This is a genomic window from Roseateles sp. P4_D2 (genome assembly GCF_056401875.1).
On record NZ_JBFUIM010000004.1, the window covers coordinates 165,425 to 388,935 of the forward strand.

Here is a 223,511-nt window from a genome sequence, read left to right on the forward strand (position 1 = left end):
TTCTCCGCGCCGCGGCGGTTGGTCGCCTCACGCAGCATGTCGCCCTCGCGGCCGAGCGTGCCGGGGATGAAGCGGCCGAAGGTGACGAAGGTCTGGTCATGGCCCGACTTGCTGCCGCGCTCGAAGTTGCGTACCGAGTAGGCGTCGACGAGCTGGCTGTAGCGGGCGCTGTCGGCCGCGTAGTCCTTCATCAGGGGCCGCGCCGTGTCGCAGGGCGGGAAACTGATCTGGCCACTGGCCGGGTCCACGCATTTGCCGTCGGCGCTGGCCCAGCCAATGATGTTCTCGGCGTAGATGCTGCCGTCCAGGTGGTTGTGCAGGTCGCCGCCCTTGGGGAAGGTGGCCATGAATTGCCGCAGCAGCCAGGGGTTGCTGCGGGCTTGCTCAAGCGCGCGGGCTGCACCGGCCTCGTCGGCATGGGCCAGCGGGCACAGGGTCAGGGCGAGAAGCAGTGGGGCAAGACGGCGCATGGCGGCAACTCGGGCGGCAATCGTGACCGGGCGATCCTAGGGGTGATCGACCCAAGCGCCGCGATCTCGTAGATCCGGGCACGATGGCGTTGCTGTCGATAAGTCGGATGCGGTACAACGATGTGCTCTCGCCAAGCCCTGCGCCAAGCGTTCGCATGCAGCCAGGGATCGATGCCGCCAATCACAAGCGCGGCGCCCTCCAGCCCGACATGTATGGGCTCCTAGCCTTCGGTGAAATCTTCAAGCTGCCTAACGAGGCTGGGCAATAACCCGATTTCTGCGATGCCCGGAGCGGCTGATCACCGTGGATGCTGAGGAATTCTTCATCGTTTGATGCGTCGAGCCGCCGGCCCGATTGGATTGGACCTTGTGAATGCCCTGTGTGGCGCTTCTGGCGCCTTGCTCGCGTTGCGCACCTTTCCCATTCCTCATGATCGTTCGCCTCTGTTGGCGATTTTCTCAATGTTGTGCACCAGGCAGAACAGCCGCCACTGCGTGCCGACCTTGTCCTTGCCGCGCAGCGTGAAGCGGCTCAACCGCTTGTTGTGGCGCAGGTTGGCGAACACCGGCTCGACGGTGGCGATGCGCTGGCTGTATAGCCGGCGACCTCGGGGGCTGTCGATGGCCTGGCGCATGCGATGCAGCGGGTCTTGAGGATCGTCAGGCATTCGGGTGTGCAGCGCCACCGTTCTGCGCGCGGCGTCTGGCTTGCGGATGCATTGAGCGCGCTGCGCGCAGCTCATGCAATCGCTGGCGCTGGCCTTGAAGTCCTGCCGCAGGTACAGCCCCACCTTGTACAGCGCGCCACTGCTTCGCAACGTGCAGCCCGCCGGGCATGTGCAGGTGTTGTCGCCGTGGAAGACGAAGTCGCCTGTGCCGAAGAAGCCCTTGACCTTCGGATTGGGACTTTCGCCTCGCGCTCGCTTGTCAGCGAGCACTTCGCCCTTCGCCTTGTGCTTGGCCTGCTCTGCGAAGCGCTCGTCGCGCTGGCGCATCGCGTTGTCGGCCACGAGGGCCGGGATGGCGGCCTCGCACAAGGCCTGGACGTTGTCGTTGGAGTGGTAGCCAGCGTCTGCGGTGATCAAGGTGTCGGGCGCGCGCACCGCGGCCGTCGCTTCGATCATGGGCAGCAGCATGTGCTGTTCTGAGCCCGATCCCGTCACCTCGGCGGCCACGATGATCTGGTTCTCGCTGTCCACCGCCGCCTGCGCGGCGTAGCCCTGCATCACGCCCTTGCCGGTGGCCATCTTGGCGCTGTCGGGGGCGGTCACGTTGCTCTTGAGCTCCTGGCCCTTGTCGTTGCGCCGTGGCTCGTTGCGGGCCACGAAGTCGCGCGTCGCCTGGGCTTCACGGCGCAGTTCATCGATGCGAGCCTGGCGCTTGGCGTCAAGCGCTTGCACGCCTTCGCCGCCAGCGTCCTGCGCCTGATGGAGTTCCAGGATCTTGTCGGCCGCCTTGTCCAGCCTCAGCGCCCGATGCTTGAGCTCCTCATGCGTGCCGCTGCGCTCCTTGCTGGCATTGCTGGGCAGCTTGACCCCGTCGATGGCGAACATCTGCCGCCCGATCAAGCCCATGCGGTCGCAGGTGAGCAGCACCTGCGTGAACAGCGGCTGGATCTGCTCCTTCAACTCGCGCACGAACTTGGCGATGTGGGTGTAGCTGGGCTGGCTGTCGCCGCTGATGGCGATGAACTGCACATGGCGCAGGCAGGCATGCTCGATGCTGCGGCTGGAGACCAGGCCTCGGCTGTACGCCAGCAGCACGATCTTGAGCATCACGCGCGGGTCGTAGGCGCTGGCGCCGACTTCATCGTTGCTGAACTTGGCATCCAGCGCGCTCAGGTCCAACTCGTGATCGACCAGATGATCCAGCGCGAACTCGAAGGTGCCAGGTTGAATCTGCTCGGCCAGCACAACAGGCAGAAAGCGGGGACTGCGATCTACGAGCTTGTAGCGTGGCATTGGCTTCATCCGGCTGCAGCGTGATGACTGCGATCGTGCCGACACGCCTGCGTCGGTGACAGTCGGATTTACCGCATGTCGTTGGGTTATTGCACAGCGTCAACGTTGCCGTTCAGTGGCCTGGTTCCGAGCGTAGCGACGGTGACGAATCTGTTCCCGGTGTTCAGAAGATCTCGATCACCGTTGCAGCTGGGGCAAGGCCTTCGCTGACGGCGCGCAGCGTGGCGCGACCGGGGCTGCCGGTGGATTGCAGGATCACCTGTGCATGGCCGTTGAACACGCTGCGTTGCCACGGCCCGGTGGATGTGGTGGTGCGCAGCGTGACCCAGCGCCGGCCGCCCTGCGCGTCGTCGAAGAGCTTGCGCGTGCCACCGGCCGGCGTGGCGAAGACGAGGGTCAGCGTGTTGAGATCGCTCAACTGAGCAGGGTCGAGGTCGATCACGCCCATGCCGTCCTCGCGGCGCGGCGTCTGGGCCTTGCCGTTCAAATAGACCTGCTGGCCCGGCGCGATGTCGCCCACGAACAGCGCCGCGCGGCCAACCCCCGCAGCCGGCCGGGCAAAGCTGGCGTGCACGACGTTCCAGGCGCTGTCGGCCGGCTGCTTTTCGGGCGGCAGCCAGGCGAACGGGTCGCGCCCCTTCTCGGCGTCGGCACCGGCCAGCAATGCCGCCGCGTCATCCTGCCGCGCCACGCCCTGCAGGCGCCAGCGGTCGAGCGTCGCGTAGCGGTGGAACTCGGCCGGCTTGTCGGCCTCGTGCGAGCCCGGGTCGCCGTTGCCCATGCCGATCAGCCGCGCCGGGCCGGAGACCTCGAAGCTGATGCGCTGGCTGGCCGTGGGCACGACGCGGCCTTCGCGGTCGACCACGCTGACCCTGACCACCGCCACATCGTCGCCATCGGCGCGGATGCGCGCACGGTCCGCCGTCAGCCGCACGGCGCTGCCGTTGCCCGTGGTGGCCACGGTCTCGGTGACGACGAGCTTGCCGCCCTGGTAGCCGCGCGCCACCAGGCTGCCCGGCGCATAGGGCACGCTCCATTGCAGATGGGCGTAGCGCGCCAGCGACTTGCGGCCCAGTGAACTGCCGTTCAGCAGCAGCTCGACCTCATCGGTGTTGGCGTAGACGCGCACGTCGATGGGCTGGCCTTCACGGCCGGGCCAGTTCCAGTGCGGCAATACATGGACCATGGGCTCGGCAGTCCAGGCGGCCTTGAGGTACTGGCCGCTGTCCTTCAGCGCGCCGGTCGTGTCCATCATGCCGAACTGCGAGGAGACGGCGGGCCAGCCGTAGGGCGTGGTCTCGCCGCGGTAGTCAAAGCCGGTCCAGAAGAACACGCCGGCCAGGAAGGGGCGCTCGGCGTTGAAGCGCCAGGCCTCTTCGACGGTCGAGGTCGAGTCGCCGCCTGAGCGCTTGTCGTAGGCAGCGATCTGCACGCGGGCCGGGTCGTCGGCGTAGATGCCGCGCGTCGCGTAGGTCAGGCCTTCCTCGGTGACGACTGATGCGCGCTCGGGGAAGCGCTTGTGCATCGCATCGATGTTGTGCTGGCCCTTGTAGTTGAAGCCGATGACCTGCGAGCCGACCGATGTGCCCTCGGCCGCACCCGAGCTGGAGGCGGCCAGCGTCGCGGGCCGGGTCGGATCCAGGCGGCGCACGATGGCCTGCATCTGCTGCGCGAGGCGAGTGCCGATCTCGGAGTTCTCGATGGCCCATTCCTCGTTGCCCACCGACCACAGGATGACCGACGGGTGGTTGCGGTCGCGCCGCACCATGCGCTCCAGCTCGTCGCGGATCTGCGGCGCGGTGCCCATCATGCGGTGCTCGTCGATGACGAGGATGCCGAGGCGGTCGCAGGCGTCCAGCAGCTCGGGCGTGGCCGGATGGTGGGCCGAGCGGATGGCGTTCACGCCCATGCCCTTGAGCATCTTCAGCCGCGCCTCGTGCATGGCGTCGGGCAGGGCAATGCCGATGCCGGCRTGGTCCTGGTGGTTGTTGACGCCGTGCAGCTTGACGTGGCGGCCGTTGAGGAAGAAGCCCGCGTTGGCATCGAAGTGGATCGTGCGGATGCCGAAGGGCGTGTCGTAGCTGTCGACCACGCGGCCGCCGCTCTTCACATGGGTCGTCAGCGTGTAGCGCTGCGGCGTTTCCAGCGACCACAGCTGCGGCGCCGTCACGCGCAGCGTCGCGGCCACGTCGGTGCTGGTGTCCACGCCCACGCGCCTTGCCGGTACGCTGGCGCGTGCGACGACGCGCCCGGCGGGGTCGCGCAGCTCGTGCTCCAGGCTGAAGGAGGCGGGCGCCTTGCCGTCGTTACGCACCGTCGTGTCGACGGCCACGTCGGCGCGGCCGCCCGTGACCGTGGCGCGCACGGAGCTGCCCCAGTGGTCCACGCGCAGCGGCTCGGTCTGCGTCAGCCAGACATGGCGGTAGATGCCGGCGCCTTCGTACCACCAGCCTTCCTGTGTGGTGGCGTCCACGCGCACCGCGACGACGTTGCGCCCGCCAAAGTTCAGGTAGTCGGTGATGTCGACGTTGAAGCTTGAGTAGCCGCTGGCCTCGCGGCGCAGGTAGTGGCCGTTGACCCAGACCACGCTGTCACGGAAGACGCCGTCGAACTCCAGCGCGATGCGCTTGCCGCGTGCCGACTGGGGAAGAGCCAGCTCACGGCGGTACCAGCCGACGCTGTTCTCGGGGAAGCTCCGGCCGATGGCCTTGGAGCCATGCAGCGAACTGCCGCGCGCGTCGAAGGGCAGTTCCACCGCCCAATCGTGCGGCAAGTCCAGGCGGCGCCAACTGCGGTCGTCGAACTCGGCCCCCGCAGGGCCGTCGCCAAAGCCGGCCTTGGCGAAGAAGAAGGAGCCCGTGCCGTGGTTGAAGTCCTGCGCCGGGTCATGCGCATGGCCCAGCGCAAAACGCCAGCCGTCATCGATGCGGGTGCGCTGGCGCGCGCCATCAGCGGCAGTGGCGCTGCCGACGGCAAGGGCCAGTGCAAGGGCCCAGAAGACCCAGGAGAAGGGGCGAAGTGGTCTCATCTTGATGTTTGACGTTGGGGTCATGGTTTGCTCGGATTCGCTTCGGCTGCCTATCGCGGCCAATGCAGCAGGCCAGCGTTGCGGGCATAACCGACCACCTCGGTGACGCGTGCCATGAAGGTCGGGCTGATGTTGCCGTTGGCGTCGGCGTACTGGTTCCAGCTGGCGGGAATGCGCACGGTCTTGAGGCAGGCCGCATGAAGGTGCTCGGCCGGTTGTCTCCTCCGGACACGAGCGTTATTGAAGGATGTGGCTCAGTGCGTGGACCTACATCCCGACAACGACGACGGACTTGGGCGACAGTTCCAGCACCAGGCCTTGCCGGCCGGCATGGCGGAGAACGGCACCGGTGTGATGACCTGCGGCTGCTCTAAGGTGTTGTGCGCGTCCATGGCGACTGCGGTCAGCAACTGGCCCTTGGCTGCGGGTGTGAGGTGGGTCGTCACTCGGATCGCGGTGCCGTCACCAAAGGGCAAAACGCGCTCGGCCATGACGCTGTTGCCCTTCAGCGCGCGCGCGCCATCTTGACCTTGAGCATGATGGGCTCCGCCATCAGGTTCAGGCCGCTGTCGACCTGGTCGCCGTTCCAGACGCGCTCCATCTGCCAGCGGCCCTTGTCGTCAAAGCTGCCTTCCTCGACGCGCAGCATGAAGCCGCTTGCTTGCGGCCCGCCTTCCATGCGCACGCGGGTGCGCTGGCCAACGATGAGGAACTCGTCGTCGCCGATCTGCGCAATGGCCACGCCGCCGCCGGGCTGTTCGGTGCCGGCCGGCCGCTCGTCCTTGCTGTCCCATGCAAGGTCCCAGAACTGCCATTGGCGGTAGGTCAGCTTGGCGACCCAGCCGCCCGGCAGTTCCAGCGACTGGGGCTTGCGGTCGTCGCCCTCAGCGGCGCCGCGCGTGCGGCCCTCGAAGGCCCACTGCGCCCACTGGCGCTGAATCGGCCGGAAGGCGCCGAAGACGCGTGCGAAGGGCTCGACCATGGTCTTGTCGGCGCGCTTGGAGCCCAGCGGGAAGTTGGCGTAGTTGAAGTAGTCCAGGCCGAAGGGCGCCACACCCAGGGTGCCGCGGCCCAGGGCCGCGTAGATCCAGCGCGCATAGCCCTCGGCATTGCCGATCTCGGGAATCCACAGCGCGTTGTCCGGCCGCTGGTACAGGCGCATGTTGGCCTTGATCCCCTCGGAGTTGGGCGTATAGATGTCGGGCGCGACGATGTCGATGGCGGGCGCGGCGGCCTTGTAGATGTCGATGACGTCCCAGACCGGTCCACCGCTGGCGAAGTTGCCCTGCCATGGCTTGGGCGGCTGTTCCAGCGCCTCGCGCAGCGCGCCGTTGACGTACATCGGCAGGTCGTAGACGGCGCGGCCGGCCTTGGCGATCTCGCCGATGTAGCGGGCGATGGCCCAGGCGTGGAAGTACTCGTCGGCGTAGTCGCCATAGACCTCGCGCCAGTTGCCCGATGCGGCGGCCTTGGGCTTCTGACGCGCCACCACTTCGGCGGGCACCGGCTGCTCGAAGGCCGCCTGGGCGGCTGGCGCGAAGTCGCGCACGAGGCCGTAGGTGCCGGCCTCGTTCTCGACCTGAACCATCAGCACGGTGCGCTCGGTCGCGTCGATCTTCTTCAGGTGAGCCATGAGCGCCACGAAGGCGCGCTTGTCGGACTTGAGCGTCTCTTCACCGAAGGGGCTGAAGCAGAAGTTGGCCTTGCCGTCGCGGTCCAGCATGGAAGGGAAGCGCTTCCCATTGAGCTTGACCCAGTCGGGGGTGTACGAGCCGCCGGTGTTCTTCCAGGTCGCGAACCACAACAGTACGAGGCGCTTGTCCTGCTGCCGCGCTTCCTTGACCAGGACGTCGAGGAAGCTGAAGTCGAACTGGCCTTCCTGGGGCTCGACCTGCTGCCAGGCCACCGGCATCAGCACGGTGTTGGCATGCGCATCGTTGGCCGCGGCCCAGACCTTGCCCAGGGCTTTGGGGTAGTTGCTGGAGTTGTGCGCCTGGGCCCCGAGCATCAGGAAGGGTTTGCCGTCGACGAGCAGGGCATGGTGGCCGTCGCGCTGCACGAGGCGCGGGGCTTCAGCGGCGCTGACGGGCGTGGTCAGCACCGCGGCGAGCAGCGCCGCGATCAAGGTGGTCTTCTTCATGGGTGACGCTTTGCGCGGCCGGGCGCGCCTTACGGTTTCGCAGGGCCGGTCAGGCGCAGCATCAGCACGCTGTGTGGCGCCAGCCGCGCTTCCAGTTTGGCGCTGGTGTCGCCCGTCTTCTTGCTCCACAGGTCGGACCAGCGGTAGACGACCTGCTTGAAATCGACTGACCGCTTGCTCAGGTCATCGCCCAGGACCTGCTTCTTCCAGTCATGGTGAACGTCGGCAGGCTGGTTGGAGCGGTTCAGGAACATCAGTGCCCAGTCCCCGCCGTCGAGCGGCTTGGCATAGAACTCCAGTGGGCCGTCGACCAGAACGCGGAGCGCCTGCACACCCAGCTTGTCCTGGCTCACCGCGATCACGCCGGGGTTGGTCAGGATGCGGCGGGTCGACTCGGACATGGAACGCAGGTCGTTGCCCAGGATGAGGGGCGAGGCCAGCATGGCCCAGATCGACAGATGGGCGCGGTCTTCATCCTCGCTCATGCCATTGCCCACTTCGAGCATGTCCATGTCGTTCCAGTGGCCCGGCCCTGCGAAGTTGCGCAGGTTGGCGTCAGCGTGCTTGTCGAGGATGCGCAACACGCCCAGACCCGTCGAGAAACCGGGATTGAACTGGCAGTCGAAGCAGTTGTAGATGTCGGGCGTGGTGCGCCACAGATGGCCGACCTTGCCGGCCCACTCCCACGGCTTGCTCATGCCCCATTCGCAAATGCTGAACACCATCGGACGGCCCGTCTTGGCGATCGCGTCGCGCATCGTGGTGTAGGCCGGTTCGGCGCTCATGCCTGGGGTGTTGCACCAGTCGTACTTGACGTAGTCGATGCCCCAGCGCGCATAGACCAGCGCATCCTGATATTCGTGGCCGCGGCTGCCGGGACGGCCGCCGCAGGTGGCATCGCCGGCATCCGAGTAGATACCCAGCTTGAGTCCCTGGCCATGCACATAGTCCGCCAGCGCTTTCATGCCGGATGGGAAGCGCTTGGCGTCGGGCTGGATGTTGCCCTCGGCGTCGCGCTGGCCTTGCCAGCAATCGTCAATGTTCACGTACTGGTAGCCGGCGTCCTTCATGCCTGACTTGACCATGGCATCGGCGGTCTCGCGGATCAGGCGTTCGTCGATATCGCAGGCAAATTTGTTCCAGCTGTTCCAGCCCATGGGCGGGGTGAGGGCCAGGCCTTCAGCCTTTTGTGCCCAGCTATTGCCTGCCGCGCCAAGGAACAGGGTCAGCGCCGCGACGGCCATCATTGCCCAGCTGTGGAACAGCGTCTTGTGTGTTGTGTGCTTTGTTTTCATTTCCGGATCACTCTCAGTTCAATCAGTTGCAGGCAGCAATCGGCCGGCACGCTTTGGCCTCGCCACCACCGCCAGGCTCGGCTGGATGGTGGGCGACACGACAAGATAGGCCGCCACGCGCACCAGGTCCGGACCGTCCAACAGAACGCTTTTGGTCATACCGCGTAGATGGAAACGCACGCCTTCCGCCGTTCGGCGCCAAGCACAACCGTCGGACCACGCGTCCGCCGGCAGATTCCCGGCAGCGTCGAGCGCCGAAGGTTGCTGCCCTGTCGCGCGCGTCGGCGAGCGTGCCTACTAACGCGCAGGCCAGCACTCCTTCGGAGAAATTGTTGTGTTCGTCCCGGCCCAGGAACATACGGCTCTCGTTGCTTTTGCGGATTGACTAATCGGTTGACCAATTCTTAATTAACCGATTAATCAGCTGATCAAAAAAGGTGCGGCCACGCCGCACGCGCATCTTAAATTGGTCGACCAGTTAAGCTGACTAGGGGAAAACCTAGCCACCTCCGCACGTGTCAAGGGATGGTCAGCGGCTCGCTCCGCGGTCCTGGCAAGGTCCGCCTGTGGACGATCTCGACGGGCAGGACGATGTCGCGAGGGCCCTCGTAGGCCTCGCCACGGCGCTGCGCCTCGATCAGCTGCATCAGGGCCTCGACCGCACGACGACCTATCTCAAGCAGGGGCTGGCGCACGGTCGTCATGCCCAGTGCGCGGGCCATCAAGGTGTCATCGAAGCCTGCAATGGAGATGTCCCGAGGAACGCTCAAGCCGCAGCTCTGCAGCGCCTCGATGCAGCCGAAGGCGATGTCGTCGCTGCCACAACAGACGGCCTCGGGCAACGGCTGACCGCGGTGCCGTTGCAGCCATTCCCGCATGGCCTGCCTACCCCCTTCGGCGGTGAACCACGTGCGGATCAGATGGTCGGATGCAACTTCCACTGCGGCTTCGGCATGGGCGCGCAGGAAGCCATCGACACGGACGTCCGCGCCCTTGACGTTCAACGGACCACCCATGCAGAGGATCCGGCGATAGCCAAGCTCGAGCATGTGGCGTGCAATGGCATAGCCGCCTGCTTCATCGTCGGCCTCGACGTTCACCTGGGCCTGCAATAGCGGGCCAGCGTGGATCGTGACCATGGGCGTATGCGGTGGCAGCCAAGTCGTGCTGTCATCTTCCAGCTGACGCGCCAGCACGACGAGCCCGTCGACGCGTCCGTCGCACAACGCAGGGATGCGCTTGGGCGCTTCTTCCCAGCCGCCGAGCGGAAAGATGGATGTGCTCTGTTGGGCTTGCGTCGCGCCCCGCACGACGCCGTTGAAAATTTCCAGGAAATAGAGGTTGGGCTCCTCATTGGCAATGTTGGCGACGAAGCCGATGGCATTGGTGCGTTGAAACGTCAGCGCACGCGCGGTCGCGTTGGGCCGGTAGCTCAAGCGCGCCGCCGCCGCGAGGACCCGTTCACGCGTCTCGACCGACACGCGCGTCGAACCCTTCGCACCGCTGAGCGCGGAGGACGCCGCCGCACTAGAAACCCCCGCTTCTCGCGCGACGTCAGCAAGCGTGGGCAACTTGTGACGACGGCTCTTCGGCGGCTTGGACGGCGGGGGTATCGGAGCGGACACTTCCGGGGCTGGAGACGGGGCGAGGCACTCTAGCATCGCGTCTGGCTGGAGCCGCTGGAACTGCTCGAGTCCTTCAGTCGAATCAATGCTGCCAAGGCAGCTCTGTGCTTACCTTCGCCAGCTTGCGGCCGACCGTGGTCACTGTCGGACCTGACGTCTTCGTGGCTGATGGTCGTCAACGAAGGCCGTTAACCTATGTGGTCAGAGCCCCATCCTCGCCATTTGCAGGCTGACTTGCTGGTGAAGAGGCTTTCCGTGACATGGGACCGTCAGTTGCTGGCCGCTAGCCGCCCCGTCAAGCACTCGTCCTTCGCATCAGCCGGCCTCGACCCCCAAGAACTCCGCCAGCCGCGTCCGCTCCACCTCCAGCGCTGGTTTGAAGGCCGCGTCGCGGGGTGCGCGGCCGGCCACATAGCCGCAGTCCACTTTCAGTCGCCCGCCCTTCACGCTGGCATTGGCCCAGCCGACGACCTGGTCGCGCCACAGCAGCGGCAGTGCGTAGTGGCCGCGCACCCTCTTGGCCGCTGGCGTGTAGGCCTCGAAGCGGTAGGCCCAGCCCCACAGCAGCTCGAAACGGCGGCGGTCCCAGACGACAGGATCGAAGGGCGCGAGCAGTCGCACCTGCGAGGGGATGCGCCAGCCGCGTGTCGGGTCTTCATTCGCCGGCCAGTACCAATCCACGCCGTCGATGTGCGTGTGCGCCAGGCGTTCCTTCGCGCGGGTGATCGTCGCCGGCGCCAGCTCGCGCCACTGGTGGGCGCCGTGGAACAGCATGCGGATGAGCTGGGACAGGCTGCCGGCCGGCAGGGGGGCGTATTTCTGCACCAGCACATCGGCCAGCGCGTCCATGGCCGTCTGCGGGTCGGGGTGGGCTTCCCAGGTCGGACCGAGTCGGTAGACGCGCGTGCCGCTGTCGCGCCGCACGACGTCGAGATGGCCGCGGTAGTGCAGGCCGTCCAGCAGCTCGGTGGACAGCCGGCTGTTACCGCCAAACCAGTTCTTCACCTGTCCGTGGCCCAGCGCCGCGTCGACCTCGGCGGGATGGGCCTCGCCCAGGCGCTCGACCTCGGCCAGCACGGCGTTGGCGAGCTTCCAGTGCGGCTTGTCCCACACACGACGCGTCGTGCGCGGGTGCATCAGCGCGCGCAGCTCGGGCGTGACGAAGCCGTAGTTGATGAAGAAGTCTTCCTGCAGCGGCAGGCGCGGGTAGCGGCGCTCCAGGTCGCCGGCGCGGTAGTCCTTGACGCGGTGGCGCAGCGTCAGGTCCTGCGCCCTGGCGGGGGCGCGCAGCGGGTCGGCCTGCACAAAGCCGCCGAGCTTCTCGACGGCCTTGACCAGGGTGGTGGGCGTGAACAGGCTGCGCGCGACGGCAAGGCGGCGCAGGGTGCTGAGATCAAGGCTGGCGGGCATCGCTAGGCGGGGGGCTGCTTGCGGGCGAACATGTCGGCATCGGCATGCCGGAGCAGGCTCTCGGTGTCCTGGCCGTCGTCGGGGTAGAGGGCGATGCCGAAGCTTGCCGCCACCTGGAAGTCGGCCGGTGCCAGGCCCGCCAGGCTTTCCAGCGGCATGCGCATGCTGGCCTCGAGGTGGTCGCGCGCGGCTTCGGCGTCGGCGCGGTTCTCGACCGAGTCCAGCAGCATGACGAATTCGTCGCCGGCATAGCGGGACACGATGTCGCCGATGCGCACGCCGGCCCGCAGCCGCTGGCCGACCTCCTTCAGCACCGCGTCGCCCACGCCATGGCCAAAGCGCTTGTTGACGTCCTTGACGCGATCGAGGTCGACGAACATGACGGCGAAGGGCCAGCGGTCGCCGCGGCGGCGCTGCTGCAGGATGCGGTCCTCGATGCGGCGCAGGATGGCGCTGCGGTTGGACAGGCCCGTCAACTGGTCGGTCAGCAAGCGCCTTTGCATGTCGGCAAAGCTGCGCGCGAGCTCGCCGAGTTCGTCGGTGCGGTGCACCTCGGGCGGCTCGTCGAGCACGCCCTCGCCCACGCGCCGGGCGGCGTCGGCCAGCTCGCGCAGCTCACGGGTGACGATGCCCAGCACCGCCCAGCCCAGGCCCAGGGCGATGACGACGCCCAGGCCCGCGAGCATGCCGGCCTGCACGAAGTTGCGCTGCACACCAACCAGGAAGTCGGCGCGCGGCACGGCGACGATGATGAGCCAGTTCAAGCCCAGGGCCGGGTCGACGCGGGCATAGCCGAGCTGCACGACGCGGCCATCGGCATCGGCAAAGCTCGCCGTGCGCGGCGCGGTGCCCAGGGCCTCGGCGCCGGCCGCCGTGCGTTGGCGCACTGCCTCGAAGGCGGCAACAACGAGGGCGTCGGGGCTCTGCGCGGCGTTCAGCCTTTCGTGCTGGCCGACGGCCAGCGTCTTCATGTGTGCGCCGCGTGACACGCCGACGAGTTGCCCATCGCCTTCCACGACCATGGCGACGGCGTTCTCGCTCAATGACAGCCGCTGCAGCAGCGCATTGACCTGTTTGAGCGACAGGTCGGTGGCGGCCACGCCCTCAGGCTCGCCGACGTCGTTGCCGACGCGCTTGGTGCGCGTCGTGACCAGATCCAGGGTCTTGAAGTCGATGTAGACCGGCGTCCAGCTCAGCGGCGCCGGGTTGGCCAGTGCGGCCTGGTACCAGGGGCGCTCGCGCGGCTCGAACACCTTGTCCTCGGTGACCGGCGAGCGCATGTCGCCGGTGATACCGCTGAGGCGGTAGATGGTGCGCGGGCCGGTGCCCGCGGTGCGCACGCGCAGCTCGGCCTCCAGTTCGGAGAAGCGCCACAGGCCAAGGAAATGACCCTGGCGGTCGCCGTAGTAGATGTAATTGTTGGGATCCCGGTGCACCGAGGTCGCCAGCCAGAAGCGGTTGCGCAGCGCGTCCAGCTCGCGGGGCAGGTTCTCCGGCGCCGGCAGGCCGGTGGGGAAGGCCGCCTCCAGCACGGCATCGGCCCCGCCGACATGGCGCTCCAGCGACACGGAGATGCGGTTCACGGCCTCGACCAGGAGCTGGCCCGACAAGGTGTTCACCGTGTCGCGCCCGGCGCGCCAGGACAGCGTGCCCACCAGCAGCACCAGACCCAGCACCAAGACGACATAGGGCAGCGTCAGCAGGCTGCGCAGGCTCAGTCGGTCGGTCAGCGCCCTGATCGGCAAGGGAGGAACTCCAGGCAGGTTGAATGTGGCGGCGGCAGGTTAGCAGGGGTGGGCGCAGCGGCGTAGCCCCTCGGAGCCCCGTCATCGGGGCGTTTGGCGCGGCGCACTAGAATTCAAGGTTGCCCTGCGGTTTTTGCGGCCGCCCACCCAAGGAATTCAACGTGTTCATCTCCAACGCCTACGCCCAGGCCGCCCCGGCTGCCGCCAGTTCCGACAACGGCCTGCTCGGCATGCTGCCCCTGGTGCTGATGTTCGTCGTGCTCTATTTCGTCATGATCCGGCCGCAGATGAAGCGCCAGAAGGAGCACAAGGCCATGATCGAGGCAGTGCAAAAGGGCGACGAGGTTGTCACGGCCGGCGGCATCATCGGCAAGGTCGCCAAGCTGGGTGACAACTTCATCCACCTGGAAGTCGCCAACGGCGTCGAGCTGCAGATCCAGCGCAGCGCCGTCACCCAGGTTCTCCCTAAGGGCAGCTTGAAGTAATCGGCCCTGCGCCCATCTCCCGGGCCACGGCCGCCCGGGCGCTGCTGATTACGCCGTGCAGGCGCATACAAGGAAGTCCCCATGAACCGCTATCCGCTCTGGAAGTACGCGATCCTGCTCGTCGCGCTGCTGATCGGCACTCTGTACACCCTGCCCAATCTGTTCGGCGAAGCGCCGGCGGTGCAGGTGTCCAGTGCCAAGGTGACCGTCAAGGTCGACAACTCGATGACCACCCGCATCGAGGCCGCACTGCAGCAAGCCGGCATCAAGGCGGACTTCGTCCAGTTCGACGGCAACTCGGTCAAGGCGCGCTTTGGCGACACCGACACCCAGCTCAAGGCCAAGGACGTCATCAGCAAGGAGCTCAACCCCAATGCTGCCGAGCCGACCTACATCGTCGCGCTGAACCTGCTGTCGCGTTCGCCGCAATGGCTGGCCAGCCTGCATGCCAACCCGATGTACCTGGGCCTGGACCTGCGGGGCGGCGTGCACTTCCTGATGCAGGTCGACATGAAGGCGGCACTGACCAAGAAGGCCGAGTCGCTGACCGGCGATGCACGCAGCATGCTGCGTGACAAGAACATCCGCCACGCCGGCATCAGCCGCGACGGCAACACGGTGGTCATCGCCTTTCGCGACGCCGAACAGCGCGCCGCCGCCACCGAGTTGCTGCAGACGCAGCTGCCTGATGTCGTCTGGACGCCGCAGGGCGAAGGCAGCGAGCTGCAGCTGTCCGGCAGCCTGGCGCCCAAGGCCCAGGTCGCGGTGCAGGACGCCGCCATCAAGCAGAACATCACCACCCTGCACAACCGCGTCAACGAGCTCGGCGTGGCCGAGCCCGTCATCCAGCAGCAGGGCGCCGACCGCGTCGTCGTGCAGCTGCCCGGCGTGCAGGACACGGCCAAGGCCAAGGACATCATCGGCCGCACCGCCACGCTGGAGCTGCGCATGGTGGACGACGGCAGCGAGTCGCTGGAGGCGCTCAAGGGCAACGGTCCCGTGCCCTTCGGCACCGAGCGCTTCATCGACCGCGGCTTCGGCCCCATCATCGTCAAGCGCCAGGTGGTGCTGACCGGTGACGCCCTCGTCGATGCTCAGCCCGGCTTCGACGAGAACCACTCGCCGTCGGTCGACCTGACGCTGGACGCCAAGGGCGCCCGCATCATGAAGGACCTGTCGCGCGAGAACGTCGGCAAGCGCATGGCCATCATCCTGTTCGAGAAGGGCAAGGGCGAGGTCGTGACGGCGCCGGTCATCCGCAGCGAATTGAGCGGCGGGCGCATCAAGATCAGCGGCGCGATGACGACCCAGGAAGCCAGCGACACGGCCCTGCTGTTGCGCGCCGGGTCGCTGGCCGCGCCGATGGAGATCATCGAAGAGCGCACCATCGGCCCGAGCCTGGGCAAGGAGAACATCGAGAAGGGCATCGCCAGCGTCACCTGGGGCTTTGCCGCGGTGGCCGCCTTCATGTGCGTCTACTACCTGCTGTTCGGCGTGTTCTCGTCGCTGGCGCTGGGCTTCAACCTGCTGCTGCTGATCGCGGCGCTGTCGATGATGCAGGCCACGCTGAGCCTGCCGGGCATCGCCGCCATTGCGCTGGTGCTGGGCATGGCCATCGACTCCAACGTGCTGATCAACGAGCGCGTGCGCGAGGAACTGCGTGGCGGCGAATCGCCCCAGCAGGCCATCCGCCTGGGCTACGAACGCGCCTGGGCCACCATCCTGGACTCCAACGTGACGACGCTGATCGCTGGTGTCTCGCTGCTGGTGTTCGGCTCCGGCCCGATCAAGGGCTTTGCCGTCGTGCATTGCCTGGGCATCCTGACCTCGATGTTCTCGTCCGTCGTGTTCTCGCGCGGCCTCGTGAACCTCTGGTACGGCCGCCAGAAGAAGCTCAAGAGCGTGTCCATCGGGCAGATCTGGAGGCCCGACGCCGACAAGCCCGCCGCCGAGACGACCGACGTCGCCGCCAAGGCCTGAGAAAGCTAGAACATGGAACTCTTTCGCATCAAGCGCGACCTGCCGTTGATGAAGCATGCGTTGGTCTTCAACGCGATCTCCTTCATCACCTTCGCAGCCGCCGTGTTCTTCCTGGTCACGCGGGGCCTGCATTTCTCCATCGAGTTCACCGGCGGCACGGTCATCGAGGTGGCCTACCCGCAGGCGGCCGAGATCGAGAAGACTCGCCTGGTCGTCGAGAAGATGGGCTTCGGCGAAGTGCAGGTGCAGAACTTCGGCTCTTCGCGCGACGTGATGATCCGCCTGCCCGTGCGCGGCGATATCAAGCAGACCGAGCTGGTCGGCAAGGTCTTCACCGAGCTGTGCACGGCCGAGGCCGGCACGATCAGCGAGCATCAGGAAGTGACGCCCCAGGGCGAGCAGGTCAGCAAGCAGATCTGCAGACGAGCCGATGGCGCCGAGCCGATCAAGCTGTCGCGCTCCGAGGTCGTCGGCCCGGCCGTCGGGGCCGAGCTGGCCCAGGACGCCGCCAAGGCACTGGCCGCGACGGTCATCGGCATCATGATCTACCTGGCCATCCGCTTCGAATGGAAGTTCGCGGTCGCCGGCATCATCGCCAACCTGCACGATGTGGTCATCATCCTGGGCTTCTTCGCCTTCTTCCAGTGGGAGTTCTCGCTGGCGGTGCTGGCGGCCATCCTGGCGGTGCTGGGCTACTCGGTGAACGAATCTGTCGTCATCTTCGACCGGGTGCGCGAGGCCTTCCGCAGGTTCCGCAAGATGAACACCCACGAGGTCATCGACCACGCCATCACCTCGACAATGAGCCGCACCATCATCACCCACGGTTGCACGCAGCTGATGGTGGTGTCCATGCTGCTGTTCGGCGGGCCGACGCTGCATTACTTCGCCGTCGCGCTGACCATCGGCATCCTGTTTGGCATCTACTCCTCGGTGTTCGTGGCGGCGGCCATCGCCATGTGGCTGGGCGTCAAGCGGGAGGACCTGGTCAAGGCGGGCGTGAATCGTGACGACCCCAATGACCCGAACTCCGGGGCCGTCGTGTAGAGTGATCGCAACCCAACATTCCAGCCGCGCAGCCCTCACCAGTCCATGACCGCCGCTCGTAACCAGGCCCTGGCGACCCAGGCGCGGCGCGTCTATCTGGAAGCTCTGGTGCGCGGCATGACGCCCCTGGTCGCTGCGGTCGGCCAGGGCGCTGGCCAGCAACTGGCCCACGGCGTCCCCCACGCCATCATGATGGCCAGGCGCGACGCGGTGCAGGCCTGGCAGAAGCTGGGCCCCAACTGGCAGATGGCCGTCGTCGCGGCGCTGCGCCACGCGGCAGTGCACGGCGTCTCCGACAACGCCCGCGAGCACGACACGACCGTGCCGGCCCAGTCGGTGAAGATGAGCCTGGTCGACGACTCGACCATCGAGCGCGAGATCACCAGCTCCCGCCTGGCCCTGGTCATGATGGACCGGGCGACCTGGGAATTCACCGACCTGCGCACCCGCATGCAGGCCCTGGAGGCTCATGACGACCTGGAACCGCTGGACCTGCTGCGGGCCCATGTCGTGGCCCGCGTGGCGCTGGACGCCTGGACCCGCGTCGGCCTGGACGCGAACATCTGGCAGCTGCTGCACCATGAGCTTCACGAGGAATTCGCCCAGCTCATCAGCGAGGCCTACCACGAGACCAACCGCTGGCTGATCGCCCAGAAGGTGCTGCCCGAGGTCGATCTGCGGCCCTTCATCCGCCGCACGGCCCAGGCCGCTACGGCGGCGACGGCGACGGCCACTGGCGCGCCGGTACCGCCGCCACCGCCGGTGTCTCCCGGCCCGGGTCTCGCCCCCACGTCAGGCCCGGTGCCGATGGTCGCGGGTGGGGCATCGGCGCGCAGCAAGGCGAGCAGCCAGGCCGACGAAGTCATGGCCCAGCTGCAGCGTGTGCTGGCCCGCCATGTGCCGGGCTTTCCGGTCGTCAAAAGCCAGGTGCCGGCCCGCCCGGGTGGCGGCAAGCCGAGCCTGGCCGATGTGACACCCAGCCATGCCGGTGCCCTCGGTGGTGGCAGTTCATCGAGCGGCGATGCACCCGCCTCCGTGGCCAGGCCGTCGCTGGCCGATGCGCCGCCCGTCTCCGTTTCCGCCGCCTCGCCGCGGTTGATGGGTGCCATCAAGCATGCCCAGGAGTCCTTGCAGCGCCGCCCCGGCGCAGCTGGCGGTGTGGATACCGGTGGCAGCGCCAGCGCCCCGCGTGCGCTGGAGGAGATTGGCGCGCGCAACCAGGCCTTCAAGCAGGTCCTGAAGCAGGCCGCGAGCAACCCGGCCGAACGCGCGACCATCGAGATCGTCGCCATGATGTTCCAGAGCATCCTGACCGAGGAGCGCATCCCGGCCACGGTGCGGGTCTGGTTCGCGCGGCTGCAGATGCCGGTGCTGCGGGTGGCCGTCAGCGAACCCGACTTCTTTGCCGCCGCCGACCATCCGGCGCGTCGTCTCATTGACCGCATGGGCGCGTGCGTGATGGGTTTCAACACGGCCCAGGTCAGTGGCCCGGGTTCGGAGCGCGCCAGCAACGATGCGCTGGAGCGCGAGATCAAGCGCGTCGTGCAGGTCGTCGAGGCCTATCCGGACACCGGCCGGCGGGTCTTCGCCACCGTGCTGACCGAGTTCGAGAAGTTCCTCGACCACTATTTCGAGAACGAGAACCAGGCCTCCAAGCGCGGCGTGTCACTGGCCCAGCAGGTTGAGCAACGCGAAACCCTGGCCATCCAGTACACCATCGAGCTGCGCAAGATGCTGTCCGAGGTGCCGGTGCAGGACGGCGTGCGCGACTTCCTCTTCCACGTCTGGGCCGACGTGCTGGCCGTCACGGCGGTGCGCGCGGGCGCCCAGTCCGACGTGACCAAGTCCATGAAGCGGGCCGCCGCCGACCTGATCTGGAGCGCCAGCTCCAAGGCCTCGCGCGAGGAGCGTGCCGAGGTCATCCGCCGCCTGCCGCCCCTGCTCAAGACGCTGCGCGATGGCATGAGCCACGCCGGCCTGCCGACGGACAAGCAGGACGAGCATGTGCGCCAGCTCAACAACGCGCTGGCCGCCGCTTTCACGGCCAAGACGGCCGCCATCCCGCGCGAGCGCCTGGACGAGCTGATGGACCAGCTCGAGACACTGGAAGCCATGCTGCCCGAGGACATCGAAGGCGGCGACAGCCATGTCGATGAGATGCTGGTGCGCGACCTGTCCGGCCACGAATCCGAGGGCATGGAGGTCGTCGCCGAAGGCGGTTCGGCGCCGACGCCGGCCATGGTGGCCTGGGCGCGCGAGCTGCAGGTCGGCGGCTGGTTCATGCTCGACTACCGCGGCCGCAACGAGCAGGTGCAGCTGGCCTGGCGCGGCCTGCGCAAGCAACTGGCGCTGTTCGTCACGCCCAAGGGCCGCGGCGTGCTGTTCTCGCTGAACCGCATGGCCGCCTTCCTGCAGGCAGGCCTGCTGCTGCCTGCCCAGGACGAAGCGCTGACCGTGCAGGCCACGCGCAAGGCGCTGGCCAAGCTGGATGCCGATCCCGGGCAATTGCTCAAATGATTTGCGGGTCAGACCTGCGCGCGTAGCGCGCTGCTCTGACCCCAACTGATTCAGGAATTGAAAAAGGACGCCGCGGCGTCCTTTGTTCTTGGTGCATCAGCGGGTTCAGTGGATCAACCGATCCTCGGGGGCAACGAACAGCTCGTCCAGGATCAGTGCATCGGGCTCTTCGCCCAGGCTCCAGAACACCATCAGCACGATGATCTTCAGATCTTCCAGGTCCATCGGGTTACCGGAGATGGCCATGGCGCGGTCGATGACCATCTCGCGCATCGGGCCGGGCAGCACGCCGGCCGACTCGAGGAAGCTGACGAAGCTGATCGACTCCTCACCCAGGTGCTCCATCTCCGCGGGCGAATACACGCGCATCGCGTGTTCGCTCTGCTCGCCCTGGTAGGACTCCCCGGACGCGGCCAGACCGTCCAGCCAGGAGAGGGCCTCCTGGATTTCGTCGTTCTCGAAGCCCACCGCCGTCAGTTTTCGCGCGAGTTGCGCGTGATCGGGGCAGGCGTCCGGGCGCCAATAGGTCTCGTAGAGATAAACCAGGACATCGAACATCGTGAGGGGATGATAGCCCAGGGTCTGGCGCACTCCGGACGCGAATAACCCCTCGGATCAGGCTCTGATATCCGCGGTTAAGCTCGCTGTCTCTGCTGCCCAGCCTGCCCTCATCCCTGCCGTCGGCGCTGGAAGAGCTGGCCCGCCAGGCGGGCGATGTGGCCGTCGAGCTCCAACTCCAGCAGGGCGGCGCTGAGCTCGGCCGCCGGCCAGCCGCAGCGGGCCATCAGGGCATCCAGGCTGACCGGATCGAAGCCCATGGCGTCCAGCAGCGCCTGCTGCTCGTGAGGCGTCTCGGCAGGCTCGGGCGTCACGCACAGCTTGCCCAGCGGCGGCAGCTCCTCCAGCACGTCCTGGGCCGACTCGACCAGCTTGGCGCCCTGGCGGATCAGCGCATGGCAGCCGCGGGCCTGGGGTGAATGGATGGAGCCGGGGATGGCGAACACCTCGCGGCCGGCCTCGACGGCCTGCCGGGCCGTGATCAGCGAGCCCGACTGCACGGCGGCCTCGACGACCAGGCAGCCCTGGGCCAGGCCGGCAATGATGCGGTTGCGGCGCGGAAAGTTGCCCGGCAGCACCGGGGTGCCCAGTGAGTACTCGCTGACGATGAGGCCCCCGCCGGCCAGTAGCCGCGCCGCCAGCTTCTCGTTGCGGCGCGGGTAGACCTGGTCCAGCCCGGTGCCGACGACGGCGATGGTGGCGCCGTCGGCGTCCAGGGCGCCCTCATGCGCGGCGGCGTCCACGCCCAGGGCCAGGCCCGAGACGATGGTGTAGCCACCGCGTGCCAGCGCCCGGGCGAAGGCGCGCGCGTTGTCGCCCCCCTGGGCGGTCGGGTTGCGGCTGCCGACGATGGCGATGGACGGCGCGCCCAGCAGTTCGCGCCGGCCCTGCAGCCACAGCAGCAGCGGTGGGTCGGCCGTGGCCAGCAGGCGGGGTGGGTAGTCGGCATCGCCGAGAACGAGCAGGTCATGGCCGGGTTCGGCCAACCATGCCTGGGCCTTGTCGATCAATTCGTCGAGATGGTCAGGGGGCTTGTTGAAGCCCTCGCGCTGTTTGCCCGGCAGCGCCTGGTCCAGGGCGACGGCGGGGAGTTCGAAGACAGCCTGCGGGCTGCCGGCCATGGCCAGCAGCCGCCGCGCCGCTGCCGGGCCCACGCTCTCGGTGAGCCGCAGCCAGGCGACAAGCTCGATGGGTGTCAGCATCAGCGGTTCGAAGAACCGCCGGGCCGAGCGCTGGGCCGCTCCCGAGCCGGCCCGCCTTGGCGATGTGCTTGCCGGTCAATCCGGCAAGCATCGCCGTTCCCTCGGGGGCTGAGGCCGGACACATTGCGCCCAGTGGGCGCGATGTGCCTACCGAAGGGCTGCGGCACCCGCCGCAGCGCGGTCTGCAAGACCGACCAAGGTACTCCTTGGGCTAGGGGCTCCATTCTCTAAGGCTGGGTAAAGCGGTCGCCCGGTCGAACCGGCTCTTTCACCGAGATGATCAGCGCATAGGACACGCGCTCATAGACCTCGAAGACGAACAGGATGCCGTGGCGCTCGTCGGGCAGCTTGATGGCCTCGGCCCTCTCCTGGGTCTTGTCCATGACCCTGGCGCCGTCGCGCCACAGCGCGAACACATGGCCGCGCTCGATGCCATCACGCTTGCCGCGGTTGAGCGCGACGATCTGGTTCTGGCCTGCGTTGAGTGCCTCGCCGTAGATGGCCGCGATTTGACCCGCCATGGGCTGGCTGGGCGCGTGCGGCACATACAGCTCGAGATTGCGTGCCGGTGCCGGCGCCAGACGGTCGCCGATGCCGACCTCCTGCTTGATCTGCCGGACGGTCATCGTGGCCGGCACGATCTCGGCCTTGCCATCGGCGCCGGTGCGCTCCTCGCCCAGACGGGTCAGTTCAGCCGTGCCGACATACGGGGCCTCGTAGCCCAGGATCTCGTTGGTGGCTGGGTCGCGCAGCGGGCGGGCGTTGCGGAAGACGCGGAAGTCGGTGCCGCTGCCGAAATCGCCACGCGCATAGGCCAGTTCGCCCGGGCCGAGCAGCACATGCCCTTCCTGGGCGGCGACGATGCGCGGTGCCGTGGCCAGCGCATCGGTGTCGAAGACGACAGCGTCGGTCAGGAAGGGTTGGATCAGGTGCAGCGGGATGCTTGGGATGGGGCTGGAATCCAGCGCCGAAATGCGCATCTGCGGCCGCAGCTTGACCACGCCATTGCCGGCCGTATTGCCGCCGACGCCCTGTGCCAGTTGCAGCCGGGCCCGGCCATCGACCTTGACCAGCAGCAGCACCTGGCCCGGGTAGATCAGGTGGGGGTTGCGAATCTGGTCGCGGTTCATGCCCCAGAGCTCGGGCCAGCGCCAGGGGCTTTTCAGGAACAGCTTGGAGATGTCCCAAAGCGTGTCGCCTGGCTGCACCGTGTGGCTGTCCGGCGCATTGGGCGCCAGTTCGGCCAGGGGCACGCCCGCGGACGCGACCTGATCGGCGACGCGTCGCTGTTCGGCGGTGACGGGCAGCTTGCTGGTTTGCGCCCAGGCTGAGGTCGCCGTCGCGAGGGCGAGGCAGGTCGCAAGGACTGCGAAGTGGGCTGGGCGGGCAACGGGCATCTGGCGCGGTCTCCGAGGGGATTGCCGGATCGGCGAAAATCCAGGCGATTCTGCCCGCAATCACCGGGGGCAACCAACAACCGCTAGCGCTCGTTTGCGAGTGCTTACAAGGCGCCATGGCCCAACTGCACATCCTTCGCTACCCCGACCCGCGTCTGCACACCGTTGCCAAACCGGTGGCCGCCGTGGACGAGCGCATCCGCCAGCTCGTCGATGACATGCTGGAAACCATGTACGCCGCCGACGGTGTCGGCCTGGCCGCGACGCAAGTCGATGTGCATGAGCGTGTCATCGTCATCGACACGTCGCAGGATCGCGACACCCCGCGTGTGCTGATCAATCCCGAGCTGGTTCGTCTCAGCGAGCGCATGGTCGAGGGCGAGGAAGGTTGCCTGTCGGTGCCGCAGATCTACGACAAGGTGCCGCGCCATGCCGAGGTCACCGTGCGCGCCACCAATCGCGACGGCGAGGTCTACGAGTTCGAGGCCGATGGCCTGCTGGCCGTGTGCGTTCAGCACGAGATGGATCACCTGCTGGGCAAGGTCTTCGTCGAATACCTGAGCCCGCTCAAGCGCGACCGCATCAAGACCAAGATGGTCAAGAAGACGCGCGAGGAAGAGCTCGAGGCCAAAAAGCGCAACCAAAGGTTGTGATGCGCGTCGTCTTTGCTGGCACGCCAGAATTCGCTGCCGTTGCGCTGGACGCGTTGCTGGCTGCCGGTTTTGCCGTGCCGCTGGTGCTGACCCAGCCCGATCGCCCGGCCGGGCGGGGCATGAAGCTGCAGGCTTCGGCGGTCAAGCAACGCGCCGTTGCGGCCGGCATCCCGGTCGCCCAGCCGCAGGGCCTGAAACTGGACGGCAAATATGCCGCTGACGCGGCTGCGGCGCGCGAGGCGTTGCGGGCGGCAGATGCCGACGTGATGGTCGTCGCCGCCTATGGCCTCATCCTGCCGCAGTGGGTGTTGGACACCCCGCGCCGCGGCTGCCTGAACATCCACGCCTCGCTGTTGCCGCGCTGGCGCGGTGCCGCGCCCATCCACCGTGCCATCGAGGCTGGCGACGCCGAGACCGGCATCACCATCATGCAAATGGATGCGGGCCTGGATACCGGCGACATGCTGCTGATCGGCCGCGAGACCATCCGCGCCGACGACACGACCGCGGCCCTGCATGACCGGTTGGCCGAACTGGGCGGTCGCCTGATTGTCGAGGCTCTGCAGGCGCCCAGCCTGGCGCCGACGCCCCAGCCCGGCGAGGGCGTCACCTACGCGCACAAGATCGAGAAGGCCGAGAGCGCCATCGACTGGACGCTGCCCGCTGTCGTGATCGAGCGCCGGCTGCGCGCCTTCGATCCCTTCCCCGGCGGCCAGGCGACACTGGCCGGCGAGGCGCTCAAGGTTTGGCGGGCCGAGGTCGTTGAAGGCCGGGGTAAGCCGGGTGAAGTCATCGCCGCCGGGCCGGAGGTTGCTTGTGGTGAAGGCGCTTTGAAACTGACCGAACTGCAACGCGCCGGGGGCAAGCGCGGGCCGGCTTCGACCTTCCTCCAGGCCCGGCCGATTGCCGTCGGCGAACGCTTCGACGCTTGAAACCCCGGGTGCGTGGCACCATCTCCCACGTATTCCTGACTTCCGGGCCGGTGACATGTTCAATCTGCTGAAAACCGCTGTCCTGATGGCCGCCATCACGGCGCTGTTCATGGCCGTCGGGTCCTGGATCGGCGGCCAGGCCGGCATGCTGATCGCGTTGCTGGTGGCCGTTGGCATGAATTTTTTCGCCTACTGGTTTTCGGCCGACATGGTCCTGCGCATGTACAACGCCCGGCAGGTGGACGAGAGCACCGCGCCGCAGTTCTATCGGATGGTTCAGGAACTGGCGCAACGGGCCGGTCTGCCCATGCCCAAGGTCTATTTGATCGACGAGGAAGCACCGAACGCCTTCGCGACCGGCCGCAACCCGGAGCATGCCGCCGTCGCGGCAACGACGGGCATCCTGCGCGTGCTGTCCGAGCGCGAGTTGCGTGGTGTCATGGCCCATGAACTGGCCCATGTGGCGCACCGGGACATCCTCATCAGCACCGTCAGCGCGACGATGGCCGGTGCGATCTCGATGCTGGCCAACTTCGCCGGGCTGTTCGGCGGCCGCGACGAGAACGGCCGGCAGACCAATGTCATCGCCAGCATTGCGATCGCGTTGCTTGCACCGCTGGCCGCCACGGTGATCCAGATGGCCATCAGCCGCGCCCGCGAGTTCGAGGCCGACCGCGGCGGCGCCGAGCTCTCCGGCGACCCGGCCGCGCTGGCCTCGGCCCTGGACAAGATCCACCGCTACGCTCAGGGCATTCCGATGGCACCCGCCGAGGCTCACCCGGAGACGGCGCAGATGATGATCATGAACCCGCTGTCCGGTGGTGGCCTGCGAGGGCTGTTCTCCACCCACCCGTCGACCGAGGAACGCGTCACGCGCCTGCTCGCGATGGCCAGGCGCTGACTCGCCGTGACCTCAAGTTGCAGCCGCGCCGGCCGATAGCTGAGCCCATGAAGCGCCTTCTTCTTGCCCTGCCCCTGCTCGCAGCCCTGTCGGCCTGCGAGCAGCTTGGCATCGACGACCCCGCCAAAGTGGCCGCTGCCAAGGAAGCCGAGGGCAAGGCCATCGGCAGCGCCTGCCGGCATGCGATGCGTGCCATCGAGGACTGCTACGTCCTCAACCCCAAGGCCCAGAAGGCCGCCGTCTACACCGGCTGGCGCGAGATGGACGAGTACATGCGTGAGAACAAGCTCGAGGGCGTCGCGCCCGTCGTGCCGCGCCCGGGCTCGGTCAAGCCGTCGGCCGACGAGCCAGAGGCCAAGCCGGTCGAGAAAGCCGCTGAAAAGGCGTCTGAAAAGGGCGGCGACAAGGCCAAGGGCCACTGATCCGGCACCGCCAGACGCATTTCGCCCCTTCCATCCTGCGCACTGTCGCGTTGGTCAGGTCCGTCCCGGCGCCGCTTGGCACCATGGGAACCATCAAAACCCGATGGAGCCCGACATGAACACCTCCCGCCGTCTCTTTGCCCTCGGTCTCGTGGCCGCCGCCATGTTCAGCGGCTCCGCCCAGGCCTGGAGCTGGACCATCAACAGCGAGCGCGTCAACGGCAATGGCGACATCGCTACCGAGGCCCGCGACACGGGCGCCTTCGACGGTGTCGCGCTGACCGGCGGCTTCAACGTCGTCATTCGCCAGGGTTCGGGCAACAAGGTCGAGGTCAAGGCCGACCGCAACCTGCTGCCCCTGATCGAAACCCGCGTCGTCGACGGCAGCAAGGGCCGCACGCTGGAGATCTCGCCCAAAAAGGGCGTCAATGTGCACAGCTCGACCAACCCCAGCCTGACCATCGAGATGCCGGCCCTGCGCTCGATCGCTGTGGCCGGCTCCGGCACCGTCAAGGTCGAGGCCATGAAGACGGCCGGCGTCGACGCCTCCATCGCCGGCTCCGGCGACATCCGCTTCGCGGGCCTGGACGCCGAACGCCTGGGGATGAAGGTCAGCGGCAGTGGTGACATCGTCGCGGCCGGCCGCTGTGCCAGCGCCCAGGTGACCATCGCCGGCAGCGGCGACGTGAAGGCGGCCGACCTGGTGGCGGAAGACGTCAAGGTCAGCATCGCCGGTAGCGGCGACGCCCAGGTCAACGCGACCAAGCGCCTGAATGTCTCCATCGCTGGCAGCGGCGACGTGAAGTACGCGGGCTCGCCGGAGATTTCGTCCTCCGTCGCCGGCAGCGGCAAAGTCCGTCGCATCGGGCAGTGATTGAAGTGCCGCCGACAATGGCGGCATGAGTCTGACTTCCAGGTTGCGCGCGCTCGCGGCCGACCCCGATTTCCGCCACGGCGCGCGCGACATGGCCTCGCCCTCCCTGGGCCTGGCGGCCTGGGGCCTGGTGACCGGTGTGACCATGGTCAAGAGCGGGCTCAGCATCCCGCTCGCTATGGGCATGTCGCTGCTGGTGTTTGCCGGCAGCGCGCAGCTGACGGCCCTGCCGCTGATCGCCTCCGGCGCGCCGCTGTGGGTGCTGCTGGCCACGGCGTTCTGCGTCAACCTGCGCTTTGTCATCTTCAGCGCGCAATGGCGCAACTACTGGGGCCATCTGCCCAGGGCGCGCCGGCTGCTGAGCGGCTATGTCGCGGCCGACCTGAACTTCGTCTACTTCGTCAAGCGCTATCCGGACCCCGTGCCGGTGCCGGGCCAGCAACGCTATTTCTGGGGTGGCGTGGCCGTCAACTGGCCGACCTGGCAGGCCTGCTCCTTCGCCGGCATCCTGCTGGCCGACCGCATTCCGCCGCATTGGGGCATTGGCTTCGCCGGCGTGCTGGCGCTGCTGGGACTGTCCTATTCGCTGCTGACCGAGAAGGTGCTGTGGTGGGTGGCTGTGACGGCTGGCGCTGTGTCGATTGCCACCTATGCGTTGCCGCTCAAGCTCAACATCCTGTGCGCCATCTTTGCGGCGGGCGCCGTAGGCTGGTGGCTGGACGCGCGAAAGGCCAGGGCATGAGCGTGCGCCGAACGCCGGGCCGTCCCAAGTCGGCGCGCATCCCCTCGGGGGATCGGTCGGCGTACTCGACGACCGAGGGGCGGACATGAGCGATGCGATGACCTGGGTGGCGCTGTTCGGCCTGGCCGGCATTTCCGTCCTGACCCGCAGTTTCTTCATGATTGGCGAGAAGCCCCTGCCCATTCCGGACTGGCTGCGCGAACTGCTCAAGGTTGCACCGCTGGCGGCCCTGGTCGCGGTCGTCGCGCCCGAGATCTTCATGACGCAGGGCCAGCTCATCACGACCTGGCAGGATGCGCGCTGGCCCGCGGCGGTGGCCGCGACGGCCTACTACTTTTGGCGCAAGGGCATCCTGGGCACCATCCTCGTCGGCATGGCGGTCATGCTGCCTTTGAAGCTCGGCCTCGGCTGGTAACCGCGCCGGAACGGCGGGCAGCGAGAATCGCGGCAGTTTCGGTTTCTCATCAACTGCCCCGCCCACCATGAACGTCATCCGCTTCTCCGACCTGATCGCCGCCGGCAAGGTGGCCGGCCAGCGCGTCTTCATCCGCGCCGACCTCAACGTGCCGCAGGACGACACCGGCAAGATCACCGAGGACACCCGCATCCGCGCCTCGCTGCCGGCCATCAAGATGGCCCTGGACGCTGGCGCCGCCGTCATGGTCACATCCCACCTGGGCCGCCCGACCGAAGGCGAGTTCAAGCCTGAAGATTCGCTGGCGCCGGTGGCCGAGCGCATGGCCGAGCTGCTGGGCCGCCCGGTGCCGCTGCAGCGCGACTGGGTCGATGCCGTCTCCGTCGCGCCGGGCCAACTGGTGCTGCTGGAGAACTGCCGCGTCAACAAGGGCGAGAAGAAGTGCAGCGAGGAGCTGTCCAGGAAGCTGGCTGCCCTGTGCGACATCTTCGTGCACGACGCCTTCGGCACGGCCCACCGCGCCGAGGCCACCACCTACGGCATCGCCAAGTACGCCAAGATCGCTTGCGCCGGCCCGCTGCTGGCAGCCGAGATCGACGCCATCACCAAGGCGCTGGCCAACCCGCGCCGCCCGCTCGTCGCCATCGTTGCCGGCTCCAAGGTGTCGACCAAGCTGACCATCCTGCAAGCCCTCGCGAGCAAGGTCGACGGCCTCATCGTCGGCGGCGGCATCGCCAACACCTTCATGCTGGCCGCAGGCCTGAAGATCGGCAAGTCGCTGGCCGAGCCGGATCTGATCGATCAGGCCAAGTCCGTCATCGATGCGATGGCTGCGCGCGGCGCCGACGTGCCCATCCCCGAAGACGTCGTGACGGCCAAGACCTTCTCCGCTGGTGCCACGGCGGCGGTCAAGGCGGCCACCGACGTGGAGGACGACGACCTCATCCTCGACATCGGCCCCAAGACGGCCGCCAAGCTGGCCGAGAAGCTCAAGGCCGCCGGCACCATCGTCTGGAACGGCCCGGTCGGCGTGTTCGAGTTCCCGGCCTTCGCCCATGGCACGGAGGCCATCGCCCGCGCCATCGCCGAGAGCGTTGCCTTCAGCATTGCCGGTGGCGGCGACACGCTGGCTGCGATTGCCAAGTACGGCATCGAGAAGGACGTGGGCTACATCTCCACGGGCGGCGGTGCCTTCCTGGAGGTGCTGGAAGGCAAGACGCTGCCGGCCTTCAAGATCCTGGCCGAGCGCGCAGCGGGCTGATACAAGTCCGCCGCTGGGGGCGGTCATGATTTCACGTTCAGCGTCGGCCGCCCCCACCGCCCGGCGTTACCGGCCGACACAATTGCCGGATGGTTTTGCGCTGGCTCCTCGCCCTGCTCGTCGTCACGACGCTGCTCGGCCTTTATGCCAACGAGTATTGGATGACTCGCCACCTCGTGCTCGATGGGCGCGGCGCGGGTCAGCATCTGGAAATCGTCGACGACCGCAGCAGCGGCGGCAAGAGTGAAGCCAGGCTGGACGCGCCTGCCGGCGGCCCGGTGGGCATGCGCTGCGACATCCGCCCCGGCTACGAGTGGCCCTACTGCGAGCTGCAGTTCGAGATGAAGGACCGGCCGCTGGACCTGAGCAACTTCAGCCACATCCGCCTGTGGCTGAATGCCGAGGGCCCTTCGCTGGACCATCAGGCGCCCCAGCTGCGCGTCTTCCTGCGCAATGCCAACCCGGCCTATACCAAGCCGGGCGACGCCGAAAGCCTCAAGCCCCAGGAGGTCACCTTCGCGCCCGGTGCCCAGCCGCAGCCGGTGGAACTGCGGCTGTCGCAGTTCGCTGTCAGCTCCTGGTGGGCTCAGACCCATCAACTGCCCGTATCGCTGGTGGGGCCGGAGATGGACAGCATCCGCGTTATCAGCTTCAGCACCAGCGGCCAGGTGGCGCCGGGCAAGCACCTGATCCGCGTCGACCGCGCCGAGCTCGTCGGTGACTGGGTCGCTCCCGAGACCTTCCGCCTCGGCCTGGTTGGCCTGTGGATGTTCAGCCTGCTGGGCTATCTGGTCTGGGAAAGCTGGACGGTGCACGGGCGCCTGCGCTTGTCGATGAAACGCTCGCGAGCGCTCGAGAAGATGGCCTTGCGCGACCCGCTGACGCGTGTGGCCAACCGCGATGGCCTCAACCGTGCACTGGACCTGCTGCTGCAAGTGCAGGGCGACATGAGCTTCCCGCTGTCGGTCGTCTTCGTCGACGTCGACCATTTCAAGCGTGTCAACGACCAGCATGGCCACGAGGTCGGCGACCAGGTGCTGGTGCTGCTGGCCCGCACGCTGCGCGCCAACCTGCCGCGTGACGACCTGCTGGCGCGCTGGGGCGGCGAGGAGTTCGTCATCGTCATGCCGCAGACGCCGGCCGAGGAGGCCGTGGCCGTGGCCGAGCGGCTGCGCCAGGTGCTGGCGCGCGTTGAATGGTCGGCCGGGCTGAAGGTCACTGCGAGTTGGGGCGTGGCCCAGGCCGTGGCGGCGGCGGATGTCGAGGCTGCGTTGCGCGAGGCCGACCGGGCCATGTACCGCGCCAAGCATGAAGGCCGCGACCGGGTGATATCGGCTTCGGCATAGATCGCCAAAAAACCTGCATCGGCGGGGGCTGAAACGCGGCGTAACCTTGAGGGTTCCTCCCTGGAGAGTCACCCTCATGGAAAAGAACAACGCTCCCTTGTCGCCTGCCGAAGCTGCGCTGCGCGAAGCCGCTCTGGACTATCACCGCAGCCCGACGCGCGGCAAGATTTCGGTCACGCCGACCAAGGCGCTGTCCAACCAACGCGACCTGTCGCTGGCCTACTCCCCGGGCGTGGCCTATCCCTGCCTCGACATCGAACGCGACCCGTCGCTGGCGGCCGACTTCACGTCGCGCGGCAACCTGGTGGGCGTCATCACCAACGGCACCGCCGTGCTGGGCCTGGGCGACATCGGTCCGCTCGCCGCCAAGCCCGTCATGGAAGGCAAGGGCTGCCTGTTCAAGAAGTTCGCCGGCATCGATGTGTTCGACATCGAGCTCGCCGAGCGCGACCCGGACAAGCTGATCGACATCATCGCGGCCATGGAGCCGACCCTGGGCGGCATCAACCTTGAGGACATCAAGGCGCCCGAGTGCTTCTACATCGAGCGCGAGCTGTCCAAGCGCATGAACATCCCGGTCTTCCACGACGACCAGCACGGCACGGCCATCATCTCGTCGGCGGCGCTGCTCAACGGCCTGGAGCTGGTGGGCAAGGACATCGCCAGGGTCAAGGTGGCCGTGTCGGGCGCGGGGGCCGCCGCCATCGCCTGCCTGGACGTCATGGTGGGCCTGGGCGTGAAGCGCGACAACGTCTTCGTCTGCGACTCGCGCGGCGTCATCCAGTCCGAACGTGAAGACGCGAAGGCCGGCAAGCTGGACGAGTCCAAGCAGCGCTATTGCCAGATCACGGCGGCGCGCACACTGGCCGATGTGGTCGATGGCGCCGACGTCTTCCTCGGCTGCTCGGCCGCCGGGGTGCTGACGGCCGACATGGTCAAGACCATGGCCAGTCAGCCCATCATCCTGGCGCTGGCCAACCCCGAGCCCGAGATCCGCCCCGAGTTGGCCAAGGCCGTGCGGCCGGACTGCATCATGGCCACGGGCCGCAGCGACTACCCCAACCAGGTCAACAACGTCCTGTGCTTCCCCTACATCTTCCGCGGCGCGCTGGACTGCGGCGCGACCAAGATCACCGAAGGCATGAAGCTCGCCTGCGTGCGCGAGATCGCGGCGCTGGCCAAGGCCGAGACCAGCGATGAAGTGGCCGCGGCCTATGCCGGCCAGGAACTGGCTTTTGGCCCGGAATATCTGATCCCCAAGCCGTTTGACGCGCGGCTGATCCTGCGCATCGCGCCCGCGGTCGCTGCGGCTGCGGCGGCCGACGGCGTGGCCACGCGGCCGGTGGCAGACCTCGTCGCCTACCGCCAGTCGCTGGAGCGCTTTGTCTACCAGACCGGCATGTTCATGCGCCCCGTGTTCGCCACCGCGAAGGCCGAGTGCGCACGTGTCATCTACGCCGAGGGTGAGGACGAGCGCGTGCTGCGCGCGGTGCAGGTGGCGCTGGACGAGGGCCTGTGCAAGCCGACGCTGATCGGCCGACCGGCGGTGCTCAAGGCGCGCATCGAGCGCGCCGGCTTGCGGCTGAAGCTGGGTGAAGACGTTGCCGTCATCGACCCCGAGGACGACCCGCGCTTCCGGCAGTACTGGGAGGCCTACTACGCCCGCATGAAGCGCAACGGCTTCACGCCCGAGATGGCCAAGTCCGCCGTGCGGCGCTCCAACACAGCCATCGGTGCGCTGGCCATCGAGCTGGGCGACGCCGACGCGATGATCTGCGGCATGGTCGGCCGCTTCGACCGCCACCTGGAGCAGGTGCGCGACCTCGTCGGCCTTCGCGAAGGCGTGCGCCAGTTCGCCGCGATGAACGCGCTGATCCTGGAGCAGATGACGCTCTTCATCACCGATACCTTCGTCAACGACGACCCGAGCGCCGAGGAGCTGGCCGACATCGCCGCGATGGCTGCCGAGGAGGTGAGCCGCTTTGGCCTGCCGCCCAAGCTGGCTTTCGTCAGCCATTCGATGTTTGGCTCCAGCACGCGGCCGTCGGCCGTCAAGATGCGCCGCGCCCACGAGCTGTTCTCGGCCGCCCACCCTGAAGTCGAATGCGACGGTGAAATGCATGGCGACGCGGCCCTTTCCGAGAGCGTGCGCCAGGCCTTTCTGCCCGACAGCAAGCTCAAGGGCGCTGCCAACCTGCTGGTGCTGCCGACGCTGGATGCGGCCAACATCCTCTTCAACGTGCTGAAGATCAGCGCCAGTCACGGCGTCACGGTCGGCCCCATCCTGCTGGGCGCGGCAGCCCCCGTGCACATCCTGACGCCCTCCGCGACGGTGCGCCGCATCGTCAACATGACGGCTCTGGCGGTTGCGGACGTGCGGGAAGCCCGCGAGGCCCGTTCAGCGCAGGGCTGAACTGCGCCAGCGCCACACCGGCGAGGATGACGCCGGCGCCGAGCAGCTTGGGCGCGCTGAACTGCTCACCGCCCCACAGCCACGCGATGAGGCCGGCCACCAGCGGCATCAGGTAGATCAGCGGCGCGGTGCGGGCCACGCCGCGCTTCTCGTTGGCCCAGCCCCAGGCCAGCCAGCCCAGGAAGCCGCCGCCGATGACCTGCCAGGCCAGGCCCGGCCATACCCATGTGGGCTGCGTCGCCCAGTCCAAGGACACCAGTGCCGGCGAGCACCACAGCAGCATCGGCAGCGTGCAGACCAGGCTGCCATAACCCAGCACCGTCACACCGCCGTGGTGCTGGATCAAGGGCTTGCTCGCCACCGTGTAGTAGCTGAAGAGAGCGGCGGCGGCCAGCAGCGTCAGGTCGCCCAGGCCGGCCTGCCAGTCGGCGGCGAGCAGCTTGTCCGATGTGAAAACCAATGCGCCCGTGGCCGCCATCGCCACGCCCGCGACCTGGCCCGCGGAGAGTTTCTCCACGCCGGTTGCGCGCAGGATCAGCAGTGTGAACACCGGCCCGCAGGCCAGCAGCACGCTGGCGCTGAAGGCAGTGGAGCCCTGCATGCCGTAGGCCGACAGCAACAGGTGCAGGCCTTGGCCGATCAGCGTCAATCGCACCAGCGGCCAGACCTCACCACGATCCAGCCGGGGCCAGCGCAGGCCGAAACGCCAGCACAGCAGCGCGACGGCGCAGAAAGGCATCAGCAGATAGCGCAGCCCCAGGAAACCGGTCGGGCCGACCTGGTTGAACAAGGCCTTGGACAGCGGGAAATTGACCCCCCAGGTCAGCACGACGGCCATAGCGGCGATCAATGGAGCGAGCTGGCGGTCCTTCATCTCGGCTAGCATATTCCCATATGAGAGAAGAATTCTCTGAATTGAACGAAGAGGGGCAGTTCGAGCGTCAACTGGCCGAGCGGCTGGCTGCGCTGCGCACGGCCGCCGGCTGGTCGCTGGATGAGCTGGCTTTGAAAAGCGGCGTCAGCCGCGCGACGCTGAGCCGGCTGGAGCGCGCCGAGACCAGCCCGACGGCGACGCTGCTGTCGCGCCTGGCCCGCGCTTACGGCTTGCCGCTGAGCCGCCTGCTTGCCGAAGCCGAGGCCTTGCCCGTGCGCCTGCTGCGCGCCGCCGACCAGCCACGCTGGCACGACGTGCAGAGCGGCTTCGAGCGCTTGATGCGCTGTCCGCCCCTGGCCGGCTTCGCGACCGAGGTCATCGAGGGCCGTCTCGCGCCCGGCGCCGAGCTGGCCTACGACGAGCCCACCGTCGCGCGCCTGGAACACCACCTGTGCCTGCTGGAAGGCCGGCTGCGGCTGACTCTGCAGGGGCAGGTCTTCGAGCTGGGCGCTGGCGACTCGATCAGCTTTCGCTGCCTTGGGCGCAGCGTTTTCACCAACCCCGGGGCCGAATCAGCGCGCTATCTGCTCGCGATGACGGTGCCTTCCCTGTAACTGGTATCCAACCACCATGAGTTCCGAACTGCCCGCCCGCCTTGCGCCGCTGGACCCCGGTCACCCCGATGCGCGGCGTCTGATCGCGCTGTCCGAGGCCTATATGGGCGCGCTCTATCCCAGCGAGAGCAACCACTTCGAGCCCGCCGATGGCCTGCGCCCACCGCAGGGCAGCTTCTACGGGCTGTGGCGTGGCGAGCAGCTCGTTGGCTGCGGCGGCGTCAAGCACTTCGACGCAGACGGCTATGGAGAAATCAAGCGTCTTTTCGTGCTGGATAGCGAGCGCGGCCGTGGCATCGCCCGGCAGCTGATGGCGCAGTTAGAGGCCGAGCTGACCGAACGCGGCCTGCGGATCGCGCGGCTGGAGACCGGTATCCACCAGCCCGAGGCCCTGGCGTTGTACCGGCGTCTGGGCTACTCGGAGCGCGGGCCCTTCGGCGGCTACACGCCTGATCCATTGAGCACCTTCTTCGAGAAGGTGTTGGGTTGAAACACGACGAAACTCGCGCGAGGCTTGGCGGACCATAATTCCGCGCCTTCCAAGAATCGAGACAGCCATGACCCGCGCCACCAAGATCGTCGCCACCCTCGGCCCTGCTTCCAACACGCCGGAGATCCTGGAGAAGATGATCCGCGCCGGCGTCGACGTCGTGCGGCTGAACTTCTCCCACGGCAAGGCGCAGGACCACATCGACCGCGCGACCATGGTCCGGGAAGCCGCGCAACGTGTCGGCAAGTCGGTGGCCATCATGGCCGACCTGCAGGGCCCCAAGATCCGCGTCGGCAAGTTCGAGGGCGGCAAGATCGAGCTGATCCCCGGCGCGCCCTTCATCCTGGACGCCGACCGCACCGAGCTGGGCAACCAGGACATCGCCAGCCTCGACTACAAGGAACTGCCGCGTGACGTGAAGCCCGGCGACACGTTGCTGCTCAACGACGGCCTGCTGGTGCTGACCGTCGAGTCCGTGCGCGGCGCGCAGGTCCACACCATCGTCAAGCTCGGCGGCGAGCTGTCCAACAACAAGGGCATCAACAAGCAGGGCGGCGGTCTGACGGCGCCGGCACTGACAGCCAAGGACATGGACGACATCAAGACCGCGATGTCCTTCCAGTGCGAATACCTGGCCGTCAGCTTCCCCAAGAACGCCACCGACATGGAAATGGCGCGCCAGCTCGCCAACGTGGCCGGCGAGGCTTATCGCCACAAGCCGGCCATGATCGCCAAGATCGAGCGCTACGAGGCCATCCCCCACCTCGAGGCCATCCTGAAGGCCAGCGACGGCATCATGGTGGCGCGTGGTGACCTGGCCGTGGAAGTGGGCAACGCAGCCGTGCCGGCGCTGCAAAAGCGCATGATCAAGATGGCCCGCGAGCTGGACAAGGTGTCCATCACGGCCACGCAGATGATGGAGTCCATGATCGTCAACCCGGTACCCACGCGTGCCGAGGTCAGCGACGTGGCCAACGCCGTGCTGGACGGCACCGATGCCGTCATGCTGTCCGCCGAGACGGCTGCCGGCAAATACCCCATCGAGACCGTCGAGCAGATGGCCAACATCGCGCTGGAAGCCGAGCGTGCCGAGTTTGTCAGTCTCGACACCGACTTCGCTGGCCGCCAGTTCGGCCGCATCGACCAGTCCATCGCCATGGGCGCGCTGTTCACCGCCTACCACCTGGGCTGCAAGGCCATCCTGGCCCTGACCGAATCCGGCTCGACGGCACTGTGGATGAGCCGCCACCGCATTCAGGTGCCCATCTTCGGCCTGACGACCCAACCGGTCAGCCAGCGCAAGATGGCGCTCTACCGCAATGTGCTGCCGCTGTTGATGCCCAAGTTCGAGGACCGCGACGTGGCCCTGGCCGCCGCGGAAAAGATCCTCGTCGAGCGCGGTGTGCTGATGCCCGGCGACACCTATGCCATCACCTGCGGGGAGCCGATGGGCTACCCGGGTGGCACCAATATGCTGAAGGTGTGTCGAGTCGGCTGATCGGCCTAGTGGCTGTGGCCGACGTGGCTCTTGGCCGGTAGCTCGGCCCCGGGCTCTGCCAGGCCTTCAAGGATGGCGCAGGCCGGCTCGTTGCCCTGGCAGCGGGCGCGCAACGCGCGCAATTCCTTCTCCAGTTCCTGCAGCGCCGTGATGCGCGCGCTGACGTGGTCGATGTGCGCGTCCAGCAGCGCATGCACACCTGCTCCGTTGGCGCCACCGTGCCCGTCGCCCTGCAGCGCCAGCAGCGCCCGCACCTCAGCCAGGTTCATGTCCAGCGAGCGGCAGCGGCGGATGAAGTGCAGGCGCTCGACATCAGGCGGGCCATAGACGCGGTATCCAGCATCCGTGCGCGGTGGCGGCGCCAGCAGGCCCTCGCGCTCATAGTGGCGGATGGTGTCGACCTTTGTTCCGGTCAGGCGGCTGAGTTCTCCGATACGCATGTGACGATTCTCGGCTTGACTCTGGTGTGGCTCCAGGGTTTGCAATAGCGGCAGTTTTCAGCCAAGGTCTTCTCCACCATGAGCCACGCCTGCCACCACCATCACGATGAACCCAGCCCCGGCAATTCGCCGGCCTACCGCCGCGTGCTGTGGGCGGCACTGCTGATCAATGCGGCCATGGCCGTCGTCGAGATCACGACCGGCTGGCGCGCCGGGTCGCTGTCGCTGTGGGCCGATGCGCTGGATTTCATCGGCGACGCAGCCAACTATGGCGCGTCGCTGGCCGTGCTGTCGGCCGGGCTGCTGTGGCGGGCGCGGCTGGCCTGGGTCAAGGGTTGGGCGATGGCGGTGTTCGGCGTTGGTGTGCTGGCCCGCGCGGCCTGGGCCGCCTGGGCGGGCGAGCCACCGCAGGCCGCGACCATGGGTATCGTCGGCACGCTGGCCCTGCTGGCCAATGTGGGTGTGGCCGTGATGCTCTATGCCTGGCGCGAAGGCGACGCCAACATGCGCGCGGTCTGGCTGTGCAGTCGCAACGACGCGCTGGGCAATGTGGCCGTCGTGGCCGCTGCCGGTGGCGTGGCGCTGACCGGCCAGGCCTGGCCCGACTTGCTGGTGGCCGTCATCATGGCCGGCCTCGCCTTGCATTCGTCGCGCGTGGTGCTGCGCCACGCGCGTGAAGAACTCAGACCAGCGCCAGTGCCAGTGCGGTAAGCGCCATCACGCCGGTGGCAGCCCAGCCCATGCGGCGCAGCCTAGGGCCGATGACATGCTCGCCCATGACGGATTCGCGCGTGGCCAGCACCATCATCGCGGCCATGATGGGCACAGCGCTGATGCCATTGAACACCGCCGACCAGAACAGCGCCTTGACCGGGTCCAGCGGCGCGAAGCACAGGGCCACGCCGCCCAGGGTCGCGACGGCGATGACGCTGTAGAAGCCGCGTCCCTCGCCGCGTTCGAGCTTGAGGCTCAGGCTGTCGCGCCAGCCGGCCACCTCGGCCACCGCGTAGGCCGCCGAGCCAGCCAGCACCGGCACGGCCAGCATGCCCGTGCCGATGATGCCCAGGCTGAACAGCAGCGCCGCATGCTCGCCCGCGATCGGCCGCAGCGCCTCGATGGCCTGGGCCGAAGTCTGGATGTCGTGCACGCCGGCGGCATGCAGCGTCACGGCCGTGGACAGCATGATGCAAAAGGCGATGAGGTTGGAAAAACCCATGCCGACATGCGTGTCCAGCTTGATGCGGCGCAGATGGCGCTTCACGTCGGCTGGCTTGCAGGGGCGGCCTGCGCAGTCCTCGACCTCCTGGCCCGCCTGCCAGAAAAACAGATAGGGGCTGATCGTCGTGCCGAACAGCGCCACCAGCATCAGCACCGTGTCACGGTTCCATTTCAGCTCCGGCCGTATCGTGTGCAGCAACACCTCGCCCCAGTCCAGGCCCAGCACGATGACGACGCCGACATAGGCCAGCAGTGCCAGCGTCAGCCACTTCAGCCAGCGCACATAGCTCTGGTAGGCGAGGAAGACCTGCATCAGCACGCTCACCACGCCGAAGGCGATCGCGTAGATCAGCGCCGGGCCGCCCACCAGCATGTGCAGCGCGCTGGACATGGCGGCGATGTCGGCGGCGATGTTCAGCGTGTTGGCTGCCAGCAGCAGGCCTACCAGCGCCAGCAGCACAGGGCGCGGGAACGTGCGCTTCATGTTGGCCGCCAGGCCGCGGCCGGATACATAGCCGATGCGGGCGCTGACGATCTGGATCGCGGCCATCAGCGGCAGGGTGAAGACGACGCTCCACAACATGCCGTAGCCGAACTGCGCGCCGGCCTGGGAGTAGGTGGCAATGCCGCTCGGGTCGTCGTCCGCCGCGCCGGTGATCAGCCCAGGGCCGAGCTCATGGAAAGGCCGACGAAGACGGGCAAGGAGAGTCATGGCGCGGCTAGCCTAGCCGCGAGGATGGGGGCAGCCTGTCGGCAAGTTCCTCGGGCGGCTGTCGGATTTGGCGAAGCGGCAGACGCCGTGTCTCACCGATGGCCAGCGTGAAGAAGGCCTGCTCAGCCAGCCCAAGCGCCGCGCGCTGCCGTTCGAGCTGGCGGGGCGGCTCGTCCAGCGCCTCGTCGGTCAGCTCGAAGGTGCCCCAGTGCACGCCCAGCGAGCGCTTGGCGCCGAGGTCGGCGTGGATCTTCAGCGCTTCCTCGACATTGACATGCTGGCTCTGCATGAACCAGCGCGGCTCGTAGGCGCCGATGGGGATCAGCGCGATGTCGAAGCTGCCGCCTTGATGAGGCTGCTGGCGCTCGGCGAAGCGCTCGCGGATGTCGGCGAAGTCGCGTGAATAGCCGGTGTCGCCGGCGAAGAAGAGCTGGCAGTCCGGTGCGAACACGGCGAAGCCGCCCCACAGCGTCTTCATGCGATCGTTCAGGCCACGCGCCGACCAGTGCTGGGCCGGGACGAGCACGATGTCCACGCCGGCGAGGCGCTCGGCCTGCCACCAGTCCAGTTCCACGACGTGCTCGATGCCGCGTGCCTGGAACCAGGCCCTGAGGCCCAGTGGCACGACGAAGAGCGGGCTGCCGCCGGGCTGGCGCGCGAGGCTGCGTACCGAAGCCAGGTCGAGGTGGTCATAGTGGTTGTGCGAGACGAGCACGGCGTCGACGTGGGGCAACTCGGCCAGCGCCACGCCTGGCGGCTGCTCGCGCTTCGGCCCGGCAAAGGGCAGCGGCGAGGCGCGCCCGGAGAAGATCGGGTCGGTCAGCAGGTTCAGGCCGCCGAGCTGGGTCAGCACGGTGGCGTGGCCGATCCAGGTCACCGCCGGCTGCTGCGCAGCGCCGTGGTTGGCGCGGATGAAGCCGAGATCGGCCGGCTGCGTCGGGATGGGCTCAGCCGGGCGCGGCGGCAGGCCGCGACGGGAGGCGTTCCAGCGCCAGCGGATCACGTCCGCCAGCGACTTGGGCTCGAAGTCGCCGTGGTTGTTCTGGAAGCCGCCGTTGCGGTGGTGTGGGGGCAGGCTCATGCAGAAGCGCCAGGCCAGGCCCGGTTTCCTTGACCCCTTTGTGAGTCGGGCTGGGCGAATGCCGGTCCTGGCAGCTTCATTTCGTGATGATGTCGCGGTGGAAATGGGCCATGCGGGCCAGCAACTGGTTCTGCACGCCGAAGGGCACGTTGGCCCTGTCCATGGCGCGCTGCAGATGCTCGACCAGGGTGTTGAAGTCGCCTTTGCCAATGCCCAGATGGGCGTGCGCGTCCTTCATGCCCACGCCGTCGTAGACGCAGGGGCCGCCGGCAACGACGCAGAAGTAGTCTGCCAGCACGCGCTTGAGGTGCTTCATGTTGATGCCGTCGAAGAAGCGCGCGATGCGCGCGTCCTGCAGCAGGGTGTCGTAGAAATCGTTGGTGAAGCGCTGGATGGCTTCCTGGCCGCCGAGCTGCTGGTAGAGCAGGTCATCGTGGGGAATCGGGGCCACGCCGGGGCGGACCGTGCTGGCCTGCGTCTGGGCATGGGCCAACGGCACCGCCAGGGCCCAGGCCAGGGTGAGGGCGGCGAACGACAGGCGGGACTTCATCGGGGGTGTGGCAGGTGACCGGCGAGTCTAGCGATGCGACCCTGGGCGTGGCGTGCCGGGTCGGCAGGTTTTCGTGCGCCGGTCACGGTCCGCTGGCCGGCTGGCCACCCTGCGCTCGCCCTGGATTGGCGGGCACGGCATGATGCAGTCCCATGGTCGGGACGCGGCGATATTGGGTGCGAAGGGGAGTGGGCGGCATGGCCGCGCTGCTGCTGAGCCCGCTTGCCGGTGCCGAACCTGCCCGGCCGCTGGTGATGTTGGTGGAGACCAGCGCGCTGATGCCGCATGCCCGCATCGAGGGCGACCGCGTCATCGAAGGCCTGAACCTGGACATCGGCCAGGCCCTGGCGCGGCGCCTGGGCCGCGATCTGGTGGCCCGCCCGACGCCGCGCAAGCGCCTGGCCGAAGCCCTGCAACGCGGCGAGGGCGACTTGTTGTGCGATTACCAGAGCGACTGGCTGCCCGGCGCCTTCGCGTGGAGCCGGCCCTTCCTGCCCGACCAGGCCCTGCTCATCAGTGCCGCCTCGGTGCCGGCGCCGGCCTCGTTGACAGCGTTGACAGGGCAGCCCATCGGCACGGTGCGCGGCTATGTCTATCCGGAGATGGCCGACGCACTGCGATCAGGCTTCCTGCGCGACGACGCACCCGATGCGGTGGCCAATCTGCAGAAACTCGAACTCGGCCGCATCCGCCATGCGCTGACCGGCCGGCGCGTGCTGGAGTACCAGCAGCGTATCGGCCACTTCAAGCTGCCCCTGCATCCGCCGCTGGTCGTGTCGGAAGTGCTGGCCCAGTGCGCGTTGTCGCCGAGCAGCCCGGTGGGCCTGGCGGCGTTGAACACCGCCATCCAGGGCCTGGTCAGCGAAGGCGAACTGAATCGCCTGCTGGCCAGGTACCGCTGAGCCTCAGCCGGCGGCAATGCGCTGGGCCAGATGGGCCAGCGCCTCTTCCACCTGATCCACCAGCACCAGGCAGAGGTCGCCCGGCTGCAGGCGTTCCAGTGCACGGTCGATGGCCGTGAACTCACCGACGATCTCCTCGACATGCCGGGTGCGCGACGCGCCTTCCAGCCCGGCACGCAGCAGGGCCACGACCTCGCCGGCCGCGCGGCCGCGCTGGCAGGCGTCTTCGTAGAGGATGACCTCGTCGAAGGCGCCGCCGAGGATCTCGGTCTGCACGCGGATGTCCTCGTCGCGGCGGTCACCAGCGCCGCTGATGACGACGCTGCGGGTCTTGGCCGGCAATGCCGCGACGGCACCGACCAGGGCCTTCATCGCGTCGCCGTTGTGGCCGTAGTCGGCGATGACGGTGGCGCCGCGGTAGTCCATGACGTTGAAGCGGCCCGGCGCGTTGTCGGCGTCATTGGCGAAGCTGGCCACGCCGCGGCGGATGGTGTCCCAGTCCAGGCCCACGGCCCAGGCCGCGGCCACCGAAGCCATCGCGTTCTCGACCTGGAAGCCGATGAGGCCGCCACGCGTGATGGGGATGTCGCGCAGCGGGATGCTCTCGCGCCAGACGCCCTGGGCCGCAATGAGCTGGTCGCCGTCCACATAGACGCAGCGCTTGCCCTGGGCGCGGTGGGTTGCCATCAGCGGGTGGTGGCGGTCGGCGGCGAAATAGATGACCTGGCCGGGGCAGACCGAGCTCATGCTGGCCGTCAGCGGGTCGGTGGCGTTCAGCACCGCGTAGCCGTTGGGCGCGACGTTCTGCACGATGACGCGCTTGACCAGCACCAGGTCTTCCGCCGTGTGCAGGAAGTTCATGCCGAGGTGGTCGCCCGCGCCGACGTTGGTGACCACGGCGACCTGGCAGCGGTCGAAGCCCAGGCCTTCACGCAGGATGCCGCCGCGGGCGGTCTCCAGCACGGCGGCCTCCACGTCCGGGTGCATCAGCACATTGCGGGCGCTTTTGGGGCCGGAGCAGTCGCCGCTGTCGATCTGGCGGCCATCGACATACACGCCGTCGGTGTTGGTCATGCCGACCTTGAGGCCGCAGCTGGCAAACAAGTGCGCGATCAGCCGCGTGACGGTGGTCTTGCCATTCGTGCCGGTGACGGCGACGACGGGGATGCGCCCGTCCTCGGCCATGCCGCCCGATTTGTTGCCGGTGCCGAACAGATGGCCGACGATGCCCTCGCCGACATTGCGGCCCTTGCCATAGCTGGGGCTCAGGTGCATGCGCAGGCCCGGTGCCGCGTTGACCTCGACGATGCCGCCGTTGATCTCTTCGAGCGGCCGCAGCACGCTCTCGGCGACGACGTCGACGCCGCAGACGTGCAGGCCGACGACCTGGGCCGCGGCAATAGCGCGTGCAGCCACCTCCGGGTGGACGTCGTCCGTCACGTCCGTGGCGGTGCCGCCGGTGGACAGGTTGGCGTTGTTGCGCAGGATGACGCGCTGACCCTTGTCGGGCACCGACTCCGGCGCCAGGCCCTGCTGGGTCAGGCGCGCGACGGCGATGTCGTCGAAGCGGATCTTGGTCAGCGACGTCGCGTGGCCGTCACCGCGGCGCGGGTCGGAATTGACCTTGTCGACCAACTGCTTGACCGTGTGCACGCCGTCGCCGATGACGTGCGGCGGATCGCGTCGCGCCGCGGCGATCAGCTTGTCGCCGATGACGAGCAGCCGGTAGTCGGAGCCAGGCAGGAACTTCTCGACCATGACGGGGCCGATCTCGTCGGCCGCCTTGTAGGCAGCCTCAAGCCCCAGGCGTGTCGTCACGTTGACGGTCACGCCCTTGCCCTGGTTGCCGTCCTGCGGCTTGACGACGACGGGCAGGCCGATCTCCTGGGCCACGGCCCAGGCATCGTCCACCGAGTCGACCGGCCGGCCGATGGGCACCGGCACGCCGGCGGCCTGCAGCAACCGCTTGCACAGGTCCTTGTCCTGGGCGATGGACTCGCTGACCGCGCTGGTGGCGTCGACCTCGGCGGCCCAGATGCGGCGCTGCTTGGCGCCCCAGCCGAACTGCACCAGGCTGCCTTGCGTGAGGCGGCGGTAGGGAATGCCGCGCGCCAGGGCCGCATTGACGATGGAGCCGGTGGAGGGGCCGAGGCGGATGTCCTCGTCGAGCTCGCGCAACCGGGCCAGCGTCGCGTCGGCATCGAACTCGCCACCGTTCAGCGCAGCGAGCACGAGCTTGAGCGCCTGCTCGAAGGCCAGCCGGCCGACGTCTTCCTCGCTGTACTCGATGACGATCTGGTAGGTGCCGGCCTCGGGCGTGACATGGGTCTGGCTGAAAGTCACCGGGCAGCCGGCCTGGGCCTGCAGGGCCAGCGTGGCCTGCTCGAGCACCTGGGCCAGCGAGGCGTCTCTGCGCAGCTCGCCGACTGAGGGAAAGAGCTGGCGCAACCGCGGCTCGAAGCCGGGCAGGCGCTCGAGCGAGCGCTCGGACTCGTTGCAATGCACGACGGCTTCGATGGCCGTGTGGCGGCTCCACATGTTCGGGCCGCGCAGCGCGCGGGTGCGGGAAACGTCCATGAGTCGTGTTCTTTTCAGGCGAGGTGCAGGTTGGGCACGAAGGTGTCGAGCCCGGCGGCGATCAGCTCGGGCGAGATGCCCAGGGCCCAGGCGGCGGCGACGGCGGCAAGTAGCGTCGAGGCATCGATGGCCTGGTCGCCAAAGCGGCGCAGCAGGGCCTCGATGTTGGCGCCCGGCGTCTCGGCCGGGCCATGGGCCAGTACGGCGGCGCCGCCGCGCAGGAAGACGGCGCGTCCACCGCGGTCGCGGTGGTGCTGCAGGGCCTCGAGGCTGCCGTCCTCCGCGTAGAAGACGACCTCGCCGTCGCTCAGCTCGGCCATGTCCACCAGGCGCGGGTGGGCGGCATTGAGCACGCTGGCGCCGTCGCTGAGCACGACGTCGATCTGGGTGCGCAGCACCTTGTAGAGCTGGTCGATGTCCTGCACGTCGAACTCCGCCAGCGCGGCGATGCCGTCCAGATCGGTGACGACGCCGACGGCGGCGCGGTCATAGGCCAGGCCATCGCGCAGGATGGAGGCAGCATCGTTCTCGATGACGACGGCGTTGACGCCGCGGTTCATCAGGAGGCGGTGAGCGGCGTCCCAGCGGGCGCTGTCGCGCTTCTCGACGCGGCGCGTGCCCAGGAAGAGGCCGTCACGGCAGGCCAGGCCGACATGGCGGCCGTTCAGGTGCAGCAGCCAGGCGACCAGGCGCGTGATCTGGCGCCCGCCGCGCGAGCCAGCCACGCCGACGATGGGGATGCGGCCGGTCTCGTCCTCGGCGAAGAGGTGGTCGATGATGGCCTGGCCGACGGGCTGCGGCGCGCCTCCGGCGGGCTTGAGGTGCATCAGCAGACCCGGGCCGGCGTTCACTTCGACGATGGCGCCGCCGGTCTCGGACAGCGGCTTGGAGATGTCCTCGGTGACGAGGTCGACGCCGGCGATGTCCAGGCCCACGGTGCGGGCGGCGAGCGACACGGCATGCGCCACCTCGGGGTGGACCTCGGGCGTGCAGTCGATGGACACGTTGCCATTGCGCTGGATCAGCACGGCCTTGCCGGCCGCGGGCACGGCCTCGGGCGACATGCCCTGGCGTTGCAGGTCCAGCAGCAGGGCGGTGTCTTCGTGCACGCGGATGCGGTTGAGCGGGAAGTCCTCGCTCAGGCCGCGGCGCGGATCGGTGTTGATCTGGCTTTCGACCAGTTGCTCCACGGTCTGGCGGCCGTCGCCGTGCACCCAGGCGGCTTCGCCGCGCGCGGCCGCCACCACCTGGCCGCCCACGACGAGCACGCGGTGCTCATTGCCGGGGATGTAGCGCTCCACGAGCACCGAGGAGCCGTGGCGGGCCGCCAGCGCGAAGGCGGCCTCGCAGTCGGCCTCGGTCGCGATGTCCAGGGAGACGCCGCGGCCATGGTTGCCGTCGCTGGGCTTGACGACAACGGGCAGGCCGGTGTCCTGTGCCACCGTCCAGGCCTCGGCGGCGGTCTTGACCTCCTGGCCTTCCGGCACGGGCACGCCCACGGCCTTCAGCAGCGTCTTGGTCAGGTCCTTGTCGCTGGCGATGCCTTCGGCAATGGCGCTGGTCATGTCGGTCTCGGCCGTCCAGATGCGGCGCTGGCGCGCGCCGTGGCCGAGCTGCACCAGGTTGCCGTCGTTCAGGCGGATGTGGGGGATGCGGCGGTCCGTGGCCGCGGCGACGATGGCCGCCGTGGAGGGGCCCAGGTAGCAGTCGTCCAGCTTGTCGCGCACGCGGGCCACCGCGGCGGGCGCGTCGAAGGGCTGGTCGTTGATGACGGCCATGATCAAGGCATGACCCTCGGCCAGGGCCGCGCGGGCGACCTGCTCGTCACGCGCCCGGAACACCATGCGGTAGACGCCGCGCTGGCTGGTGGAGCGGGTCTGGCCGAAGCCGGTCGGCATGCCGGCCAGGTTGAGCAGCTCGATGACGATGTGCTCCAGCACATGGCCGCACCAGGTGCCTTCGGTCAGCCGTTCCAGGAAACCGCCGCGCTCACCGACGCCGCAGTGGTGCTCGACGAGGTTGGGCAGGGCGGCCGTCAACCGCTCGTTGAAGCCCGGCAACACATGGCTGGGGTGGTCTTCCAGCTCGCCGAGGTCCAGCCAGACCTCCAGCACCGGCCGGTAGGTCCACATATTGGGCCCGCGCAGGTAATTGATGCGCAGCAGGCGGATGTCGTTCTTCTGGCTCATGGAGCGTATCGAGTAAGGGGTTGTGCGCGGTGCAATCGCGTGGAATTGTGCGCTGAACTCATGGCGGAGAATCGCCGCAGCCCGTAAGAGCCAACAACAACATGCAAGACCTTCCTCCCGCTGCAGTGCTTCATCCCCAAACAGCCGTCCTTCAGGGGCGGCTCATGGCTGGCGAGAACGTGGTGGCCCTGCTGGAGGTTGACCTGGATGCCCAGGGCCACTTCGCGCAAGGGCTGATCGCGCTGACGAATTCACGCCTGCTGGCCCTCGATCCCACCAGCGCCAGCTGGGTCGAACACACGCTGGTGCCGGGCTTGAGCCTCAAGCTCAGTGACCATGGCGGCCTGGCCTTCATGGAGCTGTTTGACGCCGACCGGCGCCTGGCGCGCTGGCGCTTCACGCTGGCCTGCAATCCGGCGGCGGTGCGCTTTGCCGACGCCTTCGGCCGCGAGGTGCAGCGCCTTTCGGGCCATGTCGTGCTCGAAGAGGCCGATGACGGCGAGGACTCGACCTTCGATTTCGGCGAGGCCAGCAAACCGCCGAGCACCTGGGTGCTGCTGCGGCTGTGGCGCTTTGCGCGGCCCTACCGGGGCCAGCTCTTGCTGGGCTTCTCGCTCATGCTCGGCTCGATTGGCGCAACCCTGGTGGCGCCTTACCTGAGCATGCCGCTGATGGACAGGGTGCTGATCCCGTTCCAGAACGGCCAGTCGATCGACACCAGGCTGGTCGGGTCGCTGCTGGGCGGCCTGCTGGGTGCGGCGTTGTTCTCGTGGTTGCTGGGCTGGGCCAAGACCTATCTGCTGGCGCTGGTGTCCGAGCGCATTGCCGCCGATCTGCGCACGGCGACCTTCGACCATCTGCTCGGCCTGTCGCTCGAGTACTTCGGCAACAAGCGCACCGGCGACCTGATGGCGCGCATCGGCTCCGAGACCGACCGTATCAGCGTGTTCCTGAGCCTGCACGCGCTGGACTTCATCACCGATGTGCTGATGCTGCTGATGATCTCGGCGATCCTGTTCAACATCCACCCGGGCCTGGCGCTGGCCACCCTGGTGCCCTTGCCCTTCATCGCCTGGATGATTCATCTGGTGCGAGACCGGCTGCGCACCGGCTTCGAGAAGATCGACCGCGTCTGGGGCGAGGTCACCAACATCCTGGCCGACACCATCCCGGGCATCCGCGTCGTCAAGGCCTTTGCCCAGGAGAGGCGCGAGGCGCAACGCTTTCGGGAGGCCAACGCCAAGAACCTGGTCGTGAACGACCGCCTCAACAAGACCTGGAGCCTGTTCGGCCCCACGGTCTCGCTGCTGACCGAGATGGGCCTGCTCGTCGTCTGGGGTGTCGGCATCTGGCTGATCTCGCACCAGAGCATCACGGTCGGCACGCTGACAGCCTTCCTGGCCTACATCGGCCGCTTCTATGGCCGGCTGGATTCGATGAGCCGCATCGTCTCGGTCACGCAGAAGGCCGCGGCGGGCTCCAAGCGCATCTTCGACATCCTGGACCACGTCTCCAACGTGCCCGACCCGGTCAACCCCCAGCCCTTCGAGAACGTGACCGGCGCGATTTCGATGCAGGGCCTGGACTTCCGCTACGGTTCGCGCTCGGTCATCCGCAACCTGAACCTCGACATCCGCCCCGGCGAGATGGTCGGCCTCGTGGGCCACAGCGGCTCGGGCAAGAGCACGCTCGTCAACCTGATCTGCCGCTTCTATGACGTGACCGAGGGCGCCATCAAGGTCGATGGCGTGGACCTGCGGCGCATCAGGGTGACCGACTACCGCCGCCACATCGGCCTCGTGCTGCAGGAGCCCTTCCTGTTCTTCGGCACCATCGCCGAGAACATCGCCTACGGCAAGCCGGAGGCCACGCGCGACGAGATCGTCGCAGCCGCGCGCGCCGCGCATGCTCACGAGTTCATCCTGCGGTTGCCGCATGGCTATGACAGCCTCGTCGGCGAGCGCGGCCAGGGCCTGTCAGGCGGCGAGCGCCAGCGCATCTCCATCGCCCGGGCGCTGCTGATCGATCCGGCCATCCTCATCCTCGACGAAGCGACCTCAGCCGTGGACACCGAGACCGAGAAGGAGATCCAGCGCGCGCTGGACAACCTCGTCAAGGGCCGCACCACCATCGCCATCGCCCACCGTCTGTCCACGCTGCGCAAGGCCGACCGCCTCGTTGTCATGGACCGCGGCGAGATCGTCGAGCTGGGCCCGCACGACGAACTGATCGCCCGCCAGGGCCACTATTGGCGCCTCTGGGAAGCTCAGGTCCGCCGCGTGGACCAGGAAGACCTGGAGGAACATGCCGTGACCCCCAACCCCAGCGCCCACACCACCGATGCTTGATACCGCCCTGCACGACCGTGACCGCGAGCTGGATGCCGCCAGCGCGGAACACGGCTTCGACCCCGCCGTTCCCCTGCAGATTGGCGGGCGCTACAGCCCGCTGGTGCGTGACGGCCGAACCCTCTACCTGAGTGGCCAGATCCCGCGCATCGGTGACCATGTTGCCGTGGCCGGCGTCGTCGGCGCTGAGGTCAGCCTGGAGCGCGCCAAGCGTGCCGCGGCCATCTGCGTGCTGCGAGCGCTGACCTTGCTGCGCCAGGAGCTCGGCAGCCTGGATCGGCTGCAGGCCGTGGTCAGGATGACCGTCTTCGTGCATTGCGACGCCGGCTTCACCCAGCACAGCGAAGTGGCCGACGGTGCCTCCGACCTGGTCTGGCGCGTGCTGGGCACGGCTGGTGCCCACACGCGCACCTCGGTCGGCGTGCTGCAGCTGCCCAAGAACGCGGCGGTCGAACTCGACCTGATCGCGACCTCCGCGGAGTCCTGAATGTCCACACTGCCCTTCCGCGACCTGCATCTGGACGCCCTTGGCCGGTTGCTGCTGACCGATCTGAACGGCGACAGCCATGTCGGTGTCACGCCGGTACGTGCCCACCCGATCTCGGCACCGGACGAGGGCCTGTCCCTGGTCGGCTCGCACGGCCATGAACTGGCCTGGGTGGAGCGCCTGTCGGCCCTGCCCGAGGGGCCGCGCCGGTTGCTAGAGGCCGAACTGGCCGCCCGCGAATTCCATCCGACGCTCAAGCGCCTGATTTCGGTCAACACCTTTGCCACGCCCAGCACCTGGCGCATCGAGACCGACCGCGGCGAGGTCGACTTCGTGCTCAAGAGCGAGGAAGACATCCGCCGCCTGGAAGAGGGCCGCCTGCTGATCACGTCCACCCATGGCGTGCAGTTGCAGGTGCCGGATCGCTGGGCGCTGGACAAGCATTCCAAGCGGCTGCTGGAACGCTTCCTCTGAGACAAGAAAAAGCCGCCTGCAAGAGGCGGCTCGGCGCGAGGGTGAGGGTGCTCAGCTGGGCTCGCTCATCTGCGACTGCAGATAGTTCTGTTCACCGACGGTGGTGACCAGCTCCAGCTGGGTTTCGAGGTGGTCGATGTGTTCCTCGGTGTCGTCGAGGATTTGCACGAAGATCTCGCGGGACACGTAGTCGCGCACCTGCTCGCAGTAGGCGACGGCTTCCTTCAGGTGGACGTGCGAGGCCTTTTCGATGATCAGGTCGCAGCTCATGGTCTCGACGGCGTTCTCGCCGATGTAGAGCTTGCCGAGGTCCTGCAGGTTGGGCAGGCCGTCCAGCGTCAGCACGCGCTCGATGAGCTTGTCGGCGTGCTTCATCTCCTCGATGGACTCCTCGTACTCGTGCTTGGCCATCTTCAGCAGGCCCCAATTCTTCAGCATGCGGGCGTGCAGGAAGTACTGGTTGATGGCCGTCAGCTCCAGCTTCAGCTGGGCGTTGAGGTGGGCGATGACTTGGGGGTCGCCTTTCATGGGGAGCTCCGGATCGTGAAATTAAGCCGCAGTATCCCCAGTGAAAGCCCCACGGCAAAACCGCTCTTTCTGCAAATGAGACCGATTCGCATTAGACTTCGCACCCATGATTGTTTGTGTCTGCCACCGAGTCTCTGATCGCGACATCGCGATTGCCGCCTCCAGCGGCTGCCCGGATTTCGAGGCCCTGCAGGATGACCTGCGCGTGGCCACGGCCTGCGGCGCCTGCCGGGACTGCGCCTGTGCGGTTTTCGAGGAAAGTCGTGTCGAAGGCGCCGCTCCGCGGGGACGCGGCATGGTGGTCGTCCCGATCCGACTGGCGGCATGAACTAGAATGCTCCCCGGCGCCGACATCCGGCGCCTTTTTGTTGGTCTGATTTCCTGAACGTCGTTGTGAATTCCGCAGCCGATCTGGGGCGGGCCACGCAGCACGACAACAGTAAGGAAATTCCATGAGCACCCTCCAAACCGGCACTGTCAAATGGTTTGACGACGGCAAGGGCTTCGGCTTCATCACGCCGGCCGACGGCAGCAAGGACCTGTTCGCCCACCACAGCGAAATCAAGAACAACGGCGGCTTCCGCACGTTGGCTGAAGGCGCCCAGGTCGAATTCGAAGTGAAGCAGGGCCCCAAGGGCCTGCAAGCAGCAAACATCCGTTCGCTGTAATCCCTCACGGCTTTGGCCGTTGAGTCAAGCCCGCGCCCTGCGCGGGCTTTGTGCTTTCTGGGTCCGCCGTCGACAATCCACCTCTTATGTCTGCCTTGCCCGTCACTGCCCCGAAGGCCCTGACCGCTTACCGCCCGTTCTGGGCCAAGCGTTTCGGCCCCGCACCCTTCCTGCCCATGAGCCGGGCGGAGATGGAGCAGCTCGGCTGGGATTCCTGCGACATCATCATCGTCACCGGCGACGCCTACGTCGACCACGCCAGCTTCGGCATGGCCGTCATCGGCCGCACGCTAGAGGCGCAGGGCTTTCGCGTCGGCATCATTGCCCAGCCGGACTGGAACAGCGCCGACGCCTTCAAGGCCCTGGGCAAACCCAATCTGTTCTTCGGCGTCGCGGCCGGCAACATGGATTCGATGATCAACCGCTACACGGCTGATCGAAAAATCCGCAGCGACGACGCCTACACGCCCGGTGGCGAGGGCGGCAAGCGCCCCGATCGCGCGACCCTGGTCTACACCCAACGCTGCCAGGAAGCCTTCAAGGACGTGCCCATCGTCATCGGTGGCATCGAGGCCTCGCTGCGTCGCATCGCCCACTATGACTACTGGCAGGACAAGGTCCGCCGCTCCGTCCTCGTGGACAGCAAGGCCGACCTGCTGGTCTACGGCAACGCCGAACGCGCCATCATCGAGATCGCCCACCGCCTGGCGCGCCGCGAGCCCATCGAGAGCCTGACCGATGTGCGCGGCACCGCCTTCATGCGCCGCGATGACGACCCGACGGCCGAAGGCTGGTTCGAGCTCGACTCGACCGAGGTGGACCGTCCCGGCCGCATTGACGAGCTGATCAGCCCCTACCAGATCGTCGAAGAGAACAAGGCCTGCGCGTCCAACGACGCGCCCGATGGGGCGAAGCCCATCACCATCCACAAGACCGGCCGCATCACCATGCCGCCGCGCGACCACACGGTGGTCCGCCTGCCGGCCTACGAGAAGGTCAAGAGCGACCCGGTGCTCTACGCTCACGCCAACCGCGTGCTGCACCTGGAAACCAACCCCGGCAACGCTCGCGCCCTGGTGCAGCGCCATGGCGAGCGCGACCTGTGGATCAACCCGCCGCCCATCCCGCTGACGACGCCGGAGATGGACCACGTCTTCGACCTGCCTTACGCGCGCAGCCCGCACCCGAGTTATGCGGACGAGAAGGGCGGCCACGACGGCGCGACCAAGATCCCGGCCTGGGAAATGATCCGCTTCAGCGTGAACATCATGCGCGGCTGCTTCGGCGGCTGCACCTTCTGCTCCATCACCGAGCACGAGGGCCGCATCATCCAGAGCCGCTCGGAAGACTCCGTGATCCGCGAGATCGAGGAGATGCGCGACAAGGTCAAGGGCTTCACCGGCATCGTGTCGGACCTGGGCGGCCCGACGGCCAACATGTACCGCATCGGCTGCAAGAGCCCCGAGATCGAGGCCGCCTGCCGCAAGCCCAGCTGCGTCTACCCGGGCATCTGCCCGAACCTGAACACCAGCCACGACCCGCTGATCAAGATGTACCGCCGCGCGCGTGCGCTGCCGGGCGTCAAGAAGATCCTGATCGGCTCGGGCCTGCGCTACGACCTGGCCGTGCAGTCGCCCGAGTACGTGAAGGAGCTCGTCACGCATCACGTCGGCGGGTATCTCAAGATCGCGCCCGAGCACACCGAGAACGGGCCGCTGTCCAAGATGATGAAGCCGGGCATCGGCAGCTACGACCGTTTCAAGCAGATGTTCGAAGCGGCGAGTGCCGCAGCCGGCAAGAAGCAGTACCTGATCCCTTACTTCATCGCCGCCCACCCCGGTACCAGTGACGAGGACATGATGAACCTCGCCGTCTGGCTGAAGAAGAACGGCTTTCGCGCCGACCAGGTGCAGACCTTCTATCCCAGCCCGATGGCCACGGCCACGGCCATGTACCACTCGGGCAAGAACCCGCTCAAGGGCATCAGCCGTGACGAGACGCGCGGCGAGAGCGTGGACATCGTGCGCGGCGAGCGCCGCCGCCGCCTGCACAAGGCCTTCCTGCGCTATCACGACGCCAACAACTGGCCGCTGCTGCGCGAGGCGCTCAAGGCCATGGGCCGGGCCGACCTGATCGGCAACGGCAAGCACCACCTGATCCCGACCTATCAGCCCATCACCGACGGCAGCTACGAAAGCGCGCGGCGCAAGAACTCGACCGGCGTCACACCGGCGGCCAAACCAGCAAGTGCGGCGCCGATGAAGCCGGCCACCCCGCGCAAGGGCCAGCTCTTGACCCAGCACACTGGCCTGCCGCCGCGCGTGACCGGCGCAAGTCGTAACAGCGCGCCGCGTCCGGGCAAACCCGCAAAACGTTGAGGCGATTCGCAGGACTTTTGCCCCTGCTTTTCGTGACTACAAGGCCGAGGATGCCGTACGCTTGCGGCTACTTGACGAGTAGGAGCCGCGGCCGCGCCGTGATGCCCCAGCCCCGGAGCCCTCGCCCCCATGCAAGAAACGCCCGCCGTTGACGACGACCTGCTCGAGCTGCTCGACGACCCCGAGCACGCTGAAGGCGAGCATCGCCCGCAAGACCGGCCCTGGCGCATCCTCATCGTTGACGACGACGGTGACGTCCACAAGGCCACCGAACTGGCCATGCAGGGCCTGACCGTCGAAGGCCAGCCCCTCGTCTTCCTGCACGCCTCTTCCGCCGCCCAGGCCCGCCAGTTGCTGGCCAGCGAGGACGACCTCGCCGTCGTGCTGCTCGACGTCGTCATGGAGAGCGAAGACGCCGGGCTGCAACTGGTGCGCCATATCCGCGATGAGCTGTGTCTGAACGCCCTGCGCATCGTGCTGCGCACCGGCCAGCCCGGCTATGCGCCCGAAATCGAGACGGTGCAGGCCTATGACATCAACGACTACAAGACCAAGTCGGAGCTGACCCGCACGCGGCTGTACACGGTGCTGACGGCCGCGGTGCGCTCCTACCGCCAGATCTGCGCGCTGGAAGCCAACCGCCGCGGCCTGGAGATGATCGTCGAGAGCAGCACGTCCCTCTCGCGCATGCGGGGCCTCTCGCGCTTTGCCGAAGGCGTCGTCACCCAGCTCTGCGCGCTGCTCGGTATCCTGCCCGAGGGCTTGGTCTGTGCTCAGGTCAGCGGCGAAACCGGCGACGAAGTCCGCATCGTCGCGGCCGCCGGCCAGTACAGCGGCCTCATCGACCGGCCGCTGGCCCAGGTCAAGATCGCTACCGTGCGGGACCGCCTGGAGCGCTGCCTGCAGCAGGAACGCAACCTCTACGACGACGGCACGGTCCTCTATTTCGGCATGGGCAAGGGCCGTGCGATGGCGGCGCTCGTGGATGTCGGCCGCGAGCTCGACGAGCTCGACCAGCAGCTGCTGCGCGCCTTCTGCTCCAACATCTCGGTCGGTTTCGAGAACGTGGTGCTGTACAGCCAGCTGCTGGACCAGGCCTACAACGACCCGCTGCTGCGCCTGCCCAACCGCAACCGTTTCGTCGAGCTGCTCGACAAGAACCTGAAGGATCCGTCCGGCGTCACGCTCGCGCTGATCGACATCGACGATTTCTCCGACATCAACGATGCCTTCGGCCACCACTTCGGCGACCAGGTGCTGCAGGCCGTCGTGCACCGCATGAGCGAGACGCTGGGCCTGAACACTGCGATGGCCCGCGTTGGCGCCGACACCTTTGGCGTGCTGGGCGAGCATGCCAAGGTCTGCCCCGAGACCGTGAACAGCGTCTTCGCCGACCCCTTCATCGTTGCCGGCGAGCGCCTGCAGCTGTCCGCCACCACGGGCCTCGTGCGCCTGGGTGAATCCAAGGCCGTCGGCTCCGAACTGCTGCTCGATGCCCAGATCGCGCTCAAGCGCGCCAAGCAGCAGCAGCGCGGCTCATCTCAGTACTTCTCTGCCGCCATGGGCAGCGACGCGCGCGAGCGCTTCAAGCTGCTCAAGGGCCTGCGGACCGGCTTCGAGGAAAGCCAGCTCTTCGTCGTCTACCAGCCCCAGGTCGAGCTGAGCAGCAGCCGCATCGTCGGTGCCGAGGCCCTGCTGCGCTGGAAGACGCTGGATGGTCGTTTCATCCCGCCCGACCAGTTCATTCCGCTGGCCGAGCAGAGCGGCCTCATCATTCCCATCGGCGAGTTCGTCATGCGCACCTCCTGCGCCCAGCTGAAGAAGATGCAGGCCCTGGGCCATGCCGACTTCCGCATGGCCGTCAACGTGTCCATGGCGCAGTTCCGCCACCCCGGCTTCATCGACATGCTGGGCCGCGCGCTGCAGGACTGCGGCGTCGCCGGCCAGAACATCGAGCTCGAAATCACCGAGTCCATGGCCATGGAAGACGCCGACCTCGTGCTGCGTGTGCTGGCCGACATCAAGCAGCTCGGCTTCAGCGTCGCCATCGACGACTTCGGCACCGGCTTCTCATCTTTAAGCCAGCTGCGCCAGCTGCAGGTCGACCGCCTCAAGATCGACCGCGCCTTTGTGCAGGAGGCGCAGGCCTCGTCCGCCGGCTCGACGATCGCCCAGATGGTCATCAACCTCGGCCGCGGCCTGGGCCTGACCGTCATCGCCGAAGGCATCGAGACCGAGGAGCAGCGCCAGTACCTGATCGGCCTGGGCTGCCATGAGGGTCAAGGCTGGCTGTTCGCCCGGCCCATGCCCGCGGACCAACTTGAAGTTTGGATGAACCGCTGAGACCCCTAAACTCCGCGCCGTCGATTGACGACAGCCAGGAGCGTTCATGAGTCTCGCCAAGATCCTCGTCGCCCAGGGCGGCGGTCCCACCGCCGTCATCAACCAGAGCCTCGTCGGTGTCGTGCTCGAAGCGCGGCGTCAGGCCGGTGTGGGCAAGGTTTACGGCGCCCGCCATGGCGTGCGGGGCATCGTCAACGAGGACTTCGTCGACCTGACCCAGGAGACCAGCCACAACCTCGAGCTGGTGGCCAACACGCCGGCCTCGGCGCTGGGCTCCACGCGCGACAAGCCCGATGCCGCCTATTGCCGCGAGATCTTCACGGTGCTGCAGGCGCACGGCATCACGCATTTCTTCTACATCGGCGGCAACGACTCGTCGGACACCGTGCGCATCGTCTCGGAGGAGGCGCAGGCGGCCGGCTACCCACTGCGCTGCATCCACATCCCCAAGACCATCGACAACGACCTGGTGGGCAACGACCACACGCCGGGCTATGCGTCCGCCGCGCGCTTCGTCGCCCAGGCCTTTGCCGGCGCCAACCTCGACAACGCGGCCCTGCCGGGCGTCTACGTCGGCGTCGTCATGGGCCGTCACGCCGGCTTCCTGACGGCGGCCGCGGCCCTGGGCAAGAAGTTCGAGGACGACGGCCCCCACCTCATCTACCTGCCCGAGCGCCACTTCGACAACGAGCAGTTCCTGCGCGACGTGAAGGCCACCTACGAGCGCTTCGGCCGCTGCGTCATCGCCGTCAGCGAGGGCATCCACGACGCCAGCGGCACGCCGATGCTGTCCAAGCTGGCCGGTGACCTGGAGCGCGACGCCCACGGCAATGTGCAGCTCAGCGGCACCGGCGCGCTGGCCGACCTGCTCTGCGAGGAGATCAAGACCAAGCTCGGCATCAAGCGCGTGCGCGGCGACACCTTCGGCTATCTGCAGCGCAGCTTCCTGGGCTGCGTGTCCGACGTGGACCAACGCGAGGCCCGCGAGGTCGGCGAGAAGGCCGTGCAGTACGCCTTCCACGGCGACCGCGACGGTTCGGTCGCCATCAAGCGCGTCGGCTACTACGCGGTGGACTACGAACTGTTGCCCCTCACCGCCGTCGCCGGCAAGACGCGCACGATGGAAGACGAGTTCATCAGCGCAAGTGGCACCGACGTGACCGATGCCTTCCGCCTCTACCTGCGCCCGCTGCTGGGCTCTGGCATGCCGGACGCGTTCAGGCTGAGGCCGAACCCGGTGGAGAAGGTGCTGCGGCGCGAGCCGTGAGACCGATCTCCCCGCGGCTGCTGCTGGCGATCGCGGTGGCGATGGCCGGGCCGGCGGCCGCCGCGGAGGTCACGCTGCGCTTTTTGAGCCAGGACTTTCCGCCCTACGTCGAGCGAGAGGGGCAGCAGGCCCGTGGCCCGTTCGTTCGGCTGGTGATGGAGGGTTGTGCGCGCCTGGGCTGGAAATGCTCGGTCGAAGTCCTGCCTTGGCGTCGCGCCCAGGCCGCTGTCGAGCGCGGCGAGGCCGAGGGCATCTTCCCCCTGCTGGACACCCCGCAGCGCCGCCAGATCTACCACCTGAGCCAGCCCGTCGTGGGGGTCCAGATGGTCTTCTTCACACGCGTCGAGCAGGACTTCTTCTACCGTGATCCGGCCAGCCTGGGCACCCAGAGGATCATCGGTGTGTTCGGGCCGTCCGGGACGGCGACCGTGCTCCAGGACATCGTCGCCGCCAACCCCAACACCATGGTCGTCGAGCCCGACAACACGACGGTGCTGCGCAAGCTGCTGGCCGGTCGTTACGGCGAAGACGGCGTCGCCCTGATCAACCGCGACGTGGCCTGGCATCTGGCAGACCGCTCGCACCTGACGGGGCTGCGGGAGGCGGGCGTCGCCCATACGGACACCTATCGCATCGGCCTCGTGCGCAAGCGGGTCAGCGCCGCGCAGGCAAATGCCTTCATGGACATGCTGGCCGAGATGTGTACTTCGCCAGCGGCGGCCCTGCTGCTCGCGCCCGAACTGGTGCCGAGTGCGGCCTGCGGCGCCGTGCCGGCCAAAGCGGCGCGCTGAATGCCCTCACGGCTTGGGCTTGATCAGCTTCGGATGCCACTCGTTCACGGCCAGCAGCGCTGCCGAGCCGAAGTGCTTGTGCAGCTCGGCCACCATCTCGCCGCTGGCGATGACGGGGTCGGTCTCCACGGCCTTGCGGGCGACGTCCATGTCCGACGTCGCGAAGATGAAGAGGCCGCGCCAGCCGTCTACGCCGTCGAAGGGGCCTGCGTAGACGAGCAGGCCTTCCTTGGCCAGGCGGGTCATGTTGGCAAAGTGGCCCTTGAACATCTCGTCGCGCGCCGGGCCGGCGGGCATGGGCTTGGGGCCGGTCTTCAGCAGCACGAAGGTGTACGAACGCAGGCCCTGGTCGTTGGCACCCCAGGCCTGGGCCTTGGCGGCGTCGTAGATGGGCGCCTCCTGGGCCTGGACGGGCAGGGCGCAGAGCAGGGTGAGAGCGCAGGCGGCAAGCAGTTCAAACAGTTTCATGGTGGTGGTGGCGCGTCAGTCGGGGTGCGAGGATTGAACCGCACCCCAGCTTCAGCAAGACCGCGATGAAAACCCTTGGTTTCGCCAAACCCACCCCACCCGGCTGGCCGCGCCTGTCGTCGGCCCTGTACTGCGAGAACGCCCGCGAAGCCGTCGCCTGGTATTGCCAAGCCTTCGGTTTCGAGGTCGAGATCGTCGTCGACGCGCCGGACGGCAGCGTCATGCACAGCGAGATCCGCTATGGCGAAGCCATCGTCATGGTGGCCGAGGGCAGCGCCGAGCGCGAGGCGCGCTTTGGCGTGGCGGGGCGCTCCCCCAAGGCCGTCGACGGCGTCAACACGCAGACGCTGTTCCTCTATGTCGACGACGTCGATGCACATTGCGCCCAGGCCCGCGCGGCCGGCGCCAACGTGACCTACGAGCTGACCGACAACGACTACGGTGCGGAGTACTGGACCGACCGCAGCTATGGCTGCCTCGACCCGGACGGCCATCTGTGGTGGTTCAGCCAGCGGCTGCGCAACCCGCCTGTCTGACCCCCTGCCGAAAGACACTTGCTGCCTTCATGGCGGTCTTCTACATTTGTAGTACGACAACTGTAGAAGATCGTGATGGATGAGGACACCGGCAGTGGGGACGTGTCGCTGAGCGAGCTGCAGCTCAGCCTGATGCGCGTGCTTTGGGCGCGTGGCGAGGCCAGTACGGCCGATGTGGCGGAAGCGCTGCGCGGCGAGCGTGATCTCGCGCACACGACGGTGGCGACGCTGCTGACGCGCCTTGAAAAGCGCGGCCTGCTCAGCAGCCGCCGCGAAGGCCGTGCGCTGCTCTATCAGCCCCTCGTGACGCAGGCCGACGTGCAGCGCTCCATGGTGGGCAGCCTGGTCGACAGCCTGTTCGCCGGCTGCGCCAGCGCCCTCGTCAGCCACCTGCTGGACGCCCGCGGCGTCGATGCCGGCGAACTGGCCGAGCTGCAGGCGCTGCTGAAACAACGCAAGGGAGAGACGCGATGACCGATGTGCTGCTGACCTGGCTGTGCAGCTACCTGCTGCACAGCAGCCTGTTGATCGGCGCGCTGTGGGCGGCCGAGCGCGCCGGCGTGCTGGCCCGCCTGGCCCTGTCGACGCAGGAGACGCTGTGGCGCCTGGCCTTGCTGGGCGGCCTCGTCAGCGCCAGCCTGCCGCTGCTGCCCACGTTGCCTCAGACCGCGCCGGCCGATGTCGTGCGGCCCGCCGTCGTCGTGCAGGAGGCCGCGCCGGTGCCCGCCGATGTTCGGCTCATCGTCGTCGAGGCGCCCGCCGCCGCGCGGCCCAGCGCTCAGCTCGGCGCCTTGCCCATCACGACGCCGCTGGCGCCGCAGGCCCATGACGTCGCCATCGGCTTCATGGCGCTGTGGCTGGCGGGTGCCGTGTTGATGCTGCTGGGCCTGGCCCTGCAGTGGGCCTGGCTGCGCCGCACCGTGCGCTGCCTGCCCGAGTTGGCTGACGCGCGTTGGCGAACCCTGGCCGTGCGCCTCGCTGCCGACATGCGCCTGCCCCTGCCCTCATTGCGCCATGCACGCGCCAACTGGGCCAGCCCGCTGCTGGCGCCGGGCCGGGTGCTCTGCCTGCCGGCCTGGTGCCTGGACCTGCCGGACGACGAAGCTCGTGCCGTGCTCGGCCATGAACTGGCTCATCTGCGCCGCCGCGACCCCGCCTGGCGCCTGCTTGCCGCCGTCATGAAGACCCTGCTGTGGCCGCAGGTGCTGAACCGCGTCGCGCTGCAGCGCCTGGACCTGCTGGCCGAGCTGGCCTGCGATGCTGCGGCCGCTGCACCGACCGGCCAGCGCCTGGCCCTGGCGCAAAGCCTGCTGCGCTGCGCTGAGGCACTGAAGGCCCAGGGAGGCGGCCACGGCCCCGCCCTGGCCTGCGGTGCCGCCAGCGCGGGCTCGCCCTTGTTCGCCCGTGTGCGCCGCCTGCTCAAGGCCGAGGTCGAGGGTGAGGACGCTCCGCGCGAGCGCCGCGGCCTGCGCCTGGGACTGGTGGGCGCCATGGTGATCGCCCTGGTCGCGCTGCCGGCGGTCGTCGTCAGCCACACCGATGGACGCAGTCTTCTGGATCGCTTCGACCTTGGTGGCCTGAGCGACGGCATGTCCTTCTCGGTGCGCGGCACGCGCATCTACAGCCGCTATCCCGGCGGCAGCTTCTCCGTGACGCTGGACGGCAAGGCGGTGTTCAACGACGCCGAGGATGAAGTGCAGACGCTGACGGGCACCCTGACCGTGAAGGAGCGCGAGGGCGGGCTGACGCGCGAGATGGTGCTGAAGTCCATGGGCGAGGGTCGCATCGAGCGTGAGTACCGGGTCGGCAACGAGAGCCTGCCTTTGGATCAGGCCGGTCGCCAGTGGTGGGCCAAGGCCGTGCAGCGCATGGCCGAGGACCTGACCGACCCGCAGGTGCGTGCCCGCAAGCTGTTCGCCAAGGGCGGTGTCGATGCGGTGCTTACCGACATCGAGCGTGCCCGGGAGGACTTCCAGCGCCGCCGCCGCATCGAGGCCGCGCTGCAACTCGACGCGCCGCTGCCCGCGGTGGCGTTGGACCGCCTGATCACCGCCTCCACGACCCTGCAAGGTGCCTTCGAGCGTCGCGAGGCCTTGAGCGCCATTGCCCGCCAGCCGCTGAACGAACCCCAGCAGCTGGCCTGGCTGGCCGCCGTGGCCGGCATCGACAGCGACTTCGAGCGCCGTGAGGCCCTGGGGGCGCTGGCGCCCAAGCTGCTCGACAGCCCTGCCGTGCTCGCGGCCTGGACCGAGGCGCTGGGCCGTATCGGCGGCGACTTCGAGCTGCGCACGGCCATCGACAACCAGGTGTCGGCGACGCCCCAACCCGCCGTGCTCGCGGCCGCCGTGCAGGCGGCGGCGCGCATCCAGAGTGATTTCGAGAAGCGCGAGGCCCTCGGCGCCGTCGCGCAACGCATGCAGGGCGACGAGGCCGAGCTGGTCGACGCCTATGCCCGTGCAGCCGGCGGCATCTCGGGCGGCTTCGAACGGCGCGAGGCCTTGAACCGCCTGCTGGACCGGCCCAAGCTGGCGGCCGCAGGCCTGGAGCGCGTGCTGGCCAGCGCCGAGAGCATGGAAGGCGGCTTCGAGCGCCTGCAGGTGTTGCTGCGCGTGGCCGAGAAGCTGGGCCAGGCCAAGCCGGTCGATGCCGGTCTCGTTGAGCGCGTGCGCCGCGCCGGGCGCGGCCTGGGTGACCACGAGCGCGGTCAGATCGAGAACGCGCTGGACCGGCTGGGCTGACGCCGCAAGGCGCGGCGGGCTTAACTCGCTCGTTTCGCGAGCACGGCGCGCGCCACGCGCGACACCGGCGGGCGGCCCAGCACGTTGGAGATGTAGGCGCCGGCGTCCACGAGCTTGTCGAGGTCGATGCCGGTTTCAATGCCGAGACCATTGAGCAGGAACACCACGTCCTCGGTGGCGACATTGCCGGTCGCGCCCTTGGCATAGGGGCAGCCGCCCAGGCCGGCCACGCTGGCGTGGAAGCTGTGGAGCCCCAGTTCCATGCTCGCGTAGACATTGCTCAGCGCCTGGCCATAGGTGTCGTGGAAGTGCCCCGACACTTCGGCGAGCGGGAAGTGCTTCAGCGCCCGCTCCATGGCCGCCTGCACCTTGCGCGGCGTGCCGACGCCGATGGTGTCGGCGATGTCGATCGCGTCCACGCCCAGCTCGCGCAGCGGCTTCACGACGCGCTCGACCTGGTCGGCGGTGATTTCACCTTCGTAAGGGCAGCCGAGCGAGCAGGACAGCGCGGCGCGCACCTTGATGCCGGCGGCGTGTGCGCCTGCTATGACCGGCGCAAAGCGCTCCAGGCTTTCGGCGATGGAGCAGTTGATGTTCTTCTGCGTGAAGGCTTCGCTCGCGGCCGTGAAAACGAGGATCTCGTCGGGCCTGGATGCCAGCGCCGGCTCCAGCCCCTTCAGGTTGGGCACGAGCACCGAGTAGCGCACCCCGGTGCGGCGCTCGATGGCCGCCATCACGGCGGCGTTGTCGCCCATCTGCGGCACCCACTTCGGGCTGACGAAGCTGGTGACCTCGATCTCCTTCAAACCGGCGTCCTGCAGCATCGCGACGAGCCGCGCCTTGTGCTCGGTCGAGACGTTTTCCTTCTCGTTCTGCAGCCCATCGCGCGGGCCGACGTCGAGGATCTTGACTTGCGAGGGCAGGGCCATGCTCAGACCTCCAGCTTGAGGAGTTCCGCGCCGTCGCCCACCTGGTCGCCCACGGCGAACAGCAGCTCCGCCACTCTGCCATCGCGCGGCGACGAGATGGTGTGCTCCATCTTCATCGCCTCCATGACAGCCAGCGGCTGGCCCTTGGTGACGGTGTCGCCGGCTTGGGCGAGGAAGGCGATCAGCTTGCCGGGCATGGGCGCCGTGAGGCGGCCGCCTTCGCTGGGCGAGTCCCCCGCGTGGGCGATGAGGTCGACCTCGGTCAGCACGGCGGAACCGTTCGCGGCGAAGACGGCGACGCGTTCGCCCTGGGCATAGGTCTTCACGCGGAGGCGATCGGCGCCGAGGAAGAGTTCATGTGTCTCGGTGTCGGCGGACTGAACCGCGAACTCGATGGCTTCGCTCTCGACCGTCAGCGTCATGCCGCCGCGGTGGTGGCGGGACAGCAGAACCTCGTGATGCACGCCGCCGGCCTCCAGATCGAAGCGCCGCGTCGCTGAGCCGAAGAGACGCCAGCCATCGCGGGCGCTCCACGGGTCGTTGCTTTGCCGCGTGCCCTCGACAGCCAGCGTGTGCGCGATGACCGCAGCCGCGCTGACTCGCAGTGGCAGGCCGGGCTGGTCGAACAGCACCGCCTTCTCACGCTCGATGAGGCCGGTGTCGAGATCGGCGCCCGCGAACGAGGCCGTGGCCGCGCAGCGGCGCAGGAAGGCGACGTTGGTCTGCAGGCCGACGATGTGGGTATCGCGCAGGGCCAGGTCCAGCCGCGCCAGCGCCTGCGCGCGGTCCTCGCCCCAGACGATGAGCTTGGCGATCATCGAGTCGTAGAAGGGGCTGATCGCATCACCTTCGCGCACGCCGGCGTCGATGCGCACGTTGCCTCGCTGGAAAGCCACATGCTCGGGCCAGCGCGCAACGTCCAGCCTGCCCGTGGCGGGCAGGAAACCGGCGTCCGGGTTCTCGGCACAGATGCGCGCCTCGATGGCGTGGCCATGCATGCGCAGTTCCGATTGCTTGAGCGGCAGCGGCTCGCCCGAAGCCACGCGCAGTTGCCACTCCACCAGGTCCTGGCCCGTGATCGCTTCCGTCACCGGGTGCTCGACCTGCAGCCGCGTGTTCATTTCCATGAAATAGAAGCGGCCGTCCTGCTCGGCGATGAACTCCACCGTGCCGGCGCCGACATAGCCCACCGCCTTGGCGGCGGCCACGGCGGCCTCACCCATCTGCGCGCGGCGCTCCTGCGTCATGCCAGGGGCGGGCGCTTCCTCCAGCACCTTCTGATGGCGGCGCTGCACGGAGCAGTCGCGCTCGAACAGGTAGACGCAGTCGCCGTGCGAGTCGCCAAAGACCTGGATCTCGATGTGGCGGGGCTTCTGCACATAGCGCTCGATCAGCACCGCGTCGTCGCCAAAGCTGTTGATGGCCTCGCGCTTGCACGAGGCCAGCGCCGCGTCGAACTCGTCGGCGTTGTAGACCGCGCGCATGCCCTTGCCGCCGCCGCCGGCGCTGGCCTTGATGAGCACCGGGTAACCGATGCGGCTGGCTTCGCGCTTGAGCAGCACGGGGTCCTGGTCGGCGCCGTGGTAGCCCGGCACCAGCGGCACGTTGGCCGCTTCCATCAAGCGCTTGGACTCGGCCTTCAGGCCCATCGCGAGGATGGCGCTGGGCGGCGGGCCGATGAAGACGAGGCCCGCATCGGCGCAGGCCTGGGCAAAGGCTTCGTTCTCGGACAGGAAGCCGTAGCCTGGATGGACGGCCTGCGCGCCCGTGGCCTGGGCGGCCTCCAGGATTCGCTGCCACTGCAGATAGGAGTCGCGCGGTGCGGAGCCGCCGATGTGGATGGCTTCGTCGCAGGCCTGCACGTGCCGTGCGTCGCGGTCAGCGTCTGAGTAGACGGCCACGGTTTGAATGCCGAGGCGCTTGGCCGTGGCCGCAACTCGACAGGCGATTTCACCCCGGTTGGCGATGAGGATCTTCTTAAACATGGCGCGCTCCCGAGGTGAACTCGCCTGCCTGTCCGGCTACGCCGACCAGCACGCAACTTGTCGCTGGCGCGACCGCGCCTTCGGCGCGAGCACCCCGGTTGGCGATCAGGATTTTCTTGAACATCTCTTCTTGTCTCCGGTCTCGTGAACCTTCTACACGGTTGTTCAGGCGGGGCCAGGATCACTGGCGCTGAGGCAAGGTAAACAGGCGAGGGCGGTCAGCCCGGCTTGTTACCTTCCTGCAGCCGCTTGCGGCGGGCCTCGTAATCGTCATAGGCCGGTGCGTTGCGCTTCTCGCAGGCGCGACGGTCTTGCGCGTTGCCATTGCCGGCGCACTGGGTCTGCGCGATGTCCTGCACCTGGTCGTAGACAAAGGCGCAGCCGGACAGCGCGAGGACGGCAATCAGCAGGAGGGCTTGCTTCATGTCAGTGCGTGCAGACCTGTACCTTGGCCGCGGCGTCCGACGGCGTCAGCTCGGCTTCCGTCGAACAGCGCATTCCCAGCCGCTCCAGCAACGCACGATCCTTCTCGGCCTGCGGGTTGCTCGTCGTCAGCAGCTTGTCGCCGTAGAACATCGAGTTGGCACCGGCGAGGAAGCACAGCGCCTGCATGGTCTCCGGCATGTCTTCGCGGCCAGCCGACAGGCGCACCATGGCGCGCGGCATGGTGATGCGGGCGACGGCAATCGTGCGGATGAACTCCAGCGGGTCCAGCGGCGCGGTGCCGGCCAGCGGCGTGCCTTCGACCTGCACGAGGTTGTTGATGGGCACGCTCTCGGGATAGGGGTCGAGGTTGGCGAGCTGGGCGATGAGGCCGGCGCGCTGGCGGCGCGTCTCGCCCATGCCGACGATGCCGCCGCTGCAGACCTTGAGCCCCTGCTGGCGCACGCGCTCGAGCGTGTCCAGGCGGTCCTGGTAGGTGCGCGTCGTGATGATCTGGCCGTAGAACTCGGGCGCGGTGTCGAGGTTGTGGTTGTAGTAGTCCAGGCCGGCAGTTTTCAGCTGCTCGGCCTGGCCGTCTTCCAGCATGCCGGCGGTCAGGCAGGTCTCCAGGCCCAGGGCCTTGACCTCGGCAATCATCTCGCCGATGGCGTCCAGGTGGCGTGGCTTGGGGCTGCGCCAGGCGGCGCCCATGCAGAAGCGCGTCGCGCCGTTCTGCTTGGCCGCGCGGGCGGCTTCCATGACCTCTTCCAGCGGGATCAGCTTCTCGGCCTTCAGGCCGGTGTCGAAGTGGGCCGACTGCGGGCAGTAGGCGCAGTCCTCCTCGCAGCCACCGGTCTTGATGGACAGCAGCGTGGACAGCTGCACCGCGTTGGCGTCGAAGTGCTCGCGGTGGACTTGCTGGGCGCGGAACAGCAGGTCGTTGAAGGGCAGCTCGAACAGCGCCGCGATCTCGCTCACGGTCCAGGGCTTGGCCTGGCGGCGGTCGGCGTCGGAGGTGGGGGTGAGGGTCTGGATCTGGTTCATGCTGGGAGGTGTTCGAGCAGAGGTTCGAGCGACAGATGGCGTGCCATCGTGGCGTGGTCGGCGTGGGCCAGGCGCGGCACATGGCCGAGGCAGGGGGCGGCAAGGCCGCGCTGCAGAGCTTGCAGATTGTCGGTGACGTGAGGCTGACGCTCATCCACCGTGTTGGCCACCCAGGCGGCCAGCGTCAGGCCGCGTGCGCGCACCGCCTCGGCTGTCAGCAGCGCGTGGTTGATGCAGCCCAGGCGCAGGCCGACGACGAGGATGACCGGCAGGCCCAGGTCAGTGGCCAGGTCGGCCGTGTCCCACTCGTCGTTGAGCGGCACGCGAAAACCGCCCACGCCTTCGACGAGGGCGACGTCTGCGCGGAAGGCGACCGTGCGCAGCGCGTGCAGCACGGGTTCGCGGGCGATGGCCTCGTTCTCGATGCGGGCGGCGATATGGGGTGCGCAGGCGGTGCGCAGCTGCAGCGCGCCGACTTCGGCCGATGTGAGGTCCAGGTTGCCGGCGGCGCGCAGGCGCTCGACGTCGTCGTTGAGCCAGTGGCCGCCGATGAAGTCCTGCCCGGCCGAGATGGGCTTGAGCGCGGCGACGCGCCGGCCGGTCTGCGCGAAGGCGTGGGCCAGGCCGGCCGTGACGGCGGTCTTGCCGATCTCGGTGTCGGTGCCGGTGATGAAGAAACCTCTTCTCAAGGCGGTCATGCGGCCTGCTCCTGAGCCGCCGCGGCGCGCTGCAGCGCAGTCAGCAGCGCGTCCACGTCGGCAGCGGTGTGCGTGCCGCACAGCGTGATGCGCAGCCGCGCCGTGCCCGCGGCGACGGTGGGCGGGCGGATGCCGGGCACACGCAGGCCGGCGCTCTCCAGTGCGGCGGCCAGGGCCATGACCTCGGCATTGCCGCCGACGATCAGCGGCTGGATGGGCGTGGCCGAGTCGGTCAGCGACCAACCCAGGCGCGGGTGGTGGTCGATCAGCGCCAGCAGGCCGTCGCGCAGCTGGGCTTGCAGCGCGACGAGGTTGGCACGGCGGGCGGCACCGAGCGGCCCTTCAATCAACTCGAAGCTGGTCAGCAGCGCATGTTCTACGGCCGGCGGGGAGGCGGTCGAGAAGATGAAGTTGCGCGCGGCCTGCAGCAGGTAGTCGACGATGGTGGCGTGGGCCGCGACGAAGGCGCCGGCGAGGCCGGCGGCCTTGCCCAGTGTGCCGACGAGGATCAGGCGTTCGCTGTGCAACCCGAAGTGCTCCAGCGAGCCGCGGCCCTTTTCGCCCAGCACGCCAAAGCCGTGGGCATCGTCGACGATGAGCCAGGCGTCGAACTCGTTGGCGAGGGCCAGCAGCGCCGGCAGCGGCGCGAGGTCGCCGTCCATGCTGAACACGGCGTCGGTGACGATGAGCTTGACCTTGGCGGTGCTGGCCGCCAGCAGCGCGCGCAGGCCGGCCACGTCGGCGTGGCCATAGCGCGTGACCTGGGCCTTGGCCAGGCGCGCGGCGTCGATCAGCGAGGCGTGATTCAGCTGCTCCGAGAAGATCTCGGTGTGCTCGTCGCCCAGGGCTGTCACAACGGCCAGGTTGGCCATATAGCCCGTGCAGAAGCCGATGGCTCGCGCCAGCGGGATGTGCGGTGCATACCAGCGTGCCAGCGTGTCGGTCACGGCCTCGTGCGCGGCGCTGTGGCCGCTGACCAGCGGCGAGGCGCCCGAGCCACCGCCCCACAGGCGAGCGCCTTCGGCAATCGCCTCGGCAATCGCGCCTTCAGCGGCCAGGCCCAGGTAGTCGTTGGAGCAGAACATCAGCAGCTCGCGGCCGTTGATGGTCTGGCGGGGCGCGGTGCCGTTGTCGGCGCGGCGCAGCGTGCGGGTCAGGCTCTGCGCGGCAATCGCGTGGAGCTTGGCCTGGAGGTGATCAAGCAAGGACATCGTTCAAGGTCGCCGTCACGGCCTGGGCCAAAAAGGCCGCGGTCGCGTCGTCGATCAGGTAGGGGGGCATCAGGTAGACGGTGTTGCCGATCGGGCGGATCAGCAGTTCGTGCTCGCGCGCCTTCAGGTGGAAGGCTTCCGCGAAGCGTGGTGGCGCTTGCGGCACATCGAAGGCCAGGATCATGCCGCGTTGGCGCAAATGGGTCACGCGCGGGGCCAGTGGCGCGAAAGCGCGGGTCAGCCGTTCGGCCTGGGCGCGGTTGTCGTCGAGCTGGCCGGCGTCGAAGCGGTCCAGCACCGCATTGGCCGCCGCGCAGGCCAACGGGTTGCCGGTGTAGGAATGCGAATGCAGGAAGCCGCGCGTGACGTCCTCGCTCCAGAACGCGGCGAACACGTCGTCGGTGGTCAGCACCAGCGACAGCGGCAGCGTGCCGCCCGTGATGCCTTTGCTGAGCAGGATGAAATCCGGCCAATCCGCGCCCGTCTGCTCCCACGCGAAGAAGGTGCCGGTGCGGCCGCAGCCGACGGCGATCTCGTCGGCGATCAGGTGGACGCCGAACTCGTGCGTCAGCTCGCGCAGGCCCTTCAGATAGGCCGGCGCGTACATGACCATGCCCGCCGCCCCCTGGATCAGCGGCTCGACGATGACGGCAGCGATCTGGTCATGGCGCTCGGCCAGCAACGCGCGCATGGCTTCCAAAGCCTCGGCCTCGTTGCCTAGGCGCCCATCCGGCGACGCGATGATGTGGGCGCGCATCAGCAGCGGGTCGTAGGCGTCGCGGAAGACCTGCACGTCGGTCACGCTGAGCGCGCCCAGCGTCTCGCCGTGATAGCTGTTCTTCAGGCAGACAAACTCGCGCTTCTCGGGCCGGCCGCGGTTCTTGAATGAGTGGAAGCTCTGCTTCAGCGCGATCTCGACGGCGCTGGCGCCATCGCTGCCGAAGAAAGCATGGCCCAGCGCGCCACCGGTGCGCGCCGACAGCCGCTCGGCCAGCCGCACCGCGGGCTCGTGGGTGCAGCCGGCCAGCATCACATGGGGCAGCGTGTCGAGCTGGGCCTTGATGGCGTCGTGAAGCGGCTTGTCGCTATGGCCGAACAGGTTGACCCACCAGGACGAGTTGGCGTCGAAATAGCGCCGGCCGTCGGTGTCGAACAGCCAGGGGCCATCGCCGCGGGCGATGGGCAGCGGCGGCACGTCGGCCAGGCGCGCCATCTGCGTGCAGGGGTGCCAGACGGCGGCGCGGCTGCGGGCGGCGAGATCGAAGGGAGAGGTCATGCGGGAGAGGGGCGGCGCACGCGCTTGAGCAGCGCGCGCAGGAACTTGAAGCACAGCCAGATCAGCGCGCCCATGACGGCAAGGGCCAGGACGAGCAGCGGGAAGAAGATGAAAGGGTGCGCCCAGGCCAGCCACAGCATGGTCGGCACGGCCACATCGCCCATCAGCGACAAGCCGATGTTGGAGAACGGCTCGGGCGACGTGTTGGCGGCCGCGCGCGTGCTGGCTTTGGCCGTGTGCGCCACAGCCGCGAGGCCACCGCCGAACAGCGCTGCAACGACAGCCCAGGCCTGGCCATGGTCGCCCGCCCAGCCACTGACGAGTCCGGCCACGAGCGCCGCGCCGGCGGGGATGCGGATCAGCGTGTGCAGCGCGTCCCAGGCGCTGTCGACGAGGGGGATTTTGTCGGCCAGGAACTCGACGAATGCCAGCGCCGCGGCGCAGCTCATCACCAGTGGCGACGCCAGCACCTGCAGCCCGGGTGGCAGCGCGATCCAGCCCCAGTGCCCGGCAATGCCGACGAGCAGCACCGTCAGGTAAAGGCGCAGGCCGCTGGCCCAGCCGAGGGCGGCGGCGAGGGCGAGCAGGTGGAGGGCGTCGAGCTGGGGCATGCGGGTCAGGGCAGGCGCGGCCGAAAGCCCGACACTGTCGCGTTGAACAAGGCAGCGGCTCCATGGCCGGGCTGGCAGACCATGGAGAAGTTCAGCACCTTGCGGGAGGTCACGTAGCCCAGGTAGAGGTGCACGTGTTCGCTCTCCGCCTCCGCGGCGAAAGACAACTCCAGGCCAACGCCGCCCGAGTGTGGCTTGATGGCCCGATGCAGCACCTGGACTGGCCCGGCGCTGGCCTTCTGGATGGCCTCGAGGCGGCTGGCAACCACGGTCTCCGCCAGGCCCTGGGCCTTGTCGTCCGGGATCTCATAGAAATCAGCGGAGATGATGATGGCGGCGCCATCCTCGTCCGAGAAGAAGTTCAGCGTGTCGTCGTCCTGCACCGGCAACTGGCGCCAGCGGGCCGCCAGTTCCAGCAGGAACTCCGAATAGGCGTACTCATGCCGTGCCTCGGGCGCGGCCGGAACCGGCGCCGCAGACGGCGTCAGAGAGAAGGAGTACTTGAGGATGGCCATGGGCTCAGGCGCCCAACCAGGACGGCTTGGTCTTGGTCAGGAAGCTCTGCACGCCCTCGCGGCCCTCGGCGCTGGCGCGGATGTCGGCGATGCGGCGCGCCGTGTTTTCGCGCAGCTCGGGCGTGATCTCGCGGCTGGCCACGTCTTTGACGAGCTGCTTGCAGGCGCGCGCGGCGGCGGGGCCGTTGGCGGTGACGGCGGCGACGAGTTCATCGATCTTCGTGTCCAGCGCATCAGCGGCGACAACCTCGTGCACGAGGCCCAGACGCCTCGCTTCGTCAGCGGCAAAGCGCTCCGCCGTCACGAAATAGCGCCGTGAGGCCTGCTCGCCCAGGGCCTTGACGACATAGGGGCCGATGGTGGCCGGCAGCAGGCCCAGCTTGGCCTCGCTGAGGCAGAAGCCCGCTGTGTCCACCGCGACGACGATGTCGGCACAGGCCACCAGCCCCACGCCGCCCGCATAGACGTCGCCCTGCACGCGAGCGATCACCGGCACCGGGCAGCTGTAGATCGCCCACAGCATGTCGGCCAGCTTGGTGGCGTCGGCGTGGTTCTCGTCCCACGAGTAGCTCGCCATGGCTTTCATCCAGTTCAGGTCGGCGCCGGCGCAGAAAGCCTTGCCCTCGGCGGCGAGGACGATGGCGCGCAGGTCGGTGTGGTCACCCAGCTCGGCGAAGGCAGCGGTCAGCTCGCCGATCAGCACCTCATTGAAGGCGTTGCGCACCTCGGGGCGGTTCAGCGTGACGCGGGCGACATGGCCCTCGATCGTGACGGTCAGGCAGGTGTTCATGGCAATGTGCTTACGTGCGGGATTGTCCGGCCGGCCTCGCCAAGCGGCTTGCACATCAACACGGATCCATACGTCTTGCCCTGCCACTGCACGCCGCCGACGGTGGCATAGCCGCGGCGCTCGTAGCGGCGGCGTAGCGCGACGGCGGGCTCGGCGGTGTCCAGCGCGAGCCGGGCGAAACCTTGTTCGCAGGCCCAGGCCTCGGCGGCATCCATCAATCGCTCGGCGATGCCTTGGCCACGGCAGTCCGGGTGGACGGCCAGCTGGGACAGGATGGCCGTGCCAGCCGTCGTGTACAGCGGCGGCGGTGGGTCGGCGATGTAGGCCTCGCCGGCAGGCTTGGGGCCGCGCACGGCGACCGTGCCGACGAAGCGGCCGTCCCGTTCGGCGACGAAGCCCTGGGCGCCGGCCAGGCGTTCACGCGTCACGTCGACGCTCTGGTCAACGGCGGTGAAGTTCCAGCCTTGGGCCGCGAGGCTGGCGTAGGACAGGTGCAGCAGCGTGGTGAGCGTTTGCATGCAGTCATTGCTGCTCAGCGGGCGGATGGTGACCATCTCGTCATCCCTTCAGCATTCGGGCTGGGTTGGGCTTGCCGCAGGCGCGGCTGAGCCGGGCCGGATCGAGCTGACGTGCGGCTTCATCGCGCGACAGCTCGTAGCGAGGCAGCAGCCGTTCAGTGGCGGGCCAGGGCGGCTGCGATGCGGCGGCCGCGCGGCAGAAGTTGTGTGCCACCTGGGCCGCGTTGGCATGTCGGCGTGCGTTGTCGGGGTGGGTGGGCCCGCCATGCGACTTCATGCCGGGAATGCGTTGACTGGCCGTGCGCCAGAGTGCCGCGCCGCGATGCACGTCGTACCCCGCCAAGCCGGCAAAGACCAGGCCGAGCGTGTCGGCGTCCAGCTCCTGGGCGCGCAGGTCTTGAGGAGTGTCTGCGTGGGGCTCGATACCAAACTGTTCACTGAGCGACAGCATCATCGCGTGCCCCTCGTCTGGGGCTTTGGCGATCTGCCGGCGCATCCTGAAGATGCCGTGACCCAACACCACGTGCGCCAGCTCATGGCCCATCGCTGCGGCGAGTTCGTCCTCAGACAGCACGGCCAGCAACTCATCGGAGATGCGGGTCATGTCGAACACCGCGAACGCGTTGCCTGCGCCGATCGGCCCCACGCTCTCGAAGGACACGGTGCAGCGGCGCTGGCCCTGCGCGTCGATTTCAGCCAGACGGCCGCACCACGGCGACGCGGCATGGCGCAGCGCGGCGTCCACGCGCCGCAGGTCTTCCTGCGTGGCGGCGTTGGCAGCAACGGTAAGGCTGACCAGCAGCGAGGTCAGCGTGGAGCGCAGGCGTGGGGGCATCACATCCGAAACACGCCGAACTTCGTCTCAGGGATGGGCGCATTCAGCGCCGCCGACAGCCCCAGCGCCAGCACGCGGCGCGTGTCGGCGGGGTCGATGACGCCGTCGTCCCACAGCCGCGCCGACGCGTAGTAGGGATGGCCCTGGTCCTCGTACTGCTGGCGTAGCGGTGCCTTGAAGGCTTCCTCTTCGTCGGCGCTCCAGGTGCCGCCCTTGGCTTCGATGGCGTCGCGGCGGATCGTCGACAGCACGCTGGCCGCCTGCTCGCCGCCCATCACCGAGATGCGCGCGTTCGGCCACATCCACAGGAAGCGCGGCGAGTAGGCGCGGCCACACATGCCGTAGTTGCCGGCGCCAAAGCTGCCACCGATGATGACGGTGAACTTGGGCACCTGGGCGCAGGCCACGGCCGTCACCATCTTGGCGCCGGCGCGGGCGATGCCGTCGTTCTCGTACTTGCGGCCGACCATGAAGCCGGTGATGTTCTGCAAGAAGATCAGCGGGATCTTGCGCTGGCAGCACAGCTCGATGAAGTGAGCGCCCTTGTTGGCGCTCTCGGCGAACAGGATGCCGTTGTTGGCGACGATGCCCACCGGCATGCCCTCGATGTGGGCGAAGCCGCAGACGAGCGTCGCGCCGTAGCGGGCCTTGAACTCATCGAACTCCGAGCCGTCGACGATGCGGGCAATGATCTCGCGGATGTCGAAGGGCTTGCGCGTGTCGGTGGGAATCACGCCGTGCAGCTCGGCGGGGTCGTGCGCCGGCGCCTTCGGTTCCTGCATCGCCAGTGGGCTCGCCTTGGTCCAATTCAATCTTGCGACGGACTGGCGGGCGATGGCCAGCGCATGCGTGTCGTTGTTGGCCAGGTGGTCGGCCACGCCCGAAAGGCGCGTGTGCACGTCGCCACCGCCCAGGTCCTCGGCCGTGACCACCTCGCCGGTGGCCGCCTTCACGAGCGGCGGGCCGCCCAGGAAGATGGTGCCCTGGTTCTTGACGATGATGGTCTCGTCGCTCATCGCCGGCACGTAGGCGCCGCCCGCCGTGCAGGACCCCATGACGACGGCGATCTGCGGAATGCCTTCGGCGGACAGATTGGCCTGGTTGAAGAAGATCCGGCCGAAATGGTCGCGATCGGGGAAGACCTCGTCCTGGTTCGGCAGGTTGGCGCCGCCGCTGTCCACGAGGTAGATGCAGGGCAGGCGGTTCTGCTGGGCGATCTCCTGCGCGCGCAGATGCTTCTTGACGGTGATGGGGTAGTAGGTGCCGCCCTTCACGGTTGCGTCATTGCAGACGACAACGCATTCCACGCCCGACACGCGGCCGATGCCAGCCACCACGCCGCCGCCGGGCGCCGCGTTGTCATACAGGTTCAGGCCCGCCAGCGGCGCCAGTTCCAGGAAGGGCGTGCCCGGGTCGAGCAGCATCTCGACGCGGTCGCGCGGCAGCAGCTTGCCGCGGGCCGTGTGCTTGGCGCGCGCGGCGTCGCCGCCGCCCTGGGCGATCTTGGCGAGCTTGGCGTTCAGGTCGTCAATGAGGCCGCGCATCGCGTCCGCATTGGCCTTGAAGTCGGCCGAGCGGGGGTTGAGCTGGGTATTGAGGACCGGCATGGTGTCTCCGCGAAGCCCATGCTCGAGTCAATGACTAAGCAGGGCTCAACTTATTGATTGACGGCCTCGTGAGCCGCGTGAGGGGCGCCAGAATAATCCAGGGTGAACACGGATGCAATGCCGACTTGAGTGTTACTCAATAATTGCGCAGAATGCGACCTCGATGACCACCGTCACCGTCACGCCCCAGCGCAGATCCCCCGCAGGCCCCAAGGCCGAGCAGCGCGTGCGCGACATCCTGCGCGTGGGCCGCGAGGTGTTCGCCGAGCGCGGCTACGAGCGTGCGACGACGACCGAGATCGCCCAGCGCCTGGCCATCTCGGAGGCCACCGTCTTCACCTATTTCCGCGGCAAGCGCGAGCTCTGCATGCGCGTCATCCAGGACTGGTACGACGAGATCATCGCCGCCATCGAGGCTGGCCTGCCGCGCCAGGCTTCGGTGCGCGAGCAGCTGGAGTTCGTCGTGCTGACGCATCTGCGCCTGTTCCTGATCCAGGGCACGGGGCTGTGCGCGCTGGTGCTGTCGGAAGGCAGAACCAAGGGCCAGGACCTCGGCGAAGGCTTCGTCGAGCTGCAGCGGCGCTACACCGCGCCGCTGATGGAGCTGCTGGCGCGCGGCCAGGAGGCCGGCGAGGTGCGGCGCGACATCCCGCTGCGCCTGCTGCGCTCGCTGGTGTTCGGGCCGATGGAGCACATGTTGTGGGAGGTGGTCATCACCGGCCGCCAGATCGACGTGGAGGCGAGCGCCCGCGATCTCGTTGCACTGCTGTGGCCGGCGCTGCAGGCACCCGACCAGGAGCTGCAGCGGCTGCGCCGGCTGCGTGGCCAGCTTCAAGAGGCGCTGGCCGGGGCCTAACGGGTCCAGGATTGCACGAGCACCGTCTCGCAGACCTTGAACAGCAGCCAGGCCGCCATTGCTGCGAGGGTGTTGACGAGCAGCTCCAGCAGCTGGCGCAGGCCGCCGTCCTGCAGCCCTTGCCAGCCGTAGTCCGACAGCAGGGCCGCGTTGGCACTCACCAGCCGCACGAGATCCAGCGTCAGCAGCCCGAAAGCGACGAAGCTCAACACCATGACGCCGAAGCAGGCGATGCGATGGCGGCGCAGCCAGCCGATGAAGCCCGAAATCGTGAGCATTGCGCACACTCCTCCTGTGTTCGGCATTCTCAGGCATGGGCCTGTTAACGCTATGGCAATGGGCCGCGCGGGCCCGCCGCAAGGGGCCAATCTAGACGCGGCGCGCCGCCCGCACGCGTGTGCGGGCCAGGGCTGCAACAACGAGTGGCCCCTTGCGGCGGGCCTGCCCGAAGGGTTGTGGCCAGAAAGGCCGCATGCTGTGTTGCAGATCCTCGCTGGGTAGGAACCCAGCTTGCGGTCTGCTGTCGTGCCTGCGGCCTTTCTGGCCACAACGCGACCCGTTGCCATAGCGTTAACAGGCCCTAGGATCCAAGCTCCTGCGAGGGAAGGGAGGCGCCGATGAGTGCAATGAGAATCTGGCTCGCCATGGGCCTGTTGCTGCTGGCCTGCGCCGAGGCGCCTGCGCAGACGGTGGCGGCCGATGCCGACTGGCGTTACCGCATCCAGCCGGGTGACACGCTGATCACTCTGACCGATGCCTGGCTGGCGTCGCCCAGGACCTGGCGCGATCTGCAGAAGCTCAACCGCGTGCCCGATCCGCTGCGGCTGATGCCCGGTTCGACCCTGCGCATGCCGGTGGCCTGGCTGAAGCGCGAGGCCAGCGTCGCCGAGGCCGTGTTCGCGCGCGGCCAGGTCACGCGCCAGCGTGGTGCGGCGAGCGAAGCCCTCACCGCCGGCACGACGCTGCAAGGCGGGGACCGCATCAAGACCGGCGCTCAGTCCAGCGCCAGCCTGCGTTTCGCCGATGGCTCGCGGCTGCTGATCCCGCCCGACAGCGACATCACGCTGGACCAACTGCTGGTGCTGGGCCGCGGCGCCATCCCCGCGGTGCGCATCGGCGTGCAGCAGGGCGGTGCGGACAGCCGCGTGACGCCCAACGCACAGCGCGTGCCGCTGTACGAAGTGCGCACGCCGCATGTGAACCTGGGCGTGCGCGGCACCGAGTTCCGCGTGCAGACGGCGGGTTCGCAGAGCCGCATGCAGGTGCTGTCCGGCGCCGTGCATGCCGGTGGCCTGGGCCCCGACGTGGCGAGCGGCCAGGGCCTGCTCGCCGAGGGAGCAGCGCGCAGCGTCGCGCCGCTGCTGCCGGCGGCCGATCTGAGTGGCCTGGTGCCCGTGATGGAGCGGCTGCCGCTGCACCTGGCCTGGGTGGGCGGTCCGGCCGGCGCTGCCACCTGGCGGGTGCAGCTGTACGTTGGCGGTGACTTCGACCGCCTGCTGCTGGATGACGTCGTGGGCGAGCCGGCCGTCACCTGGCCGGAGGCGCGCGAGCTGGCCGACGGCGACTACACGCTGCGCGTGCGCGCCATTGACGCGCGCGGCCAGGAGGGCGCCGCTGCCGATGCAAGCATCCGCCTGCTGGCCCGGCCCGAGCCGCCCTTCATCCAGGCGCCTGCGCCCGGTGCCGTCAGCTACGCCGGTGGCACGGCCTTCGCCTGGACGCGCAACACGGTGGCGCCAAATGTGCGCCTGCAGATCGCGCGGGATGCCGGCTTCAAGGACCTGGTCCTGCAACCCTCACCCATTGACGGCGCGAACTACGACGCCCGACTGCCTGACGGCCTCTATCACTGGCGCATCGCCTCCGTCGAAGCGGGCGGCCGTGCCGGGCCATTCGGCGACCCGCAAACCTTCGAGATCAGGCCGCCGCCGCCCGCGCCACCGCCGGCCGAGCCGGAGGTCAGCGGCGACCAGTTGAAGCTGCGCTGGCGGGCCGACCCGGATGTCGCGCGCTACGAACTGGAATGGTCCAAGACCGAGACCTTTGACGGCGCGGACGTGCAGCGCTTTGCAACGGACAAGCCCGAACTCGCGATCCCGAAGCCATCGCCGGGCAAGTACTTCTTGCGCGCCAAGGCCTTCAACGCCGCCGGCGCGGCAAGCCCCTGGGGCCAGACGCAGATGATCGAGCAGCCTTATCCGCGCTGGCTGTGGCTGCTGCCCTTGCTGCTGATCCCCGTGCTTTGAAACGCTGGCCCTGGCTCGCCCTGCCCGGAGCACTGCTGCTCTGGGCGCTGCTGAGCCTGACCGGCGCGCAGCCGCGTATCGACCGCGCCATCGGCGACCTGTTGCTGCGTGCCGCCGCGCCCGCGGCACCGCCACCCACCAGCGTCATCGTCGACATCGACGACGCCTCGCTGCTTGTGCTGCGCCAGCCCCTGGGCGAGTGGCCCTACTCGCGCGAGGTCTATGCGCTGATGCTGGACTACCTCGGCCAGGCCGGTGCCCGCCTCGTCGTCGTCGACATCGTCTTCGCCGGCCCGCGCGAAGGCGATACACGGCTGGCGCAGACCTTGGCCGCCGGCCCGCCGACGGTGCTCGCGGCTGCCGGCCTGGCGACGCGCCAGCGCGCCGGCGTCGAACTCGCGCCAGCCAGTGCGGCCGAGCAGCGCGCGCTGACCCGCCTGGGCGCGGCCCATGCGCCAGGCCTGGACTGGGATGCGCTGACGGCGCCGGCCGATGCACTGCTGGACGCGCTCGCCGAGCCCGCCAGCCTGGGAGTCATTTCGGTGGCCCTGGACGACGACGGGCTGCTGCGCCGCCTGCCGTTGTTGCATCGCGTGCAGGGGCGCAGCCTGCCCAGCCTGGCCTTCGCTGCGCGGCTGCGCGCCGACGGTGCGCTTGGCTGGCGGCGCGAGGGCGACGAGCTTGTCGCGGGCGCGCGCCGCTGGCCTGTGGACGAGGCCGGCCAGCTGCGCCTGCGCCTGCCGTTGGGCGGCGGCGAGCCACCACGCGTGTCCTGGCAGCGCCTGATGCGCGCGGCCCTGGGCGAGAGCGAGGACGCCGAGCTGGCCCGGTTGCTCGCCGGCCGCAGCGTCTTCGTCGGCAGCAGTGCCTTCTTTGCCGACGAGGTCATGACGCCCCAGGGCCGGTTGTCGGGGACGGCGCTGAACGCTGCCGTCTTCGAAGCCCTGGGCGCCGAGCCGCTGGCGCTGCTGCGCGAGCGCGGTGCGGGCGTGTGGGCTGTGGATGCACTGTTGTTCGCCCTGGGTGCGTTGCCCCTGCTGTTGCGTCGCCAGGCGCTGGCGGCAGGCATCGCGATGGCGGCGCTGCTGTTCGCGTCATGGAGTGCCGCGTGGGCCGGTACGCTGCCGACGCTCGCGCCCGGCTTCTACCTGCTCGCGCTGGCCCTGCTGCTGACAGCCGTCGAGCACGAGCGCCATGCCCGTGAGCGGGAGCGCGAGCTGACCCGCGAGCGCGAGTTGGCCGATGCGCGCAGCCGCGCCAAGACCGAGCTGCTGGCCCAGGTCAGCCACGAGATGCGCACGCCGATGAACGCCGTGCTGGGCTTCTCCGACATCCTCGCGCGCTCGCCGCTCAAGCCGGATCAGGCCCATTACGTCGAGGTGCTGGGCCATGCCGGTCGCCAGGTGTTCGCCCTCATCAACGACCTGCTCGACAACGCCCGCATCGAGAGCGGCCGGCTGGAGTTGGCCTCGCATCCCTTCAATCTGATCGACCTCGTCGAGTTGCAATTGGAGCTGCTGCGCGAGCGCGCCCAGAGCCAGGGCCTGTGGCTGCGCGTGTTCGCGCGCACCGAAGCGGCGGGCTGGGTGCTGGGCGACCAGCAGCGCGTGGCGCAGATCGTCACCAACCTGGCTGGCAACGCCATCAAATTCACCAAGACGGGCGGCGTGACGGTCGAGCTGTCGCGCAGCACCCAGGGCCAGGTGCTGATCAGCGTGCAGGACACCGGCATCGGCATTGCACCCGACGGGTTGGAGCGCATCTTCCAACCCTTCGCCCAGGCGGATGCGAGCATCGCGCAGGAATTTGGCGGCACCGGCCTGGGCCTGGCCATCACGCGCAGGCTGGCGCGGCTGATGGGCGGCGATGTCAGCGTGCACAGCCGTGTAGGCGAGGGCAGCTGCTTCGAGGTGCGGCTGGATCTGCCCGACTCGCAACCGCCGCATGCCGACCCGGCAGAGACGCGCGCTGAACGCATGGCGCCGAGCCGTCCGCTGGAGCTGCTGCTGGCCGAGGACAACGACGTCAACGTGCTCGTCATCGAGGGCATGCTGCAGCCCCTGGGCCACCGCATCAAGCGGGCACGCGATGGCGAGCAGGCCCTGGCCGCACTGCGTGAGGGCACGGGCGAGGGTGACTTCGACCTCGTGCTGATGGACATGCTGATGCCCGGGCTGGACGGGCTGTCGGCCACTCGGCAATGGCGGGCCATCGAAGCTGCCGAGGGCAGGCAGCGCACGCCCATCGTCGCGCTGACGGCGAACGCGTTCGACACCGATGTGCAGCAGTCCCTGGCGGCTGGCTGCGACGCCCATCTGACCAAGCCCCTCAGCCTGGCGGCGCTGCTGCGGGCGCTGGCCAAGTACGCGCGAGTCTGAGCCTTGCGGCGCCGGCCGCGGACGTGAAGGAAGTCAGGCCCTAATTCGCAGTGCTGTGAATGCGCCACAGCCTGACTTCCCGCAGGGGAGGAGCCATGAACTGCGGCTCAACACTTCTTTGCATGAGGGCAACAAGCCGCGCCGCGGCGGGGGTCGGGGGCGACCCTTCACAAGGCCCCAACTGACAGGAGTGAGCTTCCATGCAACACCGCCACACCCGACTGGCGCTGGCCTTGCTGGCCGCCGGTATCGCCGGCTCGGCCGCTGCGCAGAACGCACCGGCCCAACAGCAGCAGCTCGAGCGCATCACCATCACCGGCTCGTCGATCAAGCGGGTTGAATCCGAGACGGCCCTGCCGGTGTCGGTGATGACGCGCGACCAGATCGAGAAGACCGGCGCCACCAACGTCGAGGACATCCTGCGCCGCATCGGTGCCAACACCGCCGTGCAGTCGGACACCACGCAGGGCGCCGGCTATTCCCAGAGTTTCGCCAACCTGCGCGGCCTGGGCCCCAACTCGACGCTGGTGCTGCTGAATGGCCGGCGCCTGGCCAACTTCGCCTTCGGCTCCATCGGCGGCAATTCGTCAGTGGACCTGAACAGCATCCCTTTCGCGGCTATCGACCGCATTGAGGTGCTGCGTGACGGCGCCTCGGCCGTGTATGGCACCGACGCCGTCGGCGGCGTCATCAACTTCATCACCCGCAAGGACTACGACAAGGGCGCCGTCACGCTGAAGTACGGCGCACCCGAGAAGAGCATCGGCGGCAAGGAGACGAGCGCCTCCATCGCCTTCGGCATGGGCGGCCTCAAGACCGATGGCTACAACCTGCTCGTGACCGGCAACGTCAAGAAGCAGACCAAGGTCAGCTCCCTCGACCAGAAGTGGTATCTGCGCGGCATCGACGAGATCCCCGGCTCTGATCCCCCCACCTCGGGCCGCTCCTTCCCAGGTCGCCTCGTCGACTTCAACATCACGCCGGGCGCCTATGCCAACGCGGGTACCAACTTCAGCCCCTGCGACCCCAACTTCAACACCATCCAGACGCTGACCGCGACGACCCCCAACGGCACGCCGATCAAGCGCTGCCGCTTCATCTACCCGGCCATGCAGGAGAACCTGCCCGACTCCAAGAAGGCCGATGCCTTCGGTCGGTTGACGCTGGACACGGGCGGTGATTCGCAGGTCTTCTTCGAGGCCAGCTACGCACGCAACGACTCCATCGGCCGCACGGCCGCCGTGCCCATTGACTCGACGGCGGGTCATGTGAAGGCCGACGGCACCTACCCGTCCTTCGCCTTCCCCATCTCGAGCAAATACTTCCCGGCGGCACTGCTGACCAGCCTGGGCTACACGCCGGCGCAGTTCGACACGCTGGGTGGCGGTTTCACCGAGATCGCGATGCGTTCCGTGCCGGTCGGCCCGCGCACCAACAACGTGTTGAACGAGCAGACCCGCTTCGTGGCCGGTGCCACCGGCATCTTCCAGGGCTGGGACTACGACGCCGGCCTGACGATGTCGCAGGCCAAGGGCTCGCTGGACTACTACAACTACCTGCACGAAGGCCGCTTCATCACCGAACTGGCCACCGGGGTCATCAACCCCTTCGGCCCGCAGGATGAAGCTGGACTGGCCGCGCTGAACCGCGCGCGCATGGAAGGCCCGATGCGCCGTTCCAAGAGCACGACCTATGCCTTCGACGCCAAGGCCAGCACCGAACTGATGGCCATGAGCGGCGGCCCGATGATGCTGGCCGTCGGCACCGATCTGCGCAAGGAAAAGGCCGACGACCATGCCGTGAATGCCGACTATGAGCTGGGCCTGCACATCGGCGGCGAAGGCACGGTGCCCAAGACCGTGGCCTCGCGCACCATCTATGCCGTGTTCAGTGAGCTGTCCATGCCCTTCGCCAAGGGCTGGGAGGCCACGGTCAAGGCGCGCTACGACAAATACAGCGACTTCGGCGGCACGTTCAACCCGGGCGTGACGCTGCGCTTCCAGCCCAGCCGCGAAGTGCTGCTGCGCGCCAGTGCCGGCACGGGCTTCCGCGCCCCGACGCTGTGGGACGTGAACAGCCCGACGGCCTTCACCAACACCGCCAACTCCCTGGTCGACCCGAACTGCCCGCCCGGCCAGGCCGGCGACCCGCGCTGCGAAACGCAGTTCAACGTGCGCCTGTCCAGTGACCCCTCGCTCAAGCCCGAGAAGTCGCGCCAATATTCCTTTGGCGCGGTGTTCGAGCCGATGCGCGACCTGTCCATCGCGCTGGACTACTGGCATATCCAGAAGAAGGACCAGATCGGCACCATCGGCGGCGACGCCATCATGTCCGACCCGATCCTTTACCAGCGCTACAACACCCGCATCCACCGCCTGCAGCCCAGCGGCTTCATCAGCTACATCGAGACCCCGGTCGAGAACCTCGGCGATCTGAAGACCAACGGCATCGACCTCGACGTGAAGGCGGGCTGGAGCTTGGGTTCCATGGGTCGCCTGAGCGCCAGCTACGCCGGCAGCTTCATCAACCAATGGAAGCAGCAGAACGGCAAGGGCACGCCTTATGTGTCCTATGAGGGCACGGCCGGCGACGGCGCCGGCGTGCAGCCGGTGCCCAAGTGGCAGCACACCCTGGGCCTGGACTGGAACATGGGCAACTGGAACCTGACGCTGGAGAACATCTTCGTCAAGGGCTGGACGGAATCGGCCGGCCTGGTGGAGGCCAACGTCGGCCCGCTCGTCGAGCACAAGGTCAAGGACAGCAGCCGCTGGAACCTGGGCCTAGGCTGGAAGCCCATGCCCACGCTGGCCCTGCGTGTCGGCGCCCGCAACCTGCTGGACCAGGACCCGCCGTTCACCGCCGTGTCCAGCTATGGCTCGCACGTGACCGGCTATGCGGGTTCCTTCGTCGACCCGCGTGGCCGCTTCTGGTACGCCACGGCGAGCTACCAGTTCAAGTAGGCGGCGCCGGAGTGGCTACGTCTTGGGGGCTCTTCGGAGCCCTTTTTGTTTGGCAATGCCCGAGTGATGTACGGGGACACCGCAAGTGGCTAGAGTCGCCCGCGTCCCACCCCCCTGAGGAATCCCATGATCAACATGACCGTCAACGGTCGCGCCGTCTCGCTGGACGCCGAGCCCGATATGCCCCTGCTGTGGGCCGTGCGGGAGGAATTGCAGCTGACCGGCACGAAATTCGGCTGCGGGGCGGCCCAGTGCGGCGCCTGCACCATGCACGTGGCCGGGGCGCCGGTGCGGTCCTGCCTGACGCCCATCTCCTCGGTGCAAGGCCCGGTGACCACCATCGAGGGCATCGCCACCGACAAGGTCGGCCAGGCCGTGCAGGCCGCCTGGGTCGAGCATGACGTGGCCCAGTGCGGCTACTGTCAGAGCGGCCAGGTCATGAGCGCGGTGGCGCTGCTCAAGGGCAACAAGAAGCCCAGCGACGCGCAGATCGACGAGGCCATGGCCGGCAATCTCTGCCGCTGTGGCACCTACACCCGCATTCGCGCGGCCATCCACACGGCTGCGGCCAAGCTCGCCTGAGGAGGCCGACATGCTGAATCCCCGTCGTATCGACCAGGCACTGACCGCGGGCTCCCTTGGAGTTTCCCGCCGCAGCTTCGTCACCACCACCGTCGGCGGCGCCGTCGGCCTGGCGCTGTTGCCTGGCATGGCGAGCGCCCAGGCGCCCAAGCCCGGGTCCAAGCCGACTGAACAACCGTTGGCCTTCGTCACCATCGCCAAGGACGGCACGACCACCATCCTGTGCAACCGCATGGACATGGGCCAGGGCGTCGAGACCGGCCTGGCCATGATCTGCGCCGAGGAGCTGGAAGCCGACTGGAGCAAGGTCCGCACCGGCTTTGGTGACCAGAAGGCCGCCTATGTGGACCCGCTGTTCGGCATCCACCTGACCGGCGGCTCCAACTCGGTCAAGAACAGCTACCAGCAGTACCGCGAACTGGGTGCGCGCACCAAGGCCATGCTGGTGGCCGCCGCGGCCGAGAGCTGGGGGGTGCCGGCCGCATCGTTAAAAGCCGAGAACGGCGTCATTTCGGGTGGTGGCAAGAGCGCCGGCTATGGCGAGTTCTTCGACGCCGCCATGAAGGGCACGGTGCCCGAAGCCGTCACGTTGAAGGATCCCAAGAGCTTCAGGCTGATCGGCAAGCCCACCGGCCTGGTCGTCAGCCAAGCCAAGAGCACCGGCGCTCAGGCCTACGGCATGGACGTGCAGCTGCCGGGCATGGCGGTGGCCGTCATCCAGCGCCCGCCGGTCTTCAACGGCAAGGTCGCCAAGCTCGATTCGACCGAGGCGCTCAAGGTCAAGGGCGTCAAGGCCGTGCTGCCGGTGGCGCTGGACCGTGGCGGCCAGGGTGTGGCCGTGGTGGCCAGCGGCTACTGGGCGGCCAAGAAGGGCCGTGATGCGCTCAAGGTCGATTGGGACCTGGGTGGCGTGGCCAAGCCCGACACCGCGGCGCTGACCAAGCAGTACCTGGCCCTGGCCAAGACGCCCGGCACGCCGGCGCCCAAGCCGGAGTTCCAGGCCGATGCCAGCGCCTGGGCGAAGGCGCCCAGGAAGATCACGGCGGACTTCGTCTTCCCCTACCTGAACCACGCCCAGATGGAGCCGCTGGCCTGCACGGTGGACCTGAAGGCCGACCGCTGCGACTTCTATTACGCGGCCCAGATGCCCGGCATCGATGCGATGAACCTGGCCAAGACGGTGGGGCTCAAGCCGGAGCAGGTGCAGGTCAATGTGCAGATGGCGGGCGGCGGCTTCGGCCGGCGCGCCACGCCCGCCACCGAATGGCCGCGCGAGGCGGCAGCCGTGGCGGTGGCCCTGGCCCAGGCCGGCAAACCCATGCCGGTCAAGGTGATCTGGAGTCGCGAGGATGACGTCAAGGCCGGCTACTACCGGCCCATGACGGTGCACCGCGCCGAGATCGGCTTCGATGCCGCGGGCAAGATCTCCGGCTGGCAGCACCGCATCGTCAGCCAGAGCATCCTGAAGGGCTCGCCGCTGGAAGGCTTTGGCTACCAGAAGGGCGTGGACGGCACGACGACCGAGGGCATGCGCGAGCCCTACGAGTTCCCGATGAACCTCAGCGTCCATCACCCCGACGTCAATGTGCCGGTGCTGTGGTGGCGCTCGGTGGGCTCCACCCACACGGCCTACGTGATGGAGACCCTGGTCGACGAGATTGCCTTCGCTACCAAGCAGGACCCGGTCGCCTACCGGCTCAAGCTGATGGAGGGCAATGCCAAGGCCGACCGCCATCGCGCCGCCCTGCAGGCGGCCGTCGACAAGAGCGGCTATGGCAAGCGCAAGCTCAAACCCGGCCAGGCCTGGGGCGTGGCGGTGCACGAGAGTTTCGAGTCGGTGGTCGCCTATGTCGTCGTTGCCAGCATGAAGGGCAAGGGCAAGGATCGCCAGCCGGTGCTGCAGGAAGTCCACGCTGGTGTGCACTGCAACCTGTGCGTCAACCCCAAGGCGGTCGAGACCCAGGTTCAGGGCGCGGCCATCATGGCGCTGGCCACGACCATGCCGACCCACCGTGTGACCTTCAAGGACGGCGTCGTCGAGCAGAACAACTTCTATGACATGGCCATGCCGCGCATGCCCGACGCGCCCAAGGTCATGACGGTCAGCATCGTGCCCAGCAACGACCCACCCAAGGGCATGGGCGAGCCGGGGCTGCCGCCGCTGGCACCGGCGCTCGCCAACGCGGTGGCGCGGCTGACTGGCAAGCGTCAGCGGGAACTGCCGTTCAGCTTCGCTTGAGTCAGGTGCTGGCCGGCGCCGGCGGGTAGCCGGCCTCGGTCAGCACGGCCACCAGTGTCTCGCGGGGCAGGTCGCTGTCGACGTCGGCGGTCTTGGCGTTGCGATCAATCTCGACGCGCGCCTGGGCGTCGGCCGCCTTCAGCGCTTCGGTGATGGCGGCGACGCAATGGCCGCAGCTCATGTCGGGCAGGATGAAGCTGTGCATCGCTGGCATCATGCCCGCATCCACCTTTGCGGTATCGCCATGCACATCATTGCCCTCAGCGGCGCGCTGCGCCGCGCGTCCTACAACACCGCCTTGCTGCGCGCTGCCATCGCGATGGCGCCCGAGGGCGTCACGATCGAGCTGCGCACCCTGCACGGCATTCCGCTGTATGACGGCGACGTCGAGGCCCAGGGCATTCCCGAGGCCGTGACGAAGCTGCGCGAGGAGATCCGTGCCGCGGATGCGCTGTTGATCAGCACGCCCGAGTACAACCACTCCATCCCCGGTGTGCTGAAGAACGGGTTGGACTGGCTGTCGCGACCCAGCGGCGAAGGCGCCAAGCTGTTTGGCGGCAGGCCCACGGCCGTGATCGGCGCGTCGCCGGGCGGCTTCGGCACCGTGCGCTCCCAGGGCGCGCTGTTGCCGGTGCTGCATGCTTTCGGCTGCGACCACTGGATGGCCGGCGAGCTGCTGGTCTCCAAGGCCGGCTCGGTCTTCGACGCCGACGGCCGTCTCGTTGATGACAGGGTGCGGGGGCAGTTGCAGACCTTTGTCCACGGCTTTGTCGACTTCGTGCGCAAGAGAACGTCATGAGCGTCCACGTCGAGCGCCTCGCCAGCCACATCGGCGACGTGGGCGGCATTCCCATTCAGCGCGCCCTGCCCAACAAGGCGCGGCGCATCATCGGCGCCTGGTGCTTCGCCGACCATGCCGGCCCGGCCACCTTGCCGCCCGAGCGGCGCATGAATGTCGGCCCGCATCCGCACACGGGGCTGTCGACCTTCAGCTGGATGATCGAAGGCGAGATCCTGCACCGTGACAGCCTGGGCTCCGAGCAGGTGCTGCGCCCCGGCCAGGTCAATCTGATGACGGCCGGCCACGGCATCTCGCACAGCGAGGAGTCGCTGTCCGACCGCATTCACCTGGCCCAGCTGTGGATCGCGCTGCCCGATGCCGAGCGCGAACGCGCGCCCAGCTTCCAGCATTTCGCCGAACTGCCGCGGCTCAGCCAGGGTGGCTTCGAGGCGACGCTGCTGGTCGGTGAGTTCGGCGGCCAGCGTTCACCGGTGCCCAGCTTCACGCCGCTACTGGGCGTGGATCTCGTCGCCGACGGCCCGGCCGATGCGGTACTGGCCCTGCAGCCCGGGTTCGAGCATGGGCTGATGCTGCTGGAGGGCGAGGTCGAGGCCGCGCCGGCCGGCCATGACGCGGTCGAGACGATCACACCGGGCACGCTGCTTTATCTCGGCACCGGTTGTGAGTCGATCGAACTGCGCTGCGCGGCCGCGTCGCGCCTGCTGCTGCTGGGCGGCGAGCCCTGGGCCGAGCCGCCGCTGCTGTGGTGGAACTTTGTCGGCCGCGAGCCGGCGGAGATGCAGGACTGGGCCATGGACTGGGCGCGCGAGGATGGCGGGCGTTTCGGCGTCGTCGAGGGCTATGCCGGCCCGCGCATCCCGGTGCCACCGGTGCCGGCGCTCAGAAAGCCCTGAGAGGCACCGCGTCTACAAGCCCGCGGGATCGCAGTCCGTGGAGACATCGGCGCGCCCCGCGGCGCAACCATAGACGCCGTTGACTAAGTGGCACTCCCGGTGCGAGGGGGTCGGCTTGCTCGCCTCGCCATCGGGCGTGTGGCGGCCGATCTGCTCGGTGAGGCGCAGGTCCTGCCAGCCCTGGGTCTGGCGCGGCACCAGGCTCAGCGTGGTTTGGGCCTCATCCCAGGCATCCTGGCCGATGACGCCGCTGCCTGCGTCCTGCCAGCCCATGGCCTGGCAGAACACGGGGCGCAGGCGCAGGCCTTCCGGCACGTAGAGGCGCAGCGGGCTGCCGGTGCGACTGTTGGCCGAGCGGTTGTACTGGTCGCTGCTGAAGCGCAGGCCCAGCGCACGAACCCCCGGCCTGAGCAGATAGGGAGCGAGGTCCAGGCTCAGGCTGGAGGGGCCGATGAAGGTGGTGGCGTCTTCCTGCACCGAAACGCGATGGCTGCTCAGGGCCTTGCCACGGGCCGGGTCGACCAGGGCGATGACGACCTGCCATTCGCGGTCGAGGTCGCCACTGCGCGGCTTCTCGAAAGCCATTACCGCCGCGGTGATGCGCCCAGGGGCGGCCGGCCAGGGGCGGCATTCGCTGGCCGCCACGTCGCCCGGAATCTTGGCCTTGCGGTCCACAGCTCGCAGCGCGGCCTCGACGGCGTCAGTGCAGGCCTCGCCCGGCCGCGCCTGGGCGAGGCCGGTGAGGGACACCAGCAGGAGCAGGGCGGCCAGCCTCATCCCGCCCGGGCGCTCTTCACCAGCGCCTCGATCCGCGGCGTCGCGTTCACCGCTACCAGCTCGATCTGCGGGTTGGCCTTGGCGAACACGCGGAACAACTCGTCCGTGAAGCCGTGGCCGACGTCGGCCACGCCGTCGAAGTCGATCTCGGCGCGCTTGAAGGCCGACAGCCGGGAGCCGACGCGGCGGGCCTGGGCGCGGGAGTCCAGGGCCTGGCCTTCGCTGGTCAGCAGGCGCAGCTGCACGCGGGTCTGGTCGAACTCGATGCCGTCGCCTGCCAGGCTCCAGGTTTCCATGACTCCGTCAAGCGTGCGCGTCGTGTTCAGCGCGATGGCCATGTAGATGGAGCTGCCCTGGCGCGGCAGGGCGCGGCCCTTCTTCCAGCCGGCGCTCTCCCAGGCTCGGCGCTGGTAGGCGGTGTTGTTGGCGTGGATGTCGAACACATCGGCCAGCTGCGAGCTGAAGAACAGGCCGCGGCCGGTGTGGGCATCGGGGGCGCTGGTCAGGCGCCCCTTGCTGAGCTCGAGCATCGCGTGCTGGGGGTCCTCGAGCTGGAAGGCGCTGCAGATCTTGTCGAACACGCCGATGCCGTCGTCGCTGACGAGAAGCTGCACATGGGTGGGCGTCTGGCGCAGCGACACGGTGACGCTGCTGCCGCCGGAGTGGTCGGCCGCGTTGTTCACGAGCTCGGTGAAGCCATGCTGCACCATGCGTTCCACATGCTTGGGCAAGGCGAAATGGGGTGCGAAGTCGCGCTGCCAGGGCAGGTCTTCCTGCAGGCCGTAAAGGGTGTAACTGCGCGCCACCTGGCGCAGGCTGCCGGGCGAGAACACCGGTCGGCGGCCGGTGCCGGAGCGGGTCAGCCAGCCGGCGTCCACCAGGCGCTTCAGTGCCGACAGCACGGCGCGGTGGCTGGCCCCGGTGCGCTCCTCGATGTGGGTGGCCAGATCGTGGGAATGCTCGCTGGCAGCGGCGGTGATCCAGTTGGTCAGGTGGTCGAACACCAGTCTTGTCATGGCCGAGCATTGTGATGACTACTCTCATCCGTGGGGGTGGGGCATGCCCGGGACTCCATAGAATCCCCAACCAGTTACGAAGCGGTTACGGCCTAGGGTGCGTACCGCAGTCGGCCCAGATTTCTCAACTCCACCGGGGACAACCCATGCCTCTCGTTTCCATGCGCCAGTTGCTGGACCACGCCGCCGAAAACGGCTACGGCATTCCAGCCTTCAACGTCAACAACCTGGAGCAGGTGCAGGCCATCATGGCTGCGGCCGACGAGGTCGGCGCACCGGTCATCCTGCAGGCCAGTGCAGGCGCCCGCAAATACGCCGGCGAGCCCTTCATCAAGCACCTGATCCAGGCCGCCTGCGAGGCCTACCCGCACATTCCCCTGGTCATGCACCAGGACCACGGTACCAGCCCCAAGATCTGCGCCGGTGCCATCGACCTGGGTTTCGGCTCCGTGATGATGGACGGCTCGCTGATGGAAGACGGCAAGACGCCGGCCTCCTTCGAATACAACATGGAAGTGACCCGCAAGGTCGTCGAGATGGCGCACCAGGTCGGCGTCACCGTCGAGGGCGAGCTGGGCTGCCTGGGCAACCTCGAAACCGGTGATGCCGGCGAGGAAGACGGCATCGGCGCCGAGGGCAAGCTGGACCACAGCCAGATGCTGACGGACCCCGAGGAGGCGGCCACCTTCGTCAAGGGCACCCAGCTGGACGCGCTGGCGATCGCCATCGGCACCAGCCATGGCGCCTACAAATTCAGCCGCAAGCCCACGGGCGACATCCTGGCCATCGGCCGCGTGAAGGAAATCCATGCACGCATCCCCAATACCCACCTCGTCATGCACGGTTCGTCCAGCGTGCCGCAGGAGCTGCTGGCCATCATCAACCAGTACGGCGGCAAGATGAAGGAGACCTTCGGCGTGCCGGTCGAGGAGATCCAGGAGGCCATCAAGCATGGCGTGCGCAAGATCAACATCGACACCGACATCCGCCTGGCGATGACGGGCGCGGTGCGCAAGTTCCTGGCCGAGAACCCCGACAAGTTCGACGCCCGCGAATGGCTCAAGCCCGCCCGCGAAGCCGCCAAGGTCATCGCCAAGGAGCGCTATATGCAATTCGGCTGCGAAGGCCAGGCCGGCAAGATCAAGGGCCGCACGCTGGTCGACATCGCTGGCGCCTATGCGCGCGGTGAGCTGGCACAGAAGGTCCAATAAGGGTTCAGTGACGCGTCACTGCTTCACCTACGGCTCACTGATGTGGGCCGACATCATGGCCCGCGTCTGCGGGCGTGAATTCGCCAGCGAGCCGGCCTCGCTGGCGGGTCATGCGCGCCACCCGGTGCGCGGCCAGGATTATCCCGGCCTGCAGGCCGCGCCCGGCGGCCTGGTGCCGGGGCGGCTGTATCGCGACGTCGACGCTGACGCCTGGGAGCGGCTGGATGCCTTCGAGGGCGTCGAGTACGAGCGCGCCGATGTCGTCGTGGCGCTGGCCGACGGCAACGCGCTACTGGCCCAGGTCTACCGCTTCCGCCCCGAGTTCGCCGACCGGCTGCTCCCTGGGGACTGGGACGCCGACGCTTTCGCCCAGGAGGGCCGGGAGCGCTTCATCGCCCGCTATGTGGGCTTCGAGCTGATCACGCCACGCTGAAGCCCCGGGAATAAGACACGTTTTCGCCTGATGCCCCCCTGTTCGCGGGGTCACAATGCATCGGCATAACCCCTTGGTCATTGGGGTCGGGAGCTGGGATGGACGAGCTGACCGGAATCGTCGCGCGAGCGGGTTTCCTGCCCCACGGCTATTGCTTCCAGTGGTCGCCCGGCCTGCTCTGGACCATGGTCGGCGCCGATCTTTCCATCGCGCTGGCCTACTTCTCCATCCCGCTGGCCATCGCCAGCTATGCCCGCCAACGCCCCCAGGTCAACCTTGGCAGCATCGCGACGCTGTTCGCCATCTTCATCTTCGCCTGCGGCGTGACCCATGTGCTGGACGTCTGGACGATCTGGCGCCCCGACTACGGACTGCAGACCGCTGGCAAGGTCTTCACCGCTTGCGCGTCCGTGCTGACGGCGGCCGTGGCCTGGCGCCTGATGCCCACGCTGCTGGGCCTGCCGTCACTGGACGAGATGCGCACGGCCAACGAGGCGCTTCGCAGTGAGATGGACCGCCGCCACAGCGCCGAGGACCATCAGCTGGAAGCCGAGCAGAGCCTGGCCGCCACGCTGTCGGCCATCGACGCCGGCTTCATCACGACCGACGGCGACGGCCGGGTCACGCGCATCAATGCCGTGGCCGAGCGCATCACCGGCTGGCCGGCGCGCGAGGCCCTGGGCCTGCCGGTCTGGGAAGTCTTCCAGCGCGAGGGCACGCCGGCCGACCTGAAGGCGCGCAACCCCATCGACGTCGTGCGCGAGCGCAACCGCGAAGGCGCTTTCCAGCGCCAGGCCGTCTGCGTCGCACGAGACGGCAGCCAGCGGCCCGTTGAGGTTCACGCCGACCTGACCCACCACGCCGACGGCCGCGTGCGTGGCGTCGCCATCGTCTTCCGCGACGTGGGCCGCCTGACCGAGGCGGAGGCCGAGGTGCGCCGCCTGGCGGCCGTCGTCGAGTCCTCGGCCGACGCCATCATCGTCAAGACGCCGGATGGTCGCATCACCAACTGGAATGCAGGCGCCGAGAAGATGTTCGGCTACACGGCCGCGGAGGTCGTCGGGCAGCCGGTGCAGATGCTGATCCCGCCCGAACGTGAAGCCGAGGAGACGCGCATCCTCGCCAGTCTGGCCCAGGGCCAGCATGTGCCGCCGTTCCGCACCGTTCACATTGCCAGGGACGGCCGGCGAGTCGAGATCTCCGCCCAGGTCTCGCCGCTGCGCGATGCGGCCGGCCGCATCATCGGCGGCATCAAATCCGCCCGCGACCTGACCCACCAGCGCCAGATCGAGACCGCGCTGCGCCAGAGCGAGGCGCGGCTGCGCTTCGCCCTCGAGTCCGCGGCCATCGGCGACTGGGAGCTGGAGCTGGACAGCGGCCTGATCCACCGTTCGCGCCGCTACGACCAATGTTTCGGCCGACCCGACTCTGAAGGCCCGTGGGACCGCGAGCGCATGCTTGCTGCCGTCCATCCCGACGACCGGGCCATGGTGGAGGCCGGCCTGGCGGCGCTGCCCGAAGGCCACCGGCCCTGGCATGCCGAGTTCCGCGTCGTCTGGCCCGATGACAGCGTGCACTGGCTGCGCCTGGACGCCCGGGTCACCCACGACGACGCCGGTTCGCCACGGCTGGTCGGCATCGTGGCCGACGTGACCGCCATGCGCACCGCCGAGCAGGCCCGCCAGCAGTCCATCTGGCTGGCGGCCGAGAACCGCCGCGTGCAGGAAAGCAGCCGGCTCAAGAGCCTCTTCCTCGCCAATATGTCGCATGAACTGCGCACGCCGCTGAATGCCGTCATCGGCTTCGCCGACCTGCTGACCATGAGCGCCCATCCGCCGCATCTGCTGGATGGGCCGCGCCAGCGCGAGTGGCTGCAGCACATTGCCAGCAGCGGCCGGCATCTGCTGGCCATGATCAACGACGTGCTCGACCTGTCCAAGATCGAGGCCGGCAAGATGGACTTCCATCCCGAGCCGGTCGAACTGCCGGCCCTGGTCGACGACGTGATGGCCACCGTCGCGGTGCTCGCCGAGCAGCGCGGCCTGAGCCTCAAGTCCTCCATCGAACCGGGGCTGCGAGACCTGGTGCTGGACCCCGCTCGGCTCAAGCAGGTGTTGCTCAACTATCTGTCCAACGCCATCAAGTTCACGCTCGCCGGCGGCCACGTCGAGCTGCGCGTGGTGGGCGAGGGCCCGCGGCTGTGGCGGTTGGAGGTCGACGACAGCGGCATCGGTATTCCGGCCGACCGCCTCGGCCATCTGTTTGTCGAATTCCAGCAGCTCGACGACGGCCTGACCAAGCGCCACCAGGGCACGGGACTGGGGCTGGCGCTGACGCGCCGGCTGGTGGAAGCCCAGGGCGGCCGTGTCGGCGTCTACAGCGAGCCCGGGCGCGGCAGCCGCTTCTACGCCGTGCTGCCGCGCCAGCCGCTGGATGCCGGCGAGCCGGTCGGGCGGCCGGCCCACCAGCAGCTCATCGCCCTGCGCGACCATCCGCTGCGCGACGGCCTGGCCCGTGATCTGTCGCGGGCCGGCGTGAGCGCCGACACCGCGTCCACAGCCGGCGAGGTGCTGCGCCTGACCCGCGCGCGCCGTTACACCGAACTGGCCATCGACCTCGGCCTGCCTGATGCGCCCGGCCTGTCATTGCTGGCGGCGCTGCGCAGCGGCGGGCCGTCCATGCACGCGGCCGTCAAGGCGCTGGCGCTGACGCCCCCGACGGGGGCGGGCGTGGCTTTCACGGTATCCGACGTGCTGGCCAAACCGCTGCGCCGCCCGGCCCTGGCGCGTGCCCTCGTGCCGCTGCGCGACCGGTTGGGTCCGGGCCGGCCGGTGCTGGTGGTCGACGACGAGGCGGTGTCGCGCGAGCTGATGTGTGCGGCATTGCAGGCCACGGGCGTCGAGGCCGTGGCCGTCGGCAGCGGCGCCGAGGCGCTGCAGCGCCTGCCCGCCCTGCAGCCCGGGGCCATCGTGCTCGACCTGATGATGCCCGGCATCGACGGATTCCAGGTGCTGCATGAACTTCGCGGGGACCCGCGCTGGGCCGAGCTGCCCGTCATCGTCTGGACGGCGCTGACCCTCAGTGGGCAGGACATCGAAAGCCTGGCGCGCTCGGCCGCGGCCATCGCCAGCGCTGGCGAGGCCGAAGCCCTGGCCGAGGTGCGCGATGCGCTGCTGCGCGCCGCCCGCCAGGACCGGCGTGGCCGACTCACGAAAGGTTGACATGGCTGGCGAACGCATCCTGATCGTCGACGACAACGAGCTCAACATCGATCTCGCACAGTACGTGCTGGAGGCCGACGGCTTCATCGTCGACCGCGCTCTGCACGTCGACGAGGCCTGGGCGCGGCTGCGCGCCTACCGGCCCGCCCTGGCCCTGGTTGACATCCAGTTGCCGGGCACCGACGGCCTGAGCCTGGTGCGCGCCATCAAGGCTACGCCCGACCTCGCCGATCTGCCCGTCATTGCCTTCACCGCCTTTGCCATGCCGGGCGACGAGGTGCGCTTTCGCGCAGCCGGCTGCGACGGCTATCTGACCAAACCGATCGACGTGCACAGCTTTGCAGCTGCAGTACGAAGCCATCTGGCCGGAGGCGGCACCTAAAATCGCCGCCATGCCCCAAGCCCTCTACGAATCCAGCCTGACCTCCCTGCCGCTGCTTGGCCGCGGCAAGGTGCGCGAGAACTACGCCGTCGGCGACGACCGCATCCTGATGGTCGCCAGCGACCGCCTGTCGGCCTTCGACGTCATCATGGGCGAGCCGATTCCGGGCAAAGGGGCGCTCTTGACCCGCATGGCGCTGTTCTGGTTCGACAAGCTGCAGGGCATCGTTCCCAACCATCTGACCGGCCAAGACCCGCTGTCCGTGGTGTCGGCCGAGGAGCGCGAGCAGCTCAAGGACCGCACCATGCTGGTCAAGCGGCTCAAGCCCCTGCCCATCGAAGCCGTCGTGCGCGGCTACCTGGCCGGCAGCGGCTGGGCCGAGTACCAGGCCAGCGGCAGCGTCTGCGGCGTCAAGCTGCCGGCGGGCCTGCGCAATGCCGACAAGCTGCCCGCCCCCATCTTCACGCCGGCCACCAAGGCCGAGATGGGCGATCACGACGAGAACATCTCGTTCGAGCAGGCGGCTGAAATCATCGGCGCCGACCTCGCCGCCCGCGTGCGCGACATCTCCATCCAGCTCTACCAGCGCGCCGCCGATTTCGCGCTGACCAAGGGCATCATCATTGCCGACACCAAGTTCGAGTTCGGCCTGGATGCCGAGGGCACGCTGACGCTGATGGACGAGGTGCTGACGCCCGACTCCTCACGCTACTGGCCGGTCGAGAGCTATGCGCCGGGCAGTAACCCGCCCAGCTACGACAAGCAGTTCGTGCGCGATTGGCTGGAGGCCGTGCGCATCGACGGCCAGCCCTGGGGCAAGAAGGCTCCCGCGCCGGCCCTGCCGGCCGAGGTGATCGCCAAGACGGTGCAGAAGTACGAAGAAGCGCTGCAGCGGCTGACGGCATGAGCGCCGCGCCGGGCCGTCCCAAGCAAGCTCGCTCCCGCGTGGCGGGAGTGAGCCCGGACATGGGATGCCCAGTGGGCATCGCATGCCTGGCGAACGCCTGGCCGCGCTGCCGGACAGGCAAGGCTGCAGGCCGAAGGGTGCACCAATGAGCGTAGCCGGGCCGGTCAAGCTTCGCAGCCGGCTGGCACAGCGGCTTGACGGCGAGATTGCCGCCGTCGCCTCCATGCCGGCGCGTGCCGCCGTGCTGCAGGTCCAGCGTGCCATCCTATGGCTGCGCCATGGCCGCGAGGTCGAGGCCCGCGAGGAGCTGAACCGCCTGCAGGCGCGCGCCCTGGTGCATCCGCGCATCGAGTTGGCCGCCTGGCTGCATCTGGCCGAAGGGCTGACGGCTTATTTCAGCGCCTTCGGCGGTGGCGCCCGTGAACGCGTGCGGCGCGCCCACGTCATGGCCAAGGCGGCCAACCTGGCGGCGCTGCAGACCCTGTGCGACGCCTGGCTGGCGCAAATGGCCTTTGTCGACCGCGATATCGACCGTCTCGTCGCCCATGCCGCCGCAGTCCTTGCCGCCCCGGCGGACAACGCCGCAGGGGCTGCGAATGCGGCGTCGAACGCCGCCGCGTGTCGCGTCGCCTCGGCGCTGGGCATGGCCTGGGACCTCGCGATGGGGGCTCGGGACGAAGCCGCCGCGTCGTCCTGGTATGCCTGGGGCCGCCGCGCCGCCAGCGCCGACGGTGACGACGCCGGCCTGGCTGCCTTGCTCTACAACCAGATGCAGATGCGCGCCCTGCGCATCCGCCACGCTGCCCTGGCCGGCGAGCCTGGCGAGGCGCCGGCCGTGCTGCTGGGGGTGGACTCCATCGGCCATTTCGACGATGCCGTGGGCGGTTCGGCCCGCGCCAACCTGACCCCGCTGCTGCGCGCCCAACTGCTGACCGTGCAGGGTGACTACGCCACTGCCGCTGCCTTGCTGGAGGCCAACCTGCCCGAGGCGGTGGCGGCTGGCCTGGCCCGTACCGGCGGCAGCCTGCTGGCCGACCTGGCCTGGTGCTGGGCCAACAACGGCGAGGTCCAACGCGCCAGGGCCCTGGCCGATCAAGCTGCCGTCGAGGTGCTGGCCGAGGATGCGGCCCATTGCGACCTCGACGAATGCGCGGCCCTGCACGCCCGCCTGGCCCAGGTCTACGCCCGCTTGCATGAGGATGGGCTGGCAGCCCGCCACGGCGACGCCGCCCAGGCCGCCTGGGGCCAGGACGCCGCCCAGCGCCGCCTCTGGGCCGAGCGCTTGAGTAGCGCCGGGCTGGGCACTCCGCCACGCTGACCGGCTTTTTCCGGAGAGTCGGCACGGCCTGGCTGCGTTACCCTCGCCGGCCTATGAGCAACGCACGGCCGCCCGAAGGGGCTCATTCCCGCTCGGCGGGACAGCGCGCAGCGCGAAGGGTGCATCAGTGACCGCCGACGCCCGCGACGACGAAGCCATCAATGCCTTGCCCGCCGGCACCCGGTTCGGCGAGCTGGAGATCATTGGCACCCTGGGTGTGGGCGGCTTCGGCATCGTCTACCTCGCACGCGACCACTCGCTCGAGCGCGAGATCGCGATCAAGGAGTACATGCCCAGCCAGTTCGCACTGCGCGACGGGCAGTCCCAGGTGTCGGTGCGTTCGGTCTCCATGAAGGAGACCTTCGAGCTCGGTCGACGCAGCTTCGTCAACGAGGCCAAGCTGCTGGCGCGCTTCGACCACCCCTCCCTGCTCAAGGTCTACCGTTTCTGGGAGGCCAACGGCACCGCCTACATGGCCATGCCGCGCCTGGTCGGCCAGAACCTTCGCGAGGCGCGCAAGGCCCGACCGACGCCGCCACCCGAGGCCTGGGTCAAGCGCATCTTCGACGCCGTGCTGGGTGGGCTGGAAACCCTGCACGCCCAGAACGTCTGGCACCGTGACGTCGCGCCCGACAACATCTTCCTGCCCTCCGACGGCAGCCCGCCCATTCTGCTGGATTTCGGCGCCGCCCGCCAGGCGATCAGCGACCGCACGCAGGTCTTCACCGCCATCCTCAAGCCCAGCTTCGCGCCCATCGAGCAGTACGCCGAGGCGACGACACTGCGTCAGGGGGCCTGGACCGACTTCTATGCACTGGCCGCTGCCATGCATGAGCTGCTGACCGGCCGGCCACCGCCGCCGGCGACGGCCCGCGCGATGGGCGACGAACTCCTGCCGCTGGAGGTGCCCGGCTATTCACCGGCCTTCCTCGCCGGCATGGACTGGGCGCTGCGTGTCGCCCCCCATCAGCGCCCCCAGACGGTCGCCGCCTGGCGCGAGGTGCTGGACGGCCGTTCGGCCGTGCCGCGTCCCCAGCTCGCTCAGCCCCGGGTGCCGGCTGCACCGCCACCGCCGGCACCCTCGGAGCCGCTGGATCTCGAATTCGCCGACACGGTGCAAGGCCCGCCGCTGGACGAGGACGACGGGCAGACCGTTGTCGTGCCGCTGCGCAAGTCCGCGCCGCCGCCTCCTCCTCCGTCCCCACCCGCGCCGCCGCCGCGTGCCGCGAAACCATCGCAGCAGGCTGCAGCTGTGCGGCCGCCCTCCTGGCAGATGCCAGCCATGATCGGTGGCGGCGTGGGCGCCTTGCTGCTGCTTGGCCTTTTTGTCATGCAGTTGCGCGGCAACCAGGCCAAGCCCGAGGTGACACTGGCCGAACCCGCCGCATCCGTGGCTGCACCGGCTCCGGCGCCCGTGCAACAGGCCCAACCCGAACCCCAGGCCCCAGTGGCCAGCGCGCCAGCTTCACAGCCTGCACCCGCGCCCACACTCACGCCGGTGCCCGTGCCCGTCAAGCCTGCGCCCGCGTCGGCTGCGACCGGCGTGAACACCCGCCCGGTGGCACTGCCCGGCTCGGCGCCCTCGCGTCGCGACACGGCGCCCAAGCCCATCGTGACCGAGAAGGCCGGCGACTTCCGCCCGGTGCCGCGCAGCCCCGTCTTCGCGGCGCCCGAGCCGGCGGCCTCCAGCCCGGCCGCTCCGTCGAGCAAGGCGGCCCCGGCATCGGCGGCCCCCGCGCCGTCCACCGAGCCGCGCACCGCCAACGAGGCCTGCGGCGGCCGGGTGCTGTTCGCGCGCGCCTGGTGCATCGACCGGCAGTGCGAAAAGCCGATCTATCACAACGATCCGGAATGCGTGAGGCTGCGCGACATCCGCAGCAATCGCGGCAACAGCGGCGTGCCCTGAGGCATGCCGGGCTGCCCGGCCGTCAGGCGGGCTTGATCAGAACAACGCCATCGACAACTTGCGCCGATAGCTGTCGATCAGCGGGTCGCTGGGCACGACGGCGGCCTTGCCGGACAGTTCCAGCGTGCCACTTTTGGCCTCGGCGGCGTGCTTGGGAGCCGGCTTGGTCAGCAGCTCGAGGATGGCCACGTAGGTTTTGCGCGCGGCCTCGCCGTTCCAGGCCTTGTCGCGCATGATGATTTCCAGCAGCTCGTCCATGGCCTCGGTGAAGCGCTGGTTGGCCAGGTGCAACTGGGCCAGCGTGAAGCGGGCGTCGAAATCGCGCTTGTTGGCGGCGATTGATCCCTGCAGCGCCGCCGGGTCGGCGCCCGTGGCGGCTTCGAAGGCGCTGAGCCAGGTGGCCAGTGCGGCCAGGCGCGGCGAGGGCACCAGGGTGTCGGCGGCCTTGGCCGCCACCGGCGCGAAGGCAGCGCGCGCGTCGTTGAGCAGGCCGAGTTCCAGCAGCGCCTTCACGTAATCGAAGCGGGCAGCGTCATTGGCCGGGTCGGTCTGCACGGCATGGGCCAGCTTGGTCAGCGCGGCCTCCAGGTCGCCGTCGGCCATCAGGTCCTGGGCATCGGCCAGGTCGGCCTCGGCTTCGAGTTCCTCGCCGGCCGGCACGTGCTTGTCCAGGAACTCGCGGATCTGCGCCTCGGGCAGGGCGCCGACAAAGCCGTCCACCGGCTGGCCGCCAGAGAACATCACGCAGAAGGGGATGGAGCGCACGCCGAACATCTGGCTGAGCTGGGTGGCGATCTCGGGCACCTCGTCGCTGTTCAGCTTGGCCAGCGTGAAACGGCCAGCGTAGGCGGTTTCCAGCTTCTCCAGGACGGGACCCAGGGTCTTGCAGGGGCCGCACCAGGGCGCCCAGATGTCCAGCAGCACGGGCTGGTTCTGGGACGCGACGATGAGTTCGGCTTCGAAGTTCTGGAGGTTGATGTCGATCATGGCTGAGGGTAGGAAGTCTGTTGGCGCCACGGGGGGCGGTGCGAGAGGGTCTGCGCGGGCGCAGGGCTAGGCGTCGCGCCGAAGCTCGGGCTGGTTTGCCCGTGCAAGGCGCGCAACAACGCCATGCGCCCGCGCAGGCCCTCTCCCGAAGAGGTTGGCACTCAAAAACCCGCGCGCAGCGTTGCGAAGCCTCGCTGGGGATGACCCCAGCTTCGTTTCGCGCCTTGCTCGCGGGCTTTTGAGTGGCAACGCATCCGCCCCCCGTGGCGCCAACAGACTTCGGGACGCGCCACCTACAATTCAAGGCTTTTCTGAGCCTTCCGGAGCGCGACCTTGTCCACCCCAGCCCCCCAGAACCCGGATGCCGTCATCGGCATCGTCATGGGCTCCAGCAGCGACTGGGAGACGATGAAGCAAGCGGCCGAGATTCTGACCGAGTTCGGTGTCGGCTTCGAGGCGAGGGTCGTGTCGGCCCATCGCATGCCCGACGAGATGTTTGCCTATGCCGAAGCGGCGGCAGGCCGCGGGCTCAAGGCGATCATCGCCGGTGCTGGCGGTGCGGCCCATCTGCCGGGCATGCTGGCCGCCAAGACGACGGTGCCGGTGCTGGGCGTGCCTGTCGCCAGCCGGCACCTGCAGGGCGTTGACTCCCTGCATTCCATCGTGCAGATGCCCAAGGGCATCCCGGTTGCGACCTTTGCCATCGGCAATGCCGGCGCGGCCAATGCGGCGCTGTTTGCGGTGGCGATGCTGGCGACGCGTGATGCGGCCCTGCTGGACAAGCTGAATGACTTCCGCACGAAACAGACCGAAATCGCCCGCGCGATGAGCGAGGAACTGCGTTGACAGCCCTTCTCCCTGGTGCGGCGACGCTTGGCGAGTCGCGGCAAGCGACGCTGGGCGTCTTGGGCGGCGGCCAGCTCGGTCGCATGTTCGTGCATGCCGCCCAGGCCCTGGGCTACCGTTGCATCGTGCTCGACCCTGATGCCGTCAGCCCGGCGGGCGCCGTGGCCGAGAAGCACATCAAGGCCGACTACCTGGATTCCTTCGGCCTGGCCCAGCTGGCGCGCGACTGCGACGCGATCACGACCGAGTTCGAGAACGTGCCGGCCCTTGCGCTGGAGACGCTCGCCGGCATGCGTGTCGTGGCGCCCGCCGCGGCGTCGGTCGCCGTCTGCCAGGACCGCGCCATCGAGAAGGCGCATTTCGAAGCGGCCGGCGTGCCCTGCGCGCCGCATGCCGTCATCACCAATGAGATCGAACTCGCGGCCGTCGACCCGGCCCTGCTGCCAGGCATCCTGAAGACCAGCCGCATGGGCTATGACGGCAAGGGCCAGGTTCGCGTGGCCACCACCGCCGAGCTGGCCCAGGCCTGGGAAGGGCTCAAGCGCGTCCCTTGCGTGCTTGAGCAGTTGCTGCCGTTGAAGGCCGAGCTGAGCGTGCTGGTGGCGCGCGGCGCGGACGGGCAGATCGTCAACTTCCCGGTGCAGCAGAACCTGCACCGCGGCGGCATTCTGGCCGTCACCGAGGTGCCGGCGCCGGATGTGCCGGTCGAGGTGGACAGGCTGGCCATCGTCGCCGCGCGCCAAGTCGCCGAGGCGCTGAACTACGTCGGCGTGCTGTGCATCGAGTTCTTCTGGTTGCAGGACGGCCGCCTGGTCGTCAATGAGATGGCGCCGCGGCCGCACAACTCCGGCCACTGGACGATGAACGGCGCCGATGTGTCGCAGTTCGAGCTGCAGGTGAGGGCGCTGGCCGGCCTGCCATTGCCGGCGCCGCGCCAGCATTCGGCCAGCGTCATGCTGAACCTGCTCGGCGACCTCTGGTTCAACGACGACGGCGGCCCCACGCCCCCGGCCTGGGACCGCGTGCTGGCCCTGCCGGGCACGCATTTGCACCTCTACGGCAAGGCCGACGCCCGCCATGGCCGCAAGATGGGCCATCTGAACATCACGGCCGACACGCCTGCGGCGGCTCATGCGGTCGCCGTGGAGGCTGCCGCCATCCTGGGCCTGCCCACCGACTTCTGATGTTGCTTCTGCCCGGCAACGATCCCGAAGCCGTCCAGGCCGCCGCGCGCCGCCTGGCCGACGGCGAATTGCTCGGCCTGCCGACCGAGACCGTCTATGGCCTGGCCGCGCGCGCCGACCAGGACGAGGCCGTTGCCAGGATCTTTGCCGCCAAGGGCCGGCCCAGCGACCACCCGCTGATCGTCCATGTGCTGGACGCCGCCGGCGCCGAACCCTTTGCCGACCATCTGCCCGTCGCCGCACGCCGGCTGATGGATGCCTTCTGGCCCGGCCCGCTGACCGTCATCGTGCCGCGCAAGGCCGGCATGGCCGAGGCTGCGGCTGGCGGGCATGCCACCGTGGCGCTGCGCTCGCCAGCCCACCCGGTCGCCCGCGCCGTGCTGGCCGCCGCGCGCGCGCTGGGCGTCGAGGGCTTGGCCGCGCCGAGTGCCAACCGGTTTGGTCGCGTCAGCCCGACGCTGGCTCGCCATGTCGTCGAGGAATTCGGCCCCGAGCTGATGGTGCTGGACGGCGGTGCCTGCGAGGTGGGCATCGAGTCCAGCATCGTCGACTGCAGCCGCGAGCATCCGGCCCTGCTGCGTCCGGGGCTGATCAGCCGTGGCCGCATCGAGGCCGCCCTGGGCCAGCCGCTCGTGGAGCCGGATGCCACGGCGCCCAAGGCCTCGGGCACCTTGGCTGCGCACTACGCGCCGAGCGCCCGCGTGCGCCTGCTGGATGCCCAGGCGCTGGCTTTACGTTTGGCCACAACGGCCGCCAGCGGGGGCTTGGAGGGGGTGGCGGTATATTCACGCGCCCAGCTGCCGGCTTGGCGCTGGCAGGCCATGCCGGCCGACCCGGCGGCAGCGGCCCACGAATTGTTCGCGGTGCTGCGCCTTCTGGACGCGGCCGGCGCGCGCGAAATCTGGGTCGAGGCACCGCCCCACGACCCTGCCTGGGATGGCGTGCGCGACCGGCTCAGCCGGGCCGCGGCCGCCTTTTCCGATTGAGTTCTTGTTCCTGAGTTGATCGTCATGCAACGTGTTGTCTCCCAGAAATTGAAGCGCGGCCTGGCTTTGGCCATGGTGGCAGCGGCCGCGCTGATCGCCGGCTGCGGCGGTGGCAGCTCCCAGCAGATCGACCCGTTTGCGCCGACCCGCGTCATCGCCTTCGGCGACGAGATGGGCACCATTCTGCAAAGCGGCAAGAAGTACACGATCAACGGCCTGAATCCCGACACCAAGCAGGTGGACTGCAAGCTCAGCCCGGTCTGGAGCCAGATCCTGGCCGGCGGCTTTGGCTTCGTCTACCCGCAGTGCAACACCGACTTCGTCGCGCTGCCCCAGGGCATCATGTACGCGGCACTGGGCGACAAGGTTGCCGATGTGCGCGACAAGATCGACCTGCATCTGTCCAACGACCGCTTCGGCCCCAAGGACATCGTGTCCATCATGGTCGGCGTCAACGACATCCTCGAGCTGTATCGCCAGTTCCCGGCCCAGAGCCGTGACTCGTTGATCAACGAGGCCAAGGCGCGCGGCAAGCTGCTGGCCGACCAGGTCAACCGCATCGCCAATGCCAACGGCCGTGTGCTGGTGGCCACCATCTTCGACGTCGGCCTGACGCCCTACGGTCAAAAGGAAAGACAGCAGCAGACCGACATCGACCGCGCCATCTTCCTGAACGACCTGAGCTCGGCCTTCAATACGACCATGCGTCTGAACCTGCTCAACGACGGCCGCCTGGTCGGCCTCGTGCTCGTTGACGAGACGATCCAGCAGATCGCGCGCTTCCCGGCCGCCTTCGGCTACGCCGATGTGACGAATGCCGCCTGCCGCACCGAGGTCGCGCCTCAGGACTGCACGACGGACACGCTGGTGACCGACGCCAACCCCACGCAATGGCTGTGGGCCGGCGACACCCTGCTCGGCCCGAGCGCGCAGCAGCGCATCGGCACTTTGGCGCTCACGCGCGCCAAGAACAACCCGTTCTAGCCCACCCCCGAGGCGCTCACTGCCAAGGCCAGCGGCCTTGTCCTTCGGCAGGCACAAACAGTCCTCAGGACTGTTTGTGTCCGGCCTCAGTGCCTCCCCCTCAAGGGCAGCAGGCACTGGGAATGCTCAGGCGGTATTGGTGCGCAGTTCGCGGCGCAGGATCTTGCCGACGTTGCTCTTGGGCAGTTCGTCGCGAAACTCGATGAACCGGGGCCGCTTGTAGGCCGTCATCTGTGCCGTGCAGTAGCTGGCCAGGTCTTCCTCGGCCAGGGCCGGGTCGCTCTTGACGACGAAGAGCTTGACCGCCTCGCCCGACTTGGCGTCCGGCACGCCCACCGCGGCGCATTCCAGCACGCCCGGGTGCATGTTGACGACCTGCTCGATCTCGGTCGGGTACACATTGAAGCCGCTGACCAGGATCATGTCCTTCTTGCGGTCGACGATGCGCACATAGCCGCGCTCGTCCATGATGCCGATGTCGCCGGTCTTGAAGTAGCCGTCAGCGCACATGACATTGGCGGTCTCGTCCGGGCGCTTCCAGTAGCCGGCCATGACCTGGGGACCGCGGATGCAGATCTCGCCGCGCTCGCCGATGGCGACATCGTGGCCGTCGTCGTCGCGGATGGCGATCTCGGTGGACGAGATCGGCAGGCCGATGCTGCCGTTGAAGGCGCGCTGGTCCAGCGGATTGATGGTCGCCGCCGGCGAGGTCTCGGACAAGCCATAGCCTTCGACCACCGGGCAGCCGGTGACCTTGAGCCATTTCTCGGCCGTGGCCTGCTGCACGGCCATGCCGCCGCCGTTGGAGATGACGAGCTCGGAGAAGTCCAGCCGCGAGAAGCCCGGCTCGGCAGCCAGCGCGTTGAACAGCGTGTTGACGGCCGGGAAGATGTGGATCTTGTGTCCCCGCAGCGTCTCGATGAAGCCGGGGATGTCGCGCGGGTTGGGCACCAGGATGTTGAGGTGGCCCATGCGCGCACCGAGCATGAAGCAGGCCGTCAGCGCGAAGATGTGATAAAGCGGCAGCGCACAGACGTTGGTGAACTGCATGTTCTGGTCGGGCAGCCGGGCCAGCATGGGCTGGAACCAGGCCTCGACCTGCAGGATGTTGGCGACGATGTTGCGGTGCAGCAGCGTGGCGCCCTTGGACACGCCGGTCGTGCCGCCGGTGTATTGCAGGAAGGCAACGTCGTCGGGCCCGAGCTCGGGCTTCTTCAGGTGCAGGCGCTCGCCATGGGCCAGCGCCTCGTTGAAGCGCACGACGGTGCGGCCGTCGCCGGCTGGCAGGCGGAACTCCGGCACCATCTTCTTCAGGTGGCGCACGGCAAAGTTGATCAGCGGGCCCTTCCACCAGTTCAGCAGGTCACCCATGGAGGCGAGCACGACATGCTTCACATCGGTCGCGTCGATGACCTCGGACAGCGTGTGCGCGAAGTTCTCCAGCACGACGATGGCGCGCGCGCCCGAGTCCTTGAGCTGATGCTCCAGCTCGCGCGGCGTGTACAGCGGGTTCACGTTCACGACGACGAAGCCCGCGCGCAGGATGGCCGCGATGGCCACGCCGTACTGCAGCAGGTTGGGCATCATGATGGCGACGCGGTCGCCCTGCTTGAGCCCCTGGGCCTGCAGCCAGGCGCCGAGCTGCATGGAGAGCTGGTCGATCTCCGAGAAGCGCATCCGCTGGCCCAGGCAGATGGCGGCATCGCGCGAGGCGTGCTTGCGGAAGGCCTCGTTGAGCAGGTCGACCAGCGAGCCGTAGACGCGGGTGTCGATCTGCGCCGGCACGCCTGCTGGGTAGCTGGCCAGCCAGGGCTTGGCGCGGGATGTCACTTCGGTGACTTCGGCAAGGACGGCGGTCATCGAGAGCCTTCTGACGTGCTTGGCGTGAAGCCTTCGATGTTGGGACGCCGTGTTACATCAAGCTAGGGGAGTTGCCCTAACGCGGATGCATCACCGCGAAACAATGCACGTGCGAGTGTGTCCTCACGGTGTCGCACAGTGGACAGGAACTCGCCCGCGCCCCGCATCGCGCGGAAGGTGTCAAAGCCGCTTTCGAGAAAGTTCTGCAGCGCGCCCAGGCCCGCCATCTGCGCGGGGCCGCGCATCAGCCGCAGCGTCTGGCGCAGCAGCGGCTTGCGGGTCAGCTTGTCCAGCGACTCGCCCACCGCCATCGTCAGCTCGATCTGTCGCTGCCTCGACGCGGGCTCGCTGCAGGCGCGCCAGGCAATGGCGTATTCGTCGGGCTTGATATCGGCTGACAGCAGGTGCTCGGCCATGCGCGTATCCAGGCGTTCGGACAGGGCGTGCAGCTGCGCGAGCTTGGCGACCGTGTCGACGACCTCGGCGGGAAAGAGGCGGGTCAGCGTCGGGATGACGCGGGCGAACTGCGCATCACGCTGGCGGTAATCGTCGGGACCGTAAAGCTCGTGCAGGAAGAAGCGCGTGGCCGCCTCATAGCGTGGGTTGGCGAGCAGATCGGCATAGGTGGCCGCAAAGCGGCGCTGCTGGAAGGTCTTCACGCTCTGGACGCGGGCCTCGAGCTCGGGGTCGGCAGCACGGCGGGCGCGTTCTGCGTCGACGGCGCGCAGTTCATTCAGCAGGGATTCGGCACTCAGTTCATCCATGGGTCGGCGGAATTCTGCCTTCCTACACTCGGGCGATGAACGGACGACTGCAAAGGATCTGGGTGTTGCTGCGGCTGGCCCTGGCGCTGGCCGTGGGCTGGCGCTTCGGCTGGGGCTGGGGGCTGCTGACGCTGGGCCTGCATGCGCTCATTCTGGCGGGGGGCTTCCTGCAATTGCGCTGGGTGAACCGGCCCGCACCGGCCTGGGGGCAACTGCTTCGCGCCTGGGCCCGGGAGGTCGTCGCCAGCGAGTTGGCCTTCTCATGGCGCCAGCCCTGGCGCGAATGGGCCGAAGCGGATCATCTGCCGGCGGGCGCCGGGCAGGGCGTGTTGCTGGTACACGGTTTTTCCTGCAATCGTGGCCGCTGGAATGGCTGGATGGAGCGCCTGCGCGAGCAAGGTGTCGCTTTCGTCGCGCCTTCGCTGGAGCCGGCTTTCGGCAGCATCGATGTCTATGCGGAGGAGATCGAAGCCGGCGTGCAGAAGCTCAAGGCGCACACGGGGCGCATGCCCATCCTCTGCGCGCACAGCATGGGCGGCCTGGCGCTGCGGGCTTGGTGGCGCCGCTTCGGCGCGGGGCATGAGGCGCCGCATGTCATCACGCTGGGTTCACCCCACCAGGGCACGCGCATGGCGGCGCTTGGTCTGGGCGTCAACACGCAGCAGATGCGCCTGGGCAATGCCTGGCTGGCGGCGCTGCCGGGTCTGCCTGACGTTGACTGCTTCTGGACGCCCTGTGACCAGATCGTCAATCCGGCGGAGCGGGCGATCCTGGCCGGCGCGCGGGCGCACCGGCTCGATGGTGTCGGCCACATGGGCCTCGTCCATTCGGAGGAGGCCTGGCAGTGTCTTCAGACGGCCTTGGCGGGCTCGTCCTTCAGCACACCGCGGCGGATCTGATCCAGTTCGATGCTCTCGAACAAGGCCTTGAAGTTGCCTTCGCCGAAACCCTCGTTGCCCTTGCGCTGGATCAGCTCGAAGAAGATCGGACCGATGACTTCCTTGGTGAAGATCTGCAGCAGCAGTTCGTTGTCCACGCCCAGGTGGGTGGCGCCGTCGATGAGGATGCGCAGGCGGCGCAGTTCGTCCACGTTCTCGCCGTGGCCCGGCAGGCGCTTGTCGATGAGGTCGAAATAGGTCTCGATGGTGTCCTGGAACTGCACGCCGGTGCTCTTCATGCCCTCGACCGTGCCGTAGATGTCGGTCGTGCCCAGCGCCACGTGCTGGATGCCCTCGCCGTGGTACAGGTCCAGGTACTCGGCGATCTGGCTCTTGTCGTCCGAGCTTTCATTGATCGGGATGCGGATCTTGCCGCAGGGGCTGGTCATGGCCTTGCTCTTCAGGCCGGTCAGCTTGCCCTCGATGTCGAAGTAGCGCACCTCGCGGAAGTTGAAGAAGCGCTCGTAGAACTCCGACCATTCCTTCATGCGGCCGCGGAAGACGTTGTGCGTCAGGTGGTCGATCTCGGTCAGGCCGTGGCCCACCGGGTTGGGGTCGACCGGCTGGCCCTGCGCGTCCAGCAGCGGCACGAAGTCCACGTCATAGATCGATATATTGCCGATGGCACCGGCGCCCGCGCCGCCCTTGCCTTGCCAGCGGTCGACGAAATAGATCAGCGAGTCGCCGATGCCCTTGATGGCCGGGATGTTCAGCTCCATCGGGCCGGCCTTGTTGTCGAAGCCCCAGGCGCCCAGCTCCAGCGCGCGTTTGTAGGCATGGCCGGCGTCCTGCACGCGAAAGGCGATGGCGCAGATGGACGGGCCGTGCAGGCGCGCGAAGCGCTGCGCGAAGGAATCGCTCTCGGCGTTGATGATGAAGTTGACGCCACCCTGGCGGTACAGCGTCACGCTTTTGTGGCGGTGCTTGGCGACGGCCTTGAAACCCATGGTCTCGAACAGCTTGCCCAGGCCCGCCGGATCGGGCGCGGCGAACTCGATGAACTCGAAACCATCGGTGCCCATCGGGTTGTCCCAGGGGGTGAACTTGGCCATGAAAGTCTCCAGCGGCGTGATGCTTGAAAACGAAAATTCTGCGGCGCGGTTCGCGCAGGTTTCATGCATTCTTCGGCGCGGACTCGGCCATCGGCGCAGGAAACCTGCAAAATCACGGCCATGGAAGCCGCCATCGAGCTCGACGCCATTGACCGCCGCATTCTGCGCGCGCTGCAGCAGGATGGCCGCCTCACCTATGACACGCTGGCCGGCGAGGCTGGGCTGTCGTCTTCCGCCGTGCTGCGCCGCGTGCGTCGCCTGGAGGAGGCCGGTGTGATCGCCGGCTATGTCGCGCTGGTGGCGCCGGCGCGCATCGGCCTGGGCCTGACGGCCTATATCAATGTCAGGCTGGAGAAGCAGACCGACAACCCGCTGCGCAATCCGCGCGACCTCTTCCGCGCTGCCGTGCAGACCTGGCCCGAGGTGGTCGAGTGCGCGGCGCTGACGGGCGAGATGGACTATCTGCTGCGCGTGCTGGTGCAGGACATGCAGCACTACGCCCGCTTCATCAGCGACACGCTGCTGATGCACCCCAGCGTGCAGGACTGCAAGACCAGCTTCGTGCTGGAACGGCTGAAGAACACGACCGCTGTACCGGTTTGAACCTGTGCGCCGGCCGGTGGCATTCACCGGCCATGACCACGGTCGACCGGTACCGTTCCCGCCCTGGCGCGTCGCTGCCCGACGTCGGCCTGGTGCTGGGCTGGCTGCCCCGGCTGCACCGCTATGCGCGGTCGCTGCGGCGCAACCGCGAGGACGCTGATGATCTCGTGCAGGACACGCTGGAGCGCGCCTGGTCGCGCGCCGGGCTCTGGCAGGGCGTGGGCGACATGCGCGGCTGGCTGTTCAGCATCATGCACAACCTGCACGTCGACGCTTTGCGCCGTGGCCGGCTGGATGTGGTGGACCTCGACAGGCAGGTGCTGGACATCCCCGTCGCTGCTGCGCAGTCCGAACGCCTGGCTCTGCGCGACCTGCACAAGGCCCTGGCGACCTTGCCGGTGGAGCAGCGCGAGGTGCTGCTGCTGCTGGCCGTCAACGGCATGGCCTATGCCGAGATCGCCGCGGCCCTCGGCATTCCCGTTGGCACCGTGATGTCGCGGCTGTCGCGCGGTCGCACGAGGCTGCGCGGCCTGATGGCCGGGAATGTGCGGCGGCCGAACTTTCAGGGGAGAAGGGAATAGCCCGGCGTTGGCGTCAGTCGAATTCGTGAAGCAGCTTGAGGGCGTGCGCTTCGCTGAGGTTGAGCAGTTCGGCGATGTCGTGCAGATCGTCCGGCACGCCCGCGTCATCCCAGCCCCGCGCCGTGTGCCGCGCCAGCCGCACAGCCAGGTGCACGCAGCGCACCTGCGGGTTGCGGCCGTCTTTCTCGCTGGTGATGCGCGCGAGCAAGTCCGGCAGATGCCAGCGTCGCATCAGGGCCTGCTCCAGTTCGGCCAGTTCAATGCCCAGCACCTGGCGCTGGGCAGCCGTGCTGCGCAGATGCCGGTCGGCGTCCTGCAAGGCGGCGATCTTCAGCGCCAGCACGGGCGCATGTACCCACAGCAGCATCTCGGCGAAGTCGTGCAGCAAGGCGGCGCTGTGGATGATGGCGGCATCGGGGTCGGCCCGATGGGCCGCAAAGCCCAGCGCGAAGCGCGAGGCACGTTCGGCGCGCTGCATGACACGTGACAGCCCGAGCAGGGCCTCGTCGTTGTCAGCCAGCACCAGTTCGAGCGTCGGCTGCGGACCGAAGTCGCGGAAAAAGGGGGTGATGCCCATCAGCACGATGGCAGCGGTCACTGTTTCGGCGTCGGCCCTGAGCCCGGAAGTGCTGCCGCGCCGCCGCTCACTGGCATGGGCCAGCACCTTCAGCGTCATCAGCGGGTCGGTGGCGATCATTTCTCCCAGGCCGTGGGCGTCGACGTCGTCCTCGGTCGCGCGCATGTGCTCAAGCGACTCGGCCGTCTCGGCCAGCACGGGGATCTCGGCCCGCGCAAAGGCGTCCACCCAGGCCTCCAGGCTGTGGAGTGGCGCGGTCAGGCAGAGGCGGTCGGACATGGGGCCGATGCTAGGCCTGGGCGGGGCCGCCTGCTCGTCGGAGGCGGCCCCGTTTTGCCAACCATTTCAGCTTTGACGGCACCCCTATCTCGGGGCGAGCGCCGGGCCGCTCCCAAGCCGGCCCGGCTGGCGATGTGCTTGCCGGTCAATACGGCAAGCATCGCCGTCCCCTCGGGGGACCGTTCGCACTTGCCGGCGTTCAGCCGGAGCAAGAGCAAACGAGGGGCGACTTTCCTACAGCCTGCGCACGCCTTCCAGCCGGGCGGTCAGCTGGCCATCGACGTAGAGCGCGCCTTCAGGCGCGCCGGCTTCGGCGTAGAACTCCAGATGGTTGCGGGCACGGCGCCGGCGGTAGGCCGGCGAGAACACCAACCGGATGGCACGGGCCGCGCGCTTGACGCGGGTCCAGCGGCGGGCCCAGGCGGCGTGGGTTTCGGCGGCATCGGGGCCGCTCAACTCGATCAATCTCATGAGGGTCTCCTTGGCGCCGGGCCGGCCCTCATGACATGGATCGGTCATGGCTGAGGGGCAGGCGGCGCGCTGTGGTCAGGGGCTGTCGTCGGGGAAGCGGTCGCGCAGCAGGCGTCGCAATTCGAGGCGGGCTTGCTGGCGCTGGGCATGGGCGTCGTGCGCGCTTCGGTGGGCGCCGGCCTGGCGTTGCATGGCCGGTACCACCAGCGGATTGCGCGGTTTGAGCGCTTTGATCTGCAGGGGACGCGGGGAGGTGAATTGGGGCATGGCGTGCTCCGGTTGGGGCCGCACGTGGGCGGCGGGCAATGCGGCGGCTCGGCCCGGGGTGGCGCCTGCGTTTGCATGGATGAATTGGGGCCCGGGGCTTGCGCTCGAGGCAAGCGGGCCGGGCGGTCAGAGGGCTTGGGTGTGCGACCTCGCTGTGACGGGAGAACTGCAACACGCCACAACTTGCGCAAATGATAAACAAACGTTGCTCTTGCGCAAGCGGTTTTTATCCAACACCCCTAACGTGAGTAGTACCGGCCGTCCAGTGATGGATGCGCGGAAGGATCAGCGCTTCTTGGCCTTCAGCGGCGCGACGCGCGCCTGCAGCTTGCGCCACTCGTCGAGCTCGGCCTGCGGACTGGGCGCGGCCGCCTTCACCGGCACGGGTGCCGGTGTGGTCGAGGGCGTCAGCACCTCGCCGAGCAGATCCAGCAGCCGCGTGCGGGCGCGCTGCGGGTGGCGGCGGTAGTAGGTCAGCACCAGGCCGATGATGAAGCGCTCGTCGTCATCTCGGGGCATGCTGGGCGAGTCGCTTGCCGCAGGCGCTGCTGCAGCGGGCATGGCCGGTGCCTCGGCAGTGGCCATTGCACCGTGCTCGATGTCCATCCAACCCGGCGCCTTGTGACAGAGCTGCTCGAACTGCCGCGCCAGGCGCTCGCCGATCTGGCGCGAGCGGCCCTTGATCTGGCTCCAGTAGCTGGGCTGGATCTGCAGCCTCTCGGCGAAACGCCTTTCCAGGCCACGCAGGGTGGCGGCATCGGCATTCTTGACGGTGGCGCTGACGAACTCTTCGAACAGCCGCATCGCGTTGTCCAATCGGATCTGCGCGACGTCGCGGGGGGCGCTGGGCATGGGCCGCAATGATAAATGGATCTTCACCTTCACTTCTGCGCGATCCCGGGTCGTAGGACGGCTCCGACCCGGCTGAGCCGGCAACTCCTACTGAATGCCCGCCAGGCTGCACCCATATTGAGGTTTTAGGCCGTCAAAGGAGATTGGCATGCATACCGCAGACAGCACCCTCATCGCGCTGGAGAAGAAGTTCTGGCAGTCGATGGTGGACGAAGACACCGACACCGCAGTGGCGCTGCTGGACGAGCCGGCGCTGATGGTGAGTTCACACGGCGCCATGCAGTTCGATCGCAAGCAGTACAAGCACATGGCGGAAGAAGGCCCGATGGTCATCAGATCGTTCGAGTTCAGCGACATGCAGGTCATGCACCCGAACGACGACACCGCCGTGCTGACCTATCGAGTCAAGCAGGCCATCGCGCCTCGCGGCAAGTCGGAGGAGAAGGAGCAGGAGATGGCCGACTCGTCCGTCTGGCTACGCAAGGACGGCGAATGGCTGTGCGTCATGCACACGGAGACCGAGGTGGACGCCAAGGCCAAACCGGCCAGGAAGACCACCGCCAAGGCCAAGCACTGAAGCTCAGTCCCCTTCGTCGTGCGCCTTGTAAGCGCCGACGAGGGCGGCCTGCGTGTTCGGCGGCACCGGCTCGTAGTGCGACAGCAGCAGCGTGTAGCGCCCTTCGCCCGCGGTGATCGCGTTCAGCCGCGTCTGGTAGCTGGCCAGTTCGGCCAGTGGTGCCAGGCCCTGCACGATGAGGCTGCCCGGCACGGCGGAGCGGGTGCCGTTGACCTGGCCGCGGCGTGAGGCGAGGTCGCCAGTGATGTCGCCGATGCCGTGCTCGGGCGCCGTGATCTCGACCTGCACGATGGGTTCCAGGATCAGCGGCCGGGCCTCGCGCACGGCCTCGATCAGCGCGCGGCGGCCGGCGGTGACGAAAGCGATCTCCTTGCTGTCCACGGAATGGTGCTTGCCGTCATAGACGACCACGCGCAGGTCCACCAGCGGATAGCCGGCAATGACGCCGCTGGCCAACGCCGAGCGCACGCCTTTTTCGACGGCCGGCATGAACTGGCCCGGAATGGTGCCACCCTTCACCGCGTCGACGAACTCGAAGCCGGCGCCGCGCTCCAGCGGCTCGACGCGCAGATAGACCTCGCCGAACTGGCCCGCGCCGCCGCTCTGCTTCTTGTGGCGGTAGTGGCCTTCGGCCGGCGCCGAGATCGTCTCGCGGTAGGCGATGCGCGGCGGCTCGGTGAGGACTTCGCTCTTGTAGAGCTCGCGCAGTCGCTCCAGCAGAAGGCGCAGATGCAGTTCACCCAGGCCGTAGACCAGCGTCTGGTGCGTTTCACCGGCCTGTTCGATGCGCAGGCAGGGGTCTTCCTCCACCAGCCGGGCCAGCACCTCCCAGAGCTTCTGCTCATCGCCGCGGCGCGCGGGGCTGATGGCCAGGCCGTGCACCGGGGTGGGGAAGTCCAGCGGCTTCAGGTAGATGTGCTCGTCCTCTTGCGCGTCATGCAGCACGGCGTCAAAGGCGAGGTCTTCCACCTTGGCAATGGCGCAGAGGTCACCCGGCAAAGCCTCGTCAATGTCGACATGCTTGGCGCCCTGCAACATGAAGAGGTGTGCGACGCGGATGGGCTTGCGCGCATGGCCGACGAAGAGCAGGCCGCCCTTGGCGACGCGGCCCTGATGCACGCGCATGACGCCCATCTTGCCGAGGTAGGGGTCGGCGACGATCTTGAAGATATGGGCCAGCACATGGCCGGCTGGGTCGGGCCGGGCGGGGTAGGGCGTGGGCTCCGTGCCCTTGCCTTCCAGAAAAGGGGGCGGGTTGCCCTCGGCCGGGTTCGGCATCAAGGCTTCGATCGCCGACAGCAGTTCGCCAATGCCGGCGCCGGTCTTGGCTGAGCAGAAGCAGACCGGGATCAGATGCCCTTCGCGCAACGCCTGCTCCAGCGGCGCATGCAGCTCGCGCGGGTCGACGTCGCCGTCGGTCAGGTAGCGGTCCACGAATGCCGCATCGACCTCGACGACCTGCTCGACCAGGGCCCGGTGCGCTTCGGCCACGGACGAAAAATCGGCGTCCCCGGACGCCGCGAAGAAACAGTCGGCGACGCGCTTGGCGCCGCTGGCCGGCAAGTTCAGTGGCAGGCACTCCTTGCCAAACACCTCGCGGATCTGGGCGAGCAGCCCGGGCAGGTCGGTGTCGGGACAGTCGATCTTGTTGACGACGATGAGGCGTGTCAGCCCGCGCTCGGCGGCGGCGGCCAGCAAGCGCTGGGCCATCAGCTCGATGCCGTTCTGGGCGTTGATGACGACGATGGCGGTGTCCGCCGCCTCCAGCGCCGGCAGGGCCTGGCCGACGAAATCCGGTGCACCGGGCGTGTCGATGGCGTGCACGCGGATGCCGCCATGGGTGAAGTGGGCGAGGCTGGATTGCAGCGAATGGCCCAGGCGCCGCTCCAACGGGTCATGGTCGCTCACCGTGCTGCCGCGCTCGATGCTGCCGGCCTGCGGGATGGCGCCGGCATGGGCCAGCAATGCGTCCAGCAACAGCGTCTTGCCGGCCGCCGCCGGCCCCACCAGCGCGACCGTTCGGATGGTGCTCACTCGCGAATCCAGGCTCGTCTCGCTCATCGGAATCTCCTCAGTGGCGTTGGCAGAGTAGAAGAACGCGGCCAACCCGGCAAGGGCAGAATCGTTTGCATGCAAGCCCGATTGACCGCCCTCATACTCTTCCCCCTGCTCGCCGCCACGGCCCAGGCCCAGTCTGCGCCGGCCGACGAGCTGAAGGCCATGCTGGCCGAAGTCAGCCCGGCCCGCATCGAGTCGCGTATCCGCCGGCTGGTGGCCTTTGGCACGCGCCATACGCTGTCCGACATCGCCTCCGACACCCGCGGCATCGGTGCCGCGCGCCGCTGGATCACGGCGGAGCTGTCCAACTGCTCCAGGCTCGCCGGCGGGCGGCTGCAGGTGGAGGAGCAGAGCTTCATCGAGCCGGCCGGCAACCGCGTGCCGCAGGCGACCGAGCTGGTGAATGTCGTCGCCACGCTGCCGGGCCGCGGTGCGTCGAAGAGCCGCGTCCTCGTCGTCAGCGGCCACTACGACTCGCGCAACAGCGACGTCATGGATTCCCTGGGCGAGGCGCCCGGCGCCAACGACGACGCCTCCGGCACGGCTGCGGTCATGGAGCTCGCCTGCGTGATGGCTGGGCGCCAGTTCGACGCGACCCTCGTCTTCATGGCAGTGCCGGGTGAGGAGCAGGGGCTGCTGGGCGCCGCGCAATGGGCACGCGAGGCACGTGCTGCGGGCACCAATGTCGAGGCCATGATCACCAACGACATCGTCGGCAGCTCGCGCGGCGACGCGGGCCAGGCCGACCCCAAACGCCTGCGCCTGTTTGCCGACGGCCTCGACCCGCTGGTGCGCCTGCTGACCGCCGCCAACGCCAACCGCCCTGCCAGCGACGCCGACGTCAGGTCCGTCGCTGCCATGCAGGCCGAGCTGCTGCCGTTGCTGCAGGCCGGTGGCAACGAGGACCTGCCGACCCACCAGCTCGGCCGCCACCTCAAGGCCGCCGCCGAGGCTGCCATGCCTGGTTTCAGCGTGCAGCTCATCCAACGCCGCGACCGCTATCTGCGTGGCGGCGACCACATCCCCTTCCTGGAGCGTGGCTATGCGGCGGTGCGCTTCTCCGAACCCTTTGAGAACTTCGCCCACCAGCACCAGAACCCCAGGACCGAAAACGGTGTCGTGTTCGGTGACCTGCCCGAGTTCGTTGACTTCGCCTACGTGGCCGATGTGGCGCGCGCCAACCTCGCCGGCCTGGCCACGCTGGCCTGGGCGCCGGCGCCGCCCAAGGGCGTGAAGCTGGATGCGCGCGAGCTGACCAACGACTCGACGCTGGAGTGGCAGGCCAGCGACGACCCCGAGGTGGCCGGCTACCGCGTCGTCTGGCGCGACACCGACTCGGCCGCCTGGCAGCAGTTCAAGGACGTGGGCCGGGCCACGCGCTCGACGCTGCCGGTGTCCAAGGACAACGTCGTCTTCGGCGTGCAGTCAGTCTCGAAGAAAGGTTATGCCAGCCTGGCGAGCTACCCGCTGCCGCGGCGCTGAAGAACGCTGACGCCCGGTCGCCAAAGGCAACCCTTGCTTACTGCGGCGGGCGTGGCGATGGACGAATATTCAGCCGCCACCACCGCGAGGGCTGATGCATTGAGCATGACCGCCTTGCCCGTGTCGCCCCTGGCCGTCCACTGTCGAGCCGCGGCGATGAGGCGGTGATGGCTCGGGCGCGACAGCCGGTCCACCGGCTGCCGCGCCCGTTCTTTTAGGGCCTGTTAACACTACGGCAATGGGTCGCGAAGGCCCGCCGCCAGGGCCAATCAAGGCGCGGCACGCCGCCCGCACTCATGTGCGGGCCAGTGGCGCAACGCCGAGTGGCCCCTGGCGGCGGGCCTTCCCTTCGGGTTGTGGCCAGAAATGCCGCGCGCGGCGTTGCAAATGCTCGCCGGGTGTCCAACCCGACTCCGCTTTGCGCCTTGCTCGCGCCCTTTCTGGCCACAACGCGACCCGTTGCCGTAGTGTTAACAGGCCCTGGCTCAGCAGGGCAGGCCGGAGGTCTGCGCCGAGCAGGACTGGCTGTCCAACTGCAATACCAGGCCATCAGGCATGCGGCCGATGATGCGCAGCAGCTTGTAGCTGTTGACATTGAGGGCCGTGTTGCCCACGGTTGCGCTTAGCGAGGCGCCGGTGGCGAAGGCGCCCTTGGTGGAACCTTCCTTGGTGACGACGCCGAGTTCCGTTTCGGCCAGTTTGCTGTTGCAAGCCGTGTCGGTGCAGAGCAGGGCGCGGTCTGGCATCAGGTCGCCGCGCGGCAAGGTCCACGTCGGGCCGTAGCTGATCTTGGCGTTGACGGCGCCCTTCATCCCGGTCAGGTCGGTGATCGCCTTGGCCACCAGCGCCGGCCAGGGCAGGCCGCTCTGGGTGGCGGCAGCGATGGGCAACTGGCCGGCGAGTTCAATGCCAAGGCTGTCGCCATCCAGGCCGCCGAGCGGCGTGCCGCAGGCGCCGTCCTGGAACAGCTCGATCTTCAGGTTGCGGCCCGCGCGTACGAAATTGCGCGCCACGGCGTCGCCGGCAGCGCCCGCAGGCACCGGCAGGCTGACGATGTTGTTGCCGCGCGTGGCACCGCTGAGCGGATCGAGGCTGGGTGTGCCGTCGCTGCTGCTGACGCTCCACAGGCTCAGATAGCCGCCAGCGCCGGCCTTCTTGAACAGCGCCAGCGGCACATCGGCACCGCTCGCGTCCTTCTGGCTGACCCGGGCGCACTGCAGCACACCCCCGCCGCTGGCGCTGATAGCGGGAATGCTGATATCCAGATAGCGCGCATAGCTGTCCGGTGCCGCGCTGTCGACGCGGCGCGTCAGCACCAGGCGGGCGGCGGCCGTGGCCTGCACCTCCAGGCGGTTGCCAAGGAAGGTCCAGCCGGAGGGGCGCTTCACGGCAGCCTGCTCCAGCCCCAAGCGCCGCTGGAAGCCCGCGGCGTTCTGATAGACGAAGCCGACGCGGCACAGCGGGTCGCCGACACCGAAGTCGCAGCGGCCGAGCATGGAGCGCAGCAGCTTCCCGCCGAACATGACCTCGCCCTCGCCCAGGATGCCATTCATGCGCAGGCAGACCAGCTGCGCCGCGTCCTTGGCCCCGATGAAGGGCGCCGAGATCGCATCGACGCTGGCACGCGCATTCGCGTCGAAGATGGACTCCAGGCCGATCAACTTGCTCTGGCAGTTGCCGATGTTGGCCGTGGCCGTGATCAGCTTGGTGAACAGCGCATCCAGGCCGGTCAGGTCCACCCCCGCCGCTGCGGCGTCGAAGCCCAGGCTGCCCTGGGTCGTGTTGGTCTCCAGATAGGCGGTGCCTGCCCCAAGGCGGGACGTCAGCGTCACGAAGGCCTTGCTGTCGGCACCCAGGCCGACGGCGACGGTGTCCAGCATGCGGTCGTAGCCGGTGTGCGAACCGGCCGTCAGCGCGCCAGCCAGCAGATCGAAGTCGCTTGCCAGGCCTGCGTCGGCCAGGGCTGGCGCGAGGGCTGCGCGCAGGCGGGTCTGGGCGCCGGCCAGGGCGGTGTCGCCCAGGCCCTGCACGGCGCCGGTCATCAGCGTCTCGGGAGCCTGGTCACTGGCCAGCACCGTGATGGCACTGGTCAGTGGCGTCAGATGCAGCGTGCCGCCATTGCCGGTGGCACCCCAAAGGCAGATTGGCTTGTCGGCGACGCTGCCACAGGCCTCGACGCGGAAGGGGCCGTCGCCACTCAGTGCAATCGGGCCGTAGGCACCGGTCGCGGCGGTGACGGGTTTGCCGGTGGCGATGGCCTTGCCGGTCGCGTCCAGCACGCGCACCGTGGCGCTGTTCAGCGCCAGCCCCGCCGCGACGATGCCGGACACCGGTGGTGGTGGCGGAGGAGGCGGAGGAGGGGGCGGGGGGGGCGGGGGGGGCGGGGGGGGCGGCGGTGTCGGCGTCGGCGAAGGAGCGGGCGACGGGCTCGGGCTCGGGCTCGGGCTGGGCGCGGGGCTGGGCGCGGGGCTGGGCGCCGGTGCAGGACTTGGCGACGGGCTGGGCGAGGGCGAGGGGCTGGGCGTTGGCACCGGGACCGGCATGGGCAGCGGGCTGGGCGTGGCCGCTGGCGGCGGCGGGCCGGGCGCTTCGCTGGGCGCGGAGCCGCCGCCCCCGCCGCAGGCAGCGAGAGCCAGGGCCATGGGCCACGCATAGGCCGAAACCCGGCGGGGGGCCGGCGGCGGGGTCAGCGGGATTGGGAAGGAAAGGTCAGCAGAGTCGGGCATCCGGGCCAGCCGCACAGGCGGCACAACGGTCAGGGTTGACCCGACTTTAGGCCGCCGAGCCCGCTGGCGATGGCCGGAACTGCAGGTCCGGCGTGGCCTTTTGCGAGCTATCAGTCGCGGTGGCCATGGCCGTGCCCGTGCCCGTGGCCGCGGTCGTGACGGCCGCGGTCATGCCAGTCGTCACGGCGCCCGTCGCGGTCACGGTAGACGACGACGTTCTGGCGGTACCAGCCGTCCTCGACGAAATAGACCGGTGCGCCGCAGGCGCCGTAATAGCCGCAGTGGCGGCGCCAGTTGTGGCGGTGCTCGGGCGGCACCCACAGATAGACCGGCTGGGCGCGGTAGGCCGGGCGGCCGATGATGACCGGCTGGGGCGCCAGCAGCACCGGTTGCGGATAACGGCCGATGTCGACGCGCCCGTACACGCCCGGTTGGCTGAAGCCGATGGAGACGCCGACGTCTGCGGCCCGGGCGGCAGGCAGGGCAGTCATGGCAGCCACGCCCAGCAGAGCCGGGGCGATCCAGTATGCGAAGGGGTTGCGACGGGTGGTCATGGGATTTCTCCTGAGGAATGCGGCGGTGCCGCTGCACCCAGTGAACGCCCCGCCGGGGCAGGTGGTTGTCAGTGCGCCGCCGCGGTGCTTGTAGGACAAGCGGTAGGCCCGCGTGGATGCGGCCCTGTCCTACAAGTCCTTGCCCGTCCTGCCGACGCGGCCCCGCTCCTGTGGGCTTGATGCTTGCCCGTCTTTGCGTCGGAGCAGCATCGATGAGCGAACCCCAGCAGACGGGTGTGCCCGCAGACGAGGCACCGCGGGATGTGCTCGCCGCTTCGGTGTCAGCCGCGCAGCTCGCGCTGGCGCAGAACGCGCGCTTCCTGGAGCGCTGCAGCCGCCTGGCTGGCGTCGGCGCCTGGGAATGGCAGGCCGACACCGAGAAGCTGACGGTGTCCGACTCGGCCTGCGAGTTGCTTGGCCTGCCCATTGGCCAGGTACCGACGCTGGCAGCCCTGTTGCAGCGTTTCGGCCCCGATGGTGCTGCCATGTTGGACGCGGCCCTGCAGCGCGCTGCGGCAGACGGCGAGGGCTGGGATGTCGAGTTGCCGTGCGAGACCGGCCCGAACGGGCACCGCGTGCTGCGCGTGGTTGGTCGCCATGACGAAGACGAAACCGGCCGGCGTGTCGGTGTCGTCATGCAGGACGTCAGTGAACCCGCCAAGGTGCGTGCCGAGCTGGAGCGCACGCTGGAGCGCCTGGCCCTGGCCACCCACAGCGGCGGCATTGGCGTCTGGAATCTGGACCTGCGGGACTCTCGCCATGGCGAACTCACCTGGGACGACGCCATGTGGCGTTTGCACGGCGAGCCGCCGCGTGGCCAGCGCACCAGCCTCGCGAACTGGCGCAAGCGCCTGCATCCCGAGGACCGCCGCGCCGCCGTCATGGCCGTGCGGGCGGCCCTGCGCGACGGGCCCCAGCTGGACGGCGAATGGCGGGTCAGCTGGCCCGATGGCAGCGTCCATGTGTTGCGCAGCGCCGGTCGGGTGCTGCGCGATGCCGGCGGCCGGCCGCTGCGCTTGTCGGGCGTCTGTTGGGACGTCAGCGAGGCTCGCCGTTTGCAACAGCAATTGCAGGAGCAGCATGAGCTGCTGGAGGTCACGCTGCAATCCATCGCCGATGCGGTGCTGACCACCGATGCCCTCGGTCGAGTGACCTGGCTCAACCCCGTCGCCCAGCGGCTGACGGGCTGGTCTGCCGCCGAGGCGCGCGGCCAGCCGGCCAGCCATGTCTTCCTGGCCCAGCGCGAGGAAACCGGCGAGCCCTTGGCCGACCCGGTGCAGCGCTGCCTGGCCACCGGCCGGCCGACGCGTCTGTCTGCCGGTGCCATGTTGCTCAGCCGCGATGGCGAACTGCGCGCCGTGGACGACTCGGTCGCCCCCATCCGCGATGCCGACGGCCGCGTGCTTGGCGCCGTGCTGGTCTTTCGCGACGTGACCCAGCAGCGCCGCCAGTTCGACGAGATCCGCTGGCGCGCCAGCCATGACGGCTTGACTGGCCTTGTCAACCGCGTCGAGTTCGGCCAGCGCCTGGCGCGCACGCTCGAGCGAGCCAAGCGCGATGGCAGCCACCATGCGCTGCTGGCTTTCGACCTCGATCGCTTCAAGCTCGTCAACGACCACTGCGGCCATGCCGCCGGCGACGAGGTGCTGCGCGAGGTTGCCCGCCGCCTGGAGGCCGGCGTTCGCGGCCGCGACACGGTGGCCCGGCTGGGTGGCGACGAGTTCGCGGCCATCCTGGAAAACTGCTCGCTCGACGAGGCCCTGCACGTGGCGCAGAAGCTGTGCGACGCGATGGACCAGTACCGCTATGTGCACGGCGAGCAACGGTTTCGCATCGGCACCAGCATCGGCGTGGCCCCGCTGGATGGGCGCTGGCCCGATGCCGATGCCGCCATGCGCGAGGCCGATGCTTGCTGCATGATCGCCAAGGAGCAGGGCCGCAACCGCGTGCAGCTGTGGGCGCCCGATGACGCCACGCTGCGCGCCCACCAGAGCGAGCACCGCTGGGCGACGCGGCTGCAACAGGCCCTGGACGAGGACCGCTTCGAGCTCGACCTGCAGCGTGTGCTGCCGGCCCAGGGTGAGGACGATGGCCGGCTGCGCGGCGAGCTGCTGTTGCGCCTGCGCGAGCGCGACGGCAGCCGTGTGTTGCCCGGCGCCTTCATGCCGGCGGCCGAGCGCTTCCATCTCGCGCCGCGGCTGGACCGCTGGGTCTTGAGGCAGGCGGTTGACTTGCTGCAGCGCGGCGGCCCCCCGGAGGTCGCGTCGCTGTCCATCAATGTGTCGGCCCTGACGCTGCAGGATGCGGCCTACCACCAGGAAGCCCGGGCCCTGCTGACGGCGCTAGGCCCCACGCGTGCCGCGACCTTGTGCCTGGAAATCACCGAGACGGCCGTCATCACCCAGCTCGGCGAGGCGGCGAGCTTCATCCAGCAGATGCGGGCCCTGGGTGTGCGCATCGCGCTGGACGATTTCGGCGCCGGCGCCTCCTCATACAGCTATCTGAAGGCGCTGCCAGTGGATCTGCTGAAGATCGACGGCCAGTTCGTGCGCGCGTTGATGACCGACCCGCTCGATCAGGTGGCGGTGCGCAGCTTTGTCGACGTTGCCAGGACGCTCGGCCTGACGACGGTGGCGGAATGCGTGGAGACACCCGAGGTGCTGCTGGAGTTGGTGCGCCTGGGCGTCGGCGAGGTGCAGGGTTTCCTGCTCCACCGGCCCCAGCCACTGGCTGAGCTGCTGGTTGCCGCCGAAGAGACGATGCCCGCCTGAACTCAGCGGGCGGTCGCCTGCGGCTCGCGGGGCGGCTGCGGCGCCACATCGGCGCGCACTGGCTGGTCGCGGTCGTCGGCATCAACGGCCGGCGCTTCGGCCTTGGCGACGATGGTGGCGTCATCGGGTGTCGAGGCCGGCGGCGCACTGTTGTCGCGCCCGTCCGCGACCGCGCGCAGCGACACCTGCAGGCCGCGCGACAGCTGCTGCTGCCAGCCGTGCAGGGTGTCCGCCGCCTTGTGCATGACGGCACTCAGCTGCACGTCCAGCGGGCGCGGGTCGTCGACCATGTCCACGCCGGCGCTGGCCCCGAGGGCCGCGATGGCGACGAGCATGGCGGCTGCGTGGAAGCGGCGGCTGTGCAAGGGCGGTGACAGCGCGTCGGCGTCCCGCGACATGATGGACATGTCGGGTACCGGCGGTGCCGGCATCTGCGTGTGCCAGCCCTCGGCATGCGGTGATCGCGGGAATTGCATGGTGCCCTCCTGGCTGCGTCTGAGACGGTTACCGCGCGCTCTGTCGGTGCGGCGCCCGGGAGCAGTTTGGGTGCGCCCGATGCGGCGCCATGTCGGCTCGGGCAGGCTTGGCCTGTAGGACTTCAGGAAGGGCTGGGGCTGCCCAGTTCGCCGGGCGCGGTCACGGGGGCTGGCTCGGGTTCTGGATCTTCGCGCATCGGCAGGCGCGCCAGCACCAGCGTGCCGCGGCCGGGCGCGGACAGCAGCTGCAGCGTGCCGCCCAGGCTTTCGATGCGGTAGCGCATGCCCAGCAGGCCATGGTGGCCGGCCCCCACCGCTTCGGGGTTGAAACCCTGGCCATCGTCGCGGATGTGCAACTGCAGCCAGCCATCCGATTCGGCCAGCGAGACGCGCACGTGCTTGGCCTTGGCGTGGCGCAGCACATTGGTCAGCGCCTCCTGCACGAGGCGGTACATCGCCAGCCGGCTGGCCTCGTCGCTGGGGGCCTCCATCAGCTCCAGGCTGAGCTGCAGGCCGGAGCGCTGCGCGAACTCCTGGGTCAGGATCTCCAGCGCCGGGATGAGGCCGAGGTTGGACAGGGCCGATGGGCGCAGGTCCTCGATGATGCGGCGCTTCAGCGCAATGCCCTGGTCGAGCAGCTCGCTCATGTGCTTGAGGCGCTCGTCGATCTCGGGCGCCGCGGTGCGCGTCATGCGGCGGATGCGCGCCACGTCGAGCTTGGCGGCCGTCAGCAGCGCACCGAGCTCGTCGTGCAGCTCGCGGGCCAGATGGGCGCGCTCGTCCTCGCGCACCGTCTGCAGGTGGTGGGCCAGCTCGGTCAGCTCGGCGGTGCGGCGGGCCACCTCGCGGTCCAGCCGGTCGCGTTCCAGCGCCAGCTCCTGGGCGTGCTCACGGCGGGCCGCGTGCAGGGCCTCGTTACGGCGCAGAAAGATGGCCAGGCCGAACAGGCTGAGCAGCGTCAGCCCGTGCACGCCGATGCGGCCGTAGTTCAGCGAGCGCACGACGGCGTCGCGCTCGGTGGCAATCTGCGTCAGTTCGTGCTGGTCGAGCTGGCCGACGGCGTCGCGCACCGCCTGCATCTTCTCGCGGCCGATGTCGGACTCGACCAGCCCGTGCCAGGCCGTGTCCTGCCCGTCGCGGTAAAGCTTGACGACCAGCTGCAGTTCGGAGAGTTTTTCGCTGGCACGCCGGCTCGCGTCGGCCACCAGGGCCTCCCATTCGGAGCTGGCGTACTGGCCGCGCAGCCGTGACAACACATTGGGCAGCTCCTGCTCGGCCAGCTTGATTGGCGCGAGGTAATCGTCGCGCCCGGTCAGCAGATAGCCGCGCTGCGCCGTCTCGGCATCGGTCAGCAACTCGCGCAGGCGCAGGCCGTCGTTGCGCGCCTGGTGGCGGGCCTGGGATTGGTTCAGCGCCTCGTCAGCACCCCAGAAGGCGGCCTCGCTGACGCCCATGACGGCGGCTGCTGCCAGTGCCGCGAAACCGACGGCCAGACCGCGATTGCGGCTGGCGCCTTCCAGCCAGGGATCGAGATGACGCAGCACGGGCAGCCGTTCAACTGGCCGCGGCTGCAGGGCGCGCTGATGAGGCATGTTCGGCCAGTTCGGCGCAGTAGCTGATGAGGTCGTCGAGCTCGCGGCTCTTGTCAAACACCCGTTCCGCGCCCAGGCTGGCGCAGCGCCGGCGCATTTCCTCGGTGGCGTAATTGGTCAGCACGACGCGCCGCGCCCGGATGCCCAACTGCTGGGCGGCCTGCAGCACGCCCAGGCCGGTGCCGGAACGCAGGAAGACGTCGACGATGAAGAGATCGGCATTGCCGTCGGGATCGCGGCTCATCCAGCGCACCGCGCTGGCTTCATCGGCCACCGAGCCCACCACTTCGACCTGAGCCAGTTCCTCAAGCGTCGCAATCAGGTTCTCAAGGATCACCGGACTGTCTTCGACGATGAAGGCTTTGAGTGCTGGCATGGCCCGACGGCGGCGCGAGGATGATGAGGTTGAAGTATGGACCGCTTCCGCGTCGGGCCGGCAGTGCCGGCAGCGCATCGCGCTGTAGGACTTCTCCTAGGGAAACTCCCTTGGAAGTCCTTCAGCGGCGGTCTTCAGTTGGGGTGTCGCACGGCGATGTCATTGCGCACGGCGACGACACCGGAGGTCTCGCGGGCCAGCTTCTCAGCCATGGCCTTTTCCTCGTACGACTTGGCGAAGCCGGACAGTTGCACCGTGCCCTTCAGCGTCTCGACACTGATGGCCATCGCGCTGACGGTCGGGTCGGCGGCGAACTTGCCCTTGACGCGGGTGGTCAACGCGGCGTCATCAACATAGGCGCCCACGGTTTCCTGGTTGCGGGTGACGGCGCAGCCGCTGGTGCCGGCCAGGGTGGCCGTGAGAGCGGTGGCGACGGCCAGAGTGAGGATGGACTTGTTCAGCATTGCAGTTCTCCTTGGATGGCGGCTTCACGGAGCCGCTGGAGCCACTATCGCGGCACGCCACCACGGGCGGCATAGTCCCGAAGCGCGGCCCCCTGTCGGACTCGGCCGGCGTCGATGTAGGACTGAAGGTATCGCGGCGCGCCCTGCGGACTGCTACGCTGAGCCATCCCTCAACACCGCGTTCATCATGATCCGTATCGGCATCGTCGACGACCACGCCATCGTGCGCACCGGCTTGCGCCAGTTCCTGTCCGACCACGTCGACCTGCGCGTCACGGGCGAAGGCGCCAGTGGCCACGACGCCCTAGAGATGGCGCGTGGCGGCGAGGTCGACGTGCTGCTGCTGGACATCTCCATGCCCGACCAGAGCGGCGTCGATGCGCTCGCAGCCATCAAGGCGCGATTCCCCGAACTGCCGGTGCTGATCCTCAGCGGCTTTCCTGAGGCGCATTACGCGACGACGCTGCTGCGCCAGGGCGCCAGCGGCTACCTCAACAAGGAATGCGATCCCGACGAAATCGCCAATGCCATCCGCCTGGTGGCGCGTGGCCGGCGCTACATCAGCCCGGCGGTGGCGGAGCAACTGGCGGACAGCGTGGTGGGTGGCGGCAGCGCCGGCAATGCGCCCGACAAGCCCCTGCACGAGGCGCTGTCGGAGCGCGAGTTCCAGGTCTTCCTGCGCCTGGCTCAGGGCGAGACCGTGGGCCATATCGCCGAGGCGCTGTTCCTCAGCGTCAAGACCGTCAGCACCTACCGCACGCGCGTGCTCGAGAAGCTCAAGCTGGCGACCAACAGCGATCTGACCTACTACGCGCTGAAGAACGGGTTGATTCAGTAGCGGGGTTCGCCGCTGTCCCTGGGCGCGTCCTCGCCGAGGGTCCAGGGCAGCGCGCATTCATAACCCAGCTCGGCCTCGCTCGACGTGGCGGCCGGCGACCACAGGCGCGTCAGCGCTGACCAGAAGGGGCGGTGCGGGCTGGATTCGGCCAGGGAGTTGTGCTGCAGCGAGGCGTCGATGGTCATGGAAGATTCCGGCTGAGGTTGGCGCGCCCAGCATCGCCAGGGGCGGGGGTGGCGTGTATCGGCGGGTGTCGCAGTGGCCTGTCGGAGCTGGCTGACAAGCCCGCCGTCTCGATCAGAATGCGAGCGTGCTGTCGCCTCTGTCCCTGCTGCGCCTGAGCCTGACCTGCCTGGCGCTTGCCTTCCTGCCGGCGTCTGCCTGCGAGCTGCGCGTGCGATGGAACCCTGATCCGCCCTACAGCATGCGTGACGCGCAAGGCCACCTCATCGGCATGCAGACCGAACTGGTCGAGCGCACGCTGGAGCGCATGCAATGCCGGGCGGTCTGGGTCGAGCTACCCTAGGCACGCGCCCTGGTCGAGCTGCAGGCCGGCCGCCTGGACCTGCTGCCCGGCGCGCTGCGCCGCCCCGAACGCGAGGCCTATGCGCATTGGGTCGAACAGCACATTGCCGTGGCCAACCGCCTCTTCGTGCGTGCCGATCGCGAGGCCGACTTCGCCAACGCGACGCGGCTGAAAGAGGCCTGGCGGCAGGGCCTGAAGCTGGGCGTACAGATCGGGGTGGTCTACGGCCCCGACTACGCCGAGTTGCTCGCTGACCCAGCCTTTCGCGCCACGCTGACCCAGGCCTCGGCGCGCCGCAGCCTGTGGCAGATGCTGGAGATCGGCCGCGTCGATGGCGTGCTGGCCAGCGAGGTGACGGCGCGCTGGGAGCTGGGCGAGCTGGGCCTGACCGGCCGCATCGTGCCGACCTCCGTGGTGGTGCCCCACGAGCCGGCTCAGCTGATGTTCAGCAAGCGCTCGGTCGACGCAGCCCTGGTGCAGCGTTACCGCGAAGCCAGCGAGGCGCTGGAGCGCGATGGCACGCAGGCGAGCATCGTGCGCCGCTACCTCGGCGACTAGCCAACCAGCGCCGCGTCGAGGATCTGTGCCGCCTGCGGCACGGCCAGCGTGCCAACAAGGCGGCCATCGCCGCCGAAGCGGGTCGCGATGAAGGCGTCCGCGGCAATGGTGGACGATTGCTCACGCATCAGCAGGCCTTGGGCGCACAACACCAGGCCTTGCGCAACGCGGCGGGCCTGGGCTTCCAGTGCCGCCGGGTCGCCGGTCAGCAGGCGCCGCAGGCTTTGGGCTTCGGCGCGCACCTGGGCGTCCGTGCTCCCGTCAAACGCATCGAGCAGTGCGAAGGCCACCTCGGGCTCACGGGCGACGGCACGCAGCACATCCAGGGCCATGACATTGCCCGAGCCCTCCCAGATCGAGTTGACCGGCGCCTCGCGGTACAGCCGCGCCAGCACGCCATCCTCCACGTAGCCATTGCCGCCGAGCAACTCCATGGCCTCGCCGGTGCACTCGATGGCGCGCTTGCAGACCCAGAGCTTGGCGGCCGGCGTCATCAGCCGTTGCCAGCCGGGCTCGTTGCTCTCGAAGCCCCGAGCCAGGCGCAGCATCAGCCGCATCGCGGCCTCGCTCTCCAGCGCCAGGTCGGCCAGCACGGTCTGCATCAGCGGCTGCTCGGCCAAGTGCCGGCCAAAGGCCGAGCGCTCGCGGGCGTTGTGCAGCGCCTGCACGAGGCCTGCGCGTAAGAGCGCTGCGCTGCCGATGACGCAGTTCAGCCGCGTGTAGCCGGCCATCTCGATCAGCGTCGGGATGCCGCGGCCCTCTTCACCGAGGCGCCGCGCCCAGGCGCCGTGGAACTCGACCTCGCCGCTGGCATTGCTGCGGTTGCCGAGCTTGTCCTTCAGGCGCATCACCTGGATGGCGTTGCGCGCGCCATCGGGGGTGTAGCGGGGCAGCCAGAAGCAGGTCGGGCCGGCCTCGGTGCGGGCCAGCACGAGGTGGGCGTCGCTGCTGGGCGCCGAGAAAAACCATTTATGGCCGGTGATGGCGTAGCTGCCGTCTGTCTGCTCGACGGCTTGCGTTGTCACGCGGCGCAGGTCGGAGCCGCCCTGCTTCTCGGTCATGCCCATGCCGACCCAGATCGACGGTTTCTCCGTCAGCGGCCGGTCCAGCGGGTCATGCTCGCGGCTGAAGAACTTGTCGCGCAGCGGCGCGAACGACTCGGGCTGTTTGGCCAGCACGGGAATGGCGGCCTGGGTCATGGTCGCCGGGCACAGCGAGCCGGCCTCGACCTGGCCATGCAGATAGCAGCCGGCCGCGAAGTGGGCCCAGCGGCCGGGCGTGTCGGTGGCGAAGACGTCGGCGATCAGGCCCTGGCGGCGGTACATCGCCAGCAGCGCATGCCAGCTGGGGTGGAAGTCGACCAGGTCGACGCGGCGGCCGCGGGCGTCGAATTGGCGCAGCTGCGGGCCGTGGCGGTTGGCGTCGCGCGCGAGCTGGGCGGTTTCGGCACTGCCGAGTTCAGCGCCGTAGCGGGACAGCGGCTCGACGGCCTGCGGCGCGGCCTCGCGCAGCGCGGCCAGCAAGGCCGGGTCGGAGGCCAGCAGGTTGTGGCCGACCCATTCATCGACGAGGTTGTCAGAGGTGGACATCTCGGTGACTCCATCCCAGAAGACTTGCGGGACGAGCGACGGGCCGCTCCCTAGCCGGCCCGCGCTGGCGATGTGCTTGCCGGTCGCGCCGGCAAGCATCGCCGTCCCCTCGGGGGACCGGCCAACGTACCCGTTGGACGAGAGGCTTCATGTCAGTCCTGGACCCCCGGCTCGGCCATCAACTGACCCTTGCCGGCACGCCGGGCTTCGTAAAGGGCCGTCTCGGCGCGGCGTTGCAGGTCGGCCAGGCCGCGGTCACCGGGGCGCAGCTTGGCCCAGCCGGCGCTGAAGGACAGCGCCATGCCCAGCTCGGCCGGTGCGCGTTCGGCCAGCGCCTTGCGCAGGCGCTGGTCCAGGGCCTGCGGGCCCTCGGGCAGGCAGCGCGCCATCAGCACACCGAACTGCTCGCCGCTCAGGCGGCCGGCGAGGTCGCCCAGGCGCATCTGGGCCTGAATGCAGCTGGCAAACAGGGCCAGGGCGCGATCGGAAAAATCCATGTCGCGCTCTGCCTGCAGGGTCGCGAAGTCGTCCAGGTCCAGCACCACCAGAGCCAGGGGCTCGTCGTAGCGGCGCGCCATGGAGATCAGGTCGACCGAGCGCTGGGTGAAGGCGTTGCAGTCCGCCAGGCCGGTCAGGCCGTCGGTCTGGGCCAGGCGCGCCAGCTCGGCCTCGGTCTGGCCGCGCCAAGCCAGCAGCAGCATCGGCAGGGCCAGCAGCAGGGCGAGCTGGCCGGCCAGCGCCAGCAGCAGGTCGGGCCAGGGCGCGGTGTCGCCGAGCAGGGTGGTGGCGGCGCGGCCCAGCATGGCTGCCAGCAGCGGCAGCACGGCGGCCAGCCCCAGCAGGCGCCAGCGCCGGCTGTTCAGGCCCTGCAGCACCGTGCTGCGGCCCGGCAGCATCAGCGCCACGCCCAGCCAGGCGAGTTGGGCGCCGAGCACCGCGTCAGCCAGGGTTTGGCCGACGGCATGCTCGTCCGCCAACAGGGCGTGGCCAATGCCCAGCACCAGCGGTGCAGCCGCCATGAGCCAGCGCCCCGGCCGCGGCGTCAGCCACAAGCCCAGGGCCCACCAAAGCGCGGACAGGCCGAGGCTGATGACGGCCAGGCCGACGCTGTGCAGGGTCGGCACAGCCATTCGATCGCCGTGGGTCGGGCTCGCCATAGCCAGGCCCAGGGCCAGGGCTGCCATGCCCACCTGGGCCCAGCGGCCGCCGGCATTCGCGCCGTGCCAGCCAATCAGCGTGATCAGCACCAGCGCCGCGGCCAGCGCCTGCATGGGCATCAGCGCGAACAGGGCGGCAGTGAATGTCATTTCTTGATGGGGATGGGGGTTTCGCGGGCGACCGGTACGGCGGTCACGCTGTTCTGCGGCGAACCGTCGATGAGGCGGTCGGAGTAGGTCAGGTAGACCAGGGTATTGCGCGACGCGTCCACCATGCGAACGATGCGCAGCCGCTTGAAGACCAGGGATATGCGCTCGTTGAAGACCTCTTCCTGGCGCGGCAGTGCCTGGCTGATGGTGATCGGTCCGACCTGGCGGCAGGCGATGGAGGCCTCGGCCTTGTCCTCGGCCAGGCCGATGGCGCCCTTGATGCCGCCCGTCTTGGCGCGCGACACATAGCAGGTCACGCCCTGCACCTTGGGATCGTCATGGGCATCCACGACCACCTTGTGGTCGGGGCCGATCAGCTTGAAGGCGGTGTCGACCGAGCCGATGGGTTCGGCGCGGGCCAGCGCCGAGGCGACGAGCAGGAAAACGAGGGCGGCTTGCTTCATCGGCTCAGTCTAGAGCGAACAGGCCCCGGTGGGGCTGGGCACCGCCGTCTGGCGCCCCGTGAAGCGCGGCTGCTCGGGGCGGCCGAGGTCGAAATGGCTGAGCTGGTCGCTGCGCTGGTTGCATACGAACAGGTGGCGGCCGGCGCGGCAGGCGCTGCGCGGGTAGCTGCCATGCACCCAGTGATGGTCCAGCAGGCGCGGGCGGCGCGGCTGGGCCAGGGCGATGACGGCCAGGCTGTCGTGCAGTCGGTTCAATGCGTAGAGATGGCGGCCGCCGGGTGCGACGAGCAGGTCGGAGGCGTAGCTGGTGCCGGCAAAGCCGCCGGGCAGCACCGAGACCTCGTCCAGCAGGCGTGGGCCGTCGGATGTCAGCTCCACCGTTGACAGCGTGGACGACTCCTCCTGCAGCACGTAGACCCAGCGAGCGTCCGTGGGATGGAAGGCAAAGTGCCGTGGACCCGAGCCCGGGCTGAGTGCGAGTTCGAAAGCGGCGGCCTTCGGCGCACCGGACTTGAGCGGCCAGACGAGCAACCGGTCGCGGCCCAGGTCGGTGCCGAGCAGCCAGCGGCCGTCGGGGCTGGCCTGGATCATGTGGGCGTGCGGTGCTTCGTGACCGCTGCTGGCCTGGCTGCCGGGCGGAGCTTTGGCCGCCTGTTGCGGGCCCGGCCGGCAGTCTGGGCCGGCGCAACTGGGCCAGCTCTCGGTCTCGCCGAGATGACCATCGGCTTGCAGTGGCAGCGCAGCAAAGCGGGCATCGCCGTAATGGGCAACCCAGGCGTGGCCGTTGCTCAGCGACAGCTGCACCGGTCCGCGGCCGCCGCTGGGCTGGCGCTGCACAAGTTCGAGCCGACCATGCGCGTCCTGGATATAGACAGCGACATGGTCTGCGCCTTCCTCTGCGGCATAGACGTGGTGGCCCTGGGCCGCCAGCCAGCTCGGGCTGTGGGCGTTGGCCGTCAGACCCAGGGTTTTCAGGCCGCCGTCGGCGGCGATGGCAAAGCTGTAGAGGCCCTGGCCCAGCGGGGCATAGGTGCCGACGTGCAGGAAGCGCGGCGGGGGCGTGGCGGCGGTGGCGGGCATCAGGGCAGCGGCGGAGAGGCTCAGCAAATGGCGGCGTTTCATGCGAACTGCGTCGTGATGGCATCGACGACGCGGTCGTCCTCGTCGACGACGGCCATCCAGGCCCATTTGTCGAAGGTCGTGCATGGGTGCGAGGGTCCCAGCGCGACGCGCTCACCGACGGCGGGGCCGTCGCCTTCGCTCGGATCCCAGCGCAGATAGGCATGCTGGTCGTTCAGGCCGGTGACACGCCAACCCGCGGGGGCCTTGGCTCGCTCGGCGCCGCGCAGATGCCAGACCGGCAGCGGCCAGCCGGCATCGAAGGACACATCACGCCGGCCGGCATTGAGCAAGGCCAGGCCCGGCTCGGGGCAGGACAGCACCTGGGTCCAGACCTCCAGCGCCGGCTGCAGGCTGGGCGCCGACAGCGGCGTGCCCATGCGCTCGTCCATGCTGCGCATGTAGCGGCCGTAGTGCTCGTGGTCATGGCAGACATAGCAGCCCGAGCGCAGCAGGCCCAGGCGACCAGGCTTGCCGGCCAGCACGGGGGCGACGAGATCGAAGAGGGCCGAGCCGCCGCCGCTGAGCCACAGCGGCTGCGCATCGGCGTCGATCAGGCCCTCCGCTTCGATGTCGCTCAGCAGTGCCTCGATGCGCGTCTGCCATTGCTGCATCAGCGCGCGGTCGGGTTCGCTCTCGCCTCGGACCTGCAGGCCCTCGTAGAAGCCGATGCCGCGCAGCCGCAGTGCCGGGTGGGTTTTGAGTGCACGCGCCAAGGCCAGCGCCGGGCCATGCTCGCGCACGCCGCAGCGCGAAGTGCCGAGTTCGATCAGCACGTCGATCCGAGCTTCGCCTTGGCCCAGATCCACCCAGTGCGCCGCCAGCAGATCCAGCTGTGCCTGCGAGTCGACAAAAAAGGCCAGCTCCAGGCCAGGGTGGCGGCGCCGCAGGCCCAGCAACTCGGCCAGCTCGGTCGCGCCGATGAGCTGGTTGGCGATCAGCGCCCGCCGCGCGCCGGCCGCCAGGCCCAGGCGCAGCTGGTGCACGTTGGCGAACGTCAGGCCCCAGGCACCGGCGTCGAGCTGGCGGCGGAACAGCTGCGGGCTCATCGTCGTCTTGCCATGCGGCGCCAGCTGCACGCCGCGCTGGGCCGCAAAGTTCTGCATCCAGGCGATGTTGTGGGCCAGGGCCTGCTGGCGCACGACGGCCAGGGGTGTCGGCAGCTCGTGCAGCGTCCAGCCGCGCTGGGCCACGTCGGCCAGTGGCAGGGGCGGCTGCAGTGCCGGAAAGCCTTTCAGCCAGGGACCGAGCCAGCCGGCGCGCGGGGTGTCGTCATGATCCATGGCGCCATCATCGCGCGCGGACGACGCTGATGGCCTGCGGCAGCACGCGCACTGCGATGTCGGTGGCGGACGGCAGGGGCTCGCCGTCCACGGCCAGCGGCACGGACGCGGGGCTGGTCAGGTGCAAGGCCTTGAAGCGGCTCAAGCTCACCTTGGCATGACGCAGGTGCAGCCCGGTCAGCAGCAGCGGCATCATGGCCAACGCACCCAGCCGCCCGAAGGCGGCAACGCGCAGCAGCTGCAGCTCGCCGTCGTCCACGCGCGCGCCGGGTGCAGCCGGCATGCCGCTGCCATAGCTCGGCGTGTTCAGGCTGGAGGCGAACAGCATCGGCCCGTCGCTCAGCAGCTGGCCATCGGCCTCGACGCGCATCGGATAGACGCGCAGCCGGCCAATCTCGTTCAGCGTGGCCCACAGATAGCGCGGCTGGCCGCGCAGCCAGTGGGGTGCGGCCTGGGCGCGGATGGCGATGGCCGCGTCGAAGCCGGCGGTCAGGCTGGACATGAAGAGCTGGGCGCCGCCTTCGGCCGTCGTGATCTCGCCCAGGTCCATCGCTGCGGCCGGCGCGCGCTGTGCGTGGGCCAAGGCCTCGCGCCAACCCATGCGTGCCAGGCCGAGTGCGCGGGCCAGGTCGTTGCCGGTGCCGCCGGGCAGGATGGCCAGCTGCAGCCGGCGTGCTACCAGGGCCGGCAGCAGCTGGTGCACGGTGCCGTCGCCGCCGGCGACGATGACGCGGCTGCCTTCGGGCAGGGCCAGCAGGCGCTGGCGTGCGGCGGCGACGTTCTCGGGCAGCACCAGCGGTACCCCGGGCAGCGCCTCGCGCAGCGGGGCGGCGAGGGCGGCGCAGCGGCCGTTGGCGGCATGCGGGTTCAGCAGGCACAGCGCCGGGGTCAGGGCAGAGGCGATCACGCCGGGCATTGGATTCGGCGGCGCGCCCTCACGCCATCGGCGCAGACCCTGCGGCGCAGTGTGCCGGCTCTGTCTACACTGGGTGTTACAACTCAACACAACCAACGAGGCGCCGCTCGCGCATGTCGCTGCACATCCCCACCCTGGTGCTGATGCTCGTGCTCGGATTCGGGCTGCTGACGCTGCAGCTGTGGATGGCTGGGCGCGGAGCGCTCAGCCGCGGCGAGCTCAAGCGCCTGGGTTGGGCGGGGCTGGCCTTCAGCTTTGGTTTTGCCTTCTTTGCGCTGCAGCCCTGGCTGCCTGGCTGGGCCGTGCTGATGGGCGGCAACTGGCTGCTGATGGCCGGCCTCGCCGGTTTCGCGGCGGCGGTGTCGCGGCATCTGCTGAACCGCGGCCTGCCGGCTTGGCACCACGGGTTGCTGCTGCTTGCGGCCCTGACCGTGCCGGCGGTGCTGGACGTGTCGCAGCCGGTGCGCGCTGGCGCGATGTCGGCGGCCATGGGGGCGCTGCTGCTGCCGGCCACCCTCGCGTCGCTGCGGCTGGGCTGGCGCGGCGAGACGAGTTTTCGCGCCGTCTCACTGATGTTGCTGCTGGCCAGCCTGGCGCTGTGGCTGCGCGTGGGCTTTGCCGCCTGGTGGCTGCGTGCCGCGCCGGCCGACGCCGAGCCCTGGCAGGCCTGGAGCGGCGCCATCTTCATGCTGGCCTTCATGGCGATGCTGGCGGCGGGCTTCGGCTTCGTGCTGGCGAATTTCGAGCGTATGGCCAGCCAGATGCGCAAGCTCGCCAGCGTCGACGGGCTGACCGGTGCCGTGAACCACAACACGACGGTGTCGCTGCTGGCGCATGCGATGGAGCGTGGCCGCCGCGAGGGCCAGCCGGTCGGCTTCGTCATGCTGGACCTGGACCACTTCAAGCGCGTCAACGACCGGCATGGCCATGCCGTGGGCGACCAGGTGCTGAAGGCCGTCGCGGCCTGCACGCGCTCGCGGTTGCGCGGCTCCGACGTGCTCGGGCGCCTGGGCGGCGAGGAGTTCGGCCTCGTGCTGCCTGCCACGGGCGCTGCCGGCGCCAGGCATCTGGCCGAGCAGGTGCGCCTGGCCGTGGAGGCGCTGGAACTGCAGGGCGACGGCGGCATGCCACTGCGCGTGACGCTGTCGGCGGGCGTTGCCGAAGCGGCCAAGAGTGACACGCCCGAAACGCTGATGCACCTGGCCGACAAGGCCCTCTACCAGGCCAAGCAGAAAGGCCGCAACCGCGTCGTGGTGGCGGATGACTGGATGCGCAACTCAACCTTGCAGTCCGTGGTGGGTTGAGCCTTCCGGTATTTGATTTTTGTGCATTCGGGCCGAGCGCTGGGCCGCTCCCGAGCCGGTCCGCCGGGCGATGTGCTTGCCGGTCGCGCCGGCAAGCATCGCCGTCCCCCGGGGGACCGGCTGGGCGCGCCCGCGTCCAGTAGGGCGAGACCAGACGAGGAGCTAACAGCTTTCGTACTTCCAGTTGCGTGATTTGCCCTCCGCCAGCCACTCCACCGCCTGGGCGATGCGCTTGGTGCGTGTGTCCTCGCGCTTGGCCTCCAGCACCCATTCGAGGTAGTCGCGCTGCTTGCTGGGCGCGAAGGCGTCGTAGTGCTGCTTGGCCGCCTTGACCTTGCTCAGCGCCGCGGCGAAGTCGTCGGGCATCTCGAGCTGGGGCCGCGGCTCGCGGTTGGGTTTTGCGGCGCGCGGCGCGCCGGCCCGCAGCAATGCGGCAGCGGCCTTGATCTGCTTGCGCAACTCGGTGCGGCTAGGCAGGTCGGCCAGGGTCGTGATGCGGCCGAGATCGCCCATGGCACCGGGCTGTCCGGGTGTCGCGCCCTCGCGTTCCCAGAAGCCGAAGGTGCAATGCGCCTTGAAGGCCGACATGCCGCACAGCAGCTTGTCATCCAGCGTGAAGTGCGGCCGGCTCCACTTGATGGTCTCGACGACATCGGGGCAGGCTGCGTGCACGTCCTCGCGCAGCCGCGCCAGGATGGGTCGGGCGAACTCGGGCACGCTTGCCAGGTAGGTGTCGATGCGCGGATCGAGGGTGGGCATTTCACTCACTCCTGTTCAAGTGGTGCTCGATGCGCCGGTCCGGGATCAGCCACAGCGCCGCGGCGATGGCGTAGCCCGCCAGTGACAGGCCGACGTGCACGAAGGCCAGCGCGATGGACACCAGGTAGATGACTGCCGAGATCTTGCCCTTCCAGTCCTTGCCCAGCGCCTGGGCCAGCACGGTGTTGTTGCCGGGGATGCAGATCAGGGCCCGTTGCAGCAGTATGTAGGCCAAGGCGGCCATGACGAGCACGCCGCCATAGACAGCCACTGGCAGCGGCGCAAAATGGTTCTCGCCCATCCAGCCGGTGGCAAAGGGCAGCAGCGAGAGCCAGAACAGCAGGTGCAGATTGGGCCAGAGCACGCCGCCGCTGATTTTGTGCACGGCATGCAGCAGATGGTGGTGGTTGTTCCAGTAGATGCCGACGTAGACGAAGCTCAGCACATAGGACAGGAAGACCGGCCACAGCGGCTTGAGGGCCTCCCAGTCGGTACCGTGAGGCACCTTCAGCTCCAGCACCATGATGGTGATGATGATGGCGATGACGCCATCGCTGAAGGCTTCGAGGCGAGTCTTGTTCATGGCAGTTTTCCGTTCAGCATTCGCGGTTCTCGCCAAATGATTCGGGTATTCCGGGCCGAGCGCTGGGCCGCTCCCGAGCCGGCCCGTCTGGCGATGTGCTTGCGGCTTGACGCCGCAAGCATCGCCGCCCCCTCGGGGGCTGAGGCCGGACACGGCAAGTCCTGTGGACTTGGCGTGCCTGCCGAAGAGCAGCCGCTCTGGCGGCTGCGCGGTCTGCAAGACCGACCAGGCCTGCCGGCGTTCAGCCGGAGCAGGACTGGGCGAGGGGCTGACACATTCTTCCAGTCTAGACTTCCGGCCCCCGCACCTCCCCTCCGGACTGACCCTTGCGACGCCTGCTGCTGCCCCTGTTGTTCGCCGCTTCGTCGAGCTGGGCCCAGCTGCCGTCGCTGACGCTGGAGCAACTGCCGCGCCCGACGATGCCACCGGGCGAACGCGGTCCGGTGGTGCCGGCGCAGGTCGAGCGCTGGCGCCAGGAGGCCAAGGCGCTGGAGTACGGCGACGGCGTCAGGCGCGACGAGGTGGCCGCCGCCAAGCTCTACTGCCGCGCCGCCCGCTATGGCGATGCCGAGGCTCAGTTCAGCCTGGGCTGGATGCTGACGAATGCGCGCGGCATCCAGCGCAACGATGCCGAAGCCGCCCACCTGTTCGCCGCCGCGGCCGAGCAAGGCATGGAGCAGGCGCAGAACATGCTCGAGCGCATGGGCGGCACCCCCCTGGGCGACCCGCCGCCCTGCCTGCGCCCGCCCGAGACCGACCTGCCGGTGGCTGTCGCTGCCCTGCCACCCGCTGCGCGCAATGCCAAGCCGCTGTCGCTGTGGGCGACGCTGCCGCTGCCCCAGAACGCTCCGCCGGCCATCGTCAACTACGTGAAGCTGCTGGCGCCCGAATACCAGCTCGCGCCGGCGCTGGTGCTGGCGGTCATGGCCACCGAGTCCAACTTCGACCCGCTGGCCGAGTCGCCCAAGCGGGCTCAGGGCCTGATGCAGCTGCTGCCCGAGACGGCGACGCGTTTCAATGTCATCCGGCTGCGCGACCCGTCCCAGAACATCCGCGGCGGCATGGCCTATCTGCGCTGGCTGCTGGCCTATTTCGAGGGCGACGTGATGCTGGCCGTGGCGGCCTACAACGCCGGCGAGAGGGCCGTGGACCGCTACCTCGGCGTGCCGCCCTATGCCGAGACGCGGCTGTACGTACGCAAGATCATGGCGGCCACCGGCGGCCAGCGCTTGCACCCTTTCGATGCCAAGGTGACCGGCGCCTCGCCCATGCTGCTGCGCGTCAAGGCCGCCATGCAGAGCCTGCAGGCGCGCTGACTTCCGTGAGATCAATCACGGCGCGCTCGTGGCGCGCATCACGGCGGCCACGCGATGCAGGCATCGTGCCTCGTCGAGGCTGAACCAATCTCACGATGGAACCCCTGCACGCCGACACGCTGCTGCGCGTCTTCCAGCTCGTCACGACGATGCTGGCCCTGGCCACGCTTGGCGGCGCCTGGCATCTGAAGGGCGAGCGCGCGCTGTGGTTCTGGGCCGGTGCCTTTGCTGCCGCGGCGCTGACCCAGGCGGCGCGCGTGGCCCTCATCGCCATGGGCGCACCGCGCACCTTCTGGGCGGTGGGCCATCTCGGCAGCCTGCTGTCCGCGCTGATGGTGCTGCTCGGCCTGCGCGTCTACCTCGGCCTGCCGCTGTGCTGCCGCTGGCCGCTGGTGCTCACGGGCCTGTCCTGCATCGGCTCCTTCGCGCTGACGGCCTGGACGGGGCAGTTCTGGCCCTCGATCACGTTGACGATGCTGGTCTCGGCCGTGCTGACCATGCCCGCCGCCCATGCCGCCCTGCAGGCCTGGCGCGCGCAGCGCGGCTTTCCGCTGGGCCTGCTGGCGGCCGACCTGATCATCAGCGCGATCATCGAAGTGGCGCGCGGCCTGGCCGTGTCGCCCCTGATCGCCCAAACGCGGGCCGAGCTGGTGCAATACAACTCGATGGGCCTGTTCGCCGTCATCGCCCTGCTCATCGGCCAGGCCCTGGCCATGCTGCTGCTGTTGCAGGACCGTGCGCTGCGCCAGATCGAGCGCCTCATCGAGATCGACGTGCTGACCGGACTGCTGAACCGGCGTGGCTTTGACGAGCGCCTGCGCCGGCTGCTGCAGCGCGGCGTCGAGCATCCGCCGGTGCTGGCCCTGCTGGACGTGGATCACTTCAAGCGCATCAACGACACGCACGGCCACGCGGTGGGCGACGCCGTGCTCAGTGGCATTGGCGCCCGCCTGCACGACACCTTGCGGCCATTGGATCTGGCGGTGCGCCTGGGCGGCGAGGAATTCGCCGTCATCTGGCTCAAGCCTGAGGCCGGCGGCGAGCTGCGCCTGGGTGAGCGGCTGCGCGAGGCCATCGGCGGCCAGCCCTTCGAGACAGCGGCCGGCCCGCTGACCGTGACGGTCAGCGTCGGCGTGGCCCAGGCCCTCGCGCCCGACGARGCGCCCGAGGCGCTGTTCAGCCGTGCGGACGCGGCCCTCTACGAGGCCAAGCGCGCAGGGCGGGACCGGGTCGTGCAGGCGCGCTGACCCCGCTTTCGGGGGAGTCTAGGGGGCAGCATCGAGTCTGGCGCCCTGGTTTGAAAAAGTGCTGCTGCACAATCCGCCCCGCCTAGAAAAGCAGGGGGAAGCAGTGGAGCGGGATGGCATCAATTGGCTGGGGATCGGTCTGCGAGCAGCGGCCTTGGTGGTCATCATTTCGCTGCTGACCTGGTGCAGCATGGCGCGGCGCAGCACCCAGGACGTCGCCGGCCTCGGGCCCGAACTGCGCGAGATGATGCTGATGAACGGCATGGCCGACGCCAGCGGCATGATCGACATCGACAAGACGGCCAAACGCGTGGGCGCCGTCGGGCTGAACCGCCTGCTCTACGACAACGCGGGCACTGGCAGCCTGCCGGCGCTGCGCTGGATCGCCAACCATGGGGCCGAGCCCCGTAACGTCGGCGCGCTGGACAAGGGCACGCTGCTGCAGCAGGCCGCCGCCAAGCCGACGCTGGACCGGCTGAAATTCTTCATCGAAGAGCTCAAGCTCGACCCCAGGCAGGAGACGCCCGATCATGTCGGCGTCATGCACCTGGCGGCGCGCAACGGCGCTGATGCCCAGGCGCTGGTGTTCCTGACCAGCCGGGGGCTGAACATCAACTCGCCCGACATCGGTGGTCGCCTGCCCATCCATTACGCGGCGCTCAAGTCCATCGGCCCGCTGGTGTCGGCCGGCGCTGACATCAACGCGCTGGACGGCCAGGGGCGCACGGCCCTGCACTGGGCCGTCGAGGAAGGGCGGCATGACGCGGTGGCCGAACTGATTCGCCTGCAGGCCTCGGTCTTCACGCAGGACCGCCAGGGCAACACGCCCCTGCACCTGGCCGCCGTCGGCAATTCTGACGCCATCGTCGACACCCTGCTCGCCGCGGGCGCACCCAAGGCCGCACGCAATGCCGACGGCCTGACGGCGCGTGAATACCTCGAGAAGTCCCGCTACAAGCGCCGCTACAGCAATGGCGGCGACCGGGAGCAGAAGCTGTGACCCCGGCCCGCCTGGCCTGGGCCGCGTTGGCCGTGCTGGCACTGACGGGCATGGCCAGGGCCGAAGGCGCGGGTGTCTATAAATGCCGCAAGCCCGACGGCACCACGGCCTTCAGCGACCGACCCTGCCCTGAAGCCGATTCCACGCAGATCGCGCGCCTGGGTCCCAAGGCGCCAGAAGCCAGCCAGTTCATGAGCCCGCGCTGCCTGCGCCTGCGCGAGCAGTTGAACCAGGCCGGCAGCGATGGTGGCGCCGACGAGTCCACGCGCCAGCAGCTGGACTACCGTTACCAGCGCGACTGCTATGCCGAAGAGCAGGACGCCAATGAGAAGGTCAACCAATTGATGGAGGACGTGCGCAACCGCTCGCTGCAGGAGCGCCGCGCGCTGGCTCAGGCCAAGGCGCGGCAGGAGCGCGAGTTCGCGCAATGCGTCGAACTGCGCAACAGCCTGCGCGCCCGGCGCGCCCGTGAGGCCGAGATGACGGCAGGTGAGCGCGGGGATCTTGAGCGCCTGGCCGCTGCCTTCGAGCAGCGCTGCCGCGGGCTGTAAGCCCTACATGCTGCGGCGGTACTGGCCGCCGACCTCGAACAGCGCGCCGGTGATCTGGCCCAGCGAGCACACGCGCACGGCTTCCATCAGCACGTCGAACACATTCCGGTTCTCGATGACGGCCTGCTGAAGGCGGGCCAGCATGGCCGGCGACTCGGCGGCGTGGCGGTCCTGAAATTCGGCCAGGCGCGTCAGCTGCGACTGCTTCTCTTCGTCCGTCGAGCGTGCCAGTTCGATGTGCTCCGGCACCGTCTCCCCATTGGGGTTGCGGAAGGTGTTGACGCCGATGATGGGGTACTCGCCAGTGTGCTTGAGCATCTCGTAATGCATCGACTCTTCCTGGATGCGGCCACGCTGGTAGCCCGTCTCCATGGCGCCGAGCACACCGCCGCGTTCGCTGATGCGTTCGAACTCCGTCAGCACCGCCTCTTCGACCAGCTCCGTCAGCTCGTCGATGATGAAGGCGCCCTGCGACGGGTTCTCGTTCTTGGCCAAACCCCACTCGCGGTTGATGACGAGCTGGATGGCCATCGCGCGGCGCACGCTCTCGTCCGTGGGCGTCGTGATCGCCTCGTCGTAGGCGTTGGTGTGCAGCGAGTTGCAGTTGTCGTAGACGGCGATCAGCGCCTGCAGCGTCGTGCGGATGTCGTTGAAGGCGATCTCCTGCGCGTGCAGGCTGCGGCCGGAGGTCTGCACGTGGTACTTCAGCTTCTGTGAGCGCTCGTTGGCGCCGTAGCGGTCGCGCATGGCGACGGCCCAGATGCGGCGGGCGACGCGGCCCAGCACCGTGTACTCCGGGTCCATGCCGTTGCTGAAGAAGAACGACAGATTGGGCGCGAAGTCGTCGATGTGCATGCCGCGAGCCAGATACGCCTCCACGAAGGTGAAGCCGTTCGAGAGTGTGAGCGCGAGCTGGCTGATCGGGTTCGCACCGGCTTCGGCGATGTGATAGCCGCTGATCGACACCGAGTAGAAATTGCGCACGTTGTGGTGCACGAAGTACTCGGCGATGTCGCCCATCACCTTCAGCGAGAACTCGGTCGAGAAGATGCAGGTGTTCTGGCCCTGGTCTTCCTTCAGGATGTCGGCCTGCACCGTGCCGCGCACATTGGCCAGCACCCAGTCCTTGATCTTGGCGGCTTCGTCGGCGGTGGGCTCGCGGCCGTTGTCGGCCTTGAACTTGGCCAGGTTCTGGTCGATGGCCGTGTTCATGAACATGGCCAGGATCGACGGCGCCGGGCCGTTGATGGTCATGGACACCGAGGTCGTCGGGCTGCACAGGTCGAAGCCGTCGTACAGCACCTTCATGTCGTCCAGCGTCGCGATGCTCACGCCGGAGTTGCCGACCTTGCCGTAGATGTCGGGCCGCGGTGCGGGGTCGGCGCCGTACAGCGTCACGGAGTCGAAGGCCGTGGACAGTCGCTTGGCGGGCATGCCCTCAGACACCAGCTTGAAGCGGCGGTTGGTGCGGAAGGCATCGCCTTCGCCCGCGAACATGCGCGTCGGGTCCTCGCCCTCGCGCTTGAACGCGAACACGCCGGCCGCATAGGGGAAGCTACCGGGCACGTTCTCCAGCATCAGCCACTTCAGCAGCTCGCCGTGGCACTCGTAGCCGGGCAGCACGACCTTGCGGATCTTGGTGCCGGACAGACTTTGCGTGACCAGCGCGGTGCGGATCTCCTTGTCGCGGATCTTCACGACGTACTCGTCGCCGGCGTACGCCTTGACCATGTCGGGCCACTGCTGCAGCAACTGGCGGGCGTCCCCGTCGAGCTTGGCCTTGCGCTGCTCGGCGAGGTCGCCCAGCGCGGTGCGGGCGCCATTCTTGTCGGGGTTGGCGGCCTCCAGCATGGCGCGGCTGGCTTCCAGCTGCTGGATCTCGCGGGCCAGCGTCGCCTGCTTGCGGGCGCGGGCCTTGTAGGCGCGCACGGTGTCGCTGATGTCGGCCAGGTAGCGCACGCGCGCGGCCGGGACGATGGGGGTCTGGTGCGTGCTGTGGCGGGTGTCGACGCGCGGCAGGCGGCCTTCGCTGAAGGGGATGCCGAGGTCGGCCAGGCGCAGCTTCAGGGCTTGATACAGCGCCGTCACGCCGTCGTCGTTGAAGCGGCTGGCCATGGTGCCGAACACCGGCATGGTGTCCGGCATCACCGTGAAGGCTTCGCGGTTGCGCTGCACCTGCTTGCTGACATCGCGCAGGGCATCAAGGGAGCCCTTGCGATCGAACTTGTTGATGGCGACGAACTCGGCGAAGTCCAGCATGTCGATCTTCTCGAGCTGGCTGGCGGCGCCGAACTCGGGCGTCATGACGTACATGGGCACATTGACCAGTGGCACGATGGCCGCGTCGCCCTGGCCGATGCCGCTCGTCTCGACGATGACGAGGTCGAAGCCCGCCACCTTGGCCGCGGCGATGACGTCGGGCAGGGCGGGCGAGATTTCGCTGCCGAAGTCACGCGTGGCCAGCGAGCGCATGAAGACGCGCGCACCCTGGCCCCAGGGCGAGATGGCGTTCATGCGGATGCGGTCACCCAGCAGCGCGCCACCGCTCTTGCGGCGTGACGGGTCGATGGAGATCAGCGCCACGCGCAGGGCGTCGCCCTGGTCGAGGCGCAGGCGGCGGATCAACTCGTCGGTCAGGCTGGACTTGCCGGCGCCACCGGTGCCGGTGATACCGAGCACCGGCGTCTTCATGCTCTTGGCCTGGTCTCGTAGCGCGTCGACGATGCCCGCATCGGCCTTGCCGTTCTCCAGCGCCGTCAGCAGCTGGGCCAGCGACCGCCAGGCCGCTTCCGAGTGGCCGGTGATGGCCGACAGGTTCTGCGGCGCATAGACGCTGAAGTCCTGGTCGGCCTTCATGACCATCTCGCCGATCATGCCTTGCAGGCCCATGCGCTGGCCGTCCTCCGGGCTGAAGATGCGCACGCCATGTTCGGCCAGCTCGCGGATCTCGGCCGGCACGATGACGCCGCCGCCGCCGCCGAAGACCTGGATGTGCTCGCCGCCGCGTTCCTTCAGCAACTGCACCATGTACTTGAAGTACTCGACGTGGCCGCCCTGGTAGGAGCTGATGGCGATGCCCTGAGCATCCTCCTGCAACGCCGCGGTGACGACTTCGTCCACCGAGCGGTTGTGCCCGAGGTGGATGACCTCGGTGCCCATGCCCTGCAGGATGCGCCGCATGATGTTGATGGCGGCGTCATGCCCGTCAAACAGGCTGGCGGCGGTGACGAAACGGACCTTGTGGGTCGGGCGGTACTCGGCCAGCGCTTTGTAGTCGCTAGAGAGGTCGGTCATGGCTGTCTCCTTGCTCGGGCCGGATTCTAGGTCGCCAATTGACGTTAACGTCAATTGAGCGTCCGGGTATGGTGCTTGGCCATGACGGAGTCCGCACCTGATCTCGACAAATTTGATCGGCAAATCCTCGGCCGCTTGCAGGGCGACCCGCGCCAGCCGGCCGAGCGCATCGCCACCGCCATCGGCCTGTCGGTCACGGCCGTGCAGCGGCGCATCCGCTGGCTGCGCGACGCCGGCGTCATCCGCGGCGAGCGCCTGGTGCTGGATGTGGCGGCGCTGGGTTACGGCCTGGCGGTGTGGGTGGAGGTGGAGCTGCGCGAGGCCAGCCGCAAGGCCGTCATCGACGGCTTCAAGCGCCGCATGGCCGCCGAGCCGCGCGTGCAGCAATGCTTCTATGTGGCGGGCGACAGCGATTTCCTGCTGCTGATGCGCTGCCGCGACGTGGCCGAGTTCGAGGCGCTGACGCGCGAGCTGTTCTTCGACGACGCCAACATCCGCAAATTCCGCTCGGTCTTCGTGCTGGACGAGTGCAAGGCCGACGCCGGGCTACCGCTGGCGGACTGAAATCGCCGCGAAGCGGCATTCGCGCGCCCTGCAACGCCGCCCAGCGACGGGTCCGTCGCGGGACGATGTCGTTCTTCCAATGAAAGGACGACACGAGATGAGTTTCGAGATCCCCAGCGAGCCGACCGAATTCGAAGTGCTGGACGCGCGCTTCGAGGACTGCTTTCGCAAGAGCGCCCGGCTGGAGCGCCTGGCCAGCGGCTGCCGCTGGACCGAGGGGCCGGTCTATATCCCCTCCCAGCGCCGCCTGCTGTGGAGCGACATCCCCAACGAGCGCATGCTGAGCTGGTGCGAGGTCTCCGGCCACGTCGCCGAGTTCCGCAAGCCCTCGGGCTACACCAATGGCCATACGCTGGACCGGCAAGGGCGCCTCATCAGCTGTGAGCAGGGCGGCCGGCGCGTCGTGCGCACCGAGCACGACGGCTCGCTGACCGTACTGACCTCGCACCATGAAGGCAAACGGCTCAACAGCCCCAATGACGTGGTCGTGAAGTCCGACGGCAGCATCTGGTTCACCGACCCACCCTATGGCATCGTGGACGACTATGAAGGCATCCGCTCGCCGCAAGAGCAGCCGGGCTGCTATGTCTACCGGCTTCAACCGGACACCGGCGAGCTGCGCGTGGTGGTCGACACGATGACCCACCCCAACGGCCTGGCGTTCTCGCCCGACGAGCGCTGGCTCTACGTCGCCGACACCGGCCTGGACGTCGGCACGATGCGCCGCTTCTCCGTGGACGCCGACGGCACGCTGACCGGCGGCGAGGTCTTCATCAGCTGCGACACCGGCTTCTACGACGGCTTTCGCTGCGACACCGCCGGCCGCATCTGGACCAGTGCCGGGCGCGCCATCCACTGCCACGAGGCGGACGGCACGCTGATCGGTCGCATCCGCATGCCCGAGCGGGTGTCCAACCTCGTCTTCGGCGGCCCCAAGGGCAACCGCCTCTTCATCTGTGCGACGAGCTCGGTCTACTCGGTGCTGCTGGCGGTCAACGGCGTCAAGCCCTGCTGAACGCGGGGGAACCCGGTCCGGCCGGCCGGCGAATGGGGGCATGATCCGCCCCCATCTCAAACTCCCGCCTCCAGCCCGTGACCACCAACGCCTCACCCGCGCCGCTCGGGACCGAACTGACCGCCCGCGGCATCGTCCTGGGCATCCTCATCACCCTGGTCTTCACGGCCGCCAACGTCTATTTCGGCCTCAAGGCCGGCCTGACGTTTGCGACCTCCATCCCGGCCGCCGTCATCTCCATGGCCCTGCTGCGCCGCGCGGCGGGCAACTCCATCGGCGAGACCAATATCGTGCAGACGATTGCCTCGTCGGCCGGCACGCTGTCCTCCATCATCTTCGTGCTGCCCGGCCTGGTCATGATCGGCTGGTGGACGGGCTTCCCGTACTGGATGTCGATGACGCTGTGCGCCCTGGGCGGCGTGCTGGGTGTCATGTATTCCATCCCACTGCGCCGGGCGCTGGTCACCAACTCGCCGCTGCCCTATCCGGAAGGCGTGGCCTGCGCCGAGGTGCTCAAGGTCGGCCATGCCGCCGACAGTGGCGAAGCCAACCGCCAGGGCCTGGCCGCCATCGTGGCCGGCACCGTCGTGTCGGCCGGCTTCAGCATCGTCGTTGCCACCCAGCTCTTCGCGGCCAATCTGGCGCAGTACTTCCGGCTGCCCGGCGGCGAGAAGAGCGGCAGTGGGCCCACAACAGGCTATGACCTGAACTTCAGCTTCGCGCTGCTGGCCGTGGGTCACCTCGTCGGCCTGTGGGTGGGTGTGGCCATCCTTGTCGGCGCCTGCATCGCCTGGCTGGGTGGCGTGCCCATCCTGACGTCCGGTGTCGACGGCGCCGCAGAAGCGGTCGCACTGTTTGCCTGGAGCAAGAAGGTGCGCTTCATCGGCGCCGGCTGCATCGCCGTCGCGGCGATCTGGACGCTGGTCAAGCTGGCCAAGCCGGTCGTTGCCGGCCTGCACTCGGCCGCCATGTCGGCTCGCGTGCGCAAGGCCGGCAAGGCCGACACGCTGCCGCGCAACGAGCAGGACATCCCCATCGGCACCGTCGGCCTCATCACGCTGGCCTGCATGCTGCCGATCGGCTTCATGCTGTCCAGCTTCGCCACAAGCGCCGGCCTGGGCGACCAGCTTGGCCTGCTCGTGGTCGGCGGTGTCGTCTATGTCGTGTTGATGAGCTTCTTCGTGGCCGCGGTCTGCGGCTACATGGCCGGCCTGATCGGCTCGTCCAACAGCCCGCTGTCGGGCGTCGGCATCCTCGTCGTCATCGGCGTGTCGCTGCTGCTGGCCCTGGTCGTCAAGCCCATGCTGCCGGCGTCCACCGGCCAGGCGCTGGTCGCCTTTGCGCTGTTCGTCACGGCCGTCGTGTTCGCGGTCGCAACCATCTCCAACGACAACCTGCAGGACCTGAAGACCGGCCAGCTCGTTGACGCCACGCCCTGGCGCCAGCAGGTGGCGTTGATCATCGGTGTCGTGGCCGGCGCCATCGTCATCCCGCCGGTGCTGGACCTGCTGAACCAGGCTTATGGCTTCGCTGGCGCGCCGGGTGTCGACCCCAAGAAGGCCCTCGCTGCGCCCCAGGCTGCCCTGATCTCGGCGCTGGCCAAGGGAGTCATCCAAGGCGACCTGAACTGGAACCTTATCGGCATTGGCGTGCTGATCGGCGTCGCCACCATTGCCGTGGACGAGGTATTGAAGCGTGCGACCGGCGGCAAGGCGCATTGCGCGCCGCTGGCCGTCGGCCTGGGCATCTATCTGCCGATGAACAGCACGCTGATGATCGTCGTCGGCGCCGTGGCCGGCTGGTGGTTCGACCGCCGTGCTTCGCACAAGCGTGACCCCGAGGCCACCAAGCAGCTCGGCGTGCTGCTGGCCTCCGGCCTCATCGTCGGCGAGAGCCTGCTCGGCGTCATCCTCGCGGCCGTCGTCGTGTTCTCCGGCAACGGCGCGCCGCTGGCCTTGGTGGGCGACAGCTTCGCGACCGCAGGCCAGGTGCTGGGCTTGCTGGCCTTTGCCGGCATCGGCGTGGGCCTGTACCGCTGGCTGCTCAGCAAGCAGCCCTGATCGTCATGCCAGTCGCCCAGCATGGCGCCTGGCCTTCGGCAAGCGTCGGACAGCGCGCAGGCGCTGTCCTCGGTCCGGCCTCAGTCATCCGAACCTGCGAAGCCGAACAGGTGCAGCAGGCTCGTGAACAGATTGAAGATGGACACGAACAGGCTGACGGTGGCGAGCACGTAGTTGGTCTCGCCGCCGTTCACGATCTGCTGGGTCTCGAACAGGATCAGGCCAGCCGACAGCAGGGCCACGACGGCCGAGACCGTCAGTGCCAATGCGGGGATCTGGAAGAAGATCGCTGCCAGGCCTGCAAGCACGGCGACGACCATGCCGGCGAACAGAAAGCCGCCCATCCACGACAGGTCACGCTTGGTTGTCGTCGCATAGGCCGACAACGCCAGGAAGACGGCGCCCGTCGCGCCGAGGGCCAACATGATGGTCTGGGCGCCGCCGGGCAGAGACAGCGTGCGCGTCAGCAGCGGGCCGAGCGTCCAACCCATGAAACCGGTGAGCGCGAAGACGAGGCCGACGGCGGCGCCGCGGTTCTTCAGCTTGTGGATGCCGAACAGCAGGCCGAAATAGGCCACCAGCGTCAGGATGATGCCGGGTGCCGGCAGGTTGAAGGCGACGGCCGCAGCAGCGACGGCGGCGCTGAACAGCAGCGTCATCGACAGCAGGGCATAGGTGTTGCGCAGCACCCGATGGGCGGTGCCGCGGTCGAGGGCGCCGCCGTGGGGCATGGCAATGGCGATGGGGCGGGTTTGCATGGCAGACCTCCGGTTTGAAAGAACACGGGCAGGGTACGTAGGCAAGACACCAAATAAAAGCAGAGAATCGCGAAACGTTTCTTCGTGATTACTTGCTGAATCGCCATGAGCCTGAGCTTCAGTTACCGCCACCTCTACTACTTCTGGGCCGTTGCCAAGGAGGGCGGATTGACGCGGGCCGCGGAGAAGCTGGGGCTGTCGGTGCAGACCGTCTCGACCCAGGTGCGTGAGCTTGAGCAGGCCCTCGGTGCGGCCCTGCTCAAGCCGGCCGGCCGCGGCCTGACGCTGACCGAAGCCGGCATCGCGGCGCTGGAGCAGGCCGAGCAGATCTTCCAGATCGGCGAGACCCTGCCCGAGCGGGTGCGGGATGCCGCCACCGCGCTGACGGTGCGCCTGGCCGTGGGCATCTCCGACGGCTTGCCCAAGCTCGTCGCGCAGCGCCTGCTCGCGCCCATCCTCGATACGCCGCAACTGCGCCTGCTTTGCCACGAGGACGAGTTCGACGACCTGCTGGGCGACCTCGCCCTGCACCGGCTCGACGTGGTGCTGGCCGACCGGCCGGCGCCGGCCAACCCGAATCTGCGCGTTTACAGCCATTCACTCGGCAGCTCGCCGGTGGCCTGGTATGCCCACCCGCGCTGGGCGGCCGCGGCGGCGCGCGACTTCCCCGCCTCGCTGGCCGACGTGCCGCTGCTGCTGCCCACCTCGCACGCGGCCTTGCGCCCGCGGCTGGACCACTGGCTGACCGACCTCGGCCTGCGCCCGCGGATCACTGGCGAGTTCGAGGACAGCGCGCTGCTGGCCACCTTCGGCAGCGAGGGCCTGGGCGTGTTCCCAGCCGCCACCGCGGTGGACGACGCACTGACGGGCCGCTATGGGTTGGTGAACGTCGGCGCTGCCGAGGGCGTCGTCGAGCAGTTCTACGCGGTGGGCACGGACAAGAAGATCAGCCACCCGCTGGTGCGCCGGCTGCTGCCGCAGCCTGCCGACGCAGCGGGTTGATCCGGACGCGCTTGCTACAGTTGACGTTTACGTCAATTAACCTGCCCTGCAGGCCCGGCACGAGCGGGCACTGACAGGGCGGACCAGGAGACCCGAATGAACCTGCCCGGCCTCAATTTCCAGCTCGGCGAAGACATCGATGCGCTGCGCGACGCGGTGCGCGCCTTCGCCGACGAAGAGATCGCGCCCCGCGCGGCCGAGATCGACAAGAGCGACCAGTTCCCGATGGACCTGTGGCGCAAGATGGGCGACCTGGGCGTGCTGGGCATCACCGTGCCCGAGGAATACGGCGGCGCCAACATGGGCTATCTGGCCCACATGGTGGCGATGGAAGAGATCAGCCGCGCGAGTGCTTCGGTGGGCCTCTCCTACGGCGCGCACAGCAATCTGTGCGTGAACCAGATCAAGCGCAACGGCAACGACGCGCAGCGCGCCAAATACCTGCCCAAGCTGATCAGCGGCGAGCATGTCGGTGCGCTGGCGATGAGCGAACCGGGCGCGGGATCTGACGTGCTGAGCATGAAGCTCAAGGCCGAGGACAAAGGCGGCATCTACCTGCTCAACGGCAACAAGATGTGGATCACCAACGGCCCCGACGCCGACACGCTGGTGGTCTACGCCAAGACCGAGCCGGAGCTGGGCGCACGCGGCGTGACGGCCTTCCTCATCGAGAAGGACATGAAGGGCTTCTCCATTGCGCAGAAGCTCGACAAGCTGGGCATGCGCGGCTCGCACACCGGCGAGTTGGTGTTCCAGGACGTCGAAGTGCCGGCCGAGAACGTGCTGGGCGCGGTCAACGGTGGCGCCAAGGTCCTGATGTCGGGCCTGGACTACGAACGCGCCGTGCTGACCGGCGGGCCGCTGGGCATCATGCAAAGCGTCATGGACAACGTCGTGCCCTACATCCACGACCGCAAGCAGTTCGGCCAGAGCATCGGTGAATTCCAGCTCATCCAGGGCAAGGTGGCCGACATGTACACCGTGCTGCAGGCCGCGCGCAGCTTTGCCTACACAGTGGCCAAGAACCTCGACATGCTGGGCGCCGAGCATGTGCGCCAGGTGCGCAAGGACTGCGCCTCCGTCATTCTGTGGACGGCCGAGAAGGCGACCTGGATGGCCGGCGAAGGCGTGCAGATCTTTGGTGGCAACGGCTACATCAACGAATACCCGCTGGGCCGGCTCTGGCGTGACGCGAAGCTTTATGAGATTGGCGCCGGCACCAGTGAAATCCGCCGCATGCTGATTGGCCGCGAGCTGTTTGCGGAGACGATGTAATTCGCCATTGCGACAATGCCAGCATGACGACGACCAACCACGAACTGCAGGATCTGCTCGACAACAACAAGCGCTGGGCCGCTGACACCGAGGCCCGCGAGCCGGGCTTCTTCTCCAGCCTGCTCAAGCAGCAGACGCCGCAATATCTTTGGATAGGCTGCGCCGACAGCCGCGTGCCGGCCAATGAGCTGGTGGACCTGCTGCCGGGCGAGCTGTTCGTGCATCGCAACGTCGCCAACGTCGTCGTGCATTCGGACCTGAATTGCCTGTCCGTCATGCAGTTCGCGGTGGACCAGCTCAAGGTGCGCCACATCATCGTCGTCGGCCACAGCAATTGCGGTGGCGTGCGCGCGGCGCTGTATGACATCCGCACGGGTCTGGCCGACAACTGGATCCGCCACGTGCAGGACGTGCGCAACGACCACCTGAGCTGGCTGGAAGGCCTGCCGCAAGCCCGGCGCGTGGATGCGCTGTGCGAGCTGAACGTGCTGGAGCAGGCGCGCAATGCCTGCCAGACGACGGTCGTGCAGGACGCCTGGCAGCGTGGCCAGGAGATCGTCGTGCATGGCTGGGTTTACGGCCTCCACAACGGCCTGCTGGAGGATCTGCAGCTCACGGCCACCAAGGCCGAGGACGTGGAGCCGTCCTACCGCCGTGCGTTGGAGCGCGTCAAGGCGCGCTACGCCACAGTGGCCTGAATAGAGTCGGGGCATGTTCCCGACCCAGCTCACGGACTCGCGCGCCTTCGACATCGCCCAGGCCCTGCTGGGCGGTTTCGATCGCCACTACAAGCTCTTCCGCGCCACGTCCGCCGAGGCCAAGGCGCGCTTCGAGCATGGCGACTGGCAGGGCCAGCAGCGTGCCCAGGCCCTGCGCATCGAGTTCTACGACGCCCGCGTTGCCGAGGCCAGCGAGCTGCTGGAGGCGCGCTTTTCGGCGTCGACGCTGGCCATGGAAGTCTGGCAGCAGGTCAAGCTGCACTACATCGGCCTGCTGACCAACCACCGCCAGCCCGAGCTGGCTGAGACCTTCTTCAACTCGGTGTGCACGCGCATCCTGCACCACGCCTATTTCCACAACGACTTCATCTTTGTGCGCCCGGCCATCTCGACCGAGTACATCGAGAACGACGAGCCCGGAGCGACCCCCACCTACCGCGCCTACTACCCGGCGCCCGACAAGCTGCGCGAAACCCTCCAGCGCGTCATCACCAACTTCCAGCTGAACGGCGAGTTCGCCCACCTTGACGCCGACGTCGACCAGGTGCTGGCCGCCGTCGCGCGGCGCCTCGGCGAGTTCCGCCGGCGCGCCAACTTCCAGCTGCAGGTGCTGTCCAGCCTGTTCTACCGGAACAAGGGCGCCTATGTCGTTGGCAAGATCATCAACGGCTTTACCGAGACGCCGTTTGCCCTGCCCATCCTGCGTGACGACGACAGCGGGCGCTTCTTCATCGACGCGGCGCTGTTCGGCGAAGACGATCTGCTGATCCTGTTCAGCTTCGCCCGCGCTTACTTCCTCGTCGACATGGAGGTGCCGAGTGCGTATGTGCAATTCCTGCGCTCCATGATGCCCAGGAAGCCACGCTCAGAGATCTATTCGGCGCTGGGCCTGCAGAAGCAGGGCAAGAACCTTTTCTACCGCGACTTCCTGTACCACCTGCGCCATTCCTCGGACAAGTTCCGCATCGCGCCCGGCATCAAAGGCATGGTCATGCTGGTGTTCGACCTGCCGAGCTGGCCCTTCGTCTTCAAGGTCATCAAGGACTTCTACCCGCCGCAGAAGGACACCACGCGCGAGCTCATCCAGAGCAAATACCTGCTCGTGAAAAGCCACGACCGGGTCGGTCGCATGGCCGACACGCTGGAGTACACGCGGGTGGCCTTCCCGCGGCATCGCTTCGAGGAAGAGCTCCTCGATGAGTTGAAGCACTTCTGCGGGAGCCTCATTGAAGAGAATGGCGACGACCTCGTCATCCGCCACGCCTACATCGAGCGCCGCATGGTGCCGCTGAACATCTACTTGGCAGAAGCCACGCCCGAGCAGGTGGAACGCGTCGTCATCGAGTACGGCAACGCCATCAAGGACCTGGTGGCCGCCAACATCTTCCCCGGCGACATGCTGTGGAAGAACTTCGGCGTGACCCGCCACGGCAAGGTCGTGTTCTATGACTACGACGAGATCGAATACCTGACCGACTGCAACTTCCGCCGCGTGCCCGAGCCGCGCAATGAGGAGGAAGAAATGTCAGGCGAGGTCTGGTACGCCGTCGCGCCGCGCGACGTCTTCCCCGAGACCTTTGCGCCCTTCCTGCTCGGCAATCCGAAAGTGCGTGAGTGCTTCATGCGCCACCACGCGGACCTGCTGGACGCGGGCTTCTGGCAGAGCCACAAGGAGCGCATCCTGGCGGGGCATGTGCATGATGTGTTCCCCTACGACCCGGCGCGGCGCTTCGCAGCGGCCTGAGCCGAAGCGGCTCCGTCCGACAGGCGCCGCCCCGCCGCCCATCAACAATGGCGCCGCCGCAACCCGTGGCCTCTGGGGACAACCGCATGATCTTCGACGCCATCCGCGAAAGCCACGACTTGCAACGCGATCTGTGCCGCAAGCTCACCGCGTCACGCGGCGACATGGCCGCGCGCCAGTTGCTGTTCCTGCAGTTGAAGGTCGAGCTGATGGCACACGCGGCGGCCGAAGAGCGCTTCCTCTACGTGCCGCTGCTGATGGAGGACGGAGGCCTTGATGCCTCGCGGCATGCGCTGCATGAGCACCACCAGGTGGACGAGCTGCTCGAAGACCTGTCGGTGCGCAACAAGCAGCAGGATGGCTGGATTGCGACCGCCAAGGAACTCAGCTTCAAGGTGCGCCACCACCTGAAAGAAGAGGAGTCCAAGTTCTTCCACGTCGCCGGCCGCCTGCTGTCAGACACGAAGAAGCAGCAGCTCGCCGGCAAGTACCAGCGCGAGATGGTGCGCATGCGCAAGCAATACGCCGCCGAGTACCAGACCGTGGCCGTGTCTGCGGCGACCGGCCTGGTCAAACCCGCCAAGCCAGCCGCCGACAAGCCGGCGACGCGCGGCAACGCCAGCGCCGGCGCTCAGCTGCGCGGCAAGAGCAAGCCGCGGCGCACGCGCTGAAGCGAGGTGGGCTCGTCAGCACTGACCTGGCGCTGCGCTTCGCCCCACGGTGCTTTGGCCAGCGCGGTCAACGCCGGCAGCGTCGGCGCCTTCACCTGGACGGATTGCTCCGCCACGGGCCGACGGTCCACGACGGGCCTGGGGCGCATGAAGAAGAACATGGAGCGGAGTTGGGGGCGCCAGGCGAGGGTGCCAGATAGAACAAACCCCAGCGTCGCTGACGTGTAGGCTAGCCAGCCATGAGCGCAGGCATCAACACCTCAACTGCTGTGGACCGTCGCGCGCTGAATGCGTTGTGCATCCTGCTCCTGCCCATTCTTGCCGCGTGCGCCGCCATGCCAACACCCGCTCCCGAAGCAATCGCCCAACTGGCACCCACCAGCCGGCTGCGCGCCGTCATCAATCTGGGCAATCCCATCCTGGCGAACCGCGACCCCAGCACCGGCGAAGCCTCGGGTGTGTCGGTCGACCTGGCGCGTGAGCTGGCACGGCAGCTGGGCGTCCAGGCTGAGTTGATGGTGGTGAAGTCCGCGGGCGAAGCGGTGGATGCTCTGGCCACCGGCCGCGTGGACGTAGGCTTCTTCGCCATCGATCCCGCGCGGGCCGCGTCCACCGCCTATTCGGCTGCTTACGTGCAGATCGAGGGCGCCTACCTCGTGCGCAACGATTCGCCGCTGCAGGCCAACGAGGACGTGGATCGCGCAGGCACGCGTGTCGCCGTCGGCGCACGCAGCGCCTACGACCTCTACCTGACACGCGAACTCAAGGCGGCGACGATCGAGCGCGCACCGACCTCACCCGAGGTGGTCAGCTTTTTCCTGGCGCACCAGCTCGACGTGGCCGCCGGTGTGAAGCAGCAGTTGGAAGCCGACGCCAAGCGCTTGCCGGGCCTGAGGCTCTTGCCCTGGCGCTTCATGGTCATCAACCAGGCCATGGGCATGGCCAGGGGCAAGGCGGTCGGTGCGCATTTTCTCGCCGCCTTCGTGGAACAGGCCAAGGCCTCAGGCTTCGTCGCGAGGTCGTTGGAACGCCACCGCATCGAGGGCGCCGCCGTCGCGCCGTCTGCGGCGCGCGACTGAGGGGCTGCTCAACCCTGCGTCGGCCTGAACACCCGCACCCGGTGGCCGTCCGGGTCCGCGGTGACTGCCGTGAAGCCGAAGTCCATCGCCGTCGGCACCTGCAGCACCGGCCAGCCCGAGGCCTTCCAGGCGGCGACGGCGGCATTGACTTCGTTGTCCGTGCCGACCGTGATGCCGATCTCGGCGCCGCCGCCGCGCTGGCCGCTGCCCGGTTGCACGTCATGCGCGGCCCAGAGGCCGAGCATGGTCTTGTCATTGAGCATGAACATCGCGAAGTTCGGGCTCTGCTCGACGGGTTCCCGGCCCAGCAGCGAGCGATAGAAGAGCACGCTCTCGGCAGGGCTGTGCACGTAGAGGATGAGGCAGTCGGGTTGCATGGTGGTCTCCGTTGGGTGATGAATGAAGCCATCGTCGGCGCCGGTCATGTCACCGGCTGTCAGCAGGCCCTGGGGGCTATCCCGGCGGTAGTTTTCACATCGCGCGTGTGATCCCTGGCGGGCCGCACTTGCGTCCTTGATGACAGGCCCGGCGTGTTGCCGTGCCCCACCTCTATCGGAGAACCATCATGGCCGCATTGCCCGTCACCATCGCCCTGAAGAGCATCAAGTGCAAGATCGAGACCGACGAGGTCGGCTCGGACGAGCCCTATGTGCTCGTCACTGCCGTCGACCTGACCAACCCGATCCTGCCCAACGCCGAAGTCACGCTCTACGGCCCGTGGGGCGACGTCGACGAGGGCGAATCCCGCAGCACCCAGCCGCTGCAGCCGGGCATCAACCCGAGCGACATGCCCTTCATCATCTGGCGCCGCAATGCCTGGGGCCCGTCGGGCCAGGCCAAGGCCATCGCCAACCCGGCCAATGCCGTCATCCTCGTGTCGATGATGGAGCACGACGATGGCAAGCCTGGCACGGCGCGCGAGCTGACCAAGGGCGCCGTCGTCAGCTCGCTGGCGGCCTCTGCCGGCATGACGCGGGCTCAGCGCGTGAGCAAGCTGAAGGCCGACATCCACGGCGCGCTCGGCATTCCCACCGGCTTCCCCAACTTCGACGACCGCGTCGGCACGACCCAGGAGTTCGTGCTCAGCACCAACCTGCTCGACGTGGCAGCCGGCTCCAAGAGCAAGACGCTGACCATCGTCGGGGATGGCGGCAAGTACGAGGTCACGCTGGTGGTGACGAAGGGCTGAGACCCGACCGGGCGCAGAACCTTCGCCCTGTGCGACGCGGGCCGAAGGACTGCCGCCGTACAAGGCGGCAGGCATAACGGTCCACTACTTGCTAACCGCCCGTCTTGACTGGCACCTTCACCGCCGGGCAGGCGGTGTTGGCCGGGTCGGGGCACTTGGGCAGCTTGGGTTTGACCTGGGTGCCGGTATTGCTGCCATCGGTCGCGGCGCCACCACCGCTGCCACCGGCGACGGGCGCGCCGCCGGGCGGGGTGGCAGCCTTCACCGCCGGTGAGCTGGCGGCCTTGACCGCCGGGGTGCCGGTGGCCGGTGCCACATCAGCGGCGTGCGCCGCGAGCGCGGCGCCCAGGCATGCCGTTGCCAACATCGAATCGAGAAGCTTCATCGCAGTCCTCCGTCAGAAGTCCAGCAGGGCCAGGCCCGGCGGCGCCGGGCGGGATGTGGACGATAGCAATTGCGACAGCCGCGTGCGCATGGCCGCGGCGTCAGCACGGTCGGCCAGCGCACCAGCGTAGGCATCCAGCTCGGCGCGCGCGTCGCGGCCGTCTCCGAGCGCGACGAGCGCCCTCAGCCGCAGGCGGTCCGGATGGCCCGGCGGCAGGCCGGCCTCGGCCAGCGCCAGGGCCTCGTGATAGGCGGCGCGAGCCGGCTCGATGCGGCCGGCGCTTTCATGGGCCAGCCCCAGCAGCGCCAGCGTCGGCCAGCGATCGGTGTCCTGCAACCCCAGGCGCGTGCGCTGGGCGGCCTCGGCCTGCGTCAGCATCGCGACGGCCTCGGCCGTGCGCCCCTGGCGCAGCGCCGCCTCGCCGAGCAGCGCGCGTGCGCGCTCCGCCGCCGGGTGTCCTGCCTCTTCCAGCGTGGACAGCAGCGGGCGCATCCGCGCCTCGGCCACGGCCGGCTCGCCACGGCGCATTTGCTGGCGTGCTGCCACCAGCCCCACGACGGCGGTCGCCTGGGCTTCGCCGCCGCGGCGGGCCTGCGCCAACGCCAGCTCCGCTTCGCGCGCCGCCTCGTCGGGTCGGCCGGCGTGGAACAGCGCGGTGGCCAGCCAGGTGCGCGTCGAGACGGTGTTGAGGTCGGCCGGTCCCAGCACTTCCTGCAGCTCCTGCACGCTGGCGCGCAGCAGGGGCAGGGCGGCGACGTGGTGCCCCAGTTCGACCTCCATCGTCGCGACGGCCATCCGGGCCTGGGCGGCGATCAGCCGCCCCGCGCCTTCGCTGGCATCGACGAGGGCTTGCAGCCAGCGCCGCGCATCGTCCCAGCGCCCCTGGGCCCGGGCGAGGCTGGACATCGCATCGGCCACGCGCCGATAGCGCTCATGGCGCGTGCCGAAACGCTCGCGAACCCCTTGCTCGGCCCGCGTCAGCAGCGACTGCGCCTCGTCGAGGCGGCCGGCCTCCATCGCCATCTCGCCGAGATGGGCGAGGGCGGACAAAGCCACCGCGTCGTCCTGGGCCGGCAGCGCGGGCACCAACCCCGTCAGCAGCGCGCGCGCATCGTCGGTCTGGCCCAGGCGGCTGCGGGCATTGGCGAGCTCGAAGGCGACGTCGCGACCCGCCTCGCCGCGGCCCTGCAGCTGGGCGTGTGCGAGCGACAGCGCTTCGGCCGCCAGGGGCATGTCGCCGGATTGGTTCAGCAGCAGCCCCAGTGGCCGGGCCACTTCGGCCAGCATGGCCGGGTCATCGCCCAGCCGGCGCTTGGCCTCGGCCCAGCTGCGCCTGAGCAGCTCGATCATCGGCACCGTCGCGCTGCCGGAGGCGTCGGGGCTGAGGCCGGCGAGGAGCTCGGTCAACACGCTTTGCACGCGGCGAGTGCGTTCGGCTTCTCGCGCGGCCTCGCGCCACTGCCAGGTGGTGGTGGCCATGCCGGCCAGCAGGCTGGCCAGCACCAGGCTCAGCGCGACCAACTGCAGCCGGTAGCGGCGCGCGAACTTGGCGCTACGGTAGGCCAGCGAGTCAGGCCGCGCGAGGATGGGGCGATGCTCGAGATGGCGGCGCACGTCGTCGGCCAGTGCGCTGGCGCCGGCATAGCGCTCGTCGGGGCGCTCCTTCAGCGCGCGGCCGACGATCAGGGCGAGGTCGCCGCGCAGTGTGGCCGCAGGCTCACGCTGGCCGGTCAGCAGCAGGCACAGCAGGCGGCCCAGCGCAAACACATCGGTGGCGGTGCTGACGGGCTCGCCGCGCAGCTGCTCAGGCGCGGCGTACTCAGGCGTCAGGCCCGCAGGCAGTTGCGCAGTCAGCTCCGCGCCGGTGTCATCAACAAGCAGCTTGGCGACACCGAAGTCCAGCAGCTTCACCTGGCCGTCCGCGGTGACAAGGATGTTGCCCGGCTTGAGATCGCGGTGCACGACCAGGCGCGCATGCGCATGAGCCACCGCGTCGCACACCTGCAGGAAGAGCCGCAGCCGCTCGTTCACATGAAGGTTCTGCAGCTCGCACCAGCGATCGATGCGCTCGCCCTCCACCAGCTCCAGCACCAGATAGCGCGTGCGCGTCGCGCCGACCAGGGCTTCGCCGATGTCCAGCAGGCGGGCAATGTGTGGATGGGTCAACCGCGACAGCAGCTCGCCCTCGCGGCGAAAGCGCGCCTGGTTCCCCTCGCCGCGCCAGGGGCTGTGCAGCAGCTTGATGGCCGCCTCGCCGCTGTGGGCGCCATCGCTGCGCCGAGCGCGCCAGACCTCGCCCATGCCGCCGCTGCCCAGCGGCGCGACGAGGGTCCACGCGCCCAGCACCTGGCCGGCCAGTTCGGGAGCGCCCGGTACTTGCGCCGGTTTGGCCAGAAAGCCGCGCTCTTCGGCCACGCGGTCAGCGTTGATGAGGGCCTCCAGCCGCTCCCGTTGCGCCGGCGGCAACTCGGCCAGCAGGGCTTCACGTTCGGCCGGCGTCGCGTCCTGCCATTCATCGAAGGCGGCGAGCGCGCCGGCCCGGTCAGTGGTGTTCACGTCAACTGGCCGCGGCGGCAAATCGGGCCGAGCGCCGGGCCGCTCCCAAGCCGGCCCGTCAGGCGATGTGCTCGCGGCTTGATGCCGCGAGCATCGCCGTCCCCGCGGGGGACCGGCTGGGATGGCCCGCGTTCAGCGAGGCGCGACCGGACGAGGGGTTTCATTTCACGCCTGCAACGCGTCGAACAAGAAAGCCCGCGCTTTACGCCAGTCGCGCTTGATCGTCGGCACCGAAACGCCCAGCAGCTCGGCGATCTCCTCCAGCTCCAGGCCGCCGAAGAAGCGCATCTCGACGACCTGGTGGGCGCGGCCGTCGGCGCGCTCCAGCATCTGCAGCACGTCGTCGAGCTTGAGCACATCGGGCGGCGCAATCTGCTCCAGCGCGGCCGTCGACAGTGTCACCTCGGCCTGCCCGCCGCCGCGCTTGTCGGCGTGGCGCTCGCGAACGTGGTCGATGATGACGCTGCGCATGACCTTGCTGGCATGGGCGAAGAATTGCGCGCGGTGCTGGGCAGCCTCGCGACCCGCACTCTTCAGCCAGACCTCATGGATCAGTGCCGCCGGCTCCAGCGTCATCGGCGCATGGCCGGCGAGATGACTTCTTGCCAGGCGCTTGAGCTCGGGATAGAGCAGGGTGTAGAGGCGGTCTCGCGCCTCGATCTCGCCGGACGCCAGGGCCGTCAGCAGCTGGGTGATCTCTGTCATGGGCGCGATGCTGGCGCCAAGTGCGCCCGTGCGGAACCCCCACCTTGCGCGCGAGAATGCCGGTTTGCTTCTCCGCCCGCCCCATTCCATGCCTGACACCCCCAGCCGCCCCGAACTGCCCGACCATCTCAGCGTCGACCCGCGCAGCCCTCACCACGTCGCCGCCGTCTTCGAGCACGACATCGGCATCCGCTTCAACGGCAAGGAGCGCCAGGACGTCGAGGAGTACTGCATCAGCGAAGGCTGGATCAAGGTGCCCGCCGGCAAGACGCTGGACCGCAAGGGCCGGCCGCTGTGCATCAAGCTCAAGGGCGCGGTCGAAGCCTTCTATCGATAAGACATCAGCACCAAAGCGGCTGCCGCGAGCAGCGCGATCCAGGCCGGGTGACGGCCGCGGTTGCTGAGCAGCACCAGGCCCCCGCTGACCGCCAACGCCGTGGCGGCGGCCGCTTCGATGATGCCGCCGGACATCGCCTGCACCGCCGGTTGGGCCAGCCACGCCAGCACCACCGCCAGCGCCCAGGCCAGGGCCGTGACGACATGCCAGCTTGCCCACAGGATGCGGGTCTGGAATTCGCGCAGCGCCGGCTGGCCGCCGACGGGCACCAGGCCGCCAGCGCGCAGATGGCGAAACAGCATGCGCTCGCCCAGCCATGAGTGCGCCAGGCCGATGACGAAGACCAGCGCCGCCGCGCCAACGAGCCAGGGGTTCATGCCACTCTCCGTGAAGTGAGCCTCAGTGTGAGGCCGGACTCGGGCCGCAGCGTGACGGCCATGCGCGGCTTGGGCGCCTCGTTGCCGGCCGGGCTCAGCTCGAAGCGCTGCAGCAGTAGCGCCGCGATCAGCGTCATCTCCAGCACCGCGAAATGCTGGCCCAGGCAGACGCGCGGGCCCAGGCCGAAGGGGATGTAGGCGCCGCGCGGAATCTCGTGCGGCGCGCCAGCAAGAAAGCGCTCGGGCTTGAAGGCCAGCGGCGCATCCGGCCACCAGCGCGGGTCGCGGTGCAGCAGCCAGGGCGTCACGCGCACAAGAGTGCGGGCCGGCAGGCGCACGCCGCCCAGCGTGATCTCACGCGTCAGGCGGCGCGTCATGATGGCCGCCACCGGCGGGTACAGGCGCATCGCTTCCTTCAGCGTGGCGGACAGAAAAGGCAGGGCGCCCGCGTCATCGGCCGTTGGCACGCTGCCGGCCAGCACGGCATCCACTTCGGCGCGGGCGCGCGCCTGGGCTTCAGGGTGGGCCGCCAGCAGCCAGCTCCACCACAGCAGGGCCGTCGCGCTCGTCTCATGGCCGGCCTGGAAGCTGACCATGCACTGGTCGTAGACCTCCTGTGGCGACAGCGCTTCGCCGGTCGCCTCGTCGCGCAGTGCCATCAGCATGCCGAGCAGGTCGGGCTTGCTGTCGCCGGACGCACGCCGGGCATTGACGTGCCCACCCAGCAGCCCATGCATCAACCTGTTCGCGCGGCGCTTGGCTGCCTTGCCCGGCAGCGGCAGCCAGTCGGGCAGCGTGAATGGCCAGAACATCTCGGCCAACGCCGTCTCGCTGAGCACCTGCACGGCGTGCGCAGCGGCCGCGGTGTCGGCGCCGATCGGCGTGCTGAACAGCGTGCGCGAGATGACGTCCATGGTCAGGTGGCTGAACAGGGTGTCCATCGTCACCTCGCCGTCCTGTACGCCGGCCAGGCCGGCGACGGCGGCATCGGTCATCAGCGCCGCATAGCCGGCCACGCGCTTGGGCGTGAAGGCTTGCATCAGCATGCGGCGCTGGCGCTGCCAGGTGGGCCCTTCAGTGACGAGGACGGACTGGCCCATCAGCTGGGAAAACACCTCGGGCCCGCGCGCCCAGCGGATCAGCGCGTCGGCATGGTCCACCATGACCTCGCGCACCAGTTCCGGGTCGAAGACATCGACGCCGCGTTCGCCGAGGATGGTCTGGCGCGGCAGATCGCCCAGCGATCGCTGCGCGGAGATCACCGCGAGATAGTCGCGCCGCATGGCCATCAGCACGGGGAAGCCCCACCAGCGGGTGGGGTGCGAAGGGAGGTCGTTCCAGGTCAGCGTCGTCATGGACCGTGATGCTGCGCCCCTGGGGCGGACGGGTCTTGAACGAATGCGACACTGATCGCGATGCAAGCCCACACACGCCTCTGGCTGCCGCCGCTGGCCCTCGCCGGCTGCGTGCGTGGCGTGATGCAGCGCGACACGCGAGGCCGAAACCTCGACGCCGTGCAGCGCGAGAACTACTTTCCCGCAACACCGCTGGTCCAGCTGTTCTGGTGGGCCGAGGGCAGCAGCGAATGGCTGGACACGCCGGGTTTCTCAACGCCACCGCCTGAGCGCCGCCACGCGCCGGTGCTGTTCGGCGGGCCCTTCACGTTGCCCACGCACACGCGCAACCCCGGCGAGATGCGCGCCTTCAAGCTGCTGCTGTTGCCCGACGCCTTTGTGGCGCTGACCGGCATCGCACTGGGCCGCTACGTCAACCAGGTCGTCGATGCGCGCGACCTGCTGCCGTCTGACTGGCTGGCCTGGGCCGAGCAGATGGCCGTCGCGGCCGATGACGCGGCGCGGCTGCAGTTGCTCGAAGCCTTTCTGCTGCCGCGCTGGCAGGCCCTGGGCACGCAGCGCCCCGGCCATCGCTATGCCGACTGGACCCAGGCCCTGGCGGTGCGCGCCGCCACCAGCGCGGCCGGCCGCAGCCTGCGCCAGTTGGAGCGCCGCATCAAGGCCTGGGCCGGCCTGCCGATGCGCGAACTGCGCGCCGTGTCGCGCGCCGAGAACGCCTTCCTTGCGGTGGCCGCTGCTGAGGCCGGCGCGGGTGTGAACTGGGCCGACATCGCCGCCGACAACGACTACGCCGACCAGAGCCATCTCTGTCGCGAGACGCGCCGCTTGACCGGCTTCAGCCCCGAGGACCTGCGCCGCCGCATCCAGGCGGAGGAAGCCTTCTGGGCTTACCGGTTGTGGCGGTGACCCGAAGCCTAAACTGACGCAATGACCCGCCACCTGCTCCTGGCCCTGTTGCTGTGCTGGGTGGCTACGTCGGCTTGCGCGGCGCCCTGCCCGCAGCCGCTGCGCATCGGCTTCAGCGATGCCGCCTCGCCGCCCGGTCTGCTGGGCTCGGGCCCCGGCTTTCCCGAGCCGCCAGGTTGGGAGGTCGTCGCCGTGCGCGAGGCGCTCAAACGCCTGGGTTGCCAGGGCGAACTGCTGCGCCTGCCCAACCGCCGCCTGTCGGCCTCATTGGCCCAGGGCGGCGTCGACATCGCGCTGCTGTTCGGCACCACGCCCGAGCGTCTGCGCAGCTTGCGCTTCCCGCTCGACGCTCACGGCCGGCCCGACGTCGCCTGGGCACCCGTATTCGGCCACCTGGCGCTGTTTGGTCGCGGTGGCGAGGCTCCCGATCCCGCCTGGGACGGCAAGCTTCTGCCCAAGGGCCTGCGTGTGGGCGTGCTGGCCGGCTCGGTGCAGGACGCCATCGCGCGCGGTCACGGCTGGGCGGTCGAGCCCATCAGCGCACTCGACGCGGGGCCGACCATGCTGCAGGCGCGCCGCTTCGACCTGCTGCTGAGCACCCGCGAGGTGCTCACACCCGAGCAGCGCGCCGAGCTCGTCGAATGGGCGCCAGGCGTGGCCAAGCTGCCCTATTTCGCGCCAGCCTCGCCGCAGTTCGCCCAGCGCCACCCGGACTGGACGCGCGCTTTCTGGCGCCAGTTGTGCCAGGCCGTGCGGCGGCTGGAACCCGACATCCGCCCGGTTGAATGCGGCAGCGCGCCGGCCACGGCCTGGCGCCAGGCCCCAAGCCCAACCGATTGACCCTGGCATTGCGCGGCAATTGACGCGCACGTCAATTGATCGCGTCAGAATGGCGCATCTGAGTTACCAACGGAGTACGTGCCATGTCCGACCCGATCGTCATTGTTTCCGCCGCCCGCACCCCCATCGGCGGCCTGCTGGGTGATTTCGCCGGCCTGGCCGGCTGGGAGCTGGGCGCCATTGCCATCAAGGCGGCCGTCGAGCGCGCCGGCGTGCCGGGCGACTCGGTCGATGAAGTGCTGATGGGCAACTGCCTGATGGCCGGCCAGGGTCAGGCGCCCGCCCGCCAGGCCGTGCGCAAGGCCGGCCTGCCGGATTCGGCCGGCGCCGTCACGCTGAGCAAGATGTGCGGCTCCGGCATGCGCACCATGATGTTTGCTCACGACATGTTGGCAGCCGGCTCGGCCGAGGTCATGGTGGCCGGCGGCATGGAAAGCATGACCAATGCGCCGCACCTGATGTTCGCGCGCAAGGGCGTCAAGTACGGCGTGGCCCAGATGTACGACCACATGGCCCTGGACGGCCTGGAAGACGCCTATGAGCGCGGCAAGGCCATGGGCGTGTTCGCCGAACAGTGCGTGAGCAAATACAGCTTCAGCCGCGAGGCCATGGACCAATACGCCATCACCTCCACGCAGCGCGCCAAGGCCGCCAACGAGAGCGGCGCCTTCGATTGGGAAATGGCGCCGGTGACGATCAGCTCGCCTAAGGGCGACACCGTCATCAAGTTCGACGAGCAGCCCTTCAAGGCCAAGCTCGACAAGATCCCGTCGCTCAAGCCCGCTTTCAAGAAGGACGGTGCCATCACCGCCGCCACCTCGTCCAGCATCTCCGACGGCGCCGCCGCCCTGGTACTGATGCGCGAGAGCACGGCCAAGGCCCGCGGCCTGGCACCGATCGCCCGCATCGTCAGCCACGCGGTGCATGCGCAGGCACCTGAGTGGTTCAGCACCGCCCCCGCCGGCGCCATCCAGAAGGCCCTGGCCAAGGCCGGCTGGCAGGCGGGCCAGGTCGACCTGTGGGAAGTCAATGAAGCCTTCGCCGCCGTCACCATGGCCGCGATGGCCGAGTTCAAGCTGCCGCACGACATCGTCAACGTCAACGGCGGTGCCGTGGCCCTGGGCCACCCCATCGGCGCCAGCGGCGCACGCATCGTCGTCACACTGCTGGGCGCGCTGAAGGCCCGCGGCTTGAAGCGCGGCATGGCGGCGCTGTGCATCGGTGGCGGCGAGGCCACCGCGCTGGCAGTCGAGATGCTCTGATTGAGCGCCCGCCGCTGGTTTCGGAATGGCCTGCTGTTGCTGGCTGCCGCGGCTGGCGGCGTGGACGCTGCCTGGGCGCTGTCATGCATTCCGCCCAATCCGGACCCCAAGGCCCGGATGCAGACCCATTTCGCCGGAGCCGCCGCGGTTTTCATCGGCCAACTGGTCGAGACCGGCGCCGATATTCACGAGGATTGGAGCGTCTCGGCCGCAGGCCGGCTGAAGGTGGAGCGCTGGTTCAAAGGGACGCAGGTGCCCGAGGTGCGGGTGCTGTTGCCGAGTGGCTTTCCCCGTGGAGCTCGGCTGCTGCTTTTCGCGCGAACCAACTCGCCGGCCGATCGGCTGCGCCAGACCCAATCCCGTCGCGCCTGGCAACCTGACGGCAAGCGTGCCGATGCGGCCCCCAAAGTGCCGGACGCCGACATTCCTGACTTGACGGCGGCAGGGGCCTGCAGCGCAGCGGCATTCGCGTTGAACGCTGCTTCGGTGGCGCCGCTGCCCGGCTATTCGGACGACAAGGCCCGCGCCTGGGCCGTCGCCTTGTCGAACGACTTGCTGAAAGCCCTGGAGGCCATGCCGGCCGCAGGTGATGGTGGTCGTCTGGAACTGGCGCTGCGGGCTTTCGACATGAGCGATTTCATGCAGCGAACCGAACTGCGGGTCGAGCTCAAGGAAGCCAAGGATGCAGCGCCCGGCGGGCTGAAACTCAGCGGGCCGTCGACCGTGCAGCACCTGTCTGTGTACTGGAATGCGCCGCGCAACGGGTGGGGTGGATGGGGGCGTGATCGTTTGCCGGCCGGCGAATACCGGTTGGAAGGCCTCGAAGTGCCTGGGTACGACTTGTACTGCGGGGGCGGCTCCGGGCCCGACTGTGCGCGTGTCACCGTCGAAGACCGTGGCCGGGTGCGCCATGAGCTGTTCTACATTCCCGAGGCGCGCCTGCAAGTGAAGCTCGTCGATCAGCAGGGGGTGCCCGTGGAAGGGCAGGGTCTGCTGAAAGTGCGCAGGTTGTCCGCGGATCCTGCAGGAATTCCGTTTCGTCCGTCGCGCGAAGCGACTTTCGTGGCGCACCCGCCCGCTGACCAATCCGCCCACCACCTGGGCCTGAGCGCTGGGCGCTATGCCATCGAATGGCTGCTGCCTCGTGTTGCGCCGGGCCAGCCCGACGACTGGCCGTGGGCGCGCAAGGTGCTGGCATCAACGGCGCTGCCTCTTCATGAGGGCAGCAACGTCGCAGTCACGCGCGGCGACAACCTCGTGACCCTGACGTTGCCCGAGGAAGCCCGGCCGGCCGAGTTGCGAGCGCGTGCACCTGGCTGCAAGCCGGGTGGCGTTTTTCAGGTGTCGTTGCTGACCGAATGGCGACCCGGGCGCAGCGCCGGCATGCAGAACGTGGCGATGGAAGTTTCGGACCGCTGCGAAATCCGCTACCAGGGATTTGCCGGCCAGCATCTGCACCTGCATTACGCACGCAGCCCATCAGAAACCTGGGTTGCCTGGGTCGAGTTGCAGCCGGGCCAGAATCAAGTGGATTTGATGCCCCAGAAAGCCCAGCCCCATTGACGCGAGTCGGCGCGGCTGACGCGGCCGTAGGTGACACTAGGCAACTCGACGGCCCAGCCCTCTGAGGCATTCCATGCTCGGCACCCACGACCTCCCCCTCTTTGCCGCCACCGTCTTCGTGCTGAATGCGACGCCCGGCGTCGACATGGCCTACACGGTCGCCAGCACGCTGCGCGGCGGCTGGCGCCAGGGCGTGGCGGCGGCGGTCGGCATCATGGCGGGCTGCGTGCTGCATTCGCTGGCTGCGGCCTTTGGCCTGGCGGCGCTGCTGGCCACGTCGGCCGAGGCCTTCACGATCGTCAAGCTCGTGGGTGCGGCGTATCTGCTCTATGTGGCATGGGGCATGGCCCGGGCCGGGCTGCGTCCGGCGTCGGCTGCGGCCGAAGTCAGCGCCCCGCAGTCGCTGTGGCGCACGGTGCGCCAGGGCTTCTTCACGAACGCGCTGAATCCCAAGGTCGCGCTGTTCTTCCTTGCGCTGCTGCCGCAGTTCATCGCGGCGGACGCGTCGAACAAGACGCTGGCCTTCCTGTTCCTGGGTGGCTGGTTCATCGCTCAGGGGCTGCTGTTCCTGCTCGCCCTCATCGTGCTGGTGGCGCCGCTTCGCCGCAGCCGGCCGCGGCCCTGGCTGGGGCGCGGCCTCAACCTCGGCGGTGCTGGCCTCTTCACCGTGCTGGCCGCCAAGCTCGCATTGACCAAACCATGAACGTTCTGATCATCGGCGCCTCGCGCGGCCTGGGCCTGGAGTTCGTGCGCCAGTACCGTGCGGCCGGCGCGCGCATCACGGCCACGGCCCGCGACGAGGCGGCGCTGGACCGGCTGCACGCCCACGGCGCCCGCGCCTTGAAGCTGGACGTGGCCGACACGGCCAGCGTGTCCGGCCTGGCCTGGCTGATCGACGGCGAGGCCTTCGACGTCGTCGTCATCAACGCCGGCGTCTACGGCCCCAGCACTTCGGGCCTGGAGACGCCGACGGTGGAGGACTTCGACGCCGTCATGCACACCAATGTGCTCGGCCCGATGCGCCTGCTGCCGCAGATTGCCGAGGCGCTGGCGCCGGGTGCCCGCGTGGCCATCCTCTCCTCCAAGATGGGCTCCATCGGCTCGCGCGCCAGCACCAGCGGCTGGCTCTACCGGGCTTCCAAGGCGGCGGTGAACTCCGTCATGAAAGATGCCGCGCTGACCCTGGCAGGCAAGGCCACCGTCATCAGCTTCCACCCCGGCTGGGTGCGCACCGACATGGGCGGCTCGGGCGCCGACATCGACGCGTCGACCAGCATCGCCGGCATGCGCACCGTGCTGGCCAGCGTGAAACCGGTGGATACGGGCAGTTTCTTCAATTACGACGGGCAACGATTGGACTGGTGAGTCCCCTTTATCGGCGGCGCGGCGGCCCGGCGGATTGCGCTAAGGTCTCGACCCATGGACACAACCCTCGCAGAAGCCGAAACGACCAGCCTGATCCGTGCCGGGGAAACCTGCGAACGTCACATCCGCTTCACGCGTGAGGACATCGCCGCTTTTGCCCGCCTGACCGGCGACTCCAACCCCCTGCACCACGATGTGCAGGCGGCCCAGCGGGCACGGCACGGCGAGATCATCGCCAGCGGCCAGCAGACGACGGCGCAGATGATCGGCCTCGTCGCCAGCCACTTCTCGCGCGGCGATGACGGCGAGGCTCGCGAGCTGCTGTGCCTGAACTTCAATTTCGCCTTCAAGGCGCCGGTGTTCGCCGAGCAGGAGCTGTTGCTGCACTGGCGCGTGGCCAGTGTGGAATGGAATGCGACGCTCGGTGGCTGGCTGGCCCTCGTCGATGGGCGCGCGACCGTGCGCAACGCCCACCCTTGCGTCGTCGGGCGCGGCACGCTGCTCGTCAAGGCAGCCAGGGCCTGATCTCGTCCGCGAGGGTGCTCACATCGATGGGTTTGCCGATATGGGCGACGCAGCCGGCCGCCAGCGCTCGGGCGCGCTCCTCGGGCATGGCCTGGGCGCTCATCGCCAGCACGGGCACATCACGCAGCGACGGATCGGCCTTCAGTCGGCGTGTGGCCTCGTAGCCGTCGAGAACCGGCATGCGCAGGTCCATCAGGATGATGTCGGGCCGGCGCGCGGCGGCAGCTTCCAGGCCAAGCTGACCATTGGCCGCCCAGTCGACCTCGAAGCCGGCGGCCTCCAGCACATAACGCGCGAGATAGGCGTTGGCCGCGTTGTCCTCGACCAGCAGCACCCGCGGCGTGTTGGCCATGTCAGGCGCTCCCCATGTGCCGCCGGAGCCTTGCGGGCCGAGTGCCGGGCCGCTCCCAAGCCGGCCCGCGCTGGCGATGTGCTTGCCGGTCGAACCGGCTAGCATCGCCGTCCCCTTGGGGGACCGATCGGGCGCGCCAGCGTTCAGCAGGGCGAGACCGGGCGAGGGGCCTCATAGCGTGTCCATCTCGATGACGAAGCGCGAGCCCCCGCCTTCGGCCGGCTCGTGGCGGATGCGACCCTGCATGCCGGCCAGCAGCTGGGCGCTCAGATAAAGGCCCAGCCCTGTGCCTTCCTGGGCATGGGCGACGCCGCCTTCGAGCTGGCGGAAGGGCTGGAAGAGCAGGGCTCGATGCGCCTCGGGGATGCCGGGGCCGTGATCCCTGACGCTCAGGACCAGGCGCTCGGCGTCTTGCCAGGCCTGGATCTCGATGTCGCCCTGCTCGGAGAACTTGATGGCATTGCCCACCAGGTTGATCAGCACCTGGGTCAGCTTGCGGCGGTCCCCGCGCCAGGGCAGCGACGGGGCCATGGCCAGCTTCAACGCCAGGCCCCGGGGTTCGGCCAGCGGGCGCAACTGGCCCGCCACGTCGGCGGCGATCTCGGCGATGTCGATCGGCTCGATGTGGAGGTCCATGCGACCGGCCTCGATGCGCGACAACTCCAGCAGGTCGTTGATGAGGGCCAGCAGGTGGCGGCCGGAACTGGCGACGAAACCGAGCTGGCGTTTCTGCTCGGCGTTGACCGGGCCGCTGCGGCCACCGTGGATCAGGTCGGTGAAGCCGAGGATGGCATTCAGCGGCGTGCGCAGCTCATGACTCATGCGCGCCAGGAATTCTGACTTGAGCCGGTCGGCCTCCTGCAGCCTCAGGTGCTCGGCGGCCACGCGCTCGGCGGCCTTGCGTTCCGAGATGTCGTGCACGAAGCCGACGAACAGCGTCTCGCCGTCGAGCTCGAAGCGCGCGAAACGGATCTCCACCGGCAGATCCCGGCCATCGGCATGCCGGGCCAGGGTCTCGACGCCGCGCCAGTCCAGGCGCTTTTCTCCGGTCGCCATGTGGCGGGCCAGGCCAGCGACGTGCTGCGCCCGCAGGGCCTCGGGCTGCAAGGTCGCCAGCGGCTGGCCGTTGAGGCTGCCCGGTTCATGGCCGAGCAGCGCGTGGATGGCGGGATTGGCGAAACGGATGCTGCTGCCGGCATCGATGATGACGGCGCCGTCGATGCTGGTCTCCCACAGCGAGCGGAACAGCGCCTCGCTGCGCTGCACGGCCTGGTGGGTGCCCTGGTCCTCGCGGGCGCGCCGCATCACGAGGCCAGCGGCGGTCAGGCCGAACAGCAGGGCGCAGACCATCAGCATGCCGATCAGTGCCGCCGCCGTGATGCGCGACGCCAGCCCGAGGCTGGCCGAGAAGCGCTGCTCCATCGGCGTCAGCCGCGCATCCAGCGCCAGCACGCGGGGCTGCAGCGCGGCACGGGCCTCGGGAGGCAGTTCGCGGGCCTGGTGGGCCAGCGCGGTCATCTCGGTGATCAGCTCGTCGGCCTCGCGCCAGATGGCGACCGACTCGGCCATATAGGGCAGGCCGCGGCAGCAGCGGTAGAGCCGGATCAGGCCGGACGTGTCGTCGGCATGGTTGCGCGATTCGATGAAGCCCTGGCGGGCCTCTTCGTCACGGGCACCACCTCCGTCCATGGCCTCGCGTGCACGCCTGGCGTTCAGGGGCACGGCGATCTCGCGCTCGAACGCCTGGTACTGCGCCTCGTCGCCGGATTGCAGATAGAGCACCAGGGCCAGCGTCGCGCTCTTCTGCGCACGTGACCATTGGCTTTCGCCAGCGACGTAGGCCCGTGCGGCCGACAGCGCCGTGATGGCATACAGCCCCAGCACCGCGAGCAATGCCGCCATGCCGATCAGCAGCCAGGCCACGCGGCGCGCACCGTGCGGCAGCACGGCGGCTGGGGTGGAGGCGGAAGCGTGACTCACCGTGTCCGAGTATGCCCAGACGCTGCCGGCGCGGGAACCTCAGGACGTAGGACGTTGCGTGCTTTTCCGTCCAGGCCGCGGGCGGCGGCGCGCCGAGTGGTCAGAGCAAACCGGTCGTTACTTCGCTGCGCCACCGGCCCGCCCCTCCACCTCGAAGCTGCCCACCAGCACCTGGTCACCCCGGCCCGACAGGCGAAGCACGACGCGTTCGTCCTTCTGCGCGCCGGTGCCGAAGCCGGTGGCCAGCCACAGCATCAGCGTCGTGTAGGGCGACACCAGCTGCTGGCTGTGGCCATAGAACTGGACGCGCACCTCGTAGCGGCCCGGCTTGGCACGGCGCAGCGAGAACTCCTCGGGGCCGTAGCCGCCAGTGAAGTCGCGCGACATTGCGCCGCCCTGGCGGGTCAGGCGGTGGGCGTAGTAGGCCTTCTCGCCGTCGGGGTCGGTCACCCAGAGGTCGATGTCGGTGTTGTCGGCGTCCCAGGTCAGCACCGCGCGCAGGTCCAGCGGCAGGTTTTGGCGCAGGCGCGCGTCGACACGCGACAGGTCCAGCTTGGGCGTCCGGGCGGCCAGGGCATTGAGCTCGGTCAGCGCAATCAGGTCGATGTCGGCAAAACGCCCGTCCCAGGGCCGGCTGGCCACGTCCCACAACAGGTCCAGCGCGCGCTGGGGCTGGGTGGCGGCGAGGGCCAGGGCGAGGTCGCGCGAGGACTGCGGCTCGTCCGGTGCCAGTTCGCGCACGCGCTCCAGCAGCGGCACGGCCAGGGGGGTCTGGCCGGCCTGCTGCAGCCGGTAGGCCAGGATGCGCAGGATGTGGCGGTTCTCCAGCTCCATCTCGGCGAGGTTGGACAGCACGCGCATGGCCAGCGCCTGCTGGCCCTTGGCGAAGAAGATCTCGGCCGCGTCGATGAAGAAGGCGGTGCTGGACAGATAGCCGGGCCGCTCGTCCAGGTAGATGGCATAGCGCTCGGCGTCGCTGGCCTCGCGCAGGCGGCGTGCGTAGGCGGCATTGGGCTCCCAGGCTCTCAGCGCGATGCTGGCCGGGGCGGCCGTGGTGCCGGCGTCCTCTTCGCGGGCGCGGCGCAATCCCGTCACGGCCACGGATTCGAGCGCGGGCGCAGCTGAGGGAGCCAACATCTGCGCGAGAGGCGGCGGCGCCGGCGCTGCGGCGGGTGCTGGCGGTGGCTCTCGCAGGGCGATGGGGGCCGCTGTCTGCGCGATCGATGGGCGGACCGGCGCAGGCGCTGCCGACCGGGTCTCGGCCACGGCGATGGCCGGCGCCGCCACGGAGAAGGTCTGGGCCCACCAGGCCTGGCGCTGCTTGAAGCGCTGCACGAGGCTGTCGATATGCCTTTCGCGATCGGCCTGGCGCGTGGCGCCACGCTGGGCCAGGCTCTGCCGGTAGGCGGCGCGCAGGGTGGCCGTGGGGGGCACGATCTCGTAGCGCACATAGTCGGCCAGCTCGTCGAGCACGATCAGCGAGGTCTCGGCGCTGAGCAGGCGGAACTGCTCGCCCAGACGCCGGATCTGGGCGCGGTTGCGTTGCTGCTCGGCCGACAGTTCGGCGATGCGCAGCTCGGCCCAACGCCGCGCGGCCAGCGGCAATGTGGCCTCGTCGGACGGAGGGCTCTCGGTCGGCGCCTTCAGCTCGATGCGGCGCTGGCTGCGCCGCCCCTGGCCATCGATGAGGGTGACGAGGAGGCGGCCGGTGACCACTGTCAGGCGAGTCGCGATGGCGAGGCGGCCGTTCTCGGGGTGCAGGGATTCGATGACGACGTCCTCGATGCCCTCGACGCCGTCGCCTTTCACGTCCAGTACCTGCAGGCCGGGCCTTGTCAGCGCGGTGAAGGCGGACGCGGTGCCCATCCGGGTCAGGTCCAGCAGGCGTGCACCGCCGGCCTCGGCGAGGCGGCGCAGCCGTGGCAGGTCGGCCCGGCTGGCGGCATTCACCGTGAACACGGGGCCGGCGGGTGGCAGGCCGCCGAGGTCGGGCCAGGTGGCCAGGCCGTCGCTGAACAGCAGGCTCATCGTGCCGCTGCCGGGGGGCGCGGCGGCCAGGCCGGCATACCAGGCGGCCGGGCTGCTGGCGCCGTCGTACGGCAACTGCTGCAGGGTGCGGCGCAGGGGCTGCCAGTCGCCACCGCGCACGTCGAAAACACGCACCGGCTCGGCGGCATCGCGTGCCACGGTCAGGTGCACGCGCACGTCGCGGGCGGCGGACAAGAGGGCATCGAGCAGGGCGAACTCGCGCGCATGGTCGCGCTCGGCGCCGGAGCCGGAGGCATCCCAGACGAGGTTGAGTTCGCGAGGCAGGCGGGTGGCGCCACGCGCGCCCTCGACGGCGGCGAGCTCGGCATAGGCGTAGACCTGGCCGAGATGCTCCTGCACGATGACGCTGTCGCCGCCGCTGGCGGCCCAGCTCAGAGCCAGCGCCTCGCGCGGCTGCCAGTTGCGTCGCTGCAGCCGCAGCGACGTCTCGTCGCCACGGGAGAAAGTCTCGACGCCGGCCAATGCGCCGCTCACCTGCGGCTTGCCGCCACGCAGGTCGAAGCGACCCTCGAACTGGCCCATCGGCTGGCCGAAGTTCAAGGGCAGGCGGTACTGCATGCGCCCCTGCGGGTCGGGCTGCAGCGTCTCGGCCAGTTGCAGCATGACGCGCCGCTCGCCGTTGGGCGGCACCGGATAGATGCGCAGCTTGAAGTTGTTGCCGGCGGTGCGCTCCAGCAGGGCCGGGTCGACGCGACGGCGGGAGATGTCGTCGAACACCTGGCGGCCCTTGTCCTTGGGCACCGGCACGGCGCTGACCATCTCGCCGCGGATGTCCAGCGCAAAGCCGACGACGCTCTGGCCGGCATCGAGCGGGAATTCCAGCGTGGCTTCCAGCTGGCGCGGGTTGGGGTTGTGCACGACGAGCTCGATGCGCGTCTGCGCCTGGGCGCCGGCCAGCGTGGCCTGCACCTGCACGCGCTGCAGCGTCAGCGGCTGGCTGGCGTCGGGCACGATGAAGCGCGGCATGGGCGGCGCTACCGGGGGCATGGGCTTGGGCGGCGGTGGCGGAGGGCTGAGCGCGAAGGCTGCCGAGGCCGCCAGGGTCAGCAGGGCGAACAGCGAGCGAAGCGTCGAGACAGAAGGCATAACGGTGTCCGGGACGGGCGGGCCAGGCGGGCAACGACAACACCTTGCCCAAACCGGCATCGTCGGCGAGTGCACCGTGTTCGTCAGCGTGAAGCTGGCGAACACAGGGCCTCTGCTTCTACGGCGGCAGCGGGCAAACAGGGTGAACGCCGCTCCGAAAACCGCCGGAGGGCGACCGAGGGAATATTCCCTTCGGTCCTTTACTGCTGCCGCGACCGCTGCTGCCTAAGCTGCGCCGTCTTCATGGGAGCTTGTCGATGCGCCGTGGGTTCAAGGTGTTGCTGTGGATCGTGCTCGGTCCGATGGCGTTGCTGCTGCTGCTGGGCATTGCCTGGCTGGCCTGCAATGGTCGCTGGGCGGATGCCGCCTCTCAGCCGGTACCCCCAGAGCTGCAGCCGCAGGCCGTGACGCTGGCGCCGCAGGACAACGCCTTCTTCGACGCCCAGGGGCTGCGCGCGCCGCAGGGCGAGGCGCCGAATGCCTGGGGGCAGCGCAGCTGGCGCGGTGAGGTCAGCGGCGAAGCCGGGCTGCTGGCGCTGCCATCGGGAGAGGACTGGAACTGCAACGCCGCCAAGGAGGATTGCGTGGCCCGCTGGCGTACCGCCGCGGCGGGGCTGAAGGCGCAGATGGCCAATGCCAGCATGTTCGGCGAACGTTGCAAGGCGCTGGCAGCCAGGCCCAGCTTCCAGGAGCCGGCACCGGTGCGTCGGCCCCGCCCACCCGGCAGCGCGTCCTTCGAAGCCCTGGCGCTGCCGCAGTTCGGAGGCGTGACCCATTGCATGCGCTGGTTGCAGATCGAAGCCGTGCTCGCGCCGGATGCACAGCGCGCGGAGCCGTCCTGGGCAAGGGCGGATGCGCTGCTGCGCCTCTTCGCCTCCGGCTCCCAGACCTTGCTCGGCCAAGCTGTCGGTTGGGCCACGGCCATGCGGCACCAGCAGTTGTTGGTGCAGTGGGCGGCGCGCCAGCCGGCAGGCGCGGTGCTGCCGGCTGCCTGGCGAGCCCCGCTGCCGGCACGCCTGCTGCAGCCGCGCCTGTGGATGGCGGCGGAGTCGCATTTCCAGCGCGAGACGGTTGCCGACCTGAGCGCGCATGGCGACCAGATGTTCGACATGGAACCCAATCCGCCGCAGGCCTGGGCCAGCCGGCACAGCCTGGGCTATCTGCCGCAGCTGACGATACAGGCCATGAGCGCCTACTGGTTGGCCGACATGCGGTCCTTCGGCCATCTGCAGGGCCCGGCGCTGGCGCGGCAGGTGCGCGGCAAGCCGGAGCCCGACGCCTCCTGGTGGCGCTTCCTGCGCTGGCGCAACACGGTCGGCCACGTGTTGGTGGAGGTCGGCCGACCTGCCTTCGAAAGCTATGCCTTGCGCCAGGCCGACCTGGTGCTCTCGCAGGCTGCGCTCGACCTCAGCCAGCAGCTGAACGCGCTGCCCGTCGCGGAGCGCCCGGGCTGGTGGCAGCGCCAGACGCTGGACACCGGCGTTCGCGAGCGCCTGAGCCTTGAAGGCGACGCGCTGACCGTCCGCACCTGGCGGGGCGAAGTCGAGGCGGCGCATGCGGCGCCCTTGCGCTTCCCGCTGCGCCCCGGCTGACGCAGCCTCGACAATGGCTCATCCAATCCAACAGGTTGAGCACCATGCTTCTTACCGAAGACCACCTCGCCGTGCAAGACGCCATCCGCGCCTTCGTGCAGGCCGAGATCGCCCCCCATGCCGCGGCCTGGGACAAGAACCACCATTTCCCCGCCGAGCAGTTGAAGGGCCTGGCGGCACTGGGCTGCTATGGGGTTGCCGTGCCGACCGAATGGGACGGCGCGGGCCTGGACTATCTGGCGCTGGCCGTCATCCTCGAAGAGATCGGCGCGGGTGACGGCGGCACCAGTACCGTGGTCAGCGTCAACAACTGCCCGGTCTGCTCCATCCTGATGGGCTTTGCCAACGACGAGCAGAAGGAGTGCTTCCTCAAACCCCTGGCGCGCGGCGACATGCTGGGCGCCTTCTGCCTGACCGAGCCTCATGTCGGCTCGGAAGCCGGCGGCCTGCGCACGACGGCCGTCCGCGATGGCGATGACTATGTGCTCAACGGCGTCAAGCAGTTCATCACCAGCGGCAAGCACGGCGATGTCGCCATCGTCATGGCGGTGACCGACAAGGCCGCAGGCAAGAAGGGCATCAGCGCTTTCGTCGTCCCGACCAACACACCCGGCTACCAGGTCGCGCGCATCGAGGAGAAGATGGGCCAGCACAGCAGCGACACGGCCCAGATCCTGTTCGAGAACTGCCGCGTGCCGGCTGCCAACCGCCTGGGCGATGAAGGCCAGGGCCTGAAGATCGCTCTGTCGGGCCTGGAGGGCGGGCGCATCGGCATCGCCTCGCAATCGGTCGGCATGGCGCGCGCGGCCTTTGAGGCGGCACTGCGCTACAGCAAGGACCGGGTCACCTTTGGCCAGCCCATCTTCAACCACCAGGCGGTGCAGTTCAAGCTGGCTGACATGGCCACGCAGATCGAGGCGGCGCGCCAGTTGATCTGGCATGCCGCCAGCCTGAAGGATGCCGGCCGACCCTGCCTGAAGGAGGCGGCCATGGCCAAGCTGTTCGCCAGCGAGATGGCCGAGAAGGTCTGCTCCGAGGCCATCCAGATCCACGGCGGCTATGGCTACCTCAGTGACTTCCCGGTCGAGCGCATCTACCGCGATGTGCGGGTGACGCAGATCTACGAGGGCACGAGCGAGGTGCAGAAGATCCTGATCGGGCGGGCGCTGGCGGCGGGCTGAGAGGGCGAGAGGCAAGCCAACGCGCGGAACGCCCTCTCGGGCATGCCGGATTCCCGCTCACCGCTCTGAGCGGCGCTCATCACGCCGTCAGAGCGGCTGCTGCTCGTTCGACCCGCCCGTTCCTTCACGCTTGCCGCGGTGCTCGGCGAGGGCCAACCGTATGGGGATGCGGTTGGCTGGCTCGTGAACACCGCCGGCCGCCGATCAACGCCAAGCGGCGCGCAGCGACAAGCCGCAGGGCCAGTCGCCACCCCACCACTGCCGGCTCTTTCGTGAAATCAGGCGCAAACCACGTTATTGACTAACGTGACACACGGCCCTAACCTGACAGCAAGAAATCAGGAGCAGCCGCCGTGAATGAAACTTTGACGAGTAGTGAAGCTGCGCGGATATGCGGCGTGAGCTTTCGGACGGTGATCCGATGGATCGAGCGCAACGAGCTGCAGGCCTATCGGCTGCCAGGTCGTGGCGACTATCGCGTCCTCGCGACCGAACTGCGCCGGTTCATGAGCGTTCATGGCATTCCTGATCCCGATGACATGCCCGGGCAAGCCAAACGCATCCTGGTGGTCGACGACGAAGCCGCGATGGCCAGTGCGATCAAGCGGGCGCTCAAACGCGAAGGCTTCGAGGTGGCCACCGCGAGCGACGGCTTCCTGGCGGGGTCGATGCTGCACGTCTTCAAGCCGCACCTGATGACCCTGGACCTCCAGATGCCCGGCATCGACGGCTTCGGCGTCCTGCGCTTCCTGCGCGAGCAGCCGCCGCCGTTTCCGCTGAAGGTGCTCGTCGTTTCCGGCGAGAGCGAGCAACGTCTGCAGCAGGCGCTCGAGCTGGGCGCGCATGGCGCGCTGGCCAAACCCTTCGAGAACGAGGAACTGCGGCAGGCCGTCGGGCGGATCCTGGGCGAAGCGCCCCGGGGCGCGCGCACCGGTGATGACAAGGCGCCCTGAGGAGACCTTCGCTCGAGTGGGGCGCAGCCATGAACAACCACAGGCCAGGCGACACGACCAGCCTGCTGGCGCAGCTGCGGGAGATGCAGGAGAGCCTGTCTCGCGTGGTGGCCGGCGTGCGCGAGAACTCCGAAGCGGTCGCCACCGCATCGGCACAGATCGCCCAGGGCAACAACGACCTGAGCCAGCGCACCGAGGAGCAGGCCTCGGCGCTCGAGGAGACCGCAGCTTCGATGGAGCAGCTCAGCGCCACCGTCAAGCAGAACGCCGACAACGCCAGCGAGGCTAACGCACTCGCGCAGGGCGCCAGCGTCATCGCCATCAAGGGCGGCGAAGTGGTCGGCCAGGTCGTCGACACGATGAAGGAGATCAACGCCGGCTCGAAGAAGATTGCCGACATCATCGGCGTCATCGACGGCATCGCTTTTCAGACCAACATCCTCGCCTTGAACGCGGCGGTGGAAGCGGCGCGCGCCGGCGAGCAGGGCCGCGGCTTCGCGGTCGTCGCCAGCGAGGTGCGTAGCCTGGCCGGTCGATCGGCGAACGCCGCCAAGGAAATCAAGAGCCTGATCGGTGCGAGCGTGCAGCGTGTCGAGCAGGGCGCGGCGCTGGTCGATCAGGCCGGTGCCACGATGACGGAAGTGGTCAACTCGATCAAGCGTGTGACCGACATCATGGTCGAGATCAGCGCGGCCAGCACGGAGCAGAGTGCCGGCGTGTGCCAGGTGGGTGAAGCCGTCGGCCAGATGGACCAGGTCACGCAGCAGAACGCCGCGCTGGTGGAGGAAAGCGCGGCGGCGGCGGAGAGCCTGCGGGTGCAGGCACTGCGGCTGGTGCAGACGGTCGAAGTGTTCAAGCTGGCTCAGAGCAGCCCGGCGCACGAGCCCGCGGCGCCCGTGGCACCACGCGCCGCCCCGGCGCGCGTCGGCGTCGAGCGCCGCAGCCCGCAGCGCGCAAAGGCCGCGAGCCGGCCCGCATGGGGGCACGCCAAGCTGGCCTAGGCGCCGGCGGCGAGCGACGCGAATGCTCGCGCCAGCACCGCGCTCGACGTCGCCAACGCCGCCCGCTCGACCGCATCCATCGCTGGCTCCACCACCTGCACCGCGCCGCCCGCGCCCACCAGCGCCGGCAGGGACAACGCCACGCCGCGGATGCCACAGGCGCCCTCCTGCACGCGGCTGACGGGCAGCAGCCGGCGCTCATCGTTGACGAGGGCGCCGATCAGCTCGCTCGTGACGAGCCCGATGGCGTGGTTGGTGGCGCCCTTGCGCTGGATGACGTCGTAGGCCGCGCGGCGTACGTGGCCCGCCAGCGTGGCTTCCTCGTCCGCCGGCCAGCCGGCCCAGTCGCGCAGCGCCACGCCACCGACGCGCGCGCCGGACCACAGCACGACCGACGAGTCGCCATGCTCGCCCACGACCTGCGCATGCACCGACGTCGGCGACACCTTCAGATGCATGGCGAGCCGCTCGCGCAGCCGCGCCGTGTCCAGCAGCGTGCCGGTGCCGATGACACGCTCCGCGGCCAAGCCGGCGGCCGCGGCGACCACGCGGGTCAGCACGTCGACCGGGTTGGTCACGACGATGACGATGCCGCCGAAGCCGGCCAGCGCCCGGCCCATGCCGGCGGCGATGCGGGCGTTGTCGCGCAGCAGGTCCAGCCGGCTCTCATCCGGCCGGCCGTTGCGCCCGGCGGCCAGCACGACGATGTCGGCCTCGCGCATCTGCGCCAGCGGCACGGCACTCACGGCGCAGCGCGGGTAGAAGGCCGCGCCGTCGGCCAGGTCCATGGCCTCGCCCTCCGCCACGGCGGCGCGCTGGTCGCACAGCCACAGTTCGCGCGCATGCCCGGCGAGCAGCGTTGAAAACGCGACGCTGGTGCCGACCCAGCCCGTGCCGATGATGCCGATGCGTGCCTTCATGCCAGGCAGTATCGACCGCCCGACCCGGCTTTCACAGTTGGCGCGCCGTGCCGTTCATCCGCGCCCGATGCTTGCCGTTCGTCGCGTAGCAGGCGCGCGCCGCCCGGCCCCTGTCTAGCATCGCGCCCATTCGAAACCCATGGAGGCGGCAATGAAGGAAGACGTGCTGGTGGCGCGCGGCCTGCGCAAGGCCTATGGCGACCGCGTGGCCGTGCATGAAGTGAGCCTTGAGCTGCGGGCTGGTGAGGTGCTGGGCCTGCTCGGCCCTAACGGCGCTGGCAAGTCGACGACGGTCGGCATGATCTGCGGCCTGACGGTGCCCGATGCCGGCACGGTGACGCTGTCCGGTGGCGTCAGCCTCGCCAGCGACGAGGCCGGCTACAAGCGCCGCATCGGCCTGGTGCCCCAGGACATCGCGCTGTACGAGGAACTGCCGGCGCGCATGAACGTGGAGCTGTTCGGCAACCTCTATGGCATGGCGCCTGAACTGCTGAAGCGCCGCGCCGACGAGGTGCTGGCCATGGTGGGCCTGTCGGACCGCGCCAAGGACAAGCCCTCGACCTTCTCCGGCGGCATGAAGCGGCGGCTCAACATCGCCTGCGCGCTGATCCACGACCCCGAGATCATCCTGCTCGACGAACCCACGGCCGGCGTCGACCCACAAAGCCGCAACGCCATCTTCGACAACCTGGAGATGCTCAAGCGCGCCGGCAAGGCGCTGATCTACACGACCCACTACATGGAGGAGGCCGAGCGCCTGGCAGACCGGCTCGTCATCATCGACCATGGCCGCGTCGTCGCCAGCGGCACCCAGGCCCAGCTTTTCGCGTTGCTGCCGGCCGCGCAGACGCTGCACGTCGAGATCGACGGCGAGCCCAACGATGCGGCGCTGCAAGGCCTGGCCGGCTTTCCCGATGTCAGGCGGGTGGGCCAGCGGCTGGACGTCAGCGTCGCCGACATCGGCCGCGACGCCGGCGCCGTACTGGCCGCGCTGGCGCAGCGAGGTGTCAGGGTGCGCGGTCTCGCCTCGGCCCGCGCGACGCTTGAAGACGTCTTCCTCCAACTCACCGGCCGCGCCCTGCGCGACTGAAGAGGACACCCATGCAAGCCATCCTCGCCCTCGTCCGTGCAGAACTGAAGCTGCATTTCTCCAACCGCCGCGCGCTGCTCATGAGCATCGTCGCGCCCATCCTCATCGCCGCCTTCTTCGGCAGCCTGTTCGGCTCCAGCAGCAAGATGGCCGGCATCGCCGTCGGCGTCGTGGACCTGGACCACAGCCCGCTGTCGCAGCGCGTCGTGGCGGCACTACAGGCCGAGACCGCGCTGAAGACGACGGTCACCGATGAGGCCGACGTCGTGGCGCAGGTGCGCGCCGGCAAGCTGCGCGCCGCGGCCATCCTGCCGCAGGGCCTGGGCCAGCAGGCGGCTGGCGCCATGTTCGGCACCAGCCCGAAGCCCGTGATCGTGCTGCACTACGACCCCTCGCAGGCCAGCGCCCTGGCCGTCGTGCGCGGGCTGCTGGCGCAGACGCTGATGCAGGAGGTCAGCCGCAGCACCTTCAGCGCCGGCAGCCCCGTGCTGGCGGACATGAAGCAACAGGTCGAGACCTCGCAAGGCCTGGACACCGAACGCCGGGCCGAGCTTGTGCGCATGTTTGACAGCATCGGCGCCGTGCAAAAGCGCGAGGCCGCTCAGCCTCCGGGCGGTGCTTCCGCGGCGGCGGCGGGCGGCCTGTCCATGCCCTACACGACGCGCGAGGTCGAGGCCCTGCAATCCAGCGCCAATGCCGCCCCCGTGGCCTACAACAGCTATGCCCACTCCTTCGCCGGCATGGGCGTGCAGTTCATCCTGATGAGCGGCGTAGAGATGGGCATGGGCCTGCTGCTGATGCGCCGCCTGGGCCTGTGGAAGCGGCTGCGCGCGGCACCGCTGTCGCGCGCCCAGCTGCTGGGCAGTCGCATCGCCGCCAGCGCGCTGATCTCGCTGATCGTCTTCACCATCATCTACGTCGTGGCCATCGCCGCCTTCGGCGTGCGCGTGCTCGGCAGCCCGGCCGGCTTCGTGCTGGTGCTGGCCTGCTTTGCGCTGCTGACGGCCAGCTTCGGCCTGCTCATCGCGGCACTGGGCCGCACGCCCGAGGCCACACGCGGCCTGGCCATCCTGGCCACGCTGCTGATGGTCATGCTGGGCGGCGCCTGGGTACCGGCCTTCATCTTCCCGGAGTGGTTGCAGACGGCTTCGCTGGCCGTGCCGACGCGTTGGGCCGTGGATGCGCTGGATGCGATGACGTGGCGCGGTCAGCCCTTCGCCGCGGCGCTGCTGCCCAGCGCGGTGATGCTGGGCTTCAGCGCAGCCTTCGGGCTGCTGGCGATCTGGCGGTTTCGCTGGGAGGAGTGAATTCCAGCCCCAATGGCGCTGCATCGCCAGCGCGGCAAGAAACCAACCTGGCCGAGCACCCTGACGCTGCGCGAGACGGCGCCACCACGGACGGGCGAGCGCGTGGGGAAGACTTTATTTCGTCGCGTCAGTCCACCTGAATGACCTTGTCCGCCGCGCGCAGATAGGCCAGCGCGGCCTCGGGGTCGCGCGAGCTGGCGGCGGCGGCTTCCAGTGAGTGTGTGCGGCGCAGTGCGCGGTTCAGCTCGGTGACCTCCTCGGCCGGGGCGCCGCCCAGTGCATCGGCCAGGCGCAGCGCGTCGGCCAGGTCGCGCAGCCCGCCGGTGGCCGGCGGGGTGAAGTCGGGGCACAGGCGGGCCACGAGCGAGGGATCGGTGCGCAGTGATTCGGCCAGCGCAACGAGATCGCGATCGCGCAGCGGTGCCAGGTGGCGGGTGCCGTGCAGCAGCAGCGGCGACAGCGCCTTCAACGCGCCCGAAGGCATGTTGGCGTGCAGATCTCGCAGCGTGGCCGCGGCGGCTTCGAGCTGGAAGCGGATGGCGGCCCGGGCGAATGGCAGCATCTTCGGGTCGCCCTCGCCCTGCTCCTCCACCTTGAAGCGCCACACGCTGGCCGCCGCCAGGTAGAGGTGGGAGAGCACATCGCCCAGCCGCGCGGACAGCAGCTCCATGCGCTTGAGCCGCCCGCCGAGCAGCCCCATCGCGAGGTCGGCCGTCAGCGCGTATTTGGCCGACAAGCGGGCGATGAGCCGGGCTTCCTTTTCAAGCCCTGGCGGCACACGGCCCTTCAGGCCGGCGCCGAAGAGGCTGGCGCCGAGGTTGCGCGCGACGTGGCCTGCGTGGCCCAGCAGGGCCCGGCCCAGCGCGGCTTCGTCCTTGGCCTGCACGGCAGCCATTTCGTCCATCACGTGTGGGTGGCAGCGCACGGCGCCCTGGCCGAAGATGATGAGGGCCCGCGACAGCAGGTTGGCGCCTTCCACCGTGATGGCAATGGGCGCATGCCGATAGGCCACGCCCAGCAGGTTGCTCGGGCCGCTGATGATGCCCTTTCCGCCCAGCACGTCCATGCCCGTGCTGACGGCGCGGCGGCCGGCCTCGGTGAGCTGCACCTTGAGGATGGCGCTGGCCACGCTGGGCCGCTCGCCGGCGTCGAGTGCCGCTGCCGTGTAGCGGCGCGCGGCGTCGGACGCGTACAGATCCGCCGCCGTGCGGGCTATGAGACCCGCAATGGCCTCGAAGCGCGCGATGGGCAGGCCGAACTGCTCGCGGATGCGGCCATAGCCCGTCATCACGTAGAGCGCTGTCTGCTGCATGGCCGCGCCCAACGCCGGCAACGAGATGGCGCGCCCCGCAGCGAGGCATTCCATCAGCATGCGCCAGCCCTGGCCCACCTGTGCCTCGCCGCCGATGACCCAGTCCATGGGCACGAAGACATCGTCGCCGTGGATGGGCCCGTTCATGAAGGCGGAGTTCATCGGCCGGTGGCGGCGCCCGATCTCCAGCCCCGGCGTGGGCACGGGGATCAGTGCGCAAGTGATGCCGAGATGCTGCTCCGCCGGCGGGCGCGACGGGTCCACGGCTTGGAAGGCCAGCCCCACCACGGTGGCCACCGGTGCGAGCGTGATGTAGCGCTTGTCAAAGCGCACGCTAAAGCCGCGCACGGTGTGGCCGTCGATCTCGCGCTCGGTCAGCATGCCGGTGTCGGGGATGGCCGCAGCGTCGGAACCGGCGTAGGGCGAGGTGAGGCCGAAGCAGGGCAGGTCGCGGCCGTCCGCCAGGCGGGGCAGGTAGTGGGCCTTCTGCCTGTCCGTGCCGTAGCGCAGCAGCAGTTCGGCCGGGCCCAGCGAGTTGGGCACCATGACCGTCACGGCGGTGGCCACGTTGACGGTGGCGATACGGGTCACCACGGCGGCGTGGGCGAAATGGCCGAAGCCCAGGCCACCCTGCTCGCGCGGGATGATCATGCCGAAGAAGCGCCGCTCGCGCAGAAAGCGCCACACCTCGGGCGGCAGGTCGTGCGCCTCGTCGATCGCAAAGTCGTCGAGCATGGCAATCAGCTCGCGCACGTCGCCGTCCAGGAAGGCCTGCTCGTCGGCCGTCAGGCGGTTGGGCGCCATGGCGAGCAGGCGGTCGAAGTCCGGCGCGCCGGCGAACAATGCGCCTTCGAAACCCACCGTGCCGGCCTCCAGCGCCGCGCGCTCGGTGTCGCCCATCTGGGGCAAGGCCTTGGCGAACGGTTCAAACGCCCAGCGACCCAGCAACGGGCCGAGCAAGCTTGCGATCACGGCTGTGGTCTCCTTGGGGCCCATGCTGCGCCAGGCGAGGGTGGCGCAGCGTCAGCCGTGTCTGATTCTCAAGATCGGTACGAACAACAAACGAAACAAACCCCTGCCTCGCCTGACGTCTCCTGGTGATCCGCGTCGAGCACAGTCAAGGCCCGTCCAACCAGCATTCAGGAGCCCTGCCATGTCTGTGCAACCGTCCCGTCCCTTTTCCTCACGCCGTGCGCTGGCCGCGCTCGTCGTCGCCTGCGCCTTCGTGTCGGGCGTTGCTCATGCAACCGATGCCACGCGAGGCATCGAGCAGGCGCTCACCACGGCGCTGCAGGACAAGCGCGGCATCACGCTCTACGTGGCCGGGCAGACGATCTCGGGCGCGGTGACGCGCATCGAACCGGGGCTGTGGGTTGAACTGCGCAATCAGCAGTTTGGCCGCATGATCGTGCGCCTGGACCGCATCGACGGCATCGCCGCGCCCTGAGCCCGAGCTTCGCGGCGGGCCCTTCTCACCGGGCGCTATCCGCAGCCGCCTTCACTGCGACTTCTTGAGTTCGATCTGCAGCGAGGTCGGCTCGCCGGCCTTGAGTTCCACGACGCCGCGACCGGACGCCCAGCCCAGCGCAATCACGTGGACTTCGGCCGCGCCCGGGGCGTTGAGAGTCAGCGAGGCTTCGCCGCGGTCATTGGTCACGAGGGAGATGCCGTCGCCGCCGCCGACCTTGACCTTCACGTCGGCGTGGCTGACGGGCTTGCCGTTGCCACTGACCTTGACGACCAGCCGGGTGGTCGATTTGTCCCGATCTCGATCCTTGTCTTTTGGCGGTTTGCCTTTTGGGGCCTCGTCGTCATTGCCGGTGGGCGCCGATGCTGCGGCGTATGCCAGGGCGTGCTGCGGACGCAGCGCCGCGGCCAGGACCAGGACGACGCCGCAAAGCAAGGAGCGGCGGCAGGGCAGTGGAATTGTGTTCATGGGCGTGCTGCCTCCTTCTCGCCGCGGTTGGCGCTGAACCTCAACATGTCGGTCAGCACGTCGTCATAGTCCTGGCGTTCCTTGAAGCTGGCGCTCGCAGCAGGAAAGACGACCAGGTGGAACTTGACGGCGCTGTTGGCTTCGCGGCTGTCCGCGGGGCCGTCCGGCACCAGGAATTCGGTGATGACGATGGAGCAGCGAAGCCCCTGCGGCAACTGCGTGTTGTCCAGCATGGGGAAGTCGTATTGGCTGACCCAGAAATGTCGGTCCACGTCCTGTTCCGAGTCCCCCGGGAAGTCGACGCGCAGCCTGACCTCCACCTCGCGGCGCTCCAGGTTCACATCTACGATCTCGACCTGGAAGTGAATGGATTCGCCTTTGCCGCCCGGTGCCGCTCGTGATCGCGGCATGAGGCGCTGCAGCGTGATCTTCTCGTCGATGAAGGGCTTGCCAAAGTTTTCTGCCCAACCGCCCAGCGGCTGCGGATAGCCCTTGGCGAAGCCCCGGTGCGACAGGCTGTCTACCTGCTTGGAGATCAGGTTGGCCGCGCTGAGGTCCAGTCGCTTCTTGAACTCGGCATTGCGCGGCGTGGACGAGGCGTCCTTGCCTGTCAGCTTGCGGGCCACGTCCTTGAACAGAGGCGCCAGGTCCAGCGACTGGTTGAAGTTGCTCGCGAGCAGTTCGAGTTGCAGCACCTGCGTTTCGAGGTCGCCCTTCTTGGGCTCCTTCAGAAAGTTGCTGATGACGACGTTGAACATGTCCTTGCGGATCTGCGCGTCAGACTGCTCGCGCTGCGTCAGCAACTGCGCGTACAGCTTCTCGTTGCCCTCGCGCGTCTCGCGTTCCTTCTGCAGCCCGGTCAGGTAGTAGCCGCCCACCACCGTCACGATCAGCGTCACTGCCGGCATGCCGATCGCCTTGATCCACTCCAGGCGAGTGGCGCCGGTGTCCTTCTCGCCGGGCTTGCCCTTGTCTTGCGCCTTGTTGTTGACCTTGTCCGCCTCCTTGACCGTCACCGCAGCTTCTCCAGCCGCTGCCCGACGACGAAATCAAAGCGCACGGGGTTCTCGAACAGATAGACCTCGAACGGCGGGCCGATGCTGGTGCCGCGCTGCACGCGCATCTCGCACTTGCCATTCACGGGCAGGCGCAGCGCGAAGCTGCCGTTGGCATCGCTCGTCGCCTCCGTGGTGCGTGCGCCCTGCCCGAAGCGGGGGCAGGCCAGCTGAACCTGTACGGCGCCCAGCGGCCCATGGTCCGAGCGGACGGTGCCGTACAGCGCCCCTGCCATGGCGCCGAGCGGCAGCATGGCCAGGGACAGTGCGGCGAGGCGGCTGAATCGCATCGTGATCTCCTGGCGAGGCTGGCACTGTGCGCCTTCACGGCAGGCCCATCAAGCCTGCGGGAACGGCATGTCAGCTGTTTTGAGGATGTGAGGATGTCTGCGGGTCCTGGCAGGGCCTGCGCTTCGTCCCGAGGCGGCGTTGGCTCACGGTTCCTCTGATCGTGTTGGTGCTGCTGCTGATGGGGCGCCTGTAGGCCGGGTCGCTTGGCCTGGGCGGTGCGCTCACAAGCTGTATCAACCTTGAACGTCAACCGCACGGGTTGCCTGGCGTTCAAGGAGGGCCGATGGGATGACCTCGGCCCTTGATGAAAGCACCGACCATGACCACGCTGACCCTCGTCTTCAATGGCCCTTCGAATCAGGCCCGCAGGGCACTCGGGGGACTGCTGCAGCGCTACCGCTCTGCCTATTTTGTTGAGCGCAGCAGCAATGAATATGCGGTGACGGCAGACGACGTCACCGCCGCGGAACTCGCGACGCAACCGCTGTGGTCGGCCCAGGTGGCCCAGGCGCCGGTACGCGGATGAAAAGCGCGCAGGACTCGGGCGCAGATCGCGGCTGAAAAGGCAAGCCGGGAGTTCTGGACAGGGCCTGCAGGTGCAACAACCACGCCCCCCGGGCCGCCTGGATGACGAGCAAATGGTTGCGCTATCATTTTGGCATGAGCCCATCTCCAAGAGCGAGCCTCCGATTCGGCCTGCTGACTGCCATCCTGCTGCTGACCGGGTGCGCCGGCGCGCCGCGAGACGATGCCGGCGGCACCTGGCTGGCGGCCTGGGCCAGCGCGCAGCTGGAGCAGGCGCCGCCAGCTGACGCCCCGCTCGCGTGGCGCCAGCCCCTGCGCGACGTCAGCTTGCGCCAGATCGTGCGCGTGGACGCCGCAGGGCGGGCCCTGCGGGTGCGCATCAGCAACCTCTTCGGCGCCGAGCCGCTGACCCTGGGCGCGGCCAGCGTGGCCTTGGTGGACGGCGTGGTGGTCAACGCGGCCAGCCTGCGTTCGCTGAGCTTTGGGGGTCGGCGTGAAGTCGTCGTGCCGGCGCATGCCGAGATCTGGAGCGACGTGATCGAATTCGCCGTCCCACGCCAGGCCGATGTCGCCGTGCAGATGCATGTGCAGGCCGGGCCGGCGCAGGCCAGTATGCATCCAGGTTCGCGCATCCGCAGTTGGGCGGTGCCAGGCGATCGCGTTGGCACGGCGGACTGGCCCGAGGCCGTGGCCCAGGAAGGCTGGAGACATCTGGCAGCCTTGGACGTGCGGGCTGCCAGGGTGCTGCCCGTCCTCGTCGCGACGGGTGACTCCATCACCGACGGCTATGGCGTGCCCTCGGGCAGCTACCAACGCTGGACCGATGTGCTGTCGCGTCGCCTGATGGCGGAGAAGCGGGAGGTCTCGGTCATCAACACGGGCATTGGCGGCGGGCGCCTGCTGCGCGACGGTCTCGGGCCCAACCTCGTATCGCGTTTTGACCGCGACGTGCTGGAAAGAACCGGCACCACGCATGCCGTCGTGCTGATCGGCGTCAACGATCTCGGCGTCAGCCACCGCGGCCGGCCGACGACGCCCGAGTCTCGCGCCACGCTGCTGGCCGAGATGAAGGCGGGTTTCACTGACCTCGCCCAGCGTGCCCGCTCACGCGGCGTCTGCTTGATCGCCTCGACCGTCATGCCCTATTCGGGCAGCGGCTACTACTCACCGCAAGCCGAGAACGAGGCCGATCGCCAGGCGCTGAACGCCTGGCTGCGTGAGCCGGGACGCTTCGATGCACTGGTGGACTTCGATGCGTTGATGCGCGACCCCGCGCGTCCGGCATTCCTGCGTGCCGAGGTCGACAACGACGGCCTGCATCCGTCGCTGGCCGGCTATCGCGTGATGGCCGAAGCCTTTCCTGTCGAAGTGCTCGACAGGCGATGCCCGAAGGTCAGCGCCCCTTGAGCTGGCGCCAGGCCGCGAAGTCCGCGGCCACGTCGGCGTCGGTCGGCGGGTACAGGCCCAGCACGCTGCGGCCGCCCATCACCTTGTCCTGCACGTAGTCCTCGAAGACGGTCATCTCGACGGATTCGTTCGCGATCTCGTCGGCCAGGTGGGCCGGGATGACGATGACGCCCTCGGCATCGCCGACGATCACATCGCCCGGGAACACCGGCGCATCGCCGCAGCCGATCGGCTCGTTGATGGCAATGGCCTGGTGCAGGGTCAGGTTGGTCGGTGCGCTCGGGCGCGAGTGATAGGCCGGCATGCTGTAGCGGGCAATATCCGGGCTGTCGCGGAAGCCGCCATCGGTGACGACGCCGGCCACGCCGCGCACCATCAGCCGGGCCACCAGGATGCCGCCCGCCGAAGCGGCACGCGCATCCTTGCGGCTGTCGATGACCAGCACCGCACCTTCCGGGCATTCCTCGACGGCCTTGCGCTGTGGATGGGCGCGGTCCTTGAACACGCCGATGTCGTTCAAGTCCTCGCGCGCCGGCATGTAGCGCAGCGTGTAGGCCGGGCCCACCATGTTGGGCAGGCCCGGGTTCAGTGGCCTGACGTCCTGGATGAACTGACCGCGCAGGCCGCGCTTGAACAGGGCCGTGCAGAGCGTGGCGGTGCTGACGCCCATCAGCTTCTTGCGGGTGTCGGGGTTCATGTGGGTCTCAATTGGAAGGGCCAAGGAACACAGCGACAGAGACACAGAGGCATCCGGCTCTCTCTGTGCCTCCGTGTCTCTGTGGCTGTGTTCTTCAGCATGTGGGGCAAGCAGTTCTTAGTAGATCACCGGCTCCGGCACCGGTGCGCCGAACTGGGTTTCGAGGAAGTCGAAGTCGCAGCCCTCATGGGCCTGCAGGATGTGGCGGGCGAACATCCAGCCGTAGCCGCGCTCGTAGCGCGCGGGCGGCGGTGTCCAGGCGGCGCGGCGCGCGGCAAGTTCCTCGTCGCTGACTTCGAGGTGGATGCGGCGGGCCGGCACGTCGACTGTGATGCAGTCGCTCGTCTTCACCAGCGCCAGCGGGCCGCCGATGAAGGCCTCGGGGCTGCAATGCAGCAGGCAGCCGCCGTAGCTGGTGCCGCTCATGCGTGCGTCGGACAGGCGCAGCATGTCCGTCACGCCGGCTTTCAGCAGCTTGGTCGGGATAGGCAGCATGCCCCACTCCGGCATGCCGGCACCCTTCGGGCCGGCGTTGCGCAGCACGAGGATGTCGTCGCCGGTGACGTCCAGATCCGGGTCATCGACGGCGGCCTTCAGGCTCGGGTAGTCGTCGAACACGAGCGCCCGACCGGTGTGCTGCAGCAGATGCGGCGCCACGGCGCTGGGCTTGATGACGACGCCGTCCGGCGCGAGGTTGCCGCGCAGCACGGCCAGCGCGCCTTCGGCGTAGATGGGGTTGTCCAGCGCGCGGATCACGTCCGCATTGAACACCTCGGCGCCGGCGACGTTCTCGCCCACCGTGCGGCCGTTGACGGTCAGCGCGCCGAGGTCGAGCTTGTCTCGCATGACGTTCATCAGCGCGGGCAGCCCGCCGGCGTAAAAGAAGTCCTCCATCAGGTAGGCATCCCCGCTGGGCCGGATGTTGGCGATGACGCCGACATGGCGGCTGGCCGCGTCGAAGTCGTCCAGCGTGACCGGCAGCCCGGCGCGGCGGCTGATGGCGACCAGATGAATGATGGCGTTGGTGCTGCAGCCCATGGCCATGGCCACGGCAATCGCGTTGGCGAAGCTGCCCTTGCTGAGCAACTTCGCTGGCGTCAGGTCCCCCCACACCATCTGCACGATACGCCGGCCGCATTCCGCCGACATGCGGATGTGGTTGGCGTCTGGCGCGGGGATGCTGCTGGCGCCCGGCAGCGTGAAGCCCAACGCCTCGGCAATGCCCATCATCGTGGCCGCCGTGCCCATCGTCATGCAGGTGCCGTGGCTGCGTGCGATGCCGGCCTCCATCTCGGCCCAGGCCTGGTCACTCAGGCGGCCGGCGCGGCGTTCGTCCCAGTACTTGAAGGCGTCCGACCCCGAGCCCAGCACCTGGCCGCGCCAGTTGCCGCGCAGCATCGGGCCGGCCGGCAGGTAGATGCAGGGCAGGCCCATGCTGAAGGCGCCCATCAAGAGGCCGGGCGTGGTCTTGTCGCAGCCGCCCATCAGCACGGCGCCGTCCACCGGGTGGCTGCGCAGCAGCTCCTCGGTCTCCATCGCGAGGAAGTTGCGATAGAGCATGGACGTCGGCTTGACCATGCTTTCGCTGAGCGAAATGGCCGGCAGTTCCAGTGGCCAGCCGCCCGCTTGCAGGACGCCGCGCTTGACGTCCTCCACCCGCTGCTTGAAGTGGCTGTGGCACTGGTTGGCATCGCTCCAGGTGTTGACGATGGCGATGACGGGTTTGCCGATGAAGTCCTCGGCGGCGTAGCCCATCTGCAGCACACGGCTGCGGTGGCCGAAGCTGCGGAAATCGTCCTTGGCGAACCAGCGCGCGCTGCGCAGCTCTTCGGGTGTCTTGGTCATGGGCAGCGGCTTCATCGGGCGAGGGCGTCGAACTCCAGGCGCATCCAGCGCGCCAGCGTCTGGCCGGGGCGCAGGATGCAGCCCTGCTCGCGCCAGGCCGGGTGGTTGGGCGCGTCCGGGAAGAACTGCGGCTCCAGCGCGATGCCGGCATGGCGTGAAAAGGGCAGGTCGTCGCGGCCCTTGGCATGGTGCACGAAATTGCCGCTGCAGACCTGCAGGCCAGGGTAGCTGGTGAAGAGTCGCATGGCCAGGCGCCCGTCGGCCGAGACCAGCGCGGCGGCGGGCGCCTCGCCGCGTGCGGCGTTCTCGTCCAGCACGAAGCAGTGGTCGTAGCCGCTGCCGCGCGCCTGCTGCTCGCCCTGGCCCAGGCCATCGCCGATGAGGCGTGGCTGACGCAAATCGAAGGGCGTGCCGTTGACCGGGGCGACTTCGCCGGTCGGGACCATGTCGGGCCGCACCGGCAGCATCGCGCTCGCGGCCACCTGCAGCCGATGGCCGAGCACGGGCGCTGCCGAGCCGTCGAGATTGAAGTAGGGATGGCTGGTCAGGTTGACCGGGCAGGGCGCGCTCACGCGGGCGCCGAAGTGCAGCGTGAGGACTGGGCGCTGCGGGTCCAGGCGGTACTCGACTTCGGCGCTCAGCGCACCGGGGTAGCCCTGGTCGCCATCGGGCGAATGCAGGGCCAGGCGCAGGTGGTGCGTACCGTGGTCGACGACCGTCCAGCTGCGGCGGTCGAAGCCATCCGGACCGCCGTGCAGCTGGTTCTCGCCCTCGTTGGCGACGAGCCGATGCGCGCGCCCGTCCAGCGTGAAGGCGGCGCCGCCGATGCGGTTGGCATAGCGACCGACGATGGCGCCGAAGAAGCCGGGCTCGCGCAGATGATCGGCCGGCGTCGCGTGCCCGAGCACGACCTCACGCCGGCTGCCATCCGGCATGGGCGCGAGGCAGGACAGCCAGCGCGCACCGAAGTCGCTGACCTGGATCTGCAGGCCGCCAGCCGTGCCGAGCGTGAAGACCGCGGGATCGGCTGCTGAACCCTGGGTGCTCATCGAGGCAGGTAGTCGAAGCGGGTGAAGTCAGCCGTTCGGGCGCGGCCGCTGGTGTCGAAGGCCAGCATGCCGATGAAGGCGCCGGTGAAGGAGGCATGCTCGGCGCGGCCGCCTTCGTCGGAGATGACGCTGGCGTCCAGCACCGGCCCCACGGGCTGCCAGCCCTGGCCCCAGTCGGCGAGGAACTGCAGATGCGGGCCATCGATGTCGGCAGCGAGTTGCACCGGGCCCTCGGCGGGCAAAGGCACGGGTTCGCCGAGGGGGAACTGCAACCGGTTGTCCGGCCAATCGCCGGGGCAGGACAGGATGCTCAGCACGCGGCCCAGCCCGTCCGCCCAGGTGATGAGGAGGGCGTGGAACTTGTGGCGGTTGTAGTAATGGGTCAGGCCCGCGGCCTGTTGGTAGGTGTCGGGAGAAAAAGCCGCCACCGTCGTCTCGGCGCGCAAGCCGGCATCCTCCTGGCGCCGCGCCACCAGGCTTTGCTCAAACCAGCTGCCCACCGACTCGCGCCCGGTCAGCCGCAGTGCGCCGCCGGTGAGCGTGAACAGCCGGTCAGGCTCGGGCGTGCGCAGCCACTGGAATTCCTGCGGCAGGCGCGGGCAGTTGACGAAGCTGCGCCGCACGGCTTCGCGCGGCAGCGGCTGCGCATCAGTGGGCGCAGCCACCTCGACGGCCGGCACCATGCCGCCGTCGGCGAGGTAGAGCCAGTCGTCCTCACCCCAGACGCAACGTTGGATGGCCGTCTCGCGGCCGCGCGGCGAGCGCTGCGTGCCCGGCAGCGGCCGGCCGCAGAGGTGGGCGAGGTAGACGCTGCCGTCGGCCAACTGCACGACCTGGCCGTGGCCGGCGCGCTGCAGCGGCGCGTCGGGTGCGTCCTTGCTGCTGACGACGTGCCGCTGGGGGTGGGTCTCGTAGGGGCCATGCAGCGCGCGCGAACGCGCCAGCGTCACCGCGTGGCCGTAGCCGGTGCCGCCCTCGGCCGTCATCAGGTAGTACCAGCCCTGGCGCTTGAAGAGGTGCGGCCCTTCGACCAGGCCCAGCGGCGTGCCGCGGTAGATGTTGGTGACCGACCCGACGAGCTGGTGGCGTTCGGCGTCCCATTCCTGCAGCAGGATGCCGGCGAATGCGGAGGCCTTGGGCTGGCCGCCGATGGAGCCGGTGCGGTGGTCCCAAAGCATGTTCAGGAACCACTTGCGGCCATCGTCATCGTGGAAGAGGGAGGGATCGAAGCCCGACGAGTTCACATAGACCGGGTCGCTCCAGGGGCCCTCGATGCTGGGCGCCGTGACGATGTAGTTGTGCGCATCCTTGAAGTTACCCTCGAAGCGCTTCACATCGGTGTAGACCAGCCAGAACAGGCCGTCCGCGTAGGACAGGCAGGGCGCCCAGATGCCGCAGGAGTCCGGGTTGCCGCGCAAGTCGAGCTGGCTCTTGCGGCTCAGCGGGCGCGTCACCAGCGTCCAGTTGACGAGGTCGCGCGAGTGGTGAATCTGCACGCCGGGGTACCACTCGAAGGTGGAGGTCGCGATGTAGAAGTCATCGCCGACGCGGCAGAAGGAGGGGTCCGGATTGAAGCCGGGCAGCACGGGGTTGTGGATCATGAATCGTGGCCTGCTGGACGTGGGCAGTGCGGGCGGCTTCGAAAAGGTTACGCTACCATAAATAGACTGAAGCGCGCCTTTCTGGAATTCATCATGGCGACGTGCATCAGGCAGAAGTGGGCTGAGATACCAGGGAAAATCCCGATCAGCTCCCGCGATCATCTTTGTGCTTTAAAACTGATTGCGTAAACATCAATGGCCAAAGAGCGTCCCGTGCCAGGACGCCGGGCGTGGAGACTAGCGGTGATTCGTCGTGTTTTGAAAATCCTCGCGGGGCTGCTGGTCGCGGCTGGCGTTTGCGTGCCCGCCCTGGCTTGCGACGCACCCGTGTCGGTCTGCGCGCGCGACCCCGGTCGCGCGCTGGCACTGGTGAAGGCGGGCCAGGCGGCTGGCGTTGTTGTCGATGCTGCGGCTGATCCGGCGCTCCAGCATGCGAGCCGCAACTTCGCGGCGGACCTGGAGCGCGTGTCGGGCAAGCCGGCAGCGCTGCTGAACCGTATCGCCGACGCGCGCGGCGAAATCGTGGTCATCGGCGAGCTGGGGCGCAGCCCCATGCTGGACGATCTCGTCGCCCGCCGCAAGCTCAAGCTCGACGGGCTCAAGGGCCGCTGGGAGGCCTTCCGCCAGGTGGTCGTCGAGCAGCCCTGGCCGGGCATCGCCCGTGCCCTCGTCATCGTCGGTTCGGACCGCCGCGGCGCGGTCTTCGGCACCTACGACCTGTCGGCCCGCATGGGCGTCAGTCCCTGGGCCTGGTGGGCGGACGTGCCGGTGGAAAAGAAGACCGATGTCTTCGTCACCGCGGGCGCCCGTGACGACCAGCCCCAGGTCAAGTACCGCGGCATCTTCATCAACGACGAGGCGCCGGCGCTGAGCACCTGGGCGCAGGCCAGGTTCGGCGGCGCCAACTCGGCCTTCTATGCCCATGTCTTCGAGCTGATCCTGCGCCTGCGCGGCAACTACCTGTGGCCGGCCATGTGGGCGCCGCGCGCCTTCAATGCCGACGACCCGAGGAACATGGTGCTGGCCGACGAGATGGGCGTCGTCATGGGCACCTCCCACCACGAGCCGATGTCGCGGGCTCATGACGAATGGGCGCGCTCCAAGGGCGGCGCCTGGGACTACGCGAAGAACCCCGAGCAGCTGCGCGAGTTCTGGCGCGGCGGCATCCAGCGCACGATGGGCCGGCCCGGCGGCAAGGCCTTCGACACCCTCGTCACCGTGGGCATGCGCGGCGACGGCGACGAGCCCATGAGCGAGGGCACGGCCAACGCGCTGCTCGAAAGCGTCGTGCGCGACCAGCGCAGGATCATTGCCGACGTGACCGGCCAGCCGGCCGACCGGACGCCGCAGATGTGGGCCCTCTACAAGGAGGTGCAGGACTACTACGACAAGGGTATGCAGGTGCCCGACGACGTGCTGCTGCTGTTTGCCGACGACAACTGGGGCCAGATCCGCCGCCTGCCGGTGAAAGACCTCGACCGCAAGGGCGGCTACGGCGTGTACTACCACTTCGACTACGTGGGCGGGCCGCGCAACTACAAGTGGCTCAACACCAACCAGATCGAGAAGACCTGGCAGCAGATGAACCTGGCCCACGAGCGCGGAGCGGACGCGCTGTGGATCGTCAACGTCGGCGACATCAAGCCGATGGAGTTCCCGATCAGCTTCTTCCTCGACATGGCCTGGTCGCCCACGCGCATGACGCCGGCGGCGTTGACGGCCTACCCGCGCGACTGGGCGGCGCGGACCTTCGGCGGCGCTCAAGCCGCGGAGATCGGTGAGCTGGTCACTCGCTACAGCCAGTATGCGGCACGGCGCAAGCCTGAGCTCGTCGACGCGGGCAGCTTCCGTCTCGGCAACGCCTCGCCCGATGCGCTGGATGGCGGCGACTTCGGCCGCCGCGTCGCCGAATGGGAGGTGCTGGAAGCGCGCGTGGCGAAGGTCAAGGCGGGGCTGAAGGCCGACCAGCTCGACGCCTACTTCCAGTTGGTCGAGCACCCCGTGCTGGCGATGGCCAACCTCTACCGGCTGCACTACGCGGCGGCATGGAACCGCAAGCTGGCTGCGGCGGGTGACGCACGCGCCGATGTCTTTGCCGACCGCGCCGAGGCTGCTTTCCAGCGCGACCAGGCCATCGCCGACCAGTACCACGCCCTCGCGAACGGCAAATGGGCCGGCATGATGCTGCAGACCCATATCGGCTACACGAGCTGGCAGCAGCCGGACAAGAACATCATGCCGGCGGTGAAGCGCGTGGCGGGCAGCGCCGATCCGGCCGAAGTTCAACGCCAGCTGGAGCGCGCCACGGCAGAACCGTCGAACGCGATCACGCTGGAGGCGATTCGGTTCAGCCGCGCCATCAACGGCCAGGGCCTGACCTGGACGGTCATCCCCAACCTCGGCCACGGCCAGGGCGCAGTGACGGCCTTGCCGCAAGGCCACGCGCCGACAACGCTGGCCGATGGCGTGCGGCTGGAGTACGACGTCGACACGTCGCACGCCGGCGACACGCTGCTCAGCCTGCACATGGTGCCGACGCTGGACACGCGCAATGCGGGCGGCATCCGCCTGGCCGTGGCCGTCGACGAGTTGCCGGCGCAGGAGCTCAAGCTGAACCTGGTGCCGACTGCAGGCCCCGAGCTGAGCCGCGGCGAGAAGGACTGGGCGCAGGCCGTCAAGGACAACGGCTTTGTGCTCAGCGCACGCTTTGCCAGCCTGCAGCCCGGCCGTCATGTCATCAAGGTCTGGCGCCTCGATGACAACGCGGTGCTGCAAAAGCTGGTGCTGGCACCGCTGGCCTCGGTCACCCTCCCGCCGCGTGGCGCGGCACATACCGGCAACTACCGCAACCTGCTGCGCGAGATCCGCCCCAGCGTGACCGAGGCCGACATCGACGCCAGGCTGGCCGGCTACTGGCAGTCGCTGTTCGAGGGCGACGCCGAGCACCGTGTCGTCTACCCCGCGCCCGCCACACCTGACGGCCCGGCCGCCTATGTGCTGGACGTCAACAACGCCGATGTGCGCAGCGAGGGCATGTCCTACGGGATGATGATTGCCGTGCAGATGGGCCGCAAGGCCGAGTTCGACGCGCTGTGGAACTGGGCCGCCACGCATATGCGCTACCGCACGGGCCCGCGCGCCGGCTACTTTCGCTGGCAATGCCAGCCCAAGGGTTGCGACAAGGACACCGTGCCCGCGTCCGACGGCGAGGAGTACTTCGCCACGGCGCTGCTGATGGCGGCCGCCCGCTGGGGCAATGGCCAGGGCCTGTACGACTACAACGCCCAGGCCCAGGCCTTGCTCAGCACCATGCTGCACAAGGAGCAGATGAACGGCGGCATCGTCGACGGCGTGCGCTCGATGTTCTCGCCCGAGCGCGGCCAGGTCGTCTTCGTGCCTATCGGCAAGGCGGCCGACTTCAGCGACCCGTCCTACCACCTGCCCGCCTTCTACGAGATCTGGGCCCGCCGCGCCGCCAAACCCGAGGACCGCGAGCGCTGGGCCGAGATCGCCGGGATCAGCCGCGCCTACTTCTCCGTGGCGGCCCATCCGAAGACCGGCCTGACGCCCGACTACGCCGAATTCGACGGCCGCCCGCGCGTGCATGAAGGCCATGAGGACTTCCGCTACGACGCCTTCCGCACGGCGGTGAACTGGAGCGTCGACCAGGCCTGGTGGGACAAGAACCCCGACGCCGCGGGCCTGAGCCGCAAGCTGCTGGGCTTCTTTGCTTCACAAGGCAAGTACGGCAAGCCCTATCCGCATCTCTACACGGTGGACGGCAAGCCCTTGAATGACGAGGCCGCCACGGGCCTGATGGCCAGCAATGCCGTCGCAGCCCTGCTCGTCGACAAGCCGCTGGGTGCGCGCTTTGTCAACGATCTCTGGGCGCTGGAGCCGCCCGCCGGCCAATGGCGTTACTACGACGGCCTGCTGCAGTTCATGGCGCTGCTGCATGTCACGGGGCGCTTCAAGGCTTGGTGAGCGCGTCGGCCCCTTGCCTATGATGCCCACCGTGCGCGCTGTGGTGCGCCGGACCCAAGGGATGCCATGAAAAACAAGACGCAAAGCCGGGCGCTGTCAGCCGCCCTGCTGCTGGCTCTGGCCGTTAGCCAGGCTTTCGCCCAAACGCCCCCCGCTCCGCCGGCCTCCGGCGCCTCGGCGCCCGCTGGCGCAACGCGCCCGGCGGCGCCCGACGTGACCGAGCCCAAGCCCTTCGACAAGGTCATCACGGCCGAGGCCAAGACGCAGGAGGGCCTGTTCCGCGTCCACAACCTCAAGAACAAGCTCTATTTCGAGATCCCCAAGGCCTTGCTGGAGCAGCCGCTGCTGATGGTGGCCAACGCCACCGCCGTGCCCGCGGGCCAGGATCATGTGGGGCGCACACTCAACCAGGACGTGCTGCGCTTCGTGCTCAAGCAAAACCGCGTGATGCTGCAGCTCGTGTCGCACGATGCGGTGAGCGCGCCGGGCAGCCCGATCGCGGACGCCGTGCGCCTGTCCCAGCGGGATGCCATCCTGGCGGTGTTTCCGGTGGAGGCTTTCGGCAAGGACGGCGCGCCGGTGATTGAGGTCACGCGGCTGTTCAACTCCGAAGTGGGCGATTTCAGCGCCCGTGCCATGGTGCGCGGCGGCGTGGACAGCAGCCGCAGCTACGTGGAGCAGACCAAGGCCTTCCCCGGCAGCGTGCGGGTGGACGCGGTGCATACCTACACCGTCATGCCGACGCCCATGCCCACGATACCGGGCCTGCCCGTGCTGCCGCAGATGCAGGCGGCGCGCAGCGTGTCGCTCAACCTGGCCTACAGCATCGTGCAACTGCCCCAGCAGCCCATGATGCCGCGCCTGCTGGATGACCGCGTGGGCTTCTTCAGCGTCAGCCGCACCGACTTCGGCGCCGGCGCGCACGAGGTCCGGCGCGAGCGCCTGATCACCCGTTGGAGGCTGGAGAAGAAGGACCCCGGCGCCGCGGTGAGCGAGCCGGTCAAGCCCATCGTCTGGTACATCGACAGGGCCACGCCCACCTCGCTGGTGCCCTATGTGAAGAAGGGCGTCGAGGCCTGGAACGAGGCCTTCGAGGCCGCGGGCTTCAAGAACGCCGTGCAGGCGCGGCCATTCCCCACGCCCGAGGAAGACCCGGAGTTCGACCCCGAGGACGTGCGCTACAGCGTCATCCGCTGGGTGCCGTCGCCCACCGCCAATGCCTACGGCCCGCACCTGGCAGACCCGCGCAGCGGCGAGATCCTGAACGCCAACATCGTGATGTTCCACAACATCGTCCAGCTGCAGCGCGACTGGTACGTCACGCAGGTGGGCCCGCTGGACCCGCGCGCCCGCAAGCTGCCGCTGCCGGATGACCTCATGGGCGACCTGGTGGCTTTCGTCGTCACGCACGAGGTGGGGCATTCGCTGGGCTTCCCGCACAACATGAAGGCCAGCTCCCTGTACCCGGTGGACAAGCTGCGCGACCCCCAGTGGCTCAAGACCATGGGCCATGTGCCCACGCTGATGGATTACAGCCGCTTCAACTACCTCGTCCAGCCGGAGGACAACGTCGATCCCGCGCTGCTGATTCCCAAGATCGGCCCCTACGACGTGTTCGCCACCCGCTGGGGCTACACCCCCATCCCCAGCGCCAAGACGCCCGAAGAGGAGCGCCAGCAGCTCAACCTGTGGGCGCGCGAGCAGGACGGCAAGCCCTGGCTGCGCTTCAGCGCGCCCAAGGCCGAGGGCGGCGACTTCGGCGAGAACGCCGAGGCCGTCGGCGATGCGGACGCCGTGGCCGCCACCACGCTGGGCATGCGCAACCTGGAGCGCGTGGTCAAGATGCTGCCGGGCCTCGTGCCGCAGGACGGCAAGGACGACAAGACCCTGGAGGATCTCTACCGCGCCACCTGGACGCAGTGGCTGCGCGAACTCAGCCACGTGGCGGCCATCGTGGGCGGCTACGGCGTGCAGAACAAGCACAACGACCAGCCCGGCGCCATTGCCACGCCCGTGCCTCGCGCCCAGCAGGTTCGCGCGGTGAAGTTCCTGACCGGCCAACTGCTGGCCACCCCGCCATGGCTGCTGGACCCGGCCGTGACCCAGCGCCTGCGCGCGTCCGAGCCACCCGGCATGGTCAGCACCTCCCAGCGCAGCCTGCTGCGCATGATGCTGGACCCTGCCCGCACACAGCGCCTGGCAGCCCAGGAGGCGCAGTTCGGCGCCCAGGCCTACCGCCTGGACGAGCTGTTGTCCGAGCTGCGCCGCGGCGTGTTCACCGAACTCGCCAGCGGCGCTGCCATCGCCGCGCCGCGCCGCGGCCTGCAGCGCCACTATGTCGACACCCTCGCTGCGCGCCTCAATTTCACCGGCCTCAGCATTGCCGGCCTGATGGGCCTGGACGACGGCCAAGCCGTGGTGAGGGCCGAGCTGCGCGATCTCAAGGGTGTGATCAGTGCCAAGGCCACCAGCGGGGACCGCATCCAGCGTGCCCATCTGCAAGGCCTGGTGGACACCATCGACAAGGCCCTGGACCCCAGGTTCGCCCCTGCCGCCAACCCGCTGGCTTCGCTGCTGCGCGTCATCGGCTACCAGGCCGCGGATGCCTGGGAGCCCGCGGATCAATCGCAGTGCTGGCCCTGGCCTGCGCTGCTGCCCGGGCAGGACAGCGACTGATGCGGCCTGCCGCCCTTGGCTCGGCCGGGCGCTTTGAAACGCTTACAAAATAAGGCTAGTGGAATCCAAGTGGATGGTTGCATGATGGCGCCATGCCTGCCACACCTTTGCTCTCGCCCAAGGCGGCCAAGCCTGTCGACGAAAAGCTCACCCTCAACATCGGCTGCGTCGACCTGGGCCAGATCGACCTGCTGGTGCAGGAGGGTTTCTATGCCAACCGCAGCGACCTGATCCGCACGGCCATTCGCAACCAGATCGCGACGCACGCAGATGTGGTGCGCCAGGTGGTCTCGCGCAAGAGCATCGTGCTGGGCATCCAGCAGTTCAGTGCCGCAGACCTGGCGGAGGTCCAGGCGGCGGGGCAGAAGCTGCAGATCCGCGTGCTGGGCCTCGCCGTCATCGCGCCCGATGTCACGCCGGAACTGGCGCTCGCCACCATCGAGTCGCTGACCGTGCTTGGCGCCCTCCACGCCAGTCCCGCCGTCAAAACGGCCCTGGTCGGGCGGCTGCTTTGAGCCGGGCCGCTCGACTCTTGAAAGTCCCCATGCATCCGCAATTCGGTCAATTGATGAAGAACGCCACCGCGCTCACGCGTGCCGGCGACCTGCAGGCCGCGATGGCGGCCATCACCGAGGCGCTGGAACGCAGCGCAGCGCCGGTTCGCCCCTCCCCACCGTTGGATGACGCCGTCATTGACGTCGAAGCGCGTGTCATTGAAGAAGGGATGCCGGCGGCCGCTCCTGAAGTCAGCGCGAACTCGCAGTTCGTCAGCGGCCACTACACCCATCGCGCTGGTGTACGCGACTACCGCCTGTTCATCCCGCCGGCCCAGGCTGACAAGCCGCGCGCGCTGGTCCTCATGCTGCATGGCTGTACGCAGAATCCCGACGACTTCGCCAAGGGCACGCGCATGAACGCGCTCGGTGCCGAATACAACGCGCTGGTGCTTTACCCGGCACAGGCGCGCCAGGCCAATGCGCAGGGCTGCTGGAACTGGTTCAAGCACAACCACCAGGGCCGCAACCGCGGCGAACCCGCCTTGTTGACCGCGATGGTTCAGCACATCGCTGCCAGCCATGGCGTCGACGCCAAACACATCTTTGTGGCCGGCCTGTCCGCCGGCGGCGCGATGGCGGCGATCCTGGCCGACACGCACCCAGACGTCTTCGCCGCGGCAGGCGTGCACTCCGGGCTCGCTGCCGGTGCGGCGCGCGACCTGCCGGGCGCACTGGCCGCGATGCAGGGCCGGAGCAGCCCCACGCCGTCGGGCAAGGCCAAATCCGGCGTGCGCATGATCGTCTTCCACGGCGATGCCGATGCCACGGTCCATCCGAGCAATGCCGACCAGGTGGCGGCCACCCACGGCTGCACCGCCGTCAGCGTGGATGAACAGCAAGGTCTCCAGCGCGGCGGGCGTTTTTGCAGGCGGCGGCTGCACAAGGACGCGCAAGGCCAGGTCGTGACCGAGCAATGGCTGGTGCGGGGTGCCGGCCACGCCTGGTCGGGCGGCGATCCGTCGGGCTCCTACGCGGACGCTCGCGGGCCCGATGCCAGCGCGGAAATGATGCGTTTCTTCTTCGAGCGCTGAACGCAGCGCTCAGGCCGCCGCAGCAGCCATCGGCCGCCGTGGCAGGCGCATGAACATCAGCGCCGACAGGAAGGCGCCCATGCCCAGTGCGAATGCGCCGATGAAGAGCCAGGCGTAGCTCGAGAACGAGTCGTAGATCAGCCCGCCCAGCACCGGCCCCAGCGCCATGCCGATGCTGCTGGCCATGGTGGTGCCGCCGATCACCGTGCCCATCATGCGCAGCGGGAAGTTCTCGCGTGCGATGACGGCGAACAGCGGCATCACGCCGGCGTAGGTGAAGCCGAACAGGGCGGCTACCGTGTAGAAGCTCTTCAGCTCGCGCGCATACAGATAGCCCAGCACGACCACCGCCTGAGCCAGCAGGGCCAGCACCAGCGTGCGCGCGGCGCCGAAGCGGTCGCCGAGCAGCCCGAACACGAGACGGCCGCCCATGCCCGCCAGCCCCTCCAGGCTGTAGATCGACACCGCGGCCATCAGCGGGATGCCGCAGGTCACCGCATAGCTCACCGTGTGGAAGATCGGGCCCGAGTGCGTGGCGCAAGTCAGGAAGCTGGTGAGCACCAGGATCAGGAAGGGTGCCGAGCGCACCGCTTGGCCGACCGACATGCCGGGTTCCTGCGCCTGGCCCGGTGTAGTGGCGGCCGCCGTCAGCGCCGGTGGCCGGCGCACGAGCATCGCTGCCGGCAGCATGATGACGGCCACCAGCGCCGCGACGATCTGCAGCGTGCTGCGCCAGTCGTGGCCCTGCACCAGCCAGGCCACCAGCGGCGACATGGTCAGCGGTGCCATGCCCATGCCTGCCGAGACCAGGGACACGGCCAGGCTGCGCCGCGTATCGAACCAGCCGGTGACGCAGGCCATCAGCGGCGCAAAGATCGCCGCCGCGCTGACGCCGACGATGGCACCGAAGCAGAGCTGGAAAGCCACGAGCGAGGTGGCGAGGCTGGCCAGCACGAGGCCGGCGGTGAGGAGCAGGGCACCCGTCACCACCACGAGGCGCGGGCCGACGCGGTCGGACAGGGCTCCCCAGAACATGCTGCCGACGGCCAGCGCCACGAAGGCAACCGTCATGGCGGTGGAGATGCCCGTGGTGGACCATCCGGTGTCCAGCGCGATGGGCCGCAGCAGCACGGGCAGGGAAAACAGCGCGCCGATCGCCACGCAGCCGAGCAGGCCGCCCGCGGCGACGATGATCCAGCGGTAGTGCTCGCGCAGGGACGTTGACCAGGAGGGCATGGCCGGTCCTTTCTTCAGGAAACTGAATGGGTGCAGCCCTCTCCGGGGCCGTCGATCTGGCGCAGTTCGCACACGAGGTCCCAGCCGGTGCCATGCAGGCGCAGGAAGCGCTGGGTCAGCTCGAACGCCTCGGCACGGGAGGGCGCCTCGAAGATGGCGTAGCCGGCGATGACCTCCTTGGTCTCGGTGAAGGGGCCGTCCACCACCGAGAGCTGGCCGTCGCGGTGCAGGCGCACGCGCACGCCTTCCGAGGAGGGCCGCAGCCCGGCGGTGCTGACCAGCTGCCCCGAGCGGGTCAGCTCGTCGATCAGCTGGCCCATGTCGGCCATCAACTGCTCGGTGGGGCCTTGGCCGGTAGTTTCGTCGGCGCGGATCATCGAAAGGAATCGCATGGTCGGGTCTCCAGGAGTCACGGCGCGGCGGAACGATTCCACCGTCTCACCCCACGACGAACGACGGCCCGTGAAATCGACAAGCGATCTGGCCCGACCTCTGCGCTTGCTCAATTGCAGATGTTGATGCACGATTGCACACCGGTTGACAACGCTGTCATTTCTGTCTGATGGTTCGATGAAAAGTCACTCCCCCTCTTCCCATGCCGCCACCCTGCGCATGGTGGCCGACGCCTCCGGCGTGTCGACGACGACGGCCTCGCGCGTGATCAACAACGCGCCGCATGTGCGCCCCGAAAAGCGCGACGCCGTGCTCGCGGCCATCGCGCGGCTGGGCTTCGTGCCCAACACGATCGCGCGGGCGCTGGCCGATGGGCGCTCCCGCACCATCGGCATCGTCGTGCAGCACTTCGAGAGCCCCTGCTATGCCTGGACGCTGCGCGGCGTCGAGGAGGCGTTGTCCAAGGCTGGCTATGGCCTCGTCGTCGCCAGCGGGCATTGGGACCGGCGCGAAGAGGAGCGCTGCGTGCAGTCGCTGAAGGCACGCCGCGTGGACGGCATCATCGTGCTGACCGGCACGCTGGACGACCGCTTCCTGACCGAGCTGGCCCTGGAGCTGCCGGTCGTGGCCACGGGCCGGGAATTGCGGGCACCGGGCCTGCACAGCCTGCACTCCAACGATTTCGAGGGCGCCCGCGCCGCCACGCGGCATCTGCTGCAGCGTGGCCACCGGCGCATCGCCCACATCACCGGCGACCCGACCCACCCGGACGCGCTGGAGCGCGAGCAGGGCTACCGGGCGGCGCTGGAGGAAGCCGGCATTGCGCTGGACCGGGCGCTAGTGCAGCGGGGCAACTACCAGGAAGCCAGCGGCGAGCGCGCCGCGGAAGACCTGCTGCGCCGCGGCATCGAGTTCTCGGCCCTCTTCGCCGCCAACGACCAGATGGCCACCGGCGCCGCCCAGGCGCTGTACCGGCACGGCCTGCGCATTCCCGAGGACGTCTCTGTCGTCGGCTTCGACGACGTGCTGGCCGCGGCCCATGCCTGCCCGCCGCGCACGACAGTCAACCTGTCGCCGGCCGAGCTGGGCCGCCGCGCGGTCGCGGCCATGCTGGACCTGCTGGCGCATCGCCGGCCCAGGGCCGTCGCGCCCGAACCCGAGTTGGTGGTGAGGTTGTCAACGCGCTTTGTCTGAAGCCATGACGCCTGCATGGCCAGCGGATGTAATTGGCACAGCGTCCTACAACACTGCGAACCTCAGCGTCGCATGGTGGGAGCTTTCCACTCCCGGAGACCGCCATGCCCCGAGGTGACAAATCGTCGTACACCGACAAGCAGAAACGCCAGGCCGAGCACATCGAAAGCGGCTATGAACACCGCGGCGTGCCCAAGGAAGAAGCCGAGGCCCGCGCCTGGGCGACGGTGAACAAGGAGACCGGCGGCGGCAGGAAGTCGGGCTCCGGCCGCGGCCAGCCCGAGAACCACGAGCCCTCGCGCAAGGGTGGCCGCCTGGGTGGCAAGGCCGCGGCCAGCCGCACGGCGGCTGAGCGCTCGGCGTCGGCCAAGAAGGGCGCCGAAACCCGCAAGCGCAACGCCGCGGCACGCACGCATCATTGAGGCCGTCATCGACGGCGGTGCCGAGCAGGCGGTCAAATGGACCGCTGGGTACCGCGCGCTCCTCGACAGGCTTCAATGACCACCCTCCCATTCCCGACCGGAAGTCCCGCGCCGATGGCGCGTTCAACGTCGATTCGTCGGGCGCTGCTGTTCCTGTTGATCTGTGCGCCGATCTGGGCGGTGCCGAATCTCCTCGGTGTCGGGCATCCGATCGTGCTGGTCGCGGCCGTCGTCGCGCTGAGCCATCTTTTCCTGCGGTACGAGGGGCGCTCCCTTGCGGTGCTCGGCCTCGATGCGTCATGGCGCCGGCTGGGGCAGCTCGTCGCCGGGTTCGTGGCCGGGGCGCTGCTCATCGTGATGATCGCGCTCGTGACGCGGCTCGTGCTGCCCATCCCCTGGGCATGGAACCCGCACTTCAGCGCGGGCATGGCGGCGTGGTCGCTGCTCTGGCTGCTGTGCGGCAACGCCGTCGAGGAGCTCGTGTTCCGCGGCTACAGCTTCGAGCGGCTCATCGCCGGATGGGGCCACTGGCAGGCGCAGCTCTTCACCGCGCTGCTGTTCGCGGTGTTCCACGTCGTCAACGGCTGGCCCTGGCAGGTGGCGCTGCTGGGCACCACGGTGGGCTCGCTGTTGTTCGGGCTGGTGTTCGTGCGCTGGCGCAGCGTTCCCGCGGCGGCGGGCGTGCACGCCGCGGTGAACTGGACGCGGGACCTGCTGCTGACTGATCCGCCGACCGTGAAGACGCTGCTGGCACCGCTCTCGCCACGGCCATGGACGGCGGGCGAGCAGCTGAGCACGATGCTGCTGATGGACGGTGCCTTCCTGCTCGTGTGCATCGCGCTTGCGATCTCGATCAGGCGCCGACGGCTCTCCGCTGCTCAGTCGGGGTAGCGCCGGCCTTGCGTCTCCAGCGCCCAGCTGTCGCTGCGCCAAGGCGCCATCGGCAGCCCGTCGCCGCCGATCAGATTGGCCTCGCTGGGGTTGTCGACCCAGGCGTAGCGCGCCGCCACCGGTGCGGCCACGGCCGGGCTGCTCAACACGATGACGTCGGCGCCCTCCAGCCGCGCCTGGGCCGGTTGCCAGCGCTGGTCGGCGCCCGCCAGCAGGAAGCCGCGCAAGGCTTCGCCGGCCCGGGCCGTGCGCAGGCCGCCGGCGGTCTGCGCAAAACGCAGCCGCAGCTCGTTGCCGTGCACCTCGGTGCCGGCCAGGCGTGGCCCCGTGGCGGGTGACTGGCGCAAGCCCAGCTCATGCATGGCCAGGGCGGCCAGGCGTTGGCCGACGCTGCGCTTGTTGCGGGGATGGATGTCGGCCGCGTCGCCGATGTCGATGGCGACCGCCATGCCGGTGTGCGGCAGGGCCAAAGCGGCGGCCTGGGCCTCGCGCAGTTCCGCCCAGCCGCCATGGCCGGGCCGGTTGTCTGCCAGCGGCAGGAAGGCGGCCAGCTGCACGTAGAGGAAGGGCAGCTCGGGGGCCTGGAACTGGGCGCGCCAGTCCTGGATCAACCGCTTGAAGCCGTCGGCGTAGGCGGCTGCGCGGCCGGTGTTGCTCTCGCCCTGGTACCAGAGCACGCCGCGCACGCTCAGGCCCTGCAGCGGTGCGATCAGGCCGTTGTGGGCCAGCGTGGGTGCGTCGTTGGCCGTGGGCCCGGTGTTGGCGCTGGCCTGCTCGACACGCGCCCGCCAGGCGCCGGCCAGCGGCAGGCTGCCGGCCGCCGTGTCCAGCCGCAAGGCCGCCGCGTCGCCGTGGAAGCCTCCGCCGCCGCCGGTGTCGGTGATGCGCACGGCGATCCAGTTGGCGCCGGCCCGCAACAGGCCCGGCGCCAGCTCGTAGCGGCGCGGCTGGTCGTAGCCGCACTGGCCGCCAACGCGCTGGCCGTTGACCCAGACCTCGTCGCAGTCGTCGACCTTGGCGAGGTGCAGCTGCGCGGCGCCGGCCGCCTGCGTGGCGCTGAGCTCGATGCGCCGGCGCATCCAGACGATGCCGTCCAGGTCGGGCAGGCCTTGCGATTCCCAGACCTGCGGCGCCTGCAGCGTCGGCCAGGCGGTGTCGATGTCGGCGGCGGCCGACCATCCGCTGGCATCCACGCCCTGCCAGGGCAGGCCCGGCTGCCAGGCCGCGACCGCGGCCTCGATGCGCTCACGGCGCGCGCGGGCGAAGGCTTTCTCGTCGGCCGGCAGGGCCTTGACTGCCGGCGCCAGGTCCGGGTCGCGCAGGGCCGCTTCGCGGCGCACCCAGGTCTCGAGATGGGAGCCGCCCCAGGCGGTGTTGATGAGGCCGATGGGCACGCCCTGCACGGCCTGCATCTGGCGCGCAAAGTGGTAGCCGACGGCGCTGAACTCGCCCACGGCGCCGGGCTGGGCCACCTGCCAGGCGGCGGGCGCGATGTCGGCTTGCGGCTGCAGGCTGGCGCGCAACGGCACGCGCAACTGGCGCAGCTGCGGGTTCTGCGGCGACGCGACCTCCTGCGGCCCGGTGTCGGTGGTCGCCAGCGGCCACTCCATGTTGGACTGGCCGGACAGCAGCCAGACATCGCCGATCAGCACGTCGCGCAGCTCCACCGTCTGGTCGCCCTGCACGCGCAGGCGGTGCGGGCCGCCGGCGGGCAGGGGAGGCAGCTGCACACGCCAACGGCCGTCGGCGGCGACTTGCGTGCGGGCCTGGTGCCCGGCCAACTCGACGGTCAGCGTCTGGCCGGGCGTGGCCTGGCCCCACAGGCGCAGCGGGCGCTCGCGCTGCAGCACCATGTGCTCGCCGAACACGGGGGCCAGGCGCACCTCGGCCTGAGCGGTGGCGGCCAGTACGGCCAGCAGGGCAGGCAGCAGGACAGTCTTCTTCATCGGGGTGTCTCGTTCTTATGGGGTGACCAGGGTGGTGAGGCTTTTGGCCGGCAGCGTCAGGCTCAGGCGCCCGGCCGTGGCGGACAAGGCCGCCTGCCGCTCGAAACGGGCGGTGGCGGTCGTGACATAGGGCGTCCAGCTGCTGTCCGCGCGGCCGGCCAGGGCCAGGTCCAGGGTTTGCGGCTGGCTGCCGTCGTTGATCAGCACCAGTACGGCGCGCGGGCTGGCGGCGCCGGCCGGCGAGGCGTAGGCCGACAGCCTCACGCCCGGCAGCGGCTGGGCGGTGGCCTCGACGCGCTGCAGCCCGGGGCGGACGAAGTAGGCGTAGTGCTTGAGCCCCAGGCCAAAGTGGTTGGGCCGGTTGGCGGCGTCGATGAGGCCGGTGGGCTGGGCGTCGTTGGCGTTCACCAGCCACCAGTGCACGTAGGCGTTGTACTGGCCGAGGGTGAAGCCCTCGTGCACCTCGCGCGCGATGGCCAGGGCGTCGTCGATGCCGGTGGCCCAGGCCGTGGCCGTGCCGGACTTGTTGACCGAATCCAGGAAGTGCTCGGTCATCCACACCGGCCGGCCCTGTGCGCCCTCGGCCGCCTGCGGCACGCCGCCGTAGAGATGGCCGCCGAGGACGCCGATGCGCGCGGCCACGGCGGGGTCGGCCAGCAGGGCCTCGGTGGTGGCGGGGGAAAAGTTCAGCGACTCGGGCGCCATCAGCAGCGTCTTCGTGCCGGCCACGGCCGCCGCGCCGTGGTTGGCGATCCAGGCCTTGAGCTCGTCGGCATTCCACAGGCAGGACTCGTAGTCGGCCGGGTCCCAGTCGGGTTCGTTCTGCGGCGACACCGCGTAGAGGTTCACGCCGCGGCTCGTGGCGTAGCGCAGGTAAGCGTTCAGGTACTCGGCATAGGCGGCGTAGGCGGCCGGGTCCAGCCGCCCGCTCCACAGTGGGTCGCGCCGCTCGGGATTGGCGAGCTTCATCGAGGCGGGCGGCGTCCAGGCCGAGGCGAACACCAAAGCCCCGCGCGCCTGTGCGGCGACGGCATTGCCCATCTCGGCGCTCCAGGCGCCGGTGTCGGCGGTCCGGGCGGTGGCGTCCCAGGCCGCGGGGGCGATGCGCAGGCGCAGGATGCTCAGGCCGAGGGCGTCATCGCCCTGGGTGCCGAACAGCACGTCCGCGCGGGCGGTGGCCATGGGCGTGTAGTACCAGGCCGCCGAGCCGCCGAAGCCCTGGATGGTCTGGCGTGGCGCGCCGAAATCCACGCTGGCCATGGCTGCCGCGGGCTTGACGCTCAGCAGGGTCTGCACCCAGCCCGGCTCATAGTGGGCGCTGTCCTGCGGCAGGAAACGGGCGCGCAGCACGGCGCTGCCGGGCGTGGCGCTGGCCTGGCTCAGCGGCCGGCCGTCCAGCAGGCTGAATGAGGCCGGGTCGGCCGTGCCTTGCACGCCGTAGAGGGCGCGGGGTGCGCTGCCCAGGGCCGCGGCCGTCACGGCGGCGCCCTGCACGACGACGGCCCCGGGTGCATCCCAGCGCAGCGCCGGTCGGGCCTTGTCGACCCGCAGCGGGCGGCTGAGCGTGACGCTGCGGTAGCGGGTCGCGTCCTGGGGCGTGAAGACCAGGCTCAGCGTCTGGCTGCCCACCTCGGGCTGGCTGCCGGTGGCCGGCGTGTAGGCATAGCTGCCCGCCACGCTGGCCTTGGCGTTGAGCTGGGCGGCGCTGAGCGTGGTGCCCCAGGTGATGGCGGCCGGTGCGGGCCAGCTCAGCTCGGGCGTCAGCAGGGCCGGCGTGCTGGCCGGGGGCTGTTCGGCGGCACCGCCTCCACCGCCGCCGCATCCGGCGAGCAAGGCGAGGAGCAGGGCGGCGAAGGCGGTGGTGGGGCGCATGCGCAGGACTTGGTGCTGATGAGAGCAGATCAGTTGTCTGAGCGCTTCAGTGTCGGCGATGCATGGCGCGAAGCCGCCCGCCTGGCAGTGACGCTCAGCTGAACTCGGCCCGCAGCGCGCCATACAGGCGCTGGAAGCGCTCAAAACGCGGGTGCAGTTCGGCGGCCAGCGCGGCATCGGGCTCGGCCACGCGGGCGATCTCGGGCGTGCGGCAGACCTCGTCGACGCTGCCGCCACAGGCCAGCCAAGCCAGGCGCGCCGCGCCGAGCGCGCCGCCGGCTTCGGCACCCACGCCATTGACGAGGCGGATGTTCAGCAGCGAGGCGAGCAACTTCGCCCACCACTCGCTGCGCGCGCCGCCGCCCACCAGCCACAGCGACTCGGCCGTGCCACCGCCGGCCTGCAAGGCCTGCCAGCCGTCCAGCAGGCCAAAGCCCACGCCTTCGAGCACCGCGTAGCCGAGGGCCGCGGCATCGTGCTCATGCGCGAGGCCGAAGAACACGCCCTGCGCATTCGCGTTGTTGTGCGGTGTGCGCTCGCCGCTCAGATAAGGCAGGAAGAGGGGCGCGCGTTCACGCTGGGCCGGTGTGAGCTGGGCGACCTTGGCGATCAGTTCGGCCTCGCTCGATTCCTTGAGCAGCAGCGTCACCCAGCGCAGCGCACTCGCCGCGCTGAGCATGACGCTCATCTGGTGCCAGGTGTTCGGCAGCGCGTGGCAGAAGGCGTGTACGGCACGCGCCGGGTTGGGGCTGAAGGACTCGTTGCACAGGAAGATGACGCCCGAAGTGCCCAGCGAAAGGAAACCCTGGCCTGGCTTGACGACGCCCATGCCGACGGCGCTGGCCGCGTTGTCGCCACCACCGCCCGCAATCGGGATGCCGGCGCGCAGGCCCCAGCGTTCGGCCAACTCGTGCTTCAAGCCAGCGCTCGGGTCGCTGCCTTCCACCAGCCGCGGCATGTGGCTCTCGTTCAGCCCCGTCAGCGCCAGCGCCTCGGGCGACCAGCGGCGGCGAGCGACGTCCAGCCACAGCGTGCCGGCGGCGTCACTCATCTCGCTCACAAAGGAGCCGCTCAAGCAAAGGCGCAACCAGTCCTTGGGCAGCAGCACCTTGGCCACGCGGGCGAACAGCTCGGGTTCGTGCTGGCGCATCCAGGCGAGCTTCGGCGCCGTGAAGCCCGGCATCGCCAGGTTGCCGGTGATGGCCGGCAGCTCGGGGCAGGCGGCCATCATCTCGGCGCATTGCGCGGCGCTGCGGCCGTCGTTCCACAGGATGGCCGGCCGCAGCACGCGGTCGGCGTCGTCCAGCGTGACGGCCCCATGCATCTGTCCCGACAGGCCGATGCCGCGCACCCTTGCGAGGGCGGATGCGTGGCTCTGGCCGAGTTGCGCCATGCCTTGATCGAGCGCGGCCCACCAGGCAGCGGGGTCCTGCTCGCTCCACAGCGGCTGCGGACGCTGCACGGTCAGCGCGACGCCGGTGGTCGCGACGATGTGGTGCTGCTCGTCCAGCAGCAGCAGTTTCAGCTCGGAGGTGCCGAGGTCGATGCCGAGAAACATGGGTCAGGGGTCCGATTCAATGAACACGGCCACAGAGACACAGAGGCACAGAGAAAAGCCTCTGAATTGCTCTGTGTCTCTGTGTCTCAGTGCCTCTGTGGCTTTGTTATTGGGCCGCTTTCATCAGCCAAAAATCCGTCAGACGAAGTTGTTGACGACGTTTTCCAGTCGTTCCTGGCGGCCGGAACGAGCGACCGGCGAGATGCCTTGCGCGTGAACTACGGCAGCGAGCTCGTCAAGGCTGGCGCCCGCCTGGATCTTCTGGCCCAGCTCGCCGTTCCAGCCCGCATAGCGATCGCCAACGGCCTTCTCCAGCTGACCGCTCTCGTACAGCGCCGCCGCGCTCAGGAAGGCGCGGGCCATGGTGTCCATGCCGCCGATATGGCCCTCGAGCTGGTCGGTCGGGTCGATGGACTGGCGGCGCACCTTGGCGTCGAAGTTGGTGCCGCCGGTCGTGAAGCCGCCCGCGCGGATGATCTCCAGCATGGCCGGCACCAGGGCCGCGTGGTTGTTGGGGAACTGGTCGGTGTCCCAGCCCAGCTGCTCGTCGCCGCGGTTGGCGTCGATGGAGCCGAAGATGCCCAGGGCACAGGCGGTCGCGACCTCATGCTCGAAGCTGTGGCCGGCCAGCGTGGCGTGGTTCACCTCCAGATTGACCTTGACCTCGTTCTCCAGGCCATAGGTCTTCAGGAAGCCGTAGACCGTGGCACTGTCGTAGTCGTACTGGTGCTTGGTGGGCTCCTGCGGCTTGGGCTCGATGAGGATGGCGCCCTTGAAGCCGATCTTGTGCTTGTGCTCGACGACAGCGCTGAGGAAGCGGCCGTACTGGGCCAGCTCGCGCTTGAGGTCGGTGTTCAGCAGGGTCTCGTAGCCTTCACGGCCGCCCCACAGCACATAGTTCTGACCGCCCAGGCGATTCGTCCACTCGAGCACGTGCTTCACTTGCGCTGCGGCGTAAGCGAAGACCTCGGGGTCGGGGTTGGTGGCCGCGCCGCTCATGAAGCGCGGGTTGGAAAACAGGTTGGCCGTGCCCCAGAGCAGGCCGATCTTCTGGTCCTGCATCTTCTTGGCGGCGGCTTCGAGCAGGCCGTCGAGGATGCGGTTGGACTCAGCCAGCGTCGCGCCTTCGGGGGCCACGTCGCGGTCATGGAAGCACCAGTAGGGCAGGCCGAGCTTGCCGAAGAGGTCGAAGGCGGCATCCAGCTTGATCTTGGCGGCCGCGACGGCGTCAGCCTCGGCGAACCAGTTGCGCTGGTGGGCGGTGGCTCCCAGGCCGAAGATGTCCTCGCCCTTCCAGCAGAAGTTGTGCCAGTAGCAGACGGCCGGTCGCAGGTGCTCGGCCAGCGTCTTGCCCATCACGACGCGCTTGGCGTCATACCAGTGGTAGGCCAGCGGGTTGGTGGACTGGGGGCCTTCGTAGGGGACGGTGGGGAGGTCGGAATAGGCGGTGCTCATGGCGGGTCCTTACTGCGGGATCAGGGAAGGGTGGTGAAAGAGGTCAGGCGGTGGCCGGTACGGCATTGGCCGGGCCGTCGTCATCAGGGCCGGCGCCGGCCTTCTGGCGGCGCTGGGCCAGCTCGTCGGCCATCGTCAGCGTGGTCTGCTTGGTCAGCTTGTTGGCGAGCATGCAGACTGTGCAGGCCGCAAACAGCAGGCCGACAAAGATGCTGGACATGAAGCGGTAGCCCTCAATGGCATTGGGCGCCGCAGCTTGCTGGGTGTCGTAGCCGAAGAAGCCGGCCAGGATCCACAGCAGGGCCGCCGAACCGATGGCCAGGCCTGCCTTCAGCGAGAAGCCGATGGTGGCGAAGACCATGCCGGTGAAGCGCCGGCCGGTCTGCCACTCTGAGTAGTCCGCCGCGTCGGCATACATGGCCCACATGACGGCGCAGGTCGGCGCATAGACGACGGAGCCCAGGAAGGCCAGGCCCACCATGCCCCAGGTAGCGGTGGGCGGCAGCAGGTAGAGGGCGGAGGCAGTCAGCGTCGACAGCGCGAAGCAGGTGATGGCGACCGTGCGTTTGCCGAAGCGCGCGGACAGGCCCACCGACAGCATGATGACGACGATGGTGGTGCCTGTGCCCACCATGTTGACGATGCTGTTGAACACGTCGGCCGTGTTGGACTGGGCCAGGCCGTCGCGCGTGCCGTGCACGATGTAGCCCAGGCTGTCGGCCAGGCTGCCAGTGCCTGCCGCGTCGGGCGTCGTCAGGCCCAGGGCTGCAACGAAGTCGAACATGGCGGCCTTGTCGGCGTAGTGGTGGTAGTAGTTGTAGTGGGCGCCGCCGCGCAGCGCCAGCAGCGCAAAGTGGAAGAGCGTGTAGGCCACCAGCGCGATCCACGGGCCGTTCTTCAGCAGGTCGCTGAAATCCTGCCTGGGCGAGGACTTGGCCTGCGCGATGGGCTTGATGCGCTCCTTGGTCGTGAAGAAGGTGACCATGAAGAGCAGCAGGCAGGCCGCGGCCCAGATCGTCATCGTGACCTGCCAGCCGTGGGCGCGGTCGGCGCCTTGCGCGAACTTGGCCACCAGCGGCAGCGTGAAGCCGCCGACGACGAACTGCGCGACGTTGACCGACACGAAGCGGTAGGAGTTGAGCTTGGTGCGCTCGTTGAGGTCCGCCGTCATGACGCCGCCCAGGGCCGAGTAGGGCATGTTGTTCATCGAGTACAGCGTCATCAGCAGCGTGTTGGTGATGCCCGCATAGGCCACCACCATGCCGGTGCTCCAGCCCCAGGCCGGGTCGGGTGACGTGTAGGCCAGCACCATGACGACGGCCCAGGGCACCGAGGTCCACAGCACCCAGGGGCGGAACTTGCCCCAGCGCGTCTCGGTGCGGTCGGCCAGCACGCCCATGACGGGGTCGAAGATGGCATCCCACAGCCGCGGCCACAGCAGGATGGCGGCCGCCGTGCTCGCACTCAACCCGAACACGTCGGTGTAGAAGTTGAGCTGGAACAGGATCATGGACATGAAGACCAGGTTCGCAGCCGCGTCGCCGCAGCTGTAACCGGCCTTCTCCATGAAGGACAAGGGCTGGTGGGTGGTGGCCATGGGGTGTCTCGTGTCGTTTTAAGAGAGGCGCGGTCTCAGGGCCGTGCTTCGTAAGAAAGGTAGTCGAAGTCCGCGGCAAGGCGCTGGCCCGACAGGTCCTGGCAGGCAATGCCGATGAAGTTGCCGGTGAAGCCGAAGCTGCGCGCGTAGCCATCGACGAAGCGCGTCACGGCTTCGTCGCTGAGCATGGCGGTGTCGAGCGCCGGGCCGACGTCCTGCCAGGCACCGCCCGCTTGATTGGCTTGAGCGAACTGGAACTGGTAGCGGTCGTGGCGGAACTCGACGGCCAGGTCGACCGGGCCCTCCGCCAGCACGACCGGCGTGGCCGGCTCGCTCAGCGCCGAGTCGCGGTTGACGGTCAGGCGCAGCACGCGCCGGCCGGAATCGACATCGCGGCTGACGTGCAGATAGGCGTGGTTGCCAGTGTTGTAGTAGGCCACCAGGCCGGCCATCTGCTGGAATAGCTCGGGTGCAAATTCCAGGCGCGTCTCGATGCGGCAGTTGAAATGCTGCTGGCGGCGCGCGACGAGGCTCTGGTCGAACAGGCTCATCAGCGACTCGCGGCCCTTCAGGCGCAACCAGCCGGGGCGCTCGGTCAGCGAGATCCAGCTTTCGTCAAAGGGCACGCGCAGCGAGTTCAGGTGGTGGTTGAGCGTGACGCCGTCGAAATCGTCGCGCGCCGGCTCGGCCGGGAAGACATGCTCGGGAAGGCCCGGCCCGGCCACCTGCAAGTGCGGCGCATTGCCGCCGCCTTCGATCTCCGGCCAGTCGTCATCGCGCCAGTGGATGCGCTGGATGCCGGTCTCGCGGCCCAGCGGGCAGTGCAGGCCGACGTACTCGCCGTTCTGCCTGTCCGCGTTGGGGCCACTCCATTCCAGCGGGCGACCACAGAGGTGGGCGAGGTACCAATCGCCATGGGCCGTCTGCACGAGGCTGGCGTGGCCGCTGCGCTGCAGGCCGTCGGTGCGCTGCTGCCAGGCCGTCAGCAGCGGGTTGCCAGGCAGCGTCTCGTAGGGGCCGTCGATGTTGCGTGAGCGGGCCAGCGTGACGGCATGCTCGTAGAAGGTGCCGCCCTCGGCCGTCAGCAGGTAGTACCAGCCGTTGCGGCGGTAGAGGTGGGGCCCTTCGACCACGCCCAGCGGCGTGCCGGCATAGATGTTCTTCACCGGGCCGACCAGGCGCCTGGCCTCGTGGTCGTACTCCTGCAGCAGGATGCCGTTGAAGTGGTGCTTGCCGGGCTGGTGGATCCATTGCTGGTTCAGCAGCCACTGGCGGCCATCGTCGTCATGGAAGAGGCTGGGGTCGAAGCCGGAGCTGTTCAGGTAGATGGGCTCGCTCCACGGGCCGTCGATGCTGGGCGCGGTGATCAGGTAGTTGTGGGTGTCCTTGAATGCGCCGAAGGTGGAGCGCACGTCGGTGTAGATGAGCCAGAACTGGCCACCCGAGTAACTCAGGCAGGGCGCCCAGACGCCGGCCGAGTCGGGGTGGCCGAGCAGGTCGAGCTGGCTCTTGCGCGTGACGGCGTAGCTGTGGTGGCGCCAGTTTTGTAGGTCGCGCGAATGGTGGATGCGCACCCCGGGCCACCACTCGAAGGTGGAGGTGGCGATGTAGTAGTCGTCACCGCCATCACTTGGAACGCGGCAGATCGAGGGGTCGGCGTGAAAGCCCGGCAGGATGGGGTTGGTGATCATGTGTCGGTGCAGAGAGAGTCAGGCGGCCGCAGCCAGGCGGCTGGCGGCGATCAGGGGGCGGGTGAGACGGTAGCGGGCCAGGGCCGCGGCACCGACGGCGACGGCATCGACGCCGAAGCGCGACAGGGTGACCAGGGGCGGCGCCACGCCGGCGGCGCTGGCATAGGCTTCCAGCGTGCGGAAGGCGTGCTCGAGAAAGGGGGCGCCGATCTCGACGGCGGGGCCGCCGAGCACGATGCGACCGGGGTCGTAGGCGGCGCAGAGATTACCCAGCAGCATGCCCAGATAGCTGCCGGCGCGGGCGACGGCTTCGATGCTGTCGGGCTGCCTGGCGCTCAGCCGGCGCTGGATCCCGGCCAGGCCACCGCCTTCTTCGCCGGCGGGCAGCATGGTCCGAAAGCCGATCATGGCTTCGGCGCAGCCGCGGCGGCCGCAGCTGCAGCGCGGGCCGTCGATCTCCAGCGTCGTGTGGCCGACCTCCCCAGCCAGGCCGTGAGCGCCGGTCAGCAGCCGGTCCTCGACGATGATGCCGGCGCCCACGCCCAGGCCCAGGCTCAGGTAGATCAGCGGGTCGCGGCCGTCGGCGCCGAACTCCAGCTCGCCCAGGGCCGCAGCATCGGCGTCGTTCTGCACGAACAGCGGCACGCCTTGCAGCGGCGTGTTGCGCAGATGCTCGACCAGCAGCCGGCCGACGGGCAGGTCGCGCCAGCCGAGGTTGTGGGCGAAATGCAGATGGCCGCGTTGCTCGTCCACGCCGCCGGGCAGCCCGATGCCGATGCCGATGACCCGCTGAGCCGGCGTGTCCAGGCGCGCGTACACCTGCGTCAGCAGCCGGGCGGCGCGCATCAGCGCGAGAGGAGCGTCCCGTCCGGCGTCCAGCGGCGCGCGCGCACGGGCCAGCACGTCGCCGGTCAGCGAGGTGGCGACGACCTGCACGCCCTCCACGCCCAGCTCGGCGCCCAGCAGCACCAGCCGTCCGGGGTCGACGAAGAGGGGCGTCGGCCGGCGGCCCAGCTCGCCGGTCGCGACGACCTCGCGCTCCAGCAGCCAGCCCTCGTGGATCAGCTCCTTCACCAGCCCGCTGACGGTGGATTTGGTCAGCTGTAGCGACTCGGCCAGCGCCGCACGCGACTGCCCGGGCCACGCGCTCAGCTGCCGCACGACGGCCATGCGGTTGAGGTCTTTGAGCAGGTGCTGATCGGCGGTGAACTGCATGCGGGCCCTAGATGGTTTACAGCCCGTCGGCCGCGAAGGGCCGCTGCAGGGTGGGGACGTAGTTGACGGTGGGCGCTACAAAAGGCCGCGCGCGCATAGCCCAGCGCTGCCGGCCCGGCGGCGTGGCGACAGCCCCGACCATCACGCGGCTTTCGGCGCATCTCCCCGAAGCGCGAGGGCGTCGGGGCAGGTGGCGGGAGCCGGTAGGGCGGGATGAGAATTCAATGCGGTCTCCGTCTTGAGCGGCGTCCTTCCGACACCGCTTGCTATGGACTCAAATGTAGCGCTACCATTTTGCATTGCGCAAGCGAGAAATCTCTAACATTCCCGCGATTCCGGGGTTGCGACCCCGGTCGGCCCATACAGGAGACCTGATGAAGACATGGGCCCGAGGCCTGGCCGGCTTGCTGCTGGCGGCCGCGCTGCAACCCGCATGGAGTGCGGTGGAGGATGGCTTCGAACTGTGGCAGCGCTACCGCGCATTGCCAGCCGTGACTCAAAGCGAGGTGCTGACGCGGGCCCGCAGCATCCTCCCTGCCGAGCCGATGTCACCAACGCTGCAGGCCGCCGTTGCGGAATTGAAGCGCGGCGTGGCGGGCCTGACGGGGCGGGAGCCGGCCGTGTCGGCCCAGCTGGCGGACGGTGCTCTGCTGCTGGTCACGCCGGCCAGCGCGCCGGCCGGGCTGAACCTGCCCTGGGCCGAGCTGGGCCGCGAGGGCTATCTGCTGCGCAGCCTGAAGCTCCAAGGCCGGGCCGTGACCTTGATCGCGGCCAACGCCGACATGGGCCTGCTCTACGGCAGCTTTGCCTGGCTGCGCGCGGCGCAGACGGGCGCCGACCTGGGCAAGCTGGACCTGCGTTCCGCGCCCAAGCTCGGCTTGCGCCTGCTCAACCACTGGGACAGCCTGGACCGCACGGTCGAGCGCGGCTATGCGGGCGCGTCGATCTGGGACTGGTGGAAGCTGCCCGACATCCTCGATGCGCGCTACGTCGACTACGCCCGCGCGAATGCGTCGCTGGGCATCAACGGCACGGTGCTGAACAACGTCAATGCCAAGGCCGATTCCTTGACCGCGCCCTTCCTCGCCAAAGCGGCGGCGCTGGCCGATGTGTTCAGGCCGTATGGCATCCGCGTCTACCTGTCGGCACGCTTCTCGGCGCCCGTCGAACTGGGCGGGCTGAAGACTGCAGACCCGCTGGACCCGGCCGTGCGCGCCTGGTGGCAGGCCAAGACCGACGAGATCTACCGGCGCATCCCCGACTTCGGTGGTTTTCTCGTCAAGGCCAATTCCGAGGGTCAGCCGGGGCCGCAGGACTATGGCCGCCACCATGCCGACGGCGCCAACATGCTGGCCGAGGCATTGGCGCCGCACGGCGGCATCGTCATGTGGCGGGCTTTCGTCTACGCGCCGGACGCGGGTGACCGCGCGAAGCAGGGCTATGCGGAGTTTCAGCCGCTGGACGGCCGCTTTGCGCCCAACGTCATCGTGCAGGTCAAGAACGGCGCCATCGACTTCCAGCCGCGCGAGCCCTTCCATCCGCTGTTCGGCGCCATGCCGAAGACGCCGCTGGCGCTGGAGCTGCAGATCACCAAGGAATACCTCGGCTTCTCGACGCACCTGGTCTATCTCGGCCCGCTGTTCGAGGAGGTGCTGCGCACCGACACCTTGCGGCCGTCAGGCGTGACGGTTGCCGGGCAGCTGACGGCGATGGCAGGAGTGGCCAACATCGGCACCGATCGCAACTGGTGCGGCTCCCACTTTGACTGCGCCAACTGGTATGCCTTCGGCCGGCTGGCCTGGGACGCTGACCTACGCGCGTCCGACGTCGCCCGCGAATGGGTCATGCAGACCTTCACGGCCAAGCCCGGGGCCGTCGACAGCATCGTTTCAATCATGACGGCTTCGCGCGAGGCGGTGGTCGACTACATGACGCCTCTGGGCCTGCACCATCTGATGGGCACGGGCCACCACCATGGCCCGGCGCCCTGGGTTGACAACCTGGAGCGGGCCGATTGGAACCCGGTCTACTTCCACCGCGCCGGCCGTGACGGCATCGGTTTCGACCGCTCGCCGCGCGGCAGCAACGCGACGGCCCAGTACGCGCCCGGCTGGGCCGCCCGCCTGGCACGGCCGGAGACGACGCCCGAGGAGTGGCTGCTCTGGTTCCACCACCTGCCCTGGGATTACCGGCTGGCGTCTGGCCGCACGCTGTGGGCCGAATTGGTAGCGCGCTACGACCGTGGCGTCGCGAGCGTCGTCGACATGCGCGCGCGCTGGGCCACGCTGCAAGCCGACATCGACCCCGTCCGCCATGCCGACGTCACCGCCTACCTGGCAGTGCAGGAGACCGAGGCTCGCTGGTGGCGGGATGCCTGCCTCGCCTATTTCCAGTCCGCCTCGGGGTTGCCGCTGCCGCCCGGCGTGCGGCCCCCCGAGCGCTCGCTGGACGACTACAAAGCGCTGCGCTTCAACTTCGCGCCGGGGCGCGGCGGCTGAGAGTCCCCAAGCCAAATATGATTGCGCAAACAAACCCACCACCATCCGAGGGACCCTTTTGAAGCCAACCGCTCGCTCCGGGCGCAGCCCCAAGGTCGCGACCATCGCCGATGTCGCCGCGCTGGCCGGGGTGTCGCCGATGACGGTGTCGCGGGTCATCAACGGGGAGCAGAACGTGCGCCCGGGCACGCGTGAGAAGGTGCAGGCCGCCGTCGCCGAGCTGAACTACCTGCCCAACCAGGCCGCGCGCCACCTGGCCGGGTCCGAGCCGATTCGGATCGGCATGCTCTACATCGATCCGACGGCCGGCTATCTCAATGAATTCCTCATCGGCTTGCTGAACAAGGCCAGCCTGCGCCATGTGCAGCTCGTCGTGCAGCGTTGCGAGGCCGCGCGCGAGGGTGAGGAGAAGCCGGTGGCCGAGATGATCGCCAACGGCATCGACGGCCTCATCCTGCCGCCGCCCTTCTGCGATTCCCAGCCCTTGCTGAAGCTCGTGGCCGAGACCGACACGCCGGCCGTGGTCGTGTCCAGCGGCGTGCCGCCCGAAGCCGTCTGCGCCGTCGGCATCGACGACTACCAGGCCGCCTACGAGATGACGCGGCACCTGCTGAACCTGGGCCACCACCGCATGGGCTTCATCATCGGCGACCCCTACCAGAGCAGCAGCGCCCGCCGCCTGGCCGGCTTCCATGCAGCGATGGCCGACGCCGGCCTCAACATCGAGGAGGAGGAGGTCGTCGCCCAGGGCATGTTCACCTACCGCTCGGGCCTGGACGCGGCCGAGTTCCTGCTTTCGCAGGAGCGCCGGCCGACGGCCATCTTCGCCAGTAACGACGACATGGCCGCAGCCACGGTCGCCATCGCCCATCGCATGGGCCTGGACGTGCCCAGCGACCTGACGGTCGTCGGCTTCGACGATGCGCCGCTGGCCACGACCATCTGGCCCGAACTGACCACCGTGCGCCAGCCCATCATGGAGATGGCCGGTGCCGCGGTGGACCTGCTGGTGCGTCACATCCGCGCGCGCCGCACCGGAGTGCCTCTGCCCTGCGAGCATGAGCTCATGGATTTCGCGCTGGTCCGACGCCAGTCCGACGCGGCGCCGCGGCTGCGCCCGCCCTTGCGCATCGGCGCATGAGTGAGCCGCTCGTCTAAGCCCAAAGCGGGCCGGCTTGGGAGAGGCCCGCGCTCTGCCCGCAATCCACACGCATCGCCCTGAAATGAACCCTCTCTCCGCCCCGCGCTTCAAGCGCCTGCTGCTGACCGGCGCCGCCGGCAACCTCGGCCGCGTGCTGCGGCCGCGCATGAAGCATTACTGCGACGTGCTGCGGCTGTCGGACCTCGCACCCATGGACCCCGCCGGCGAGGGCGAGGAAGTCGTGCAGGCGCCGCTCGAAGATCTGGCTGCCATGCAGTCACTGCTGAAGGATGTCGACGCCGTGCTGCACTTCGGCGGCGTGTCGATCGAGAAACCCTTCGACGTGGTGCTGCCGGCCAATATCGTCGGCGCCTACAACGTCTACGAGTCGGCCCGCCAGCGCGGCGTGAAGCGCATCATCTTCGCCAGCTCCAACCACGTGACCGGCTTCTACAGCCAGGGCGAGACGTTGACGCCAAGGGCCGCGCCGCGGCCGGACAGCTACTACGGGCTGTCCAAGGCCTTTGGCGAGGACCTGGCCCAGTTCTATTTCGACCGCCACGGCCTGGAGACGGTGTCGGTGCGCATCGGTTCCAGCTGGCCCGTGCCGACGGACCGCCGCATGCTGTCGAGCTGGCTGAGCTTTGACGACCTGGAGCGCCTCCTCGTCGCCGCACTGAGCGCGCCCGTCGTCGGCCACAGCATCATTTACGGCATGAGCGACAACCGCTCGACCTGGTGGGACAACAGCGCGTCCAACCACATCGGTTTCAAGCCCCAGGACAGCTCCGAGCCCTGGCGCGCCGAGGTCGAGGCGGCCCAGCCCTATGTCGACCCGAGCCGGCCCGAGGTGCGCTGCCAGGGCGGCCAGTTCGTCATCCACGGCCCCTTCGAGAAGGCGCCGGAAGACCAATGAAGATCCCCTTCACGCCCAACGCCCGCCGGCCCGACCCGGCCATCGAGGTGCTGGACGACGCCTTCCTGCCGCTGCGCCTCTTCCCTGCGAGCGTCGAGCAACTGGCCACCGGCCTGGCCTGGGCCGAGGGGCCGGTCTGGTTTGGCGACGGGCGCTACCTGCTCGTCTCCGACATCCCCAACAACCGCATCCTGCGCTGGGACGAGACCACCGGCGCCATCAGCGAGTTCCGCAACCCCAGCAACAACGCCAACGGCCACGTGCGCGACCGCCAGGGGCGCCTCGTCAGCTGCGAGCACCTGACGCGCCGCATCACGCGCACCGAGTACGACGGCTGCATCACGGTGCTGGCCGACCGCTATACGGCCAAGCGCTTGAACTCGCCCAACGACATCACCTGCCATCCGGGCGACGGCAGCCTGTGGTTCAGCGACCCGCTGTTCGGCATCGCCAGCGACTTCGAGGGCGAGAAGGCCGAGTCTGAATTGACGCCGGCCGTCTACCGCATCGACGGCGTGACCGGCGAGCTGACACTGCAGATCGACGACCTCAAGGGCCCGAACGGCCTGGCCTTCAGCCCTGACGGCAAGACCCTCTACGTCATCGAAAGCCGCGCCCAGCCGCATCGGTTGATCTGGGCCTATGACGTGGATGGCGTGTCCTTGAGCAACAAGCGGCTGCTGATCGACCCGGGGTGCCCGGGGGCTTTCGACGGCATGGCCGTCGATGTGCAAGGCAATCTCTGGTGTGGCTTTGGCAGTGACGGCAGCGCGGATGCTGATGCGGCGGTGCTGGACGGTGTGCGCGTCTACGGCCCCATGGGCAAGCCGCTGGCGCATATCCACCTGCCCGAGCGCTGCGCCAATCTCTGCTTCGGCGGCGCCAAGGGCAACCGCCTCTTCATGGCGAGCACGCATTCGCTCTATGCGCTGTACGTGAACACGCGCGGCGCAGTCAGTTGACGGCATGGCCGCCCCACGAAAAAAGCCCTGGCGCTTGAGGCCAGGGCTTTACGGACTTCGGGACTTCGGCGGATCACTGTCTGAGTGACCCGGAAATCAATTCAATTACAGATCGCGACGGCGGCGCGAAGCAACAAAACCCATGACGCCCAGGCCTGCTGCCAGCATGGCGTAGGTTTCAGGTTCCGGCACCGGCATCGCGGTGGCCGAAGCCGAAATCGCGTAGGCCGACGGCGCCTGGTTAGCCAACGCGAACACGTTGAAGTAATAGTTGCCGGCGCTCAGGTTCGTGAAGTGCCCGGTCGACGTGGACGTGAAGGCAAAGCCGGTGATGACGGTGTCGTCAGTGCCGCCCACGACGTGATCGGCGCCGGTGCTGACGATGCTGTAGAAGGCCGGCGACAGGCTGCCGAAGATCGTCGTCACATTGCTCTGCACGCTCGAAGCCGACGCGAGCGAGAACGTGAAAGTGTCGTTCACCAGGCTCGGCACGACAGCGACGTTGCCGCTGTTGACCGTGATTGCGCCCAGCGTGCCGGTGCCCAACACGAAGGGGGTGGCCTGAGCCGCGAGGCTGCCCAGGGACAGCACAGAGGCCAAGGCAAGAGACTTCAACATAGTTACTTACTCCCAAAGAAAGACCTGGACGAATTAGCAAGCATCGTGCCATCAGAGAAAACCCTGCTGTGGCAGTGATTTGCTTGCGGTCAGCTTTCTGGGTGTAAAGAACGCCGACACCAACGGGCCTTGTCATCGAGAAAGTAGTCCTCGCCCGGCGGCTCGATGGGCTCGCCCTCAAAGACCCCCGCGGGGAATCCATAGGCCCTTGGCAGCCGCGCGTCCGCAGTGAAGACATGCGATCCGCACGTCTTGCAGAACGAGCGCTGCAGGTTGGGCGTGGGGCAGAACACCGACAGCCCCTCAGGGTTGTTCACGACGACCTGATCGCGCGGCGCTGTGATCCACGTAGTGAATGCCGCACCGCTCAGGCGGCGGCATTCGCCGCAGTGGCAGTTGTCCGGGCGGCGCAAAGGCGATGGGACCGTGACGGAGACGGCGCCACAGTAGCAGGAGCCGCGGGCGGCGAGAGGCGGGGTCATCGGCTTCAAGGCAAGGGAAGAGCCAGGACTATGCCCGTTGCCGCGTTGCTGAACTCCGTTGCCCGCTCGCGATCGGCGTGGGCAGGACTCACCGGCTGGCGGGGTGCCTTCTGCTGACAAGCCGTTGTCGCGACGTCCCGCCATCATGGCGATTCCCAACTTGCGCACGAGGCGCTCCGATGAAAAACGCCACCCTGTGGGAGGAATCGGCACAGGCCGGCATGGCCGCGCCGCGCGGCAACTGGATTGCCGTGGCCAGCGCCACCCACGCACGCCGAGGCTGCGCGGAACGCGGCGCAGGCTATATGCAGGTGTGCCATGGCAAGGTCGCGCCGTTGCGGCGCGTGAGGCCCGGTGACCGCGTGGCCTACTACGCGCCCACGGTCACCATGGGCGGCAGCGACAAGCTGCAGGCCTTTGTGTCGCTCGGGCTGGTCAGGCCCGGCGAGCCCTACGCCTTTGACATGGGTGGCGGTTTCGTCCCCTTCCGCAAGGACGTGGACTATGTGCCCGCACGCGAAGCGCCCATCGCCCCGCTGATCGACCGCTTCGAGTTCGTGCAGGACCGCGCGCGCTGGGGCTATTCGTTCCGTTTCGGACTGTTTGCCGTCAGCGACCATGACATGAGGCTGATTGCCGATGCCATGGCCGCCGATGCAGATGCCCTTCATTTCTGAACTGCACAGATGATCCCTTCATCCATCAACTTCGAGGGTGACCGCAACGCCGGCGCGCTCGATCCCGCGGTCGCTGCTCGTGCCTGGGCCTGCGGCTGGGCGATTTCGCGACGCACGCCAGCGCCGGTCAGGCGCTCTGGCTGCTTTCAGATTTCGGTCGGAAAGCCCGGGCAGACGACTCGCTATGTTCTTCCCGCCCTTGATCGACATCTCCTGCAAGAACTTGTCACCGAGACCGGCCCCGGCAGCTGGCTGAAGATCTGCGCACCACGTGAAAGCGTGTCTCCCTTGCTCTCCCATCATTGGCAGTTTCACGAACCCGAGTTTCTGATGAGCACCAATCTCAGGGGCGGCGACGCCACCACCCCTGAGGGCTATCGCATGCAGACCGACAAGGTGGGAGAGGTCGCGTTTGCCAGGCTGATCGCAGGTTCAGGAGAAATCGCGGCCGGCGGCCAGGTGGCGATCGAGGGTCCGTTCGCCACCTTCGATCAAATC

The 223,511-nt window shown here is 68.7% G+C and carries 199 protein-coding genes and 2 pseudogenes (2 of these 201 running past the window's edge); 104 read left to right on the forward strand and 97 right to left on the reverse strand.

Annotated features, from left to right (window positions below):
• The 11 genes and pseudogenes from AC1DW0_RS08830 to AC1DW0_RS08880 all read right to left on the reverse strand — a co-directional run.
• A protein-coding gene (locus tag AC1DW0_RS08830; RefSeq protein WP_477945444.1) for a hypothetical protein crosses the window boundary here: on the reverse strand, positions 1 to 470 show its beginning. The gene continues 1,030 nt to the left of window position 1, outside the view; the window shows 470 of its 1,500 coding nt (coding positions 1–470); its start codon is at positions 468 to 470; its stop codon lies off the left edge, out of view.
• 428 nt (positions 471 to 898) lie between these two features.
• Positions 899 to 2,431 (reverse strand): IS1182 family transposase, encoded by a 1,533-nt coding sequence (locus AC1DW0_RS08835; protein WP_477945446.1) that lies wholly within the window; start codon positions 2,429 to 2,431, stop codon positions 899 to 901.
• Between the two features lie 163 nt (positions 2,432 to 2,594).
• On the reverse strand, positions 2,595 to 5,459 hold the full coding sequence (gene galA / locus AC1DW0_RS08840; RefSeq protein WP_477945448.1) for a beta-galactosidase GalA: 2,865 nt from the start codon (positions 5,457 to 5,459) through the stop codon (positions 2,595 to 2,597).
• Between the two features lie 50 nt (positions 5,460 to 5,509).
• Positions 5,510 to 5,656 (reverse strand): annotated as a pseudogene (locus tag AC1DW0_RS08845) (cellulase family glycosylhydrolase); the annotation flags it as partial.
• A gap of 57 nt (positions 5,657 to 5,713) precedes the next feature.
• Complete coding sequence (locus AC1DW0_RS08850; protein ID WP_477945450.1) at positions 5,714 to 5,950, reverse strand: hypothetical protein; 237 nt, start codon at positions 5,948 to 5,950, stop codon at positions 5,714 to 5,716.
• A 14-nt stretch (positions 5,951 to 5,964) separates the two neighbouring features.
• Entirely contained in the window at positions 5,965 to 7,599 is a 1,635-nt protein-coding gene (locus tag AC1DW0_RS08855; RefSeq protein ID WP_477945452.1) for a DUF5597 domain-containing protein, read from the reverse strand.
• Positions 7,600 to 7,628: 29 nt separating this feature from the next.
• Positions 7,629 to 8,894, reverse strand: coding sequence for a glycoside hydrolase family 27 protein (locus AC1DW0_RS08860; protein ID WP_477945454.1), 1,266 nt, complete (start codon positions 8,892 to 8,894; stop codon positions 7,629 to 7,631).
• Positions 8,895 to 8,912: 18 nt separating this feature from the next.
• Positions 8,913 to 9,053 (reverse strand): hypothetical protein, encoded by a 141-nt coding sequence (locus AC1DW0_RS08865; protein ID WP_457325289.1) that lies wholly within the window; start codon positions 9,051 to 9,053, stop codon positions 8,913 to 8,915.
• A gap of 359 nt (positions 9,054 to 9,412) precedes the next feature.
• On the reverse strand, positions 9,413 to 10,465 hold the full coding sequence (locus AC1DW0_RS08870) for a LacI family DNA-binding transcriptional regulator (protein ID WP_477945456.1): 1,053 nt from the start codon (positions 10,463 to 10,465) through the stop codon (positions 9,413 to 9,415).
• 369 nt (positions 10,466 to 10,834) lie between these two features.
• Positions 10,835 to 11,929: a DNA glycosylase AlkZ-like family protein gene (locus AC1DW0_RS08875; protein ID WP_056205243.1), complete on the reverse strand. Its 1,095-nt coding sequence runs from the start codon at positions 11,927 to 11,929 to the stop codon at positions 10,835 to 10,837.
• Between the two features lie 2 nt (positions 11,930 to 11,931).
• Complete coding sequence (locus AC1DW0_RS08880) at positions 11,932 to 13,674, reverse strand: diguanylate cyclase domain-containing protein (protein WP_477945458.1); 1,743 nt, start codon at positions 13,672 to 13,674, stop codon at positions 11,932 to 11,934.
• Between the two features lie 161 nt (positions 13,675 to 13,835).
• Between AC1DW0_RS08880 and yajC the strand changes: the two genes are divergently transcribed.
• The 4 genes from yajC (at position 13,836) to AC1DW0_RS08900 (ending at position 19,703) form a co-directional block, all read left to right on the forward strand.
• Positions 13,836 to 14,159: a preprotein translocase subunit YajC gene (gene yajC / locus AC1DW0_RS08885; protein ID WP_056205313.1), complete on the forward strand. Its 324-nt coding sequence runs from the start codon at positions 13,836 to 13,838 to the stop codon at positions 14,157 to 14,159.
• A gap of 81 nt (positions 14,160 to 14,240) precedes the next feature.
• Entirely contained in the window at positions 14,241 to 16,139 is a 1,899-nt protein-coding gene (gene secD / locus AC1DW0_RS08890) for a protein translocase subunit SecD (RefSeq protein WP_457352588.1), read from the forward strand.
• 12 nt (positions 16,140 to 16,151) lie between these two features.
• Positions 16,152 to 17,186 carry a protein translocase subunit SecF gene (secF, locus tag AC1DW0_RS08895; protein WP_056205235.1) on the forward strand — a complete coding sequence of 345 codons (1,035 nt, stop codon included), beginning with the start codon at positions 16,152 to 16,154 and terminating at the stop codon, positions 17,184 to 17,186.
• A gap of 45 nt (positions 17,187 to 17,231) precedes the next feature.
• Positions 17,232 to 19,703: a DUF1631 family protein gene (locus AC1DW0_RS08900; RefSeq protein ID WP_457389596.1), complete on the forward strand. Its 2,472-nt coding sequence runs from the start codon at positions 17,232 to 17,234 to the stop codon at positions 19,701 to 19,703.
• Between the two features lie 105 nt (positions 19,704 to 19,808).
• On the opposite strand, the gene AC1DW0_RS08905 is transcribed toward AC1DW0_RS08900, so the two are convergent.
• The 3 genes from AC1DW0_RS08905 to AC1DW0_RS08915 form a co-directional block, all read right to left on the reverse strand.
• Positions 19,809 to 20,261, reverse strand: a complete 453-nt coding sequence (locus AC1DW0_RS08905) for a Smg family protein (RefSeq protein WP_056205310.1) — start codon at positions 20,259 to 20,261, stop codon at positions 19,809 to 19,811.
• A 110-nt stretch (positions 20,262 to 20,371) separates the two neighbouring features.
• Positions 20,372 to 21,463 carry a DNA-processing protein DprA gene (gene dprA / locus AC1DW0_RS08910; protein ID WP_457389595.1) on the reverse strand — a complete coding sequence of 364 codons (1,092 nt, stop codon included), beginning with the start codon at positions 21,461 to 21,463 and terminating at the stop codon, positions 20,372 to 20,374.
• A 227-nt stretch (positions 21,464 to 21,690) separates the two neighbouring features.
• Positions 21,691 to 22,860, reverse strand: coding sequence for a LysM peptidoglycan-binding domain-containing protein (locus AC1DW0_RS08915; protein WP_056205226.1), 1,170 nt, complete (start codon positions 22,858 to 22,860; stop codon positions 21,691 to 21,693).
• 116 nt (positions 22,861 to 22,976) lie between these two features.
• Here AC1DW0_RS08915 and def point away from each other — a divergent pair, with 116 nt between their 5' ends.
• The 10 genes from def (at position 22,977) to AC1DW0_RS08965 (ending at position 32,819) form a co-directional block, all read left to right on the forward strand.
• Positions 22,977 to 23,513, forward strand: a complete 537-nt coding sequence (def, locus tag AC1DW0_RS08920) for a peptide deformylase (protein WP_056205224.1) — start codon at positions 22,977 to 22,979, stop codon at positions 23,511 to 23,513.
• Positions 23,513 to 24,445, forward strand: coding sequence for a methionyl-tRNA formyltransferase (gene fmt, locus AC1DW0_RS08925; protein WP_056205222.1), 933 nt, complete (start codon positions 23,513 to 23,515; stop codon positions 24,443 to 24,445). Before def ends, fmt begins: the two co-directional genes overlap by 1 nt.
• A gap of 55 nt (positions 24,446 to 24,500) precedes the next feature.
• Positions 24,501 to 25,346 carry a zinc metalloprotease HtpX gene (gene htpX, locus AC1DW0_RS08930; RefSeq protein ID WP_056205220.1) on the forward strand — a complete coding sequence of 282 codons (846 nt, stop codon included), beginning with the start codon at positions 24,501 to 24,503 and terminating at the stop codon, positions 25,344 to 25,346.
• A 47-nt stretch (positions 25,347 to 25,393) separates the two neighbouring features.
• Positions 25,394 to 25,768, forward strand: a complete 375-nt coding sequence (locus tag AC1DW0_RS08935) for a hypothetical protein (protein ID WP_056205217.1) — start codon at positions 25,394 to 25,396, stop codon at positions 25,766 to 25,768.
• A 115-nt stretch (positions 25,769 to 25,883) separates the two neighbouring features.
• Positions 25,884 to 26,642 carry a head GIN domain-containing protein gene (locus AC1DW0_RS08940; RefSeq protein ID WP_162247880.1) on the forward strand — a complete coding sequence of 253 codons (759 nt, stop codon included), beginning with the start codon at positions 25,884 to 25,886 and terminating at the stop codon, positions 26,640 to 26,642.
• 25 nt (positions 26,643 to 26,667) lie between these two features.
• A complete protein-coding gene (locus tag AC1DW0_RS08945) occupies positions 26,668 to 27,384 on the forward strand; it encodes an AzlC family ABC transporter permease (protein ID WP_056205212.1) in 717 nt (238 codons plus the stop codon).
• A gap of 85 nt (positions 27,385 to 27,469) precedes the next feature.
• Positions 27,470 to 27,799, forward strand: coding sequence for an AzlD domain-containing protein (locus AC1DW0_RS08950; protein WP_056205211.1), 330 nt, complete (start codon positions 27,470 to 27,472; stop codon positions 27,797 to 27,799).
• A gap of 67 nt (positions 27,800 to 27,866) precedes the next feature.
• The gene (locus AC1DW0_RS08955) at positions 27,867 to 29,060 is read left to right on the forward strand and encodes a phosphoglycerate kinase (RefSeq protein ID WP_056205208.1); all 1,194 of its coding nucleotides are present in this window, start codon (positions 27,867 to 27,869) and stop codon (positions 29,058 to 29,060) included.
• An 89-nt stretch (positions 29,061 to 29,149) separates the two neighbouring features.
• Positions 29,150 to 30,406 (forward strand): GGDEF domain-containing protein, encoded by a 1,257-nt coding sequence (locus AC1DW0_RS08960; RefSeq protein WP_477945464.1) that lies wholly within the window; start codon positions 29,150 to 29,152, stop codon positions 30,404 to 30,406.
• A gap of 76 nt (positions 30,407 to 30,482) precedes the next feature.
• Positions 30,483 to 32,819, forward strand: a complete 2,337-nt coding sequence (locus AC1DW0_RS08965) for an NADP-dependent malic enzyme (protein WP_457352581.1) — start codon at positions 30,483 to 30,485, stop codon at positions 32,817 to 32,819.
• Here AC1DW0_RS08965 and AC1DW0_RS08970 read toward each other — a convergent pair.
• A complete protein-coding gene (locus tag AC1DW0_RS08970; protein WP_477945467.1) occupies positions 32,752 to 33,693 on the reverse strand; it encodes a DMT family transporter in 942 nt (313 codons plus the stop codon). The genes AC1DW0_RS08965 and AC1DW0_RS08970 overlap by 68 nt on opposite strands.
• A 20-nt stretch (positions 33,694 to 33,713) precedes the next feature.
• Here AC1DW0_RS08970 and AC1DW0_RS08975 point away from each other — a divergent pair, with 20 nt between their 5' ends.
• The 3 genes from AC1DW0_RS08975 to pyk all read left to right on the forward strand — a co-directional run bounded on the left by AC1DW0_RS08975 (position 33,714) and on the right by pyk (position 36,295).
• Complete coding sequence (locus AC1DW0_RS08975; protein WP_457442540.1) at positions 33,714 to 34,307, forward strand: helix-turn-helix domain-containing protein; 594 nt, start codon at positions 33,714 to 33,716, stop codon at positions 34,305 to 34,307.
• A 16-nt stretch (positions 34,308 to 34,323) separates the two neighbouring features.
• The gene (locus tag AC1DW0_RS08980) at positions 34,324 to 34,797 is read left to right on the forward strand and encodes a GNAT family N-acetyltransferase (protein WP_477945469.1); all 474 of its coding nucleotides are present in this window, start codon (positions 34,324 to 34,326) and stop codon (positions 34,795 to 34,797) included.
• A 67-nt stretch (positions 34,798 to 34,864) separates the two neighbouring features.
• Positions 34,865 to 36,295: a pyruvate kinase gene (gene pyk / locus AC1DW0_RS08985; protein WP_056205191.1), complete on the forward strand. Its 1,431-nt coding sequence runs from the start codon at positions 34,865 to 34,867 to the stop codon at positions 36,293 to 36,295.
• A gap of 5 nt (positions 36,296 to 36,300) precedes the next feature.
• Here the strand turns inward: pyk and AC1DW0_RS08990 are convergent, their stop codons facing one another.
• Positions 36,301 to 36,735, reverse strand: coding sequence for a Cd(II)/Pb(II)-responsive transcriptional regulator (locus AC1DW0_RS08990; protein WP_477945471.1), 435 nt, complete (start codon positions 36,733 to 36,735; stop codon positions 36,301 to 36,303).
• Between the two features lie 78 nt (positions 36,736 to 36,813).
• Between AC1DW0_RS08990 and AC1DW0_RS08995 the strand changes: the two genes are divergently transcribed.
• Positions 36,814 to 37,446: a cation efflux transmembrane domain-containing protein gene (locus AC1DW0_RS08995; RefSeq protein WP_457320696.1), complete on the forward strand. Its 633-nt coding sequence runs from the start codon at positions 36,814 to 36,816 to the stop codon at positions 37,444 to 37,446.
• Here the strand turns inward: AC1DW0_RS08995 and AC1DW0_RS09000 are convergent.
• The 3 genes from AC1DW0_RS09000 to AC1DW0_RS09010 form a co-directional block, all read right to left on the reverse strand.
• Positions 37,418 to 38,665: an NRAMP family divalent metal transporter gene (locus AC1DW0_RS09000; RefSeq protein ID WP_056205184.1), complete on the reverse strand. Its 1,248-nt coding sequence runs from the start codon at positions 38,663 to 38,665 to the stop codon at positions 37,418 to 37,420. The genes AC1DW0_RS08995 and AC1DW0_RS09000 overlap by 29 nt on opposite strands.
• A 7-nt stretch (positions 38,666 to 38,672) precedes the next feature.
• Complete coding sequence (locus tag AC1DW0_RS09005) at positions 38,673 to 39,746, reverse strand: MBL fold metallo-hydrolase (protein WP_056205181.1); 1,074 nt, start codon at positions 39,744 to 39,746, stop codon at positions 38,673 to 38,675.
• 76 nt (positions 39,747 to 39,822) lie between these two features.
• Positions 39,823 to 40,296: a group I truncated hemoglobin gene (locus AC1DW0_RS09010; RefSeq protein WP_056205179.1), complete on the reverse strand. Its 474-nt coding sequence runs from the start codon at positions 40,294 to 40,296 to the stop codon at positions 39,823 to 39,825.
• Between the two features lie 197 nt (positions 40,297 to 40,493).
• On the opposite strand from AC1DW0_RS09010, the gene AC1DW0_RS09015 reads away from it, so the two are divergent.
• Complete coding sequence (locus AC1DW0_RS09015; protein ID WP_056205176.1) at positions 40,494 to 41,198, forward strand: substrate-binding periplasmic protein; 705 nt, start codon at positions 40,494 to 40,496, stop codon at positions 41,196 to 41,198.
• A gap of 3 nt (positions 41,199 to 41,201) precedes the next feature.
• Here the strand turns inward: AC1DW0_RS09015 and cphA are convergent, their stop codons facing one another.
• Both cphA and AC1DW0_RS09025 read right to left on the reverse strand, forming a co-directional pair.
• Entirely contained in the window at positions 41,202 to 43,775 is a 2,574-nt protein-coding gene (cphA, locus tag AC1DW0_RS09020; protein WP_056205172.1) for a cyanophycin synthetase, read from the reverse strand.
• A gap of 14 nt (positions 43,776 to 43,789) precedes the next feature.
• A complete protein-coding gene (locus AC1DW0_RS09025) occupies positions 43,790 to 45,964 on the reverse strand; it encodes a cyanophycin synthetase (protein ID WP_056205168.1) in 2,175 nt (724 codons plus the stop codon).
• Between the two features lie 101 nt (positions 45,965 to 46,065).
• On the opposite strand from AC1DW0_RS09025, the gene AC1DW0_RS09030 reads away from it, so the two are divergent.
• From AC1DW0_RS09030 to AC1DW0_RS09040, 3 genes are read left to right on the forward strand one after another with little or no spacing between them, the layout of a single operon-like run.
• Entirely contained in the window at positions 46,066 to 48,312 is a 2,247-nt protein-coding gene (locus AC1DW0_RS09030) for a cyanophycin metabolism-associated ABC transporter (protein WP_056205165.1), read from the forward strand.
• Positions 48,305 to 48,799 carry a RidA family protein gene (locus AC1DW0_RS09035; protein WP_056205161.1) on the forward strand — a complete coding sequence of 165 codons (495 nt, stop codon included), beginning with the start codon at positions 48,305 to 48,307 and terminating at the stop codon, positions 48,797 to 48,799. The genes AC1DW0_RS09030 and AC1DW0_RS09035 overlap by 8 nt, the downstream gene beginning before the upstream one ends.
• The gene (locus AC1DW0_RS09040; protein ID WP_056205159.1) at positions 48,800 to 49,273 is read left to right on the forward strand and encodes a cyanophycin metabolism-associated DUF1854 family protein; all 474 of its coding nucleotides are present in this window, start codon (positions 48,800 to 48,802) and stop codon (positions 49,271 to 49,273) included.
• Between the two features lie 51 nt (positions 49,274 to 49,324).
• Here AC1DW0_RS09040 and bfr read toward each other — a convergent pair whose 3' ends face one another.
• A complete protein-coding gene (gene bfr / locus AC1DW0_RS09045; RefSeq protein WP_056205148.1) occupies positions 49,325 to 49,801 on the reverse strand; it encodes a bacterioferritin in 477 nt (158 codons plus the stop codon).
• A gap of 106 nt (positions 49,802 to 49,907) precedes the next feature.
• Here bfr and AC1DW0_RS09050 point away from each other — a divergent pair, with 106 nt between their 5' ends.
• From AC1DW0_RS09050 to AC1DW0_RS09075, 6 genes are all read left to right on the forward strand, one after another.
• Positions 49,908 to 50,129 carry a (2Fe-2S)-binding protein gene (locus AC1DW0_RS09050; protein WP_082533065.1) on the forward strand — a complete coding sequence of 74 codons (222 nt, stop codon included), beginning with the start codon at positions 49,908 to 49,910 and terminating at the stop codon, positions 50,127 to 50,129.
• Between the two features lie 124 nt (positions 50,130 to 50,253).
• The gene (locus tag AC1DW0_RS09055) at positions 50,254 to 50,469 is read left to right on the forward strand and encodes a cold-shock protein (RefSeq protein ID WP_056205145.1); all 216 of its coding nucleotides are present in this window, start codon (positions 50,254 to 50,256) and stop codon (positions 50,467 to 50,469) included.
• An 86-nt stretch (positions 50,470 to 50,555) separates the two neighbouring features.
• Positions 50,556 to 52,847 (forward strand): YgiQ family radical SAM protein, encoded by a 2,292-nt coding sequence (locus AC1DW0_RS09060; protein ID WP_056205142.1) that lies wholly within the window; start codon positions 50,556 to 50,558, stop codon positions 52,845 to 52,847.
• 129 nt (positions 52,848 to 52,976) lie between these two features.
• Positions 52,977 to 55,190 carry a putative bifunctional diguanylate cyclase/phosphodiesterase gene (locus AC1DW0_RS09065; RefSeq protein ID WP_056205140.1) on the forward strand — a complete coding sequence of 738 codons (2,214 nt, stop codon included), beginning with the start codon at positions 52,977 to 52,979 and terminating at the stop codon, positions 55,188 to 55,190.
• A 46-nt stretch (positions 55,191 to 55,236) separates the two neighbouring features.
• A complete protein-coding gene (locus tag AC1DW0_RS09070; protein ID WP_056205139.1) occupies positions 55,237 to 56,457 on the forward strand; it encodes a 6-phosphofructokinase in 1,221 nt (406 codons plus the stop codon).
• Positions 56,454 to 57,248, forward strand: a complete 795-nt coding sequence (locus AC1DW0_RS09075) for a substrate-binding periplasmic protein (RefSeq protein WP_157282191.1) — start codon at positions 56,454 to 56,456, stop codon at positions 57,246 to 57,248. Before AC1DW0_RS09070 ends, AC1DW0_RS09075 begins: the two co-directional genes overlap by 4 nt.
• Positions 57,249 to 57,254: 6 nt before the next feature.
• On the opposite strand, the gene AC1DW0_RS09080 is transcribed toward AC1DW0_RS09075, so the two are convergent.
• Positions 57,255 to 57,716, reverse strand: a complete 462-nt coding sequence (locus tag AC1DW0_RS09080; protein ID WP_056205133.1) for a YciI family protein — start codon at positions 57,714 to 57,716, stop codon at positions 57,255 to 57,257.
• 65 nt (positions 57,717 to 57,781) lie between these two features.
• Here AC1DW0_RS09080 and AC1DW0_RS09085 point away from each other — a divergent pair, with 65 nt between their 5' ends.
• The 3 genes from AC1DW0_RS09085 to AC1DW0_RS09095 all read left to right on the forward strand — a co-directional run bounded on the left by AC1DW0_RS09085 (position 57,782) and on the right by AC1DW0_RS09095 (position 60,990).
• On the forward strand, positions 57,782 to 58,252 hold the full coding sequence (locus AC1DW0_RS09085; RefSeq protein WP_056205131.1) for a VOC family protein: 471 nt from the start codon (positions 57,782 to 57,784) through the stop codon (positions 58,250 to 58,252).
• A 75-nt stretch (positions 58,253 to 58,327) separates the two neighbouring features.
• Positions 58,328 to 58,726, forward strand: a complete 399-nt coding sequence (locus AC1DW0_RS09090) for a BlaI/MecI/CopY family transcriptional regulator (protein ID WP_477945478.1) — start codon at positions 58,328 to 58,330, stop codon at positions 58,724 to 58,726.
• Positions 58,723 to 60,990 carry a M56 family metallopeptidase gene (locus tag AC1DW0_RS09095; RefSeq protein WP_056205126.1) on the forward strand — a complete coding sequence of 756 codons (2,268 nt, stop codon included), beginning with the start codon at positions 58,723 to 58,725 and terminating at the stop codon, positions 60,988 to 60,990. Before AC1DW0_RS09090 ends, AC1DW0_RS09095 begins: the two co-directional genes overlap by 4 nt.
• 20 nt (positions 60,991 to 61,010) lie before the next feature.
• On the opposite strand, the gene AC1DW0_RS09100 is transcribed toward AC1DW0_RS09095, so the two are convergent.
• From AC1DW0_RS09100 to AC1DW0_RS09165, 14 genes are all read right to left on the reverse strand, one after another.
• The gene (locus tag AC1DW0_RS09100; protein WP_477945481.1) at positions 61,011 to 61,919 is read right to left on the reverse strand and encodes a hydroxymethylglutaryl-CoA lyase; all 909 of its coding nucleotides are present in this window, start codon (positions 61,917 to 61,919) and stop codon (positions 61,011 to 61,013) included.
• A 2-nt stretch (positions 61,920 to 61,921) separates the two neighbouring features.
• Positions 61,922 to 63,904, reverse strand: coding sequence for an ATP-binding protein (locus AC1DW0_RS09105; RefSeq protein ID WP_477945483.1), 1,983 nt, complete (start codon positions 63,902 to 63,904; stop codon positions 61,922 to 61,924).
• Positions 63,897 to 64,028 carry a hypothetical protein gene (locus tag AC1DW0_RS09110; protein WP_477945485.1) on the reverse strand — a complete coding sequence of 44 codons (132 nt, stop codon included), beginning with the start codon at positions 64,026 to 64,028 and terminating at the stop codon, positions 63,897 to 63,899. Before AC1DW0_RS09110 ends, AC1DW0_RS09105 begins: the two co-directional genes overlap by 8 nt.
• Before the next feature lie 94 nt (positions 64,029 to 64,122).
• Positions 64,123 to 64,329, reverse strand: a complete 207-nt coding sequence (locus tag AC1DW0_RS09115; RefSeq protein WP_056205118.1) for a hypothetical protein — start codon at positions 64,327 to 64,329, stop codon at positions 64,123 to 64,125.
• A gap of 1 nt (position 64,330) precedes the next feature.
• Positions 64,331 to 65,371: a biotin synthase BioB gene (gene bioB / locus AC1DW0_RS09120; protein ID WP_477945487.1), complete on the reverse strand. Its 1,041-nt coding sequence runs from the start codon at positions 65,369 to 65,371 to the stop codon at positions 64,331 to 64,333.
• Complete coding sequence (bioD, locus tag AC1DW0_RS09125; protein ID WP_056205112.1) at positions 65,368 to 66,069, reverse strand: dethiobiotin synthase; 702 nt, start codon at positions 66,067 to 66,069, stop codon at positions 65,368 to 65,370. Before bioD ends, bioB begins: the two co-directional genes overlap by 4 nt.
• Positions 66,066 to 67,280 carry an 8-amino-7-oxononanoate synthase gene (locus AC1DW0_RS09130; protein WP_477945489.1) on the reverse strand — a complete coding sequence of 405 codons (1,215 nt, stop codon included), beginning with the start codon at positions 67,278 to 67,280 and terminating at the stop codon, positions 66,066 to 66,068. The genes bioD and AC1DW0_RS09130 overlap by 4 nt, the downstream gene beginning before the upstream one ends.
• On the reverse strand, positions 67,267 to 68,556 hold the full coding sequence (gene bioA / locus AC1DW0_RS09135) for an adenosylmethionine--8-amino-7-oxononanoate transaminase (protein ID WP_477945491.1): 1,290 nt from the start codon (positions 68,554 to 68,556) through the stop codon (positions 67,267 to 67,269). The genes AC1DW0_RS09130 and bioA overlap by 14 nt, the downstream gene beginning before the upstream one ends.
• Positions 68,553 to 69,167 (reverse strand): DUF4126 domain-containing protein, encoded by a 615-nt coding sequence (locus tag AC1DW0_RS09140; RefSeq protein WP_457320126.1) that lies wholly within the window; start codon positions 69,165 to 69,167, stop codon positions 68,553 to 68,555. The genes bioA and AC1DW0_RS09140 overlap by 4 nt, the downstream gene beginning before the upstream one ends.
• 5 nt (positions 69,168 to 69,172) lie before the next feature.
• Positions 69,173 to 69,682, reverse strand: coding sequence for a hypothetical protein (locus tag AC1DW0_RS09145; protein ID WP_056205099.1), 510 nt, complete (start codon positions 69,680 to 69,682; stop codon positions 69,173 to 69,175).
• 4 nt (positions 69,683 to 69,686) lie between these two features.
• Positions 69,687 to 70,472, reverse strand: coding sequence for an enoyl-CoA hydratase/isomerase family protein (locus tag AC1DW0_RS09150; RefSeq protein WP_477945494.1), 786 nt, complete (start codon positions 70,470 to 70,472; stop codon positions 69,687 to 69,689).
• On the reverse strand, positions 70,469 to 70,990 hold the full coding sequence (locus AC1DW0_RS09155; protein WP_477945496.1) for a GNAT family N-acetyltransferase: 522 nt from the start codon (positions 70,988 to 70,990) through the stop codon (positions 70,469 to 70,471). The genes AC1DW0_RS09150 and AC1DW0_RS09155 overlap by 4 nt, the downstream gene beginning before the upstream one ends.
• A 40-nt stretch (positions 70,991 to 71,030) precedes the next feature.
• Positions 71,031 to 71,825 (reverse strand): M48 family metalloprotease, encoded by a 795-nt coding sequence (locus AC1DW0_RS09160; RefSeq protein ID WP_477945498.1) that lies wholly within the window; start codon positions 71,823 to 71,825, stop codon positions 71,031 to 71,033.
• Positions 71,825 to 73,432 (reverse strand): carboxyl transferase domain-containing protein, encoded by a 1,608-nt coding sequence (locus AC1DW0_RS09165; RefSeq protein ID WP_477945500.1) that lies wholly within the window; start codon positions 73,430 to 73,432, stop codon positions 71,825 to 71,827. The genes AC1DW0_RS09160 and AC1DW0_RS09165 overlap by 1 nt, the downstream gene beginning before the upstream one ends.
• Positions 73,433 to 73,595: 163 nt before the next feature.
• On the opposite strand from AC1DW0_RS09165, the gene AC1DW0_RS09170 reads away from it, so the two are divergent.
• Positions 73,596 to 74,288, forward strand: coding sequence for a TetR/AcrR family transcriptional regulator (locus AC1DW0_RS09170; RefSeq protein ID WP_477945502.1), 693 nt, complete (start codon positions 73,596 to 73,598; stop codon positions 74,286 to 74,288).
• On the opposite strand, the gene AC1DW0_RS09175 is transcribed toward AC1DW0_RS09170, so the two are convergent.
• A complete protein-coding gene (locus AC1DW0_RS09175; protein WP_457352537.1) occupies positions 74,285 to 74,566 on the reverse strand; it encodes a hypothetical protein in 282 nt (93 codons plus the stop codon). The genes AC1DW0_RS09170 and AC1DW0_RS09175 overlap by 4 nt on opposite strands.
• A gap of 339 nt (positions 74,567 to 74,905) precedes the next feature.
• On the opposite strand from AC1DW0_RS09175, the gene AC1DW0_RS09180 reads away from it, so the two are divergent.
• The 5 genes from AC1DW0_RS09180 to AC1DW0_RS09200 all read left to right on the forward strand — a co-directional run bounded on the left by AC1DW0_RS09180 (position 74,906) and on the right by AC1DW0_RS09200 (position 84,693).
• Entirely contained in the window at positions 74,906 to 76,534 is a 1,629-nt protein-coding gene (locus AC1DW0_RS09180; RefSeq protein WP_477945504.1) for a FecR family protein, read from the forward strand.
• The gene (locus AC1DW0_RS09185; protein WP_477945506.1) at positions 76,531 to 78,912 is read left to right on the forward strand and encodes a hybrid sensor histidine kinase/response regulator; all 2,382 of its coding nucleotides are present in this window, start codon (positions 76,531 to 76,533) and stop codon (positions 78,910 to 78,912) included. The genes AC1DW0_RS09180 and AC1DW0_RS09185 overlap by 4 nt, the downstream gene beginning before the upstream one ends.
• Positions 78,913 to 79,112: 200 nt before the next feature.
• Positions 79,113 to 81,872, forward strand: coding sequence for a TonB-dependent receptor plug domain-containing protein (locus AC1DW0_RS09190; RefSeq protein WP_457352531.1), 2,760 nt, complete (start codon positions 79,113 to 79,115; stop codon positions 81,870 to 81,872).
• A gap of 126 nt (positions 81,873 to 81,998) precedes the next feature.
• Positions 81,999 to 82,454 (forward strand): (2Fe-2S)-binding protein, encoded by a 456-nt coding sequence (locus tag AC1DW0_RS09195; RefSeq protein ID WP_056205070.1) that lies wholly within the window; start codon positions 81,999 to 82,001, stop codon positions 82,452 to 82,454.
• Between the two features lie 10 nt (positions 82,455 to 82,464).
• Positions 82,465 to 84,693 carry a xanthine dehydrogenase family protein molybdopterin-binding subunit gene (locus AC1DW0_RS09200; protein WP_477945509.1) on the forward strand — a complete coding sequence of 743 codons (2,229 nt, stop codon included), beginning with the start codon at positions 82,465 to 82,467 and terminating at the stop codon, positions 84,691 to 84,693.
• A gap of 1 nt (position 84,694) precedes the next feature.
• On the opposite strand, the gene AC1DW0_RS09205 is transcribed toward AC1DW0_RS09200, so the two are convergent.
• Entirely contained in the window at positions 84,695 to 84,910 is a 216-nt protein-coding gene (locus tag AC1DW0_RS09205; protein ID WP_477945511.1) for a heavy-metal-associated domain-containing protein, read from the reverse strand.
• A 27-nt stretch (positions 84,911 to 84,937) separates the two neighbouring features.
• Here AC1DW0_RS09205 and AC1DW0_RS09210 point away from each other — a divergent pair, with 27 nt between their 5' ends.
• On the forward strand, positions 84,938 to 85,492 hold the full coding sequence (locus AC1DW0_RS09210; protein ID WP_056205065.1) for an NADPH-dependent FMN reductase: 555 nt from the start codon (positions 84,938 to 84,940) through the stop codon (positions 85,490 to 85,492).
• Positions 85,489 to 86,388 carry a pirin family protein gene (locus tag AC1DW0_RS09215; protein ID WP_477945513.1) on the forward strand — a complete coding sequence of 300 codons (900 nt, stop codon included), beginning with the start codon at positions 85,489 to 85,491 and terminating at the stop codon, positions 86,386 to 86,388. Before AC1DW0_RS09210 ends, AC1DW0_RS09215 begins: the two co-directional genes overlap by 4 nt.
• Before the next feature lie 12 nt (positions 86,389 to 86,400).
• Here the strand turns inward: AC1DW0_RS09215 and AC1DW0_RS09220 are convergent, their stop codons facing one another.
• Complete coding sequence (locus AC1DW0_RS09220; protein WP_477945515.1) at positions 86,401 to 87,165, reverse strand: PA3715 family protein; 765 nt, start codon at positions 87,163 to 87,165, stop codon at positions 86,401 to 86,403.
• Complete coding sequence (locus tag AC1DW0_RS09225) at positions 87,162 to 88,181, reverse strand: ATP-binding protein (protein ID WP_477945517.1); 1,020 nt, start codon at positions 88,179 to 88,181, stop codon at positions 87,162 to 87,164. Before AC1DW0_RS09225 ends, AC1DW0_RS09220 begins: the two co-directional genes overlap by 4 nt.
• A 146-nt stretch (positions 88,182 to 88,327) precedes the next feature.
• On the opposite strand from AC1DW0_RS09225, the gene fba reads away from it, so the two are divergent.
• The 7 genes from fba (at position 88,328) to AC1DW0_RS09260 (ending at position 97,559) form a co-directional block, all read left to right on the forward strand.
• Complete coding sequence (fba, locus tag AC1DW0_RS09230; RefSeq protein ID WP_457389552.1) at positions 88,328 to 89,392, forward strand: class II fructose-bisphosphate aldolase; 1,065 nt, start codon at positions 88,328 to 88,330, stop codon at positions 89,390 to 89,392.
• Positions 89,393 to 89,399: 7 nt separating this feature from the next.
• On the forward strand, positions 89,400 to 89,825 hold the full coding sequence (locus tag AC1DW0_RS09235; RefSeq protein WP_457389551.1) for a gamma-glutamylcyclotransferase family protein: 426 nt from the start codon (positions 89,400 to 89,402) through the stop codon (positions 89,823 to 89,825).
• 98 nt (positions 89,826 to 89,923) lie between these two features.
• Positions 89,924 to 93,046 (forward strand): PAS domain S-box protein, encoded by a 3,123-nt coding sequence (locus AC1DW0_RS09240; RefSeq protein WP_477945520.1) that lies wholly within the window; start codon positions 89,924 to 89,926, stop codon positions 93,044 to 93,046.
• Position 93,047: 1 nt separating this feature from the next.
• Positions 93,048 to 93,428 (forward strand): response regulator, encoded by a 381-nt coding sequence (locus AC1DW0_RS09245; RefSeq protein WP_056205044.1) that lies wholly within the window; start codon positions 93,048 to 93,050, stop codon positions 93,426 to 93,428.
• A gap of 10 nt (positions 93,429 to 93,438) precedes the next feature.
• Complete coding sequence (locus AC1DW0_RS09250; protein ID WP_457352516.1) at positions 93,439 to 94,335, forward strand: phosphoribosylaminoimidazolesuccinocarboxamide synthase; 897 nt, start codon at positions 93,439 to 93,441, stop codon at positions 94,333 to 94,335.
• Between the two features lie 145 nt (positions 94,336 to 94,480).
• Positions 94,481 to 95,653: a hypothetical protein gene (locus tag AC1DW0_RS09255; RefSeq protein ID WP_477945522.1), complete on the forward strand. Its 1,173-nt coding sequence runs from the start codon at positions 94,481 to 94,483 to the stop codon at positions 95,651 to 95,653.
• Between the two features lie 127 nt (positions 95,654 to 95,780).
• Positions 95,781 to 97,559 (forward strand): serine/threonine protein kinase, encoded by a 1,779-nt coding sequence (locus tag AC1DW0_RS09260; RefSeq protein ID WP_477945524.1) that lies wholly within the window; start codon positions 95,781 to 95,783, stop codon positions 97,557 to 97,559.
• 36 nt (positions 97,560 to 97,595) lie between these two features.
• Here AC1DW0_RS09260 and AC1DW0_RS09265 read toward each other — a convergent pair whose 3' ends face one another.
• The gene (locus AC1DW0_RS09265; RefSeq protein WP_457322917.1) at positions 97,596 to 98,546 is read right to left on the reverse strand and encodes a tetratricopeptide repeat protein; all 951 of its coding nucleotides are present in this window, start codon (positions 98,544 to 98,546) and stop codon (positions 97,596 to 97,598) included.
• Positions 98,547 to 98,927: 381 nt separating this feature from the next.
• On the opposite strand from AC1DW0_RS09265, the gene purE reads away from it, so the two are divergent.
• The 4 genes from purE to AC1DW0_RS09285 are packed head-to-tail and all read left to right on the forward strand — an operon-like array spanning position 98,928 to position 102,546.
• The gene (purE, locus tag AC1DW0_RS09270) at positions 98,928 to 99,392 is read left to right on the forward strand and encodes a 5-(carboxyamino)imidazole ribonucleotide mutase (RefSeq protein ID WP_056205300.1); all 465 of its coding nucleotides are present in this window, start codon (positions 98,928 to 98,930) and stop codon (positions 99,390 to 99,392) included.
• Entirely contained in the window at positions 99,389 to 100,576 is a 1,188-nt protein-coding gene (locus AC1DW0_RS09275) for a 5-(carboxyamino)imidazole ribonucleotide synthase (RefSeq protein WP_457442581.1), read from the forward strand. Before purE ends, AC1DW0_RS09275 begins: the two co-directional genes overlap by 4 nt.
• Complete coding sequence (locus tag AC1DW0_RS09280; RefSeq protein WP_457352508.1) at positions 100,576 to 101,562, forward strand: L-threonylcarbamoyladenylate synthase; 987 nt, start codon at positions 100,576 to 100,578, stop codon at positions 101,560 to 101,562. Before AC1DW0_RS09275 ends, AC1DW0_RS09280 begins: the two co-directional genes overlap by 1 nt.
• 24 nt (positions 101,563 to 101,586) lie before the next feature.
• Positions 101,587 to 102,546 (forward strand): SGNH/GDSL hydrolase family protein, encoded by a 960-nt coding sequence (locus AC1DW0_RS09285; RefSeq protein ID WP_477945527.1) that lies wholly within the window; start codon positions 101,587 to 101,589, stop codon positions 102,544 to 102,546.
• Between the two features lie 126 nt (positions 102,547 to 102,672).
• Here AC1DW0_RS09285 and AC1DW0_RS09290 read toward each other — a convergent pair whose 3' ends face one another.
• On the reverse strand, positions 102,673 to 104,406 hold the full coding sequence (locus AC1DW0_RS09290) for a long-chain-fatty-acid--CoA ligase (RefSeq protein WP_477945529.1): 1,734 nt from the start codon (positions 104,404 to 104,406) through the stop codon (positions 102,673 to 102,675).
• A gap of 62 nt (positions 104,407 to 104,468) precedes the next feature.
• The gene (locus AC1DW0_RS09295; protein ID WP_477945531.1) at positions 104,469 to 105,170 is read right to left on the reverse strand and encodes a DUF8198 family protein; all 702 of its coding nucleotides are present in this window, start codon (positions 105,168 to 105,170) and stop codon (positions 104,469 to 104,471) included.
• A 35-nt stretch (positions 105,171 to 105,205) separates the two neighbouring features.
• On the opposite strand from AC1DW0_RS09295, the gene AC1DW0_RS09300 reads away from it, so the two are divergent.
• Positions 105,206 to 106,069 (forward strand): esterase/lipase family protein, encoded by an 864-nt coding sequence (locus AC1DW0_RS09300; RefSeq protein WP_477945533.1) that lies wholly within the window; start codon positions 105,206 to 105,208, stop codon positions 106,067 to 106,069.
• On the opposite strand, the gene hppD is transcribed toward AC1DW0_RS09300, so the two are convergent.
• Positions 106,021 to 107,160 (reverse strand): 4-hydroxyphenylpyruvate dioxygenase, encoded by a 1,140-nt coding sequence (hppD, locus tag AC1DW0_RS09305; RefSeq protein ID WP_457389539.1) that lies wholly within the window; start codon positions 107,158 to 107,160, stop codon positions 106,021 to 106,023. The genes AC1DW0_RS09300 and hppD overlap by 49 nt on opposite strands.
• A 120-nt stretch (positions 107,161 to 107,280) precedes the next feature.
• Here hppD and AC1DW0_RS09310 point away from each other — a divergent pair, with 120 nt between their 5' ends.
• Together AC1DW0_RS09310 and AC1DW0_RS09315 are read left to right on the forward strand one after the other, a co-directional pair.
• Complete coding sequence (locus AC1DW0_RS09310; RefSeq protein WP_056205021.1) at positions 107,281 to 107,763, forward strand: Lrp/AsnC family transcriptional regulator; 483 nt, start codon at positions 107,281 to 107,283, stop codon at positions 107,761 to 107,763.
• Positions 107,764 to 107,795: 32 nt separating this feature from the next.
• On the forward strand, positions 107,796 to 108,344 hold the full coding sequence (locus tag AC1DW0_RS09315; protein ID WP_457321655.1) for an RNA polymerase sigma factor: 549 nt from the start codon (positions 107,796 to 107,798) through the stop codon (positions 108,342 to 108,344).
• Between the two features lie 13 nt (positions 108,345 to 108,357).
• On the opposite strand, the gene AC1DW0_RS09320 is transcribed toward AC1DW0_RS09315, so the two are convergent.
• The 4 genes from AC1DW0_RS09320 to AC1DW0_RS09335 all read right to left on the reverse strand — a co-directional run bounded on the left by AC1DW0_RS09320 (position 108,358) and on the right by AC1DW0_RS09335 (position 110,790).
• Positions 108,358 to 109,200 carry an HDOD domain-containing protein gene (locus tag AC1DW0_RS09320; RefSeq protein WP_477945535.1) on the reverse strand — a complete coding sequence of 281 codons (843 nt, stop codon included), beginning with the start codon at positions 109,198 to 109,200 and terminating at the stop codon, positions 108,358 to 108,360.
• Between the two features lie 234 nt (positions 109,201 to 109,434).
• On the reverse strand, positions 109,435 to 109,671 hold the full coding sequence (locus tag AC1DW0_RS09325; protein ID WP_157282183.1) for a hypothetical protein: 237 nt from the start codon (positions 109,669 to 109,671) through the stop codon (positions 109,435 to 109,437).
• 75 nt (positions 109,672 to 109,746) lie between these two features.
• The gene (locus tag AC1DW0_RS09330; RefSeq protein WP_477945537.1) at positions 109,747 to 109,938 is read right to left on the reverse strand and encodes a hypothetical protein; all 192 of its coding nucleotides are present in this window, start codon (positions 109,936 to 109,938) and stop codon (positions 109,747 to 109,749) included.
• Between the two features lie 285 nt (positions 109,939 to 110,223).
• A complete protein-coding gene (locus tag AC1DW0_RS09335) occupies positions 110,224 to 110,790 on the reverse strand; it encodes a hypothetical protein (RefSeq protein ID WP_457442586.1) in 567 nt (188 codons plus the stop codon).
• Between the two features lie 148 nt (positions 110,791 to 110,938).
• On the opposite strand from AC1DW0_RS09335, the gene AC1DW0_RS09340 reads away from it, so the two are divergent.
• The gene (locus AC1DW0_RS09340) at positions 110,939 to 111,367 is read left to right on the forward strand and encodes a nuclear transport factor 2 family protein (protein WP_056205004.1); all 429 of its coding nucleotides are present in this window, start codon (positions 110,939 to 110,941) and stop codon (positions 111,365 to 111,367) included.
• Positions 111,368 to 111,370: 3 nt separating this feature from the next.
• On the opposite strand, the gene fusA is transcribed toward AC1DW0_RS09340, so the two are convergent.
• Positions 111,371 to 113,434: an elongation factor G gene (gene fusA, locus AC1DW0_RS09345; RefSeq protein ID WP_457443154.1), complete on the reverse strand. Its 2,064-nt coding sequence runs from the start codon at positions 113,432 to 113,434 to the stop codon at positions 111,371 to 111,373.
• Positions 113,435 to 113,497: 63 nt separating this feature from the next.
• Here fusA and AC1DW0_RS09350 point away from each other — a divergent pair, with 63 nt between their 5' ends.
• A complete protein-coding gene (locus AC1DW0_RS09350; RefSeq protein WP_477945539.1) occupies positions 113,498 to 114,907 on the forward strand; it encodes a M28 family metallopeptidase in 1,410 nt (469 codons plus the stop codon).
• Between the two features lie 485 nt (positions 114,908 to 115,392).
• On the opposite strand, the gene AC1DW0_RS09355 is transcribed toward AC1DW0_RS09350, so the two are convergent.
• Positions 115,393 to 117,237 carry a hypothetical protein gene (locus AC1DW0_RS09355; protein ID WP_477945541.1) on the reverse strand — a complete coding sequence of 615 codons (1,845 nt, stop codon included), beginning with the start codon at positions 117,235 to 117,237 and terminating at the stop codon, positions 115,393 to 115,395.
• A 506-nt stretch (positions 117,238 to 117,743) separates the two neighbouring features.
• Complete coding sequence (locus AC1DW0_RS09360) at positions 117,744 to 118,187, reverse strand: hypothetical protein (RefSeq protein ID WP_477945543.1); 444 nt, start codon at positions 118,185 to 118,187, stop codon at positions 117,744 to 117,746.
• 212 nt (positions 118,188 to 118,399) lie between these two features.
• Between AC1DW0_RS09360 and AC1DW0_RS09365 the strand changes: the two genes are divergently transcribed.
• Positions 118,400 to 120,958, forward strand: a complete 2,559-nt coding sequence (locus tag AC1DW0_RS09365; RefSeq protein WP_477945545.1) for an EAL domain-containing protein — start codon at positions 118,400 to 118,402, stop codon at positions 120,956 to 120,958.
• Between the two features lie 2 nt (positions 120,959 to 120,960).
• Here AC1DW0_RS09365 and AC1DW0_RS09370 read toward each other — a convergent pair whose 3' ends face one another.
• The 4 genes from AC1DW0_RS09370 to AC1DW0_RS09385 form a co-directional block, all read right to left on the reverse strand.
• Entirely contained in the window at positions 120,961 to 121,434 is a 474-nt protein-coding gene (locus AC1DW0_RS09370) for a hypothetical protein (RefSeq protein WP_457389532.1), read from the reverse strand.
• A 122-nt stretch (positions 121,435 to 121,556) separates the two neighbouring features.
• Positions 121,557 to 123,026 carry a CHASE3 domain-containing protein gene (locus tag AC1DW0_RS09375; protein WP_457352488.1) on the reverse strand — a complete coding sequence of 490 codons (1,470 nt, stop codon included), beginning with the start codon at positions 123,024 to 123,026 and terminating at the stop codon, positions 121,557 to 121,559.
• Positions 122,989 to 123,402: a response regulator transcription factor gene (locus tag AC1DW0_RS09380; RefSeq protein WP_056204985.1), complete on the reverse strand. Its 414-nt coding sequence runs from the start codon at positions 123,400 to 123,402 to the stop codon at positions 122,989 to 122,991. The genes AC1DW0_RS09375 and AC1DW0_RS09380 overlap by 38 nt, the downstream gene beginning before the upstream one ends.
• Before the next feature lie 134 nt (positions 123,403 to 123,536).
• Positions 123,537 to 123,866: a BON domain-containing protein gene (locus AC1DW0_RS09385; protein ID WP_056204983.1), complete on the reverse strand. Its 330-nt coding sequence runs from the start codon at positions 123,864 to 123,866 to the stop codon at positions 123,537 to 123,539.
• A 187-nt stretch (positions 123,867 to 124,053) separates the two neighbouring features.
• Between AC1DW0_RS09385 and AC1DW0_RS09390 the strand changes: the two genes are divergently transcribed.
• Complete coding sequence (locus AC1DW0_RS09390) at positions 124,054 to 124,704, forward strand: response regulator (protein WP_056204980.1); 651 nt, start codon at positions 124,054 to 124,056, stop codon at positions 124,702 to 124,704.
• Here AC1DW0_RS09390 and AC1DW0_RS09395 read toward each other — a convergent pair.
• Complete coding sequence (locus tag AC1DW0_RS09395; RefSeq protein ID WP_457389531.1) at positions 124,698 to 124,889, reverse strand: hypothetical protein; 192 nt, start codon at positions 124,887 to 124,889, stop codon at positions 124,698 to 124,700. The genes AC1DW0_RS09390 and AC1DW0_RS09395 overlap by 7 nt on opposite strands.
• Positions 124,890 to 125,014: 125 nt before the next feature.
• Here AC1DW0_RS09395 and AC1DW0_RS09400 point away from each other — a divergent pair, with 125 nt between their 5' ends.
• Together AC1DW0_RS09400 and AC1DW0_RS09405 are read left to right on the forward strand one after the other, a co-directional pair.
• Positions 125,015 to 125,230, forward strand: coding sequence for a hypothetical protein (locus AC1DW0_RS09400; RefSeq protein ID WP_477945548.1), 216 nt, complete (start codon positions 125,015 to 125,017; stop codon positions 125,228 to 125,230).
• Between the two features lie 108 nt (positions 125,231 to 125,338).
• The gene (locus AC1DW0_RS09405; protein WP_477945550.1) at positions 125,339 to 125,788 is read left to right on the forward strand and encodes a hypothetical protein; all 450 of its coding nucleotides are present in this window, start codon (positions 125,339 to 125,341) and stop codon (positions 125,786 to 125,788) included.
• Here the strand turns inward: AC1DW0_RS09405 and AC1DW0_RS09410 are convergent.
• The 6 genes from AC1DW0_RS09410 to AC1DW0_RS09435 all read right to left on the reverse strand — a co-directional run bounded on the left by AC1DW0_RS09410 (position 125,785) and on the right by AC1DW0_RS09435 (position 132,457).
• Positions 125,785 to 127,377: an acyl-CoA dehydrogenase family protein gene (locus AC1DW0_RS09410; protein WP_477945552.1), complete on the reverse strand. Its 1,593-nt coding sequence runs from the start codon at positions 127,375 to 127,377 to the stop codon at positions 125,785 to 125,787. The two genes, AC1DW0_RS09405 and AC1DW0_RS09410, sit on opposite strands and share 4 nt — an antisense overlap.
• A gap of 152 nt (positions 127,378 to 127,529) precedes the next feature.
• Positions 127,530 to 128,684: a GGDEF domain-containing protein gene (locus AC1DW0_RS09415; protein WP_457389528.1), complete on the reverse strand. Its 1,155-nt coding sequence runs from the start codon at positions 128,682 to 128,684 to the stop codon at positions 127,530 to 127,532.
• Complete coding sequence (locus tag AC1DW0_RS09420) at positions 128,681 to 129,148, reverse strand: CreA family protein (protein ID WP_477945554.1); 468 nt, start codon at positions 129,146 to 129,148, stop codon at positions 128,681 to 128,683. The genes AC1DW0_RS09415 and AC1DW0_RS09420 overlap by 4 nt, the downstream gene beginning before the upstream one ends.
• A 9-nt stretch (positions 129,149 to 129,157) precedes the next feature.
• A complete protein-coding gene (locus tag AC1DW0_RS09425) occupies positions 129,158 to 130,270 on the reverse strand; it encodes a lactonase family protein (RefSeq protein WP_477945556.1) in 1,113 nt (370 codons plus the stop codon).
• Positions 130,267 to 131,550, reverse strand: coding sequence for an alanine racemase (locus AC1DW0_RS09430; RefSeq protein ID WP_477945558.1), 1,284 nt, complete (start codon positions 131,548 to 131,550; stop codon positions 130,267 to 130,269). Before AC1DW0_RS09430 ends, AC1DW0_RS09425 begins: the two co-directional genes overlap by 4 nt.
• 7 nt (positions 131,551 to 131,557) lie before the next feature.
• Positions 131,558 to 132,457, reverse strand: coding sequence for a diacylglycerol/lipid kinase family protein (locus AC1DW0_RS09435; protein ID WP_477945560.1), 900 nt, complete (start codon positions 132,455 to 132,457; stop codon positions 131,558 to 131,560).
• A 122-nt stretch (positions 132,458 to 132,579) separates the two neighbouring features.
• Here AC1DW0_RS09435 and AC1DW0_RS09440 point away from each other — a divergent pair, with 122 nt between their 5' ends.
• Positions 132,580 to 133,770 (forward strand): GGDEF domain-containing protein, encoded by a 1,191-nt coding sequence (locus AC1DW0_RS09440; RefSeq protein WP_477945562.1) that lies wholly within the window; start codon positions 132,580 to 132,582, stop codon positions 133,768 to 133,770.
• 162 nt (positions 133,771 to 133,932) lie between these two features.
• Here AC1DW0_RS09440 and AC1DW0_RS09445 read toward each other — a convergent pair whose 3' ends face one another.
• Together AC1DW0_RS09445 and AC1DW0_RS09450 are read right to left on the reverse strand one after the other, a co-directional pair.
• A complete protein-coding gene (locus tag AC1DW0_RS09445) occupies positions 133,933 to 134,529 on the reverse strand; it encodes a YdeI/OmpD-associated family protein (protein WP_477945564.1) in 597 nt (198 codons plus the stop codon).
• 1 nt (position 134,530) lies between these two features.
• Positions 134,531 to 135,112 (reverse strand): TMEM175 family protein, encoded by a 582-nt coding sequence (locus AC1DW0_RS09450; RefSeq protein ID WP_457352473.1) that lies wholly within the window; start codon positions 135,110 to 135,112, stop codon positions 134,531 to 134,533.
• A gap of 326 nt (positions 135,113 to 135,438) precedes the next feature.
• Here AC1DW0_RS09450 and AC1DW0_RS09455 point away from each other — a divergent pair, with 326 nt between their 5' ends.
• From AC1DW0_RS09455 to AC1DW0_RS09470, 4 genes are all read left to right on the forward strand, one after another.
• Positions 135,439 to 136,428, forward strand: coding sequence for a transglycosylase SLT domain-containing protein (locus tag AC1DW0_RS09455; protein ID WP_457322831.1), 990 nt, complete (start codon positions 135,439 to 135,441; stop codon positions 136,426 to 136,428).
• Positions 136,429 to 136,523: 95 nt separating this feature from the next.
• Positions 136,524 to 137,675 (forward strand): GGDEF domain-containing protein, encoded by a 1,152-nt coding sequence (locus AC1DW0_RS09460; protein WP_457389522.1) that lies wholly within the window; start codon positions 136,524 to 136,526, stop codon positions 137,673 to 137,675.
• Positions 137,676 to 137,832: 157 nt separating this feature from the next.
• A complete protein-coding gene (locus tag AC1DW0_RS09465; RefSeq protein ID WP_235532126.1) occupies positions 137,833 to 138,675 on the forward strand; it encodes an ankyrin repeat domain-containing protein in 843 nt (280 codons plus the stop codon).
• The gene (locus tag AC1DW0_RS09470) at positions 138,672 to 139,226 is read left to right on the forward strand and encodes a DUF4124 domain-containing protein (protein ID WP_457322833.1); all 555 of its coding nucleotides are present in this window, start codon (positions 138,672 to 138,674) and stop codon (positions 139,224 to 139,226) included. The genes AC1DW0_RS09465 and AC1DW0_RS09470 overlap by 4 nt, the downstream gene beginning before the upstream one ends.
• 3 nt (positions 139,227 to 139,229) lie before the next feature.
• Here AC1DW0_RS09470 and icmF read toward each other — a convergent pair whose 3' ends face one another.
• Positions 139,230 to 142,520, reverse strand: a complete 3,291-nt coding sequence (gene icmF, locus AC1DW0_RS09475) for a fused isobutyryl-CoA mutase/GTPase IcmF (RefSeq protein WP_457389520.1) — start codon at positions 142,518 to 142,520, stop codon at positions 139,230 to 139,232.
• Between the two features lie 81 nt (positions 142,521 to 142,601).
• Between icmF and AC1DW0_RS09480 the strand changes: the two genes are divergently transcribed.
• The 3 genes from AC1DW0_RS09480 to AC1DW0_RS09490 all read left to right on the forward strand — a co-directional run bounded on the left by AC1DW0_RS09480 (position 142,602) and on the right by AC1DW0_RS09490 (position 146,159).
• Positions 142,602 to 143,084 carry an Lrp/AsnC family transcriptional regulator gene (locus AC1DW0_RS09480; protein ID WP_457389519.1) on the forward strand — a complete coding sequence of 161 codons (483 nt, stop codon included), beginning with the start codon at positions 142,602 to 142,604 and terminating at the stop codon, positions 143,082 to 143,084.
• 97 nt (positions 143,085 to 143,181) lie between these two features.
• A complete protein-coding gene (locus AC1DW0_RS09485; RefSeq protein WP_056204934.1) occupies positions 143,182 to 144,099 on the forward strand; it encodes an SMP-30/gluconolactonase/LRE family protein in 918 nt (305 codons plus the stop codon).
• Between the two features lie 77 nt (positions 144,100 to 144,176).
• On the forward strand, positions 144,177 to 146,159 hold the full coding sequence (locus AC1DW0_RS09490) for an OPT family oligopeptide transporter (RefSeq protein ID WP_056204933.1): 1,983 nt from the start codon (positions 144,177 to 144,179) through the stop codon (positions 146,157 to 146,159).
• Positions 146,160 to 146,239: 80 nt separating this feature from the next.
• Here AC1DW0_RS09490 and AC1DW0_RS09495 read toward each other — a convergent pair whose 3' ends face one another.
• Entirely contained in the window at positions 146,240 to 146,917 is a 678-nt protein-coding gene (locus AC1DW0_RS09495) for a Bax inhibitor-1/YccA family protein (RefSeq protein ID WP_056204929.1), read from the reverse strand.
• A 105-nt stretch (positions 146,918 to 147,022) separates the two neighbouring features.
• Between AC1DW0_RS09495 and AC1DW0_RS09500 the strand changes: the two genes are divergently transcribed.
• The 5 genes from AC1DW0_RS09500 (at position 147,023) to AC1DW0_RS09520 (ending at position 152,328) form a co-directional block, all read left to right on the forward strand.
• On the forward strand, positions 147,023 to 147,919 hold the full coding sequence (locus AC1DW0_RS09500) for a LysR family transcriptional regulator (protein WP_457352461.1): 897 nt from the start codon (positions 147,023 to 147,025) through the stop codon (positions 147,917 to 147,919).
• A 96-nt stretch (positions 147,920 to 148,015) separates the two neighbouring features.
• Positions 148,016 to 149,194, forward strand: coding sequence for an isovaleryl-CoA dehydrogenase (locus AC1DW0_RS09505; RefSeq protein ID WP_457352459.1), 1,179 nt, complete (start codon positions 148,016 to 148,018; stop codon positions 149,192 to 149,194).
• A gap of 23 nt (positions 149,195 to 149,217) precedes the next feature.
• Positions 149,218 to 149,892: a carbonate dehydratase gene (gene can / locus AC1DW0_RS09510; protein WP_457352457.1), complete on the forward strand. Its 675-nt coding sequence runs from the start codon at positions 149,218 to 149,220 to the stop codon at positions 149,890 to 149,892.
• A 13-nt stretch (positions 149,893 to 149,905) separates the two neighbouring features.
• Positions 149,906 to 151,657: a bifunctional isocitrate dehydrogenase kinase/phosphatase gene (gene aceK, locus AC1DW0_RS09515; RefSeq protein ID WP_477945570.1), complete on the forward strand. Its 1,752-nt coding sequence runs from the start codon at positions 149,906 to 149,908 to the stop codon at positions 151,655 to 151,657.
• An 86-nt stretch (positions 151,658 to 151,743) separates the two neighbouring features.
• Complete coding sequence (locus tag AC1DW0_RS09520; protein WP_082533072.1) at positions 151,744 to 152,328, forward strand: hemerythrin domain-containing protein; 585 nt, start codon at positions 151,744 to 151,746, stop codon at positions 152,326 to 152,328.
• On the opposite strand, the gene AC1DW0_RS09525 is transcribed toward AC1DW0_RS09520, so the two are convergent.
• Entirely contained in the window at positions 152,289 to 152,489 is a 201-nt protein-coding gene (locus AC1DW0_RS09525) for a hypothetical protein (protein ID WP_056204921.1), read from the reverse strand. The genes AC1DW0_RS09520 and AC1DW0_RS09525 overlap by 40 nt on opposite strands.
• Before the next feature lie 174 nt (positions 152,490 to 152,663).
• Between AC1DW0_RS09525 and AC1DW0_RS09530 the strand changes: the two genes are divergently transcribed.
• Positions 152,664 to 153,407 carry a transporter substrate-binding domain-containing protein gene (locus AC1DW0_RS09530; RefSeq protein ID WP_056205287.1) on the forward strand — a complete coding sequence of 248 codons (744 nt, stop codon included), beginning with the start codon at positions 152,664 to 152,666 and terminating at the stop codon, positions 153,405 to 153,407.
• Positions 153,408 to 153,415: 8 nt separating this feature from the next.
• Here AC1DW0_RS09530 and AC1DW0_RS09535 read toward each other — a convergent pair whose 3' ends face one another.
• The gene (locus tag AC1DW0_RS09535; protein ID WP_056205284.1) at positions 153,416 to 153,784 is read right to left on the reverse strand and encodes a VOC family protein; all 369 of its coding nucleotides are present in this window, start codon (positions 153,782 to 153,784) and stop codon (positions 153,416 to 153,418) included.
• Positions 153,785 to 153,972: 188 nt separating this feature from the next.
• Here AC1DW0_RS09535 and AC1DW0_RS09540 point away from each other — a divergent pair, with 188 nt between their 5' ends.
• The gene (locus AC1DW0_RS09540) at positions 153,973 to 154,596 is read left to right on the forward strand and encodes a hypothetical protein (protein WP_477945572.1); all 624 of its coding nucleotides are present in this window, start codon (positions 153,973 to 153,975) and stop codon (positions 154,594 to 154,596) included.
• A gap of 91 nt (positions 154,597 to 154,687) precedes the next feature.
• On the opposite strand, the gene AC1DW0_RS09545 is transcribed toward AC1DW0_RS09540, so the two are convergent.
• The 3 genes from AC1DW0_RS09545 to AC1DW0_RS09555 form a co-directional block, all read right to left on the reverse strand.
• Complete coding sequence (locus AC1DW0_RS09545; protein ID WP_056204915.1) at positions 154,688 to 154,981, reverse strand: hypothetical protein; 294 nt, start codon at positions 154,979 to 154,981, stop codon at positions 154,688 to 154,690.
• Between the two features lie 12 nt (positions 154,982 to 154,993).
• Positions 154,994 to 157,537 (reverse strand): serine/threonine-protein kinase, encoded by a 2,544-nt coding sequence (locus AC1DW0_RS09550; protein ID WP_477945575.1) that lies wholly within the window; start codon positions 157,535 to 157,537, stop codon positions 154,994 to 154,996.
• Positions 157,538 to 157,702: 165 nt separating this feature from the next.
• The gene (locus tag AC1DW0_RS09555; protein ID WP_477945577.1) at positions 157,703 to 158,242 is read right to left on the reverse strand and encodes an ECF-type sigma factor; all 540 of its coding nucleotides are present in this window, start codon (positions 158,240 to 158,242) and stop codon (positions 157,703 to 157,705) included.
• Positions 158,243 to 158,330: 88 nt separating this feature from the next.
• Here AC1DW0_RS09555 and AC1DW0_RS09560 point away from each other — a divergent pair, with 88 nt between their 5' ends.
• Positions 158,331 to 158,579 (forward strand): DUF3297 family protein, encoded by a 249-nt coding sequence (locus AC1DW0_RS09560; RefSeq protein WP_056204906.1) that lies wholly within the window; start codon positions 158,331 to 158,333, stop codon positions 158,577 to 158,579.
• Here the strand turns inward: AC1DW0_RS09560 and AC1DW0_RS09565 are convergent.
• A complete protein-coding gene (locus AC1DW0_RS09565; RefSeq protein ID WP_477945578.1) occupies positions 158,570 to 158,956 on the reverse strand; it encodes a hypothetical protein in 387 nt (128 codons plus the stop codon). The two genes, AC1DW0_RS09560 and AC1DW0_RS09565, sit on opposite strands and share 10 nt — an antisense overlap.
• Positions 158,953 to 160,311 carry a cytochrome P450 gene (locus tag AC1DW0_RS09570; protein WP_477945580.1) on the reverse strand — a complete coding sequence of 453 codons (1,359 nt, stop codon included), beginning with the start codon at positions 160,309 to 160,311 and terminating at the stop codon, positions 158,953 to 158,955. Before AC1DW0_RS09570 ends, AC1DW0_RS09565 begins: the two co-directional genes overlap by 4 nt.
• Positions 160,312 to 160,371: 60 nt before the next feature.
• Here AC1DW0_RS09570 and AC1DW0_RS09575 point away from each other — a divergent pair, with 60 nt between their 5' ends.
• The 7 genes from AC1DW0_RS09575 (at position 160,372) to AC1DW0_RS09605 (ending at position 166,772) form a co-directional block, all read left to right on the forward strand.
• Positions 160,372 to 161,217 (forward strand): helix-turn-helix domain-containing protein, encoded by an 846-nt coding sequence (locus AC1DW0_RS09575; protein WP_457389509.1) that lies wholly within the window; start codon positions 160,372 to 160,374, stop codon positions 161,215 to 161,217.
• 21 nt (positions 161,218 to 161,238) lie between these two features.
• The gene (locus AC1DW0_RS09580) at positions 161,239 to 162,057 is read left to right on the forward strand and encodes a hypothetical protein (RefSeq protein ID WP_457389508.1); all 819 of its coding nucleotides are present in this window, start codon (positions 161,239 to 161,241) and stop codon (positions 162,055 to 162,057) included.
• A gap of 83 nt (positions 162,058 to 162,140) precedes the next feature.
• On the forward strand, positions 162,141 to 163,319 hold the full coding sequence (locus AC1DW0_RS09585; RefSeq protein ID WP_457389507.1) for an acetyl-CoA C-acyltransferase: 1,179 nt from the start codon (positions 162,141 to 162,143) through the stop codon (positions 163,317 to 163,319).
• Positions 163,320 to 164,882: a hypothetical protein gene (locus AC1DW0_RS09590; RefSeq protein ID WP_457389506.1), complete on the forward strand. Its 1,563-nt coding sequence runs from the start codon at positions 163,320 to 163,322 to the stop codon at positions 164,880 to 164,882.
• Positions 164,883 to 164,955: 73 nt separating this feature from the next.
• Positions 164,956 to 165,585, forward strand: a complete 630-nt coding sequence (locus AC1DW0_RS09595) for a LysE family translocator (protein WP_457389505.1) — start codon at positions 164,956 to 164,958, stop codon at positions 165,583 to 165,585.
• A complete protein-coding gene (locus AC1DW0_RS09600; protein WP_477945583.1) occupies positions 165,582 to 166,247 on the forward strand; it encodes an SDR family oxidoreductase in 666 nt (221 codons plus the stop codon). The genes AC1DW0_RS09595 and AC1DW0_RS09600 overlap by 4 nt, the downstream gene beginning before the upstream one ends.
• Before the next feature lie 54 nt (positions 166,248 to 166,301).
• Positions 166,302 to 166,772, forward strand: a complete 471-nt coding sequence (locus AC1DW0_RS09605; RefSeq protein WP_477945585.1) for a MaoC family dehydratase — start codon at positions 166,302 to 166,304, stop codon at positions 166,770 to 166,772.
• On the opposite strand, the gene AC1DW0_RS09610 is transcribed toward AC1DW0_RS09605, so the two are convergent.
• From AC1DW0_RS09610 to AC1DW0_RS09620, 3 genes are all read right to left on the reverse strand, one after another.
• Complete coding sequence (locus tag AC1DW0_RS09610) at positions 166,753 to 167,124, reverse strand: response regulator (protein WP_477945587.1); 372 nt, start codon at positions 167,122 to 167,124, stop codon at positions 166,753 to 166,755. The two genes, AC1DW0_RS09605 and AC1DW0_RS09610, sit on opposite strands and share 20 nt — an antisense overlap.
• A 171-nt stretch (positions 167,125 to 167,295) precedes the next feature.
• On the reverse strand, positions 167,296 to 169,104 hold the full coding sequence (locus AC1DW0_RS09615; RefSeq protein ID WP_477945589.1) for a sensor histidine kinase: 1,809 nt from the start codon (positions 169,102 to 169,104) through the stop codon (positions 167,296 to 167,298).
• A 117-nt stretch (positions 169,105 to 169,221) separates the two neighbouring features.
• Positions 169,222 to 172,239, reverse strand: coding sequence for a VIT domain-containing protein (locus tag AC1DW0_RS09620; protein ID WP_477945591.1), 3,018 nt, complete (start codon positions 172,237 to 172,239; stop codon positions 169,222 to 169,224).
• A gap of 257 nt (positions 172,240 to 172,496) precedes the next feature.
• On the opposite strand from AC1DW0_RS09620, the gene AC1DW0_RS09625 reads away from it, so the two are divergent.
• From AC1DW0_RS09625 to AC1DW0_RS09640, 4 genes are all read left to right on the forward strand, one after another.
• Complete coding sequence (locus AC1DW0_RS09625) at positions 172,497 to 173,831, forward strand: hypothetical protein (RefSeq protein WP_477945593.1); 1,335 nt, start codon at positions 172,497 to 172,499, stop codon at positions 173,829 to 173,831.
• Between the two features lie 44 nt (positions 173,832 to 173,875).
• Positions 173,876 to 175,012 carry an acyl-CoA dehydrogenase family protein gene (locus AC1DW0_RS09630; protein WP_477945598.1) on the forward strand — a complete coding sequence of 379 codons (1,137 nt, stop codon included), beginning with the start codon at positions 173,876 to 173,878 and terminating at the stop codon, positions 175,010 to 175,012.
• 353 nt (positions 175,013 to 175,365) lie between these two features.
• Entirely contained in the window at positions 175,366 to 175,965 is a 600-nt protein-coding gene (locus AC1DW0_RS09635; protein WP_056204871.1) for a response regulator, read from the forward strand.
• Positions 175,966 to 175,994: 29 nt separating this feature from the next.
• Positions 175,995 to 176,966, forward strand: a complete 972-nt coding sequence (locus tag AC1DW0_RS09640; RefSeq protein WP_477945600.1) for a methyl-accepting chemotaxis protein — start codon at positions 175,995 to 175,997, stop codon at positions 176,964 to 176,966.
• On the opposite strand, the gene AC1DW0_RS09645 is transcribed toward AC1DW0_RS09640, so the two are convergent.
• On the reverse strand, positions 176,963 to 177,886 hold the full coding sequence (locus tag AC1DW0_RS09645) for a lactate/malate family dehydrogenase (protein ID WP_477945602.1): 924 nt from the start codon (positions 177,884 to 177,886) through the stop codon (positions 176,963 to 176,965). The two genes, AC1DW0_RS09640 and AC1DW0_RS09645, sit on opposite strands and share 4 nt — an antisense overlap.
• Positions 177,887 to 178,037: 151 nt before the next feature.
• On the opposite strand from AC1DW0_RS09645, the gene AC1DW0_RS09650 reads away from it, so the two are divergent.
• Positions 178,038 to 178,976, forward strand: a complete 939-nt coding sequence (locus AC1DW0_RS09650) for an ABC transporter ATP-binding protein (protein WP_477945604.1) — start codon at positions 178,038 to 178,040, stop codon at positions 178,974 to 178,976.
• Positions 178,977 to 178,987: 11 nt separating this feature from the next.
• Positions 178,988 to 180,283, forward strand: a complete 1,296-nt coding sequence (locus AC1DW0_RS09655) for an ABC transporter permease (RefSeq protein WP_477945606.1) — start codon at positions 178,988 to 178,990, stop codon at positions 180,281 to 180,283.
• 127 nt (positions 180,284 to 180,410) lie between these two features.
• Here the strand turns inward: AC1DW0_RS09655 and AC1DW0_RS09660 are convergent, their stop codons facing one another.
• The gene (locus AC1DW0_RS09660) at positions 180,411 to 182,567 is read right to left on the reverse strand and encodes an acyl-CoA dehydrogenase (protein ID WP_477945608.1); all 2,157 of its coding nucleotides are present in this window, start codon (positions 182,565 to 182,567) and stop codon (positions 180,411 to 180,413) included.
• A 181-nt stretch (positions 182,568 to 182,748) separates the two neighbouring features.
• Between AC1DW0_RS09660 and AC1DW0_RS09665 the strand changes: the two genes are divergently transcribed.
• The gene (locus AC1DW0_RS09665; protein ID WP_056204845.1) at positions 182,749 to 183,042 is read left to right on the forward strand and encodes a hypothetical protein; all 294 of its coding nucleotides are present in this window, start codon (positions 182,749 to 182,751) and stop codon (positions 183,040 to 183,042) included.
• 51 nt (positions 183,043 to 183,093) lie between these two features.
• Here the strand turns inward: AC1DW0_RS09665 and AC1DW0_RS09670 are convergent, their stop codons facing one another.
• The 3 genes from AC1DW0_RS09670 to AC1DW0_RS09680 are packed head-to-tail and all read right to left on the reverse strand — an operon-like array spanning position 183,094 to position 184,876.
• Complete coding sequence (locus tag AC1DW0_RS09670) at positions 183,094 to 183,498, reverse strand: carboxypeptidase-like regulatory domain-containing protein (protein WP_056204841.1); 405 nt, start codon at positions 183,496 to 183,498, stop codon at positions 183,094 to 183,096.
• A gap of 29 nt (positions 183,499 to 183,527) precedes the next feature.
• Positions 183,528 to 184,547: a hypothetical protein gene (locus AC1DW0_RS09675; protein ID WP_457352410.1), complete on the reverse strand. Its 1,020-nt coding sequence runs from the start codon at positions 184,545 to 184,547 to the stop codon at positions 183,528 to 183,530.
• The gene (locus AC1DW0_RS09680) at positions 184,544 to 184,876 is read right to left on the reverse strand and encodes a peptidase associated/transthyretin-like domain-containing protein (protein ID WP_457322660.1); all 333 of its coding nucleotides are present in this window, start codon (positions 184,874 to 184,876) and stop codon (positions 184,544 to 184,546) included. Before AC1DW0_RS09680 ends, AC1DW0_RS09675 begins: the two co-directional genes overlap by 4 nt.
• A 320-nt stretch (positions 184,877 to 185,196) precedes the next feature.
• Between AC1DW0_RS09680 and AC1DW0_RS09685 the strand changes: the two genes are divergently transcribed.
• Positions 185,197 to 185,403, forward strand: coding sequence for a hypothetical protein (locus AC1DW0_RS09685; protein ID WP_477945610.1), 207 nt, complete (start codon positions 185,197 to 185,199; stop codon positions 185,401 to 185,403).
• A gap of 134 nt (positions 185,404 to 185,537) precedes the next feature.
• Positions 185,538 to 186,809 carry an SGNH/GDSL hydrolase family protein gene (locus tag AC1DW0_RS09690; RefSeq protein WP_477945612.1) on the forward strand — a complete coding sequence of 424 codons (1,272 nt, stop codon included), beginning with the start codon at positions 185,538 to 185,540 and terminating at the stop codon, positions 186,807 to 186,809.
• On the opposite strand, the gene AC1DW0_RS09695 is transcribed toward AC1DW0_RS09690, so the two are convergent.
• The 4 genes from AC1DW0_RS09695 to AC1DW0_RS09710 all read right to left on the reverse strand — a co-directional run bounded on the left by AC1DW0_RS09695 (position 186,796) and on the right by AC1DW0_RS09710 (position 192,001).
• Positions 186,796 to 187,506, reverse strand: a complete 711-nt coding sequence (locus AC1DW0_RS09695; RefSeq protein ID WP_477945614.1) for a ribonuclease activity regulator RraA — start codon at positions 187,504 to 187,506, stop codon at positions 186,796 to 186,798. The genes AC1DW0_RS09690 and AC1DW0_RS09695 overlap by 14 nt on opposite strands.
• Positions 187,507 to 187,623: 117 nt before the next feature.
• Positions 187,624 to 189,351, reverse strand: coding sequence for an L-arabinonate dehydratase (gene araD / locus AC1DW0_RS09700; RefSeq protein ID WP_477945674.1), 1,728 nt, complete (start codon positions 189,349 to 189,351; stop codon positions 187,624 to 187,626).
• Between the two features lie 11 nt (positions 189,352 to 189,362).
• Entirely contained in the window at positions 189,363 to 190,400 is a 1,038-nt protein-coding gene (locus AC1DW0_RS09705; protein ID WP_477945616.1) for an aldose epimerase family protein, read from the reverse strand.
• Entirely contained in the window at positions 190,397 to 192,001 is a 1,605-nt protein-coding gene (locus AC1DW0_RS09710) for a glycoside hydrolase family 43 protein (RefSeq protein WP_477945618.1), read from the reverse strand. The genes AC1DW0_RS09705 and AC1DW0_RS09710 overlap by 4 nt, the downstream gene beginning before the upstream one ends.
• Before the next feature lie 243 nt (positions 192,002 to 192,244).
• Between AC1DW0_RS09710 and AC1DW0_RS09715 the strand changes: the two genes are divergently transcribed.
• The 4 genes from AC1DW0_RS09715 to AC1DW0_RS09730 all read left to right on the forward strand — a co-directional run bounded on the left by AC1DW0_RS09715 (position 192,245) and on the right by AC1DW0_RS09730 (position 200,249).
• The gene (locus AC1DW0_RS09715; protein ID WP_477945620.1) at positions 192,245 to 195,985 is read left to right on the forward strand and encodes a glycosyl hydrolase family 8; all 3,741 of its coding nucleotides are present in this window, start codon (positions 192,245 to 192,247) and stop codon (positions 195,983 to 195,985) included.
• A 66-nt stretch (positions 195,986 to 196,051) separates the two neighbouring features.
• Positions 196,052 to 198,661 carry a zinc-dependent metalloprotease gene (locus tag AC1DW0_RS09720; RefSeq protein WP_457352399.1) on the forward strand — a complete coding sequence of 870 codons (2,610 nt, stop codon included), beginning with the start codon at positions 196,052 to 196,054 and terminating at the stop codon, positions 198,659 to 198,661.
• Positions 198,662 to 198,753: 92 nt separating this feature from the next.
• Positions 198,754 to 199,176, forward strand: coding sequence for a CopG family transcriptional regulator (locus AC1DW0_RS09725; RefSeq protein WP_457352397.1), 423 nt, complete (start codon positions 198,754 to 198,756; stop codon positions 199,174 to 199,176).
• Positions 199,177 to 199,229: 53 nt separating this feature from the next.
• On the forward strand, positions 199,230 to 200,249 hold the full coding sequence (locus AC1DW0_RS09730; RefSeq protein WP_235532119.1) for an extracellular catalytic domain type 1 short-chain-length polyhydroxyalkanoate depolymerase: 1,020 nt from the start codon (positions 199,230 to 199,232) through the stop codon (positions 200,247 to 200,249).
• A gap of 9 nt (positions 200,250 to 200,258) precedes the next feature.
• On the opposite strand, the gene AC1DW0_RS09735 is transcribed toward AC1DW0_RS09730, so the two are convergent.
• A complete protein-coding gene (locus tag AC1DW0_RS09735; RefSeq protein ID WP_477945623.1) occupies positions 200,259 to 201,485 on the reverse strand; it encodes an MFS transporter in 1,227 nt (408 codons plus the stop codon).
• A 14-nt stretch (positions 201,486 to 201,499) separates the two neighbouring features.
• On the reverse strand, positions 201,500 to 201,877 hold the full coding sequence (locus AC1DW0_RS09740) for a YciI family protein (protein ID WP_457324161.1): 378 nt from the start codon (positions 201,875 to 201,877) through the stop codon (positions 201,500 to 201,502).
• Between the two features lie 178 nt (positions 201,878 to 202,055).
• On the opposite strand from AC1DW0_RS09740, the gene AC1DW0_RS09745 reads away from it, so the two are divergent.
• From AC1DW0_RS09745 to AC1DW0_RS09755, 3 genes are all read left to right on the forward strand, one after another.
• On the forward strand, positions 202,056 to 203,072 hold the full coding sequence (locus tag AC1DW0_RS09745) for a LacI family DNA-binding transcriptional regulator (protein ID WP_457442638.1): 1,017 nt from the start codon (positions 202,056 to 202,058) through the stop codon (positions 203,070 to 203,072).
• A 104-nt stretch (positions 203,073 to 203,176) separates the two neighbouring features.
• Positions 203,177 to 203,494, forward strand: coding sequence for a plasmid stabilization protein (locus AC1DW0_RS09750; protein WP_457352391.1), 318 nt, complete (start codon positions 203,177 to 203,179; stop codon positions 203,492 to 203,494).
• A gap of 75 nt (positions 203,495 to 203,569) precedes the next feature.
• On the forward strand, positions 203,570 to 204,385 hold the full coding sequence (locus AC1DW0_RS09755; RefSeq protein ID WP_457352389.1) for a CPBP family intramembrane glutamic endopeptidase: 816 nt from the start codon (positions 203,570 to 203,572) through the stop codon (positions 204,383 to 204,385).
• Here AC1DW0_RS09755 and AC1DW0_RS09760 read toward each other — a convergent pair.
• From AC1DW0_RS09760 to AC1DW0_RS09790, 7 genes are all read right to left on the reverse strand, one after another.
• Positions 204,373 to 206,331, reverse strand: coding sequence for a sialate O-acetylesterase (locus AC1DW0_RS09760; RefSeq protein ID WP_457352388.1), 1,959 nt, complete (start codon positions 206,329 to 206,331; stop codon positions 204,373 to 204,375). The two genes, AC1DW0_RS09755 and AC1DW0_RS09760, sit on opposite strands and share 13 nt — an antisense overlap.
• 15 nt (positions 206,332 to 206,346) lie before the next feature.
• On the reverse strand, positions 206,347 to 208,203 hold the full coding sequence (locus tag AC1DW0_RS09765) for a glycoside hydrolase (protein WP_457352386.1): 1,857 nt from the start codon (positions 208,201 to 208,203) through the stop codon (positions 206,347 to 206,349).
• Positions 208,204 to 208,297: 94 nt separating this feature from the next.
• Positions 208,298 to 209,761, reverse strand: a complete 1,464-nt coding sequence (xylB, locus tag AC1DW0_RS09770) for a xylulokinase (RefSeq protein ID WP_457352384.1) — start codon at positions 209,759 to 209,761, stop codon at positions 208,298 to 208,300.
• A gap of 138 nt (positions 209,762 to 209,899) precedes the next feature.
• Positions 209,900 to 211,216 carry a xylose isomerase gene (xylA, locus tag AC1DW0_RS09775; RefSeq protein ID WP_457352382.1) on the reverse strand — a complete coding sequence of 439 codons (1,317 nt, stop codon included), beginning with the start codon at positions 211,214 to 211,216 and terminating at the stop codon, positions 209,900 to 209,902.
• A gap of 43 nt (positions 211,217 to 211,259) precedes the next feature.
• Complete coding sequence (locus AC1DW0_RS09780; RefSeq protein WP_457352380.1) at positions 211,260 to 212,813, reverse strand: MFS transporter; 1,554 nt, start codon at positions 212,811 to 212,813, stop codon at positions 211,260 to 211,262.
• Between the two features lie 35 nt (positions 212,814 to 212,848).
• Positions 212,849 to 214,504, reverse strand: coding sequence for a glycoside hydrolase family 43 protein (locus tag AC1DW0_RS09785; protein ID WP_477945628.1), 1,656 nt, complete (start codon positions 214,502 to 214,504; stop codon positions 212,849 to 212,851).
• 18 nt (positions 214,505 to 214,522) lie between these two features.
• Entirely contained in the window at positions 214,523 to 215,719 is a 1,197-nt protein-coding gene (locus tag AC1DW0_RS09790; protein WP_457352378.1) for an ROK family protein, read from the reverse strand.
• A gap of 374 nt (positions 215,720 to 216,093) precedes the next feature.
• Here AC1DW0_RS09790 and AC1DW0_RS09795 point away from each other — a divergent pair, with 374 nt between their 5' ends.
• From AC1DW0_RS09795 to AC1DW0_RS09810, 4 genes are all read left to right on the forward strand, one after another.
• The gene (locus tag AC1DW0_RS09795) at positions 216,094 to 218,217 is read left to right on the forward strand and encodes an alpha-glucuronidase family glycosyl hydrolase (protein ID WP_477945630.1); all 2,124 of its coding nucleotides are present in this window, start codon (positions 216,094 to 216,096) and stop codon (positions 218,215 to 218,217) included.
• A gap of 58 nt (positions 218,218 to 218,275) precedes the next feature.
• Positions 218,276 to 219,358, forward strand: coding sequence for a LacI family DNA-binding transcriptional regulator (locus tag AC1DW0_RS09800; RefSeq protein WP_056204784.1), 1,083 nt, complete (start codon positions 218,276 to 218,278; stop codon positions 219,356 to 219,358).
• Between the two features lie 82 nt (positions 219,359 to 219,440).
• On the forward strand, positions 219,441 to 220,274 hold the full coding sequence (locus AC1DW0_RS09805; RefSeq protein ID WP_457352374.1) for an NAD-dependent epimerase/dehydratase family protein: 834 nt from the start codon (positions 219,441 to 219,443) through the stop codon (positions 220,272 to 220,274).
• Positions 220,271 to 221,236: an SMP-30/gluconolactonase/LRE family protein gene (locus AC1DW0_RS09810; protein ID WP_457352372.1), complete on the forward strand. Its 966-nt coding sequence runs from the start codon at positions 220,271 to 220,273 to the stop codon at positions 221,234 to 221,236. Before AC1DW0_RS09805 ends, AC1DW0_RS09810 begins: the two co-directional genes overlap by 4 nt.
• 105 nt (positions 221,237 to 221,341) lie before the next feature.
• Here AC1DW0_RS09810 and AC1DW0_RS09815 read toward each other — a convergent pair.
• Positions 221,342 to 221,830 (reverse strand): annotated as a pseudogene (locus AC1DW0_RS09815) (FxDxF family PEP-CTERM protein); the annotation flags it as partial.
• Positions 221,831 to 221,943: 113 nt separating this feature from the next.
• Positions 221,944 to 222,336, reverse strand: coding sequence for a GFA family protein (locus tag AC1DW0_RS09820; protein WP_457352371.1), 393 nt, complete (start codon positions 222,334 to 222,336; stop codon positions 221,944 to 221,946).
• A gap of 179 nt (positions 222,337 to 222,515) precedes the next feature.
• Between AC1DW0_RS09820 and AC1DW0_RS09825 the strand changes: the two genes are divergently transcribed.
• Entirely contained in the window at positions 222,516 to 223,013 is a 498-nt protein-coding gene (locus AC1DW0_RS09825; protein WP_457352369.1) for an EVE domain-containing protein, read from the forward strand.
• Positions 223,014 to 223,022: 9 nt separating this feature from the next.
• On the forward strand, positions 223,023 to 223,511 hold the 5' portion of the coding sequence (locus AC1DW0_RS09830) for a GNAT family N-acetyltransferase (protein WP_457352367.1). 198 nt of this gene lie beyond the right edge of the window; the window shows 489 of its 687 coding nt (coding positions 1–489); its start codon is at positions 223,023 to 223,025; its stop codon lies off the right edge, out of view.

Excerpts from the sequence above, each read along its gene's own strand:
- AC1DW0_RS08835 (WP_477945446.1), bottom strand. The coding sequence starts at position 2,431 with ATGCCACGCTACAAGCTCGTAGATCGCAGTCCCCGCTTTCTGCCTGTT.
- AC1DW0_RS08850 (WP_477945450.1), bottom strand. The coding sequence starts at position 5,950 with ATGGCCGAGCGCGTTTTGCCCTTTGGTGACGGCACCGCGATCCGAGTG.
- AC1DW0_RS08855 (WP_477945452.1), bottom strand. The coding sequence starts at position 7,599 with ATGAAGAAGACCACCTTGATCGCGGCGCTGCTCGCCGCGGTGCTGACC.
- AC1DW0_RS08860 (WP_477945454.1), bottom strand. The coding sequence starts at position 8,894 with ATGAAAACAAAGCACACAACACACAAGACGCTGTTCCACAGCTGGGCA.
- AC1DW0_RS08865 (WP_457325289.1), bottom strand. The coding sequence starts at position 9,053 with ATGACCAAAAGCGTTCTGTTGGACGGTCCGGACCTGGTGCGCGTGGCG.
- AC1DW0_RS08875 (WP_056205243.1), bottom strand. The coding sequence starts at position 11,929 with ATGCCCGCCAGCCTTGATCTCAGCACCCTGCGCCGCCTTGCCGTCGCG.
- secD (WP_457352588.1), top strand. The coding sequence starts at position 14,241 with ATGAACCGCTATCCGCTCTGGAAGTACGCGATCCTGCTCGTCGCGCTG.
- secF (WP_056205235.1), top strand. The coding sequence starts at position 16,152 with ATGGAACTCTTTCGCATCAAGCGCGACCTGCCGTTGATGAAGCATGCG.
- AC1DW0_RS08900 (WP_457389596.1), top strand. The coding sequence starts at position 17,232 with ATGACCGCCGCTCGTAACCAGGCCCTGGCGACCCAGGCGCGGCGCGTC.
- AC1DW0_RS08905 (WP_056205310.1), bottom strand. The coding sequence starts at position 20,261 with ATGTTCGATGTCCTGGTTTATCTCTACGAGACCTATTGGCGCCCGGAC.
- dprA (WP_457389595.1), bottom strand. The coding sequence starts at position 21,463 with ATGCTGACACCCATCGAGCTTGTCGCCTGGCTGCGGCTCACCGAGAGC.
- AC1DW0_RS08915 (WP_056205226.1), bottom strand. The coding sequence starts at position 22,860 with ATGCCCGTTGCCCGCCCAGCCCACTTCGCAGTCCTTGCGACCTGCCTC.
- def (WP_056205224.1), top strand. The coding sequence starts at position 22,977 with ATGGCCCAACTGCACATCCTTCGCTACCCCGACCCGCGTCTGCACACC.
- fmt (WP_056205222.1), top strand. The coding sequence starts at position 23,513 with ATGCGCGTCGTCTTTGCTGGCACGCCAGAATTCGCTGCCGTTGCGCTG.
- htpX (WP_056205220.1), top strand. The coding sequence starts at position 24,501 with ATGTTCAATCTGCTGAAAACCGCTGTCCTGATGGCCGCCATCACGGCG.
- AC1DW0_RS08935 (WP_056205217.1), top strand. The coding sequence starts at position 25,394 with ATGAAGCGCCTTCTTCTTGCCCTGCCCCTGCTCGCAGCCCTGTCGGCC.
- AC1DW0_RS08940 (WP_162247880.1), top strand. The coding sequence starts at position 25,884 with ATGAACACCTCCCGCCGTCTCTTTGCCCTCGGTCTCGTGGCCGCCGCC.
- AC1DW0_RS08945 (WP_056205212.1), top strand. The coding sequence starts at position 26,668 with ATGAGTCTGACTTCCAGGTTGCGCGCGCTCGCGGCCGACCCCGATTTC.
- AC1DW0_RS08950 (WP_056205211.1), top strand. The coding sequence starts at position 27,470 with ATGAGCGATGCGATGACCTGGGTGGCGCTGTTCGGCCTGGCCGGCATT.
- AC1DW0_RS08955 (WP_056205208.1), top strand. The coding sequence starts at position 27,867 with ATGAACGTCATCCGCTTCTCCGACCTGATCGCCGCCGGCAAGGTGGCC.
- AC1DW0_RS08960 (WP_477945464.1), top strand. The coding sequence starts at position 29,150 with ATGGTTTTGCGCTGGCTCCTCGCCCTGCTCGTCGTCACGACGCTGCTC.
- AC1DW0_RS08965 (WP_457352581.1), top strand. The coding sequence starts at position 30,483 with ATGGAAAAGAACAACGCTCCCTTGTCGCCTGCCGAAGCTGCGCTGCGC.
- AC1DW0_RS08970 (WP_477945467.1), bottom strand. The coding sequence starts at position 33,693 with ATGAAGGACCGCCAGCTCGCTCCATTGATCGCCGCTATGGCCGTCGTG.
- AC1DW0_RS08975 (WP_457442540.1), top strand. The coding sequence starts at position 33,714 with ATGAGAGAAGAATTCTCTGAATTGAACGAAGAGGGGCAGTTCGAGCGT.
- AC1DW0_RS08980 (WP_477945469.1), top strand. The coding sequence starts at position 34,324 with ATGAGTTCCGAACTGCCCGCCCGCCTTGCGCCGCTGGACCCCGGTCAC.
- pyk (WP_056205191.1), top strand. The coding sequence starts at position 34,865 with ATGACCCGCGCCACCAAGATCGTCGCCACCCTCGGCCCTGCTTCCAAC.
- AC1DW0_RS08990 (WP_477945471.1), bottom strand. The coding sequence starts at position 36,735 with ATGCGTATCGGAGAACTCAGCCGCCTGACCGGAACAAAGGTCGACACC.
- AC1DW0_RS08995 (WP_457320696.1), top strand. The coding sequence starts at position 36,814 with ATGAGCCACGCCTGCCACCACCATCACGATGAACCCAGCCCCGGCAAT.
- AC1DW0_RS09000 (WP_056205184.1), bottom strand. The coding sequence starts at position 38,665 with ATGACTCTCCTTGCCCGTCTTCGTCGGCCTTTCCATGAGCTCGGCCCT.
- AC1DW0_RS09005 (WP_056205181.1), bottom strand. The coding sequence starts at position 39,746 with ATGAGCCTGCCCCCACACCACCGCAACGGCGGCTTCCAGAACAACCAC.
- AC1DW0_RS09010 (WP_056205179.1), bottom strand. The coding sequence starts at position 40,296 with ATGAAGTCCCGCCTGTCGTTCGCCGCCCTCACCCTGGCCTGGGCCCTG.
- AC1DW0_RS09015 (WP_056205176.1), top strand. The coding sequence starts at position 40,494 with ATGGCCGCGCTGCTGCTGAGCCCGCTTGCCGGTGCCGAACCTGCCCGG.
- cphA (WP_056205172.1), bottom strand. The coding sequence starts at position 43,775 with ATGGACGTTTCCCGCACCCGCGCGCTGCGCGGCCCGAACATGTGGAGC.
- AC1DW0_RS09025 (WP_056205168.1), bottom strand. The coding sequence starts at position 45,964 with ATGAGCCAGAAGAACGACATCCGCCTGCTGCGCATCAATTACCTGCGC.
- AC1DW0_RS09030 (WP_056205165.1), top strand. The coding sequence starts at position 46,066 with ATGCAAGACCTTCCTCCCGCTGCAGTGCTTCATCCCCAAACAGCCGTC.
- AC1DW0_RS09035 (WP_056205161.1), top strand. The coding sequence starts at position 48,305 with ATGCTTGATACCGCCCTGCACGACCGTGACCGCGAGCTGGATGCCGCC.
- AC1DW0_RS09040 (WP_056205159.1), top strand. The coding sequence starts at position 48,800 with ATGTCCACACTGCCCTTCCGCGACCTGCATCTGGACGCCCTTGGCCGG.
- bfr (WP_056205148.1), bottom strand. The coding sequence starts at position 49,801 with ATGAAAGGCGACCCCCAAGTCATCGCCCACCTCAACGCCCAGCTGAAG.
- AC1DW0_RS09050 (WP_082533065.1), top strand. The coding sequence starts at position 49,908 with ATGATTGTTTGTGTCTGCCACCGAGTCTCTGATCGCGACATCGCGATT.
- AC1DW0_RS09055 (WP_056205145.1), top strand. The coding sequence starts at position 50,254 with ATGAGCACCCTCCAAACCGGCACTGTCAAATGGTTTGACGACGGCAAG.
- AC1DW0_RS09060 (WP_056205142.1), top strand. The coding sequence starts at position 50,556 with ATGTCTGCCTTGCCCGTCACTGCCCCGAAGGCCCTGACCGCTTACCGC.
- AC1DW0_RS09065 (WP_056205140.1), top strand. The coding sequence starts at position 52,977 with ATGCAAGAAACGCCCGCCGTTGACGACGACCTGCTCGAGCTGCTCGAC.
- AC1DW0_RS09070 (WP_056205139.1), top strand. The coding sequence starts at position 55,237 with ATGAGTCTCGCCAAGATCCTCGTCGCCCAGGGCGGCGGTCCCACCGCC.
- AC1DW0_RS09080 (WP_056205133.1), bottom strand. The coding sequence starts at position 57,716 with ATGAAACTGTTTGAACTGCTTGCCGCCTGCGCTCTCACCCTGCTCTGC.
- AC1DW0_RS09085 (WP_056205131.1), top strand. The coding sequence starts at position 57,782 with ATGAAAACCCTTGGTTTCGCCAAACCCACCCCACCCGGCTGGCCGCGC.
- AC1DW0_RS09090 (WP_477945478.1), top strand. The coding sequence starts at position 58,328 with ATGGATGAGGACACCGGCAGTGGGGACGTGTCGCTGAGCGAGCTGCAG.
- AC1DW0_RS09095 (WP_056205126.1), top strand. The coding sequence starts at position 58,723 with ATGACCGATGTGCTGCTGACCTGGCTGTGCAGCTACCTGCTGCACAGC.
- AC1DW0_RS09100 (WP_477945481.1), bottom strand. The coding sequence starts at position 61,919 with ATGGCCCTGCCCTCGCAAGTCAAGATCCTCGACGTCGGCCCGCGCGAT.
- AC1DW0_RS09105 (WP_477945483.1), bottom strand. The coding sequence starts at position 63,904 with ATGTTTAAGAAGATCCTCATCGCCAACCGGGGTGAAATCGCCTGTCGA.
- AC1DW0_RS09110 (WP_477945485.1), bottom strand. The coding sequence starts at position 64,028 with ATGTTCAAGAAAATCCTGATCGCCAACCGGGGTGCTCGCGCCGAAGGC.
- AC1DW0_RS09115 (WP_056205118.1), bottom strand. The coding sequence starts at position 64,329 with ATGAAGCAAGCCCTCCTGCTGATTGCCGTCCTCGCGCTGTCCGGCTGC.
- bioB (WP_477945487.1), bottom strand. The coding sequence starts at position 65,371 with ATGAACCAGATCCAGACCCTCACCCCCACCTCCGACGCCGACCGCCGC.
- bioD (WP_056205112.1), bottom strand. The coding sequence starts at position 66,069 with ATGACCGCCTTGAGAAGAGGTTTCTTCATCACCGGCACCGACACCGAG.
- AC1DW0_RS09130 (WP_477945489.1), bottom strand. The coding sequence starts at position 67,280 with ATGTCCTTGCTTGATCACCTCCAGGCCAAGCTCCACGCGATTGCCGCG.
- bioA (WP_477945491.1), bottom strand. The coding sequence starts at position 68,556 with ATGACCTCTCCCTTCGATCTCGCCGCCCGCAGCCGCGCCGCCGTCTGG.
- AC1DW0_RS09140 (WP_457320126.1), bottom strand. The coding sequence starts at position 69,167 with ATGCCCCAGCTCGACGCCCTCCACCTGCTCGCCCTCGCCGCCGCCCTC.
- AC1DW0_RS09145 (WP_056205099.1), bottom strand. The coding sequence starts at position 69,682 with ATGGCCATCCTCAAGTACTCCTTCTCTCTGACGCCGTCTGCGGCGCCG.
- AC1DW0_RS09150 (WP_477945494.1), bottom strand. The coding sequence starts at position 70,472 with ATGAACACCTGCCTGACCGTCACGATCGAGGGCCATGTCGCCCGCGTC.
- AC1DW0_RS09155 (WP_477945496.1), bottom strand. The coding sequence starts at position 70,990 with ATGCAAACGCTCACCACGCTGCTGCACCTGTCCTACGCCAGCCTCGCG.
- AC1DW0_RS09160 (WP_477945498.1), bottom strand. The coding sequence starts at position 71,825 with ATGCCCCCACGCCTGCGCTCCACGCTGACCTCGCTGCTGGTCAGCCTT.
- AC1DW0_RS09165 (WP_477945500.1), bottom strand. The coding sequence starts at position 73,432 with ATGCCGGTCCTCAATACCCAGCTCAACCCCCGCTCGGCCGACTTCAAG.
- AC1DW0_RS09170 (WP_477945502.1), top strand. The coding sequence starts at position 73,596 with ATGACCACCGTCACCGTCACGCCCCAGCGCAGATCCCCCGCAGGCCCC.
- AC1DW0_RS09175 (WP_457352537.1), bottom strand. The coding sequence starts at position 74,566 with ATGCTCACGATTTCGGGCTTCATCGGCTGGCTGCGCCGCCATCGCATC.
- AC1DW0_RS09180 (WP_477945504.1), top strand. The coding sequence starts at position 74,906 with ATGAGTGCAATGAGAATCTGGCTCGCCATGGGCCTGTTGCTGCTGGCC.
- AC1DW0_RS09190 (WP_457352531.1), top strand. The coding sequence starts at position 79,113 with ATGCAACACCGCCACACCCGACTGGCGCTGGCCTTGCTGGCCGCCGGT.
- AC1DW0_RS09195 (WP_056205070.1), top strand. The coding sequence starts at position 81,999 with ATGATCAACATGACCGTCAACGGTCGCGCCGTCTCGCTGGACGCCGAG.
- AC1DW0_RS09200 (WP_477945509.1), top strand. The coding sequence starts at position 82,465 with ATGCTGAATCCCCGTCGTATCGACCAGGCACTGACCGCGGGCTCCCTT.
- AC1DW0_RS09205 (WP_477945511.1), bottom strand. The coding sequence starts at position 84,910 with ATGATGCCAGCGATGCACAGCTTCATCCTGCCCGACATGAGCTGCGGC.
- AC1DW0_RS09210 (WP_056205065.1), top strand. The coding sequence starts at position 84,938 with ATGCACATCATTGCCCTCAGCGGCGCGCTGCGCCGCGCGTCCTACAAC.
- AC1DW0_RS09215 (WP_477945513.1), top strand. The coding sequence starts at position 85,489 with ATGAGCGTCCACGTCGAGCGCCTCGCCAGCCACATCGGCGACGTGGGC.
- AC1DW0_RS09220 (WP_477945515.1), bottom strand. The coding sequence starts at position 87,165 with ATGAGGCTGGCCGCCCTGCTCCTGCTGGTGTCCCTCACCGGCCTCGCC.
- AC1DW0_RS09225 (WP_477945517.1), bottom strand. The coding sequence starts at position 88,181 with ATGACAAGACTGGTGTTCGACCACCTGACCAACTGGATCACCGCCGCT.
- fba (WP_457389552.1), top strand. The coding sequence starts at position 88,328 with ATGCCTCTCGTTTCCATGCGCCAGTTGCTGGACCACGCCGCCGAAAAC.
- AC1DW0_RS09240 (WP_477945520.1), top strand. The coding sequence starts at position 89,924 with ATGGACGAGCTGACCGGAATCGTCGCGCGAGCGGGTTTCCTGCCCCAC.
- AC1DW0_RS09245 (WP_056205044.1), top strand. The coding sequence starts at position 93,048 with ATGGCTGGCGAACGCATCCTGATCGTCGACGACAACGAGCTCAACATC.
- AC1DW0_RS09250 (WP_457352516.1), top strand. The coding sequence starts at position 93,439 with ATGCCCCAAGCCCTCTACGAATCCAGCCTGACCTCCCTGCCGCTGCTT.
- AC1DW0_RS09255 (WP_477945522.1), top strand. The coding sequence starts at position 94,481 with ATGAGCGTAGCCGGGCCGGTCAAGCTTCGCAGCCGGCTGGCACAGCGG.
- AC1DW0_RS09265 (WP_457322917.1), bottom strand. The coding sequence starts at position 98,546 with ATGATCGACATCAACCTCCAGAACTTCGAAGCCGAACTCATCGTCGCG.
- purE (WP_056205300.1), top strand. The coding sequence starts at position 98,928 with ATGGGCTCCAGCAGCGACTGGGAGACGATGAAGCAAGCGGCCGAGATT.
- AC1DW0_RS09280 (WP_457352508.1), top strand. The coding sequence starts at position 100,576 with ATGTTGCTTCTGCCCGGCAACGATCCCGAAGCCGTCCAGGCCGCCGCG.
- AC1DW0_RS09285 (WP_477945527.1), top strand. The coding sequence starts at position 101,587 with ATGCAACGTGTTGTCTCCCAGAAATTGAAGCGCGGCCTGGCTTTGGCC.
- AC1DW0_RS09290 (WP_477945529.1), bottom strand. The coding sequence starts at position 104,406 with ATGACCGCCGTCCTTGCCGAAGTCACCGAAGTGACATCCCGCGCCAAG.
- AC1DW0_RS09295 (WP_477945531.1), bottom strand. The coding sequence starts at position 105,170 with ATGGATGAACTGAGTGCCGAATCCCTGCTGAATGAACTGCGCGCCGTC.
- AC1DW0_RS09300 (WP_477945533.1), top strand. The coding sequence starts at position 105,206 with ATGAACGGACGACTGCAAAGGATCTGGGTGTTGCTGCGGCTGGCCCTG.
- hppD (WP_457389539.1), bottom strand. The coding sequence starts at position 107,160 with ATGGCCAAGTTCACCCCCTGGGACAACCCGATGGGCACCGATGGTTTC.
- AC1DW0_RS09310 (WP_056205021.1), top strand. The coding sequence starts at position 107,281 with ATGGAAGCCGCCATCGAGCTCGACGCCATTGACCGCCGCATTCTGCGC.
- AC1DW0_RS09315 (WP_457321655.1), top strand. The coding sequence starts at position 107,796 with ATGACCACGGTCGACCGGTACCGTTCCCGCCCTGGCGCGTCGCTGCCC.
- AC1DW0_RS09320 (WP_477945535.1), bottom strand. The coding sequence starts at position 109,200 with ATGTCCGACCGCCTCTGCCTGACCGCGCCACTCCACAGCCTGGAGGCC.
- AC1DW0_RS09325 (WP_157282183.1), bottom strand. The coding sequence starts at position 109,671 with ATGAGATTGATCGAGTTGAGCGGCCCCGATGCCGCCGAAACCCACGCC.
- AC1DW0_RS09330 (WP_477945537.1), bottom strand. The coding sequence starts at position 109,938 with ATGCCCCAATTCACCTCCCCGCGTCCCCTGCAGATCAAAGCGCTCAAA.
- AC1DW0_RS09335 (WP_457442586.1), bottom strand. The coding sequence starts at position 110,790 with ATGCCCAGCGCCCCCCGCGACGTCGCGCAGATCCGATTGGACAACGCG.
- AC1DW0_RS09340 (WP_056205004.1), top strand. The coding sequence starts at position 110,939 with ATGCATACCGCAGACAGCACCCTCATCGCGCTGGAGAAGAAGTTCTGG.
- AC1DW0_RS09350 (WP_477945539.1), top strand. The coding sequence starts at position 113,498 with ATGCAAGCCCGATTGACCGCCCTCATACTCTTCCCCCTGCTCGCCGCC.
- AC1DW0_RS09360 (WP_477945543.1), bottom strand. The coding sequence starts at position 118,187 with ATGACCACCCGTCGCAACCCCTTCGCATACTGGATCGCCCCGGCTCTG.
- AC1DW0_RS09365 (WP_477945545.1), top strand. The coding sequence starts at position 118,400 with ATGAGCGAACCCCAGCAGACGGGTGTGCCCGCAGACGAGGCACCGCGG.
- AC1DW0_RS09370 (WP_457389532.1), bottom strand. The coding sequence starts at position 121,434 with ATGCAATTCCCGCGATCACCGCATGCCGAGGGCTGGCACACGCAGATG.
- AC1DW0_RS09375 (WP_457352488.1), bottom strand. The coding sequence starts at position 123,026 with ATGCCTCATCAGCGCGCCCTGCAGCCGCGGCCAGTTGAACGGCTGCCC.
- AC1DW0_RS09380 (WP_056204985.1), bottom strand. The coding sequence starts at position 123,402 with ATGCCAGCACTCAAAGCCTTCATCGTCGAAGACAGTCCGGTGATCCTT.
- AC1DW0_RS09385 (WP_056204983.1), bottom strand. The coding sequence starts at position 123,866 with ATGCTGAACAAGTCCATCCTCACTCTGGCCGTCGCCACCGCTCTCACG.
- AC1DW0_RS09390 (WP_056204980.1), top strand. The coding sequence starts at position 124,054 with ATGATCCGTATCGGCATCGTCGACGACCACGCCATCGTGCGCACCGGC.
- AC1DW0_RS09395 (WP_457389531.1), bottom strand. The coding sequence starts at position 124,889 with ATGACCATCGACGCCTCGCTGCAGCACAACTCCCTGGCCGAATCCAGC.
- AC1DW0_RS09410 (WP_477945552.1), bottom strand. The coding sequence starts at position 127,377 with ATGTCCACCTCTGACAACCTCGTCGATGAATGGGTCGGCCACAACCTG.
- AC1DW0_RS09415 (WP_457389528.1), bottom strand. The coding sequence starts at position 128,684 with ATGACATTCACTGCCGCCCTGTTCGCGCTGATGCCCATGCAGGCGCTG.
- AC1DW0_RS09420 (WP_477945554.1), bottom strand. The coding sequence starts at position 129,148 with ATGAAGCAAGCCGCCCTCGTTTTCCTGCTCGTCGCCTCGGCGCTGGCC.
- AC1DW0_RS09425 (WP_477945556.1), bottom strand. The coding sequence starts at position 130,270 with ATGAAACGCCGCCATTTGCTGAGCCTCTCCGCCGCTGCCCTGATGCCC.
- AC1DW0_RS09430 (WP_477945558.1), bottom strand. The coding sequence starts at position 131,550 with ATGGATCATGACGACACCCCGCGCGCCGGCTGGCTCGGTCCCTGGCTG.
- AC1DW0_RS09440 (WP_477945562.1), top strand. The coding sequence starts at position 132,580 with ATGTCGCTGCACATCCCCACCCTGGTGCTGATGCTCGTGCTCGGATTC.
- AC1DW0_RS09445 (WP_477945564.1), bottom strand. The coding sequence starts at position 134,529 with ATGCCCACCCTCGATCCGCGCATCGACACCTACCTGGCAAGCGTGCCC.
- AC1DW0_RS09450 (WP_457352473.1), bottom strand. The coding sequence starts at position 135,112 with ATGAACAAGACTCGCCTCGAAGCCTTCAGCGATGGCGTCATCGCCATC.
- icmF (WP_457389520.1), bottom strand. The coding sequence starts at position 142,520 with ATGACCGACCTCTCTAGCGACTACAAAGCGCTGGCCGAGTACCGCCCG.
- AC1DW0_RS09480 (WP_457389519.1), top strand. The coding sequence starts at position 142,602 with ATGACGGAGTCCGCACCTGATCTCGACAAATTTGATCGGCAAATCCTC.
- AC1DW0_RS09485 (WP_056204934.1), top strand. The coding sequence starts at position 143,182 with ATGAGTTTCGAGATCCCCAGCGAGCCGACCGAATTCGAAGTGCTGGAC.
- AC1DW0_RS09495 (WP_056204929.1), bottom strand. The coding sequence starts at position 146,917 with ATGCAAACCCGCCCCATCGCCATTGCCATGCCCCACGGCGGCGCCCTC.
- AC1DW0_RS09500 (WP_457352461.1), top strand. The coding sequence starts at position 147,023 with ATGAGCCTGAGCTTCAGTTACCGCCACCTCTACTACTTCTGGGCCGTT.
- AC1DW0_RS09505 (WP_457352459.1), top strand. The coding sequence starts at position 148,016 with ATGAACCTGCCCGGCCTCAATTTCCAGCTCGGCGAAGACATCGATGCG.
- can (WP_457352457.1), top strand. The coding sequence starts at position 149,218 with ATGACGACGACCAACCACGAACTGCAGGATCTGCTCGACAACAACAAG.
- aceK (WP_477945570.1), top strand. The coding sequence starts at position 149,906 with ATGTTCCCGACCCAGCTCACGGACTCGCGCGCCTTCGACATCGCCCAG.
- AC1DW0_RS09520 (WP_082533072.1), top strand. The coding sequence starts at position 151,744 with ATGATCTTCGACGCCATCCGCGAAAGCCACGACTTGCAACGCGATCTG.
- AC1DW0_RS09525 (WP_056204921.1), bottom strand. The coding sequence starts at position 152,489 with ATGTTCTTCTTCATGCGCCCCAGGCCCGTCGTGGACCGTCGGCCCGTG.
- AC1DW0_RS09530 (WP_056205287.1), top strand. The coding sequence starts at position 152,664 with ATGCCAACACCCGCTCCCGAAGCAATCGCCCAACTGGCACCCACCAGC.
- AC1DW0_RS09535 (WP_056205284.1), bottom strand. The coding sequence starts at position 153,784 with ATGCAACCCGACTGCCTCATCCTCTACGTGCACAGCCCTGCCGAGAGC.
- AC1DW0_RS09540 (WP_477945572.1), top strand. The coding sequence starts at position 153,973 with ATGGCCGCATTGCCCGTCACCATCGCCCTGAAGAGCATCAAGTGCAAG.
- AC1DW0_RS09545 (WP_056204915.1), bottom strand. The coding sequence starts at position 154,981 with ATGAAGCTTCTCGATTCGATGTTGGCAACGGCATGCCTGGGCGCCGCG.
- AC1DW0_RS09555 (WP_477945577.1), bottom strand. The coding sequence starts at position 158,242 with ATGACAGAGATCACCCAGCTGCTGACGGCCCTGGCGTCCGGCGAGATC.
- AC1DW0_RS09560 (WP_056204906.1), top strand. The coding sequence starts at position 158,331 with ATGCCTGACACCCCCAGCCGCCCCGAACTGCCCGACCATCTCAGCGTC.
- AC1DW0_RS09565 (WP_477945578.1), bottom strand. The coding sequence starts at position 158,956 with ATGAACCCCTGGCTCGTTGGCGCGGCGGCGCTGGTCTTCGTCATCGGC.
- AC1DW0_RS09570 (WP_477945580.1), bottom strand. The coding sequence starts at position 160,311 with ATGACGACGCTGACCTGGAACGACCTCCCTTCGCACCCCACCCGCTGG.
- AC1DW0_RS09575 (WP_457389509.1), top strand. The coding sequence starts at position 160,372 with ATGCAAGCCCACACACGCCTCTGGCTGCCGCCGCTGGCCCTCGCCGGC.
- AC1DW0_RS09580 (WP_457389508.1), top strand. The coding sequence starts at position 161,239 with ATGACCCGCCACCTGCTCCTGGCCCTGTTGCTGTGCTGGGTGGCTACG.
- AC1DW0_RS09585 (WP_457389507.1), top strand. The coding sequence starts at position 162,141 with ATGTCCGACCCGATCGTCATTGTTTCCGCCGCCCGCACCCCCATCGGC.
- AC1DW0_RS09595 (WP_457389505.1), top strand. The coding sequence starts at position 164,956 with ATGCTCGGCACCCACGACCTCCCCCTCTTTGCCGCCACCGTCTTCGTG.
- AC1DW0_RS09600 (WP_477945583.1), top strand. The coding sequence starts at position 165,582 with ATGAACGTTCTGATCATCGGCGCCTCGCGCGGCCTGGGCCTGGAGTTC.
- AC1DW0_RS09605 (WP_477945585.1), top strand. The coding sequence starts at position 166,302 with ATGGACACAACCCTCGCAGAAGCCGAAACGACCAGCCTGATCCGTGCC.
- AC1DW0_RS09610 (WP_477945587.1), bottom strand. The coding sequence starts at position 167,124 with ATGGCCAACACGCCGCGGGTGCTGCTGGTCGAGGACAACGCGGCCAAC.
- AC1DW0_RS09620 (WP_477945591.1), bottom strand. The coding sequence starts at position 172,239 with ATGCCTTCTGTCTCGACGCTTCGCTCGCTGTTCGCCCTGCTGACCCTG.
- AC1DW0_RS09625 (WP_477945593.1), top strand. The coding sequence starts at position 172,497 with ATGCGCCGTGGGTTCAAGGTGTTGCTGTGGATCGTGCTCGGTCCGATG.
- AC1DW0_RS09630 (WP_477945598.1), top strand. The coding sequence starts at position 173,876 with ATGCTTCTTACCGAAGACCACCTCGCCGTGCAAGACGCCATCCGCGCC.
- AC1DW0_RS09640 (WP_477945600.1), top strand. The coding sequence starts at position 175,995 with ATGAACAACCACAGGCCAGGCGACACGACCAGCCTGCTGGCGCAGCTG.
- AC1DW0_RS09645 (WP_477945602.1), bottom strand. The coding sequence starts at position 177,886 with ATGAAGGCACGCATCGGCATCATCGGCACGGGCTGGGTCGGCACCAGC.
- AC1DW0_RS09650 (WP_477945604.1), top strand. The coding sequence starts at position 178,038 with ATGAAGGAAGACGTGCTGGTGGCGCGCGGCCTGCGCAAGGCCTATGGC.
- AC1DW0_RS09655 (WP_477945606.1), top strand. The coding sequence starts at position 178,988 with ATGCAAGCCATCCTCGCCCTCGTCCGTGCAGAACTGAAGCTGCATTTC.
- AC1DW0_RS09665 (WP_056204845.1), top strand. The coding sequence starts at position 182,749 with ATGTCTGTGCAACCGTCCCGTCCCTTTTCCTCACGCCGTGCGCTGGCC.
- AC1DW0_RS09680 (WP_457322660.1), bottom strand. The coding sequence starts at position 184,876 with ATGCGATTCAGCCGCCTCGCCGCACTGTCCCTGGCCATGCTGCCGCTC.
- AC1DW0_RS09685 (WP_477945610.1), top strand. The coding sequence starts at position 185,197 with ATGACCACGCTGACCCTCGTCTTCAATGGCCCTTCGAATCAGGCCCGC.
- AC1DW0_RS09690 (WP_477945612.1), top strand. The coding sequence starts at position 185,538 with ATGAGCCCATCTCCAAGAGCGAGCCTCCGATTCGGCCTGCTGACTGCC.
- AC1DW0_RS09695 (WP_477945614.1), bottom strand. The coding sequence starts at position 187,506 with ATGAACCCCGACACCCGCAAGAAGCTGATGGGCGTCAGCACCGCCACG.
- araD (WP_477945674.1), bottom strand. The coding sequence starts at position 189,351 with ATGACCAAGACACCCGAAGAGCTGCGCAGCGCGCGCTGGTTCGCCAAG.
- AC1DW0_RS09705 (WP_477945616.1), bottom strand. The coding sequence starts at position 190,400 with ATGAGCACCCAGGGTTCAGCAGCCGATCCCGCGGTCTTCACGCTCGGC.
- AC1DW0_RS09710 (WP_477945618.1), bottom strand. The coding sequence starts at position 192,001 with ATGATCCACAACCCCGTGCTGCCCGGCTTCAATCCGGACCCCTCCTTC.
- AC1DW0_RS09720 (WP_457352399.1), top strand. The coding sequence starts at position 196,052 with ATGAAAAACAAGACGCAAAGCCGGGCGCTGTCAGCCGCCCTGCTGCTG.
- AC1DW0_RS09725 (WP_457352397.1), top strand. The coding sequence starts at position 198,754 with ATGCCTGCCACACCTTTGCTCTCGCCCAAGGCGGCCAAGCCTGTCGAC.
- AC1DW0_RS09730 (WP_235532119.1), top strand. The coding sequence starts at position 199,230 with ATGAAGAACGCCACCGCGCTCACGCGTGCCGGCGACCTGCAGGCCGCG.
- AC1DW0_RS09735 (WP_477945623.1), bottom strand. The coding sequence starts at position 201,485 with ATGCCCTCCTGGTCAACGTCCCTGCGCGAGCACTACCGCTGGATCATC.
- AC1DW0_RS09740 (WP_457324161.1), bottom strand. The coding sequence starts at position 201,877 with ATGCGATTCCTTTCGATGATCCGCGCCGACGAAACTACCGGCCAAGGC.
- AC1DW0_RS09745 (WP_457442638.1), top strand. The coding sequence starts at position 202,056 with ATGAAAAGTCACTCCCCCTCTTCCCATGCCGCCACCCTGCGCATGGTG.
- AC1DW0_RS09750 (WP_457352391.1), top strand. The coding sequence starts at position 203,177 with ATGCCCCGAGGTGACAAATCGTCGTACACCGACAAGCAGAAACGCCAG.
- AC1DW0_RS09755 (WP_457352389.1), top strand. The coding sequence starts at position 203,570 with ATGACCACCCTCCCATTCCCGACCGGAAGTCCCGCGCCGATGGCGCGT.
- AC1DW0_RS09760 (WP_457352388.1), bottom strand. The coding sequence starts at position 206,331 with ATGAAGAAGACTGTCCTGCTGCCTGCCCTGCTGGCCGTACTGGCCGCC.
- AC1DW0_RS09765 (WP_457352386.1), bottom strand. The coding sequence starts at position 208,203 with ATGCGCCCCACCACCGCCTTCGCCGCCCTGCTCCTCGCCTTGCTCGCC.
- xylB (WP_457352384.1), bottom strand. The coding sequence starts at position 209,761 with ATGTTTCTCGGCATCGACCTCGGCACCTCCGAGCTGAAACTGCTGCTG.
- xylA (WP_457352382.1), bottom strand. The coding sequence starts at position 211,216 with ATGAGCACCGCCTATTCCGACCTCCCCACCGTCCCCTACGAAGGCCCC.
- AC1DW0_RS09780 (WP_457352380.1), bottom strand. The coding sequence starts at position 212,813 with ATGGCCACCACCCACCAGCCCTTGTCCTTCATGGAGAAGGCCGGTTAC.
- AC1DW0_RS09785 (WP_477945628.1), bottom strand. The coding sequence starts at position 214,504 with ATGATCACCAACCCCATCCTGCCGGGCTTTCACGCCGACCCCTCGATC.
- AC1DW0_RS09790 (WP_457352378.1), bottom strand. The coding sequence starts at position 215,719 with ATGCAGTTCACCGCCGATCAGCACCTGCTCAAAGACCTCAACCGCATG.
- AC1DW0_RS09795 (WP_477945630.1), top strand. The coding sequence starts at position 216,094 with ATGAAGACATGGGCCCGAGGCCTGGCCGGCTTGCTGCTGGCGGCCGCG.
- AC1DW0_RS09805 (WP_457352374.1), top strand. The coding sequence starts at position 219,441 with ATGAACCCTCTCTCCGCCCCGCGCTTCAAGCGCCTGCTGCTGACCGGC.
- AC1DW0_RS09810 (WP_457352372.1), top strand. The coding sequence starts at position 220,271 with ATGAAGATCCCCTTCACGCCCAACGCCCGCCGGCCCGACCCGGCCATC.
- AC1DW0_RS09820 (WP_457352371.1), bottom strand. The coding sequence starts at position 222,336 with ATGACCCCGCCTCTCGCCGCCCGCGGCTCCTGCTACTGTGGCGCCGTC.
- AC1DW0_RS09825 (WP_457352369.1), top strand. The coding sequence starts at position 222,516 with ATGAAAAACGCCACCCTGTGGGAGGAATCGGCACAGGCCGGCATGGCC.